Source organism: Micrococcus sp. GPGPB33 (genome assembly GCF_037853785.1).
In the GTDB taxonomy this organism is placed as follows: Bacteria; Actinomycetota; Actinomycetes; order Actinomycetales; family Micrococcaceae; genus Micrococcus; species Micrococcus luteus.
In genome coordinates, this window is record NZ_JAQMWO010000002.1 from 512,856 (window position 1) to 739,572 (window position 226,717).

Annotated in this window: 197 protein-coding genes, 8 tRNA genes, 18 pseudogenes and 2 other annotated features (1 of these 225 running past the window's edge); of the genes and pseudogenes, 93 read left to right on the top strand and 130 right to left on the bottom strand. The window is 72.4% G+C overall.

Annotated elements, in window-relative coordinates; translation table 11 throughout:
• Positions 1-2: 2 nt before the first annotated feature.
• From POD19_RS02425 to POD19_RS02435, 3 genes are all read left to right on the top strand, one after another.
• A complete protein-coding gene (locus POD19_RS02425) occupies positions 3-905 on the top strand; it encodes a hypothetical protein (RefSeq protein WP_144818616.1) in 903 nt (300 codons plus the stop codon).
• A 112-nt stretch (positions 906-1,017) separates the two neighbouring features.
• Positions 1,018-2,841, top strand: a complete 1,824-nt coding sequence (locus tag POD19_RS02430) for a glycoside hydrolase family 13 protein (protein WP_144818617.1) — start codon at positions 1,018-1,020, stop codon at positions 2,839-2,841.
• Between the two features lie 209 nt (positions 2,842-3,050).
• Positions 3,051-4,517: an amino acid permease gene (locus tag POD19_RS02435; protein ID WP_144818619.1), complete on the top strand. Its 1,467-nt coding sequence runs from the start codon at positions 3,051-3,053 to the stop codon at positions 4,515-4,517.
• Between the two features lie 82 nt (positions 4,518-4,599).
• Here the strand turns inward: POD19_RS02435 and POD19_RS02440 are convergent, their stop codons facing one another.
• Positions 4,600-6,459, bottom strand: coding sequence for a BCCT family transporter (locus tag POD19_RS02440; protein WP_144818621.1), 1,860 nt, complete (start codon positions 6,457-6,459; stop codon positions 4,600-4,602).
• A gap of 201 nt (positions 6,460-6,660) precedes the next feature.
• Between POD19_RS02440 and POD19_RS02445 the strand changes: the two genes are divergently transcribed.
• Positions 6,661-6,927 (top strand): hypothetical protein, encoded by a 267-nt coding sequence (locus POD19_RS02445; RefSeq protein WP_049147831.1) that lies wholly within the window; start codon positions 6,661-6,663, stop codon positions 6,925-6,927.
• A gap of 7 nt (positions 6,928-6,934) precedes the next feature.
• Here POD19_RS02445 and POD19_RS02450 read toward each other — a convergent pair whose 3' ends face one another.
• The 4 genes from POD19_RS02450 to POD19_RS02465 form a co-directional block, all read right to left on the bottom strand.
• Positions 6,935-7,549 (bottom strand): cysteine hydrolase family protein, encoded by a 615-nt coding sequence (locus tag POD19_RS02450; RefSeq protein ID WP_144818623.1) that lies wholly within the window; start codon positions 7,547-7,549, stop codon positions 6,935-6,937.
• A 91-nt stretch (positions 7,550-7,640) separates the two neighbouring features.
• Positions 7,641-7,716, bottom strand: a tRNA-Phe gene (locus POD19_RS02455).
• Between the two features lie 72 nt (positions 7,717-7,788).
• Positions 7,789-7,862, bottom strand: a tRNA-Asp gene (locus POD19_RS02460).
• Positions 7,863-7,978: 116 nt separating this feature from the next.
• Positions 7,979-8,051, bottom strand: a tRNA-Glu gene (locus POD19_RS02465).
• 125 nt (positions 8,052-8,176) lie between these two features.
• Between POD19_RS02465 and POD19_RS02470 the strand changes: the two genes are divergently transcribed.
• Positions 8,177-8,572, top strand: a complete 396-nt coding sequence (locus POD19_RS02470) for a metallopeptidase family protein (protein ID WP_144818626.1) — start codon at positions 8,177-8,179, stop codon at positions 8,570-8,572.
• Between the two features lie 7 nt (positions 8,573-8,579).
• Here the strand turns inward: POD19_RS02470 and POD19_RS02475 are convergent, their stop codons facing one another.
• The 5 genes from POD19_RS02475 to POD19_RS02495 all read right to left on the bottom strand — a co-directional run bounded on the left by POD19_RS02475 (position 8,580) and on the right by POD19_RS02495 (position 12,118).
• Positions 8,580-9,554 (bottom strand): universal stress protein, encoded by a 975-nt coding sequence (locus POD19_RS02475; RefSeq protein ID WP_144818628.1) that lies wholly within the window; start codon positions 9,552-9,554, stop codon positions 8,580-8,582.
• 60 nt (positions 9,555-9,614) lie between these two features.
• Positions 9,615-10,544, bottom strand: a complete 930-nt coding sequence (locus tag POD19_RS02480; RefSeq protein WP_044658645.1) for a spermidine synthase — start codon at positions 10,542-10,544, stop codon at positions 9,615-9,617.
• Positions 10,541-11,104, bottom strand: coding sequence for a GNAT family N-acetyltransferase (locus POD19_RS02485; protein WP_144818630.1), 564 nt, complete (start codon positions 11,102-11,104; stop codon positions 10,541-10,543). The genes POD19_RS02480 and POD19_RS02485 overlap by 4 nt, the downstream gene beginning before the upstream one ends.
• A gap of 92 nt (positions 11,105-11,196) precedes the next feature.
• A complete protein-coding gene (locus POD19_RS02490; RefSeq protein ID WP_144818632.1) occupies positions 11,197-11,574 on the bottom strand; it encodes a thiamine-binding protein in 378 nt (125 codons plus the stop codon).
• A gap of 31 nt (positions 11,575-11,605) precedes the next feature.
• Positions 11,606-12,118, bottom strand: coding sequence for an Nramp family divalent metal transporter (locus tag POD19_RS02495; protein ID WP_340309288.1), 513 nt, complete (start codon positions 12,116-12,118; stop codon positions 11,606-11,608).
• 186 nt (positions 12,119-12,304) lie between these two features.
• On the opposite strand from POD19_RS02495, the gene POD19_RS02500 reads away from it, so the two are divergent.
• Together POD19_RS02500 and istB are read left to right on the top strand one after the other, a co-directional pair.
• Entirely contained in the window at positions 12,305-13,828 is a 1,524-nt protein-coding gene (locus POD19_RS02500) for an IS21-like element ISMlu14 family transposase (protein WP_031943827.1), read from the top strand.
• Positions 13,825-14,610, top strand: coding sequence for an IS21-like element helper ATPase IstB (gene istB / locus POD19_RS02505; protein WP_010078636.1), 786 nt, complete (start codon positions 13,825-13,827; stop codon positions 14,608-14,610). Before POD19_RS02500 ends, istB begins: the two co-directional genes overlap by 4 nt.
• 127 nt (positions 14,611-14,737) lie before the next feature.
• Here istB and POD19_RS02510 read toward each other — a convergent pair.
• The 6 genes and pseudogenes from POD19_RS02510 to POD19_RS02535 all read right to left on the bottom strand — a co-directional run.
• Positions 14,738-15,598: pseudogene (locus tag POD19_RS02510) on the bottom strand (Nramp family divalent metal transporter); the annotation flags it as partial.
• A gap of 84 nt (positions 15,599-15,682) precedes the next feature.
• The gene (locus POD19_RS02515) at positions 15,683-17,437 is read right to left on the bottom strand and encodes a dipeptide ABC transporter ATP-binding protein (protein ID WP_144818636.1); all 1,755 of its coding nucleotides are present in this window, start codon (positions 17,435-17,437) and stop codon (positions 15,683-15,685) included.
• Between the two features lie 2 nt (positions 17,438-17,439).
• Positions 17,440-18,434 (bottom strand): annotated as a pseudogene (locus POD19_RS02520) (ABC transporter permease).
• Positions 18,431-19,435: an ABC transporter permease gene (locus POD19_RS02525; protein ID WP_002856116.1), complete on the bottom strand. Its 1,005-nt coding sequence runs from the start codon at positions 19,433-19,435 to the stop codon at positions 18,431-18,433. Before POD19_RS02525 ends, POD19_RS02520 begins: the two are co-directional and overlap by 4 nt.
• 136 nt (positions 19,436-19,571) lie before the next feature.
• Positions 19,572-21,254, bottom strand: a complete 1,683-nt coding sequence (locus POD19_RS02530; RefSeq protein WP_144818640.1) for an ABC transporter substrate-binding protein — start codon at positions 21,252-21,254, stop codon at positions 19,572-19,574.
• Positions 21,255-21,408: 154 nt separating this feature from the next.
• Positions 21,409-22,332: a glycerophosphodiester phosphodiesterase gene (locus POD19_RS02535; RefSeq protein ID WP_041103596.1), complete on the bottom strand. Its 924-nt coding sequence runs from the start codon at positions 22,330-22,332 to the stop codon at positions 21,409-21,411.
• Between the two features lie 100 nt (positions 22,333-22,432).
• Between POD19_RS02535 and POD19_RS02540 the strand changes: the two genes are divergently transcribed.
• Positions 22,433-23,710 (top strand): DUF445 domain-containing protein, encoded by a 1,278-nt coding sequence (locus POD19_RS02540; protein ID WP_041103595.1) that lies wholly within the window; start codon positions 22,433-22,435, stop codon positions 23,708-23,710.
• Positions 23,711-23,838: 128 nt separating this feature from the next.
• Here POD19_RS02540 and POD19_RS02545 read toward each other — a convergent pair whose 3' ends face one another.
• From POD19_RS02545 to POD19_RS02555, 3 genes are all read right to left on the bottom strand, one after another.
• Entirely contained in the window at positions 23,839-24,726 is an 888-nt protein-coding gene (locus POD19_RS02545; protein ID WP_041103594.1) for a hypothetical protein, read from the bottom strand.
• Positions 24,727-24,759: 33 nt separating this feature from the next.
• On the bottom strand, positions 24,760-25,485 hold the full coding sequence (locus POD19_RS02550; RefSeq protein ID WP_041103593.1) for an alpha/beta hydrolase: 726 nt from the start codon (positions 25,483-25,485) through the stop codon (positions 24,760-24,762).
• Between the two features lie 61 nt (positions 25,486-25,546).
• Positions 25,547-25,619: transfer RNA gene (locus POD19_RS02555), tRNA-Lys, on the bottom strand.
• A 158-nt stretch (positions 25,620-25,777) separates the two neighbouring features.
• On the opposite strand from POD19_RS02555, the gene POD19_RS02560 reads away from it, so the two are divergent.
• The 4 genes and pseudogenes from POD19_RS02560 (at position 25,778) to POD19_RS02575 (ending at position 28,260) form a co-directional block, all read left to right on the top strand.
• On the top strand, positions 25,778-26,452 hold the full coding sequence (locus tag POD19_RS02560) for a hypothetical protein (RefSeq protein ID WP_041103592.1): 675 nt from the start codon (positions 25,778-25,780) through the stop codon (positions 26,450-26,452).
• A 139-nt stretch (positions 26,453-26,591) separates the two neighbouring features.
• Entirely contained in the window at positions 26,592-27,218 is a 627-nt protein-coding gene (locus POD19_RS02565; protein WP_036314859.1) for a hypothetical protein, read from the top strand.
• 69 nt (positions 27,219-27,287) lie between these two features.
• A pseudogene (locus tag POD19_RS02570) lies at positions 27,288-27,893 on the top strand (inorganic phosphate transporter); the annotation flags it as partial.
• A 106-nt stretch (positions 27,894-27,999) separates the two neighbouring features.
• Complete coding sequence (locus POD19_RS02575) at positions 28,000-28,260, top strand: inorganic phosphate transporter (RefSeq protein WP_340309289.1); 261 nt, start codon at positions 28,000-28,002, stop codon at positions 28,258-28,260.
• 92 nt (positions 28,261-28,352) lie between these two features.
• Here the strand turns inward: POD19_RS02575 and pstB are convergent, their stop codons facing one another.
• The 6 genes from pstB to POD19_RS02605 all read right to left on the bottom strand — a co-directional run bounded on the left by pstB (position 28,353) and on the right by POD19_RS02605 (position 34,769).
• The gene (pstB, locus tag POD19_RS02580) at positions 28,353-29,132 is read right to left on the bottom strand and encodes a phosphate ABC transporter ATP-binding protein PstB (RefSeq protein ID WP_041103590.1); all 780 of its coding nucleotides are present in this window, start codon (positions 29,130-29,132) and stop codon (positions 28,353-28,355) included.
• An 88-nt stretch (positions 29,133-29,220) separates the two neighbouring features.
• Positions 29,221-30,402 (bottom strand): phosphate ABC transporter permease PstA, encoded by a 1,182-nt coding sequence (gene pstA, locus POD19_RS02585; RefSeq protein WP_036384203.1) that lies wholly within the window; start codon positions 30,400-30,402, stop codon positions 29,221-29,223.
• 1 nt (position 30,403) lies between these two features.
• Positions 30,404-31,360, bottom strand: a complete 957-nt coding sequence (gene pstC / locus POD19_RS02590) for a phosphate ABC transporter permease subunit PstC (RefSeq protein ID WP_049147798.1) — start codon at positions 31,358-31,360, stop codon at positions 30,404-30,406.
• 134 nt (positions 31,361-31,494) lie between these two features.
• The gene (pstS, locus tag POD19_RS02595) at positions 31,495-32,607 is read right to left on the bottom strand and encodes a phosphate ABC transporter substrate-binding protein PstS (RefSeq protein ID WP_060974250.1); all 1,113 of its coding nucleotides are present in this window, start codon (positions 32,605-32,607) and stop codon (positions 31,495-31,497) included.
• A 213-nt stretch (positions 32,608-32,820) separates the two neighbouring features.
• Positions 32,821-33,715, bottom strand: a protein-coding gene (locus POD19_RS02600; RefSeq protein ID WP_095695674.1) for an IS5 family transposase whose coding sequence is annotated in 2 segments (ribosomal slippage) — positions 32,821-33,357 and positions 33,359-33,715 — 894 coding nt in all. Because the reading frame shifts where the segments join, the coding sequence is not laid out codon by codon here.
• A 46-nt stretch (positions 33,716-33,761) separates the two neighbouring features.
• Complete coding sequence (locus POD19_RS02605; protein ID WP_182496722.1) at positions 33,762-34,769, bottom strand: IS481 family transposase; 1,008 nt, start codon at positions 34,767-34,769, stop codon at positions 33,762-33,764.
• A 107-nt stretch (positions 34,770-34,876) separates the two neighbouring features.
• On the opposite strand from POD19_RS02605, the gene POD19_RS02610 reads away from it, so the two are divergent.
• The 3 genes and pseudogenes from POD19_RS02610 to radA form a co-directional block, all read left to right on the top strand.
• Complete coding sequence (locus tag POD19_RS02610; RefSeq protein ID WP_095354206.1) at positions 34,877-36,220, top strand: IS256-like element ISMlu11 family transposase; 1,344 nt, start codon at positions 34,877-34,879, stop codon at positions 36,218-36,220.
• Positions 36,221-36,337: 117 nt separating this feature from the next.
• Positions 36,338-37,507 (top strand): FUSC family protein, encoded by a 1,170-nt coding sequence (locus POD19_RS02615; RefSeq protein WP_070709026.1) that lies wholly within the window; start codon positions 36,338-36,340, stop codon positions 37,505-37,507.
• Positions 37,508-37,666: 159 nt separating this feature from the next.
• Positions 37,667-39,031 (top strand): annotated as a pseudogene (gene radA / locus POD19_RS02620) (DNA repair protein RadA); the annotation flags it as partial.
• Between the two features lie 13 nt (positions 39,032-39,044).
• Here radA and POD19_RS02625 read toward each other — a convergent pair.
• Positions 39,045-39,908 carry a hypothetical protein gene (locus POD19_RS02625; protein WP_036339123.1) on the bottom strand — a complete coding sequence of 288 codons (864 nt, stop codon included), beginning with the start codon at positions 39,906-39,908 and terminating at the stop codon, positions 39,045-39,047.
• On the opposite strand from POD19_RS02625, the gene POD19_RS02630 reads away from it, so the two are divergent.
• Complete coding sequence (locus POD19_RS02630) at positions 39,907-40,881, top strand: A/G-specific adenine glycosylase (protein ID WP_340309290.1); 975 nt, start codon at positions 39,907-39,909, stop codon at positions 40,879-40,881. The genes POD19_RS02625 and POD19_RS02630 overlap by 2 nt on opposite strands.
• Positions 40,882-40,918: 37 nt before the next feature.
• Here POD19_RS02630 and POD19_RS02635 read toward each other — a convergent pair whose 3' ends face one another.
• The 7 genes from POD19_RS02635 to POD19_RS02665 all read right to left on the bottom strand — a co-directional run bounded on the left by POD19_RS02635 (position 40,919) and on the right by POD19_RS02665 (position 47,997).
• Positions 40,919-41,434 (bottom strand): amino-acid N-acetyltransferase, encoded by a 516-nt coding sequence (locus POD19_RS02635; RefSeq protein ID WP_070708829.1) that lies wholly within the window; start codon positions 41,432-41,434, stop codon positions 40,919-40,921.
• A gap of 96 nt (positions 41,435-41,530) precedes the next feature.
• Entirely contained in the window at positions 41,531-41,713 is a 183-nt protein-coding gene (locus POD19_RS02640) for an Rv0909 family putative TA system antitoxin (RefSeq protein ID WP_041104640.1), read from the bottom strand.
• A 327-nt stretch (positions 41,714-42,040) separates the two neighbouring features.
• Positions 42,041-44,596 (bottom strand): ATP-dependent Clp protease ATP-binding subunit, encoded by a 2,556-nt coding sequence (locus POD19_RS02645; protein ID WP_070708828.1) that lies wholly within the window; start codon positions 44,594-44,596, stop codon positions 42,041-42,043.
• 156 nt (positions 44,597-44,752) lie between these two features.
• Complete coding sequence (locus POD19_RS02650) at positions 44,753-45,055, bottom strand: histone-like nucleoid-structuring protein Lsr2 (protein WP_036314827.1); 303 nt, start codon at positions 45,053-45,055, stop codon at positions 44,753-44,755.
• Between the two features lie 164 nt (positions 45,056-45,219).
• Positions 45,220-45,459, bottom strand: a complete 240-nt coding sequence (locus tag POD19_RS02655; protein WP_144819155.1) for a hypothetical protein — start codon at positions 45,457-45,459, stop codon at positions 45,220-45,222.
• A gap of 1 nt (position 45,460) precedes the next feature.
• Positions 45,461-46,975, bottom strand: a complete 1,515-nt coding sequence (lysS, locus tag POD19_RS02660; RefSeq protein WP_136939888.1) for a lysine--tRNA ligase — start codon at positions 46,973-46,975, stop codon at positions 45,461-45,463.
• Between the two features lie 32 nt (positions 46,976-47,007).
• Complete coding sequence (locus POD19_RS02665; RefSeq protein ID WP_141843810.1) at positions 47,008-47,997, bottom strand: 2-hydroxyacid dehydrogenase; 990 nt, start codon at positions 47,995-47,997, stop codon at positions 47,008-47,010.
• A gap of 257 nt (positions 47,998-48,254) precedes the next feature.
• On the opposite strand from POD19_RS02665, the gene POD19_RS02670 reads away from it, so the two are divergent.
• Complete coding sequence (locus POD19_RS02670; RefSeq protein WP_240739717.1) at positions 48,255-50,036, top strand: MDR family MFS transporter; 1,782 nt, start codon at positions 48,255-48,257, stop codon at positions 50,034-50,036.
• Positions 50,029-50,538, top strand: coding sequence for a MarR family winged helix-turn-helix transcriptional regulator (locus tag POD19_RS02675; RefSeq protein ID WP_036314817.1), 510 nt, complete (start codon positions 50,029-50,031; stop codon positions 50,536-50,538). Before POD19_RS02670 ends, POD19_RS02675 begins: the two co-directional genes overlap by 8 nt.
• A gap of 39 nt (positions 50,539-50,577) precedes the next feature.
• Here the strand turns inward: POD19_RS02675 and POD19_RS02680 are convergent, their stop codons facing one another.
• The 10 genes from POD19_RS02680 to POD19_RS02725 all read right to left on the bottom strand — a co-directional run bounded on the left by POD19_RS02680 (position 50,578) and on the right by POD19_RS02725 (position 61,430).
• Complete coding sequence (locus tag POD19_RS02680; RefSeq protein ID WP_095347114.1) at positions 50,578-52,641, bottom strand: M13 family metallopeptidase; 2,064 nt, start codon at positions 52,639-52,641, stop codon at positions 50,578-50,580.
• Between the two features lie 149 nt (positions 52,642-52,790).
• The gene (locus POD19_RS02685; protein ID WP_049146638.1) at positions 52,791-53,273 is read right to left on the bottom strand and encodes an SRPBCC family protein; all 483 of its coding nucleotides are present in this window, start codon (positions 53,271-53,273) and stop codon (positions 52,791-52,793) included.
• A 47-nt stretch (positions 53,274-53,320) separates the two neighbouring features.
• Entirely contained in the window at positions 53,321-54,019 is a 699-nt protein-coding gene (locus tag POD19_RS02690) for a DNA-3-methyladenine glycosylase (RefSeq protein ID WP_049146636.1), read from the bottom strand.
• On the bottom strand, positions 54,016-55,047 hold the full coding sequence (gene panC, locus POD19_RS02695) for a pantoate--beta-alanine ligase (RefSeq protein WP_070708555.1): 1,032 nt from the start codon (positions 55,045-55,047) through the stop codon (positions 54,016-54,018). Before panC ends, POD19_RS02690 begins: the two co-directional genes overlap by 4 nt.
• Before the next feature lie 154 nt (positions 55,048-55,201).
• Entirely contained in the window at positions 55,202-55,900 is a 699-nt protein-coding gene (locus POD19_RS02700) for a DUF3618 domain-containing protein (RefSeq protein ID WP_070708920.1), read from the bottom strand.
• Complete coding sequence (locus tag POD19_RS02705) at positions 55,897-56,364, bottom strand: phage holin family protein (protein ID WP_036314802.1); 468 nt, start codon at positions 56,362-56,364, stop codon at positions 55,897-55,899. Before POD19_RS02705 ends, POD19_RS02700 begins: the two co-directional genes overlap by 4 nt.
• Positions 56,361-57,176 (bottom strand): hypothetical protein, encoded by an 816-nt coding sequence (locus POD19_RS02710; protein WP_036380841.1) that lies wholly within the window; start codon positions 57,174-57,176, stop codon positions 56,361-56,363. Before POD19_RS02710 ends, POD19_RS02705 begins: the two co-directional genes overlap by 4 nt.
• 158 nt (positions 57,177-57,334) lie before the next feature.
• Complete coding sequence (locus POD19_RS02715) at positions 57,335-58,561, bottom strand: glycerophosphodiester phosphodiesterase (RefSeq protein WP_070708921.1); 1,227 nt, start codon at positions 58,559-58,561, stop codon at positions 57,335-57,337.
• Positions 58,562-58,731: 170 nt separating this feature from the next.
• Positions 58,732-60,885, bottom strand: coding sequence for a S9 family peptidase (locus POD19_RS02720; RefSeq protein WP_144819153.1), 2,154 nt, complete (start codon positions 60,883-60,885; stop codon positions 58,732-58,734).
• 95 nt (positions 60,886-60,980) lie between these two features.
• Positions 60,981-61,430: a DUF3806 domain-containing protein gene (locus POD19_RS02725; protein WP_041104651.1), complete on the bottom strand. Its 450-nt coding sequence runs from the start codon at positions 61,428-61,430 to the stop codon at positions 60,981-60,983.
• 262 nt (positions 61,431-61,692) lie between these two features.
• Here POD19_RS02725 and POD19_RS02730 point away from each other — a divergent pair, with 262 nt between their 5' ends.
• Positions 61,693-62,169, top strand: coding sequence for a low molecular weight protein-tyrosine-phosphatase (locus tag POD19_RS02730; RefSeq protein WP_041104652.1), 477 nt, complete (start codon positions 61,693-61,695; stop codon positions 62,167-62,169).
• Positions 62,170-62,327: 158 nt separating this feature from the next.
• Here POD19_RS02730 and POD19_RS02735 read toward each other — a convergent pair whose 3' ends face one another.
• Genes POD19_RS02735 through ftsH form a run of 9 tightly spaced genes read right to left on the bottom strand, consistent with a single transcriptional unit; the run spans position 62,328 to position 70,655 of the window.
• Positions 62,328-63,278 (bottom strand): Rossmann-like and DUF2520 domain-containing protein, encoded by a 951-nt coding sequence (locus POD19_RS02735; RefSeq protein WP_020625298.1) that lies wholly within the window; start codon positions 63,276-63,278, stop codon positions 62,328-62,330.
• Positions 63,275-64,954, bottom strand: a complete 1,680-nt coding sequence (locus POD19_RS02740) for a PH domain-containing protein (RefSeq protein WP_041104653.1) — start codon at positions 64,952-64,954, stop codon at positions 63,275-63,277. The genes POD19_RS02735 and POD19_RS02740 overlap by 4 nt, the downstream gene beginning before the upstream one ends.
• Entirely contained in the window at positions 64,951-65,463 is a 513-nt protein-coding gene (locus POD19_RS02745) for a PH domain-containing protein (RefSeq protein WP_020625296.1), read from the bottom strand. Before POD19_RS02745 ends, POD19_RS02740 begins: the two co-directional genes overlap by 4 nt.
• The gene (locus tag POD19_RS02750; RefSeq protein ID WP_020625295.1) at positions 65,444-65,971 is read right to left on the bottom strand and encodes a DUF3180 domain-containing protein; all 528 of its coding nucleotides are present in this window, start codon (positions 65,969-65,971) and stop codon (positions 65,444-65,446) included. Before POD19_RS02750 ends, POD19_RS02745 begins: the two co-directional genes overlap by 20 nt.
• Positions 65,968-66,612, bottom strand: a complete 645-nt coding sequence (folK, locus tag POD19_RS02755; RefSeq protein WP_020625294.1) for a 2-amino-4-hydroxy-6-hydroxymethyldihydropteridine diphosphokinase — start codon at positions 66,610-66,612, stop codon at positions 65,968-65,970. Before folK ends, POD19_RS02750 begins: the two co-directional genes overlap by 4 nt.
• Positions 66,609-66,989, bottom strand: coding sequence for a dihydroneopterin aldolase (folB, locus tag POD19_RS02760; protein WP_041104654.1), 381 nt, complete (start codon positions 66,987-66,989; stop codon positions 66,609-66,611). The genes folK and folB overlap by 4 nt, the downstream gene beginning before the upstream one ends.
• Positions 66,986-67,900 (bottom strand): dihydropteroate synthase, encoded by a 915-nt coding sequence (gene folP / locus POD19_RS02765; protein WP_041104655.1) that lies wholly within the window; start codon positions 67,898-67,900, stop codon positions 66,986-66,988. The genes folB and folP overlap by 4 nt, the downstream gene beginning before the upstream one ends.
• A gap of 26 nt (positions 67,901-67,926) precedes the next feature.
• Positions 67,927-68,547, bottom strand: coding sequence for a GTP cyclohydrolase I FolE (folE, locus tag POD19_RS02770; protein ID WP_010079671.1), 621 nt, complete (start codon positions 68,545-68,547; stop codon positions 67,927-67,929).
• A 17-nt stretch (positions 68,548-68,564) separates the two neighbouring features.
• Positions 68,565-70,655, bottom strand: coding sequence for an ATP-dependent zinc metalloprotease FtsH (ftsH, locus tag POD19_RS02775; RefSeq protein WP_041104656.1), 2,091 nt, complete (start codon positions 70,653-70,655; stop codon positions 68,565-68,567).
• Positions 70,656-71,050: 395 nt separating this feature from the next.
• On the opposite strand from ftsH, the gene POD19_RS02780 reads away from it, so the two are divergent.
• Complete coding sequence (locus tag POD19_RS02780; RefSeq protein WP_020625289.1) at positions 71,051-72,115, top strand: type IV toxin-antitoxin system AbiEi family antitoxin domain-containing protein; 1,065 nt, start codon at positions 71,051-71,053, stop codon at positions 72,113-72,115.
• A 45-nt stretch (positions 72,116-72,160) separates the two neighbouring features.
• Here POD19_RS02780 and hpt read toward each other — a convergent pair whose 3' ends face one another.
• The 4 genes from hpt to POD19_RS02800 are packed head-to-tail and all read right to left on the bottom strand — an operon-like array spanning position 72,161 to position 76,525.
• Positions 72,161-72,712: a hypoxanthine phosphoribosyltransferase gene (gene hpt, locus POD19_RS02785; RefSeq protein ID WP_020625288.1), complete on the bottom strand. Its 552-nt coding sequence runs from the start codon at positions 72,710-72,712 to the stop codon at positions 72,161-72,163.
• Positions 72,713-72,761: 49 nt separating this feature from the next.
• Complete coding sequence (tilS, locus tag POD19_RS02790) at positions 72,762-73,961, bottom strand: tRNA lysidine(34) synthetase TilS (RefSeq protein ID WP_041104657.1); 1,200 nt, start codon at positions 73,959-73,961, stop codon at positions 72,762-72,764.
• On the bottom strand, positions 73,948-75,180 hold the full coding sequence (locus tag POD19_RS02795) for a zinc-dependent metalloprotease (RefSeq protein ID WP_041104658.1): 1,233 nt from the start codon (positions 75,178-75,180) through the stop codon (positions 73,948-73,950). The genes tilS and POD19_RS02795 overlap by 14 nt, the downstream gene beginning before the upstream one ends.
• Positions 75,181-75,214: 34 nt before the next feature.
• Positions 75,215-76,525, bottom strand: a complete 1,311-nt coding sequence (locus POD19_RS02800) for a D-alanyl-D-alanine carboxypeptidase/D-alanyl-D-alanine-endopeptidase (protein ID WP_230297375.1) — start codon at positions 76,523-76,525, stop codon at positions 75,215-75,217.
• A 220-nt stretch (positions 76,526-76,745) separates the two neighbouring features.
• Here POD19_RS02800 and POD19_RS02805 point away from each other — a divergent pair, with 220 nt between their 5' ends.
• Together POD19_RS02805 and POD19_RS02810 are read left to right on the top strand one after the other, a co-directional pair.
• Entirely contained in the window at positions 76,746-77,333 is a 588-nt protein-coding gene (locus tag POD19_RS02805; RefSeq protein WP_144819151.1) for an inorganic diphosphatase, read from the top strand.
• An 87-nt stretch (positions 77,334-77,420) separates the two neighbouring features.
• Complete coding sequence (locus tag POD19_RS02810) at positions 77,421-78,050, top strand: hypothetical protein (protein ID WP_041104661.1); 630 nt, start codon at positions 77,421-77,423, stop codon at positions 78,048-78,050.
• Between the two features lie 27 nt (positions 78,051-78,077).
• Here POD19_RS02810 and POD19_RS02815 read toward each other — a convergent pair whose 3' ends face one another.
• The 3 genes from POD19_RS02815 to POD19_RS02825 form a co-directional block, all read right to left on the bottom strand.
• A complete protein-coding gene (locus POD19_RS02815; RefSeq protein WP_044659867.1) occupies positions 78,078-78,887 on the bottom strand; it encodes an HAD family hydrolase in 810 nt (269 codons plus the stop codon).
• 125 nt (positions 78,888-79,012) lie between these two features.
• On the bottom strand, positions 79,013-80,296 hold the full coding sequence (gene serS, locus POD19_RS02820) for a serine--tRNA ligase (protein WP_036380800.1): 1,284 nt from the start codon (positions 80,294-80,296) through the stop codon (positions 79,013-79,015).
• 10 nt (positions 80,297-80,306) lie between these two features.
• On the bottom strand, positions 80,307-81,314 hold the full coding sequence (locus POD19_RS02825) for an IS481 family transposase (RefSeq protein WP_101967671.1): 1,008 nt from the start codon (positions 81,312-81,314) through the stop codon (positions 80,307-80,309).
• Between the two features lie 146 nt (positions 81,315-81,460).
• On the opposite strand from POD19_RS02825, the gene POD19_RS02830 reads away from it, so the two are divergent.
• Positions 81,461-82,639: a diacylglycerol/lipid kinase family protein gene (locus tag POD19_RS02830; RefSeq protein ID WP_041103508.1), complete on the top strand. Its 1,179-nt coding sequence runs from the start codon at positions 81,461-81,463 to the stop codon at positions 82,637-82,639.
• A gap of 218 nt (positions 82,640-82,857) precedes the next feature.
• Here POD19_RS02830 and pheA read toward each other — a convergent pair.
• Positions 82,858-83,807: pseudogene (gene pheA, locus POD19_RS02835) on the bottom strand (prephenate dehydratase).
• Positions 83,804-84,130, bottom strand: coding sequence for a rhodanese-like domain-containing protein (locus tag POD19_RS02840; RefSeq protein WP_010079684.1), 327 nt, complete (start codon positions 84,128-84,130; stop codon positions 83,804-83,806). Before POD19_RS02840 ends, pheA begins: the two are co-directional and overlap by 4 nt.
• Before the next feature lie 169 nt (positions 84,131-84,299).
• On the opposite strand from POD19_RS02840, the pseudogene POD19_RS02845 reads away from it, so the two are divergent.
• Positions 84,300-85,720: pseudogene (locus POD19_RS02845) on the top strand (amidase).
• 9 nt (positions 85,721-85,729) lie between these two features.
• Here the strand turns inward: POD19_RS02845 and POD19_RS02850 are convergent.
• From POD19_RS02850 to POD19_RS02860, 3 genes are all read right to left on the bottom strand, one after another.
• Positions 85,730-86,299: a DUF4190 domain-containing protein gene (locus POD19_RS02850; protein WP_010079686.1), complete on the bottom strand. Its 570-nt coding sequence runs from the start codon at positions 86,297-86,299 to the stop codon at positions 85,730-85,732.
• Positions 86,300-86,395: 96 nt separating this feature from the next.
• On the bottom strand, positions 86,396-88,519 hold the full coding sequence (locus POD19_RS02855) for a PIG-L family deacetylase (RefSeq protein ID WP_144819027.1): 2,124 nt from the start codon (positions 88,517-88,519) through the stop codon (positions 86,396-86,398).
• Entirely contained in the window at positions 88,516-89,634 is a 1,119-nt protein-coding gene (locus tag POD19_RS02860) for an acyl-CoA hydrolase (RefSeq protein WP_144819029.1), read from the bottom strand. Before POD19_RS02860 ends, POD19_RS02855 begins: the two co-directional genes overlap by 4 nt.
• A 161-nt stretch (positions 89,635-89,795) precedes the next feature.
• Here POD19_RS02860 and POD19_RS02865 point away from each other — a divergent pair, with 161 nt between their 5' ends.
• From POD19_RS02865 to POD19_RS02875, 3 genes are all read left to right on the top strand, one after another.
• Positions 89,796-90,224 (top strand): Fur family transcriptional regulator, encoded by a 429-nt coding sequence (locus POD19_RS02865; RefSeq protein WP_119217636.1) that lies wholly within the window; start codon positions 89,796-89,798, stop codon positions 90,222-90,224.
• Between the two features lie 67 nt (positions 90,225-90,291).
• Complete coding sequence (pgm, locus tag POD19_RS02870; RefSeq protein WP_119217637.1) at positions 90,292-92,010, top strand: phosphoglucomutase (alpha-D-glucose-1,6-bisphosphate-dependent); 1,719 nt, start codon at positions 90,292-90,294, stop codon at positions 92,008-92,010.
• Positions 92,011-92,203: 193 nt separating this feature from the next.
• The gene (locus POD19_RS02875) at positions 92,204-93,709 is read left to right on the top strand and encodes an aldehyde dehydrogenase family protein (protein ID WP_061867219.1); all 1,506 of its coding nucleotides are present in this window, start codon (positions 92,204-92,206) and stop codon (positions 93,707-93,709) included.
• An 11-nt stretch (positions 93,710-93,720) separates the two neighbouring features.
• Here POD19_RS02875 and POD19_RS02880 read toward each other — a convergent pair whose 3' ends face one another.
• Entirely contained in the window at positions 93,721-94,560 is an 840-nt protein-coding gene (locus POD19_RS02880) for a glycerophosphodiester phosphodiesterase (RefSeq protein WP_100058411.1), read from the bottom strand.
• Between the two features lie 131 nt (positions 94,561-94,691).
• Positions 94,692-95,150, bottom strand: a complete 459-nt coding sequence (locus POD19_RS02885) for an Lrp/AsnC family transcriptional regulator (RefSeq protein ID WP_036316550.1) — start codon at positions 95,148-95,150, stop codon at positions 94,692-94,694.
• A 123-nt stretch (positions 95,151-95,273) separates the two neighbouring features.
• Between POD19_RS02885 and POD19_RS02890 the strand changes: the two genes are divergently transcribed.
• From POD19_RS02890 to POD19_RS02915, 6 genes are all read left to right on the top strand, one after another.
• Positions 95,274-96,704 (top strand): DUF6421 family protein, encoded by a 1,431-nt coding sequence (locus POD19_RS02890; RefSeq protein ID WP_041103501.1) that lies wholly within the window; start codon positions 95,274-95,276, stop codon positions 96,702-96,704.
• 3 nt (positions 96,705-96,707) lie between these two features.
• Positions 96,708-97,385 (top strand): SDR family NAD(P)-dependent oxidoreductase, encoded by a 678-nt coding sequence (locus POD19_RS02895; RefSeq protein ID WP_036316546.1) that lies wholly within the window; start codon positions 96,708-96,710, stop codon positions 97,383-97,385.
• Position 97,386: 1 nt separating this feature from the next.
• Positions 97,387-98,460: a threonine aldolase family protein gene (locus POD19_RS02900; protein ID WP_044659853.1), complete on the top strand. Its 1,074-nt coding sequence runs from the start codon at positions 97,387-97,389 to the stop codon at positions 98,458-98,460.
• A gap of 100 nt (positions 98,461-98,560) precedes the next feature.
• Positions 98,561-100,063, top strand: coding sequence for an amino acid permease (locus POD19_RS02905; RefSeq protein WP_036316542.1), 1,503 nt, complete (start codon positions 98,561-98,563; stop codon positions 100,061-100,063).
• A gap of 22 nt (positions 100,064-100,085) precedes the next feature.
• Positions 100,086-101,177 (top strand): hypothetical protein, encoded by a 1,092-nt coding sequence (locus POD19_RS02910; RefSeq protein WP_340309291.1) that lies wholly within the window; start codon positions 100,086-100,088, stop codon positions 101,175-101,177.
• A 33-nt stretch (positions 101,178-101,210) separates the two neighbouring features.
• Positions 101,211-101,759: an NYN domain-containing protein gene (locus POD19_RS02915; RefSeq protein WP_144819033.1), complete on the top strand. Its 549-nt coding sequence runs from the start codon at positions 101,211-101,213 to the stop codon at positions 101,757-101,759.
• 22 nt (positions 101,760-101,781) lie between these two features.
• On the opposite strand, the pseudogene POD19_RS02920 reads toward POD19_RS02915, so the two are convergent.
• Positions 101,782-102,629, bottom strand: a pseudogene (locus tag POD19_RS02920) (HAD-IIB family hydrolase).
• Between the two features lie 73 nt (positions 102,630-102,702).
• On the opposite strand from POD19_RS02920, the gene POD19_RS02925 reads away from it, so the two are divergent.
• Positions 102,703-103,779: a malate dehydrogenase gene (locus POD19_RS02925; protein ID WP_041103497.1), complete on the top strand. Its 1,077-nt coding sequence runs from the start codon at positions 102,703-102,705 to the stop codon at positions 103,777-103,779.
• Positions 103,780-103,882: 103 nt separating this feature from the next.
• Here POD19_RS02925 and POD19_RS02930 read toward each other — a convergent pair whose 3' ends face one another.
• Complete coding sequence (locus POD19_RS02930) at positions 103,883-104,803, bottom strand: carbohydrate kinase family protein (protein WP_010079702.1); 921 nt, start codon at positions 104,801-104,803, stop codon at positions 103,883-103,885.
• A 126-nt stretch (positions 104,804-104,929) separates the two neighbouring features.
• On the opposite strand from POD19_RS02930, the gene POD19_RS02935 reads away from it, so the two are divergent.
• The gene (locus tag POD19_RS02935) at positions 104,930-106,267 is read left to right on the top strand and encodes a uracil-xanthine permease family protein (protein WP_144819037.1); all 1,338 of its coding nucleotides are present in this window, start codon (positions 104,930-104,932) and stop codon (positions 106,265-106,267) included.
• A gap of 159 nt (positions 106,268-106,426) precedes the next feature.
• Here the strand turns inward: POD19_RS02935 and POD19_RS02940 are convergent, their stop codons facing one another.
• The 5 genes from POD19_RS02940 to POD19_RS02960 all read right to left on the bottom strand — a co-directional run bounded on the left by POD19_RS02940 (position 106,427) and on the right by POD19_RS02960 (position 111,783).
• Positions 106,427-107,818, bottom strand: a complete 1,392-nt coding sequence (locus POD19_RS02940; RefSeq protein ID WP_144819039.1) for an aspartate aminotransferase family protein — start codon at positions 107,816-107,818, stop codon at positions 106,427-106,429.
• A 52-nt stretch (positions 107,819-107,870) separates the two neighbouring features.
• Positions 107,871-108,761, bottom strand: coding sequence for a hypothetical protein (locus POD19_RS02945; RefSeq protein ID WP_340309292.1), 891 nt, complete (start codon positions 108,759-108,761; stop codon positions 107,871-107,873).
• A gap of 95 nt (positions 108,762-108,856) precedes the next feature.
• Positions 108,857-109,582 (bottom strand): dienelactone hydrolase family protein, encoded by a 726-nt coding sequence (locus POD19_RS02950; RefSeq protein WP_119217646.1) that lies wholly within the window; start codon positions 109,580-109,582, stop codon positions 108,857-108,859.
• Positions 109,583-109,654: 72 nt separating this feature from the next.
• Positions 109,655-110,206 carry a YceI family protein gene (locus POD19_RS02955; protein ID WP_144819043.1) on the bottom strand — a complete coding sequence of 184 codons (552 nt, stop codon included), beginning with the start codon at positions 110,204-110,206 and terminating at the stop codon, positions 109,655-109,657.
• Between the two features lie 296 nt (positions 110,207-110,502).
• Positions 110,503-111,783, bottom strand: a complete 1,281-nt coding sequence (locus POD19_RS02960; protein ID WP_144819045.1) for a Glu/Leu/Phe/Val family dehydrogenase — start codon at positions 111,781-111,783, stop codon at positions 110,503-110,505.
• Between the two features lie 344 nt (positions 111,784-112,127).
• Here POD19_RS02960 and POD19_RS02965 point away from each other — a divergent pair, with 344 nt between their 5' ends.
• Positions 112,128-113,093: an HpcH/HpaI aldolase/citrate lyase family protein gene (locus POD19_RS02965; protein ID WP_052520044.1), complete on the top strand. Its 966-nt coding sequence runs from the start codon at positions 112,128-112,130 to the stop codon at positions 113,091-113,093.
• 111 nt (positions 113,094-113,204) lie between these two features.
• Here the strand turns inward: POD19_RS02965 and tctA are convergent, their stop codons facing one another.
• From tctA to POD19_RS02980, 3 genes are read right to left on the bottom strand one after another with little or no spacing between them, the layout of a single operon-like run.
• Positions 113,205-114,710, bottom strand: a complete 1,506-nt coding sequence (gene tctA, locus POD19_RS02970; protein ID WP_002858211.1) for a tripartite tricarboxylate transporter permease TctA — start codon at positions 114,708-114,710, stop codon at positions 113,205-113,207.
• Position 114,711: 1 nt separating this feature from the next.
• Positions 114,712-115,272, bottom strand: a complete 561-nt coding sequence (locus POD19_RS02975) for a tripartite tricarboxylate transporter TctB family protein (RefSeq protein ID WP_144819047.1) — start codon at positions 115,270-115,272, stop codon at positions 114,712-114,714.
• Complete coding sequence (locus tag POD19_RS02980; RefSeq protein WP_144819049.1) at positions 115,269-116,276, bottom strand: tripartite tricarboxylate transporter substrate binding protein; 1,008 nt, start codon at positions 116,274-116,276, stop codon at positions 115,269-115,271. The genes POD19_RS02975 and POD19_RS02980 overlap by 4 nt, the downstream gene beginning before the upstream one ends.
• Positions 116,277-116,452: 176 nt before the next feature.
• Here POD19_RS02980 and POD19_RS02985 point away from each other — a divergent pair, with 176 nt between their 5' ends.
• The gene (locus POD19_RS02985) at positions 116,453-116,803 is read left to right on the top strand and encodes a universal stress protein (protein ID WP_098093919.1); all 351 of its coding nucleotides are present in this window, start codon (positions 116,453-116,455) and stop codon (positions 116,801-116,803) included.
• Positions 116,804-116,978: 175 nt separating this feature from the next.
• Here POD19_RS02985 and POD19_RS02990 read toward each other — a convergent pair.
• Positions 116,979-117,062: transfer RNA gene (locus POD19_RS02990), tRNA-Leu, on the bottom strand.
• A 250-nt stretch (positions 117,063-117,312) separates the two neighbouring features.
• On the opposite strand from POD19_RS02990, the gene POD19_RS02995 reads away from it, so the two are divergent.
• Genes POD19_RS02995 through POD19_RS03025 form a run of 7 tightly spaced genes read left to right on the top strand, consistent with a single transcriptional unit; the run spans position 117,313 to position 127,738 of the window.
• Entirely contained in the window at positions 117,313-118,230 is a 918-nt protein-coding gene (locus POD19_RS02995) for an FhaA domain-containing protein (protein WP_144819051.1), read from the top strand.
• Positions 118,227-118,787 (top strand): FHA domain-containing protein FhaB/FipA, encoded by a 561-nt coding sequence (locus tag POD19_RS03000; RefSeq protein WP_010079714.1) that lies wholly within the window; start codon positions 118,227-118,229, stop codon positions 118,785-118,787. The genes POD19_RS02995 and POD19_RS03000 overlap by 4 nt, the downstream gene beginning before the upstream one ends.
• Positions 118,788-118,790: 3 nt before the next feature.
• Positions 118,791-120,506, top strand: a complete 1,716-nt coding sequence (locus POD19_RS03005) for a PP2C family protein-serine/threonine phosphatase (protein WP_144819053.1) — start codon at positions 118,791-118,793, stop codon at positions 120,504-120,506.
• Positions 120,503-121,927 carry an FtsW/RodA/SpoVE family cell cycle protein gene (locus POD19_RS03010; protein WP_144819055.1) on the top strand — a complete coding sequence of 475 codons (1,425 nt, stop codon included), beginning with the start codon at positions 120,503-120,505 and terminating at the stop codon, positions 121,925-121,927. Before POD19_RS03005 ends, POD19_RS03010 begins: the two co-directional genes overlap by 4 nt.
• Positions 121,924-123,369 carry a peptidoglycan D,D-transpeptidase FtsI family protein gene (locus POD19_RS03015; RefSeq protein ID WP_144819057.1) on the top strand — a complete coding sequence of 482 codons (1,446 nt, stop codon included), beginning with the start codon at positions 121,924-121,926 and terminating at the stop codon, positions 123,367-123,369. Before POD19_RS03010 ends, POD19_RS03015 begins: the two co-directional genes overlap by 4 nt.
• Positions 123,366-125,420 (top strand): protein kinase domain-containing protein, encoded by a 2,055-nt coding sequence (locus tag POD19_RS03020; protein WP_144819059.1) that lies wholly within the window; start codon positions 123,366-123,368, stop codon positions 125,418-125,420. The genes POD19_RS03015 and POD19_RS03020 overlap by 4 nt, the downstream gene beginning before the upstream one ends.
• Positions 125,421-125,452: 32 nt before the next feature.
• A complete protein-coding gene (locus POD19_RS03025; protein ID WP_129867111.1) occupies positions 125,453-127,738 on the top strand; it encodes a protein kinase domain-containing protein in 2,286 nt (761 codons plus the stop codon).
• A gap of 45 nt (positions 127,739-127,783) precedes the next feature.
• Here POD19_RS03025 and POD19_RS03030 read toward each other — a convergent pair whose 3' ends face one another.
• Positions 127,784-128,437 (bottom strand): anthranilate synthase component II, encoded by a 654-nt coding sequence (locus POD19_RS03030; protein WP_002858195.1) that lies wholly within the window; start codon positions 128,435-128,437, stop codon positions 127,784-127,786.
• Positions 128,438-128,594: 157 nt separating this feature from the next.
• On the opposite strand from POD19_RS03030, the gene POD19_RS03035 reads away from it, so the two are divergent.
• Positions 128,595-128,900 (top strand): cell division protein CrgA, encoded by a 306-nt coding sequence (locus POD19_RS03035; RefSeq protein ID WP_060973757.1) that lies wholly within the window; start codon positions 128,595-128,597, stop codon positions 128,898-128,900.
• Between the two features lie 167 nt (positions 128,901-129,067).
• Here the strand turns inward: POD19_RS03035 and POD19_RS03040 are convergent, their stop codons facing one another.
• Together POD19_RS03040 and POD19_RS03045 are read right to left on the bottom strand one after the other, a co-directional pair.
• Positions 129,068-130,009 (bottom strand): rhomboid family intramembrane serine protease, encoded by a 942-nt coding sequence (locus POD19_RS03040; RefSeq protein WP_012750684.1) that lies wholly within the window; start codon positions 130,007-130,009, stop codon positions 129,068-129,070.
• A gap of 11 nt (positions 130,010-130,020) precedes the next feature.
• Positions 130,021-130,551: a peptidylprolyl isomerase gene (locus POD19_RS03045; RefSeq protein ID WP_010079725.1), complete on the bottom strand. Its 531-nt coding sequence runs from the start codon at positions 130,549-130,551 to the stop codon at positions 130,021-130,023.
• Positions 130,552-130,736: 185 nt separating this feature from the next.
• Here POD19_RS03045 and POD19_RS03050 point away from each other — a divergent pair, with 185 nt between their 5' ends.
• Both POD19_RS03050 and POD19_RS03055 read left to right on the top strand, forming a co-directional pair.
• Positions 130,737-131,939: a hypothetical protein gene (locus POD19_RS03050; protein WP_020624436.1), complete on the top strand. Its 1,203-nt coding sequence runs from the start codon at positions 130,737-130,739 to the stop codon at positions 131,937-131,939.
• Between the two features lie 152 nt (positions 131,940-132,091).
• Positions 132,092-132,739: an MBL fold metallo-hydrolase gene (locus POD19_RS03055; protein ID WP_144819061.1), complete on the top strand. Its 648-nt coding sequence runs from the start codon at positions 132,092-132,094 to the stop codon at positions 132,737-132,739.
• 36 nt (positions 132,740-132,775) lie between these two features.
• Here POD19_RS03055 and POD19_RS03060 read toward each other — a convergent pair whose 3' ends face one another.
• The 3 genes from POD19_RS03060 to POD19_RS03070 all read right to left on the bottom strand — a co-directional run bounded on the left by POD19_RS03060 (position 132,776) and on the right by POD19_RS03070 (position 134,053).
• Positions 132,776-133,003: an amphi-Trp domain-containing protein gene (locus POD19_RS03060; RefSeq protein ID WP_041103461.1), complete on the bottom strand. Its 228-nt coding sequence runs from the start codon at positions 133,001-133,003 to the stop codon at positions 132,776-132,778.
• A gap of 77 nt (positions 133,004-133,080) precedes the next feature.
• A complete protein-coding gene (locus POD19_RS03065) occupies positions 133,081-133,869 on the bottom strand; it encodes a queuosine precursor transporter (RefSeq protein ID WP_041103459.1) in 789 nt (262 codons plus the stop codon).
• 111 nt (positions 133,870-133,980) lie between these two features.
• A tRNA-Ala gene (locus tag POD19_RS03070) sits at positions 133,981-134,053 on the bottom strand.
• On the opposite strand from POD19_RS03070, the gene POD19_RS03075 reads away from it, so the two are divergent.
• The 5 genes and pseudogenes from POD19_RS03075 to POD19_RS03095 all read left to right on the top strand — a co-directional run.
• Complete coding sequence (locus POD19_RS03075) at positions 134,054-134,263, top strand: hypothetical protein (RefSeq protein ID WP_308219441.1); 210 nt, start codon at positions 134,054-134,056, stop codon at positions 134,261-134,263. It begins immediately after the preceding tRNA gene.
• A 3-nt stretch (positions 134,264-134,266) separates the two neighbouring features.
• A complete protein-coding gene (locus tag POD19_RS03080) occupies positions 134,267-134,848 on the top strand; it encodes an EamA family transporter (protein ID WP_308219442.1) in 582 nt (193 codons plus the stop codon).
• A 48-nt stretch (positions 134,849-134,896) separates the two neighbouring features.
• A pseudogene (locus POD19_RS03085) lies at positions 134,897-135,912 on the top strand (IS3 family transposase); the annotation flags it as partial.
• Positions 135,175-135,271, top strand: a sequence feature (AL1L pseudoknot). (Overlaps the previous pseudogene by 97 nt.)
• Positions 135,913-136,174: 262 nt before the next feature.
• The gene (locus tag POD19_RS03090) at positions 136,175-137,245 is read left to right on the top strand and encodes an IS110 family transposase (protein ID WP_041103455.1); all 1,071 of its coding nucleotides are present in this window, start codon (positions 136,175-136,177) and stop codon (positions 137,243-137,245) included.
• 16 nt (positions 137,246-137,261) lie between these two features.
• Positions 137,262-137,477, top strand: a pseudogene (locus POD19_RS03095) (integrase core domain-containing protein); the annotation flags it as partial.
• Positions 137,478-137,578: 101 nt separating this feature from the next.
• Here POD19_RS03095 and POD19_RS03100 read toward each other — a convergent pair.
• Positions 137,579-137,767 carry a hypothetical protein gene (locus POD19_RS03100; protein WP_340309518.1) on the bottom strand — a complete coding sequence of 63 codons (189 nt, stop codon included), beginning with the start codon at positions 137,765-137,767 and terminating at the stop codon, positions 137,579-137,581.
• Here POD19_RS03100 and POD19_RS03105 point away from each other — a divergent pair.
• The 4 genes and pseudogenes from POD19_RS03105 to POD19_RS03120 all read left to right on the top strand — a co-directional run bounded on the left by POD19_RS03105 (position 137,702) and on the right by POD19_RS03120 (position 140,272).
• Positions 137,702-137,986: an ArsR/SmtB family transcription factor gene (locus POD19_RS03105; RefSeq protein ID WP_230297576.1), complete on the top strand. Its 285-nt coding sequence runs from the start codon at positions 137,702-137,704 to the stop codon at positions 137,984-137,986. The two genes, POD19_RS03100 and POD19_RS03105, sit on opposite strands and share 66 nt — an antisense overlap.
• Positions 137,986-138,918, top strand: coding sequence for a cation diffusion facilitator family transporter (locus tag POD19_RS03110; protein ID WP_041103451.1), 933 nt, complete (start codon positions 137,986-137,988; stop codon positions 138,916-138,918). Before POD19_RS03105 ends, POD19_RS03110 begins: the two co-directional genes overlap by 1 nt.
• A 206-nt stretch (positions 138,919-139,124) precedes the next feature.
• A pseudogene (locus tag POD19_RS03115) lies at positions 139,125-139,373 on the top strand (integrase core domain-containing protein); the annotation flags it as partial.
• 218 nt (positions 139,374-139,591) lie between these two features.
• Entirely contained in the window at positions 139,592-140,272 is a 681-nt protein-coding gene (locus POD19_RS03120) for a metal-dependent transcriptional regulator (protein WP_041103449.1), read from the top strand.
• Between the two features lie 5 nt (positions 140,273-140,277).
• Here POD19_RS03120 and POD19_RS03125 read toward each other — a convergent pair whose 3' ends face one another.
• From POD19_RS03125 to POD19_RS03145, 5 genes and pseudogenes are all read right to left on the bottom strand, one after another.
• Entirely contained in the window at positions 140,278-140,970 is a 693-nt protein-coding gene (locus tag POD19_RS03125) for a metal-dependent transcriptional regulator (RefSeq protein ID WP_080772556.1), read from the bottom strand.
• An 11-nt stretch (positions 140,971-140,981) separates the two neighbouring features.
• A complete protein-coding gene (locus POD19_RS03130; protein WP_041103446.1) occupies positions 140,982-141,857 on the bottom strand; it encodes a metal ABC transporter permease in 876 nt (291 codons plus the stop codon).
• Positions 141,857-142,597, bottom strand: coding sequence for a metal ABC transporter ATP-binding protein (locus POD19_RS03135; RefSeq protein WP_228063070.1), 741 nt, complete (start codon positions 142,595-142,597; stop codon positions 141,857-141,859). The genes POD19_RS03130 and POD19_RS03135 overlap by 1 nt, the downstream gene beginning before the upstream one ends.
• A pseudogene (locus POD19_RS03140) lies at positions 142,594-143,534 on the bottom strand (metal ABC transporter substrate-binding protein). Before POD19_RS03140 ends, POD19_RS03135 begins: the two are co-directional and overlap by 4 nt.
• A 45-nt stretch (positions 143,535-143,579) precedes the next feature.
• Positions 143,580-143,843, bottom strand: a complete 264-nt coding sequence (locus tag POD19_RS03145; protein WP_041103440.1) for a hypothetical protein — start codon at positions 143,841-143,843, stop codon at positions 143,580-143,582.
• A gap of 191 nt (positions 143,844-144,034) precedes the next feature.
• On the opposite strand from POD19_RS03145, the gene POD19_RS03150 reads away from it, so the two are divergent.
• Together POD19_RS03150 and nrdI are read left to right on the top strand one after the other, a co-directional pair.
• A protein-coding gene (locus tag POD19_RS03150; protein ID WP_340309499.1) for an IS3 family transposase occupies positions 144,035-145,185 on the top strand; the annotation gives its coding sequence in 2 pieces (ribosomal slippage) (positions 144,035-144,305 and positions 144,305-145,185; 1,152 coding nt in all).
• 79 nt (positions 145,186-145,264) lie between these two features.
• Positions 145,265-145,597: pseudogene (gene nrdI / locus POD19_RS03155) on the top strand (class Ib ribonucleoside-diphosphate reductase assembly flavoprotein NrdI); the annotation flags it as partial.
• A 27-nt stretch (positions 145,598-145,624) separates the two neighbouring features.
• On the opposite strand, the gene POD19_RS03160 reads toward nrdI, so the two are convergent.
• From POD19_RS03160 to dnaA, 11 genes are all read right to left on the bottom strand, one after another.
• Positions 145,625-146,868 (bottom strand): IS3 family transposase gene (locus tag POD19_RS03160; protein ID WP_144819063.1). Its coding sequence is split into 2 segments (ribosomal slippage): positions 145,625-146,595 and positions 146,595-146,868, totalling 1,245 coding nucleotides; the frame shifts between segments, so codons are not numbered across the junction.
• Positions 146,465-146,599, bottom strand: a sequence feature (AL1L pseudoknot). Its footprint overlaps the gene before it by 135 nt.
• 350 nt (positions 146,869-147,218) lie before the next feature.
• A tRNA-Ala gene (locus tag POD19_RS03165) sits at positions 147,219-147,291 on the bottom strand.
• An 11-nt stretch (positions 147,292-147,302) separates the two neighbouring features.
• Complete coding sequence (locus POD19_RS03170) at positions 147,303-147,464, bottom strand: hypothetical protein (RefSeq protein ID WP_181161587.1); 162 nt, start codon at positions 147,462-147,464, stop codon at positions 147,303-147,305.
• Between the two features lie 58 nt (positions 147,465-147,522).
• A tRNA-Ile gene (locus POD19_RS03175) sits at positions 147,523-147,596 on the bottom strand.
• 101 nt (positions 147,597-147,697) lie between these two features.
• Positions 147,698-148,198 carry a DUF3566 domain-containing protein gene (locus POD19_RS03180; protein ID WP_010079768.1) on the bottom strand — a complete coding sequence of 167 codons (501 nt, stop codon included), beginning with the start codon at positions 148,196-148,198 and terminating at the stop codon, positions 147,698-147,700.
• Positions 148,195-150,735, bottom strand: coding sequence for a DNA gyrase subunit A (gene gyrA / locus POD19_RS03185; protein WP_445299763.1), 2,541 nt, complete (start codon positions 150,733-150,735; stop codon positions 148,195-148,197). The genes POD19_RS03180 and gyrA overlap by 4 nt, the downstream gene beginning before the upstream one ends.
• A 223-nt stretch (positions 150,736-150,958) precedes the next feature.
• Positions 150,959-153,109, bottom strand: a complete 2,151-nt coding sequence (gyrB, locus tag POD19_RS03190) for a DNA topoisomerase (ATP-hydrolyzing) subunit B (protein ID WP_178329116.1) — start codon at positions 153,107-153,109, stop codon at positions 150,959-150,961.
• 370 nt (positions 153,110-153,479) lie between these two features.
• On the bottom strand, positions 153,480-154,043 hold the full coding sequence (locus POD19_RS03195) for a DUF721 domain-containing protein (RefSeq protein WP_044659941.1): 564 nt from the start codon (positions 154,041-154,043) through the stop codon (positions 153,480-153,482).
• A complete protein-coding gene (gene recF, locus POD19_RS03200; protein WP_070708965.1) occupies positions 154,036-155,250 on the bottom strand; it encodes a DNA replication/repair protein RecF in 1,215 nt (404 codons plus the stop codon). Before recF ends, POD19_RS03195 begins: the two co-directional genes overlap by 8 nt.
• Before the next feature lie 21 nt (positions 155,251-155,271).
• Positions 155,272-156,387, bottom strand: coding sequence for a DNA polymerase III subunit beta (gene dnaN, locus POD19_RS03205; protein WP_002856446.1), 1,116 nt, complete (start codon positions 156,385-156,387; stop codon positions 155,272-155,274).
• Positions 156,388-157,137: 750 nt separating this feature from the next.
• Positions 157,138-158,685, bottom strand: coding sequence for a chromosomal replication initiator protein DnaA (dnaA, locus tag POD19_RS03210; protein ID WP_340309293.1), 1,548 nt, complete (start codon positions 158,683-158,685; stop codon positions 157,138-157,140).
• Positions 158,686-159,026: 341 nt separating this feature from the next.
• Here dnaA and rpmH point away from each other — a divergent pair, with 341 nt between their 5' ends.
• From rpmH to POD19_RS03250, 8 genes are all read left to right on the top strand, one after another.
• On the top strand, positions 159,027-159,164 hold the full coding sequence (rpmH, locus tag POD19_RS03215) for a 50S ribosomal protein L34 (RefSeq protein ID WP_002856443.1): 138 nt from the start codon (positions 159,027-159,029) through the stop codon (positions 159,162-159,164).
• Positions 159,165-159,192: 28 nt separating this feature from the next.
• A complete protein-coding gene (rnpA, locus tag POD19_RS03220) occupies positions 159,193-159,591 on the top strand; it encodes a ribonuclease P protein component (protein WP_340309294.1) in 399 nt (132 codons plus the stop codon).
• The gene (gene yidD, locus POD19_RS03225) at positions 159,592-159,960 is read left to right on the top strand and encodes a membrane protein insertion efficiency factor YidD (protein WP_340309295.1); all 369 of its coding nucleotides are present in this window, start codon (positions 159,592-159,594) and stop codon (positions 159,958-159,960) included.
• 5 nt (positions 159,961-159,965) lie between these two features.
• Entirely contained in the window at positions 159,966-160,964 is a 999-nt protein-coding gene (gene yidC, locus POD19_RS03230) for a membrane protein insertase YidC (RefSeq protein ID WP_340309296.1), read from the top strand.
• A 2-nt stretch (positions 160,965-160,966) separates the two neighbouring features.
• Positions 160,967-161,551 (top strand): Jag family protein, encoded by a 585-nt coding sequence (locus tag POD19_RS03235; RefSeq protein WP_340309297.1) that lies wholly within the window; start codon positions 160,967-160,969, stop codon positions 161,549-161,551.
• Positions 161,544-162,269 (top strand): 16S rRNA (guanine(527)-N(7))-methyltransferase RsmG, encoded by a 726-nt coding sequence (gene rsmG / locus POD19_RS03240; RefSeq protein WP_080556411.1) that lies wholly within the window; start codon positions 161,544-161,546, stop codon positions 162,267-162,269. The genes POD19_RS03235 and rsmG overlap by 8 nt, the downstream gene beginning before the upstream one ends.
• A gap of 74 nt (positions 162,270-162,343) precedes the next feature.
• Positions 162,344-163,291 carry a ParA family protein gene (locus POD19_RS03245; RefSeq protein WP_002856435.1) on the top strand — a complete coding sequence of 316 codons (948 nt, stop codon included), beginning with the start codon at positions 162,344-162,346 and terminating at the stop codon, positions 163,289-163,291.
• A gap of 2,508 nt (positions 163,292-165,799) precedes the next feature.
• Positions 165,800-167,173, top strand: coding sequence for a ParB/RepB/Spo0J family partition protein (locus tag POD19_RS03250; RefSeq protein ID WP_340309298.1), 1,374 nt, complete (start codon positions 165,800-165,802; stop codon positions 167,171-167,173).
• A gap of 117 nt (positions 167,174-167,290) precedes the next feature.
• On the opposite strand, the gene trxA is transcribed toward POD19_RS03250, so the two are convergent.
• The 5 genes from trxA to POD19_RS03275 form a co-directional block, all read right to left on the bottom strand.
• Entirely contained in the window at positions 167,291-167,680 is a 390-nt protein-coding gene (gene trxA, locus POD19_RS03255; RefSeq protein WP_327036762.1) for a thioredoxin, read from the bottom strand.
• A gap of 31 nt (positions 167,681-167,711) precedes the next feature.
• Complete coding sequence (gene trxB / locus POD19_RS03260; RefSeq protein WP_340309299.1) at positions 167,712-168,713, bottom strand: thioredoxin-disulfide reductase; 1,002 nt, start codon at positions 168,711-168,713, stop codon at positions 167,712-167,714.
• A 148-nt stretch (positions 168,714-168,861) separates the two neighbouring features.
• Positions 168,862-170,982, bottom strand: coding sequence for a hypothetical protein (locus POD19_RS03265; RefSeq protein WP_340309300.1), 2,121 nt, complete (start codon positions 170,980-170,982; stop codon positions 168,862-168,864).
• Positions 170,983-171,047: 65 nt separating this feature from the next.
• Positions 171,048-172,892 (bottom strand): murein biosynthesis integral membrane protein MurJ, encoded by a 1,845-nt coding sequence (murJ, locus tag POD19_RS03270; RefSeq protein WP_002857806.1) that lies wholly within the window; start codon positions 172,890-172,892, stop codon positions 171,048-171,050.
• A 3-nt stretch (positions 172,893-172,895) separates the two neighbouring features.
• Positions 172,896-173,510 (bottom strand): NUDIX hydrolase, encoded by a 615-nt coding sequence (locus tag POD19_RS03275; protein WP_445299764.1) that lies wholly within the window; start codon positions 173,508-173,510, stop codon positions 172,896-172,898.
• 104 nt (positions 173,511-173,614) lie between these two features.
• On the opposite strand from POD19_RS03275, the gene POD19_RS03280 reads away from it, so the two are divergent.
• From POD19_RS03280 to POD19_RS03290, 3 genes are all read left to right on the top strand, one after another.
• Positions 173,615-175,066, top strand: coding sequence for a CCA tRNA nucleotidyltransferase (locus POD19_RS03280; protein ID WP_255843680.1), 1,452 nt, complete (start codon positions 173,615-173,617; stop codon positions 175,064-175,066).
• Positions 175,067-175,118: 52 nt separating this feature from the next.
• Positions 175,119-175,418, top strand: a complete 300-nt coding sequence (locus POD19_RS03285) for a DUF7218 family protein (RefSeq protein ID WP_144819836.1) — start codon at positions 175,119-175,121, stop codon at positions 175,416-175,418.
• A gap of 143 nt (positions 175,419-175,561) precedes the next feature.
• Positions 175,562-177,700: an acyltransferase family protein gene (locus POD19_RS03290; RefSeq protein WP_340309302.1), complete on the top strand. Its 2,139-nt coding sequence runs from the start codon at positions 175,562-175,564 to the stop codon at positions 177,698-177,700.
• 106 nt (positions 177,701-177,806) lie between these two features.
• Here the strand turns inward: POD19_RS03290 and POD19_RS03295 are convergent.
• Positions 177,807-178,891: pseudogene (locus POD19_RS03295) on the bottom strand (inositol-3-phosphate synthase).
• A 169-nt stretch (positions 178,892-179,060) separates the two neighbouring features.
• Between POD19_RS03295 and POD19_RS03300 the strand changes: the two are divergent.
• Positions 179,061-180,593: a glycosyltransferase family 87 protein gene (locus tag POD19_RS03300; RefSeq protein ID WP_144819073.1), complete on the top strand. Its 1,533-nt coding sequence runs from the start codon at positions 179,061-179,063 to the stop codon at positions 180,591-180,593.
• Here the strand turns inward: POD19_RS03300 and POD19_RS03305 are convergent.
• Positions 180,584-180,913 (bottom strand): hypothetical protein, encoded by a 330-nt coding sequence (locus tag POD19_RS03305; RefSeq protein WP_260849734.1) that lies wholly within the window; start codon positions 180,911-180,913, stop codon positions 180,584-180,586. The two genes, POD19_RS03300 and POD19_RS03305, sit on opposite strands and share 10 nt — an antisense overlap.
• Before the next feature lie 107 nt (positions 180,914-181,020).
• Between POD19_RS03305 and POD19_RS03310 the strand changes: the two genes are divergently transcribed.
• From POD19_RS03310 to POD19_RS03335, 6 genes and pseudogenes are all read left to right on the top strand, one after another.
• On the top strand, positions 181,021-182,508 hold the full coding sequence (locus tag POD19_RS03310) for a M18 family aminopeptidase (RefSeq protein WP_340309303.1): 1,488 nt from the start codon (positions 181,021-181,023) through the stop codon (positions 182,506-182,508).
• Positions 182,509-182,813: 305 nt separating this feature from the next.
• A complete protein-coding gene (gene rpsF / locus POD19_RS03315) occupies positions 182,814-183,119 on the top strand; it encodes a 30S ribosomal protein S6 (RefSeq protein ID WP_002857790.1) in 306 nt (101 codons plus the stop codon).
• 132 nt (positions 183,120-183,251) lie between these two features.
• Positions 183,252-183,689: pseudogene (locus tag POD19_RS03320) on the top strand (single-stranded DNA-binding protein); the annotation flags it as partial.
• A gap of 392 nt (positions 183,690-184,081) precedes the next feature.
• Positions 184,082-184,321 carry a 30S ribosomal protein S18 gene (rpsR, locus tag POD19_RS03325; RefSeq protein ID WP_002857788.1) on the top strand — a complete coding sequence of 80 codons (240 nt, stop codon included), beginning with the start codon at positions 184,082-184,084 and terminating at the stop codon, positions 184,319-184,321.
• A gap of 28 nt (positions 184,322-184,349) precedes the next feature.
• Positions 184,350-184,811 (top strand): 50S ribosomal protein L9, encoded by a 462-nt coding sequence (gene rplI, locus POD19_RS03330; RefSeq protein WP_002857787.1) that lies wholly within the window; start codon positions 184,350-184,352, stop codon positions 184,809-184,811.
• A 103-nt stretch (positions 184,812-184,914) separates the two neighbouring features.
• Positions 184,915-186,138, top strand: a complete 1,224-nt coding sequence (locus tag POD19_RS03335; protein ID WP_260490918.1) for an MFS transporter — start codon at positions 184,915-184,917, stop codon at positions 186,136-186,138.
• A gap of 40 nt (positions 186,139-186,178) precedes the next feature.
• Here the strand turns inward: POD19_RS03335 and POD19_RS03340 are convergent, their stop codons facing one another.
• Both POD19_RS03340 and POD19_RS03345 read right to left on the bottom strand, forming a co-directional pair.
• A complete protein-coding gene (locus POD19_RS03340; RefSeq protein WP_144819081.1) occupies positions 186,179-187,294 on the bottom strand; it encodes a succinylglutamate desuccinylase/aspartoacylase family protein in 1,116 nt (371 codons plus the stop codon).
• Positions 187,291-187,821: an ATP-dependent zinc protease family protein gene (locus tag POD19_RS03345; RefSeq protein WP_144819083.1), complete on the bottom strand. Its 531-nt coding sequence runs from the start codon at positions 187,819-187,821 to the stop codon at positions 187,291-187,293. Before POD19_RS03345 ends, POD19_RS03340 begins: the two co-directional genes overlap by 4 nt.
• 27 nt (positions 187,822-187,848) lie before the next feature.
• On the opposite strand from POD19_RS03345, the gene rimK reads away from it, so the two are divergent.
• Positions 187,849-189,084, top strand: a complete 1,236-nt coding sequence (rimK, locus tag POD19_RS03350) for a 30S ribosomal protein S6--L-glutamate ligase (protein ID WP_144819085.1) — start codon at positions 187,849-187,851, stop codon at positions 189,082-189,084.
• A gap of 15 nt (positions 189,085-189,099) precedes the next feature.
• Here the strand turns inward: rimK and POD19_RS03355 are convergent.
• From POD19_RS03355 to POD19_RS03370, 4 genes and pseudogenes are all read right to left on the bottom strand, one after another.
• Positions 189,100-190,327: pseudogene (locus POD19_RS03355) on the bottom strand (acyl-CoA dehydrogenase family protein).
• A gap of 40 nt (positions 190,328-190,367) precedes the next feature.
• Positions 190,368-191,579, bottom strand: a complete 1,212-nt coding sequence (locus POD19_RS03360) for an acyl-CoA dehydrogenase family protein (RefSeq protein WP_144819087.1) — start codon at positions 191,577-191,579, stop codon at positions 190,368-190,370.
• Entirely contained in the window at positions 191,576-192,100 is a 525-nt protein-coding gene (locus tag POD19_RS03365; protein ID WP_186299593.1) for an acyl-CoA thioesterase, read from the bottom strand. The genes POD19_RS03360 and POD19_RS03365 overlap by 4 nt, the downstream gene beginning before the upstream one ends.
• Entirely contained in the window at positions 192,097-193,323 is a 1,227-nt protein-coding gene (locus POD19_RS03370; RefSeq protein WP_144819091.1) for a CaiB/BaiF CoA transferase family protein, read from the bottom strand. The genes POD19_RS03365 and POD19_RS03370 overlap by 4 nt, the downstream gene beginning before the upstream one ends.
• A 146-nt stretch (positions 193,324-193,469) precedes the next feature.
• Between POD19_RS03370 and POD19_RS03375 the strand changes: the two genes are divergently transcribed.
• Positions 193,470-194,375 carry a LysR family transcriptional regulator gene (locus POD19_RS03375; RefSeq protein ID WP_098471018.1) on the top strand — a complete coding sequence of 302 codons (906 nt, stop codon included), beginning with the start codon at positions 193,470-193,472 and terminating at the stop codon, positions 194,373-194,375.
• A 5-nt stretch (positions 194,376-194,380) separates the two neighbouring features.
• Here the strand turns inward: POD19_RS03375 and POD19_RS03380 are convergent, their stop codons facing one another.
• From POD19_RS03380 to POD19_RS03395, 4 genes are read right to left on the bottom strand one after another with little or no spacing between them, the layout of a single operon-like run.
• Positions 194,381-195,250 carry a 3-hydroxyacyl-CoA dehydrogenase family protein gene (locus POD19_RS03380; RefSeq protein WP_340309304.1) on the bottom strand — a complete coding sequence of 290 codons (870 nt, stop codon included), beginning with the start codon at positions 195,248-195,250 and terminating at the stop codon, positions 194,381-194,383.
• A 33-nt stretch (positions 195,251-195,283) separates the two neighbouring features.
• Positions 195,284-196,081 carry an enoyl-CoA hydratase/isomerase family protein gene (locus tag POD19_RS03385; RefSeq protein ID WP_020624928.1) on the bottom strand — a complete coding sequence of 266 codons (798 nt, stop codon included), beginning with the start codon at positions 196,079-196,081 and terminating at the stop codon, positions 195,284-195,286.
• Positions 196,082-196,110: 29 nt separating this feature from the next.
• Positions 196,111-198,240, bottom strand: a complete 2,130-nt coding sequence (locus POD19_RS03390) for a TRAP transporter permease (protein WP_340309305.1) — start codon at positions 198,238-198,240, stop codon at positions 196,111-196,113.
• Positions 198,237-199,316, bottom strand: coding sequence for a TAXI family TRAP transporter solute-binding subunit (locus tag POD19_RS03395; RefSeq protein WP_340309306.1), 1,080 nt, complete (start codon positions 199,314-199,316; stop codon positions 198,237-198,239). Before POD19_RS03395 ends, POD19_RS03390 begins: the two co-directional genes overlap by 4 nt.
• Before the next feature lie 853 nt (positions 199,317-200,169).
• Here POD19_RS03395 and dnaB point away from each other — a divergent pair.
• Both dnaB and POD19_RS03405 read left to right on the top strand, forming a co-directional pair.
• Positions 200,170-201,561: a replicative DNA helicase gene (dnaB, locus tag POD19_RS03400; protein ID WP_044659833.1), complete on the top strand. Its 1,392-nt coding sequence runs from the start codon at positions 200,170-200,172 to the stop codon at positions 201,559-201,561.
• A 41-nt stretch (positions 201,562-201,602) separates the two neighbouring features.
• Positions 201,603-203,144 carry an ATP-binding protein gene (locus tag POD19_RS03405; RefSeq protein ID WP_340309307.1) on the top strand — a complete coding sequence of 514 codons (1,542 nt, stop codon included), beginning with the start codon at positions 201,603-201,605 and terminating at the stop codon, positions 203,142-203,144.
• A gap of 109 nt (positions 203,145-203,253) precedes the next feature.
• On the opposite strand, the pseudogene POD19_RS03410 reads toward POD19_RS03405, so the two are convergent.
• The 4 genes and pseudogenes from POD19_RS03410 to POD19_RS03425 all read right to left on the bottom strand — a co-directional run bounded on the left by POD19_RS03410 (position 203,254) and on the right by POD19_RS03425 (position 208,667).
• Positions 203,254-204,431, bottom strand: a pseudogene (locus POD19_RS03410) (IS3 family transposase).
• Between the two features lie 160 nt (positions 204,432-204,591).
• The gene (gene glpK, locus POD19_RS03415) at positions 204,592-206,124 is read right to left on the bottom strand and encodes a glycerol kinase GlpK (RefSeq protein ID WP_340309308.1); all 1,533 of its coding nucleotides are present in this window, start codon (positions 206,122-206,124) and stop codon (positions 204,592-204,594) included.
• A gap of 67 nt (positions 206,125-206,191) precedes the next feature.
• A complete protein-coding gene (locus tag POD19_RS03420) occupies positions 206,192-206,914 on the bottom strand; it encodes an MIP/aquaporin family protein (RefSeq protein WP_340309309.1) in 723 nt (240 codons plus the stop codon).
• 13 nt (positions 206,915-206,927) lie between these two features.
• Positions 206,928-208,667, bottom strand: a complete 1,740-nt coding sequence (locus POD19_RS03425) for a glycerol-3-phosphate dehydrogenase/oxidase (RefSeq protein WP_340309310.1) — start codon at positions 208,665-208,667, stop codon at positions 206,928-206,930.
• Between the two features lie 291 nt (positions 208,668-208,958).
• Here POD19_RS03425 and POD19_RS03430 point away from each other — a divergent pair, with 291 nt between their 5' ends.
• Entirely contained in the window at positions 208,959-209,408 is a 450-nt protein-coding gene (locus tag POD19_RS03430; RefSeq protein WP_043275869.1) for a hypothetical protein, read from the top strand.
• Positions 209,409-209,628: 220 nt separating this feature from the next.
• Here the strand turns inward: POD19_RS03430 and POD19_RS03435 are convergent, their stop codons facing one another.
• Positions 209,629-210,771, bottom strand: coding sequence for a GNAT family N-acetyltransferase (locus POD19_RS03435; protein WP_340309311.1), 1,143 nt, complete (start codon positions 210,769-210,771; stop codon positions 209,629-209,631).
• 110 nt (positions 210,772-210,881) lie between these two features.
• Between POD19_RS03435 and POD19_RS03440 the strand changes: the two are divergent.
• The 7 genes and pseudogenes from POD19_RS03440 to POD19_RS03470 all read left to right on the top strand — a co-directional run.
• Positions 210,882-211,229 (top strand): annotated as a pseudogene (locus POD19_RS03440) (GNAT family N-acetyltransferase); the annotation flags it as partial.
• Entirely contained in the window at positions 211,226-212,446 is a 1,221-nt protein-coding gene (locus POD19_RS03445) for a Fic family protein (RefSeq protein WP_340309312.1), read from the top strand. The pseudogene POD19_RS03440 and the gene POD19_RS03445, both read left to right, overlap by 4 nt.
• Before the next feature lie 249 nt (positions 212,447-212,695).
• On the top strand, positions 212,696-213,037 hold the full coding sequence (locus POD19_RS03450; protein WP_340309313.1) for an alpha/beta fold hydrolase: 342 nt from the start codon (positions 212,696-212,698) through the stop codon (positions 213,035-213,037).
• A 23-nt stretch (positions 213,038-213,060) separates the two neighbouring features.
• Entirely contained in the window at positions 213,061-213,657 is a 597-nt protein-coding gene (locus POD19_RS03455) for a DinB family protein (RefSeq protein WP_340309314.1), read from the top strand.
• A 43-nt stretch (positions 213,658-213,700) separates the two neighbouring features.
• Positions 213,701-214,567: an 8-oxoguanine DNA glycosylase OGG fold protein gene (locus tag POD19_RS03460; RefSeq protein WP_340309315.1), complete on the top strand. Its 867-nt coding sequence runs from the start codon at positions 213,701-213,703 to the stop codon at positions 214,565-214,567.
• 33 nt (positions 214,568-214,600) lie between these two features.
• Entirely contained in the window at positions 214,601-214,756 is a 156-nt protein-coding gene (locus POD19_RS03465) for a hypothetical protein (protein ID WP_336639643.1), read from the top strand.
• A 102-nt stretch (positions 214,757-214,858) separates the two neighbouring features.
• Positions 214,859-215,866, top strand: a complete 1,008-nt coding sequence (locus POD19_RS03470; protein WP_340309316.1) for a GIY-YIG nuclease family protein — start codon at positions 214,859-214,861, stop codon at positions 215,864-215,866.
• On the opposite strand, the gene POD19_RS03475 is transcribed toward POD19_RS03470, so the two are convergent.
• The gene (locus POD19_RS03475; RefSeq protein ID WP_020625930.1) at positions 215,848-216,030 is read right to left on the bottom strand and encodes a hypothetical protein; all 183 of its coding nucleotides are present in this window, start codon (positions 216,028-216,030) and stop codon (positions 215,848-215,850) included. The two genes, POD19_RS03470 and POD19_RS03475, sit on opposite strands and share 19 nt — an antisense overlap.
• A 105-nt stretch (positions 216,031-216,135) precedes the next feature.
• On the opposite strand from POD19_RS03475, the gene POD19_RS03480 reads away from it, so the two are divergent.
• From POD19_RS03480 to POD19_RS13010, 4 genes and pseudogenes are all read left to right on the top strand, one after another.
• Complete coding sequence (locus POD19_RS03480) at positions 216,136-216,858, top strand: GntR family transcriptional regulator (RefSeq protein ID WP_340309317.1); 723 nt, start codon at positions 216,136-216,138, stop codon at positions 216,856-216,858.
• Positions 216,840-217,202: a CidA/LrgA family protein gene (locus POD19_RS03485; protein ID WP_340309318.1), complete on the top strand. Its 363-nt coding sequence runs from the start codon at positions 216,840-216,842 to the stop codon at positions 217,200-217,202. The genes POD19_RS03480 and POD19_RS03485 overlap by 19 nt, the downstream gene beginning before the upstream one ends.
• Positions 217,199-217,933, top strand: coding sequence for an LrgB family protein (locus tag POD19_RS03490; RefSeq protein WP_020625927.1), 735 nt, complete (start codon positions 217,199-217,201; stop codon positions 217,931-217,933). Before POD19_RS03485 ends, POD19_RS03490 begins: the two co-directional genes overlap by 4 nt.
• Before the next feature lie 181 nt (positions 217,934-218,114).
• A pseudogene (locus tag POD19_RS13010) lies at positions 218,115-218,630 on the top strand (metal-dependent hydrolase); the annotation flags it as partial.
• A 261-nt stretch (positions 218,631-218,891) separates the two neighbouring features.
• On the opposite strand, the gene POD19_RS13015 reads toward POD19_RS13010, so the two are convergent.
• Together POD19_RS13015 and POD19_RS03500 are read right to left on the bottom strand one after the other, a co-directional pair.
• Positions 218,892-219,395 carry a DUF6226 family protein gene (locus tag POD19_RS13015; RefSeq protein WP_445299765.1) on the bottom strand — a complete coding sequence of 168 codons (504 nt, stop codon included), beginning with the start codon at positions 219,393-219,395 and terminating at the stop codon, positions 218,892-218,894.
• A 7-nt stretch (positions 219,396-219,402) separates the two neighbouring features.
• On the bottom strand, positions 219,403-220,905 hold the full coding sequence (locus POD19_RS03500; RefSeq protein ID WP_340309320.1) for a long-chain-fatty-acid--CoA ligase: 1,503 nt from the start codon (positions 220,903-220,905) through the stop codon (positions 219,403-219,405).
• A gap of 262 nt (positions 220,906-221,167) precedes the next feature.
• Here POD19_RS03500 and POD19_RS03505 point away from each other — a divergent pair, with 262 nt between their 5' ends.
• Positions 221,168-222,229, top strand: a complete 1,062-nt coding sequence (locus POD19_RS03505; protein ID WP_010079838.1) for a zinc-binding dehydrogenase — start codon at positions 221,168-221,170, stop codon at positions 222,227-222,229.
• A gap of 90 nt (positions 222,230-222,319) precedes the next feature.
• Here POD19_RS03505 and POD19_RS03510 read toward each other — a convergent pair whose 3' ends face one another.
• The 5 genes in view from POD19_RS03510 to otnI are tightly spaced (at most 42 nt apart) and all read right to left on the bottom strand, a layout consistent with a single transcriptional unit that may run on beyond the window.
• The gene (locus tag POD19_RS03510) at positions 222,320-222,943 is read right to left on the bottom strand and encodes a class II aldolase/adducin family protein (protein ID WP_002855533.1); all 624 of its coding nucleotides are present in this window, start codon (positions 222,941-222,943) and stop codon (positions 222,320-222,322) included.
• A gap of 10 nt (positions 222,944-222,953) precedes the next feature.
• Positions 222,954-224,351, bottom strand: coding sequence for a GntP family permease (locus tag POD19_RS03515; protein WP_102708727.1), 1,398 nt, complete (start codon positions 224,349-224,351; stop codon positions 222,954-222,956).
• A 42-nt stretch (positions 224,352-224,393) separates the two neighbouring features.
• Positions 224,394-225,353 (bottom strand): D-erythronate dehydrogenase, encoded by a 960-nt coding sequence (gene denD / locus POD19_RS03520; protein WP_020625806.1) that lies wholly within the window; start codon positions 225,351-225,353, stop codon positions 224,394-224,396.
• Positions 225,354-225,363: 10 nt separating this feature from the next.
• Complete coding sequence (locus POD19_RS03525; protein WP_002855529.1) at positions 225,364-226,152, bottom strand: DeoR/GlpR family DNA-binding transcription regulator; 789 nt, start codon at positions 226,150-226,152, stop codon at positions 225,364-225,366.
• On the bottom strand, positions 226,149-226,717 hold the 3' portion of the coding sequence (otnI, locus tag POD19_RS03530; RefSeq protein ID WP_002855527.1) for a 2-oxo-tetronate isomerase. It continues 229 nt past the right edge of the window; only the last 569 of its 798 coding nucleotides appear in the window; the start codon falls outside the window, past its right edge; its stop codon occupies positions 226,149-226,151. Before otnI ends, POD19_RS03525 begins: the two co-directional genes overlap by 4 nt.

The following is a 226,717-nucleotide window of genomic DNA, read 5'->3' on the forward strand; positions in this document are numbered from 1 at the left end:
CGATGACCCACGACGACGGCGGCCCGCCCCCGGGTGTCGCGCGCGGCACCGCGCACCTGCGCGTCTTCCAGCCGCTGGCCGCGTTCCCGGACGCGGTCCAGGCGCGGCTGATCGCCGGCGGCCACCGCACCCGTGCCGAGGTCGAGGCCGAGGCGGCCGAACGGGCCCGGCGTCGCCTGGCCCGGCCGGTGGCCGACCCGTTCCCGGAGCCCGGCGAGGACGACCTGGTGCGGGTCCTCCAGGACGAGCACCGCTCCGCGTTCTACTGCCCGGACGAGCGGGGCCTGCGCGCCGAGATGGCCGCGGCCATGCTCGAGGAGACGATGCTGCCGCGGCTGCACGAGGCCGCCATCCCGCCGGCGGCGCGCGCCATGAACCGCGGCCGCGCGCTCGTGGCGCTCGAGGACGAGTGGGGCCTCTCCCCCGACCCGGACGCGGCGGGCGAGGACCCGCAGGACGAGGACGGTGCGCCGGAGCACCACCGCGTGCAGACGCGCACGGCCACGTGGGGTGTGCCGCACGGCTGGCTCACGGTGTTCGACCCCGAGGAGCCCGTGCAGCGCCTCGTGGACGGCGAGCGCACGGCGTACCGGCGCGCCCCGATCGTGGCCGCCCGGGAGCGGGCCGGGCACGCGGCGGCGGTGCTCGCGCGGCACGCCCCGGATGCGGAGCTGATCGGCGAGCTCACGGTGATGGTGGAGTGGCTCGGCGCATTCCACCCCGACTCGTGGGTCGAGCTGGACTACGGCGGCCTCACGCGGCACGTGTGGCCGGACGACTCCGTCTTCGACCTGTGGACGCTCATCGACGCGCTCGAGGAGGGCGACGAGGCGACCGCCGGCGTCGCGCAGGAACGGCTGAACCGTCGCTGGGCCACCGTCGGGATGCTGGCCCGGCTGACCTGAGCCGGCCCGGCGCACCGGGGTGGGGCTGCCCCGGGCGTCCGAGACGCACACCACGCCGCCGACGCCGCCCACGCGGGGCGCGCGCTCCCGCGTCGGGCCTAGGGTGGATCCCATGACCACGCAGCGCCTGAGCACCCCGCCCTCGGAAGCCCGGAACCGGCCCGTCACCCCGTGGTGGGTGGACGCCGTGATCTACCAGGTGTACCCGCGCTCCTTCGCGGACGCGGACGGGGACGGCATGGGCGACCTGCGCGGCGTCACCTCGCGCCTCGACTACCTGGCCCAGCTCGGCGTGGACGCGATCTGGCTCTCGCCTTTCTACCTCTCCCCGCAGCACGACGCCGGCTACGACGTCGCGGACTACCGCGCCGTGGACCCGCGGTTCGGCACGCTCGCGGACGCGGACGAGATGATCGCCGCCGCGCACGAGGCCGGCATCCGCGTGGTCGTGGACCTCGTGCCGAACCACACCTCGTCCGAGCACGCGTGGTTCCAGGCCGCCCTGGCCGCCGGCCCCGGCTCCCCCGAGCGCGCCCGCTACCACTTCGCCGAGGGCCGCGGCGAGCACGGCGAGCTGCCCCCCAACAACTGGGAGTCCACGTTCGGCGGCGGGGCCTGGACCCGTGTGACCGAGGCGGACGGCACCCCGGGCCAGTGGTACCTGCACCTGTTCGACACCACGCAGCCGGACCTGAACTGGGAGAACGAGGAGGTGCGCGAGGAGTTCCGCTCCATCCTGCGGTTCTGGCTGGACCGCGGCGTGGACGGCTTCCGGGTGGACGTGGCCCACGGGCTCATCAAGCAGCCCGGCTACCCGGACGCCGAGCACTCCCGCATGGGCATGGTCACGGACGCGGGCGAGGACGCCGACCCCACGTTCGACCCGGACACCTTCGAGCCGCTCACCCCGTTCATGGACCAGGACCGCGTCCACGAGGTCTACCGGGACTGGCGGCGGGTCCTGGACTCCTACGACCACGAGCCGATGATGGTGGCCGAGGCGTGGGTGGCCCCGCTCTCGCGGATGTTCCGGTACGTCCGCCCCGGCGAGATGCACCAGACCTTCAACTTCACCTACCTCATGGCCGGCTGGGACGCCGCCTCGCTGACCCACGCGATCGACCGGTCCTTCGAGCAGGCCGGCCGGGTCGGCGCCCCGAACACCTGGGTGCTCTCGAACCACGACACGGTGCGCCACGCCTCCCGCTACGGCCTCGCCGACCCGAGCTCCTACCCCGCCGGCATCACGGCCGAGGACGAGCAGCCAGACGAGGCGGTCGGTCGCCGTCGGGCCCGCGCCGCCGCGATGGTGGAGCTGGGCCTGCCCGGCTCCGCGTACATCTACCAGGGCGACGAGCTGGGCCTGCCCGAGCACACCACCCTCGCCGCCGAGCACCGCCAGGACCCGTACTTCTTCCGCACGGACGGCAAGGAGCCCGGCCGCGACGGCTGCCGCATCCCTCTGCCGTGGGCCGCCGACGAGCCGTCCTACGGCTTCTCGACCCCCGCGGACGACGACGGCCCCGCGTCCGCCGCCGAGGGCGTCGCCGCGCCGTGGCTGCCCCAGCCCGCGTCCTTCCGAGCGCTGGCGGCGGACCGGCAGGTCGGCGTCGAGGGCTCCGTGTTCGAGCTGTACCGGCGTCTGCTGCAGATCCGCGGCGAGCTCGACCTGGGCACGGGCACGTTCGCGTGGTCCGAGCACCACGACCCCGCACGCGGCGTGCTGGCGTTCACGGTCACCTCGGGCGGTGGCCGGCACCTGGGCTCGGGCGAGCCGATCCCGGCGCGCACCGTGCTCGTGATGGCGAACCTGTCGACCGAGCCCGTCGACCTGCCCGCGAACCATTCCCGGGCCCTGTTCTCCCTCGAGGAGGCGGAGGCCGTGCAGGACGGGCGGCTCGCGCACGACGCCGCCGCGTGGCTGCTCATGGACTGAGCCCGGCGCGCCCCGGGACCCGCCGGGGCGCCACGGACCTTCCGCGGGGAATCCGCGGTGGGCGAGGTCACATCATCCGGCCTGGCCGGACGAACGCGACGTAACGTCCACGATGACTTGCATCACACCGGACAAAGTGGCATGAACGCTGTATCACGAGTCACCATGGCGTGTCCTGATCCACCCCCCCCTTCGAGCGGAGACTTCACGTGAGCACCTCCCCCTCCGGCTCCCGCGTCGCCGAGACCGGCGCGGCCACCGCGGACCGCGGGCAGCTGCACCGCGGCCTGAGCCAGCGGCACATCATGTTCATCGCCCTGGGCACGGCGGTGGGCACCGGCCTCTTCTACGGCTCGGCCGGCGGCATCCAGGCCGCCGGGCCGGGCGTGATCCTGTCCTTCCTCGTCGCGGGCGCCGCCGTGTTCCTCGTGATGCGCGCCCTCGGCGAGATGACGCTCCGGGAGCCCGTCTCCGGGTCCTTCGCCGCCTACGCCTCCCGTTATCTCGGCCCCTTCGCCGGCTACGTGACCGGCTGGACCTTCGTCTTCGAGCTGGCCGTCGTGATCGTCGCGGACACCGCCGCCATCACCACGTACATGGCGTTCTGGTTCCCGGGGGTCCCGGCCTGGGCCTGGGTCGCGGCCACGATCCTCGTGGTCGGCCTGATCAACTTCACGCACGTCGGCAACTTCGGTGAGGCCGAGTTCTGGCTGACGCTCGTGAAGGTCGGGGCCATCGTGGCGATGATCTTCGGCGGTGTGATCCTGCTCTTCACCGGAGCCTCCACCGCGGACGGCACCCAGGCCAGCCTGGCGAACCTCGTGGACCACGGCGGGTTCCTGCCGCACGGCATCCTGGGCGTGCTGACCGCACTCACCATCGTGACGTTCTCCTTCGGCGGCATCGAGACCCTCGGCGTGGCCGCGGGCGAGGCCAAGAACCCGGAGGAGGTGCTGCCCAAGGCCATCAACACGGTGCCGATCCGCATCCTGTTGTTCTACGTGCTGACGATGACGGTCATCATGGCCCTCGTCCCCTGGAACCAGGTGGACGGCAAGGCCAGCCCGTTCGTGCAGATCTTCGAGGGCCTCGGCGTCCCCTTCGCCCCGCACCTGCTGAACTTCGTGGTGCTCACCGCCGCCGTCTCCGCGATCAACGCCTGCATCTACGCGTCCGGTCGCCTGCTCTACGCGATGGCCCACGACGGCCAGGCGCCCCGGGCCTTCACCCACACCAACCGCGGCGGCGTGCCGTGGCTGTCCGTGGCCGTGATGCTGGGCGTGATGGTGCTCGGCGCGGTGCTGATCACCGTGGACCCGAACGCCTTCAGCCTGGTGGCCGGCGTCGCCTCGTTCGCCGTGGTGCTGACCTGGGCCATGATCTTCCTGTCCCACCGCACCATGCGCCGGCGCGTCGCGGAGCAGGGCGCCGAGCCGTCCCCCTTCCCCATGCCGCTGGGCGACGTCGGCACCTACCTGGGCCTGGCGTTCGTGGCCACCGTGGTGATCACCATGGCCACCATCCCGGATTCGCGCCAGGCGCTCATCATCGGTCTCGTGTGGGTCGCGGTCCTGACCCTCGCCTGGTTCGTCACGGGCACCCGTACGTCGGCCGCGGCCCACGACCGCACCGGCACCCTGCCGGTGGTCCGCACCCGCCAGTCCCACGAGGACTGACCCCCGGACGACGACGGCCCCTGTCCCGCGCGGGACAGGGGCCGTTCTCGTCGGGGCCGGGAGGGTGCCCGGGGGCCGGATGTCAGTGCTCGTGGCGGCGCAGCCGGGTGCGGCGAGGCCCCTCCGGGGCCGGGACGCCGGCGGCCGCATCGGCGATCCGCTGCTGGTGGTCCCGGCTCAGCGAGGCCCACCACTGCGTGGCCGCCACGGGGCCGGCGTCGACCACCTCGTCGTCGTCGGACTCGAGGCCCAGGCGGTCCTTGATGGAGGCCAGCATGGCCTTGCGGCGCACCGCCTCCACCCGCGCCACGGAGTAGCCGAGCGAGCGGAACGTGGCCAGGCAGATCAACAGCATCAGCACGGAGAACGGCAGGCCGATCGTGATGGCCAGGACCTGGATCGCGGACAGGCCGCCGGCGGCCAGCAGGGCCGCGGCCATGAGCGAGGTGGCGATGGCGAAGAAGATCTTCACCGTGGCCTTCGGGTTCACGTCGCCGCCCGTGGCGAGCATGCCCATCACGAGCGAGCCCGAGTCGGCGGAGGTGATGAAGAAGATGCCCGAGAGGATGATGGCGCCGACCACGAGCAGCATGCCCGCGGGCAGCTGCTCGAGCACCTGGAACAGTGCGGTGTTCGAGTCGATGGCGCCGTCCGCGCCCACCACGGAGGTGTACCCGGCCGGGCGGGTGGTCTCGAGGAAGATCGCGGTGCCGCCCAGGATGCCGAACCAGACCACGCCCACCATGGTGGGCACCAGCAGCACGCCGGCGATGAACTCGCGCACGGTGCGGCCGCGCGAGATGCGGGCGATGAAGATGCCGACGAACGGCGTCCAGGACATCCACCAGCCCCAGTAGTACGCGCTCCAGCCGGCCTGCCACGCGTCGCCCTCGGCGCCGTAGAACGCGGAGACGTTGAGCGAGTTCGCGAAGAAGTACTGCATGTAGGAGCCGAGGGACTGCACCATCTCCTTGAACAGGAACGCGGTGGGCCCCACGATCGCGATGAACAGCAGCAGGCCGGCGGCCAGGATCAGGTTGGTGTTGGACAGCCACTTCATGCCGCGCTCCACGCCGGAGACCACGGTGTAGAGCACCACGCAGGTGACCGCGCCGATCATGGCGTACTCGAGCCAGGGGCTGTCCTCGGGCACGATGCCCAGCGCGCGCAGGCCCGCGGACATCTGGGTGACCCCGAGGCCCAGCGAGGTGGCCACGCCGAAGACGGTGCCGATGAGGGCGATGTTGTCGATCAGGTGCCCCCAGCCGCCGCGCACGCGGCGCTCGCCGATCAGCGGCTCGAAGGCCCAGCGCAGCGCGAGGGGACGGCCACGCCGGTGGATGGCCAGCGCGACCGCCACGCCCACCACCGCGTAGATCGCCCAGGGCTGCAGGCCCCAGTGCAGGAACGTGGTGGCCAGCGCCGACTGGGCGGCCTCCGCCTGGGTGGGGTTGGCGGCCGCCACGTCGGGCCGCGGATCGGTGAAGTGCATGAGCGGCTCGGTCATGCCGAAGAACACGAGGCCGATGCCCATGCCCGCCGCGAAGAGCAGGGAGAACCAGGACAGCGTGGAGAACTCGGGCTTCTCATCGGGCTTGCCGAGCGTGATCTGCCCCTTCCGGGAGAACGCGAGGTAGCCGCAGAACAGCACGAAGAACAGGGCGACGAGGGCGTACCACCACGAGAAGTTCGTGATGATGGCCTGCTGGACCAGGCCGATGCCCACGGTCATCTGCTCGGGGGCGAGCAGCGCGGCCACCACGAAGGAGAGGACGATGACCGCGGAGGGCCAGAACACCCACGGCAGCAGGACGCGGTCGCGGGCGGCCGCGGCGGAGGTGGCAGGGGCGACGCCGGCGTCGGGGGCGGTCGCCGAGGACGGATGGTTCCCGGGTTGCTCGGGGATCATGGGCTCGGTCGAGGGCGGTGTCGGATCGCTCATCCTCCCGACCTTACGTGGTCCCGCGCGCAGGCCCCCCGCCTGAGACGCGGCCGAGTGGACGGTCTCACCCGGCCGGGTGACCGCGCCCACGGCCCCGGCGCGGGCGCCCCCTGGTGACGCGTGGGCGGCCTCACTAGGGTGTGGGGCACCACGACGACGGCGGGGCCGGACGGGCCCGCCCGCGAGAGGAAGGACCGCACCATGACCGACGTCCCCTTCGAGGACCGCGAGGACGAACGAGAGCTCGAGACGGACCTGCTCGCCGATCCCAACGCCGCCGGCGACCCCGCGCCGCAGGACGGCCGCGACGGCCAGCCCGTGCGCGGCGGCTCGGACGACCCGCAGCACTGGGCCGGGGAGGGACGCGCCCCGGACTCCCTGCGCAATGCGGAGTCCGCCGCCATGCACATCGAGGAGGACGCCCAGGACCGCACGCGTGCGGACGAGGGCGACGTCGAAATCCTGTGACCGCCCCTCAGCCCCGGTCGGGGACGAGGCCGGTGCGCAGGAGGGTGAGTGCCTCGTCCTGCCCGAGGAGCGGCTGACGCATCTCGGCGCGGAGGAAGTCGAGCATCGCGGCGGCCAGCGCCGGCTCTTCGGAGGCGATCGCGTCCGTCGCGATCGCGGCGTGGAAGTCGAGGGCGAACGCGGCCGTGGCGGTCTCGGCGATGCAGCTGTGGGTGGAGACGCCGCACAGCAGGAGCCGATCCACCCCGCGGCCCCGCAGCTCGGCCGCCAGTCCGGTGCCGTGGAAGGCGGAGTCCCGGGTCTTCACGAGCTCGACGGCGTCCGGGGCGGCCGCCGCGACCCCGTCGAGCAGAGCGGCCTGCCGGGTGCCCGGGAAGGCGAAGCCCTCGCCGTCGGCCAGCATGTTCAACGTCCACGTGGAGCGGTCCCGCGCGTGCTCGGTCCGCACCAGGAAGACGGGACGGCCGGCCTCGTGCGCGGTCCGGAGCAGTTCCACGACCGCCGCCGTCAGCTCGGGCTGATGGGCGGCCAGCGAGGGATGCTCGAAGTAGCTGTGCTGGACGTCGATCACCACGAGCGCGGTCTCGCCGCCGGTCGCGCGGGCGGAGGGGGAATCGGGCATCGACCCAGTGTGCCCACCGCGTCGCCGCCTGTCAGCGGCCCGTCGCCCCGGACGACGAAGGCCCCCGCGTCTGCGGGGGGCCTTCTCGAAGTGGTGGCTCCGACCGGCGTCGATCCGGTGACCTTACGATTTTCAGTCGTACGCTCTACCAACTGAGCTACAGAGCCCGGCGACCTTCGTCACCAGGACCATGCGTCACCGGACTCCGTTTCCGAATGCCGGTGATCGGACGATCCGAGCGACCCTGACGGGACTTGAACCCGCGACCTCCGCCGTGACAGGGCGGCGCGCTAACCAACTGCGCTACAGGGCCATGTTCTGTTGTTCTCGCCGCTTTCGCAACGAGTGGAAACTCTAGCAGAGCCTCCGAGCGCCGTGCAAATCCACGCTCCACGTGCCGTTTCGGCCGCCGAGGGCGGCCGTTCTGCGTACCCCCAACGGGATTCGAACCCGTGTCGCCGCCGTGAAAGGGCGGTGTCCTAGGCCTCTAGACGATAGGGGCAGGTCCGGTGTCGAGATTCCCGAGGTGGACCCTGGGAGTCTATGGTGGCCGCACACCCTCCGGCAAGTCCGGCCGCCGGCCGGCCGCCCTCCGCACCGCGGAGTCCCGCACCCCCAGGAGCCACCGTGGACCACCGCCCGTCGCCCGAGCAGCCCGCCGCCACGTGGATGAGCGAGCAGGAGTTCGACGACGCCGTCTCCGCGGCCCTCACCCGCATCCCGGACGAGCTGGCACGGCTGCTGACGAACGTCGTCGTGGTGGTGGAGGACGAGTACGAGCCGCAGCGCTGGGAGGACCCGACCACCGAGCTCTTCGGCCTCTACGAGGGCGTGCCGCTGACCGAGCGCGCCGAGTTCGCGTGGCAGATGCCGGACCGGATCGTGGTGTTCCGCGGCCCGCTCACCCGCCACTGCACCTCCCGCGCCGAGCTCGAGGACGAGATCACCGTCACCGTCATGCACGAGGTGGGGCATTTCTTCGGCATCTCCGAAGAGCGCCTCCACGAGCTCGGCTGGGGCTGAGCGCCGATCAGGACTCCGGCTGGTCCTGGACCGGGCCGAACGAGGCGCGGCGGCCGAGGCGGACGTCCTCGCGGAACGGGACGACGAGCACCGGGCCCTTCGCGTGGTCCGCGACGCCGCGGCTCGTGGAGCCGACGATCGCACCGGCGAAGCCGCCCAGGCCGCGCGTGCCCACCACGGTGAGGCGGGCGGTGGCGGTCTGGTCCACCATCACGTCCACGGGGGTGCCGTCCACGAGCTCGGTGAGGACCTCGAGGCCGGGGAACTCGGAGCTGATCCACGCGGCGCCGGCGTCGAGACGCTCGCGCAGCTCCCGCTCGCGGGCCTCCTCGTCCAGGCTGACGGCCAGCCACGCGGCGTTCGCGCCCAGGGGCGGGACGGCGCACACGAGCTTCAGCGGCGCCTGGCGGAGGCGGGCCTCCTCGGCGGCCTCGAGAGCGGCGGCACGACCCTGCTCGGAACCGTCGACGCCCACCACGACGGCGGTCCTGTCCCCCGCGCGGCTGGCCTCGACCCCGGCGGGGATGATGGCGACCGGGCAGTGCGCGTGGCCGGGCAGCGCGGCGGCCACCGAGCCGAGCAGGCGGCCCATGAAGCCGCCGCGGCCGCGCGCGCCCGAGACGAGCAGGGAGGCCTCGGCGGAGAGCTCCACGAGGACGCCGGCCGCGTCCCCGATCTCCACACGCAGCTCCGGACGCACCCCGTCGGCGTCGAGCTTGCCGGCGACCTCCTCCAGGAGGGCCTGCACGCCCTCGCGGAGACGGGAGTCGTCCAGGACGGCGCCGCCGGCGTCCGCGCCGTAACCCCAGTACGCGGGGATCGAGTAGGCGGTGACGAGGGTCAGCGGCTCGCCGCGCAGGCCGGCCTCGCGCTGGGCCCAGCGGGCGGCGGAGACGGACTGGTCGGAGCCGTCCACACCCACCAGGACGCCGAGCGGTGCGTCCTCACGGCGGGTGGCGGCGGGCTGGGTCTGGGCGGACATGGCGACCTCCTCGAGTCAGGCTCGACGGGCCCCGGGCGGACCCGGCCGAGTGCCTCCAGTCTACGCCTCGGGGCCCGGGACGAGTCCCGTGATCCCGGGCGCGACGCCCGCGGGGAAGCCGCGTGGATCCTCCGCGAGCCGGGCTGGGAAGGCGTCCATGCGCAGGGCACGGGCCAGGCGGTCGCGGGGGTCGGAGCCGGGCGGGGCGTCCGCGGCGGGGCGGGCCACGGGGGCGTCCGAGGCCGCCACGATGACGTTGCCGCGGCGCCGCCCCTTGAGCATGGGCGGATCCGCGATCACCTCAACGTGCTCGAACGCGGCGACGACGGCAGCCACGTCCGCCCGCACCGACGTCAGGTCCGGCCCGCCGCCCACGTTGAGCACGTACAGCCCGCCCGGGGCGAGGACCCGCGCGGCGGCGCGGGCCGCGTCCAGGCCGGTGAGGCCCGGCGGGGTGATGTGGCGGGCACCGGTCAGGTCCGTGGGGTCCGGGGCGAAGACGTCGCGGATGATCAGGTCGCGGCTGGCCGGGTGGGCCGTGGCCAGGACCTCGGCGGCGTCTGCCACGCGGATGCGCAGGGCCGGGGCGCGGGGCAGGCCGAAGCGCTCGCGGGCGAGGGCGGCCAGGCCGGCGTCGATCTCCACCGCGGTCTGGTGGGAGCCCGGGTACGCGTGGTCCACCCAGCGGGCGAGCGCGCAGCCCGCGCCGCCCAGGTGCAGGGCCCGCAGCGGCGTGGGCTCCGGCCAGTGCGCCCGGACGGCCGCGGCGGCCCAGCGCATGTACTCGAAGGCCATGCGTTCGGGGCGCTCGGGGTCCAGCGGCGAGGACTCGACGCCGTTGACGTAGAGGATGAACGCGTCCGGCTCGAAGGCGTCCTCGCGGATCTCGGCGGTGCCGTGGGTGATCGCGTGGACGCCCGGCTCGATCCCGGCGGGGCCGGCGGATCCGCCCGCGGCCCGGCCCCGGCGCGCCGATGACCGGCGACTCACGCCGCATTCCCGTCGCGCGGGAGACGGCGCACCATCAGCTGCTCGTGCAGGCCGGCCCACGGGCCGGTCATCGGCTCCGGCGCCCCCACGGCCGCGAACCCGTGCTTGGCGTAGAACGCCACGGCCCGCGGATTCTCGGCGAGGACGCGCAGCATCGCGGGGCGATCCCCGACGACGGCGTCCAGCAGGCGCGCTCCCAGGCCGGTGCCATACGCCTCGGCCAGGACGTAGAGCACCATGAGCTCCACATCGGGCAGGCCGGCGGGCGACGCGGCCGCGTCGTCCGCACCCGTCCGGCCCGTCTCCGCCGCCGAGCGACGCGGGCCCGCGAGCGCCACGCCGAGCAGCCGGCCGCCGTCGTCGGCGACCCAGAGGTCACGGTCCGATCCGATCAGCGCGGTCCACGCGGGCACGTCCTCCGGGATCCGGGCCTCGATCGCGTCCAGGTACGCGGACGGCAGGAGCGCGCCGTAGGCCTCCCGCCACGACCGCGCCTTGACGCGCAGCAGCGCCTCGACGTCCCCGGGTGCGGCAGGGCGCACGGTCACGGACTCAGCCACGGGCTGCTCCTCCGGGCCGCCGGCGCGGCGGCCATTTCTCGAACGAAAGCGCCTCGACACGCCGCCGTTTCCCGAACGAAAGCGTCCGGGGGTCACCCGGCGTCGCCGTCGCGCGGGGCCGGGGCGGCGCGCCGCTCCTCGCCCTCGGCGAGGGCCGACTCGAGGCGCTCGAGCTTGCCGTCCAGCTCGCCGGTGTGGCCGGGGCGGATGTCCGCCTTCAGCACGAGCGAGACGCGCGAGCCGTACGGGGACACGGCGTCCACGGCGGCGCGCACCACCTCCATCACCTCGTCCCACTCCCCCTCGATCTCGGTGAACATCGAGGAGGTGCGGTGCGGCAGGCCGGAGGCGCGCACCACGGCGACGGCGGCCGCCACCGCGCGGTGCACGGACGCGGTGTCCTCGTCTCCGGGCAGGTGGTGGGCGTCGGCGGGCTGGCCGGAGGGGGCGACGGAGAAGGCGACGATCATGACACCAGTGTGCCCCTCCCCCGCCGTGGACTCACCCTCCGAGCACTGGCTGCAGGGCCTTGAGCAGCTCGTTCCCGCCGATCGCCACGAACACGGCCGCGGTCAGGCCCAGCAGGGTGTTGCGGACCCAGCCGTTGCGGAAGCGGGCCGGCACGTCCCTGCGGTTGTTCAGGAACAGCAGGGTCACGGCCAGGAACGGCATGAACAGGGCGCCGAGCGTGCCGTAGAGCAGGATCAGGAAGATCGGCCGGTCCAGGAACAGCAGCGCCATGGGCGGCAGGGTCAGCCACAGCAGGAAGAAGCGGCCGGGCTTCGAGGACAGCGACGGCGCGTCGTCCTGGTCCAGCTCCTCGGCGGGCCGGCGGAAGTTCGTCCAGAAGTCCGCGAACATCAGCGAGACGCCGTGCCACACGCCCAGCAGGGAGGAGAAGGACGCGGCGAAGAATCCGATGAGGAACACCGTGGACCACACCGAGCCGTAGCGCTCGGCCAGCACGTCGCCGACGTCGAGCAGGCCTGTAAGCGGCCATGAAAAGCTGCCCATAGGTGGCCAGGGAATGACCCGCTGACGGCCATGAGGACTGCCCAGTGATGGCCACGGGAACTGCCCGGTGCTGGCCATCTGGTTTGCCCGCGTTGCTCGTTGCCCGCCGCGTCGTGAGCCGGCGGGGGCCTCCTCCCCGGGTTGGATATCGGTGTCGAATCGAATCCAGCGAGGAAGAGGCCCTGAATGAAGGATGCCGCAGAAACCATGAAAATACTCAGTGCCTATGACCTGACCAAGTCATTGCGGGGCGCCGCCGAGCTGGCCGGTTGCTCCCATCACACCGTGGCCCGGCTGGTGCGGGCCCGCGACGCCGGCCAGACCCCTGGATCCGGAGCCAGCCGCCCGAAGGTCACCGATGTCTGGCTGCCCAAGATCGAGGAATGGGTCGAGGCCTCCACGGGCAGGATCCGCGCCGATGTCGTGCACGCCAAGCTCACCGCAATGGGCTACACCGGCTCTGAGCGCTCCACCCGGCGGGCGGTGGCCGAGGTGAAGGCCGCCTGGCGGGCCGGGAAGCGCCGGGTGCACCGGCCCTGGATCACCGAGCCGGGCGCATGGCTGCAGTACGACTTCGGCGATGGGCCGGCGATCGACGGGGCCAAGACGGTGCTGTTCGTGGCCTGGCTGGCCTGGTCCCGCTACCGGATCGTCATCGCCCTGCGTGATAGGACGGCTCCGAGTGTGTTCGCCGCCCTGGACCGGTGCTTCCGGCTGATCGGGGGCGCGCCGACCTATGTGCTGACGGATAACGAGAAGACAGTGACGGTCTCTCATGTGGCCGGGGTGCCGGTGCGTAACCAGGCCACCGTGGCGTTCGCTCGGCATTACGGCGTGGAGGTGCTGACCTGCCAGCCAGCGGATCCGGCCGCCAAGGGCGGGGTGGAGAACGCGGTGAAGCTGGCCAAGGCCGACCTGGTCCCGAAGGACACCAACCTGCGGGACCAGTACGCCTCGTTCGCTGAGCTCGAGGCCGCCTGCGCGGGGTTCATGGCCATGGTGAACTCCCGGGAGCACCGGGTGACCCGGCGCCGCCCGGACCACATGCTCGCCGAGGAGACCAGCGCGTTGCATCGGATCCCCGCCACGGCGCACACCGTGGCCTACGGGGTGGGACGGAAGGTGCCGGAGAACACGCCGATGGTCTCCTTCGAAAACGCCCAGTACTCGGTGCCCGCGCACCTGCTCGGGGCCGAGGTGTTCGTGCGCCATCACGGCACCGGACCGGACTCGATGGTGGTGATCATGCACGCCGGTGCGCAGGGGCCGGTGGAGGTCGCCCGGCACCGGGTGGCCCGGCCCGGGTCCCCGGCCATCGACGACGCGCACTTCCCCGGCCACGAGACGGACAAGGTGCCCGGGGACTACACCCCGGTGCCCCGTTCGGCGGCGGAGGCCGAGTTCCTGGCCATCGGGGCCGGAGCGAGGACCTGGCTGGTGGAGGCCGCCGCGGCCGGCACCAGCCGGATCGGTCAGAAGATGGCCGAGGCCGTCACCCTGGCCAAGCTCGCCGGCACCGACCAGGTCGACCGCGCCCTCGGGGTGGCCGCGGTGCACCAGCGCTTCGCCCACGGCGACCTGGCCTCCCTGCTCACCGCCGCCGGCCACCGCACCGGGATGCACACCGCCACCGAGGAACGGTCCCTGACCCAGGGCACCGCCGGCTGGGCCGGCCTCGGTACCTCCAACACCGAGGGGGCAGCCCGGTGAGCATCCACACCCCGAACACCGCCGCACCGGCGCTGCCGGCCGATTTGGAGGCGCTGTTGCGGCAGCTGAAGATGCCCCACGCCCGCGGTATCGCCGCCGAGGTACTGGCCACCGCCCGGGCCCAACGCTGGGAGCCGGCCGAGGTCCTCAAGGCCCTGCTGGTCGAGGAGACCACCGGTCGGGCCCGATCCATGCTCGCCGCCCGGCGCAAGGCCGCCGGGTTCCCCACCGGCAAGACCTTCACGACCTGGGATCCGGGCGCCTCCTCGATCCCGGCCCCGACCCAGCAGTCCCTGCGCACCCTGGAATGGCTCTCGCGCAGAGAGAACCTCGTGGTCTGCGGGCCCTCCGGCACCGGCAAGACCTTCTTCCTCGAGGCCCTGGGCCAGCAGGCCGTGGAGGAGGGCAAGCGGGTGGCCTGGTTCACCCTGGAGGACCTCGGGGCGATGATCCGGGCCCACCGGCCCGATGACACCATCACCAAAGCCGTCGCCCGAATCCTGCGCGCCGACCTGATCGTCATCGACGACATCGGCCTGCTGCCGGTCGCCGACGATGCCGCCGAGGGCCTCTACCGCATCGTGGACGCCGCCTACGAGAAACGCTCCGTAGCGATCAGCTCGAACCTGCACCCGGCCGGCTTCGACGAGCTGATGCCCAAGACCCTGGCCACCGCCACCGTGGACCGGCTCCTGCACCACGCCCACGTGTGCCAGACCACCGGAGACTCCGTACGGATGACCCAGGCAATGGCCGGGAAGGGAGTCATGCCACTGAACTGATCCCATCACGGTGGCCAGCACCACCACCCAAACGGGCAAACCAGCTGGCCACCAGTGGGCAGTTCTGATGGCCACCAGCGGGAAGAAACACTGGCCGCCTATGGGCAGAACTCAATGGCCCTTGACACAGGCCCTTGTCGCCCGAGGAGATCGCCAGCCCCGCCGAGTGCAGCAGCTCCACGCCCATGACCATGGTGGCGATCACGAAGATGCCCGTGAGGATGTACGAGGTCGCGTTGTCGAACCGCATGACCTTCAGGTACTTCGGGACGTTCCAGCCCTTCTCGCGCAGCCAGTAGCCGTAGGCCGCGAGCGTGATGGTGCCGCCGACGCCGCCGGCCAGGCCGAGCACGTAGAACATGGCCTGGGGATCGCCGGAGGGCAGGCGCGGCACGAGACCGGCGAGGATCTCGCCCAGGTTCGGGGCCGTCAGCGCCGCGGAGAGCAGCACCGTCACGAACATGACGCCGATCAGCACCGTCATGAGCCACTCGATGAGCCGGTACCTGTCCAGCCAGACCAGCCCCAGGCCGATCAGGCCCGAGGCGATCGCGAACACCTTGCTGTCCACCCCTGGGAACAGCGCCGCGAGCGGCAGGGCGGTGGAGGACATCGCCGTCGCCCCGTACACGATGCCCCAGATGAGGATGTACGGGCCGAAGTACCAGGACGTCCAGGCCCCGAGGTTGCGCCAACCCTGGAAGATCGTCTTGCCGGTGGAGAGGTAGTAGCGGCCCACGCCCTCCACGAGCACGATCTTGAAGATCACGCCCAGCACCACGGCCCACAGCAGCATGTAGCCGTAGCGGGAGCCGGCGGTCAGGGTGGCCACCAGATCGGCCGCGCCCACGCCCGTGGCCGCGGCGACGATGCCCGGGCCGAGGGAGTTCCAGCGCGGGCGGATCGGCGTCTCGTTCAGTTCGGCGTCGGTGAACCCGACGATGTCCGGGTTGTGCACGGGGCGCCCGGGGTCGACGGCGTGGGCCATGGGATGCTCCTGCGATCGGGGATGCGAGTGATGCAGCAAGTATCACGCACGAGGGCGACGCCGCTCACATCACTCCGCGGTGCTTCACACGTGCGTCCCGTCCGCGTCCACCGCGATGCCCAGCTCGTTGCCCGGGATCGAGGCGAGCAGCCGCCGCGTGTACGGGTGCCGCGGGTTGGTGAAGACCTCCTCGGAGCTGGCCGCCTCCACCACCCGGCCGTCCTTCATGACGCACACGTAGTCGGAGATGAGCCGCACCACCGCCAGGTCGTGCGAGATGAACAGGTAGCTCAGCCCCAGCTCGTCCTGCAGGCGGCGCAGCAGCGTGAGGATCTGGTCCTGCACGAGCACGTCCAGCGCGGAGACCGGCTCGTCGCACACGATCAGCTCGGGGTTCAGCGCGAGCGCGCGGGCGATCGCCACGCGCTGGCGCTGTCCGCCCGAGAGCTCGGCCGGGTACCGGCGGTGGAAGTGGGAGGGCAGGGCCACCTGGTCCATGAGCTCGAGCACGCGCGCCCGCCGCTGCGTGGCGTTGCCCCGCCGGTACGTCTGCAGCGGCTCCTCGATGATCCGGCCCACCGTGAACGAGGGGTTGAGCGAGGAGAAGGGGTCCTGGAACACGGCCTGCACGCGCTGCCGGAAGTCCTTGAGCCCCTCCCCCTTCAGCGCCAGCACGTCCCTGCCCTCGAAGCTGATCTCGCCCGAGGTCGGCTCGATCAGCTTGAGCAGCATGCGCGCCGTCGTCGTCTTGCCGGAGCCGGACTCGCCGACGATCGAGACGGTCTTGCCGCGCGGGATCTTCAGGGAGACGTCCTTCGCGGCGGTGAAGTCCTCGTGCCCGCGCACGGGGTAGACCTTCGTGAGGTCGCGGATCTCCACCAGCGGGGTGAGGTCCTGCTTCGCCAGGGCCACCGTGGTGAGGGCCGCGGTGTCGTCCTCGGCCAGGGCGGCGGGCACGGGATCGAAGGCCTCGGGCAGCAGGCGGGCCGCCGCCACCGACGGCGCGGCCGCCACGAGCGAGCGGGTGTAGGCGTGCTGCGGGTCCTCGAGGATGGCCCGTGCGTCGCCGGACTCCACCACGCGGCCGCGGTGCATCACCACGAGCTGCTGCGCCCGCTCGGCCGCGAGGCCGAGGTCATGGGTGATCAGCAGCACGGAACTGCCGAGCTCGCGGGTCATCTCGCCGATCTGGTCCAGGATCACCTGCTGCACCGTCACGTCCAGGGCGGAGGTCGGCTCGTCCGCGATCAGCAGCTGCGGCCGGCACGCCAGGCCGATGGCGATCAGCACGCGCTGGCGCAGACCGCCCGAGAGCTCGTGCGGATACTGCTTGGCCCGTCGCGCGGGCTCGGGGATACCGGCGCGCTCCATCACCTCGACGACGGCGGCCCCCACGTCCTTCTTCGTCGCCATGCCGTGGGTCAGCAGGGTCTCCCCGATCTGCTGACCCACCCGGGTCACGGGGTTGAGGTTGGACATCGGGTCCTGCGGCACCAGCCCGATCCGGCGGCCACGGATGCCGCGCATCCGCGACTCGGGCAGGCCCACGAGCTCCTCGCCCGCGAAGCGGACGGAGCCTGCCGTGACCCGGCCGTTGCCGGGCAGCAGGCCGATCGCGGCCATCGCGGTGGTGGACTTGCCCGAGCCGGACTCGCCCACGATCGCCAGCGTGCCTCCGGCCGGGAGCGTGAGGGACGCGCCCTCCACGGCCTGCACGGTGCCCTGCTGGGTGGTGAACTCCACGTCCAGGTCGCGGATCTCCAGCAGCGGGGCGCCGGCCGCGGGGACCGCGGGGGTCGCGCCGGGGCCGGGCGCGCCGTCGTCGTGCTTGGGGTCCATGGTCAGCGCCTCCGGGAGGTCGGGTCGAGGGCCTCGCGCAGGGACTCGCCCAGCAGGGTGAAGCCGAGCGCGGTGATGGCGATGCACAGGCCGGGCAGGAACGCGAGCCACGGGTTGATGCCCAGCTCGGCCTGCGCGTAGGTGAGCATGCGGCCCCACTCGGCGGTCTCGGGGCGGCCGCCGCCGAGGCCGAGGAAGGACAGGGCGGCCGCGTCGATCACGGCCGTGGCCAGGGTGAGCGTGGCCTGCACGATCACGGGGCCCAGCGAGTTCGGCAGCACGTGGGACATCGTGATCCGCCCGCGCGAGAGGCCGAGGGTCTGCGCCGCGAGCACGTAGTCCGACCCCTTCTGGGTGAGCATCGAGGACCGCAGCAGCCGCGCGAACACGGGCACCTGCGCCACCCCGATCGCGATCATCACCGCGAACGGGGTCTGTCCGAGGATCGCCGCGATGGACACCGCCAGCAGCAGGTTCGGCACCGAGAGAGCAGGATGTCCACGACGCGCATCACCACGGAGTCCACCCAGCCGCCGAATGTGCCGGCCACCAGGCCGAGCAGCATGCCGCCGGCCAGGCCGAACGCCGTCGAGACGACGCCGATGAGCAGCGAGGCCTGCGCGCCCCAGATCAGCTTGGAGAGCACGTCCCCGCCGAAGCGGTCCAGGCCCAGCGGGTAGCCGGCCACCTCGCCGGGGCCGGGCACGTGGGTGGGGCGGATCTCGCGCATGCCGGGTGTGGCCGTGCCCGCGTACGGGGCCAGCACCGGGGCGAGGACGGCCACGAGCACGAAGAGCAGCACGATCACGGCGCCGGCGATCGCCGCCGGGTTGCGGCGCAGCCGCTGGAACGCGGCGCCCCACACGGAGGTGCCGCGGGCGTCCGCGGCGGCCTCGGTGGACGCCTGGGTGGCCCCGGCCTCGACGGGCGCCAGCGCGTGGTCGACGGCGTGCTCGGTGGGTCCGCCGCCGGGGCTGGGGGGCAGGTTCACGCTCATGAGACACGCACCCTCGGGTCGATGAGGCCGTAGGAGACGTCCACGACCAGGTTGATCAGCGAGTAGAGCAGGGCGATGAAGATGATGAAGCCCTGCAGCACCGGGAAGTCGAGCTGGAAGATCGCCTGGGCGAGGAACCGGCCGATCCCGTTGAACGCGAACACCGTCTCGGTGAGCACCGCCCCGGAGATCAGCAGGCCCAGCTGCAGGCCGAGCGTGGTGCTCACCGGCAGCAGGGCGTTGCGCATGATGAACCGGTCCCGGATCAGGCGCGGGGCCAGGCCCTTGGCGCGGGCCGTGCGCACGAAGTCCGCGTCCTGCACGTCCAGCACGGAGGCGCGGGTGATGCGCGCGATGATCGCCAGCGGGATGGTGCCCAGCGCGATGCCGGGCAGCACCAGGTGGGTCAGCGCGTTCAGGGCCGCGTCCCACTCGGCGGTGATGATGCCGTCCCACACGTAGAAGTTCGTGTAGTGGGTGGCGTCGATCCGCGGGTCCTGTCGGCCGTCCGTCGGCAGCCAGCCCAGCTTCACCGCGAACACCCACTTGAGGATGAACGCCAGGAAGAACACGGGCACCACCACGCCGATCAGGGACAGCACGACGGCGACGTCGTCCTGCCACCGGCCCACATGGCGGGCGGCCCAGTAGCCGAGCGGGATGCCGATGACCACCGCGAACACGATCGCGAAGATCGAGAGCTCCAGCGTGGCCGGGAAGCGGTCCGCGAACTCCTCGACCACAGACCGATTCGTCATGATCGAGGTGCCGAAGTCGCCGCGCAGCAGCCGCCCCATGTAGGTGACGTACTGCTCGAGCAGGGGCTTGTCGAAGCCGTACGCCGCGTTCACCCGGGCCACGGCCTCGGGGGTGGCGCGATCGCCGAGCAGGGCGGTGGCGGGGCCGCCGGGCAGGCTGCGGACCCACACGAACAGCAGGACGGACAGTCCGAACAGGGTGGGGATCAGCAGCAGCAGGCGCTTGCCGATGAGTCTGAGCACGAGGGGCCTCCATGCCGGCGCGGGGGCCGGGCCGGTCGGTGCGAGGGACGGGCGGTGGCGGGCGGGCCCGCGACGACGGCGCCGGGGCGCGGCGCCGTCGTCGCCGGCGGGGCGGGTCGTCCCCGGCCCGCCGGGCTCACTCGGTCAGGTCGATCTCGTTGAAGACCTCGTCGTTGACCGGGCTCGCCGGGTAGGAGGCCACGCGCTTGTCGAAGGCCAGCGACGGGGCCGGGTGGGCGAGCGGGACCGCCGGGACGATCTCGGAGATCTGCTCGTTGATCTCCTGGTACTTCGGCGTCTGCTCCTCGAGCGTCGGGATCTGGCGGGCCTCCTCGAGGGCGGAGAACAGCTCCTCGTCGGTGAAGCCGAACTCGGGCTTCTCCTGGCCGAAGAACACGCCCACGAAGTTGTCCGTGTCGTTGTAGTCGCCGGTCCAGCCGAGCAGGTGGATGCCGTGGTCCGCGGAGCCCTGCACCTGGTCGAGGTAGTCCGGGCTCCACTTGGCCGGCTTCGCGTTCACCGTGATGCCCACCTCGGCCAGCTGGCTCGAGAGGTTGGAGAACGCCTGCTCGGGGGTCGGCATGTACGGGCGCGAGACGCCCGTGGGGTAGTTGAAGTCGATCGTGAAGCCGTCCGGGTAGCCGGCCTCGGCGAGCAGCGCCTTGGCCTTGGCGGGGTCGTGCTCGTACGTGGTGACGTCCTCGCTGTACCCGTTCACGGACTTCGGGATGAACTGGGTCGCGGGCTCCGTGCCCTCGGGAAGGGTCTGCGCGATCAGGGCGTCCTTGTCGATCGCGTAGGCGATCGCCTGGCGCACCCGGACGTCCTGGAGCTCCTCCTTCTCCTGGTTCAGGCCCAGGTAGAGGATGGTGAACGGGTCGCGGGCCACCACGTTGAAGCCGGCCTCGGACAGCGCCGCGGTGTCCGCGGGGGCCACGAGGTCGTAGCCGTCGATGTCCCCGGCCTCGAGCGCCTGACGGCGGGCCACCGGGTCGTCGATCACGCGGAAGGTGATGTCCGTGACCTCGCCGCCCTCGCCCCAGTAGTCCTCGTTGGCGGTGAGCTTGACGTCCTCGCCCACGCTCCAGGACTCGAACTTGTAGGGGCCGGTGCCGGTGGGGTGTGCCCGGGCGTACTCGGACATCTGGGGCGACTCGGCGGTGCCGCCGACCTCGTCCGCCTTGTACTCCTCGAGCGCCTTCGGCGACTGCATGGCGAAGGCCGGCAGGGACAGGGAGGAGATGAAGCCCGCGAACGGCTGCGCCAGCGTGATCTTCACCTCGTGCTCGCCGGTGGCCTCGCACTCCTTGTAGACGGCGTCCTCGGGCTTGTCCGCGAAGCCGCGGAACAGCTTGCCGTAGTAGTACGAGAGGGTCTCCGACTGCTGGATGCCCGTGAAGTTGTACCAGCGGTCGAAGTTGGCGCACACGGCCTCCCCGTTGAACGGCTCGCCGTCGTGGAAGGTCACGCCCTCCTTCAGCTGGAACGTGTGGGTCAGGCCGTCCTCCGAGGACTCCCAGGACTCGGCCAGCAGCGGCGCGGGGTCCGCGGTGCCCGGCTTCGTGCCCACGAGGCCCTCGAAGATCTGACGGGAGACCCGGAACGTCTCGCCATCGCTCGCGAACGCCGGATCGAGGCTCTTGGGGTCGGAGGAGGCGGCGAAGATGAACGAGCCGTCCACTTGGGCGGCGTCGCCCCCGCCCGAGCCGCCGGAGCCGCCGCCGTCGCGCTGGCTCTGGGCGCAGCCGGTGACGAGCAGGGCGCCGGCCGCGGTGAGCGCGGCGGCGGACAGGAGTCGGTGACGCAGACGGGTGGCCATGGGGGCTCCTCCGGGAGAGGTCTCAGCCGAGACGCGGGTGCGAGGGGACCGCGCCGTCGGGTGTGACCTCGGGCACGCTCCTGGACGTGACTATAGCCACAAGCGCGGGCAGGAACGCAACGCAGGCCGCGTCTGCGCGTGCGGCACGGCGCCCTCAGGCCCCGGTGGGCACCCGCTCCCGACGCGCGGCGGCCCGCTCGCGGACCCAGCGCAGCACGTCCTCCGGACGGTTGGTGGTGAGCTCCTGCACTCCCTGGGCGAGGAGGAACTCGGCGTCCTCGCGCTCGTCGACGGTCCACACCCGCAGGCGTCGCCCCGCCGCCAGCCACGCCTTCACGTCCGCCAGGTGCTCCCGCACGTAGGCCACGGAGGGCCCCGCCAGCCCGGCTCGGCCGCGCCAGACGAGCGCCTCGGACCCCGCCAGCGACTGACGCGCCGCCGCACGCACCGCCGCCCGGCTCAGCGGCCCCCGCGCGAGCCGGGTCGGCAGCTCCGTCGGCATGAGGTCCATCAGGGGGCAGAGGGGGTCCGTGCCGGCCAGCGGAGCCACGTGGCGCAGCGCGTCCGGATGGAAGCTCATGAGGGACACCTGCACCTGACCCACCCGGCCGGTCTCCGGGTCCCAGCCGGCCCGCAGCAGCTCCCGCAGCACCCGCTCCTCGAGCTCATGCCCGAACGGGGAGGGATGCTTGAGCTCCACGGCCAGACGCAGCGGCCGGTCCGCGGCCGTCGCGATCGCCAGGAGGTCGGCCAGGGTGAGCACCTGCTCCCCCGCGCCGCCGTACGCGGCGGGCGGCGCCGTCGTCGTGGCGGGCTCGGCCCCCGGACGCCGGGCGTGCCACGAGACGACGTCGAGACCGCGCAGACGATCCAGCGTGTGGTCCGCGACGGCGCCGCGCCCGTCCGAGGTGCGGTCCACGGTGGGGTCGTGCCAGCAGACGACCTCGCGGTCCCGCGTGAGCTGGACATCGCATTCGAGACCGTCCGCGCCCACGGCGAGGGCGTGGAGCATGGCGGCGCGGGTGTGCTCGGGGAAGGCGGCGGAGGCGCCGCGGTGGGCGATCACGAGGGCGGGCACGCCGCCAGGCTAGGGAGCGCGTGTGCCGGCCACGTCACCGCAGGGTGCCCGGCTGGTTAACTGGTGGGGACCATTCGGTGCGCGCGATCAGGAGCCTTCCGTGTCCCTCTCCCCCGACCCCGCCCAGCAGCTGCTCAGCGCCGGCGCCCTCGAACGCGCGGCGGGCCTGCGGCGCATGAAGGCCGTCGCCCTGGGGCTGCTCATCCTGCTGGCCGTGGTGTTCGTGGTCGCGTTCCCGTTGCAGGACACCCACCCGGTGTGGGGCTACGTGCGCGCCGCCGCGGAGGGCGGCATGGTCGGCGCGCTGGCGGACTGGTTCGCGGTCACGGCGCTGTTCCGCCACCCGATGGGGGTGCCCGTGCCGCATACCGCCCTGATCCCGCGGAAGAAGGACCAGCTCGGCGCCGCGCTGACCGAGTTCGTGCAGGAGAACTTCCTGGACTCGGAGGTCGCCCACGAGAAGGTCGACGGATTGAAGGTGGCCGAGGCCGCCGGCGGCTGGCTGCGCCGTGAGGAGAACGCGGCCCGCACCGCCCGGGAGATCGCGACGGCGGCCCGGGGCGCCATGGCCGCGGCTGACGACGACGCCGTCCAGGAGCTGCTGCGCCAGCTGATGGAACGCCACATGGTGGCCCCGGACTGGTCCCCCACGCTCGCGGGCGTGCTGGAGGACGTGGTGGCCGGCCGGCACCACGAGCGCGTGGTGGACCTCGTGGTCGCCCACACCGGGGACTGGGTGGCCGCCCACCCCGAGCTGTTCGTCGAGACGGTGCGCCGCCGCTCCCCCGAGTGGAGCCCGGACCTCGTGGACCGCCTCCTCGCCGAGCGACTGCACGCCGAGACCCTCAAATACCTCGCCGGCATCCGCCGCGACCGGCAGCACGAGGCCCGCCGCGCCGTCGACGACTGGCTCGACCGCCTCGCCGACGAGATGCGGAACGAGCCGGCCACCCGCGCCTCGGTGGAACGGTTCAAGCGGAACCTGTTCGCGGACGAACGGCTGCGCGCGTGGGCCGGGCGGGCCTGGGTCTCCCTGCGGGACTCGCTCCTGGATGCGCTCGAGGACCCGTCCTCCGACCTGCATCGCGCGCTCGTGGCCGCCCTGCGCGACCTCGGCGCCCGCCTGCAGGAGGACCCCGAGCTGCGCGACCGCGTGGACGGCCACGCCCGCCGCGCCGCGGCGTATGCGCTGAGCTCCTACGGCCCGGCGCTCACCGGGGTGATCGAGGAGACGGTCGCCCGCTGGGACGGCGAGCAGACCGCGCGCACCCTCGAGCTGTTCGTGGGCAAGGACCTGCAGTTCATCCGCATCAACGGCTCGATCGTCGGCGCGCTCGCGGGCCTGGCGATCCACGGGGTGGCCACGCTGTTCCTCTGAGCCGCCGCCCCTACCCCGCACTTTCGAACGTGAAATGGGGCGAATGGGCGCTTTCGAGCGTGAGATAGGCCCTCTCTCACGTTCGAAAGCGCGGGGGCGGGGGCGACGGACGCGCGGGGGCGGGGCCGTCAGGCGGCGGGCTTGCCCTTCTTCTGCCTGTCGTCCTTCTCGTCCTTGCCGCCGGGCAGGGCGCGACGGATCGCACCGAAGACGCCGCCGTCGTCCTTGGTGCCATCGGCGCGCCCCTGTGCGGCGCCCTCGCGGATCTCGCCGGGGATCACCATCGGCAGGGGGCCGAAGAGCTCCGCGGCGTTCTCCATCACGGCCTTGCCCATGGCGCGGTTGCCCACGCCGCCGATCACGGCGCCCACGCCGAACGGCACGGCGCGGCCCACGAAGCCGGCACCCTGCCGCAGGCGCATCTTGCGCATGAACGTCCTCTTGAGGCGATCCACCACGAACGCGCTGATGCCGGTGCCCGATGCGGTGCCCGCGAGCGCGTTGAGGCTGGACTGCGGGTCGTAGGGACGGCCGGCCTTGGCGGCGGCCTCGCGGAGCAGCTCCTTGGCGTCGTCGCCGAGCATGAGGCCCATGACGAGGGCCTGGGCGCGCTGCGGGTCCTGCGTGGTGATGCCGTGCAGCTCGGCGAGGGACTGCGCGTAGAGGGCGGTGGCCTCCATGAAGCCGGCGACCGCGGCACCGGACAGGCCGAGCGCGGCCACGGTGCCGATGCCCGGGACGATCGCGGTGCCGCCCACGGCGGCACCGGCCCCCGTGACGGTGGTCAGGTACTGCTGCCCGAGCCGCTCGGCGAGACGCTCCGGGCTCTCCCCCGGGTGCTTCGCCGCCATGCGCTGGATGTTCTTCAGGACCAGGGGGCGCTGGACCGCCAACACCGTGGAGAGGGCCTTCTCGAAGCCCTCCGTGGGCTCGCCGTTCTCATCGAGTGCCGACTTCAGCCCGAAGTCCTTCACCTTCCCGGACGCGTACCGGCCGATCGTCGAGTTCTTTGCCATGCGCGCCACAGTATCGGCGCGCGACCCCCGCGGTCAGGACCCGGGCGTCGCCGCGCGCAGGGAGTGCTCGAGGAAGATGCGCACGTCACGGACCTCGTCGGGGCCGGTCCCGTGCAGGATCCCGGGGTAGGTGCGCACGGTCAGGCGGGTGTGCTCCTCGGCCCACGCGCGGGTGTGGGCGACGGCGTCCGGATGGATCACGGGATCCTCGGCGTCCCGGCCCCAGAAGAACGGGCGCGGGCCCGGTCCCTCGGCCGGGGAGTCGAGCATGGCCAGCAGCTCGTTGTCGACGGCGAAGCCGCTCAGGCCCACACCGCAGGTGAACGCCTCGGGGCGCAGACGCAGGACCGTCGTCGCCATGGCCATGCCCTGGGAGAAGCCGAGCACCGAGACCGTGCGGAAGCCGGCCGCCACGACCTCCTCGGCGGAGAGCACGTCGAACACGCGGTGGGCGGCGGCGAGCACCTGGGCGAAGTCGGACTGCAGCAGCAGGTCGAGCAGGAACCAGCCGTGCGCGCCGGGGTCGCCCGGGCCTTCGGACGCCGTCTCGTCGATCTCGAAGCCGCCGCGCACCGCCAGGCCGGTGCACCGCTCCGGGAGCATCGGGAAGTGGCGGCGCGCCGCGCGGACCTCGTTGGAGCCGTAGCCGTGGAACACGAGCACCAGGTCCGTGCCCGCGCGCTCCGCCGGCGGGCGCGACCACACCACGCTGTGGCCGGAACTGATCGTCTCGGTGACTGGTGGGGGCGTGGGGCTCATGGCTCCATCCTAGGGAGGACCCCCGACCGGGCGTCATGCCTGGTCAGGGGCCGTTTTCGCGTGGGCCCTGCGGGGATCGAACCCGCGACCGGCGGATTAAAAGTCCGATGCTCTGCCAGCTGAGCTAAAGGCCCTCACCCGCGGCCGACGACGACGGCGTGCGGCCGACGACGGCGACCCTCGCGGGTGCCCTCCGATGGTAGCCCAGGCGCCCGGGGCACTACCGTGGACGGGGCCGCCGCCTCCGGCGACCACATCCCCACCCCGATGCGCCCTCGAAGGGAGCCCGCCCATGGCACGTCACCGCCTGCCCGCCGGCCGCGGCGCCAGCTCGAGCGCCTCGGGCGTGCTGCGCCCCCACCGGCCCCGCCTCTCGGAACCGCAGGAGCTCACGCACTTCGCCGGCGGCGAAGACCCGCAGGAAGTGGCCGCGGCGGCCTCGCGCCTGGCCCACGCCCTCGTGGCCGGCGGCCGCGCGGAGGAGGACCCGGCCATCGTCGAGCGGCTGGTCGGGCTGGTCCGCGAGCTGGGCGTCGAGACGCTCGCCGAGCTGTGGGCGGACGCCCCGCCCGTCTCGCTCGCCGGCGCCCTGTGGCGCCTGTACGCGCTCCAGGAGGCGACGACCCGCGACGGCGAGCGCTGGGCCGCCTGGTACCGCGCCGGGCATGCCGCCTACGCCTCGCGCGTCGTGGCGGGCGCCGTCGAGCCGCCGGGGCCGGCCGAGCTGCGCCGCCTCACGGACACGATCCTCACGGGCGCCTACCGCTCCGAGATCGACGTCGCGTTCGAGCGCGCCGCGGCCTACGCCCGCGTCGTGGCTCTGGGCCAGGTCGAGCACGCCGAGGGCTCCGAGGCCGCCGCCCCGGACCGCGCCGCCGCCCTCACCCGCCGGGCCGCGCGCCTGGTCAGCACCGCCGACGCCCTGGAGGCGGCGGGTCGAGCGTTTCGGGACGGATCGCTAGACTGATGGGGACGGCGCCGGGCCGCTGGTAACCCCGGGCTCCAACACATAGCCGCTGCGAGCGGCCTTCCGCCGAGAGGCGTTCCCGGTCCGGCGTCGTCGTCGACCCCTTCGCCACCCGTCGACGAGAGAGCGACCGCTGCCCATGTCCCCCCGCATGCCCTGGCTCGTCACGCGCGACACCCCGGCGCTGCGCCACATGGCGGACCTCGCCGAGGCCCTGCACCGGTCCGTGCATCTGGTGGCCCAGGTCGCGGGGACCCGCGGACCCGAGGCGGACCGTGCCGCCCGTGAGCTCGAGGAGCTCGACTCGTCCTCGAGCGCCACCCTCATGGCCTTCCTCACCGCGCTGCGCAGCGCCTACGTGACTCCGCTGCCCCGTCAGGACCTCTACCGGCTGGCCAGCGGCGTGCACGCGACCACCCGGCGCGTCGTGTCGGCGGGCGTGCTGATCCAGCGGGCCGACCTCGAGGAGCTGCCGACGCACGCCCTCGACGTCCTGGAGACCGTGGGGCGGCAGGCCGAGCTGCTCGCCCGCGGCGCCGCCGAGATGCGCGACCTCGACGCCCTGGAGGCCACGTGGATGCAGCTGCTGCGCGCCTCCCGCCGCACGGAGCGGATCATGGTCGAGTGGCTCGCCGACCTCGGCATGGACCTGCTGCAGCGCGACTACAACCGCCAGCGCGAGGTCGCCTGGGCGCTGCACGCGGCGCTCGAGGCCCTCTCCCGCGTGAACATGGACCTGGGCATGGTGCTCGTCCGTGAGTCCTGAGCCGGTGGAGGCGCCGTGACCGCGGGGCTCGCCGTCGTCCTCGTGCTGCTGTGCGCCGTCGGCGCGCTGATGGGGTTCCGCGACGCCCCCAACGCCGCGGCGCTGCCTGTCCGGTACCGGGCGCTGACACCGCGCGGGGCCCTCCTCCTGACCGGAGCGGTCAACACCGTGGGCGCGCTGCTGGGCATCGGGCTCATCACGCTGAGCGTGCACTACTTCACCTCGCCCGCGGTGCGCAGCGAGATCGGCCCCCTGGCCGTGGGCGTGTCCTGCGCGGTGACCCTCGTGTGGGGTCTGCTGCTGTGGTGGCGGCGCCTGCCCGGCTCCAGCACGCACGCGCTGATCTCCGCGCTGGCGGGCAGCCACCTCGCCGTGCGCCTGAGCCTGCACATCGACGTCGCCCACACCATCTTCGACCTCGTCCGCGCCGAGGTGCTGCTCAGCCTGCTGCTCTCGCCCCTGATCGCGTGGGCGCTCGCCCGCCTGCTCACCGCGCCCGCCACGCGGCTCGCCACCCGCGGCACCACGGTCAACGTCCAGCACCGGGCCCGCGTCGCGTTGGGCATCTCCGCCAGCGCCATGGCCATGGGCCACGGCCTGCAGGCCGGTCAGCGCATGGGGGTGCTGTGGGCCGCCGTGCTGGTGGGGTCCGGGTCCGTCCTGGCGCCGGACGCCCTGACGGCCGAGTTCGTGGGGGGCGCGTTCCTGTTCGCCCTCGCGGTCGGGCTCGGCACGCTAGGGCGGCGCCTGGCGGATCGCCTGGACCCTCACCGAGCGTCTCGTGCGCCTCGACCCCCTGCGGGCGTCCGTGGCCGCCGTCATCCCCGCGGGCCTGCTGTTCGTCGGATCCCTGGTGTTCCACCTGCCCCTGTCCTCCACCCACACGGCGACGGCGGCCATCGTGGGCGCCGGCCAGACGCAGACCTACGCGTCCGTGCGCTGGCCCACCGTGCTGCGCGTGGTCGGCTGGTGGCTGCTCACGCCGGTGGCCTGCGCCCTCCTCGGCCTCCTCGGCACGCTGGCCCTCCTCCCGCTGGCCTGAGGCCGCGCCCGACGACGACGCCCGGCCCCGCAGACGCCGCGACCCCGCCCGGCGTGCGGCCGGACGGGGTCGGGGACGGAGCGCGGGGCGGCTCAGCCGAAACGGCCGGAGACGTAGTCCTCGGTCTGCTGGCTCGAGGGGTTGTTGAAGATGACGTTGGTGTCGTCGTACTCGATCAGCTTGCCGGGCTTGCCGACGCCCTGGATGTTGAAGAACGCGGTCTTGTCCGCCACGCGCGCGGCCTGCTGCATGTTGTGCGTGACGATGATGACCGTGTACTCCTCCTTGAGCTCGTTGATCAGGTCCTCGACGGCGAGGGTGGAGATCGGGTCGAGCGCGGAGCAGGGCTCGTCCATGAGGATCACGTCGGGCTGCACCGCGATGGAGCGGGCGATGCACAGACGCTGCTGCTGACCGCCGGAGAGGCCGGAGCCGGGCTTGTCGAGGCGGTCCTTGACCTCGTTCCACAGGTTGGCGCCGCGCAGGGACTTCTCCACGAGCTCGTCCGCACGGGACTTGTTCAGGCGGGTGCCGTTGAGCTTGTAGCCGGCCAGCACGTTGTCGCGGATGGACATCGTGGGGAACGGGTTCGGGCGCTGGAAGACCATGCCGATCTGGGAACGGACGCGGACCGGGTCCACACCGGGCCCGTAGATGTCCTCGCCGTCGAGCAGGAGCTGGCCGTCCACGGTGGCGCCGGGGAGCACCTCGTGCATGCGGTTGATGCTGCGCAGGAAGGTGGTCTTGCCGCAGCCGGAAGGGCCGATGAAGGCAGTGACGGAGCGGGGGGCGATGTCGATGTTGACGCCCTCGACGGCCTTGAACTTGCCGTAGAAGACATCGACGTCGACGGCCTGGATGCGCTTGGACATGAGTGGTTCTGTTCCTTCGTGGAAGTCTCTGGGGGGGGGTGCGACGGGGTCGGGGCCGGCCGCCCGGGGGATTCCGGGCGGCCGGGCCTCACCGGCCCTTCTTGGGGGCGAACGCCTTGGCGATGAACCGTGCCGCCAGGTTGAGCAGCATGACGATGGTGACGAGCAGCAGGGCGGCTGCCCAGGCGCGGGCGGTCGAGGGGTCCGCCGCCGTAGGCGAGGTCGGGGCGACCAGCTGGCGGTAGATGTACACCGGCAGCGCGGTCATCCAGTTGTCGAACGGGTTCCAGTTGATGCTGGTGGCGAAGCCGGCCGTCACGAGGATCGGCGCGGTCTCGCCCGCCACGCGGGCGATGGCCAGGGTGACGCCGGAGGCGATGCCGGAGATCGCGGTGGGCAGGACCACCTTGGCGATGGTCTGCCACTTGCGCACGCCGAGGGCGTAGGCGCCCTCGCGCAGCTCGTTGGGCACCACACGGAGCATCTCCTCCGTGGATCGCACGACCACGGGGATCATGAGCACCGAGAGCGCGATCGCGGCCGTGAGACCCATCTGCACGGACTGCAGTGCGGTGGACTTGCTGCCGGTGACCAGGGTCAGGACCCACGTGATCGCGGCGTAGGCGAAGAGGCCGGCCACGATCGAGGGGATGCCGGTCATGACGTCCACGAAGAACACGATGGCGCGGGAGAACCAGCCGCCGCGGCTGTACTCCACCAGGTAGATGGAGGTGAGCATGCCGATCGGCACGGAGATCAGGGTCGCGATGATCGTGATCACGACGGTGCCGATCAGGGCGTGGCCGAAACCGCCCGCGAGCCCGCCGGCGGGCTTGCCGTCCTCCACCCACGCCGAGTCGTCGATGCCGGTGATGCCCTTCATGTCGTACGCCATGATCTGCGGGTTGGCGATCAGGGTCGGCAGACCGGCGGAGAGGACCGACCACAGCACGGAGACCAGCGGCACCAGGGCCACGAGGAACGCCAGCCACACGAGGTTGCGGCACAGGCCGTCTGCGGCGCGGCGCCGGTTCTCCATCACGCGGGTGGCCACGTAGAGCCCCGCGATGTAGAGGATGGCGGCGATGATCACGAAACCGACGACGTTGAAGGCGCCGCTGAGCAGCACGGTCAGGCCGGCGGCGACGACGGCCGCGGCAGCTGCGACGGCCATCCAGGTCCAGCCGGGCTTCTGACCCTCGGTCAGGGAGTGACGCCGCGGCGTCACGCTGTCCTCGGTGGCCCGGGGAGAAGTCGAGACAGTGCTCATGTCAGTTGGCTCCCGAGAATTCCTTGTGCTTGTTCACGATCGCGCGGGCGATCATGTTCACCGCCAGGGTGATGATGAAGAGCATGAGACCGGCAGCGATCAGCTCGTGCAGGCGCATGTTGAACGCCTCGGGGAAGTTGAGCGCGATCTCCGACGGGATCGTCTGGTTCCTGCCGGACTCCACGAGCGACCAGGAGAAGACGCCGCCGGAGAGCACCATGGTGACCGCCATGGTCTCGCCGAGCGCGCGGCCGAGGCCGAGCATGATCGAGGAGATGATGCCGGCCCGGGCGAACGGGAACACGGTCATCTTGATCATCTCCCAGCGCGTGGCGCCGAGGCCGAGCGCGGCCTCCTCGTGGAGCTTCGGGGTCTGGGTGAAGATCTCACGGCAGAGCGCGGTGATGATCGGCAGGACCATCACGGCCAGCACGACGCCCGAGGTCAGCAGGGTGCGGCCCGTGGTGGTGGCCGAGCCGCCGAAGAACGGGATGAAGCCCAGGTTCTCGTTGAGCCAGCCGTAGATCGGCACCATCAGCGGAGCGAGCGTCAGCCAGCCCCACACGCCGTAGACCACGGAGGGGATCGCGGCCAGCAGATCGATCACGAAGCCCACCGACTGCGCGATGCGCGGGGGCGCATAGTGCGAGATGAACAGGGCGACGCCGATCGCGACCGGGGTGGCGATGAGCAGAGCGATGATCGACACCATCACGGTGCCGGCCATGAGCGGCCACACGTACTGGAAGAAGGAGTCCGCAGACACGAGCTCCGCACCCGGCTGCAGGGCAGGCCATGCCTCCGTCAGGAGGAAGACCGCCACGAAGGCGAGCACGAGCAGGATCAGGACGGCGGCCGCCAGGGCCCCGCCGGAGAGGAGCTTGTCTCCGGCGGCTCCGCGGCGGGGGCCGCGCAGGCTGGACGGCTTCGGTGCCGCCTCGTTGGTGGTTGAGGACACAGTGCCTTCCCTCAGATCGACGTGCGTGGTGATGGACGGGCCGCGACGAACGAGCGCCCTGACGCGGCTTCAGCCGCCGGGCCCGTGGGGCCCGGCGGCCGAAGCGGCGGCGGGTCAGCCGACAAGAAGCGACATCAGCCCTTGACCGAGATGGCCTCGATGCGCTCCATGGCCTTCTTGCGGGTGTCCTCGGAGATCGGGGCGTTGCCCGCGGACTCCTCGGCGGTCTTCTGACCGTCCTCGGACACGACGTACTCGGCGAAGGCCTTGACCTGGTCCACGGTCTCCTGCGACTCGTACTGGTTGCAGTAGATGTGGTAGGAGACCAGCACGACGGGGTACACGCCGGACTCGTCGGTGGCGCGGTCGAGCTCGATCGAGCCGTCCTCCTTGGCCTCGGACTTCTCGACGGTCGCGGCCGCGGCCTCGGCGGAGTACTTCACGTACTCCTCGCCGACCTTCACGGACACGGTGCCCAGCTCGCCCACGGCGGAGGCGTCGGCGTAGGTGATGGCGCCCTCGGTCTGGGAGGCCAGGCCCACGACACCCTTGGTGCCCTGGGCGGACTCGGCGGTGATGTCGGACGGCCAGGTCTCGACCTCGTCGTAGGACCAGGCATCGCCGGCGGCCTCGGTGAGGTAGGCGGTGAAGTTCTCGGTGGTGCCCGAGTCGTCGGAACGGTGCACGACGGTGATCGGGGTGTCGGGCAGCTCGACGCCCTCGTTCTGCGCGGCGATGGCCTCGTCGTTCCAGTTCTTGATCTCGCCGGAGAACACCTTGGCGATGGTCTCGGCGTCCATCTTGACGTCATCGACGCCCGGCAGGTTGTAGGCCACGGCGATCGGGGAGATGTAGGCCGGCACGTGGAACGCGCCCTCGTCGCCGCAGTTCTTCTTGGCGGACTCAGCCTCCTCCTCCTTGAGGGCGGCGTCGGAGCCGGCGAAGGAGGTGGCACCGGCGAGGAACTTCTCACGACCGGCACCGGAGCCGTCCGGGGAGTACTGCACGGTCAGGTTCGGAGCGGTCTCGGTGACGCCCTGGGTCCAGGCGGTCATGGCCGCCTCCTGCGAGGAGGCGCCGGCGCCGACCAGGTTGCCCTGGACCTCGGAGGTGGTGCCCTGCTCGCCGCCGGCGGAGCCGGAGGCATCGGAGCCGCCGTTGCCGCTGTCCGCGGAGGAGCAGGCGGTCAGGGCGATGGCGGCCACGGACAGGAGGGCGGCGGAGCGGCCGAAGCGGAGAGCCTTCACGAAGAGCCTCTTTCAATCGGATGACGACGGTGAGGGCAGAGCGTCCGGCTGGCCCGGTTCTGCACCGCACTCGACCGTACGGTCCCGAGGTGAATCGAGTGCTCGGCCGGGGTGAACAGATGGTGAACTGGGGCGGCATTCGTAGGATCTGGCTGTGCAGTGGGTCACAATGCCTGGTTGAGCCTCGCACGGCGGGGGTTCCGCGGCGTCGGACTAGGGCATGTCTGACAATCGTTTGGACCATGCGATCACAGCATTCAGGACCACAGCGGCCCTGTAGATGATCGCGTACTTGTCATACCGGGTCGCCAGGCCCCGCCACTGCTTCAGGTGCGCGTACTGGCGCTCGATGACGTTGCGGCCCTTGTAGGCGGCCGCGTCGAGGCCAATGGGGCGCCCGCCGCGGGCACCGCGCCGTCTGCGGTGGCCCTGCTGGTCGGCCGGTTCGGGGATGACCGCTTTGATCCCACGGGCGCGTAGGTGGGTGCGGATCGCCCGGGAGGAGTACGCCTTATCGCCCAGCACGGCCTCGGGGCGGGTCCGGGGCCGCCCTACTGGCCGGGTCACGCGCAGCTGCTCCAGAAGAGGAAGCAGCATCGGGGAGTCCCCTGCCTGGCCGGGGGTGATCAGGCTGACCAGCGGCAGCCCGGTCCCATCGACGAGCTGATGGATCTTCGTGCTCAGCCCGCCACGGGAGCGCCCGATGCCGTGATCGGCCGGCTCCTCACGCGGATTCTTGTAGTTCGATCCATCCCCCTGTGTGGCGGGTGATGTTCGTCGCGTGCTGGTGGGCGCGGGCGATCGTGGAGTCCACCGAGACCGACCAATCGATCAGGCCTTCGGCGTCAGCGGCGGCGGTCAGCGTGGCCAGCACCGTGTCCCATGTGCCTTTTTCGGCCAAGCGCCGATGCCAGGTCCACACGGTCTGCCAGGGCCCGTAGACCTCGGGCAGATCCCTCCAAGCGATTCCGCACCGGTACCGGTAGATGATCGCCTCCACCATGGTGCGGGCGTCGGCGAACGGCCTGCCGGCGCGGCCGGTCCGGGTCGGGAGCATCGGGGCGATCAACTCCCATTGGGCGTCGGAGAGCATCTGGAACCGGGACATGTCCCCAGGGTCTCAGCTGACTCGTGCATCTATTCTCAGACACGCCCTAGGTGTAGGAGGGCATGACGTTGTTGACTCGGGTCGGTGCCAGTGAGGCCGGAGGAGCGTCTCCGCAGGAGGTATGAGGCCGATGGTAGTTGTAGTGGTTCACCCACACCTGCAGGGCCTCACGCCGAGCTTGCTCTGAGGTGTAGGGGCGGGCGTAGAGGACCTCATCGACCATCAGCCGGTTGTACCTCTCCACCTTCCCGTTATGGCGCGGGGTGTAGGGGCGGATCCGGTGGTGCCGGCCCCCGAGCGAGACCACCTTCGCGGTGAAGTCCGCAGCCCGATAGTTGTTCCCGTTGTCCGTGATCACCCGGTCCACGGTGATGCCGTGGGCGGCGAAGAACGCCCGCGCCCGGCAGTAGAAGCTCACGGTCGTGGCCGCCCGCTCGTCCTCCAACGCCTCGGTGTAGGCCAGGCGGGTGTACCCGTCGATCGCCGAGTGCAGGTAGGTGTAGCCGACCCGCCGGCCAGGCCCGCGCTTGGAAGCACGGCCTGCTTCACTTTCACGTCCGTGGGTGCGCCAGCCGCCCCCGTCTGGGATCTTCCCGATCTTCTTCACATCCAGGTGCACCATGTGCCCCGGCCCTCTCGCGGTGATCTTCTGGGGTCGTTGGCGCAGGTCTTCTCCGGCCGGGGTCAGGTCCCGTAGGCGGGAGATCCCGAGTCGGTGCAGCCACCGTCCCACGGTACGAAGACACACCCGGTGGCCCTCGGAGACGAGGTAGTGATGGATGCGCCGTGCGGACCACTTGCGCTCCCGCCGCAGGGCGTGGATCTGGGCGACCAAGACCGGATCGAGCTGGGCAGGTGAACGGTGCGGCCGGCTGGGCAGGTCCTGAAGGCCGGCTTCTCCCTGGGCGCGGTAGCGGGCGACCCAAGTGGCCACCGTGGGCCGGCTCACCCGGAACTCGGCGGCCACGTGCGCCTGCGGGATCCCGTCGTGCAGGTGGCGGTGGACCATCCTGAGACGGCCGGTGGGAGTCAGGGGTGCGTTAGCGTGAGTCATGAGTGGGTCTTCTCGGGCAGGTCGGTGGTGTAGGAACTTCCATCCTGCGGGGGCGTGTCAGATGGTCTGTGTAAGCCGTACCGAGAGGAACGGTAAGAATCATGACCATGATCGACGAGAAGAACCCAGGCGAGCCCTCGGGCCAGGACCTGGTCGAGCAGCTGAAAGCCTCAGGGCAGCTTGATTCCCTGTTCGCGCAGATCGACGCGGGCGGCGTCGAGCTCACCGGTGACGGCGGGTTCGTGCCCGCGCTGGTCAAGGCCGCGCTCGAGCGGGGCCTGCAGGCCGAGCTGACCAGCCATCTGGGCTACGAGAAGGGCTCGAGCGAGGCGCTGAAGCACGCCAACTCCCGCAACGGGACCACCCCGAAGACCGTGGAGTCCGAGGTCGGGCCGATCGAGCTGGACGTCCCGCGAGACCGGGGCGGGTCGTTCACCCCGCGCCTGGTGCCCAAGGGCCAGCGGCGCCTCGGGGGCCTGGATGACATGATCATCAGCCTCTATGCCGGCGGAATGACGATCCGGGACATCCAGCACCACCTGGCCTCCACGATCGGCACGGACCTGTCGCACGAGACGATCTCCAACATCACCGACGCCGTGAGCGAAGAGGTCCTGGCGTGGCAGTCGCGGCCGCTGGAGGAGTTCTATCCGGTGATCTATCTCGACGCAATCCGGATCAAGATCCGAGAGAACAGCCAGGTCCTCAACCGTGCCGCCTACATCGCCGTCGGCGTGGACCTCGAGGGCATCAAGCACGTGCTGGGGATCTGGGTCCAGGACACCGAGGGCTCGGCGTTCTGGGCCCACGTCTGCGCCGATCTCGCCAACCGGGGCGTGCAGGACGTGCTGATCGTGTGCTGCGACGGGCTCAAGGGCCTGCCGGAGGCGGTCGAGGCGACGTGGCCGGACTCGATGGTCCAGACCTGCGTGGTTCACCTGATCCGGGCCGCGATGCGGTTCGTGGCCTACCAGGACCGCAAGAAGGTCGCCGCCGCGCTGAAGCCGATCTACACCGCCCCCAACGAAGAGACCGCGAGGAAGGCGCTGGCCGAGTTCGAGGCCTCCGAGCTCGGCACGAAGTACCCGTCTGCAGCCGCGACCTGGGCGAACTCCTGGGAGCGGTTCATCCCGTTCCTGCAGTTCCCACCCATGCTCCGCAAGGTCATCTACACGACCAACAGCATCGAGTCGCTGAACTTCCAGCTACGGAAGGTGACCAAGAACCGCGGCCACTTCCCCTCGACCGAGGCGGCGGTGAAGCTGCTCTGGCTGGCGATCTGCAACATCGAAGACAAACGCGCCGCCGAACGCGCTCGGGACCGGGGCAAACCCGCCGGCCAGCGCAAAGCCCAGGGCCGGCTCGTCGAAGGTCAGGCCGTCACGAACTGGAAGCAGGCCCTCGCCCAGCTCGCCGCGGCCTACCCCGACCGGATCAACCCCTACCTGTGACCACCCCGCTTACACAGACAAGTTGACACGCCCTCCTGCGGGAGAGGCCCACTCGTCTCATCTCAGCCCGGTACCCATGTCAAGAACCTCATGACCCACAACAACTAGGCTGGCCGCATGACGGACCGCTTCGCCACCGCCACGGGCACGGTGCCGATGGTCGACCCCCAGACCCGCGGGGAGCGCCTCGGCCGCTTCCTGCGTCGGCGCGCCCGTGCGGGTTGGTCCCGCGTCCGCTCCTCCGTGGGCCAGGCCGCCCTCGTCGCGGTCTGCGCGGTGGGCGCCTATTGGTTCGCGGAGACCGTCCTGGGCCACCAGCAGCCCCTGTTCGCCTCCACCGCCCTGCTGATCGCCCTCGGCTTCCAACGGGAGCCGAAGCTGCGCAAGGTGGCCGAGGTCGCCGTCGGCTGCACCGTCGGCATCCTGATCGGGGACCTGCTCATGGTCGGGCTCGGCCGCGGCCTGTGGCAGGCCTCGGTGGTCCTGTTCGTGTCCGTGATGGTGGCCCGGTTCCTGGACTCCGGCGCCACGTTCACGATGCAGATGTCCCTGCAGTCCGTCCTCGTGGTCCTCCTGCCCATCGGCACGGGAGGGCCGTTCGTCCGCAGCCAGGACGCGATCGTGGGCGGCGTCCTGGCCCTGCTCGTCACGTTCCTCTCGCCCCAGGACGTGCGCCGTCCCGCGGTGCGTCAGCTGGGTGGGCTCTACGACTCGATCGCCACGGTGCTGCGCGACCTCTCCCGGGCCCTGCGGGAGGACGACTCCCGCACCGCCTGGATGGCGCTCGTGGCCAGCCGCGGCACGCACACCACGCTGGAGGCGCTGCGCAAGGAGCTGCGCGTCACACATGAGCAGACCGTGTTCAACCCGCTGCACCGCTCCTCGCGCTCCTTCGTGGAGGACGCGGTGAACGCGGCGGACCGCTCGGATCTGGCGGTGCGCTCCCTGCGGATCGTGGCCCGGCGGGTGGTCTCGGCCCTGGACGAGGGCGTGCTCGACGACGACGTCCGCGAGCGCCTGGCCGCCTGGTTCGACGACGCCGCGGACGCCGTCGAGATCCTGCACCGGTCCCTCGTGGAACCCCAGGCCGAGGGCCGCCATCGCTCGCTGTCCGTGGCGCGGGACGCCCTGGGGGCGTCCGCCTCCGCGTTGGACCCGCACCAGCTGGGCGGCGGATCCGTGCACGGCGAGGCGCTCGTGATGCTGCTGCGGCCCATGATGGTGGACCTCATCGAGGCCACGGGCGCCGAGCACGACGAGGCGCGGGCCTACCTGCCCCGCGTCTGAGCCCGACGGCGGCGCGCGGCCCCGGCGGTCGACGTCGGGCCGTGCGCGGGCCGGTTAACGCGTCCGCCCCGGCTCCTAGAGTGGGCGCATGGCCACCAAGACCGCCCCGAAGCGCGCCCCCGGATACCGCTGCACCGAGTGCGGCTGGACCACCGTGAAGTGGGTCGGCCGCTGCGGGGAGTGCCAGTCGTGGGGCACGGTCGAGGAGATCGGCCTGACGTCCACCACCGGTCGCACGCGCGCGGCCACCGTCGCGGAGGTCGCGCCGCGCATCGCGGACGTGGACGCCACGCTGGCCTCGTTCCGCTCCACGGGGGTGCGCGAGCTGGACCGCGTGCTCGGCGGCGGCCTCGTGCCGGGTGCGGTGATCCTGCTGGCCGGAGAGCCGGGCATCGGCAAGTCCACGCTGCTGCTGGACGTGGCCGCCCAGACGGCCCGCGGCGCGGAGGCGGCGGGCCGCGCTCGGTGCTGTACCTGACGGGTGAGGAGTCGGCGGCGCAGGTGCGCTCCCGCGCAGACCGGATCGGGGCGATCGCGGACACCCTGCGTCTGACGGCGGAGACGGACCTGGGCCGGGCACTGGGGCAGATCGAGCGGACGGACCCGGAGCTGGTGATCGTGGACTCCGTGCAGACCCTGCAGTCCACCGAGGTGGACGGGATCGCCGGGGGCGTCAGCCAGGTGCGCGAGGTGGCGGCCAGCCTCATCCGCACGGCCAAGGAGAAGGGGATCACCACGGTCCTGGTGGGCCACGTGACGAAGGACGGGACCATCGCCGGCCCGCGGCTGCTCGAGCACCTCGTGGACGTGGTCTGCCAGTTCGAGGGGGACCGCCACTCACGGCTGCGCCTGGTGCGTGCGGTGAAGAACCGCTTCGGGCCCACGGACGAGGTCGGCTGCTTCGACCTGCGGGAGGACGGCATCGAGTCCCTGGACGACCCCTCCGGCCTGTTCCTCTCGGGCGTCTCGGAGCCGGTCGAGGGCACATGCGTGACGGTGACGCTCGAGGGCCGGCGCCCGCTCGTGGCCGAGGTGCAGTCCCTGCTCACCCCGTCCGCCGGCGGCAGCCCGCGCCGCACCGTCTCCGGCGTGGACGCGGCGCGCGTGAACATGCTCCTGGCCGTGCTCCAGCGCCGGGCCCGTTTCGCCCTCGCCCAGGACGACTGCTACGTGGCCACCGTGGGCGGCGTGCGACTCTCGGAGCCCGCCTCGGACCTGGCCGTGGCCGTCGCCGTGGCCTCGGCGAAGCTCTCGGCCCCCGTCCCGCAGGGGATGATCGCGGTCGGTGAGCTCGGGCTGGCCGGGGAGGTGCGCCCCGTGCCCGGCATCGGGCGACGGGTGCGTGAGGCCGCCCGCCTGGGCTTCACCCGCGCCCTGGTCCCCCGCTCCCCCGAGCCGCTCGGGGACGTCCCGGCGGGCTTCACGGTGGCGGAGGTCGGCTCAATCGGCGAGGCCCTCGCCACGATCCCCACGTGGACCGGCGGCGGCCCGGCCGCGCGTCCGGAGGTCGGCCCCGGCCGCTGACGACGCGCCCGGCTCAGCGGGACGGCGACGGCGACGGGTCGGTGGTCGTGGCCGGTGCCGCGGACGGCGAAGCCGACGCCGATGCTGAGGCGGACGCCGAGGCTGAGGCCGACGCCGGAGCTGAGGCGGACGCCGACGGGGAGGCGCTGCCGCTCGAGGAGGGGGTGGCCGAGGAGGGGGTGGCCGAGGAGCCGCCGTCCTGGGCCCCCGGGGCGAGCTCCTCGAGGATCTTCAGCGCGACGGGGCGGGAGGTGACGTCGCCGAGGCTGACCGTCAGCAGATGGGGTCCGGGCTCCGCGAGAGCGCCGAGTCGGCCGCAGTCCTGGCTCGAGGCACGGCCGGACCAGCGGTACACGGCGGTGAGCTCCTCGTGCGGGTACAGCACCCGCTGGGCCTCCGCGGGGTCCGCCTGGCAGATGCGGGTGGAGAAGACGTCGTCGCCCTCGGCCGTGCGGATCCTGAACTCCTGTCGGGCCGTGCCCACATCCGTGCGGCACGGGGTCGAGGAGAGGTTCGTGATGCCCAGGCGCAGCTCGGCCTCCTCGCCCCGCTGGTACTCGGACCGGTCCGCGGAGGCGGTGATCCGCAGGTCCGAGGGCTGGCACTCGGCCGCGTCCTCGAGGGCCACGGTGGGCGAGGCGGAGCCGGACTCGGCGTCCGTCGCCGGGGCGGGCGACGGGGAGTGCACCGGCGTCGGGGCGGCGGAGGGGTCGGCGTCCTCGGAGGAGAAGGCGCCGATCCCGGCGCGGACGAGCGCCACGACGGCCCACCCCACCAGGAGCAGGAGCACGAGGGCGAGCAGGGCGGCCACGAGCCGCCGGCGGCGGTAGACGGCGGGGGACGGCTTCGACCCGGGGGAAGTCGGACGAGACGGCATGCGATCCAGGGTAGGCGGCGGCGCACCCTACAGTGGACGCCATGCCCGCGCCCGCCCCCTCGTCCCGCCCACGGTGGACGTGCCGCGCCTGCACGACGCGGTGCTGGGCTGGTTCGCCGTCCACGCCCGGGACCTTCCCTGGCGCAGCCCGGACTGCTCCCCGTGGGGCGTGCTCGTCTCGGAGATCATGCTCCAGCAGACACCGGTCGTGAGGGTGCTGCCCCGCTGGCGGGAGTGGCTGGAGCGCTGGCCCACCCCCGCGGACCTGGCCGTCGCCCCCACCGCAGACGTGCTCACGGCCTGGGACCGGCTCGGCTACCCGCGCCGGGCCCTGCGCCTCCAGGAGGCCGCCCGGGCCGTCGTCGAGCGCCACGACGGCCGGGTGCCGGCCGACCCCGCCGCCCTGCGCGCCCTGCCCGGCATCGGCGAGTACACGGCCGCGGCGGTCGCGAGCTTCGCGTTCGGCATCCCCGAGACCGTCGTGGACACCAACGTGCGCCGGGTGATCGCGCGCGCGGTCGCGGGTGAGGCCCTGCCCGGCAGGTCGCTGACCCGCGCCGAGATGCGCCGCGCCCAGGACCTGATGCCCGAGGACCCTGCCCGCGCCAACGCGTGGAACGCGGCCGTCATGGAGCTCGGGGCCCTCGTCTGCACGGCCCGCTCCCCCGCCTGCGACCGCTGCCCCCTGGCGGAGACGTGCGCGTGGGTCGCGGCGGGCTCCCCGCCGCCGGCGGAGGTGTCGCGCGGCCAGGCCTGGGCCGGCACGGACCGTCAGGTGCGCGGGGCCGTGATGGCCGCCGTCCGCGAGCACGGGCGCGTGGCCGAGGCGGAGGTGCCCGCCGTCGTCGTGGCCGGGGGCCGGCTCGGGTCGCACCGCCCCTACGACGCGCAGTGGGCGCGGTGCGTGGCCGGACTCGTGTCGGACGGGCTGCTGGCCCGGGACGCCGACGGCGGCCTCACCTTCCCGGCCTGACCTCGCCGGGGCACGGGGCGGCCCGCGGTGCGGCGGCTCAGAGGCGGCGGATCATCCGCGTGTTGCCGAGCGTGTTCGGCTTGACCCGGGCGAGGTCCAGGAACTCGGCGACGCCCTCGTCCGTGGAGCGCAGCAGTTCCGCATAGACCTCCGGGTCCACGGCGGACTGGTCCGCCATCACCTCGAAACCGTGCCGGCGGAAGAACTCGACCTCGAAGGTCAGGCAGAAGACCCGCTCGACGCCCACGGACCGCGCACGGTCCAGCAGCTCCTCGAGGACCAGGTGCCCGACGCCGGCCCCCCGGTGGGCCTCCGAGACGGCGAGGGTGCGGACCTCGGCGATGTCCTGCCACATCACGTGGAGGGCGCCGAAGCCGGCCAGGGTCCCATCCGGCTCCTCGGCGACCACGAACTCCTGGATGGCCTCGTAGTAGGCCACAGCCTCCTTCTGGAGCAGCACGCGCTCCCGCGCCAGCGGCTCCACGAGCGCCTGGATGACCGGGACGTCCTGGGTCCGCGCCGAGCGGAGGGTGAGGGGGCGGTCGGCAGGCATGGGGTCCAGTCTAGGCACGGACATCCCGACCCCGGACAGACGGGAGCCCCCATCCCGGCGGACCGGGCGGGGGCTCCCGCGGCGTCGACGGCAGGCTCAGGCCTGCTGCTCGCCCTCGTCCCCGGACAGGAACTTCTCCTGCGCGCCGTCGACACCCTTGTTCACGGTGTCGCCGTGCTCGCCGAGCTTGTCGCCGTGCTGCTCCTGAGCGTTGTCCACGGCCTCGTCGATCTTGTCCGAGTGCTGGTTTGCGAGGTTGTTCAGGTCACCGATACCCATGGGCGGCCTCCTTCTTCTCGGGGCTGCTCCGCGGCCGTCCCGGCGAGTGCCGGGCCGAAGCGGAGACAGGACCACCGTCGAGCGGTCGCAGACCACAGTGGCACCGATCCCGCCGCGAGGGAACCCCTCTCGCGCCTGCGGGGAGGCGGGCCGGTTCAGCGGTCCTTCGCGAGGCCGTCCTTGATGCCGGCGGCGGTGTCGCGGACCTCGGCCCCGGCGTCCCCGCGGGGGCACGACGACGGCCCGCCGCCTCCTCCCCGAGGGGGAGGGGCGACGGGCCGTGGCCACCGGACGCGCGGTCCGGCGTCGTGGGTCAGACCCCGCAGGTCACACGGAGCGGTCGGCGTCCACCGGATCGCCGGCACCGGACTCGAGCTCGGCCAGGTCCGCACCCTCCAGGGCCTCCCGGCCGCCGGAGAACGCGAACGTCAGCTCGGCGCCCTCCCCCTCGCCCGTGGCGTCCACGGTGATGAGGGAGCCGGCCGGGATCTCGCCGAAGAGGATCTTCTCCGAGAGCTGGTCCTCCACCATCTGCTGGATGGTGCGGCGCAGCGGGCGGGCGCCCATGGCCGGATCGTAGCCGCGGTCCGCGAGCAGATCCTTGGCGGACTGGGTGAGCTCGATGGACAGGTCCTGCTCCGCCAGTCGCTTGCCGAGGCGGGAGACGAACAGGTCCACGATCTCCACGATCTCGTGCTTCTGCAGCTGCGGGAACACGATCACGTCGTCCACACGGTTGAGGAACTCGGGGCGGAAGTGCTGGCGCAGCTCCTCCTTGACCTTGCCCTTCATCCGCTCGTACCCGGTGGTGGTGTCCGTGGACGACTGGAAGCCGGTCATGACGCCCTTGGAGATGTCCCGGGTGCCGAGGTTCGTGGTCATGATGATCACGGTGTTCTTGAAGTCCACCACACGGCCCTGCGAGTCGGTCAGGCGACCGTCCTCGAGGATCTGCAGCAGGGAGTTGAAGAGGTCCTGATGGGCCTTCTCCACCTCGTCGAACAGCACCACGGAGAACGGACGGCGGCGGACCTTCTCGGTGAGCTGGCCGCCCTCCTCGTAGCCCACGTAGCCGGGAGGGGCGCCGAACAGACGCGAGACGGTGTGCTTCTCCTGGAACTCGGACATGTCCAGCGTGATGAGCGCGTCCTCGTCCCCGAAGAGGAACTCCGCGAGGGACTTGGCCAGCTCCGTCTTGCCGACGCCGGTGGGGCCGGCGAAGATGAACGACCCCGAGGGGCGGTTCGGGTCCTTCAGGCCCGCGCGGGTGCGGCGGATGGCGCGGGACAGGGACTTGATGGCCTCGTCCTGGCCGATCACGCGGCGGTGGAGCTCGTCCTCCATGTTGCGCAGGCGGTCCGTCTCCTCCTCGGTGAGCTTGAACACCGGGATGCCGGTGGACTTGGAGAGCACCTCGGCGATGAGGTCCTCGTCCACCGTGGCGACGTCGGCGTCCGCGCCGGTGCGCCACGCCTGCTCCTTCTCGCGACGCTCGTCCTCAAGCTGCTGCTCCTGGTCCCGCAGGCGGGCGGCGCCCTCGAAGTCCTGGCCGTCGATGGCGGCCTCCTTCTGGGTGCGCACCTCCGCGATCCGGGACTCGTAGGCCTTGATCTCCGGCGGGACGGTCATGCGACGGATGCGCAGACGCGCTCCGGCCTCGTCGATCAGGTCGATGGCCTTGTCCGGCAGGTGCCGGTCGGAGACGTAGCGGTCCGCCAGGCCGGCGGCGGCCTTGAGCGCGCCGTCCGTGATGGAGACCTTGTGGTGCGCCTCGTAGCGGTCCCGCAGGCCGCGCAGGATCTCCGTGGCGTCCTCGACGGACGGCTCGGCGACCTGGATCGGCTGGAAGCGGCGCTCGAGCGCGGCGTCCTTCTCGATGTGCTTGCGGTACTCGTCCAGCGTGGTGGCGCCGATGGTCTGCAGCTCACCGCGGGCCAGCATCGGCTTGAGGATGCTGGCGGCGTCGATCGCGCCCTCGGCCGCACCCGCCCCGACGAGGGTGTGGATCTCGTCGATGAACAGGATGATGTCCCCGCGCGTGCGGATCTCCTTGAGCACCTTCTTCAGGCGCTCCTCGAAGTCGCCGCGGTAGCGGGAGCCGGCCACGAGCGAGCCGAGGTCCAGCGAGTAGAGCTGCTTGTCCCTGAGCGTCTCCGGGACGTCGCCGCGGTCGATCGCCTGGGCCAGGCCCTCGACGACGGCGGTCTTGCCGACGCCGGGCTCGCCGATGAGCACGGGGTTGTTCTTGGTGCGGCGGGAGAGCACCTGCATGACGCGCTCCATCTCGCCCGCACGCCCGATGACGGGATCCAGCTTGCCGTCGTGCGCGGCCGCGGTGAGGTTGCGTCCGAACTGGTCCAGCACCACGGAGCCGGCGTTCTGGCCGGCCTCGCCACCCTGGCCCACCCCGGCGCCGGCGGTCTCCTTGCCGCCCTGGGCACCGCCCTGGTAGCCGGAGAGCAGCTGGATGACCGTCTGACGGACGCGGTTCAGGTCCGCGCCGAGCTGCACGAGGACCTGGGCGGCCACGCCCTCACCCTCGCGGATCAGGCCGAGCAGGATGTGCTCGGTGCCGATGTAGTTGTGGCCGAGCTGCAGCGCCTCGCGCAGGGACAGCTCGAGCACCTTCTTGGCGCGCGGCGTGAAGGGGATGTGGCCGGGCGGGTTCTGCTGACCCTGGCCGATGTCCTCCTGCACCTTCTCTCGCACGGCGCCCAGGGAGATGTCCATGGACTCCAGTGCCTTGGCTGCGACGCCCTCACCCTCGTGGATCAGACCGAGCAGGATGTGCTCGGTACCGATGTAGCTGTGGTTGAGCATGCGCGCCTCTTCCTGGGCGAGCACGACCACCCGCCGGGCGCGGTCGGTGAATCTCTCGAACATGGGCACACTCCTTGCGTACGGTCGTGGTCGAGACTACGCACCCGGGCCGCGTGCCGCGCGACTGTTCGCCAGCGGGAGAAGCGGCCCGGCCGTCGTCGGGAGGGGCCGGAACGAGGCCCGGGGACGCCGATTCCTCGACGCACCCGGGCGGGGCGCTCACTTGCGCTTCGCGTTGCGGTAGGCCTCCACCACGTCGCGGTGCAGACGGCCCCGGCTCGAGACCTCGTAGCCGTTCTCGGCCGCCCACTTGCGGATCTGGGCGGCCTCGACCTTGGGCGACGGCGGCGCCACGGCGCGGCCCTTCTTCATGTAGGGCTTCAGGAACTCACGGAGTTCCGCAGCGTGCTCCTTCGACAGGTCGATCTCGTAATTGCGACCGTCCAATGCGAAGTTCACGGTCTCATCTGCAGGCGAACCGTCAAGATCATCCACGAGGACCACTTCTACCTTCTGTGCCAACGGTGATTCCCACTTTCTTCTCTCGTGCGCGTGTCCCTGGGTTCCGGTCTTCGCTCTCGGGGTTCTTTCCCGCGTGCTCACGATTCCGGCCGTGCACTTGTGGTGATTCAAGAATACCGCAACAAAGCCGGTCAGAAGGATTCTTCAACGCCGGGGAAGGAATCTCAGCGGGCGCGGTCCTCCGGATCGGCCTCCGGCCGGCCCTCGGCTCGGCGTCGGGCCGCCCACTCACGGGCCTCGGCCTCCTCGCGGGCCGCCCGCGCGTCCGCGCCCGAGAGCCGGCGGGCCTGACTCTCGCGCTCGCCCGTGTCCGAACGCAGCAGGGAGCGCATCACCAGCCAGAAGATGAGCCCGAGGCCGATCGAGGGGGCGAGGACGGAGAAGTAGTCCCAGAAGGCGGCCATGTCAGGCCTCCGGCTTGAGCAGCGGGAAGAGGATGGTCTCGCGGATGCCGGCGTCCGTGAACAGCATCACCAGGCGGTCGATGCCCAGGCCGATGCCGCCCATGGGCGGGGCGCCGTACTCGAGGGCGCGCAGGAAGTCCTCGTCCAGCTGCATCGCCTCGTCGTCGCCGGCGGCCGCCATCGCCGACTGGGCGGTCAGGCGCTCGCGCTGGATGACGGGGTCGATCAGCTCGGAGAACGCGGTGCCGCGCTCCATGCCGCCGATGATCAGGTCCCACGCCTCGATGACCCGGTCCTCCGAGCGGTGCGGGCGCGCGAGCGGCTGGGCGGCCGGCGGGTAGTCGTACACGAACGTGGGGTTCATCAGGGTGGGCTCCACGATCTCACCGAACAGCTCGATCACGAGCTTCTCCGCGTCCCACGCGGGGTCCACCTTGACCTCGTGCTCCGCGGCGATCGCCCGCAGCGTCTCGGCGTCCGTCTCCGGGGTGATCTCGCGGCCCACGGCCTCGGACAGCCCCGGGTACACGGCGACCCAGGCCCACTCGCCGTCGAGGTCGATGACGCCCTTCGCGGTCTCGAGCCGACGCCCGGCGCCCACCGCGTCCGCGGCGTTGAGGATGATCTCCTGCATGCGCTCGGCCATGACGTGCATGTCCGCCCACGCCTCATAGGACTCGAGGGTGGTGAACTCGGGCGAGTGGGTCGAGTCCACGCCCTCGTTGCGGAACACGCGGCCGATCTCGAACACGCGGTCGATGCCGCCGACGACGGCGCGCTTGAGGTACAGCTCGGTGGCGATGCGCAGGGTCATCGGCTGGTCGAACGCGTTGAGGTGCGTCTCGAAGGGACGCGCGAGGGCGCCGCCGTGGACCAGCTGGAGCATCGGGGTCTCCACCTCCACGTAGCCGTGGCCCTCGAGGGTGCGCCGCACCGCCGAGGTGACCTTGGCCCGGGTGTAGACCATGCGGCGGGCCTCCTCGCGCACGATCAGGTCCGCGTAGCGCTGGCGGACGCGGGTCTCCTCGTTCAGGTCCGCGTGCAGCACGGGCAGGGGGCGCAGCGCCTTGGAGGCCATCTCCCACGCCGAGGCCATGATGGACAGCTCGCCGCGGCGCGAGACGATCACCTCGCCGGTGACGGAGAGGAAGTCGCCCAGGTCCACGACCTTCTTCCACTCGGCCAGGGACTCCTCACCGACGGCGGCCAGGGACACCATGACCTGGAGGCGGACGGCCTCCCCGTCCGCACCGGACTCCTGCAGGGTGGCGAAGCAGAGCTTGCCGGTGTTGCGGAGGAAGACGACGCGCCCGGTCACCGACACGGTCTCGCCCGAGGTCCAGTCGGGCTCGTGGCCGTCGAACCGCTCACGCACCTCGGCCAGCGCGTGGGTGCGCGGCACCTGCACGGGGTAGGCCTCGCGGCCCGAGGCGAGCAGCTGCTCACGCTTAGCGGCGCGGACGGCCTGCTGATCGTGGTGGTCGACGGCGGCGGAGGCGGAGTTCTCGGTGGTCACGGTTCCCGAGTCTACCGACGGCGCCCCGCCGGTCAGCCGCGCACCTCGGGGTTGACGAGGGCCGGGACCTCCGCGCCCGTGGCCATGGCGATCGCGTTGCGCGCGGCCAGCTCGGCCATCGCGGCGCGGGTGTCCCGGGTGGCGGAGCCCAGATGCGGCAGGAGCATCACGTTCTCCAGCTCGGCCAGGCCCGGGGCGAGGGCGGGCTCGTCCTCGTAGACGTCCAGACCGGCGCCGAAGAGCCGCCCCTCGCGCAGGGCGGTGACGAGGGCCGCCTCGTCCACCACGGGGCCGCGGGCCGTGTTGACGAGGACGGCGTCGTCCTTCATCTTCGCGATCACCTCCGCATCCACGAGGTGGTGGGTGTCGTCCGTCAGGGGCACGTGGAGGGAGAGGACGTCCGCGACCTCGACGAGCTCCTCCCAGCGGACCTGACGGACGCGGCCGGCGAGGTCGCCGAGCTCCTCGGCCGCCACCTCCCGGTGCGCGGGAGGCCGCGGCGCGAACACGACGTCCATGCCGAAGGCGAGCGCGCGCTCGGCCACCGCCTTGCCGATCCGCCCGAAACCGGCCAGGCCCAGGGTCGCGCCGCGCACGTCCCGGCCCACGAGCAGGTCCGGCGCCCAGCCGTGGAAGCGCCCCTCGCGCACCATCCGCTCGCCCTCGGGGGCACGGCGGGTCACCCCGAGGATCAGGAGCATCGCGATGTCCGCGGTGGCGTCCGTGAGCACGTCCGGGGTGTTGCCGACGGCGATCCCCCGCCGCGTCGCGGCGGCCACGTCCACGTTGTTGTAGCCGACCGCGTAGTTGGCGATGCCCCTGATCCGCGCGTCGGCGAGCACGTCGGCGGTGAACTTCTGGTCCAGGGCCGCGACGACGACGTCGTAGTCCCCCGAGGCCACCAGCCGCGCGAGCGCGGCGTCCCCTCCGACGTCGGCGCCGTCCACCACCTCTCCGGCCTCGCGCAGCATCCCGAGCCCGGGCTCAGGGAGGCGGGTCATGAGCAGGAAACGGGGGGTCACGGCGGGGCCTCACTCTCGGATCGGGGGGAGGACGCGGCGTCGTCCGGCGTGACCAGGCTAACCGCGGACGGCGGGTGCGGCCCGGTCCGACGCCCCTTATGATTGACTCTCGTCAATCATTGACTCATGTCAATCACCGCGCCGCCCCTCCCGCCGAAGGACCCCATGACCCCAACCTCCCCCGCCCCCGAGGCCGTCGCGCCGGCCGGCGCCCCTCGCTCGAGCGCGCCGCCGCCGACGCCGCGCGCCACCGCTCCGTGCTCCAGGCCCTGACCGGCCTCCTGCTGGGCATGTTCGTCTCGATGATCGCCAACACGGTGGTCTCGACCTCGATGCCGGTGATCATCCACGACATCGGCGGCGACCAGACCGCCTACACCTGGGTCATCACCTCGGCCCTGCTCGCCACGGCCATCGCCACCCCGATCTGGGGCAAGCTGGCCGACCTCGTCAACCGCAAGGTCCTCTTCCAGGTCGCCCTGGCGATCTTCGTCGCCGCCTCCGCGGCGGCCGGGTTCACCCACGATCCGACCTTCCTGATCGTCTGCCGCACCGTGCAGGGCCTGGGCGGCGGCGGCCTCGTCGCGCTCAGCCAGGTGATCATGGCGGACATCATCAGCCCGCGTGAGCGCGGCCGCTACATGGGCCTGTTCGGCGCCGTGATGGCCGTGGCCACGGTGGGCGGCCCGCTCGCCGGCGGCGTGATCACCGACCTGTGGGGCTGGCGCTGGAACTTCTTCGTGGCGGTGCCCTTCGCCGTCGTCGCCCTGGTGATGGTGCAGCGCACCCTCCACCTCCCGCACCGCGAGCGCCAGAAGGTGTCCATCGACTACCTCGGCATCGTGTTCCTGACCGCGGCCACCGCGCTGCTGCTGATCTGGGTCACCAGCGCCGGCCGCGACTTCGACTGGGCCAGCACCACCACCGCGTGGATGCTCGGCGGCGCCGCCGTCGCCACCGTCCTGTTCGTCGTGACCGAGCTGCGCGTCGCCGAGCCGCTCATCCCGCTCACCCTCTTCCGCGACCGCACCTTCACCCTCGCGACGATCGCCTCGATCGCCACGGGCCTGGCCATGTTCGGCTCCTCCGTCTACCTGGCCCAGTACATGCAGCTGGCCCGCGGCGCGACGCCGACCCAGGCCGGCCTCATGACCATCCCGATGATCCTCGGCCTGCTCGTGTCCTCCACGGTGATCGGCGGCCTCATCACCCGCACCGGCGTGTGGAAGCGCTGGCTCGTGATCGGCGCCGTCCTGCTGATCGCCGGCACCGCCCTGCTCGGCACCCTGCACTACGACACCTCCTTCTGGCTGGTGTCCCTCTACATGTTCCTGCTCGGCGCCGGCGTCGGCATGACCATGCAGAACCTCGTGCTCGTGGTGCAGAACACCACCGACCCGCGGCAGATGGGCGTCGCCAGCTCCGGCGTCACCTTCTTCCGCACCCTGGGCGGCAGCATCGGTGTCGCCGTGATGGGCGCCGTGGTCTCCAACGTGGTCCCGGACCGCATCGAGGAGCGCCGCGCGGACCTCGCCGCGGCCCTGCGCAGCCTGGGCCCGGACGCCGCCGAGTGGTCCGAGAGCCTGCAGTCCAGCACCCTGCCACGCGTGGCGGAGATGCCCGACGGCCTGCGCTCGATCTTCGAGGACGTCTACGCCACCGGCATCTCCCACGCGTTCCTCGTGGGCGTGCCCCTCGCAATCGTCGCGCTGATCGCGATCCTGTTCCTGCCGAACATCCCGCTGGGTCGCATGACCACCTCCGAGCGCCTCCACGCCACCCGCGCCGACCTGGCCACCCACGCCACGGCCGAGGCCATGCAGACGCTGCCCGCGACCGGTCCGATCCCCGTGGTGACCGCGGCGCAGGGGCAGCATCCCGCCGAGGACCCGGAGGAGTCCCGGGCGGTGGCGGCCGAGCGCCCGGCGACGGCGTCGCCGGTGGCCGGCCGGCCCGTCGCCCCCGCGGCGCTGGCCGTGGCGGGGACGGCCCTGCTGGCGGCCGTCGTCACCGCGCTGGTCCGGGCCCGCCGTGGCTGACGGCGCCCCGGACCCGGGCAGAGGCGGCGACGACGCGGGCTTCGAGGCCGCCGTCCAGGGGCTCGAGCAGGCGTTCTCGCGTCTGGTCCTGCAGCACCGCCAGGTGATGGTCCGCTACGCGGCGGCCCTCAGCCCGGCCCTGTCCGTCGGGGCGATGAAGGCGTTCATGATGCTGGCCAACGAGGGGACCATGACGCCCTCGGCCGTGGCCGAGGGCCTGCTGGTGGACCGCGCCCAGGTCTCCCGCATGGTCCGCGACCTCGAGGCCGCCGGGCTGATCACCCGAGAGCCGGACCCGCGGGACCGCCGCTCCGCCCTCCTGAGCGCCAGCCCCGAGGGGCTCGCCCGCCTCGACGCGGTGCGCGGCGGCCCGGCGGGTCGCGGGCTGCGCGACGACCTGGCGCGCTGGGACCGCGAGGACATCCGGACGCTGACGCGCCTGCTGGACCGGCTGGCCGCCGAGCGTCAGACCCGGATGCAGGACCCCGCCGAGTCCGAGTGAGCCGCCGGCCGGACCCGCGGGCCCGGCCGGCGGGCGGGATCACCAGATGGTGACGCGCTCCTCCGGGGCCAGCCACATGGGATCCCCCTCGCGCGTGCCGAACGCCTCGTGGAAGGCGTCGATGTTCTTGACCACCTGGTTGCAGCGGAACTCGTTGGGCGAGTGCGGGTCCGAGGCGATGCGGGTGACCATGGCCTCCGGTCGCGTGAGCTGACGCCACACGGTGGCCCAGGCGGTGAAGAACTCGCGGTCCCCCGCCGCGGCGTCGAGGGAGGCGCCGTCGCCCTCGTCCCGCCAGATCTCCAAGGCGCGGTGGGCGATGCCCAGGCCGCCGAGGTCGCCGATGTTCTCCCCCAGGGTGAACTCGCCGTTGACGCGGTGGTCCGGGGCCTCGGCCGGGGAGAGCGCGTTGTACTGGGCCACCAGCCGGGAGGTGCGCTCGGTGAACGCCGCGCGGTCCTCCTCGGTCCACCAGTCCTCGAGCCGACCGGCGCCGTCGTACCGCGAGCCCTGGTCGTCGAAGCCGTGGCCGATCTCGTGGCCGATCACGGCGCCGATCGCCCCCAGGTTCGCGGCCATCGAGGCCTCGGGGTCGAAGAACGGGGGCTGCAGGATGGCGGCCGGGAAGACGATCGCGTTCTCGAGCGGGGAGTAGTACGCGTTCACCGTCTGCGGCGTGATGTGCCACTCCTCCGGGTCCGGCCCGTCCGCGATCTTGCGCAGGTCCCGCTCCCACTCGAGCTCCGAGGAGGAGCGGGCGTTGCCCAGCAGGTCGCCGGCGTGGACCTCGAGGGCGGAGTAGTCCAGCCACTTCGAGGGGTAGCCCACCATGGGGCGGAACATCGCCAGCTTCTCGAGCGCCCGCTGACGGGTCTCCTCGCCCATCCACTCGAGCTCCTCGATGGACCGGCGATAGGCCTCCTGGAGCAGGCCCACGAGCTCGTCCATCGCGGCCACGTGGCCCTGCGGGAAATGGCGGGCCACGTAGAGCTGCGCCACGTCCTCGCCGGCCGCCCCGTTGACGAACGCGACCGCGCGCTTCCAGCGGGGGCGGACCTCCTCGGTGCCGGCCAGGCGGCGGCCGTAGAAGGAGAAGTTCTCCTGCACGAACGCGTCCGGCAGGAAGCCGGCGAAGGAGCGCAGCACCTGCAGGATCAGCCAGTGACGCCAGTCCTCGAGGTCGGCGGCCTCGGGTCCCTCGAGCAGCCCCTGCACACCGGAGAGGAAGTCCGGCTGCCACACCACGACCTCCGCGGCGCGCTCGCCGGCGGCGTCCACGCCCTCGAGCCACGCGTCGGCCAGGGGGAAGAGCTCCGTCAGCCGGTCGTGGGTCATGGGGTTGTAGCGGGCCACGGCGTCCCGGCTGCGGACCAGGTCCCAGTGCAGGGCGGCGATGCGCTTCTCCAGCTCCACCACCCGGACGCCCAGCGCGGCGGCCTCGTCCCGGTCCGCGCCGATCCCGGCCAGCGCCAGCAGACGGCCGGTGTGCTCGGTGTACTGCTCGAGGATCTCGGCGTAGGCCTCGTCCCGGTAGTAGGACTCGTCCGGCAGGCCCAGGCCGCCCTGGAGCAGGTGCAGGAGCATGCGGTCCGGGTTCCCGGCGTCGTTGAGGGCGCCGGTGTTGATGAGGCCGGAGACGCCCTGGCGCTGCAGTCGCCCGGACAGGGCGAGCAGCTCCGCGGGGGTGGACACGGTGGCCACCGCCGCCAGGTCCGAGGCGATCGGCTCGAGGCCGCGGGCCTCCACGGTCTCGTCGTCCATGAACGAGGCGTACAGCGCGGCGATCCGGCGCTTGAGCTCCGGATGCTCCGTGCCCTCCGCGTCCTCCTCGTCCAGCGGGGCGAGCGGGACGTCCCGGTGCGCGCCGGCCGCGGCCGTGGCCTGCACGCGCGCCTGGGCGGGATCGAAGCCCGTGCCGACCTCGCGCACGGCGTCCTCGCACAGGTGCCGGACGGCGAGCTCGGCCGCGTCCCGCAGCTCGAGGAACGCGCCGTAGGCGCCCTGGTCCGCGGGGATCTCGTGGGTGTCCAGCCACCCGGCGTTGACGTGGCGGTACAGGTCCTCGCGCGGCGACGGGACTTCGGGCTCGGCGGTGGCGGTCACGGCGGATCCTCCTGGACGTGGGGGTGGACGGTCTCGCACGGCACTCTAGCCGTGACACCGGACACGACGACGGGCACCGCACCCTGGCCGGGTGCGTGCCCGTCGTCGAGGGGACGGCCGGCCCGGAGGCCGCCGTCGGGAGGCGGGGGTCAGCCGACCTCGGCGGCCAGCTTCGCGAGCGACTCCTCCATCTGCTCCTCGGAGACCATCGGGAAGAGGTTCTTCTCCAGCAGCTCCGGGTCGGTCACGGCGGTCCAGTCGTAGGTGAGGGACACGTCCGTGCTGCCGGAGCCGTTGTCCTCGAGCCGGTAGACCCACTGCCAGCCCTTGGGCTCGGTGCCGGCGGGGGCGGTCTTCCAGCCGACCAGCTTGTTCGGGTCGTAGGCGACCACGTGGTTGTCGGTCTGGTAGTCGCCACCCATGTGCTCCGCGTGCATGTTCATGGTGAACACGTCGCCGACCTTCTGGATGCGCTGGGTCTTGTCGTCCGACTGCACCATGCCCGAGCCGTCGAACTTCGCGTGGTTCGCGGGCAGGGTCAGGAAGTCGAACACGTCCTTGGCGGACGCGTCGATGGTCCGGGTGACGGTCTGCTGGGTCTCGCCGTGGGCGGTCTTGTTCATCTCGGTCATGAGATCAACCTAGGCACGGGGCCGGGGCGGGCGACAAGGTCTGAGGCTCAGTCCGGCACGTTGCGGCCACGCCGGAACGCGGACACGCTGCGGTGGCCGGCCACGCTGAACCGCCACGGGAAGCGCACGGAGCCACCCTCCCCCGAGACGCCGACGCGCGGGCCCGTCACGACCTCGATCGGCGGCTCGGCCGGATCGCGGGGCGCGGGCGGGGCCAGGAGGAAGCGGGCGGGCGCGGCCGGCGCGGCGAGGCGGGCCGGGGTGCCGCCGTCGTCGGCCACTTCCGGCGGCGCGGCGACGATCTCCACGGGCGCGTGGCCCATCTCCAGGGTGATGCCGAGGCCCTGGCCGAGGTTGCCCGGGCCGGAGAGCAGCTTGGGGCCGGTGTCCCGGCCACGGCGGGCCACCGCGAGGTCCCCTCCTGCGAGCACCTCGGCCGCACGCAGCAGCACACCGCCGGCCTCCCCCTCGGGGTGGCCCACCAGGTTCAGGCAGCGGTGGATGCCGTAGTTCAGGTACACGTACGTGCGCCGCGGCGGCCCGAACAGCGCGGCATTGCGCTCGGTGCGGCCGCGGAACGAGTGGGCGCCGGGGTCCGCTCCCGCGTTCCCGTACGCCTCGGTCTCGGTCAGCCGCACGGTGACGGCGCCGTCCGGGGCGACGACGGTCAGCCGGCACCCCAGCAGCGTCGCGGCGAGCGCGGGCGAGGGGCCGTCGAAGGCGGCGGCGAGACGCTCCGGGGTCACGGCAGCGGCCCCGCGACGGGCAGCACCATGGTGTCGATCAGCCGGACGGGCGGCACGTGCGCGGCCACGAGGGCGAGGGCCTCGCGGCGCAGCGGCTGGCACAGCAGCTCCGGACCGAGCTCGGCGAAGGTGTCCCGGTCCACCACCACGAGGTGGTCCAGCTCGACGCCCGGCTCGTCCTCGACCATCCGGCGCGCGGCCTGGACGTCGACGGGCTCACCGGCCGCCGCGGCGTCGGCCAGGGAGCGCAGCGCGCGGCTGAGGACGAGCGCGTGCTCCAGGCCCGCGGCGTCCAGGCGGGTGTTGCGGCTGGAGAGCGCGAGGCCCTCGGGCGAGCGGACGATGGGCACGGTGCGGACGTCGACGTCGATGTCCAGGTCCGTGGCCAGGCGGCGCAGGACGGTGAGCTGCTGCGCGTCCTTCTGGCCGAAGTAGCTGCGCAGGGCCGGCACGGCCGGGCGCACGATGTTCCACAGCTTCGCCACGACGGTGGCCACGCCGTCGAAGTGGCCCGGGCGGGAGGCGCCCTCGAGGACCTCCCCCATGCGGCCGGCGGAGACGGTGACGATCGGCGCGTCCGGGTAGCCCGGGTACATCTCCTGCACGTCCGGGGCGAACACGACGTCGGCGCCCGCCGCCGCCAGCAGGTCCAGGTCCGCGTCCAGGGTGCGCGGGTAGTGCTCCAGGTCGGCCGGATCGCCGAACTGGAGCGGGTTCACGAAGATGCTGACCGCGACGACGTCGTTCTCGGCGCGGGCCCGCCGCACCAGGGCCGCGTGGCCGCCGTGGAGGGCGCCCATCGTGGGGACCAGGCCGACGGTGACGGGCTCGGCGTCGCCGTCGTCCGTGGCGTGGGCGACGAGCTCACGGAGAGCGGAGCGCATCTCGGCGACGGTCCGGGCCAGACGCGGGCGCGCGGGGACGCCGTCGGCCTCGGACTCCACGGGAGCGGGGAGAGTGTCCTCGAGGGTGAGGCCGGTGCCGGCGGGGACGGGGCGCTGGTCGGGGACGCGGTCGAGAGGGGTCACCCTCCGAGTCTAGGCACGGGGCCTCGGGGAGGACTTCCGCCTCACCACGCGCATCTGGTCCAGGGCCTGAGCCGCGGGCCGGATTCGGCCCCACCATGCGCGACGCCGGCCGGTCCCGTCAACGGGACCGGCCGGCGTCGTGCTCGGGTCGGGCTCAGGCGTCCTTCGCGGTGTCCTTCACCTGGCGGGCGGCGTCCTGGGACTCCGCCTTGAGGTCCTGCGCCGTGTCCGTGCCCTGCTCCTTGAGGTGGGAAGCGGCCTCGGCGGCCGACTCCTTCACGCTCCCGGCGGCCTCGCGGGCGGCGGGCTCGAGGTCCTCGCGCAGCTGCTGGGCGGCCTGCTTGGCCTCGTCCACCAGCGGGGCGGCCTGCTCCTTGAGGCCCTCCGCGGCGCGCTGCTCCACGCGTGAGGCGGGGATCAGCGAGCTGAGCAGCAGGCCGGCGCCGAAGGCGATCAGCCCGGCGGCCAGCGGGTTGCCCGCGGTGCGGCCGCGCAGCTGAGCCGGGGCCTGCTGCAGGGCGAGCTGGGCGTCGTCGGCCCACTCGGACACGCGGTCGCCGGCATCGCCCAGGCGGTCCTGGGCCTGGCCGGCAGCGTCGTACGCGGAGGCCCGGGCGTCGTCGATCACCCCGTGGGCGCGATCGCCCAGCGAGGACTCGTGGCGGTGCTGCTCCGGGGAGCCCATGATGTTCTCCTTCGCGTGGATGAAGCCGTCCTTGATGCGGTTGGTCTGCCGGGACACGGCCTTCGTGGGGCTCACCTTCTCGGCGAGGGCGTCCACGTCCTGGCCGAGCTCGCGGCGCGTACGCTCGATGTCGGCGCGGATCTCATCGGGGTTGTTGCTCGTGGTCATCGCGTCTCCTTCGCGGGGTTCAGGGTCTCGGGGATCTCCTGAAGCGTCTCCTGGGTCTGCGGCAGACCCTTGATCTTCTCGATGTCCTTCTTGCCCTGCACGGCCAGCACGGCCGCCACGACGCCCCACAGCACGGCCACGATCAGCGCGGCCCAGCCGATCGGCAGGAACACGTCGAGCAGGTGCATCAGGGCGAGGGACAGGAACATCAGCAGGAAGAAGCCGCCGACGGCGGCGCCGGCCAGCAGCCCCGCCCCCTTGCCGGCCTTCTTCGCGGACTCGGTGGCCTCGGCCTTGGCCAGGGCGATCTCCTGGCTGACCAGCGTCGACAGCTTGGCCGACAGGCTCTGGAACATCTCGCCGAGGCTCTCGTGCTCGGCGCGGAACTCCGCCTGCGTGGGCGGCGGGGTGTGCGCGCCGGAGTGCGGCGTCGCGTCGCGGAACGGTTCGTGGGCGGTGCTCATGCGTCACCCCCGGGCCGGGTCTGGTCGAACGGCCGCTCGGCGGTCAGGCCCTGCTGGACCGGCGCCTGCGTGCCATACGGGGTGTCCCCGACGCCGGCCGCGCGGCGGGGCCCGGCGCCGTCCGCGACGCGGCCGTCGGCCTGGGAGAGCGAATCGCTCGAGTAGGCCGGGGCCTGCGAGTCCAGGTGGTGCGGGGTCACGTCCGCGTGCACCGCGTCCGGACGGGTCGTGTGACGGCGCGGCGAGGTGGAGGCGGCGGAGTCGGGCTGGGCGGCGTCGCGGATGCCGCGCGTCAGTCGACCGGCCACCAGCCCGGCGCCCAGGGCGAGGGCCAGGAACGTGCCCGGACGGCGAGCGGCGAAGCCGCGCACGTCCTGCAGCAGGTCCTGCGGGGAAGCGGTCTCCAGGCGCTGCGTCAGGGCCTCGGCACGGTCCGCCACCGAGGCGACGCCCTGGCGCACCAGGTCGGTCTGCGGCTGCTCACCGGAGACCACGCGGTGCAGGTCGTCGGTGTAGCTGCGCACCTGGCCCGCGAACCGCTCCTGCTGGGTCTGCACCTGCGCGCCGACCTGCTCCTGGGCGGAGCCGACCAGCGACTGCACCTGGTCAGCGGCCTCGTCCTTCACCTGGCCGGCCTCGTGCTTGGCGGTGGCCGCGAGGTCCTGGGCCTTGTCCTTGGCGTCCTGGGCCACGGCCTTCGCCTGGCCCTGGGCCTCGCCCGCGGCCTGCTGGGCCTTGTCCTTCGCCTGGTCCTTGGCGTCACGGCCCTCGGCTGAGGAGCCGTGGGCGTTCTTCGGCGTGTTCGTCGTCATGCTGTGCCTTCCTTCGTCCGGGTCGGCGGCCCCTCATGGCCAGCCCTTCTGGCCGTCCACGTCACCGGGTCCACCGGTCCTGAGGGCCAAGGTAAGCACCGCGACGGACGTGCCGGAAGACCTCGGGTCCGCCGGGATCGTCTCCGGTCGGGACGGGGTCAGCGCACCTTCAGGCCCCGCTGGGCGGTCTTGCCGACGCCCCGGCCCGGGTGCTCCTTCTTGCCCTGCATCCAGGTGTCCACGGCCTGCACGCCGAGGTCGGGGTGGTCGGTGAAGAAGCCGTCGATGCCGGCGTCGAGGAACGGCTGGATCATGCCGACCATGTCGCCCCGCGCGTTCGGGTCCGTGGAGGAGCGGAACTCCGTGTAGAGGAACTGGTTCTCGGCGCGGAAGGTGTACGGCACCACCTCAAGGCCCGCGCGGTGGGCGAGGGAGACGAACGCGGTCTCCTCGCCCATCGAGCCGTCCTTCTCCTTGGTGATGATCTGCGCGAAGGCCGGGCCGAGCGTGTCGACGCCGGCCGCGCGGACCTCGCGCATGCCCGCGGCGGTCTCGTAGAAGTCGTAGTCGCGGAGCCCGTCGCCGGCGGCCACGGAGTCATAGGGCGCGCCGGTGACGCTGGAGAGGAACACCGTCTCGGCCTTGAGGCCGAGGTTCTCGTTGAGATCGCGCAGGTTGGCGAGCTCGAAGGACTGCACGGTGGCGGGGGCGTTGCGCTTGTTCAGGCCGTACTCGTCGAGCAGCTCGACGACGCGCTCCTCCATGGACAGGCCGATGGAGTCGAAGTAGGTGGGGTGCTTGATCTCGGGGATGACGCCGATCTCGCGGCCGTACCGGGCAGAGAGGCGCTCCCGCAGCTCGAGCACCTCCTCGAAGGTGGGCACCTGGTACCGGCCGTCGTAGGACGCGGACTCGGGGCGGACCTGCGGCAGGCGCTCCTTGGCGCGCAGGGTCTTGAGCTCGGCGAGGGTGAAGTCCTCGGTGAACCAGCCGGTGAGGGCCACGCCGTCGACGACCTTGGTGGTCCTGCGGTCCGCGAACTCGGGTCGCTGGGCGACGTCCGTGGTGCCGTCGATCAGGTTCTCGTGGCGGACCACGAGCACGCCGTCCTTGGTGGAGACCAGGTCCGGCTCGATCACATCCGCGCCCTGGGCGGCGGCCAGCTCGTAGGCGGCCAGGGTGTGCTCGGGGCGGTAGCCGGAGGCACCACGATGACCCACGACGTCGGGGCGCACTACGGGCTTGCCCGTGACGGACTGCGCGGCGGCCGGGGTCTCCGTTGCGGCGGGGGCGGCGGCGGCCGGGGCGGCCAGCGGGGCGCTGACGGCGACGGCGGCGGCGAGGGCCACGAGGCCGCGGGCGGCGTGACGACGGACGGAGGTCATGGAACGGTCCTTTCCGGGAGGGGGATGACCGCTCCAGTGGGCCAGATCCGGGTGTCGACCGGGTGGCCCCCCACCGGCCACAGCCGGCCCGCCCGGTGAACAGCCGGTGACGGGGGCTGATCCGAGAGGTTCAGCCGCCCGTCACGATGCGCGGCGCCGGGCCCGGCGGCTCAGCCCGCCGTCGGCGACGGCCGCGTCAGTCCCAGCGTCGCCGGGGCCGTCGGGGCGCCGTCGTCGCGGACGTGCTCGCCCAGGAAGCCGAGGACGACCTCGTACCAGACCTTCGCGTGCTGCGGGGCGAGGATCCAGTGGTTCTCGTGCGGGAAGTAGAGGAACCGGTGGTCGGTGGTGCCGTCCGCGGCGGCCGGCCGCCCGGACTTCGCCAGCAGGTCCGACCACAGGCGCAGCCCCTCGCCGATCGGCACGCGGTAGTCCTTGTCGCCGTGGATGACGAGCATCGGGGAGACGATCTCGCCCACGAACCGGTGCGGCGAGTTCTCCTGCTGCATCTGCTCGTCCATCTCGCGGGCCCAGTAGAACGCGGCGTCCGTCGTCGGGCCGAAGCCGTCCAGCGCCCACAGCGAGGCGTGCGTGACCACGCACCGGAACCGGTCGGTGTGCCCGGCCACCCAGTTCGCCATGTAGCCGCCGAACGAGCCGCCCATGGCGGCGGTGCGGTCGCCGTCGACGTCCTCACGCGCCACGACGGCGTCCGTGAGCGCCATCAGGTCCGTGTAGGGCGCCTGACCCCAGCGGCCCCAGCCGCGTTCGATGAAGTCCTGGCCGTAGCCCGTGGACAGCGCCGGATCCGGCAGCAGCACCGCGTAGCCGCGCGCCGCCATGATCCACGGCGTCCAGCGCCAGCTCCACGCGTTCCACGAGCCCAGCGGCCCGCCGTGGATCCACAGCAGCAGCGGGTGGCCGCCGGCCGGCGCCGCCCCCTCGGGGAGCACGAGCCAGCCGCGCACGCGCGTGCCGTCCTCGGCGACGGTCTCCACGTCCTCGAGGGTGCCCGGGATCGCGGGGCGCTCCACGGGGTTCGGCAGGCGCGTGGTCTCACCCGTGGCCAGGTCGATCCGTGCCACCTCCGGCGGGAACAGGTAGGAGGAGCGCACGCCGTACGCGGTGGCCCCGTCCGGGGAGAGCACGACGTCGGTCCACGCCTCGTCCTCCCGGGTCACCTGCGCGACGGCGCCGGTGGCCACCTCGATGCGGAACACCGGGCGGCGGCCCTCCGAGTCCGCGAGCGCGATCACCGCGGAGTCGTCCGGCAGCCACGCGACGACGTCGGCCCACCGGTCCCAGCCGTGGGCCAGGGGCGTGGTCTGGCCCGTGGCCGTGTCCATCACGTACAGGCGCGGGTGCACGGCGGAGTGCGGGGTGGAGTCGGGGGTGCGGACGACGACGGCGCGCGTGCCGTCATGGCTCACGGGGCCGACGGCCACATCCTCACCGGGGACGTCGTGCAGGACACGGTGCTCGCCCGTGGCCAGGTCCACGCGCACCACCGTGCCCTCGCGCACGTTGCCGCGGGCCTCGGCGGTGGCGGCCGTGGTGAGCAGGAACGAGCCGTCCGGGGCCACCTGCGCGCCGATCCCGAATGCGTGGGAGCGCGGGAATCCGGAGACATGGCGCAGGTGGTGCGCCACGTCGTCGGCCTCGGGAGCCAGGCCGGAGGCGGCGGGGCCGGGCTCGGCGGCGTCGGCGTCCGTGGCGGGCTCGCCCTGCGGGTCCGGGCCGGGCTCGAGGACGAAGAGCTCGGGGCGGGCGGGGCCGAGGTCGTGGTCCCAGAAGCGGATGGGGTAGCCGGTGTGCAGGATGGCGTCCACGCCGGCGTCCTTGCGGGTCTGCGCGAGGGCCGCGTGCTCGGCCTCGGTGGTCGCGCCGAGCAGCCGGTCCGCCGTGACGACCACGCGGTCCGCCGCGGAGGCGCACGTGACCGCGGCGACGCCGCCCGGGCGGGAGAGCACCACGCGCGCCTCGCCGCCCCGGGGCGGCAGGGCCCACAGGGCACTGCGCTTCTCGGCCTCGGCGTCGGCGGGGTCGGGACGGGCGGAGGTGAAGAAGAGGGTGCCGTCCGCGGCGAACTGTGCGCCGGCCTCGCCCTCGCGGGAGCGGGTCAGGCGGTGGGCGGGGCGCTCGCCCGCGGGGTCGACCTCCCAGAGGGCGGTGGCGTAGCCGGTGCCCTTCGCGTCCCGGGTGGCGACGGTGGTCACCAGGCGGGCGCCGTCCGGGCTGAGGGTGAGACCGGCGACGCGCGGCAGGGCGGTGAAGGCGTCGAGGTCGTCGAAGGGGGTGGCGGGGGCGTCCGGGGTGGAGGTCATGCGTTCGTTTCTATCGGCCCGCACGTGATCCGGGCAACACGGAGGACGGCGGGGTGGTGGCCTCGACGGCGGGCCGCCCCGGTGCCCGCCGCGCCTCAGGCGCCGGGCAAGGTGCCGGCGTCGGCCCGGATCCGCTGGAGCTGCTCGCCGAGCCAGTCGACGTACCCGCCCATCCACTCCCCCGTGGCCTGGTCGTTCCAGCTCTGGCCGACCACTGGCTGCGGGAAGACGACGGCGTCCGAGAGGGTGTCCCGCAGCGCGAGGGCGGGCCCCTCCTCGTCCGCGACCGTCACCCACTGCATGCCGTGGCGCGCGCCCAGGTGCTCGCCGAGCAGCACCGCGACGACGTCCAGCAGCACCGCCAGCTCCTCGGGGTCCAGCTCCTCGGCCTCCGCCTGCGAGCGGGCCAGCACGGCGTCGTAGTAGGCGGCGACCGCGTCCAGGTCCAGGTGGTCCACGCCCTCCTGCGCGGCGAAGTCGCGACGGACGCGCACCCACTCCCGCTCGGGCTCGGTCAGGGGGCTCATCTCGGGCTGGTCGGTCATGGCCTCCATCCTGCCAGGCGCGTCGGGCGCCGCCGTCGCCGGAACCGACGGTGCCAGCCGCGCTTTCGTTCGAGAAACGGCGGCGTGTCGCAGCGCTTTCGTTCGGGAAACGGCGAGGAACCGGGGGGACACACCGCCGGAGGCCTCCGACCCTCCAGCGGGACCACTCGTGGACGCACCCGATGCCGCCCCGCCGGCGACGAGCCGAGCGTGCGGGCCGTCGTCGTCCGCCGCCCCCGCCCGGACTTGAGACACTGGCCCCATGCGCATCATGACCGTCTGCCTGGGGAACATCTGCCGCTCGCCCGCCGCCGAGGCCGTGCTGAACCGCAAGCTCGCGGAGGCCGGTCTCCACGACGTCGAGGTCACCTCCGCCGGCACGTCCGACGAGCACGTGGGCGCCCGGCCGCATCACCTCACCCGCGAGGTCGGCGGGGAACTGGGCTACGAGTTCCCGACGGTGGGGGTGCAGCTGTCCGCCGACCTCGTGGACGACGCCGACCTGATCCTGGTGATGGACGAGGCCAACCTCGCCGACGCGCGGCGGCTCGCGACCACGGACGAGCAGCGGGACCGGATCCACCTGATGGGCGAGTTCGCGTCGGATGCGGACCGCGCCGGGGTGCGCGAGGTCCCCGATCCGTACGGGTATCCGCGGCCGCAGTTCGAGGAGATGTACCGGCAGATCGAGGACGCGGCAGACGGCGTCGTCGCCGCGATCCGCGACGGGCGCCTCTGACGGACGGGGCGCGGTCCCGGGGTCCCGTCCCAGCGACGCGAACGCCGTCGGAGGCGGCCGTTTCACGAACGAAAACGGCCTGAGACCCGCCGTTTCCCGAACGAAAGCGGCCTGGGACCCGCCGTTTCCCGAACGAAAGCGGGGGCGGCGGGGGTCGGTCAGTCGTCGTGGGGGTCGTCGGAGTCGTCGAGGACCTCTCGCAGCCGCGCCGCCGTGTCCGCGCGCAGGGCGCCGCGGGTCTCGGCGCGGTCGGTCGTCGCGCGGGCGAGGGTCTCCCACACGGCCCGCACGTCCGCCGACAGTCCCCCGGCCTCGAGCTCGCCGAGGGTCTCACGGTGGGTCCGCAGCGTGTCGACGTCGCCGCGGGCCACGGGGCCGGTGAGGGCGCCGTCGCCGTCGGTGAGCGCGTTCTCCAGCGCGGCGGTCATGAGCGAGCGCAGCACCCGCTCCGGGTCGGCCACCCCGATCGTCTCGAGGATCTGACGGGCCTGCGCCGTCAGCGTCACCAGGTGGTTCGACCCGTGGGACAGCGCCAGGTGGTAGGCCGCCCGGTCGGCCTCCTTCACGACCACGGGCTCGCCGCCCATCTCCACCACGAGCGCCTGGGCCACGGGCAGCACCACGGGGTCCGCGGTCACGCCGAACACGCAGTCCTGCAGCCGGGCGACGTCGAGGCTCAGCCCCGTGAACGTCATGGCCGGGTGGATCGCCAGGGGGATCGCCCCGTGCGCGCGCACCGGCTCCATCACCCCCACCCCGTAGCGGCCGGAGGTGTGCACGAGCAGGTGGCCGGTCTGCACGTGGCCCGCGGCGGCCAGGCCGGCCACGAGCTCGCCCAGCGCGTCGTCCGGGACGGCGAAGACGACCATCTCGGAGCGGCGCAGGATCTCGGGGATCTCCAGGACGGGCACGCCCGGCAGGAGCATCTCCGCGCGGTCCCGCGAGGCCTCGGAGACGGCGTGCACGCCCGTGATCGTGTGGCCCGCAGCCCGCAGCGCCGAGCCCAGCACGGCCCCCACTCGACCCGCGCTCACCACGCCGACGCCCAGCCGCCCGGGCCGCTGCGCCGGGTCATGCGGGTCCAGGCTCAGGTCGAGTCCGCCGGTCATCGCTCCTCCTCGCCGCGCACGGCGGGGACGTGCGCCCCGCTCTCCTCCCCGACGACGGCGCCGCCGACGACGCCGGCCCGGGCCAGTTCGCGGCGGCCCACCTCGGTGGCCGCGACCTCGCGCGTGCGCTGCTCGAAGCGGGCCAGCTCCTCGGGGCGCATCCACTGGTCGCGGTCGGCGAGGCGACGCGAGACGGCCGCGTGCCGGGCCTCCCGGGCGTACAGGTCCACGGCCACGTCCTCGTCGAGGTCGCGGACCACGGCGTTCGCCCCCGCGACCCACACGCGCACCGTGGCCAGGCCCAGGCGTCGCTGCACCGGGCCCTGCGCCAGCTCGGCCGCCTGCATGCGCTCGTGCTGGAGGGTCTGCAGCCGGCGGTTCAACCAGCCGCTGCGCACCACCAGCAGGGACCGCGTCGTCGTGAAGCCGGTCCGCCGCCAGGCGAACCAGTTGAACCACCACCTGCCGCGCCGCGGCACGTGCTGGAAGCCGCCCTCCGTGCCGGTGCCGTGCACGCCGAGGTGCATGAGCCCGGCGGGGGTCAGCCCCTGCGCGGCGCGCGGATCGCCGTCCAGGCCCGGGTCCGGGGCCACGACCGTGAGGACGCGGAGCACGTCCTCCCACGGGCCGACGGGCAGCGCGACGTCCCGGGCGCCGTCGGACTCCTGCAGGTACCCGGCCACCGCCATGTTCACCCGATACCAGCCGAAGGGCCGCCAGAACAGGGGCTGGGAGACGGTCACCCCCTGCACCCGCCCCGGCGGGACGGTCTGGTGGGTGGTCTCGGTGAGCCCGTGCCGCAGTCGCAGCCCGTCGGTGGAGCGGCGCACCTGGAAACCCCAGCCGGCGTTCAGCCGGGACCACGCGACGCCGGCCACGGAGAACAGGGCGGGCAGGGCCGCGGCCGCGCCGATCCCGGTCAGGGTCTCCCCCTCGTCCAGCACCGCCTCGGGCAGCAGCGCGACCACGAGGGCGAGGCCGCCCAGCCAGATCAGGGACCCGGCCAGCACCCCCAGCACGCCTCCGGAGAGCAGGACGGAGCCGAGGAGCCGCCCCGCGGGCACCTGCAGCATGAGTTCGCCGGCGTCCGCGGCGTCGGCGTCGGGGAGGCCGGGCTCGGCCGCCCGCTCCGGCGCGGACGCGTCCGCCCCGGCTCCCCCGAGCATCCCCGACGCGCGGTCCAGGATCTCCCGGCGCACCGCTTCGGCCTCGGCGCGGCGCAGGAAGGACAGCTCGAGCGCGGACTCGCCGCCGTCGGCCGCCTCGACCTTCACCGTGGCCAGCCCGAGCAGCCGAGCCACGAGGGGGTGCTGCAGGTCCACCGCCTGGATGCGGTCGTAGCGCATCTGCCGGCGGCTGCGGAAGAGCCAGCCCTGGCGCAGCTCGATCCGGTCCTCCCCGCAGCGGAACCGGGTGAACCACCAGGAGAAGAAGAACACGAGGCTGATCAGCAGGGTGACCCCCAGCAGGATGCCGCCGGCCACGAGCAGGCTGCCGTCGCCGCCGCCCGGGGCGTCCTCCCCGCTGAGCCGGCCCGCCGCGAAGTCCTCCACCGCGTTGCGGCCCGCGAAGAACAGGATCAGCAGCAGGAAGGTCCAGCCCCGCACCCAGGGCGAGGCGGGGTGGACGCGGACCCAGCCGGCGTCGTCGGCGGGGGGCGGGGCGGCCGCGCTCACAGGCCCGCCAGCCGCGCCTGGCCGCGCGCCATGAGGACCTCGCGCAGCTCCTCGGCCCTCTCGCGGGGCACGCCCTCCAGGGTGACGTCCCCGCCCGCGGCGGCGGTCTTCAGGGTGAGGGTCTGCAGCCCGACCCGGCGCAGCAGCGGACCGTCCGACACGTCCACGTACTGCAGGCGGCCGTACGGCACCGCGTGCACGCTGCGGAACAGGATGCCCTCGCGCCACAGGACGTCGTCCTCGCGCTCGGCCCAGCCCATCGCGCGCACGCGCCGCGGGATCAGGATCAGGTCCACGATCCAGGACACGACGACGACGGCCGGCAGCCCCCACGCGACCCACGCGGCCATCCCCGCCCACGGGCCGGTGAGCTTGAGGATCAGCGGCACGGAGAACGCGGCGAGCCAGATCAGGTGGCCGATGGTCGTGGCGATGAGCTTCACCGTCGCCAGCCGCGGCGAGGCCGGCGTGAAGGCCACGCCGCTCAGGTCAATGCCGGGCACGGGCATACCCTCCTTCCGTCTCGGGACGGGCCGGTCGGCCCGGGGACCCATCCTGCCCACGGCCGCCCTCGGGCGCATCCTCCTCAGGCGGGATCCGGCACCACCGTTCGACGATCAGCCCCACCACCAGCAGGACGAGACCGCCGACGGCCTGCAGGGCGGCCTCCCGCACGGTCGGTGCCTCCACGCCGGCCCGCAGCAGCACCTGCACCGCCACCCCGGCGTGCCACCCGCCGAGGGCCGCTCCCGCGAAGCCGGAGGCCTGGCCGAGCACGAGGGTGCGGGCCGCGGCGAGCGGGTCCATCCGCGCGGCGGCGGGCTTCTCCCGGTCGCGGCGCACCCGCCAGCCCAGCGCGAGGCACAGCACGGAGACCGCGGCCACGGTGATCAGGCCGCCGCGGCCCACCACGGGCGCCGGCCAGCCCAGGGACGGCGCGGCGAGCCCGGCCAGCCAGCCGAGCACGGCGGCCACCAGCACCACGAGCAGGGTCCACCCGGAGCGCAGCGCGATCACGTGGCCTCCCTCCCGAGGGCGTCCGGGCGTGCCGGGCGGAGCGGGGCGACGTCGTCGGTGCCGGCCAGCAGCCGGTGCCGCTCGGGCTCCTGACGGCGCACCCCGGGGGCGTCCGCGGCGACGGCGGCGAGGTCGGCGACGGGCGTGCCGGCGAGCGTGGCGTCCGCGTCGAGCCACAGCCACGGCAGCAGCACGAAGGCCCGCTCGGCCGCGCGGGGGTGCGGCAGGGTGAGGTCCGGGTGGTCGCTGCGCACGTCTCCGTAGGCGATCACGTCCACGTCCAGGGTGCGCGCGCCCCAGCGGACCTCACGCCGCCGATGGTGGTCCTGCTCGAGCCGGTGCGCCACCGCGAGCAGCTCCCACGGCGCGAGGTCCGTGCGCAGCGTGACCACCTGGTTGAGGTAGTCGGGCTGGCCCGGCGGCCCGCCCACGGGTGTGGTGACGGCCCGGGGCGAGGCCCGGACGTCCGTGATGTGCGGCAGCGCGGACAGGGCGGCGACGGCGGCGTCGAGCGTCTGCGCGGGCTCGCGCAGGTTGGCGCCGAGGGCCAGCACGGCCGCGACGGGCGCGTCCGGGCGGGCGCCCAGCTCGGGGATGGGCGCGGGGCCCTCGGCCGGGTGCGACCAGTCGACGGTGCTCACGCGAGGTCCTCCCGGGTGCGGTGCACGGTGACGGCGGCGTCCGCGAAGTCGTGCGGGATGGGCGCCTGCGGCTTGTGCACGGTGACCTCGACGGCGGCCACCACGGGCTGCTCGGCGAGGACGGTGCGGGCGATCCGGTCGGCGAGGGTCTCGATCAGGTCCACCGGCTCCCCGGTGACCAGGCGGACCACCGTGTCCGCGACCTCGGCGTAGTTGGCGGTGCGGGCGAGGTCGTCGCCGGCCGCGGCGGGGCCGGCGTCGAGGTGGAGGACGACGTCCGTGACGAACGGCTGCCCGTCCCGGCGCTCGTGGTCGAAGACCCCGTGGTGCCCGACGGCGGACAGTCCGGCCAGGCGGATGCGGTCCCGGGCGCTCACGGCAGCACGTCCTCGGAGACGGGCTCACCCGGGGCGTGGGCCCCGGCCCAGGCCGCGGCGGTGCGGACGGCGTCGGCGCTGGCGCGCACGTCGTGCACGCGCACGCCCCACGCGCCCTGGGCGGCGGCGAGGGCGGAGATGGCCGCGGTGGCGGCGTCGCGCGCGGCGGGCGGGGCCGGGGTGCCGTCGTCGTCCGCCAGCAGCGTGCCCAGGAACCGCTTGCGCGAGGCGGCGACGAGCACCGGGTGGCCCATGGCGCGGAGCCACTCGAGGCCGCGCAGCAGCTCCCAGTTCTGCTCGCCGGCCTTCGCGAAGCCCAGGCCCGGGTCGACGATCAGCTGCGCGGGCTCGACGCCCGCGGCGAGGAAGCGGCCGGCCACGTCCCGCAGCTCGCACACGACGTCCGGGACGGTGTCCTCGTAGACGGCCAGCCCGTCCATGGTCTGCGGGTTCCCGCGGTTGTGCATGAGGATGTACGGCGCGCCCGACGCGGCGATCAGCGCCGGCATATCCGGCTCGTGGGCGAGGCCGGAGACGTCGTTGACGATCACCGGCCCCAGCGCCAGGGCAGCCCGGGCGGTGGCGGTGTGGCGCGTGTCCACGGAGAGGACGACGTCCTCGGCCAGCAGCGCCTCGATCACGGGCAGGATGCGCTCCTGCTCCTCGGCCGGCGGCACGGCGCGGGCCCCGGGGCGGGTGGACTCCCCGCCCACGTCCACGATGTCCGCGCCGTCCGCGACCATGCGCCGGGCGTGCTCGACGGCCGCGCGGACGGTGGCGTGCTCCCCGCCGTCCGAGAAGGAGTCAGGGGTGACGTTGAGGATGCCCATGACCAGGGTCCGGTCCGCGGGCAGCCGCCCCAGCAGGGCGCGGTTCGCCTCCCGCGCCGCCGCGTCGATGCTCTCGTCCACGTGTCCTCCTCCGCCGTCGGTGGTCCTCAGCCGTGCATGATGAGGCTCATCGCCTCCGAGCGCGTGGACGGATCCCGCAGCTGGCCGCGCACCGCCGAGGTGACGGTCTTCGCGCCCGGCTTGCGCACGCCGCGCATGGACATGCACATGTGCTCGGCCTCCACCACCACGATCGCCCCGCGCGGGGCCAGGTGCTCCATGAGCGCCTCCACCACCTGCGTGGTCAGCCGCTCCTGCACCTGCGGACGCCGCGCGTACAGCTCCACGAGACGGGCCAGCTTGGACAGCCCCGTCACGCGGCCCTCGGCGGAGGGGATGTAGCCGATGTGCGCGGCGCCGTGGAACGGCACCAGGTGGTGCTCGCACGTCGAGTAGAACGGGATGTCCTTCACGAGCACGAGCTCCTCGTGCGCGATGTCGAACGTGGTGCCGAGCACCTGGTCCGGGCTCTGGTGCAGGCCCGCGAAGAACTCCGCGTACGCCTTGGCCACCCGCGCCGGGGTGTCCGCCAGGCCCTCGCGGTCCGGGTCCTCGCCGATCGCCAGCAGGATCTCCCGCACCGCCGCCTCGATGCGGGGCCGGTCGACCGCGGTCGAGTCCGGGTCGAACGTGCCGGGGACGGCGTCGTCGGGGGTGTGGGCTGTCATGCGGGCCTCCTGCGCGGTCAAAAGGTCGGTCCCTCGCCGGGGCCCGGCGTGTTGCTCGGACCGCCGTGCGGCGGCAGGCCGGGGCCGGCCGCGTCCCCGCCCAGCGACGACGGCGGCGCACCCTCCGGACGCACCGGCACCGTGGTGCCCTCGACGCCGACGGGGGTCTGCTCCCCGCCGTCGTGGCGCGAGCGGCGCTCGGAGGGGGAGAGGACGGGCGGGATGTCCTGCGGGAGCCGGTCGTCCGAGGCCAGCCACACGCCGCGCTCGGGCCGCTTGCGGACGTCCGCGAAGATGGCGGCGATGGCCTCCTGGGTGAGCGTCTCCTTCTCGAGCAGCTCGTAGGCCAGCCGGTCCAGGACGTCCCGGTTCTCCGTGAGCACCCAGTGGGCCTCGGCGTGGGCCTGGTCCAGCAGGGTGCGGACCTCGGCGTCCACCAGGTACGCGAGCTCCTCGGAGTACTCGCGGGAGGAGCCGCCGGGGGCACCGCCCACGAAGGGCTCGGAGCTGCCGCCGCCGAGCTTGACGGCGCCCACCTTGGCGGACATGCCGTACTCGGTGACCATCTTGCGGGCCGTGTCCGTGGCCTTCTGGATGTCGTTCGCGGCGCCCGTGGACGGGTCCTTGAACACGATCTCCTCCGCCACGCGCCCGCCCATCGCGTACGCGAGCTGGTCCAGGAGCTCGTTGCGGGTGACGGAGTACTTGTCGTCCTCCGGGACCACCATCGTGTAGCCCAGGGCGCGGCCGCGGGGCAGGATCGTGATCTTGGTGACCGGGGCGGAGTTGCGCAGCCCGGCCGCGACGAGCGCGTGGCCGCCCTCGTGGTAGGCGGTGACCTTGCGCTCGTGCTCGTTCATCAGGCGGGTGCGCTTCTGCGGGCCGGCCATCACGCGGTCCACGGCCTCGTCCAGGGCGTGGTTGTCGATCACGTTGTTGTTCGAGCGCGCCGTGAGCAGCGCGGCCTCGTTGATCACGTTGGCCAGGTCCGCGCCCGTGTAGCCGGGGGTGCGCTTGGCCAGGGAGCGCAGGTCCACGTCCAGGGCGATCGGCTTGCCCTGCGCGTGCACCTCGAGGATCCTGGCGCGGCCCTCGAGGTCCGGGGCGTCCACGGGGATCTGGCGGTCGAAGCGGCCCGGGCGCAGCAGCGCCGGGTCCAGGACGTCCGGGCGGTTGGTCGCGGCGATCATGATGACGTTCGTGGAGGCGTCGAAGCCGTCCATCTCCACGAGCATCTGGTTCAGGGTCTGCTCGCGCTCGTCGTTGCCGCCGCCGATGCCTGCGCCGCGGTGCCGGCCGACGGCGTCGATCTCGTCCACGAAGATGATGGCGGGGGCGTTGGACTTGGCCTGCTCGAAGAGGTCGCGCACGCGCGAGGCGCCGACACCCACGAACATCTCCACGAAGTCCGAGCCGGAGATCGAGTAGAACGGCACGCCGGCCTCACCGGCCACGGCCTTGGCCAGGAGGGTCTTGCCCGTGCCGGGCGGGCCGTAGAGCAGCACGCCCTTGGGGATCTTGGCGCCCACCGCGCGGAAGCGGTCCGGCACGGTGAGGAACTCCTTGATCTCCTGGAGCTCCTCCACCGCCTCGTCCGCGCCCGCGACGTCCTTGAACAGCACGTCCGGGTTGTCCTTGTTGATCAGCTTGGCGCGGGACTTGCCGAACTGCATGACCTTGCCGCCGCCGCCCTGCATGCGGGACATCAGGAACCAGAACAGCAGTGCGATGAGCAGGAACGGGACCATGAAGCCGAGCAGCGAGAGGAACCAGTTGCTCCGCACCGGCTCGTCCGTGTAGCCGTCCAGGGCCGAGTCGTCCACCGCGGTGACCACGTCCGTGGCGCGCGCGCTGGCGAAGTAGAAGTAGACCTCCTTGCCGAGGTCCCGGTCGTCCTGCTTGTAGGGCTCACGCAGGGTGAGGTCCACGCGCTGGTCCCCGTCCACCACGCGGGCCTGCGCGGCCTTGTCGTCCTTCAGCAGGGCCATGCCCACGTTGGTGTCCACCATGGTGCGGCCGCTCTGTGACGTGGTCAGCGGGATCGCGACGGCGAGGACCAGCAGGCCCAGCAGGATCCAGACGTAGGGCTTGTTGAACAGCTTCTTCACGGTCCGAGTGTCTCCTGGTCTGCCGCGGGGGCCGGGCTGCCCGGGGCGGCCGCCGTGCGGCCGGGGCCGGCGAAGGGCCGACGTCGCGCCCGGGTCAAGCCCCCACGGTACCGGCCCGGCCCGGGTGGCCGCTGACTGTTCGCGTCAGGTGGACAGGGCGCGGGCGGTCGGCCGGGGTCGGCGTCGGCCAGCGCCGTCCTGACGCCCACCGGGAATGCGGGGGGTCGGAATGGCGCGTGGATCGCACCTCAGAGCGACCGCTCGCGTGACAGGAACGCTGGCGCTGCGACCGCGCCCCTGCGTCCCCGCCTGCACAGACCCCCGTGCACCCGCATCCCTCCCCAGGCCGGCGGCGGCTCAGGACGCCGCCCGCTTTACCGCGCCAGGCTGGCACCATGCGTCACCCCGCCCCGCTTCCCGCGGCCTTGCTTCACGGCCCCTTCACCGCCGCGCAGGCGAGGGCCGCCGGCATCGACCTCAACCGGCTGCGTCGCTCCGACGTCGAACGCCTCGCCCGGGGCCTCTACCGCCGGCGTGAGGTCACCCCGGCCGCCGTCGAGCGCCCCGCGGCCGGCTCCTCCCCCTACCGGTGGAGCACCCCGCTCTCGGCCACCCAACACGAGCTCCTGCTGCGACTCGCCCGGCACCGCGCCACCACGGTGGTGTCGCACCAGACCGCGGCCCGCGCCCGGGAGATCTGGCTGCCGGAGCGACTGGACGCGGGGGACGACGTCCACGTGAGCCGCCCGCGAGACCGTGGCCAGCTCTCCCTCCCCGGCGTCACCTCCCACCGAACAGCGCTCCCGCCCGCGGACGTGGAGCGCGTGCGGATCGGCGGCCTGGCCTGGTACGTCACCGCCCCGCCCCGTCTCTGGGTCGACCTCTCGGCCCTGCTCGACGACGACGAGCTCGTCATCCTCGGCGACCATCTCGTCCGCCGGGCGCAGCTGTCCGGCGGCCCGGACGCCGCCGAGCGGACCCGGGCGGCCCTGGCCCAGGCGGCCGAAGCGAGCCCGTCCGCGCACAACCGACGACGACGGCTCCGCACCGCCGCCACACTGGTCCGGGTGGGGGCGCACTCGCCGAAGGAGACGCGGCTGCGGCTCGCGCTGAGGGCCGCCGGGCTCCCCGAGCCCGCACTGCAGCTCGAGGTCTGGGACCCGGAGTTCTCCCTGCACCACCCCGCGACGGCGGACCTGGGCTATCGGCAGGCGAGAGTGGCCCTGCACTACGACGGCGGCCACCACGGCGCGGATCGCCAGATCGACCGTGACGTGCAGCGCAACGCGGCCTTCGAGCGACGGGGCTGCCGGAACATCACCGTGTCCTCCTCCGACGCTCGCCGCGGATTCACGCGCGTGATCGTGGAGGTGCGCCGTCACCTCGGGGACGCCGGCGACCTGTCACGCAAGGAGTCGGAATGGGGCGTGAATGGCACCTCAGAGCGACCGCTCACGTGACAGGTCGGTCACACCTGGCCTGGCCACTCCGGGCCGGGCCCCCGGTCAGCTGTAGACGTGCGGGGCGAGCGTGCCCACGAAGTCCAGGTTGCGGTACTTCTCCGCGTAGTCCAGGCCGTAGCCCACCACGAACTCGTTGGGGATGTCCCGCCCGACGTACTTCACGTCGATGTCCACCTTCATGGCCTCCGGCTTGCGCAGCAGGGTGCAGATCTCGACCGAGGCCGGGCCGCGGGACTCCAGGTTGGCCTTGAGCCAGGACAGCGTCAGGCCGGAGTCGATGATGTCCTCGACGATCAGGACGTGCCGGCCCGTGAGGTCCGCGTCGAGGTCCTTGAGGATGCGCACCACGCCGGAGGACTTGGTGCCGGAGCCGTAGGAGGAGACCGCCATGAAGTCCAGCTCCACGTGGGAGTGCAGGGCGCGGGTGAGGTCGGCGACCACCATCACGGCGCCCTTGAGCACGGCGACGATGAGCAGGTCCTTGTCCGCGTAGTCGCGGTCGATCTGGCGGGCCAGGTCCGTGATCGTGTCCTGCACGTCCTCGCGGGACATGAGGACGTGGCTGAGGTCGTTCTGGACATCCTGTGCGTCCATGCGCCGCTCCTGGTGAGTGCTCGTGCGGGAATGCCGGGCCGGGCCGCAGTCAGGGACCGGGCAGGCAGGGGATGAGGTCCAGTCTGGCACACGCCCGATGCGCGGCCACCCCGCCGGGCAGCTCCACCGGACCGGCCGACGTGCCCCCCGCGCGGGCGCCCGTCACGAGGGCGTCCGCCGCGAGGATCCGTTCGCGGGGCGGGGCCTGCCCTCCCGCGGCGCGGGCGGCGCGCGCGATCACGCGGTGGCGCACGGCGGCGGGCAGCGCGGCCAGGGCGTCCAGGTCCAGGGAGACGACGCGCGGGTCCCGGGCGGGCGGGTCGACACGCAGCCGGGCGACCTCGTCGCCGGCCCAGGCGTCGAGGGCCGCGGCGTCCTCGGCCGCGATGGCCGCGGTGCGCACCAGCCCGGCCCGCACACCGGGGCCGAGGCCGACGTCGGGGTCCTCGAGCGCGGGCAGCACGCGGGTGCGCACCCGCGAGCGCAGCAGCGCGGGATCGCGGTTGTGCGGGTCCTCGAACCAGGTCAGCCCGGCCCAGCGGCAGATCGTCTCGGTGTCCGCGCGGGTCAGGCCCAGCAGCGGGCGGACGACGGCGGCCCCGCCCGGCAGCGTCCCGCGCGCCGGGATCCCCGCGAGGGACCGCGTGCCGGACCCGCGTGCGAGCCCGAGGAGGACCTGCTCCGCCTGGTCGTCGGCGGTGTGGGCGGTGAGGACGACGGCGGCGCCCGCCCCCGGGACGGCGTCCCCCTGCCCCGCCTCCCGGGCGGCGGCGGCGAGGGCCTTCCGGCGGGCACGCCGGGCGTCGGCCTCGGGGCCGTCGCCGGTGCGGGCCACCTCGACCCGCGTGACGGTGACCGGGGCCAGACCGAGGATGCGGGCGACGTCGGCGGCGGCCGCCGCCACCGCGTCGCTGCCCGACTGCAGCCCGTGGTCCACCACGGCCGCGCCGATCGGGCCGAACCGCCGGCCCTCCCGGGTGCCCACGAGGACGGCGCAGGCCACGGCGAGCGCGAGGGAGTCGGCGCCGCCGGAGAGGGCGACGAGGCCGCGGGGACGACTCCCCGCCCGGCCCGGCACGACATCCGCGCGACGGGGCCCGTCGCCCGCCAGGGCCTCCCGCACCGCCGCGACGGCCCGGTGCAGGGGCTCGGGCCAGCGGGTGCGCGGCGGCCATGCGCCGACCGCGGGCAGGCCGCCGACCCCGCCCGCCGGCGTCGGCCCCGGGTCCCGCGCCTCAGGCCTGGGCACGGATGCGCGCCCCCCACGTCTCGGGGGCGTGGAGCTCGGCCTCGCTCGGCAGCAGCTCGGGGGCGTCCCAGACCACGTTGAACCCGGCCATGCCGAGCTCGGCCACGGCGGCGGCCACGAACCTCTGGCCGTCGCGGTACTGGGCCATCTTGGCGTCCATGCCCAGCAGACGGCGGAGCATGCGGTCCAGGGGCGAGCGGCGGTCGCCGCGCTCGTCGAAGCGGCGGCGGATGGTCTTGACGGAGGACACGACGGAGGAGTCGACACCGTCCATCACCACGTTCGCGTGCCCCTCGAGCAGGGACATCACGGCCGTCAGCCGGGACAGGCGTTCCCGGTCCTCCTCGTCCTGGATCGCCCCGAGCAGGCCCGGCGCGGGGCGGGCCGCGGCCGCGTCCTGCGCGTCGTGTCCGTCCCGCGTCCCGATCCGGCCGGCGTCGGCCTCCCGACCCAGCGGGTTCGCCGCCGCGAGCGCGGTGCGCAGGCGCTCGGGCAGGGACTCGGCCTTGTCGAACAGGCCGACGGTGAGCGCCGTGATCTCGGCCCGCAGGTGCTCGCGCAGCCAGGGCGCGGCCGCGAACTGCACGCGGTGGGTCTGCTCGTGCAGGCACACCCAGAGGCGGAAGTCCGCCGGTTCCACGTTGATCTCCGCGCGCACCTGCGCGACGTTCGGGGCCACGAGCAGCAGGCGTCCGCCGGCGGGGCCGGCCGCCGTCCCCCCGGGGCCGGGCAGCGCGATGAACGGGTCGTACTGGCCGAGGATCCTCCCGGACATCCAGGCGAGGATCCCGCCCATCTCCAGGGCGGTGGCGTGCCGGGTGACGCGGGTGGTGGCGGCGGCGTGCTCGCGGGGCCGGGTGTCCCGCAGGTGCGCGAACGTGGGGTCCAGCAGCGTGGCGAAGGACTGGGTGGCGGCGCGCGACCAGGTGGGGCGGTCCACCACGAGCACCTGCGAGTCGCGCAGGTCCCGTGCCGCCTCGAGCCCGGTCAGGCGGTGGACGTGCGGCACGGCGGCCTCCGCGGCGGCGCGCAGGCCCTCCGCCTCGCGCGTCGCCTCCCGCGGCGTGAACCGGGGGCCGGCGGCGGCGAGGGACCGTGCGGTCCGTGCTGCGAAGGCCCAGTCCACCGGGTGGGCGACGGCGGGGCCCGGCTCGGCGGGGGCGCCCGGCTCGGCGTCCGCGGCGGTGCGGGGGCGGTCGGTCGCGTGGTCGTCGCTCATGGGCTCCATCAGACCACAGGGCCCGGGCCTCGGATCAGAGCCCGGCGACGGCGCTGACGGCCTCGTCGACCGCCGCGCGCGCGGGCTCCAGCTTCCACTGCAGATCCGAGCAGATGATGCTGAACGCGAGGACCCGCCCGGACGTCGCGGTGACGGTGCCGGTGAGGGAGACCGTCTGGTCGAGCGTGCCGGTCTTCGCGGCCACGGCCTGCCGCGCGGGGGCATCCGGGAACCGGTCGCCCAGGGTGGAGTCTTCGCCGGGCCGCGGCAGGCCCTCCAGCACGGTGGCCAGGGCGGGCGTGCGGGCCACCCCGGCCACGACGCCGGCCAGCTGGCCCGCACTGACGCGGTTGTCCGGGGACAGGCCCGAGGAGTCCACGAGCGCCATCCCGGCGGTGTCCACGCCGAGGTCCTCGGCGGTGGCCGTCAGCAGCCGCGTGGCGCCCTCGTGGGTGGCCGGCAGGTCCGTGGCGGGCGCGGCCGTGTGGGCCAGGGCCTCGACCACCTGGTTCTCCGAGTGGGCCAGCAGGTACGCGACCTGCTCCCCCACGGACGCGGACTCCACCGCCGCGACGGGGGCGGCGGCGAGGACCGTGGCGCGCGGCACCTCGGTGGCCGGGAGCGTGTCCCGCAGGCCCACCTCGAGGTCGGCGCCGGAGGCGGCCACCGCGTCGTCGAGCGCGGCCTGGAAGGTGAGCGCGGCGAACTGCGCCGGGGCCTCGATGCGGTCCTCCCCGGTGCCGGGGGCCTCACGGCCGCCGTAGGTGGCCAACGGCTGCACCGGCGCGATGTTGCCGCTCTCCGGGATGTCCGACGTCCAGCGCGGGTTCAGGGCCGTCCGGTCCGTGAAGAGCCGCAGGTCCGTGCTGACCACCACCTGCCCGGTGACGCCGTCCTCGACCAGCCCGGCCACGGTCCGCTCCGCGAGGGTGCGCAGGCCCGCGCGGCCGGAGACGTGCGTCGAGTCCGAGGCGCCCGTGCCCAGCAGCACGTCGCCGCCGCCCACGAGCACCAGCTCGGTGGCCGCGCCGTCCGCGGTGGGCTGGGCCACCACGGTGGTCTGCAGGGTCGTCTCAGGACCCAGGGCGGAGACGATGGCCGCGGCGGCGAGCACCTTGAGCGAGGACGCGGGGGCCACGGGCTCGTCCGCGTCCCGCGCGTAGAGCACCTCGCCGGTGGCGAGGTCGCGGAACTCGGCGGAGACCGTGCCCGGGGACGTCGCCAGCCCCGGCTCGACGGCGGCCGCCACCTCGGCCGCGGTGGGGCCGGCGGACGGGGACGTCGACGTCGGCGCGGCGGTCGTCGACGCGGCGGGCGCGCTCGACGGGGCCGGCGGTGCGGTCACGGGCCCGCAGGCGACCAGGACGGCCGCGAGCGCGGCCAGGAGGACGGCGGGGAGCGAGCGGCTCCGGCGGTGTTCCGTGCGTCGATCCCGACGCCCAGCGCGCCCCGTGTCCACCTGTCCCATGCGTCCATCATGACGGACGCCCCCGGTAGGCTGACGGCAGCACCGCCGGGCGGCGCCGCGCCGCCCGGACACCCCACCCTCTGTGCGAAGGAGAGTCATGGCGCACGACGTCACCATCGAGATCCCCGCGGGCTCCCGCGTGAAGTACGAGTTCGACCACGAGACCGGCCGCCTGCGCCTGGACCGCGTGCTCTTCACCTCCATGCAGTACCCCACGCACTACGGCTACTTCGAGAACACCCTCGGCGAGGACGGCGACCCGCTGGACGCCCTCGTGTACCTGCCGGGCTTCGACCTGGTGCCGGGCTGCGTCGTCGAGGCCCGCCCGATCGGCGTGTTCAGCATGACCGACGACGGCGGCGGCGACGCCAAGCTGCTGTGCGTCCCGGCGGACAAGCGCTACGACCACATCACCGAGCTCGAGCACGTGGAGGAGTCCCTCAAGCAGGAGATCGAGCACTTCTTCACCCGCTACAAGGACCTGGAGCCGGGCAAGTGGGTCAAGGCCGAGGGCTGGGAGGGCCGCGCGGCGGCCGAGGCCGAGCTCGAGGCCTCCATCCAGCGCTTCAACGCCGAGGGCGAGGAGTCCCCGACCGACGAGCCCCAGGGCCGCGAGGTGGACACCGAGGAGGCGCAGCCGGCCACCGAGGAGGGCGAGGAGACCGACGAGCCCCAGGGCCGCTGACCCCCGCACCGCCCACGCGCGACGCCGGCCGCTCACCCCTCGGGGTGGGCGGCCGGCGTCGTCTGCGGGCTGGCAGAATCGACGACCATGTTCGTGCTCACCATCAACCAGCGGGACACCCTCGACGCCGGCGACCGCGTGGACACGTTCCTGCGCGCCCTCCAGGACGTGCCGGGGCTCGGCGACGCCGTCGTGCTCCCGTTCCAGCGCGCCGTGGGCGACGAGCTGATCGGCGCCGTCGAGGACCCGCGCGTCGCCGTGGACGTGGCGCTGCGCGCCCTGCGGCAGCGCCGCTGGAACGTGGGGGTCGGCGTCGGGACGGTGACGCACGCGGACGGTGCGGCGGGCGCGCCCGCCTCCGGGGACCTGCACGACGCCGGCGGGCCCGGTCTCGCGGCGGCGCGGCGGGCCGTGGAGGCGGCGGCCGTGTCCACCGCGCGGATCCCGTTGGCCGTGCGCGGCCGCGACGAGGAGGCGGCCGCCGAGGCCGAGGCCGTGCTGCGACTCGTCGGGCAGCTCGTGTGGTCCCGGACCGACGCCGAGTGGGCGGTGCTGGACCTGCTGGTGCCCGGCGTGCGCGGCCAGCAGAAGCCGGCGGCCGCCGCGCTCGGGATCACGGCGCAGGCCGTCTCGCAGGCGGTGCAGCGCTCCTACTGGAACGAGGAGCACGCCTGCCGCCCCGCCGCCGCGCGGCTGCTCACGCTGGCGGGGGGCTGACCCGGCGGCCCGGGCCGGTCGCGCCGCTCAGGCCGCGGCCGGCTCCTCGAGGAGCGAGCGCAGCACCGTGGCGAGCCCGTGCTCGTCCACGTGCCCGGTGACCTCGTCCGCGGCGGCCACGACCTCCTCCACGGCCTGGCCCATGGCCACGCCGCGGCCGGCCCAGCGCAGCATCTCGATGTCGTTGCGGCCGTCGCCCACGGCCACGGTGTCCTCGGGGGCCACCTTCAGCACGGTGCGCAGCGCCTCGAGCCCGGAGGCCTTGGTCACGCCCGCCGCGGCGACGTCGAGCCACGCCGTCCAGCCCACGGAGTAGGTCACGCCGGACAGGCCGATGCCCTCCACCGCGCGACCGAACTCCTCGGCGGAGGAGTCCGTGGAGAACACCACGAGGCGCACGGCCGTGGTGTCCATGAGCTCCTCGAACGTGACGCCCTCCGCGGCCACGCCGAAGGACATGTCCTGGAACCGCTCGGTGGAGCGGAAGGTGCCGTCCGGCAGCTCGAGCGCGTACTTGGCGCTGGGCAGGCGGTGGCGCAGCTGGGTCAGGACCGAGCGCGGGTCGAAGGTGCGCAGGTCCGTGACCTCGTAGCCCTCCTCCAGCTCGGGGTCCAGGCGCAGCGTGACGCCGCCGTTGGAGCACACCATGAAGCCGGCGCCGATCCCCAGGGAGCGGGCCACGGGCAGGGTGGCCGCGCGGGAGCGGCCCGTCGCGATGACCACGTGGTGCCCGGCGTCCAGCACGGCCCGCACGGCCGCGCGCACGGGCTCATGCAGATGGCCGTCATGGTCCACGATCGTTCCGTCCACGTCCAGGCACACGAGCTTCTTCGTCATGACCTCCACCCAACCACACGGCCCGGACACGACGGCGACGCGCGGGTGAACCGCAGGGGCGCCGCAGGGGCGCCGCGGGGCGGGCGGGCGAGGCGACCGGCGCCGCGGGGGACGACGTCGTCCGTTCAGACCAGCTCGAAGCGCTCCATCCCGCCGAGGTAGGGACGCAGCGCGGCGGGCACGGTGACCGAGCCGTCCGCGTTCTGGTGGTTCTCCAGGATCGCCACGATCCAGCGGGTGGTGGCCAGGGTGCCGTTGAGCGTGGCCACCATGCGGGTGCCGCCCTTGGAACCGTCCTCCGTGCGGACCCGCTCGCGGATGTTGAGACGGCGGGCCTGGAACGTGGTGCAGTTCGAGGTGGACGTCAGCTCGCGATAGGTGCCCTGCGTGGGGACCCAGGCCTCGCAGTCGAACTTGCGGGCGGCGGAGAGGCCGAGGTCGCCGGCGGCGATGTCGATCACGCGGTACGGCACCTCGATGGCGCCCAGCATCCGCTCCTCCCACGCCAGCAGGCGCTCGTGCTCCGCCTCCGCGTCCTCCTGTGCGGCGTAGATGAACATCTCCAGCTTGTTGAACTGGTGCACGCGGATGATGCCGCGGGTGTCCTTGCCCGCCGAGCCCGCCTCACGCCGGTAGCACGTGGACCAGCCCGCGTACCGGACGGGGGCGCTCACGTCCATGATCTCGTCCGCGTGGTAGCCGGCCAGGGCCACCTCGGAGGTGCCCACGAGATACAGGTCGTCGCGCTCCAGACGGTAGATCTCGTCGTCGTGCTCGACGTCGAAGCCGGTGCCCTGCATGGTCTCCGGGCGCACCAGGGTGGGCGGGATGACCGGCACGAAGCCGTTCTCCAGGGCCAGGTCCAGGCCCAGCTGCATCAGGGCGAGCTCGAGACGCGCGCCCACGCCCTTGAGGAAGCTGAACCGGGCGCCGGACACCTTCGCGCCGCGCTCCATGTCGATCGCCCCGAGCAGCTCGCCGAGCTCGAGGTGGTCGCGCGGCTCGAAGCCCTCGGCGGCGAAGTCGCGCGGGGTGCCGACCTCCTTGAGGACCACGAAGTCGTCCTCGCCGCCGGCCGGGACGCCGTCGACGATCAGGTTCGGGAAGGCGCGCTGCAGCTCCGCGAGGCGGGCCTCGGCCGCGCCGGCGGCCGACTCGGCCTCCTTCACGCGCGCGGCCAGGTCCTTCACCTCGGCCAGCAGGGCCTGCTTCTCCTCGCCCTTCGCCTGGGCGACGCGCTTGCCGAAGGCCTTCTGCTCCGCGCGCAGCTGCTCGAAGCCCGCGATGGACGAGCGGCGGGCCGCGTCCGCCTCGACCACGCGGTCCACGAGGGACGCGTCCTCCCCGCGCGCCTCCTGGGAGACGCGGTACTTCTCGGGCTGCTCGATGAGGTCCTTGACGTCGATCACGTGCGCCAGCCTAGCTGTAAGAGGTCATGACGTTGTTGACTCGGGCCGGGGCCAACGAGGCCGGAGGAGCGTCTCCGCAGGAGGTATGAGACCGATGGTAGTTGTAGTGGTTCACCCACACCGCCAGGGCCTCACGCCGAGCTTGCTCTGAGGTGTAGGGGCGGGCGTAGAGGACCTCATCGACCATCAGCCGGTTGTACCGCTCGACCTTCCCGTTATGGCGCGGGGTGTAGGGTCGGATCCGGTGATGCCGGCCCCCGAGCGAGACCACCTTCGCGGTGAAGTCCGCAGCCCGATAGTTGTTCCCGTTGTCCGTGATCACCCGGTCCACGGTGATGCCGTGGGCGGCGAAGAACGCCCGCGCCCGGCAGTAGAAGCTCACGGTCGTGGCCGCCCGCTCGTCCTCCAACGCCTCGGTGTAGGCCAGGCGGGTGTACCCGTCGATCGCCGAGTGCAGGTAGGTGTAGCCGACCCGCCGGCCAGGCCCGCGCTTGGAAGCACGGCCTGCTTCACTTTCACGTCCGTGGGTGCGCCAGCCGCCCCCGTCTGGGATCTTCCCGATCTTCTTCACATCCAGGTGCACCATGTGCCCCGGCCCTCTCGCGGTGATCTTCTGGGGTCGTTGGCGCAGGTCCTCACCTGTGGGCGCGAGGTCTGGCAACCGGGAGATGCCCAGCCGGTGCAGCCACCTGCCCACCGTTCGGAGGCACACCCGGTGGCCCTCGGAGACGAGGTGGTGATGGATCCGGCGGGCCGACCACTTGCACTCCCGGCGCAGGGTGAGGATCTGGGTGACCAGGGCCGGGTCGAGCTGGGCAGGTGAACGGCGCGGACGGCTGGGCCGGTCGAGCAGCCCGGCCTCGCCCTCGGCGCGGTAGCGGGCCACCCAGGTGGCCACCGTGGGCCGGCTCACCCGGAACTCGGCGGCCACGTGCGCCTGTGGGATCCCGTCGTGCAGGTGGCGGTGGACCATCCTGAGACGGCCGGTGGGGGTCAGGGGTGCGTTAGCGTGAGTCATGAGTGGGTCTTTTCGGGCAGGTGGGTTGTTGAGGAACTTCCATCCTGCGGGAGAGGCCCACTCGTCTCATCTCAGCCGGCGCCTCGTGGCAAGAACCTCATGACCCACAACACCTAGCGGGCGGGGCCGACGCCTAGACTCAGGGCATGACTCCCGAGTGGTGGATGGCGCTGGCCGCCCTGGTGCTCCTGGCCGTGCTGGCCGTCGTCGTGGTGGTGCTGGCGGTGCGCCAGGTCCGCCTCGGCGTGCAGCACCAACGGACGCGTCTCCTGGTGGACGCCCTCGACGCGCGGGTGGGCGGCGTGCAGCGCCGGCTGGAGGAGGTGCCCGGCATCGGCACGGGCCGCCACGAGGTCGCGCTGGTGCTGAACCCCATCAAGACGCACGCGGACCGGGTGCGGCGCGAGCTCGAGCGGCTCGCGGCGGCGGAGGGCCTCGGCGAGGTGCTCGTGCTCGAGACGCAGGAGGACGACCCCGGCACCGCCATGGCGCGGCAGGCCCTCGACGCCGGTGCCCGGCTCGTGATCGCCGCGGGCGGCGACGGCACGGTCCGCACCGTGGCCGAGCAGCTGGCCGGCACCGACGTCGCCCTCGGCGTGGTGCCGCTGGGCACCGGGAACCTGCTGGCCCGCAACCTGGACCTGCCGATCAACGACGTCGAGCAATGCCTGCGGATCGCCGTGGGGGGCCGGCAGCGACGCATCGACACCGTGGACGTCCGCTTCACGCACGAGGACGGGCGCGTCACCCGGCAGACCTTCACCGTGATCGGTGGCGCCGGCTACGACGCGGACATCATGGGCGACACCAAGGATGAGCTGAAGGATCTGGCCGGCTGGCTGGCCTACAGCGAGGCCGGCATACGGCACCTGCGCGGCAAGCGGCACGAGGTGACCGTGGCCCTCGACGGCGGTCAGCCCCGCCGGTTCAAGGTGCGCACCGTGATGGTGGCCAACTGCGGGATGCTCACGGGCGGCGTCGAGCTGCTGCCCCAGGCCAAGCTCGACGACGGCCTCCTCGACGTCATGGTCCTCTCGCCCCGGCACGCGCTCGACTGGGCGCGGATCGCCGTGAAGACCGTGACCCGGTCTCGCAGCTCCATCCCCGTGATGCACACGGAGCAGGCGCAGCGCGTGAAGGTGGAGTTCGCCGAGCCGATGCCCTCCCAGCTCGACGGCGACGCCACCGGGGTCATCACCGCCCTCGACGCCCGCGTGCAGCCGGACTCGCTCGTCGTGATGCTCGTGGCCGAGGACGACGCCTCCGTCCGCGACGACGGCGTCTCCGCCGCCGCCCCCGTCCCGGAACCGGCCCCGCACATCTGACCCCCCCGTCCCCGCTTTCGTTCGGGAAACGGCGGCTTCCCCAGCGCTTTCGTTCGGGAAACGGGCGCCGGGGCGACGCGCGGACGGGAAGCACGACGACGGCCCGTCGTCGTGGTGATCGTCCCGTTTCGGCCACGAAAGGGGCCTAGGAACCTCCCGTTTCGTCAACGAAAGTCCCTCGGGGGCCGCCGTTTCCCGAACGAAAGTGCTGCACCGCCTCAGCGGGAGCGGAGGGACTCCACCCAGGCGCGGCCGGAGCGATACGCGGCGTCGGTGAACTCGGCCGGCACCCTCGTGGGCACGGGCTCGGCCTGGGCGTAGGAGCCCAGGAACCGCAGGTCGGGGTACTCCCGGTACAGGGCCGCGAGCGCATCACCCACGCGGGCCTCCGCCAGGTGCCCCTCGAGGTCGAGGGAGAAGAAGTACCGCCCGATGCCCTCGCCGGTCGGCCGGGACTCGATGCGGGAGAGGTTCACCCCGCGCGTGGTGAACTCGGCCAGGATCTGCCCGAGGGCGCCGGGCCGGTCCTCCGGCAGCGGCACCACGAGCGTGGTCTTGTCCGCCCCCGTGGGCGCGGGCAGGGCCGTCGGCCGGGAGAGCAGCACGAAGCGCGTCACGGCGCCCGGCACGTCCTCGATCCGCTCGGCGAGCACCGGCAGCCCGGTCTGCTCGGCCACGAGCGGGGCGCACACGGCGGCGTCGAAGTCGCCCTGGGCCACGAGGCCGGCCCCGGCCGCCGTCGACGGGGCGGGCGTGAACTCCACGCCCGGCAGCGCCGTCTCGGCCCAGCCGCGCACCTGCGCCCAGGCGTGGGGGTGCGTGGTCACGCGCCGCACGTCCTCGATCGCGACGCCGGGCCGGCCCACGAGCACGAAGCTGATGGGCACGTGCACCTCCGCGAGGATCTGCAGCGTCTCCCCGAGGGCGATCTCGTCCACGGTGGCGGAGACGCCGCCCTCCACCGAGTTCTCGATGGGCACGACGGCGCGGTCCACCTCCCCCTGCGCAGCGCCGCCACGGCGCTCAGCACGGAGCCCGCAGACACGAACTCGGCCTCGGCCGGGTCCGCCACCTTGCGCAGGGCGGCCTCGGTGAAGGTGCCGGCCGGGCCGAGGAAGGCGTAGCGCAGGCGCGACGGCGTCGCGTCAGCGGAGTCCGTCCCCGTCACTTGACGGTGGGCTCGGCGTCGCCGTCGGCCTCCATCGGCTTGCCGGCCTCGAGCCACGCGCCGGAGCCGCCGGCCACGTTGATGGCCGAGTAGCCGCGGCCGGTCATGAACTCGGCGGCGCGGGCGGAGCGGCCGCCGGTGCGGCAGATCAGGTAGTAGTCCGTGTCCGGGTCCAGCTCCTCGAGCCGGTCCGGCAGCTGGCCCAGCGGGATGTGCTGGGCGCCGGCGGCGCGGCCCAGGGCCCACTCGTCGTCCTCGCGGACGTCCAGGATGGCCGCATCGGCGGGGATCTCGTTCACATCGACGGTCTCGAAGGCGCTCATGGCTTCAGCGTAGCCACCCGCCCGGACGTCCCAGGAAGGCCCCGCCGTCCATGACCCGGCCCACGCCCGTTAGGCTCGGCCGCATGCAGACCTCCGACGCCGCACCCGCCGCCGACGACGACCGCACCCCTCCGCCCCCGGCCCGGCCCGGCTCCTGGACCGCTCGGCCGTGCGCCTGCGGGAGGACCTCGCCGCCGGGGCGCTGAGCGCCCGGGAGGTCACGGAGGCGGCCCTCGCCGCGGCCCAGGCCCACGCGGACCTCGGCGCGTTCGCCCTCCTCGACGCCGAGGGCGCCCGGACCCGTGCGGCCGAGCTGGACGCGGCCCACCCGCGCGTCGCACCCCGGGCCGTGCCCGGTCCGCGCACCTCCCCCGCCCCGGACGACGACGGCGCCCCCGCCTCCCTGCACGGCCTTCCGCTGGCGTACAAGGACCTGATCGACGTGCGCGGGATGCCCACGCGGTTCGGCTCCGCCCTGCTGGCCGACGCGCCGCCGGCCGCGCAGGACGACCCGCTCGCGCTCCGCCTGCGCGGGGCCGGCACCGTCACCCTCGGCAAGACGACCGTGCCCGAGTTCGGCCTGGACTCCTACTCGGAGAACCTCGTCACGGCGCCGGCCCGCAACCCCTGGACCCCACCCGCACCGCGGGTGGCTCCTCGGGTGGGGCCGCGGCCGCCGTCGCCGCGGGGATCCTGCCGTTCGCCCCGGGCTCGGACGGGGGCGGGTCCATCCGCATCCCCGCCGCGGCGTGCGGGCTCGTGGGCCTCAAGCCCGGTCGCGGGGAGCTGCCGATGGACGAGCACGCGGACACGGTCCGCAACCTCACGGTGTCGGGCCCGCTGGCCCACACGGTCGAGGACGCCGCCCTGCTCTACGACGTGATGCTCACCCCCGAGGGCCTGCCCGGCCGGGTGCTGTCGGACCTGCGCCGCACCGTGGAGACCGCCCGGGCCGGGGACGCCGTCGACGTCCGCCGGATCGGCGTCACCACGGCCTCGCCGTTCGCCCCCGACCTGGAGATCTCCCTGGCCCGGCCCGCCGTCACCGCCCTGACGAAGGCCGCCGCCGCCCTGGACGCGGGCGGTCACGCGGTCGAGGACCTCTCCCCCTACTACGGCGAGGACTACCACCGGGACTTCCGCACGGTGTGGACCGCAGGACTGCTCCGGGCGCCGCTGCCGGAGGACGCCGAGGCCCACGTGGGCGCGGTGGCCGCGCACTTCCTGCGCACGGCCCGGGCCGCAGGGCGCGCCGAGCTCGACGACGCCGCCCACCGGCTCGAGGAGTGGGCGCGCGGGGTGCGGGCGCAGTTCGCCGCCGTCGACGTGGTGATGACCCCGGTGCTGGCCACCGCGCCCCCGCCGGTCGGCCACTTCCTGGCGATGGAGCCCGAGGCCAACTACGAGGCGCAGTGCGCGTTCACGCCCTACACCTCGATGGTCAACGTGCTCGGCCTGCCCGCGGTCGCGGTGCCCGTGCTCCGGGACGAGCGGGGCCTGAACTGGTCCGTCCAGCTCATCGGTCGGCCCGGCACGTCCGCGCCCCTGCTCGCCCTGGCCGCACATCTCGAGCTGCTGCTGGCCGGCTGAGCCGGCCGGTCAGGTCGAGGTGTAGTCGCCCAGGGAGATCCCGGCGATCACCAGGATCACGAGGAACACGACGGCGAGCAGCAGCAGGGCGAGGGACACGTAGTTCATCACGAGGCCGGCGATCGCCATGCCGCGGCCGTGGGGCTCGCGCTTGAGGCCGATGTGGCCGAGGACCACGCCCACGATCGGCGGGAGGAGGAACGTGAACCCGCCCACCACGGAGATGATGCCGAGGATCATGGACGCCACCGAGCGGCCGACGCCGTCGGTCTGGCCGGGCTGCAGCGGGGCTCCGAAGCCGTGGCCGGGCGTGCCCTGCCCGTAGCCGTAGGCGGGGACGGTGTTCGCGTCCTGGCCGTAGCCGTACGGCTGCCCGTAGGCGGGGCGGGTCTGCCCCTCCTGCTCGGCGTACGAGGGGGCCCGGTCCCAGGCGGCGCGGTCGGCGTCGCCGGCCGGGGCGTCGGGCCAGCCGGCGGCGGAGGAGCCGGTGCCGGAGGAGCCCGCACCGGCCTCGGACCCGTACCAGCTCGGCCGGGCGGCCTCACGGCGCGGGTCGTGGGAGGCGTGGGGGTCGGTCATGACGGTCCTTCCGGTTCGGGGCGTCGCGGTCCGGTGCCGAGTCTAGGCGGTGCCCCCGGACCCGGCCCGGCCCCGCACCCTGCTCCACGGCCGGCCTCACCCGGGCCGGCCCACCGCCTTGAGGTACCCGGAGAACCCGCCGGGGGTCCGCCCCTCCAGGCGGGACGAGGTGAGCACGCGGGTGGTGTCGGTGGCGATCACGCGCACCCGGCGGCCCTCACCACCGTCGCGCTCCCCCGCCAGGGCCCGCACGGCCTCGGCCAGGCCGACGTCCTCGTGCTCGGCCACCGGCGGGAATCCGCCCACGGCCTCGTAGAGCGACCACGGCAGCCCCAAGTTCGCCCCGTGCACGTGCGCGTGCCCCTCCTCGTGCCGGTAGCCGCGGAGCCAGGCCTGCCGCAGCGGTCCCTGGCGCACGTCCACCGTGCCCAGCACGAGCGCCTCGTCGCGGCCGGCGGCCACGGTCTGCGCCAGCAGCCAGTCGGCGGGGACGCGGCTGTCCGCGTCGGTGGAGGCGAGCCAGAGGCGCTCGGCGGGCACGTCGGGGAACAGCGCGCGGGCCCGGCGGGCGCCCTCGAGGCGGGCCCGCCCGACGCCGGCCTGCCCGGCGGTCGGCTCCCCCAGTTCGAGGACGTGGATGCGCGGGTCGGCGGCGCGGGCCTCGAGGGCGGCGGCCACCGTGGCGTCGTCGCAGCGGTCCGCGGCGACCACGACCGCGGCCGTGCCCTGCGCGTGGTGCTCCTCCCAGCGGTCCAGGGCGGCGGCGAGGGCCGCGAGCGCGGCCGGCAGCCGCTCCTGTTCGTCCTTGGCGGGCACCACGACGACGGCGTGGGTCGCGGCGGCGGCCCGCACGTGGAGGCTGAGCCGGAAGTCGTCCTCCACGAGCTCGGTGCGCAGCCGCCAGCGCGGGTCGGCGGCGACGCGCGCGTGCACGGCGTCCCCGTCCAGCGGCCAGCCCTCGATGGGGTGGCGCCAGTGGCACAGCAGCAGCTCGCCGCCGGGGGCGAGCGCGGCGTCGGCATCGTCGATCAGCGCGTCGAGCTCCTCGGGCTGCAGGAAGTAGCCGATCTCAGAGGCGATCACGAGGTCCGCGCCGGCGACGTCGGCCGGCCAGTCCGCGGGCAGCACGGCGCGGCGCACCTCGGCGTGCGGCGCGCCGGACAGCCGGGCGGCGGCGCGCTCGACGGCGGTGGGGGACGCCTCGAGGCCGACCACGCGGTCCGCGCGCGCGGCCACGTCCGCGGTGAGCACGCCGATGGACGCGCCCGCCTCCACCACGGTCCCGTAGCGGGGCCGGGGCAGGGCGGCGAGGGTGAGCGCCCGCTTGCGGGCCTCGTACGACGAGCTGAGGTAGCGCCACGGGTCCTCCTGGGCCCGGTAGAGCCGGTCGAAGACGGCGGCGGCCCGGTGGGCGTCGGCGTCGTCGGGGCCGGAGACGCGGTGGGCCTCGAACGGGCGCTCGTGGTGGGCGAGCACGGCGGGGCCGAGGATCGCCTCGTCACCGGGCGCGTCGGAGAGGGGCCGGACCTGGGAGGCGTGCGCGTCGAGGGCGGCACGGCGGGCGGCACGGTCGTCGTCGGTGAGCGGCAGCCGCCGGTAGCGGCGGGCGGGCAGGTCGGCCGGGTCGGCCCAGTGCCAGAACCAGATGGGGAAGGCGTAGAGCGGCAGGTCGCACTCGCCCGCGACCGCGCCGACGGCCCGGCCCACGGCCTCGTGGTCCGCGTGGCCGTCGCCCGGGTCGTGGGAGGCGAGCACGGCGGGGCCGGGGTGGGCGTCGAGGGCCGCGGCGACGGCGTCGCGCACGGCGTCCTCGTGCTCGGCCACGCCGGAGTCGGGCAGGGCCAGGGACGCCCAGGTCAGCCGGTCCCGCGCCGGGGCGCCGGGGCCCGCGGAGGCGGGCAGGCCGGCGGCGAGGGCGTCGAGGGCGTGCTCCATCTCGTCCCGGCGCAGCCGGACCAGGTCCGCGGGCGTGTGCGTGGGCGACTGCGGGTGGGATGCTTCGCCGGCGGTGGCGACCAGCACGTGCACGCGTGCCCCGCCACGCAGGGCGGAGCGGATCAGGCCGGTGGCGGCGAGGGTCTCGTCATCCGGGTGGGCCACGGTCACGAGCAGCAGCGTCTGCGCGTCCCAGACGGGCAGGCGCAGCTCCGGCAGCTCGCCGACGCCGCCCTCGGCCCAGGCCGCCTCGGACGTGCCGTCGTCGGTGTGGGAGAAGCTCACCACGTCCAGCCGCCGTCGGTCTCGCCGGCCAGGAGCGCGGCGCCCAGCCGGGCGTCGTCGCGGTGTCCGTGGTGCTGGCGCAGGTAGACCTGCAGGTCGGCCACGGCGCGGGCGTGCGCGGCGCTGCCGGTGAGCGGGCCGGGGCCGGTGGCCTGCCCGACGACGTCCATCACCTCGGTGCACAGCTGCGCCACGGTGCCGCGGATCCGGTCGGCCTCGACCATGCCGCGGCCGTGGTCCAGGCGGCCGGCGTCCACGTCGTCGGCGGCACGGGCGAGCAGGGCGGCCATCGCGTGGAGCAGCCGGTCGACGCGGCCGAGCGCGGCCTGGCCGATCTGGTCCGGGCCCGGTCCGCGGCCCTCGGCCTCGGCGGCCGCGCGGGCGGCGGTGGCGTTCCGCAGGGTGCGGGCGATGCCGACGGCGCCGCCGAACCACACGGCCGCCACGCCGATGCCGCCCCACGCGAAACCGGGCCGGCGCAGGTACCACTCGGCGCCGCCGACGGCGATGCCGGGGACGGCGTCGAAGGCCAGGCCCACCGTGCGGATCGGGGCGAGGCCGAGCGCGGGCCAGGCCGAGTCGGTCTCGGCGACGCCGGGGTGGGACAGGTCCACGAGCACGGCACGGCGGGTGCCGTCCGCCTCCCGGCCGGTCACGACGGCGGCCGCGCACCGGCCCGCGAGCGAGCACCACGGCTTCTCGCCGTCGAGCAGCCAGGCGGTGTCGGGGCCGTCCGGGGCGGGGCGCAGGGCCGGGGTGCGGCCGCCGGACTCGGAGGCGTAGACGCCGAGCAGCCCGGCCGGGGCGGGGACGCCGGCCTGGGACAGGATCGAGAGCGCGTCCAGATGGGGCTCGAGCACGCGGGCGGCCGAGAGGTCCTGCGCGGCGACGGAGGCGAGCAGCTCCCACTGCTCGCGGGTGCGCCCCGCGCCGGTCAGCGGCAGGTCGAGCGGGGCGGCGTCCTCGCCGGACGCGGCGCCGGACGCCGCACGGAGCAGCTCGACCATCGCGTCGACGTCCCCGTCGCAGGCCGCGGCGGCCGCGAGGAGGGCCTGCTCGGCCGGGCGGTCCACGGCTCCACCCGGGACGAGACGGACGGGCTCGGGCTGGGCCATGGGTGGGGACCTCCTCGTCGACGGCGCCCGGGCCGGTGCGCCCCGGGGTCGAGGATTCACCGTAGTCAGCACGGGCACGGCGGGGAATGGCCGATGCGCCGGGGGCGAAGCGGCCCGCTCTTTCTTGACATGTTCCAGAGAACCGGATGGGATCGACTGGCATGGAGACCACGACGCGGGATGAGGACGAGCGCACGCTGCTGCGCGGCGTCGGCCTGCGCGTGACCCGGCCCCGCCTGGCGGTGCTGACCGCCCTCGCCGACCACCCCCACGCGGACGCGTCCACCGTGCTGACCGCCGTGCGTCGGGCCCTGCCCGGCACCTCGCACCAGGCCGTCTACGACTGCCTCCACGCGCTCACCGAGGCCGGGCTCGTGCGCTCCCTGCAGCCCGCCGGCTCCCCGGCCCGCTACGAGATCTGCACGGGCGACAACCACCACCACCTCGTGTGCCGCGGCTGCGGCACGGTCGTCGACGTGCCGTGCCGCACCGGCTCCGCCCCGTGCCTCGACGCCCCCGAGGGCCACGGCTTCGCGGTCGACGAGGCCGAGGTCTACTACTGGGGGCTGTGCGCCGGCTGCCGGGAGTGACCGCCGGCGTCGTCCCGCTGGGCCGCGCGTCTTCCCCCGTCCGCCCGCCCGTGCCAAGGTGAGGCACATGACCGAGAACACCGCCGCCCTGCCCGCCGCCGAGCGTCCCGGCACCCCCGCCCTGCCGCAGGACCTCATCGACGTCGACGCCCTCCTGGAGGCGTACCGCACCGGTCACCCGGACGTGACGGATCCGGCGCAGAAGGTCGTGTTCGGCACCTCCGGCCACCGCGGCTCCGCGTTCACGACCTCGTTCAACGACGACCACATCGCCGCCATCACGCAGGCCGTGGTCGAGTACCGCGCGCACCACGGGATCACGGGGCCGGTCCTCGTCGGCAAGGACACGCACGCCCTGTCCGGGCCCGCGCAGGACACCGCCGTCGAGGTGCTGCTCGGCAACGACGTCGAGGTGCTCGTCGACTCCCGCGGCGGCTACACGCCCACCCCCGCCGTCTCCCACGCGATCCTGCACCTGAACGCCGGGCGCGAGCTGTCGCCGTCGGGCTTTGCGGTGGACGGGGACAACGCCGGCCTCGTGGACGGCCTCGTGATCACCCCCTCGCACAACCCGCCCGCGGACGGCGGCTTCAAGTACAACCCGCCCCACGGCGGCCCCGCGGACACCGAGGCGACCACGTGGATCGCCGACCGCGCCAACGAGCTGCTCGCCGCCGGGCTGGCGGGCGTGCACCGGGTGGCGAGCGCCGACGTCGCCGGCCACGCGAAGCTGGGCGGCTTCGACTTCCTGGACCGGTACGTGTCCGATCTGCCGCAGGTGATCGACGTGGAGGCGATCCGCGAGGCGGGCGTGCGCATCGGTGCCGACCCCATGGGCGGGGCGTCCGTGGCGTACTGGGGCGAGATCGCCGACCGCCACGGGCTGGATCTGACCGTGGTGAACCCGGAGGTGGACCCGCGATTCGGGTTCATGACCCTGGACTGGGACGGCAAGATCCGCATGGACTGCTCGTCGCCGAACGCAATGGCCTCGCTGATCGAGCGGATGACCCCGGACGCGGACGGGCAGGTGCCCTTCGACGTCGCCACCGGCAACGACGCCGACGCGGACCGGCACGGGATCGTCACCCCGGACGGCGAGCTGATGAACCCGAACCACTACCTCGCCGTGGCCATCGACTACCTGTACCGCCACCGCGAGCAGTGGCCCCAGAGCGCGGGCGTGGGCAAGACCCTGGTGAGCTCCTCGATGATCGACCGCGTGGCCGGGGACCTGGGCCGCGAGCTCGTGGAGGTGCCGGTGGGCTTCAAGTGGTTCGTGCCGGGACTGCTGACGGGCACCGGCGTGTTCGGCGGCGAGGAGTCCGCGGGCGCGTCCTTCGTGCAGTTCGACGGCAGCCCATGGTCCACGGACAAGGACGGGCTGCTGCTGTGCCTGCTGGCCGCGGAGATCATCGCCGTGACGGGCCAGTCCCCGTCCGAGCGGTACCGCGACCTCGTGGCCCTGCACGGCGACCCGGCGTACGCGCGCATCGACGCCCCCGCGACCGCCGAGCAGAAGGCGAAGCTGAAGACCCTCTCCCCCGACGACGTCCCCGTGACCGAGCTGGCCGGCGAGACCATCCTCGCGACGCTGACCAACGCCCCGGGCAACGGCGCCCCGATCGGCGGGCTCAAGGTGGTCACGCAGCACGCGTGGTTCGCGGCGCGGCCCTCCGGCACCGAGGACGTCTACAAGATCTACGCGGAGTCCTTCCGCGGCCCCGAGCACCTGACGCAGGTGCAGGCGGAGGCGCAGCGGCTGGTGGACGCGGTCATCGGCTGACCCCCACCCCCGCCCGCTTTCGTTCGGGAAACGGCGGCGTGTCGCACCGCTTTCGTTCGGGAAACGGCCGGGCGCGCGCGCCGTTTCCCGAACGAAAACGCCGTGGCGCCCGTCGGGGCGGCACCAGCGGCCGGAGGACGACGACGGCGCCCCGCCCTGCCGCCGCACAGGGCCGCTCGGTAGCGTGGCCGGCATGAGCACGCAGCCCCCCGGTCTGACCACCGACTCCCCCGACTCCCCCGCCGACGATCCGGTCCGCGAGCCGTTGCCCACCGAGGCCCTGCCGATCGCGCCGGCCGGGCCCCGACCCGAGGAGCCGCGGGCCGCCGTCGAGCGGCTGCGCGCCGCCGCCCGCTCCCGCGCCGCCCACCCGCGCGCGGTGCGGGTGCGCCAGCTCAAGGGCCTGAAGCGGATGCTGACCGAGCACGCGGACCGGTTCGTCGCGGCGCTCGGCACGGACCTGGGCAAGCCGGCCACCGAGGCGCTGATCACGGAGATCGTCTCGGTGCGCTCCGAGGTGGACCACGCGCTGCTGCACCTGACCGACTGGATGGAGCCGCGGCCCGTGAAGCTGCCGCTGGCCCTGCGGCCCGCGAGCGCGGAGGTCAGGCCGCGGCCCAAGGGTCTCGTGCTGGTCATCGGCGCGTGGAACTACCCGGTGCAGCTCGCGCTCGCCCCGGTCGTGGGTGCGCTGGCGGCCGGCAACACGGTGGTGCTCAGCCCGTCGGAGAAGGCCCCGGCCACGGCGGCGGCGCTGCGGGAGCTGGTGCCGCAGTACCTGGACTCCGCGCTGGTCTCCGTGGTGGCGGGCGGCAAGGAGTGCAACACCGCGCTGCTGGCGGAGCCGTGGGACCACATCCTCTACACCGGCGGGGAGCGCGTGGGCCGGATCGTCTACGAGGCGGCGGCGAAGACCCTCTCCCCCGTGACGCTCGAGCTGGGCGGCAAGTCGCCGGCGGTGGTGACGCCGTCGCGGAACACGGGAGCGATGGCCCGCCGCATCGCGTGGGCGAAGTTCACCAACGCGGGCCAGACGTGCGTGGCCCCGGACTACGTGCTGGCCGTCGGCGAGGCCGCGCTGCGCCAGGTGACCGCCGAGCTCCCCGCAACCCTGCGCGAGTTCTACGGCGACGACCCCCGCGCGTCGAAGGACTACGGCCGGCTCATCTCCGCCGAGCACGCGGAGCGGCTGCGGGAGATGCTCCAGACGGACCTCGACGCCGGCGCCGAGCTGCTCGTCGGCGGCGACGTGGATGTGGCAGGACGGTACATGGCGCCGACCGTGGTGACGGGCGTGCGGCCCGACGGCGCGCTCATGCAGGAGGAGCTGTTCGGCCCGATCCTGCCCGTGCTGACCGTGGACACCTTCCAGGACGCCCTGGACTTCATCGCGGAGCGCCCGCACCCGCTGGCCGCCTACCTCTTCACGGACCGGCCGAGCTACCACCGCGCGTTCGACGACCAGGTACAGGCCGGCGGCCTCGGCTACGACGTCGGCCTGCTGCACGCCGGCATCGCGACGCTGCCGTTCGGCGGGATCGGCGCGTCCGGGATGGGCGCGTACCACGGCATCCACGGGTTCGAGACGTTCTCCCACCTGCGCCCGTCCATCACGAAGTCGGACCAGGTGGACACGCTCAAGACCGCGTACCCGCCGTACGGGCGGATGAAGCGGGCGCTGCTGCCGAAGATGCTCTGAGGGGGCGGGGATCAGCGCTGCGGCCAGAAGCCGCGTCGGGCGTAGACCTCAGCGAGGACGTCGACGCGGTCGGTCATGACGCCGTCGACGCCGAGGTCGAGCAGGCGCTCGATCTCCGCGGGCTCGTCCACGACCCACACGTGCACCGGCAGGCCCGCCGCGTGGCACCGCCGCACGAAGTCGGCGGTGGCCACGGGCACGCGGCCGTGCCGGACGGGCACCTGCACGCAGTCGACGTCGAGGGCGTACCGGCGCAGCCAGCGGGTCAGTCCCAGCGGGCCCAGCGTCACGAGCGCCGCGATGGCGGCCGCCCCGCCCGACGTCGCCACCCGCTCCGGCCCGTACGCCCGCTCGGGGTGGCCGAGGCGGGCGAGGGCGCGCCGGAAGAGGCGGCGCCGCGAGTCGTGGAACGAGGCGACGAGCACGCGGTCCCACGCGCCGTGCTCGGCGAGGATGCGGGCCAGGGCCGGGGCCGACGCGCGGTCCTTGAGGTCCACGTTGAGGCGCGCCTCGGGGAGCGCCGTGAGCAGTTCGGTGAAGCGCAGCAGCGGCTCCCCGCCGACCGTGACGTCCGCCAGCCGCTCCCACGTGTGGTCGTGCAGCCGGCCGCGGCCGGTGCTGACGCGGTCCAGGGTGTCGTCGTGGAAGACGACGAGCTCGCCGTCCGCCGTGGTGCGCACGTCCAGCTCGAGGTAGGTGAACCCGGCGGCGTGGGCGTCCACGAACGCGGCCAGGGAGTTCTCCCGGTCGACGGCGGCGCCCCGGTGCGCGAACCCCAGCGGGTGGCCGCGACGGGCGGGGACGGAGTCGGTGAGGTAGGCGGGGGCGGGACGGGGCGAGGTCGGACGCACGGGATCACCGTAGCGGGGACGGACGGCCGAGTGCCCGCTGCCGCAGCCGGGAACGCGAGAGGTCGGAATGAGCGTCAGACCCGCCCTCATTCCGACCACTCACGTGACAGGTGGGGCCGACGCGCCCGCCCTCAGTCCTCCGCCGGCAACTCCAGCATGGGGCGGTGCTCGTAGAAGGTCTGCAGCACCACGGTGGTCCGGGTGGACACCGACGCCGTCTGGCGGATCTCCGTCACGAGGGCCTCGAGCTCGCGTGGCGAGCCCACGCGCACGAAGAGCATGTACGCGGCGTCGCCGGCCACGGAGTGGCACGCCTCGATCGCCGCGATGGACTCGAGGAGCTCGGGGGCGTCGTCGGGCTGGCGCGGGTCCAGCGGGCTGATCTCGATGAACGCGGAGAGCGGCCTGCCCACGGCCTCGGGGTCGAGCAGCGCACGGTAGCCCGTGATGACGCCCGTGCTCTCGAGCCGGCGCAGGCGCGCCTGCACGGCGGAGGTCGAGAGGCCGACCCGCTCGGAGAGCTGGGCGAGCGTGGCGCGCGGGTCATGGGAGACGGCGGCCGCAAGCCGCGCGTCGACAGGGTCGTCCATGCGCCGCACGCTATCAGCCGGCCCCGGCCGCCGGGTTGACAGCCCCATGCCCTCATGGAAACCTTCCGGCAAGTGATCCGCATCACCGGATATTTTCCGGCGATTCGACCTCAGGAGGGTTCCATGTCCACCACTCTGCAGCCCGCCCGGACCGACGTCGTCGTTCCGGAGACCCCGGCCGACGCGCGCACCGTCGAGACCCACCCGGCCTGGCTCCGCCTCAAGGCCGCCGCCACCGCCCTGCAGCCCCTGCAGGTCAAGGACGGCTCCATCCCGGACCCCGCGGACCACGCCGCCGCGCGCGAGCACGTGGAGACCATCGTCGCCGCCGTCGAGGAGCTCGCCCCGCTCTTCCCACACGACGCCGCCTACCTCGCCGCCCTGCCCCGCGACTTCGCCCGCTGGGCCGACGGCGGCTTCGGCGTCCCGGACTTCCTGGACTCCCTCGTCGCCTTCCAGCCGCAGGAGCACCGCGTCGACGGCGTCCGGCACCTCGTGGTCTTCCCGATGTACACGCAGAACGGCTCCCCCGACCGGCACGTGGAGGCCCTCGTCGTCGAGACCATCTGGCCCGAGTTCATCGCCGAGCTCGAGGCCGGCGACTACGGCAACCGCCTCTTCGTCTCCCTGCGCCTGATCGACTTCACCCCCGGCTACGACACGAACTCGGCCGTCCTCTTCCCCGAGACCGTGGCCATGCGCGAGATCCCCACCTTCACGTGGGGCGCCATCTTCCAGGACCGCGAGGCCGCCCGCTTCCGCCGGGTCGTCACCGCCGCCGCCGAGATCACCCAGCTCGAGCTCCCGGCCGAGCTCGCCGAACTGCTCTCCTGCCAGGAGCTCGCCGAGGGCACCTTCGTGATGTGGGACCTCATCCACGACCGCACGCACATGCGCGGCGATCTGCCCTTCGACCCGTTCATGATCAAGCAGCGCATGCCCTTCTTCCTCTACACGCTCGAGGAGATGCGCTGCGACATGACCGCCTTCCGCGAGTGCGTGGCGATCGAGCGCCGCCTCACGGCGCGCGCCGCCGCCGGTGAGCAGCTCACCGCGCTCGAGGAGCAGACCCGCCGCCACGCCGGGCTCGTGCAGCACGCCGTCCTCTTCGACCGCGTCTTCCGCTTCGCCCTCACCGGCTCCCGCGTCCGCAACTACGACGGCCTCGGCGGCCAGCTGCTCTTCGCCTGGCTGCACCGCAAGGACGTGATCCAGTGGCGCGACGTCGAGCTCAGCGTGGACTGGGACCGGCTCGCCAACGCCGTCGTCGAGCTGGGCGACGCCATCGACACGCTCTACTGGGAGTCCATCGACCGCCCCAAGACCGTGCACTGGCTCCAGGCCTACGAGCTCGTCGCCTCCGTGGTCACCCCGCACCCGGCCTCCGTGTGGGCGCAGGGCCTGCCGCGCGAGGTGCTCGCCGGCCCGCCCAAGGGCTACACCGACCTCGTGCTCGACGACGAGTTCCCGCTGTCCATGTTCTTCGAGGCCCTCGAGAAGAAGATGTGCGGCGTCATCGAGTCCACCGCCGGGATCCGCGGCACGGACGCCTGACCCGTGGCCGCCCTGACCGACCGCGCCGTCCTGATCGCGGGCGCCACGAGCGCCTCGGGCCGGGCCGCCGCCCGCACCCTCCTCGACGCCGGCGCGCACGTCGTCGCGACCGGGCGCGACGCCGCGAAGCTCGCCCCCCTCGCCGAACTCGGCGCCGAGACCGCGGCCCTGGACCTCACGGACGAGACCGCCGTCCGCGGCCTCGTCGAGGACCTGCACGCCCGCGGCACCCGGATCGACGGCCTGCTCCACCTGGTGGGCGGCTGGCGCGGCGGCGGGGGCCTCGCCGGCCAGACCGAGGAGGACTACCGCGCCCTCGAGGCCTCGTTCACGGCGCTGCGGCACGTGAGCCGGGCCCTCGACGACGACCTGCGGGCCTCGTCCGCCGGTCGCCTCGCGATCGTCTCGTCCACGGCGGTGACCCGGCCGCTCGCCGGCGGCGCGAACTACGCCGCGGTGAAGGCGGCGAGCGAGGCATGGACCCGCGCGGTCGCGCAGGGCTGGGCCAAGGCCGCCCGGGACGCGGAGGCGCCGCTGCGCTCGGCGGCCGTCGTGTTCCGCGTGAAGTCCCTCGCCGGGCTCGAGGAACGGCTGGCCGAGGAGTACGCGCGACTGTGGAAGGCTGAGGCGGGCGCGCTGAACGACGCCGTCCTCACGCTCCAGGAGAAGGGAACGGACTGACATGCAGAGGATCCACGATCCGCAGGAGCGGGGCTTCGCCTCGGACAACTACTCCGGCGTCCACCCGGAGGTGCTCGCGGCGATCGCCGAGGCCAACGGGGGCCACCAGGTCGCCTACGGCGAGGACGTGTACACGGCGCGTCTTCAGGAGGTCGTGGCCCAGCACTTCGGCAAGGACGCCACCGCGTGGCCGATGTTCAACGGGACCGGGGCGAACGTCGTCGGGCTCCAGGCCATGCTGCCCCGCTGGGGCGCGGTGATCTGCGCGGACACCGCGCACATCCACGTGGACGAGGGCGGCGCGCCCGAGAAGTCCGCCGGCATCAAGCTGCTGCCCGTGGCCACCGACGACGGCAAGCTCACCCCCGAGCTGATCGCCGCCGAGGCCTGGGGCTGGGGTGACGAGCACCGCGCCCAGCCCCTGGTCGTCTACCTCACCCAGTCCACCGAGCTCGGCACGGTCTACACCCCGGACGAGGTCAAGGCCATCACGGACTACGCCCACGAGCACGGGATGCGCGTCTACATGGACGGCGCCCGCATCGCCAATGCCGCGGCCTCCCTGGGCCTGCCGCTGCGCGCCTTCACCACCGACGTCGGCGTGGACGTGCTCTCCCTCGGCGGCACCAAGAACGGGGCGCTGCTGGCCGAGGCCGTCGTCGTGCTCGACCCGGACGCCGCGGACGGCCTCGTGTACCTGCGCAAGAACCAGATGCAGCTGGCCTCGAAGATGCGCTTCATCTCGGCGCAGCTGCTCGCCCTGTTCGACGGCGACCTGTACCTGCGCTCCGCCCGCCACGCCAACGCCATGGCCGCCCGGCTGCGCGCCGGCATCGAGGCGGGGGTCGCCGACGGCTCGCTGGCCGGCGTCGAGTTCACGCAGGCCACGGACGCCAACGCCGTGTTCGCCGTCCTGCCCGAGGGCGTGGCCGACCGGCTGCGCGCCCGCTTCCGGTTCTACGACTGGGACGCGGCGCGCCGCGAGGTGCGCTGGGTGTGCGGCTTCGACACGACCGAGGAGGACGTGGACGCGTTCACGGCGGCGCTGCGCGCCGAACTCGTCCCCGCCGTCTGACGGACGCGCCCGGCCGGGATACCCTTCTACCACCGTGCAGCAGGGTGGGACGCCGCGGTCTTCGACGCGCGTCCGACCGCTCCTCCACCGAAAGGCCACCGTGGACACCAGCGCACCCCGGACGTCCCCGTCGACGCCGGCCGCCTCCGCCGCCCACGCCACCCATGAGGGCGGCTCCCTGCAACGCACCCTCAAGTCCCGGCACCTGACGATGATCGCGATGGGCGGCGCCATCGGCACGGGCCTGTTCGTGGCCTCGGGCAACACCATCGCGACCGCCGGCCCCGGTGGCGCCCTCGTGGCCTATGTGGCCATCGGCTTCATGGTGTTCCTGCTGATGCAGTCGCTCGGCGAGATGTCCACGTACCTGCCGGTCTCCGGCGCGTTCGAGGAGTACTCGACCCGCTTCGTGAGCCCCTCGTTCGGCTTCGCCATCGGCTGGAACTACTGGTACAACTGGGCGATCACGGTGGCCGCCGAGCTCGTCGCGGCGGCCCTGATCATGCGGTACTGGCTCCCGGACGTGCCCTCGTGGATCTGGTCCGCGATCTTCCTCGCGCTGCTCTTTGGCCTCAACGCCCTCTCCACGCGCGCCTACGGCGAGAGCGAGTTCTGGTTCTCGCTCATCAAGGTCGCCACGGTGGTGATCTTCCTGGTGCTCGGCGTCCTGATGATCGTCGGCATCCTCGGCGGCTCCTCCCCCGGCTTCCACAACTGGACGGACGGCGAGGCCCCCTTCGTGGGCGGCGGCGCCGGCATCCTGGCGATCTTCATGGTGGCCGGCTTCTCCTTCCAGGGCACCGAGCTGGTCGGCGTGGCCGCGGGCGAGGCCGAGGACCCGGAGAAGAACGTGCCCAAGGCGATCCGCACCGTGTTCGTGCGCATCCTGCTCTTCTACGTCGGCGCAATCACCGTCGTCGGCTTCCTCATCCCCTACACCAGCCCCCACCTGCTGGGCAGCGACGTCGAGGACATCTCGATCTCCCCGTTCACGCTCGTCTTCGAGAACGCGGGCGTGCTCGCCGCCGCCTCCGTGATGAACGCCGTGATCCTCACGGCCATCCTCTCCGCGGGCAACTCGGGCCTGTACGCCTCCACCCGCATGCTCTGGGCCCTGGCCGACTCCGGCAAGGCCCCGCGCTTCCTGGCGAAGGTGAACCGGCGCGGCGTGCCCATGAACGCCCTCTACGCCACCACCGCGGTGGGCGCGGCGTGCTTCCTGACCACGTTCATCGGGGACGGCGCCGCCTACGTGTGGCTCGTCTCCGCCTCGGGCCTGGCCGGGTTCATCGTGTGGATGGGCATCGCCTGGAGCCACTACCGGTTCCGGCGGGCCTACGTCGCGCAGGGCCACGACCCGAAGGACCTGCCCTACCGCGCCTTCCTGTTCCCCCTGGGCCCGATCGTCGCGCTGGTCATGTGCGCCGTCGTGATCCTCGGCCAGAACTACCAGGCGTTCATGGGCGACGTGGACCTCGTGGCCGTGGCCAGCGCGTACATCGGCCTGCCCCTGTTCCTCGCGCTGTGGCTCGGCCACAAGCTCGTCACCGGCTCGAAGCCGGTCCGCTACGAGGACGCCGACCTCACCCGCGTCCTGGACTGAGTCCCCCACCTCGGAGGTCGCCGTGCCCGCCCCCTCCTCCCACGCTCCCGCCGCCACCCACACCGCCCGGGGCCGCCTGGTCTGGGTGGACGTCGCGCGCGGCCTGGCCCTGGTCGCGATGATGGTCGCCCACACGGCGCCCGCCGGCGGCCCGGGTGGGGTGCTCCACCTCTCCGAGCACCTCACCGCGCCCCTGTTCGCGGCGCTCGTGGGCGTGGGCGCGCGCCTCGAGGCGGAGTGGCTGGGCCGTGGCCGGGCCGTGCCCCGCGCGCTTGTGCGGGCGGCCGCCCTGTGCGGGGCGGCGTGGCTGACCGGGCTCTTCGGGGCGGCCGTCGTGAACGTGCTGGCGCACCTGGCTGTGCTCACGGTGCTCATGGCACTGCTGGCCGCCCTCCCCCTCGCCGCGCACCTCGTGCTCGCCGTCCTGGCCGGCGGAGGCGGCCTCCTGCTCGCCGCCACACCGACGGCCGACGTCGTCGACCGGCTCCTCCCCGCCGCGCAGGCGCTCGGGCTGAGCCGCGCGACGCTGACCCCGTGGGTCTCCGCGTTCCTCACGGACGGCCCGTTCCGCCTCCCCCTGTTCCTCGCGTGGGCGCTGCTGGGGGCGGTGCTGGTCGCCACCGTCCACGGCATGACGACGGCGGCCCCGGCCCGGCGCGCACGGCTCACGGGGCTCGCCTGGGCGGCCGGGGGGATCGCGCTGGCCGGCGTCGTGCTCGCCCTGTCCCGGACGCAGACCGGCGCCGCCCCGGCGCCCTCCGCCGCGACCCCCGCGGAGGCCCTGCTGGTCACGGGCCTGGTGCTCACCGTCCTCGGCGGGTGCGCGGCCCTCGCGCCGCCGCGGGCCGGGCTGCTGGCCGTGCCCGGCGCGATGACGCTGTCCGTGTACGTGGCGCACCTGTGGTACCTCGGCTGGGTGCGGCGGCTCGGACCCGGGCCGTGGCGCAGCGACACCGGCGCGGTCGACACGTGGTTCAACCTGGCCGTGCTGGTCGCCGGCGCGCTGCTGCTGCCGCCGCTGTGGCAGGCCGTCGTGCGCGTCGGCCCGTTCCGCGCGGGGCCGCTGGAGGGCGTCGTCCGCCTGCTGACGGCCCCGTTCGACCGCGCGCGCTGACCGACGTCCACCCCAGCGGGTAGCCTCGAGAGCGTGAGCGAGCGAACCACCTACCTGCTGATCGACGGCGAGAACATCGACGCCACCCTCGGCACGTCCATCCTGCAGCGGCGCCCCCAGCCCGACGAGCGGCCACGCTGGAAGCGCCTGCTCGGCTACCTCGAGGACCACTGGGACCAGCCGGTCAAGGGCCTGTTCTTCCTCGCCATCGACGGTGAGATCCCCATCCCGTTCGTCCAGGCGCTCACCGCCCTCGGCTTCCAGCCGATCATGCTGCGGGGCGAGGGCAAGGTCGTGGACATCGGCATCCAGCGCACCGCGGAGGCGCTGCTGGGCCGGGAGGACGACGTCGTCCTCGTCAGCCACGACGCCGACTTCGCCCCCCAGCTCACCGACCTCGCGGCCACGCCGGGCCGACGCACCGGGATCATGGGCTTCGAGGAGTTCCTCTCCCACGAGCTGCGCCGCATCCCCGGGGTCGAGTTCTTCGACCTGGAGCACGCGGTGGGCGCGTTCGACTCGTCCCTGCCGCGCCTGCGCGTGATCGACGTCGAGGCGTTCGACCCGTACGAGTTCCTCTGACCCGCCGGGGGTGGCCCGCGGCTCAGTCCGTGGGCAGCTCCAGCAGGCGTTCGACGGTGGCGGCCACCCCGTCGTCGTCGCACGCCCCGACCACGCCGTCCGCCGCGGCCAGCAGCGACGGGTGGCCCGAGGCCACGGCCAGGCCGAGACCGGCCCACTGGAGCATCTCCAGGTCGTTGGGCATGTCCCCGAACGCGACGACGTCGGCCGGCGCGACCCCCGGCTCGCGGCGAACTCCGCGAGGGTCGCCGCCTTGTGCACGCCCGGCGCGGACATCTCCACGAGCGCGATGCCGGGCGCGGAGTGCGTGGCGCTCACGAGCTCGTCCAGCTCGGCGCGGGCCGCGGCGAGGAAGGCGTCCGGGGCCAGGGTGTCCGAGCGGGCCAGCAGCTTCACGACGCCCAGCCGACCCGGCAGCGCGGCCTCGAGCGTGGCCGCCGCGTGGACCTCGGCCCGGAACTCGGCGCGCTCGGAGAACGCGTGCTCCCAGAAGAAGCCCTCGAGGGTCTCGGCGCCGAAGGACACGGTGCGGTCCAGGGCGCGCAGCCGGTCCGTGGCGGTCCACACGGCCTCGACGGGCATGGGGTGGTCGATCAGGACGTCGTCCGTGGCGGTGTCCACGACGACGGCGCCGTTGGAGCAGATCACCGGGCCGACGGGACCCAGCTGCGCGCTCAGCGGGCCGAGCCAGCGGAGGGGACGGCCGGTCACGAACACCACCTCGACGCCGGCGTCGTGGGCGTCCCGCAGCGCTGTGATGGTGCGCGGGCTCAGGCGTCCCGACCGCGTGTGCCGGTACCCGATGATGGTGCCGTCCAGGTCCGTCGCGATCATCCGCGGACGGCGCGAGGGCAGGGGCAGGGCGGGCATGCGCCCAGTCTAGGCCGGGGCCGTGCGGCGGGCCGGGGTGTCCTCCGCGGGCGAGCGGGGGCACGATGGGGGCGTGGACACCGCACAGCAGACCACCGCGCAGGACACCGCCCCGGACCCCGCGTCGACGACGCCCCGCACGGTCACCGTCACCGGCGCCGCCGGCAACATCGGCTACGCGCTGCTCTTCCGCATCGCCGCCGGCGGGATGCTCGGCCCGGACACCCCGGTCCGGCTGCGCCTGCTCGAGATCCCGGCCGCCCTGGGCGCCGCGGAGGGCACCGCCATGGAGCTCGCCGACGCGGCCTTCCCGCTGCTGGCCGACGTGGAGGTCACGGAGGACCCGGCCCGCGCCTTCGACGGGGTGCAGCACGCGCTGCTCGTCGGCGCACGGCCGCGCACGAAGGGCATGGAGCGCGGCGACCTGCTCGAGGCGAACGGCGGGATCTTCGGGCCGCAGGGCCGGGCGATCAACGACCACGCGGCGCAGGACGTGCGGGTCGTCGTCGTCGGGAACCCGGCCAACACCAACGCGCTGATCGCCGCCGCGCACGCCCCGGACGTGCCGGCCGAGCGCTTCACGGCGCTGACCCGGCTGGACCACAACCGGGCCGTGGCGCAGCTGGCGGCGCGGGCCGGCGTCGCGGTGACGGACGTGTCCGGCGTGACGATCTGGGGCAACCACTCCGCCACCCAGTTCCCGGACCTCACCCACGCCCGCGTGCGGGTGGACGGGACGTGGCGGCCGGCGCTCGAGGTGGTGGACCCGGTGTGGGCGAGCGAGGAGTTCGTGCCGCGCGTGGCGAGGCGGGGCGCGGAGATCATCGAGGTGCGCGGGGCGAGCTCGGCGGCGTCGGCGGCGTCCGCGGCGATCGATCACATGCGCGACTGGACCCTCGGCACCGGTGTGGACGCGGACGGTGCGCCGCGCCGGACGTCGGCCGCGGTGGTCTCGGACGGCTCCTACGGGGTGCCGGAGGGGCTGATCAGCTCGTTCCCCGTGACCTCCGACGGCGGCACCGCGTGGCGGATCGTGCCGGGGCTGGAGCCGGACGAGTCCGTGCTGCCGGGTGAGGGCGGGCGGCTGGCCGCGACCGTCGCCGAGCTGGAGGCCGAGCGCGACGCCGTGCGAGGGCTGGGCCTGCTCTGAGGCGGCCGGGATCGTCTGCGTCTCTGACCCTTCTGGGGGCGTCCCCGCCCGCCGGAAGGGTCGGATGCGCAACAGATTCGTGCGGGGACGGGCGGGCGTGGGGTCAGTCCGCCAGCTCGGCCCGCGTGGGCGGGTCCGCCCCCGGGCGGGAGGCCGTGATCGCCGACGCGCGGGAGGCGTAGATCAGCACCGACTCGACGTCGGCCGGGTCCATCGCGTGCAGGCGGCCGCGGTTCGCGGCGCCGAGCAGGGAGCGGTCGTCGAGGGCGGCGAGCAGGGCGGCGGTGAACGAGTCGCCGGCGCCCACGGTGTCCGCGACGTCCACGGGCACGATCGGGCGCTCCACCACGCCGTGCGCGGTGACGGCCACGATGTCCTCGGCGCCGCGGGTCATCACCACGAACGCCGGGCCCATCTGCTGCCACGCCTGCAGCGACTCGCGCAGCGGGCGGTCCGGGTACAGCCACGCGATGTCCTCGTCCGAGGCGTGCACCACGTCCGCCAGCCGCACGGACTCCTCCGCGCGGGCGCGCGCGAACGCCCGGTCCGGCACGATCGTGGGCCGCACGTTGGGGTCGTAGCTGATGGTCGTGACCGCGGAGATCCGCTCGAGCAGGGCCATCACCTCGGCGTCGCCGGGGGCGAGCATGGTGGCGATGGAGCCGGCATGCATGTGGTGCAGCGGGCCGCCGGCGGCGTCGTCGAAGTCCCGGGCGAGCGCGGCGGCGGGCGGCAGCGTCCAGTCCAGCTCGAACTCATAGCTGGCGGCGCCCGTGGGGTCCAGGCGGGCGGTGGCCACGGAGGTGGCGGCGGCATCCGGCTCGAGCAGGCAGCGCACGCCGTTCTCCCGCAGGTGCGAGGCGATCATGTCCCCGTGCGCATCGCGGCCGAGGCGGCCGGCGAACAGGACGGGCCGCTCCAGCCGGCTCAGGCCCACGGCCACGTTCAGGGGGCTGCCCCCGACGTGCACGCGGGGGGTCGCGGTGTCCGAGACCACGACGTCGACGAGCGCCTCTCCGATCACACCACAGTACTGAGCCACGCGCCCCACGGTACCCTAATCACCGGCGCGGAACCGGGGCTGTGCGCAGGCTTCCAGGCCCCCGAGAAACGCCCGACACCCCCATCCCCGACCCCTCGGCAGGCGGCCATGTCCCCCACCCCCACCCGGCCCTCGCGCGGCCCCGGCTGGCGCCTCCACGGCGACGGCCGCACCATCACCCCGGGCACCGTCGTCGCCCCGGACGAGCGGCTGAGCTGGCCCCGGACCGTGGGCATCGGCGTGCAGCACGTGATGGCCATGTTCGGCGCCACCGTGCTCGTGCCCGCCCTGACCGGCATGCCCGCGACGACGGCGCTGCTCTTCTCCGGCCTCGGCACCCTGCTCTTCCTGGTCATCACGGGCAACCGCCTGCCCTCGTACCTGGGCAGCTCGTTCGCGTTCATCGCGCCGCTGACGGCCGCCGCCACGATCGGCGGCACGGGGGCCGCGCTCGGCGGCATCCTCGTGACGGGCCTGCTGCTCACGGTGATCGGCGTGATCGTGCACCGCGCCGGCACCGGCTGGATCCACGCGCTCATGCCGCCGGCGGTGATGGGCACGATCGTGGCCCTGATCGGCCTGAACCTCGCCGGCGCCACGACGACGGCCATGCAGGAGGTGCCGGTCACCACGTTCGGCACGGCCCTGGCGGTGGTGCTCACGGCCGTGACGTTCCGGGGGCTCCTGGGCCGCCTGTCCATCCTCGTGGGCATCGTGGTGGGCTACGTGCTGGCCCTCGCGCAGGGCCAGGTGGACTTCGCCGCCGTCGGGGAGGCCGCCTGGATCGGGCTGCCGCCCTTCCACGGCCCGGAGCTGCGCTGGGACCTGCTGCCCCTGTTCCTGCCCGTCGTGCTCGTGCTGGTCGCGGAGAACATCGGCCATGTCAGGACCGTCGGGCTGATGACCAAGCGCGACCTGGACCCGCTCACCGGCCGTGCCCTGATCGCGGACGGCCTGTCCACCATGCTCTCCGGCGCGGGCGGCGGCGTCGGCACCACCACGTATGCGGAGAACATCGGCGTGATGGCCAGCTCGCGCGTCTACTCGACGGCGGCGTACTGGGTGGCCGGCCTCACCGCGATCGCCCTCGCGTTCCTGCCGAAGTTCGGGGCCGCCGTCGCCACCATCCCGGCCGGGGTGGCCGGCGGCGCGGGCATCATCCTCTACGGGATGATCGGCATGATGGGCGTGCGCATCTGGGTGCAGAACCGCGTGGACTTCTCCAACACCGTGAACCTCATGACGGCGGGTGCGGGCCTGATCATCGCGATCGCCGACCCCCAGCTCGTGGTCAGCGGGCTCGTGTTCGGCGGCATCACGCTCGGCACGGTCGCCGCCCTGGTGGTGTACCACCTCATGACGGCGATCGCCCGCGCCCGCGGCACCGAGCCGGTGCCCGAGGACGAGGAGCAGTTCGAGGCCTCGGAGGCCGGCCGGCTCGGCTGACCCCGATCCCGCGCCGCCCCGCCCCGCGCATCCCCCCGCCACGCGCGCTTTCGGTCGTGAGATGGGGCAAATCCCACGACCGAAAGCGCTGAGAACCCCCATTTCACGTTCGAAAACGGTGGGCCGGGCCGGGCCGGGCGGGGCTGGGGGCGGGGCCCGTCAGCCGCCTGCGACCTCCTCGTCGGCGAGGGTGAGGACCTGGTCGAGCACGTCGAGGCCGAAGTGCAGGTCCTCGTCCGAGATGTTCAGCGGCGGGCACAGGTGGAACCGGTTCTCGGCCATGAACAGCAGCAGCCCGCGGTCCTTGGCCTCGGCCATCATCCGCCCCATCACGGGCGCGACCTGACCGAGCGGGGCCAGCCGCTCCCGGGTCTGCCGGTCCTTCACCAGCTCGACGGCCCAGAACGCGCCGGCGCCGCGCACGTCGCCCACGCTCGGGTGGGCCGCGGCGATCTCGGCCAGGCGCGGCTCGATGATCTGATCGCCGATGCGCTTCGCATGGGCGACCATGCCCTCCTCCTCCATTGCGGTGATCGCGGCGACGGCGGCCGCGCAGGCGAGGGGATGGCCGGAGTAGGTCAGGCCGCCGGGGTAGGGCGTGGTCGCGAAGCTCTCGTAGACGTCGTCGCTCATGGCGACGCCGCCCAACGGCACGTACCCGGAGTTGACCCCCTTGGCGAACGTGACGATGTCCGGGGTGACGCCCGTGAGCTGGTGGCCGAACCACTCGCCCACGCGGCCGAAGCCGACCATGACCTCGTCGATGATCAGCAGGATCCCGTGCTCGCGGCACAGCTCCCCGACGCCGGCCATGTAGCCGGGCGGCGGCAGGAAGATGCCCGCGGTGCCGGGGACGGCCTCGAGGATCACGGCGGCCACGGTGGAGGGGCCCTCGAGCTCGATCACGTCGCGCAGGTGGGCCAGCGCGCGCTCGGCCTCCTGCTCGTCGCTCTCCGAGCCGAACGCGGAGCGGTACGTGTACGCGGGCTGGAAGTGCACGACGCCGTCCGACGCCGAGTCCGAGCCCACGCGCCGCAGGGAGCCGGTCAGGTTCGCCGTCAGGCGCGTGGCGCCGTGGTACGAGAGGTACGCGGAGAGCACCTTGTGCCGGCCCGTGTGCAGGCGCGCCATCCGCACCGCGTGCTCGTTGGCCTCCGCGCCCGCGTTCGTGAAGAACACGTGGTTGATGGACTCCGGCAGCCGCTCCGTGATCAGCCGGGCCGCCTCGGACCGGGCATCGTTGACGTGCTGCGGGGCCACGGTGGCGAGCGTCTCGGCCTGCTCGCGGATCGCGGCCACGATCTTCGGGTGGCGGTGGCCGACGTTCGTGAAGACGAGCTGCCCGCTGAAGTCGACCATGGGCCGACCCTCGCCGTCCCACACCCACGACCCCTCGGCGTCGAGGATGGTCATGGGCGTGAGGTCGCGCTGGGCGCTCCACGAGTGGAACACGTGCGCACGGTCGAGCTCGTGGGCGCGGCGGCCCCGCTCGATGGCCTCGTCGCTGATCCGGGGGTCCCGGCGGCCGACGTGCTGCTGATGCTCGGACATGCGCCCTCCTTGAGTGTGATGCGGCTCATTCCGAGCATAGGCGCGCCCGCCCTCAGCGCGAGCTGGCGCCCCGCCGCCCGCGCGCCACCCCCACGAACGCCTGCACGAGCTCCGAGTCGGCCGCCTTGAGCCAGGCCAGGGCGACGTCCCAGCCGGGGTGGCGGGCGTCGTCGTCGCCCTGGCCCGCGGGATCCGCCCCGTCGACGGCGGCGCCCGCCTCCGCCTCGGCCCGCGCCTGCTCGTCCGCGAGCGCGGCCCGCGTGGCGGCGGCCTCGCGGTCGGCGCGGGACAGGCCCACGGTGTCGTCGAGGGTGGAGGCCAGCGGCAGCACGATCACGTCCTTGCGGCCGAACATGCGGGCCACGGACATCGGCAGCACGACGTGGCCGGCGCCGGACGCGGCGATCTCCAGGGCCATCCGCTCGCCCGCCCCGGGCAGCTCGGCGGCGTCCATCGGCTCCGCGCTGGGGGCCGGGGCGAAGCGGGCGGGATCCAGCTCCTCGTCCGGGTCGAGCTCGGCGGGCGGCACCGGGCCGTCCGCGTCCACGTCCCACGCGGCGAGCAGGTGATCCCTGCCCACGCACACCACCGGCAGCTCGGAGTACACGCCCACGAGGTGCACGTGCCGCGGGTCGACGCCGCCGGCGCGCAGGAACTCCTCGACGGACACGTCGCGTCGGCGCCGCACGTAGCCCAGCTGCGGCAGGAAGTGGCGGGGCTGACCGGCGTCGTCGTGGGCGAGGTGGGCCAGCTGGGCCGCGTCGTCGTGGTTGACGAGCTGCACCGTGCGCTGGCGCGTGGTGAACCGCTCCACCCAGGTGGACGGCGTGGCCCCGGGGATGGTGGCCAGGAAGAGGGTCTCGGGCGGGACGGGCAGGTCGGCCGGCGGCGCGGGCGCGGGACGACGCCGGCCCTCGCCCCCGGCACGGCCCGCGGGCTTCACGCCCTTGGCCACGCCACGCCCGCCGGAGCGGGTGGACCGGGCGGGGCCGCCCCTGCTCGCGCGGGACTTCCCGCCCCGGCCGCCACGGGAGCCGCTCAGCGGACCTTCTCCTTCAGGAAGGAGACGGCGCGATCCCAGGCGAGGGCCGCGGCCTCGGGCCGGTGGTTGCCCTGGGGGTTCTCGTCGTTGTGGAAGGCGTGCGGGGCGTCGTAGTAGAAGTACTCGACGTCGGCCCCGGACTCCTCACGGATCTGCTGCTCCTGCTTCCGCGCGTCCTCGACGGGGAAGGAGTCGTCCTGCTCGGCGTAGTGGCCCTGGACGGCGGCGGTGACGCCGGAGAAGTCGCCGGGCACGCCCTGGCCCACGCCGTAGAACGGCACGGCGGCGGAGACCTTGTCCCCCTGCTGGGCCGCGAGGGCGAGCACGAAGCCGCCGCCCATGCAGAAGCCGATCGCCCCCACGGTCTGCGAGGTCACCTCGTCCCGGGCGAGCAGCCAGTCGACGGCGCCGGCCAGCTGGCGGGCGCCCTCCTCGGCGGGCAGGTTCTGCATCATCTCGCCGGCCTCGTCGCCGTCGTGGGCGATCCAGCCGCCGTAGAGGTCCGGGGCGAGCGCGACGAAGCCGAGGTCGGCGAGGCGGTCGCACACGTCCTTGATGTGATCCACCAGGCCCCACCACTCCTGGATCACGATCACGCCGGGGCCCTTCCCGGAGGCGGGCAGCGCGAGGTAGCCGTGGCCCGTCCGGTCGCCGTCCTGGCCGGCGTCCTTGGTGGGCAGGTCGAACGTGACGTTCTGGTGCGGGGTCTTCGAAGCCATCATGGGCCCCACCCTACGAGCAGACCGGGCCCCTCATCGAGGGACCCGGTCTCGCCGCGCGAGGTCGGCTCAGGCTCAGGCCTGGGCGTCGGCCTCGGGCAGCACGAAGGCGGCGCCGATCTCGAGCTTCACCTTGTCCGAGACCAGGAGGCCGCCGGCCTCGGTGGCCGCGTTCCAGGTCAGGCCGAAGTCCTTGCGGGAGATCTCGCCCGTGGCCTCGAAGCCCACGCGGGTCGCGCCGAAGGGGTCCTTGTCCTGGCCGCCGAACTCGGCCTCGAGCTCCACGGTCTGGGTGACGCCGTGCAGCGTCAGCTCGCCGACCAGGGTGAACTCCTCGGGCTCGCCGCGGACCTCGGTGGAGCGGAAGGTCATGGTGGGGAACTGCTCCACGTCGAAGAAATCGGCGGAGCGCAGGTGGGCGTCGCGGCCCTCGTTCTTGGTGCTGATGGAGGCGACGTCGACGGTCACGTCGACGGAGGACTGGGCGAACTGCTCGGCGATGGTGAGCTGGCCCTCCACGGCGTGGAAGGTGCCGCGGGCCTTGGAGATGCCCGCGTGGCGGACGACGAAGTCGACGTCCGAGTGCGCGGCGTCGAGGTTCCAGGTTCCGGTGGTGATGGCGTGCATGGGGTGCTCCTTCTCAGCGGGTCTGTCTGGTGTGTCCGGGGTGGGCCGCGGCGGCGGCGATGGCTCCTCGGCCTCCGAACTTGTTTCAAATTCAAACATCATCCGGGTGGGTCGTCCACGCTCGATCGTCAAAATTCGAAATAGAGACGGACGTCACGGGCCGTGGGGCACATCAGGCCGCGTCCGCCCACGACGACGGCCCGGAACCTCCGGGGGTTCCGGGCCGTCGGCCCGCGGGCGGGCAGCGGGGCCGCGCTCGGGCGGCCGGACGGGGTCAGGCGGCGGGGCCGCCCCCGTCACGGGTAGAGGCCGCGGGTGCGGTGGGCCTCGGCCACGCGCTGCACGGCGGTCAGGGTGGCGGCCTCGCGCAGGCTCACGCGGCGGCTCTCGGAGGTGGCCAGTACCGCCTGCCACGCGGCGACCATGCGCCGCTTCAGGCGCTCGTCCACCTCCTCGCGGCTCCACCAGTAGGCCTGGTTCGCCTGGACCCACTCGAAGTAGGAGACGATCACGCCGCCGGCATTGGCCAGGATGTCCGGGACGACCAGGACGCCCTTCTCCGCGAGGATGCGGTCGGCCTCGCCCGTGGTGGGGCCGTTGGCGCCCTCCACGACCAGCCGGGCGCGCACGCGCGGGGCGTTCTCCTCGGTCAGCACGGACTGCACGGCGGCCGGGACCACGAGGTCCACGTCCATCTCGAGCAGCTCGTCCGCGTCCATGGGCTCGGTGCCGGGGGTGTCCTTCACGGAGCCGGTGTCCCAGAGCTGCCTCTGCAGGGCGTCGTAGTGCAGGCCCTCGTCGTCGCGCACGGCGCCGTACTGGTCGGACACGGCCACGACCTTCACGCCGGCCGCCTCGAGCAGCTCGACCGTGCCGGCGCCGACCTTGCCGAAGCCCTGGACCGCCGCCGTCGCCCGCGACGGCTCGATGCCGAGGTGCTCGAGCGCGGCGAGCGCCACGTGGACCACGCCCGCCGAGGTGGCGGAGGCGCGGCCCAGCGAGCCGCCGAGCGAGACGGGCTTGCCGGTGACCACGCCGAGCGTGGTGTGGCCGACGTTCACCGAGTAGGTGTCCATCATCCAGGCCATGGTCTGCTCGTCCGTGCCCACGTCCGGGGCGGGGATGTCCACCTCGGGGCCGATGATCGGCTGGATCTCGGAGGTGTAGCGCCGGGTGACGCGCTCGAGCTCGGCCTTCGAGTACTGGCGGGGGTCGATGGTCACCCCGCCCTTGGCGCCGCCGTAGGGCACGTCCAGCAGGGCGCACTTCCAGGTCATCCACATGGCCAGCGCGCGGACCTCGTCCAGGTCCACGTCCTGACTGAAGCGCACGCCACCCTTGGCCGGGCCGCGGGAGAAGTTGTGCTGCACGCGGTAGCCGCGGAGCACCTCGGTGGAGCCGTCGTCGCGGCGCAGGGGGATGGAGACGGCCATCTCGCGGCGGGGGGCGGCGAGCATCTGGTGCAGGCCCTCGTCGTAGCCGAGCGTCTTCACGGCGGCGGAGAGCTGGGCCAGGGCGTTGTCGAGCGGGGAGGACGGCGCCGTCACGGCCTCGTCCTCGGCGGGGATCCTCGTCATTGAGCGTCCTCGTGGTCCGGTGGGCAGGGATGTGTCGCGGCCCGACCGACGCGCGGAGGGCCGCGCCCCATTGCGCGGCCGACGTCGTCCGGACCCCGATGAACGCTACGCGCTCCCCCCGCACCCGTCACCCCTTCTGAGCCGAGATCCACGCCCACCCGGGTGACGTCGGACACGGTGGCGTGTACTGTGCTGTGGACGCGCCGCACACCCGCGGCGCCCTTCGGCGTCGAACCGACGCCGCTCGCTCAGGGCCCACCTGGTCCGGCCCCCGGCCGTCCGCCGCGCGAGGCACCCCGCCCGCGACGTCGGCCCGACGCCCCAGCCCCGTGAAGGAGCCCCTCATGACCGTGACCCTGCCCGCCGCGATCACCCCCTCCCCCGCGTTCCAGCCCGTGCCCGGCCAGCGCATCGACCCGGAGCTCGCCCGCTCCTGGCTGCTGGTCAACGCCGCCCAGCCCGAACGGTTCCAGCCCGCCGAGGACTCGGCCGCGGACATCGTCATCCTCGACATCGAGGACGCCGTGGCCCCCAAGGACAAGGACCAGGCCCGCGGGGACGCCGTCGCCTGGCTGACCTCCGGGCACACCGGCTGGGTGCGGCTCAACGGCTACGGCTCGCGGTGGTGGGAGCAGGACGTCGAGGCGCTCGCCGCGGCCCTGCCCGCGCACCTGGGCGGGCCGGTCGCCGAGGGCGGCCTGGCCGGCGTCGTGCTGGCGATGGTGGAGTCCACGGACCACGTGAACGAGACCGCCCGGCGGCTGCCCGGGGTGCCCGTCGTGGCGCTCGTGGAGACGGCGCGCGGGCTGCAGCGGATCGACTCGATCGCCGCCGCGAAGGGCACGTTCCGGCTGGCCTTCGGGATCGGCGACTTCCGCCGTGACACCGGCCTGGGCGAGTCGCCGATGGCGCTGGCGTACACGCGGTCCCAGTTCACGATCGCGGCGAAGGCCACGGGGCTGCCGGGCGCGATCGACGGGCCCACCGTGGGCTCCACCGGCGTGAAGCTCGCCGAGGCGACGGCGGTGACCGCGGAGTTCGGCATGACCGGCAAGCTGTGCCTCGCGCCGGAGCAGTGCGCGGCCGTGAACGAGGGGCTCAGCCCGTCCCAGGAGGAGCTGGCGTGGGCCCACGAGTTCCTCGCGGACTTCGAGGCCGACGGCGGCGAGATCCGCAACGGCTCCGACCTGCCCCGCAAGGCGCGCGCGGAGAAGATCCTCGGGCTGGCCACCGCGTTCGGGGTGCGCTCCACGCGGTACCCGGACCAGGACAACGCGATCACGGCGCCGTCGGACACGTACCACTACTGAGCGGGGCCGCCGCCCACCAGAAACGCGGGTTGAGTTGTCACGGGTGCGGAGGCCGCACACCGGTGACAACTCAACCCGCGTTGCCTCGGGGGGTGCGGATCCCGCCTCCGCTCACACGTCCTGGCGCGTCCGGCGCACGACGGCGGCCCGCACGGAGAACGCCAGCACGATCGCCAGGATCCCGTAGATCACCCACGTGATGGGGGTGGAGACGAGCACGGCCGGGTCGCCCACCGAGCTGAGCAGGGCGTCGCGCAGGCTGGTCTCCGCGAGCGGGCCGAGCACCATGCCGATCATCAGCGGCGCCAGCGGGTAGCCGTACCGCCGCATCAGGAAGCCCAGCACGCCGATCCCCAGGAGCATCAGCAGGTCGAACACCGCGCCCGTGGTGGCGTAGATGCCCAGCCCGCAGAACAGCGTGATCCCCGCGTAGAGGTAGTGCTTCGGGATCAGCAGGAGCTTGGCCCACAGCTGCGCGAACGGCAGGTTGATCGCCAGCAGCACGATCATCGCGATGAAGAAGCTCGCCAGCAGCGCCCACACGAGGTCCGGGCTGCGGTCGAACAGCAGGGGGCCGGGCTGCAGCCCGTACTGGCGGAACGCCGCCAGCATGATGGCCGCCGTCGCGGAGACGGGCAGGCCGAGCGTGAGCAGGGCGCCCATCGCCATGCCGGTGGTCGAGTTGCCCGCGGCCTCGGGGGCCGCCAGCCCGCGGATCGCGCCGCGGCCGAACTGCGGATGCGCCCGGCGCCGGTCCAGGCGCCGCTCGGCCGAGTACGCCAAGAACGTCGGCACCTCGGAGCCGCCCACCGGCACGATGCCGAACGGCAGGCCGATCGCCGTGCCGCGCAGCCACGCCGGGGCGGCCTCACGGAACTCGGCGCCCGACAGCCACGGCCGGCCGGTGCGACGGATGCGCAGGTCCTCGTGCTCGCGGCGCACCCGGGAGGCTACGTGGAACACCTCGCCGAGCGCGAGGATCGCCACCGTGACGGTCACGAGCGGAATGCCGTCGAACAGCTGCGGGGAGCCCATCGTGAAGCGCTCGGTGCCGGTCACCGCATCGATCCCAACGACGGCGATGCCCAGTCCCAGCACCAGGGAGGCCAGGCCGCGCAGCACCGAGTCGGCGACCACCGAGGAGGTGGCCACGAACGCGAAGAGCGCGAGCGCGAAGTACTCCGCGGGCCCGAAGCTCGTGGAGAACTCCGCCAGGACGGGGGCGAGGAACACGACGCACACCGAGGCCACCATGCCGCCGATGAAGGCGCCGAGCGCCGCCGTCGCCAGGGCCTGGGCCGCCCGGCCGTCCTGGGCCATGCGGTGCCCCTCGAACGTGGAGGCGATGGCCGAGGCCTGGCCGGGGGTGTTCATGAGGATGGCCATCGTGGAGTCGCCGAAGAGGCCGCCGAAGTACACGCCGGAGAACATGATGAACGCGGCGGTGGGCTCGAGGGCGAAGGTCATGGGCAGCAGCAGGGCCACGGCCATCGAGGAGCCGAGTCCGGGCATCACGCCGACCGCGGTGCCGAGCAGGCAGCCCAGCACCACCCAGAGCAGGTTCATGGGGGTGAGGGCTCCGGCGAAGCCCTCCATGAGGAGTCCGAGGGTCTCCATGTCAGAAGCCACCTCCCAGGATGCCCGAGGGCAGGGTCAGGCCCAGGGCCACCGCGAAGCCGAGGTAGGCCAGCGAGGAGACGAACAGGGCGACGAGGATGTCGAACACGGGGTGCGGGGCGCCGAACGCCCGCGTGATGCACCAGAACAGCAGCGCCCCGGCGAGGATCCACCCCAGCCAGGGCAGCAGGACGGCGAACGCGAGGAAGCCGAGGAAGCACCAGGCCAGCGCGCCGAAGTCCGAGTGGAACAGGGTCAGCGGACCGGCCGCCTGGCCGACCTCGCCGTCCGCGTCGGCCTGACCCTCGGGGGACTGACGCACGCGCACGACCTCCACCGCGAGCGCGGCGGCGATCACGAGGCCCGCGACCGCGAGGATCAGCGGAAAGAAGTCCGGGCCGGGGAAGTCGGCGCCCTCGGTGTCCATGGCCAGGGATCCCAGCAGCAGGTAGAGGCTGAACGCGGCCAGCACGGCCGGCATGACGAGCGCAGAGAGCCCGGCGGCGCGCCCCCAGCGGGAGGGGGCGTCGGCGGCGGGGGGGACGGTGGATGCGTGGCTCACTTGATCTCCTCCGTCAGCGTGCCGATGCGCTCCTTCTCGGCGGCGATGAACTCCTCGAGTTCGGTGCCGGAGAGGGGCACGGGATTCCAGTAGTTGCGCTGCACCGCCTCCTTCCACTCGGGGGTGTCGACCGCCTCGGCGATGAGGGCCTCGAGCTCGGTGCGCTCCTCCGCGGAGACGCCCGGGGGCACGAACAGGGCGCGCCAGTTGGTGAGCGTGACGTCGTAGCCCTGGGAGCGCAGGGTCGGGATCTCCTCGACGCCGGCCAGCGGCTCGGCCGCCACCACGCCGAGGGCGCGCAGACGGCCGGCCTCGACCTGCGGGTAGATGTCGGCGAAGCCGCCGGCGGAGGCCTGGGCGGTGCCGTTGAGCAGGGCCTGGATGGCCTCGCCGCCGCCGTCGGACGGGATGTAGGTGGTGTCCGCGACCGGCACGTCGGCCGTTCGGGCGATGTCCGCCATGACGAGCTGGTCGAAGGAGCCGCCGCCGGTCCACGCCACGTGGGCGGGATCGGCGCGCCAGGCGGTCACCAGGTCGTCCATGCTCTGGTACGGCGAGTCCGCCGGGACCACCACGAGGCTGTACTCCTCGACGACGCGGCTGACCGCGGTGACCTGGGAGAGCTCGGGGCCGGTGCCACGGGCCGCGTGGGCGGCGATCTGGCCGGTGCCGCCCACCATGAGGTTGTTCGCGTCCTCGAGCGTGGTCAGCTGACCGAGGGCGATGTTGCCGCCGGCGCCGGGGATGTTGACCACCTGGACGTTGTTCACGAGCCCGTTGACGCGCATGGTCTGCTGCAGCTCGCGCTGGAACGAGTCCCAGCCGCCGCCGGCGGCCGCGGGGGCGATGAGGGTCAGGTTGGTGCGGATGTCGTTGCCTCCCGAAGCCGAGCGGATGGAGAAGGCGGAGGCCGCGAGCACGGTGAGCACCGCGATCACGCTGAAGACGATCCGGCCGACCCCCGTGCGTCGGCGCGGGGGGCCGTCGGGGGAGGTGGAGGGCATGGCGGTTCCTAACAGAGACACCCCGCCGCCAGGGAGTGGCGCCGGGGACAGGTGCGAGTGGTGGAGGTCACGGTAACAGCGCGGCGGGGCGGCGTGCACTCTGCGTCCGCAGAGTGACCGACGACAACCGGTCCGGGTGGTGACGGGGGCCGCGTCCATGACGCACAGTGGTCCCCATGACGATCATCAGCACCGGAACCAGCACCCCCGAGAGCGCCGCGGCCTGGCGGGCCGCCCTGGCCGAGGCGGCCCTGCGCGGGGAGGACGTGGTCTGGTTCTCCCTCGACGGGACCGAGCCGGACGAGGCGGAGGCACGCGAAGCCGGCGTCGACGTGTCCGTGGCACACGCCCAGGAGCGCGGCCGGGACGCCGTCGGCGACCTGCTCGAGCACGCCGAGCGTGTGGGCGCGAGCCGGATCGTGGTGGGCGTGAAGCACCGCTCCCCCGTGGGCAAGCTGCTGCTGGGATCGGCCGCGCAGCAGATCATCCTCGAGGCGCGCGTCCCGGTGGTGTGCGTCAAGCCGTGAGGGCCGGCGTCGGGCGGGCGGCCCCGCGCCCGGACCACCCTGCGGCGTTTGGGGGCGGTTTCGGGCGGTATTCGGCGTGGATACCGCCTGAAACCGCCCCCAACCGGTGAGTGGGGACCAGCCCGGGAACGCCGAAGGCCCCGGAACCACACGGTTCCGGGGCCTTCGTCCTCGGTGCGCGAGGGGGGACTTGAACCCCCACGTCCTTGCGAACACTGGCACCTGAAGCCAGCGCGTCTACCAATTCCGCCACTCGCGCGAGCGGCTTCCTGATCTCGGCTCCGGACATCCGGCGACCGTCACAGGCAGCGAGGAATACTCTAACCCCCGCCCGCCCGGGCGTGCAAATCGGCCCCGACGCCCACCCCCGCGTCCCCGCCACGCCCGTGGCTCACCCCCTCCGGCACCTCTCCCACCCGCGCTCCACCCCGCAGAATCCCGCTGTTCTCGGCGGTCTCCCAGCCCGGCCCGTAGTATCGGGACGGACAACTGTGGAAAGGGGCCCCGTCGTGGGACTTCTGGACAACCTCGAACGCGGCCTCGAGCGGGTCGTGCGCTCGGCCTTCTCGGCCGGCGGTCCGCGGGCGGTCAAGCCGGTGGAGATCGCCTCGGCCCTGCGGCAGGCGATGGACGACGAGTCGTTCGCGCTGTCCGAGGGCCACACGGTCGCGCCCAACAGCTACGTGGTCCACTTCTCCCCCGCCGACTTCGAGCGCGCCCGCTCGTGGGGGTCCACCCTCGCCAGCGAGCTGTGCGACGAGGTCATCCGCCACGCCGACTCCCAGGGCTATGCGCTGCCCGGCACGGTCCGGGTCGCCTTCCACCCGGACGCGGACGTGCGCGCCGGGGACCTGCGCGTCGTCACCCGCCTGGACGACGGCTCGCTCACCGCCCCGGCCCCCCACGACGACGGCGCCTCGCCCGCCACCGCCCACGGCCCGGGAGCCTCGGCCGCGGCGCCGGACCGACTGGTCGAGGACCTGCCGGCGGCCGCGCCCCGCAAGCCCTCCCCCGCCCCGCGCGTCGGGCCCCGTCCGGCGCCCCGCCGGGCCGCCGCCTCGACCGCGCCCGCCGCCCCCGCCCACGCCGACCAGCCGACCGTCGTGATGGGCCGCCCCGTGACCGGGCCCGCCGGCCCGGCCCTCGAGCTGGACGGCCGCATGCTCCCCCTGGACGGGGACGACCTCATCCTCGGCCGCTCGGCCGAGCGTGCCGACCTCGTGATCCCGGACTCCTCGGTGTCCCGCGAACACCTGCGCCTGCTCACCGTCGGCTCCACGGTCACGCTCCTGGACCTGGGCAGTCGCAACGGCGTGCTCGTCAACGGCCGCCGCGTGGACGGCTCCGTCACCCTGCGCGACGGGGACGTGGTGACCGTCGGCCAGACCGAGCTGCTGTTCTTCGGCGGGACGGGGGGCCGCGCATGAGCGAGCTCGCCGTCGCCGTGCTCCGCATGGGCCTGCTGCTGGCCCTGTGGGTGCTGATCATCTCCATCGTCATGGCGCAGGGCCGCGACCTCGTGGTCGGCCGACGCAACAAGACACGCCTCCAGCAGGCCCAGCGCGACGCCGGCCTGGTCACCGCGGTGCCCGCGGCCGGGGCCGCCGGGGCGGGCTCGTCCGCGGTCGACCGCCCCGCGCCCGCGTCGACGCCGTCCCCCGCCGCGTCCGCGCCGACGACGCCGGCCCCGCGGCTGTCCCGGACTCTGCGGGTGGTCGAGGGCCCGAAGGCCGGGCAGACCATCGCCCTGGAGGGCCGTCCCCTGCTGATGGGCCGCGCCCAGGACGCCGACCTGGTGCTCGTGGACGACTACGCCTCCGGCCGCCACGCCCGGCTGTTCCCCCAGGGCACCCGCTGGTTCCTCGAGGACCTCGGCTCCACGAACGGCACCTACGTCAACGGCGCCCCCGTGACCCGCGCGGTGCCCGTGGGCCCCGGCACGGCCATCCGCATCGGCAAGACCGTCATGGAGCTCGAGGCCTGACCCATGACCCTCGTCCTCCGCTACGCCGCCCGCTCCGACGTCGGCCGCGTCCGTGCCAAGAACGACGACTCCGCCTACGTGGGCCGTCATCTGGTCGTGCTCGCGGACGGCATGGGCGGGCACGTGGGCGGCGACGTGGCAAGCGCGTCCACGGTGCTGGACCTGGCCCCGCTGGATGCGGTGGGCTACGAGGACCCGGCCACGGTGCTACCGGACGAGATCCAGAACGCCAACCTGATCCTCAACGAGCTGGTGCACGCCAACCCCAAGCTCGCCGGCATGGGCACCACGTGCACCGCCGCCCTGCTCGCGGGGACCACGCTGCACATGGCGCACATCGGCGACTCCCGTGCCTACCGGCTCGCGAACGGCGAGTTCTCCCAGGTCACCACGGACCACACGTTCGTGCAGAAGCTCGTGGACGAGGGGCGTCTCGAGGCCGGGGAGGCCCCGTTCCATCCGAACAAGAACGTGCTCATGCGCGTGCTCGGCGACGTGGACGCCTCCCCCGAGCTGGACGTGTTCGAGGTGCCCGTCGCCCCCGGAGAGCGCTGGCTGTTCTGCTCGGACGGCCTCACGGACGTGGTCTCCCCCGAGAAGATCCACGAGGTGCTGCGGGACTCGGAGGCTCTCAACCAGGCCGTCGACACCCTCGTGGACCTGACCCTCAAGGGCGGCGCCCCGGACAACGTGACCGTGGTGGCGTTCGAGATCGCGGAGGGCACGGCGGAGGAGCTGGCCCCCGTCCCGGACGTCCACCTGTCCGAGCAGGCCCTCGCCGCGGCCCACCCGCCCGAGGTCGGCCCGGTCTCCGGCCTGCTGCTGCGCGAGGACCTGGACGCACGACCCCACCTGCTCGTCGGCGCGGCCTCCAACGCTGTGAGGACCGATCGCATCCCCGTGGTCACCCGCAGCTCCACGCGCCGCCGCGCCGCTGCCCTGCTCGGCGAGACGCCCGTGCCGGAGAACCGTCCCCGGCGCACCGCGGCCGTCCTCACGGACGGGCCGGATCCCGACGTCGCCGCGCGCCCGGACCCGTCCGCCCCGCCCGCCGCGCCGCGCGGCACCGCGGCCGCCGTCGGCTCCTCCTCCGCCGCCACACCGGCCGCCACCGCTGCCGACCAGCCGTCCGACGAGGCCGCCGAGGCGTCGGCCACGGCCCCCACCCCGGCCCCGGCGACCTCCGGGCCCGCCGGCGGCTCCGAGGCCAGGGCCGCGCGTCGGCGGCGTGGGAAGGACGACCGCCCGGTGCAGTACCGTCGCGGCTGGTTCATCCCCGTATTCACCACGCTGCTCGCCCTCACCCTCGCGGCCGTGGCCGTGTGGGGCTACCTGTGGACCCAGACGCAGTACTACGTGGGGGCCAACGACGGCCGGATCGCCGTGTTCAAGGGCGTCTCCCAGCGGCTGGGCCCGCTCGAGCTGTCCCACGTGGACCGCCAGACCGACCTCCCGGTGGACGCGCTGCCCGCGTACGCACGCGACCGCGTGAACGCCGGCATGGCCGCCCGGGACGTGGACCACGCGGAGCAGATCGTCGCCGAGCTGCGCGACTCGCTGCACCCGAACGCCCCCGCCCCCGCCGGTGAGCCCTCCGAGCGGGCCCGGCCGAGCGCGACGCCGTCGTCGTCCTCCGCCCGCCCCTCGGACGCGTCCGGCTCCGCCGCGCCGACGAGCCCGGCATCGTCCCCGAGCGCGACGGGAGGTGAGGCCCCGTGACCGAGGTGATCTCCCCCGCACGCCCGCGCCGGAACATCGAACTGGTCCTGCTGCTGGCCGCCCTGGCCATCGCCCTGGGGGCGGACCTGCTGGGCATGATCGGCACGGACGCCCCGCTGGACTCCACCGCCTGGGTGCCGCTGGGCATCTTCGGGGCCGCCACCCTGGTGCTGCACGTGGTCCTGCGGCTGCGCGCCCCCTACGCGGACCCGTTCATGCTGCCGATCACCGCCTTGCTCAACGGGCTGGGCCTGGCCATGATCCACCGGCTGAGCCAGGACGCCGCGATGGCCAACCCCACCTCGCAGCTCGTGTGGTCCGTCCTGGCCGTCCTGGTGGCCTCCGCCCTGGTGTTCCTGGTGCGCGACCATCGGGTGCTGCGGCGCTGGCCCTACCTGTTCCTCGTCGCGTCCGGCGTGCTGCTGCTCCTGCCGCTCGTGCCCGGGCTGGGCCTGAGCATGTACGGGGCGCGGATCTGGATCGACGTCGGATTCGGCACCTTCCAGCCCGGTGAGATCGCCAAGATCACGCTGGCCGTCTTCTTCGCCGGCTACCTCTCCGCGAACCGCGACCTGATCCTGCTGGCCGGCCGCCGCGTGGGCCCGGTGACCTTCCCCCGCGCCCGGGACCTCGGCCCGTTGCTGGCCGGCTGGCTCCTGGCGCTCGGCGTGCTCGTGTTCCAGCGCGACCTGGGCTCGGCCCTGCTGTTCTTCGGCATGTTCATGGCGATGCTCTACATCGCCACGTCCCGCGCCTCCTGGATCCTCCTCGGCCTGGGCCTCATCGCCTTCGGCGCGGCGCTGGCGTTCCTGTTCATGCCGCACGTGACCGCCCGGTTCGAGATCTGGCTGAAGGCCTTCGACCCCGAGATCTACCATCGCGACTTCGGCGGCTCCTACCAGGTGGTCCAGGGCCTGTTCGCGATGGCCTCGGGCGGGCTGATGGGCACCGGCCTGGGTGCGGGCAACCCCACCCAGGTGCCGCTGTCCTTCTCGGACATGATCCTCACGGCCATCGGCGAGGAGCTCGGCTTCGTGGGCCTGGCCGCCGTGCTCGTCCTGTACCTCCTGCTCGTCACCCGCATGATGCGCGCCGCCCTCGGCGTGCGCGACGCGTTCGGCAAGGTGCTCGCCTCCGGCCTGGCCTTCACCATGGCGTGGCAGGTGTTCGTGGTGATGGGCGGCGTGACCCTCGTGCTGCCGCTCACCGGCCTCACGACGCCGTTCCTCGCCGCCGGCGGCTCCTCGCTGCTGGCCAACTGGATCATCGTGGGGCTCGTGCTGCGCATCTCGAACGCCGCCCGCCGTCCCGTGGTCGTGGACGGGATGGTCAACGCGTCCGGGCCCGGCGCCGGCCACCTCGACCCCGGCACGGCGCTCCCGGCGGCCGCCGTGCCCACGGGAGGAGGTGAGGAGCGGTGAACGAGGCGATCCGACGCACGTGGACCGTCATGGCGGCCATGATCCTGGTGCTCGCGCTGGCCGCGTCCGTCATCCAGGTGCTGGCCGCGGACCAGCTCAAGACGCACGCCCTGAACTCGCGGCAGATGTTCCTGGAGTTCGGCGCCCCGCGCGGGCCGATCCTCGTGGACGGCGAGCCGATCGCCGAGTCCGTCCCCTCCGGCGACGCGTACCACTACCAGCGCGTCTACCACGAGACCGAGCTGTACGCCCCGCTCACGGGCTTCTATTCGCTCACCTACGGCACCGACGGGCTGGAGGCGGCCATGAACGAGCAGCTCTCCGGCACCCCCACGTCCCAGTTCGTGGACCGCGCCATGGAGATCATCACGGGTGCCACGCCTGAGGGCGACCAGGTGGAGCTGACGATCGACCCCGAGCTGCAGCGCCTGGCGTACGACGCGCTCCCGGACGGCGTGCGCGCCTCCGCCGTGGTCACGGACCCGACGACAGGCGAGATCCTGGCCATGGTGTCGAAGCCGAGCTTCGACTCCAACGCGCTCTCCTCGCACAACCCGGCCGAGGCGCAGGCGGCCATGGCCGCGATCGACCAGATCCCCGGTGCCAGCGCGTACCGCAACCGCGCCGCGGAGCAGCTCGTGTCCCCCGGCTCCACGTTCAAGCTGATCGACGCGGTGGCCATGCTCGAGTCCGGTGACTACACCCCGGACGGGACGGTGGACATCCCCGCCGCGTGGACGCTGCCCGGCACGACCACGGAGCTGCCCAATTACGACGGCTCACCGTGCAACACCGTGGGGCGTCAGACCCTCACGTGGGCGCTGGCGCAGTCCTGCAACACGCCGTTCGCCATGGCCGCCGTCGAGCTGGGCCAGGACCGGATCCGGGAGGTCGCCGAGCGGTTCGGCTTCAACGACTCCTTCGACTACCCGCTGCCCGTGACCGGCTCCGTGTTCCCCTCCGACCTGGACGACGCCGCGCTGGCGCAGTCCTCGATCGGCCAGCGGGACGTGCAGGCCACCGCGCTGCAGATGGCTATGGTGGCCGCCGGCATCGCGAACGACGGCGTGGTCATGGAGCCGCAGCTGATCAAGGCGGTCCGCCGTTCGGACCTCACCACGGTGCAGGAGTTCAGCCCCCGTGAGCGCGGCCGGGCCACGACCCCCGAGGTGGCCGGGCAGGTCTCGGACATGATGGTCTCGGCGGTGGAGGACGGCATCCTGGGATCCGTGCAGTCGGACACGGTGCGGATCGCGGCGAAGTCGGGCACGGCCGAGGTCGGGGACACGGGCAACGTGCACTCCTGGATCACCGGCTTCGACGCGAGCGAGAACCCCCGGGCGGCCGTGACGATCGTGGTGGAGGACGAGCCGCCGGGGGTTGGACATCAGACAGTCGTCAGTGGCATGAAGGCAATCATGGAAGCGGTGGTCACGGAATGAGGCCGACATCGGGCATCACCCTCGGCGGCAGGTACCAGTTGACCGATCGCATCGCGATCGGCGGCATGGGCGAGGTGTGGAAGGCGCGGGACAAGGTCCTGGGCCGGATCACCGCCGTGAAGATCCTCAAGGAGGAGTACACAGGTGACCCCAACTTCCTGCGCCGCTTCCGGGCGGAGGCCCAGCACACGGCGCTGCTGAACCACCCCGGCGTCGCCAACGTCTACGACTACGGCGAGGAGAAGGGCTCCGCCTACCTCGTCATGGAGCTCGTGCCGGGCCAGCCGCTGTCCTCCATCCTCGAGAAGGAGAAGGTGCTCTCCCCCGAGCGGACCCTGCGGATCATCGCGCAGACGGCGGCCGCGCTCTCGGCGGCCCACGCCCAGGGGCTCGTGCACCGCGACGTCAAGCCCGGCAACCTCATGATCACGCCCACCGGCCGGGTGAAGGTGACGGACTTCGGCATCGCGCGCCTGGCGGACCAGGTCCCGCTCACGGCCACCGGCCAGGTGATGGGCACCGCCCAGTACCTCGCGCCCGAGCAGGCCACGGGGCAGCAAGCCACCGGCTCCTCCGACCTCTACTCGCTGGGCATCATCGGCTACGAGGCCCTCGCCGGGCATCGCCCGTTCACGGGCGAGTCCCAGATCGCGATCGCCCTCGCCCAGGTCAACGACACCCCGCCGCCCCTGCCGGACACCGTCCCGGCCCCGGTGCGCGCCCTGATCATGTGCATGCTCTCGAAGGACCCCCGGGAGCGGCCCTCGGACGCGACCGCGCTCTCGGAGGCCGCCGACGCGCTGCGTCGCAAGGACACCCGCGGCGCCGTGGAGGCCGTGCCCGGCCTGGCCGTCTTCCTCGAGGAGCAGGGCGTGGCCGACCCCTCGGGCGCCGAGACCGCTCCCCTGGACTACGACGGCATGCGCACCACCCATCCCCGCGCCGAGGGCACCCGGACGGACGGCTTCCCCGCCACCGCGGCGCTGCCGGTGACCGCGGCCCAGCCCCGCACCGACGACGACGCCCGCGGCCCCGGCGCCGCCGGTGCGGCGGCCGTGGGCGCGGCCGGTGTGGCCGGCGCCGCCGCGAGCGCGAGCACGCGCGACCACGAGATCGCCGCCGTGCGTGATCAGCAGACCCGCCCGGGCGACGTCGTGGACTCGGGCCCGCCCGCCGGGGGCGGCTCCGCGCCCGCCCGCCGGCGACGCGCCAACCGCTGGCCGCTGTGGGCACTGCTCGGGCTCGTGGTGTTCGCCCTGCTGGGGGCGCTGCTGTGGCCGCTGCTCACGGGTGGCCGCGGCGTCGGAGGCTCGGCGCCGGCGACCTCGCAGGAGGAGTCGTCCGTGCGCGTGGACCCGGAGGCGTACAGGGGTCGCCCCGTGAGCGAGGTGCGCACCGAGCTCGAGGGCCTCGGCCTGGCGGTGCGCGAGGAGGACCGCGACGCGCAGAGCCCGCAGGGCACCGTTGAGGAGATCAACCCCGTGGGGGCGTTGCGGCGCGGTGAGACCGTCACGCTGGCCGTCTCCACCGGTGAGGGCGTCATCCCGGAGGGCCTCGTGGGCCAGCCCGTGGAGAGCGCTATCCAGACGCTGCGCGACCGCGGCTTCACCGTGGACCGGGTGGACGACCCGTCCGCCGACGGCGCCGACGGCGAGGTGGTGCGCGTGGTGCCCGGCGAGGGTGAGCGTCACCGCTACGACACGCACGTGCAGCTGATCGTGGCCACCGGCGGGTCCGACGCCGCGCCGACCCGCGAGGCGTCCCAGCCCGCCTCGGAGCCGGAGCCCAGCGCGTCGGAGGAGCCGAGCGCCGAGCCGAGCCCGTCGGCCTCGGACGAGCCCAGCCCGTCCCCCACCGCCGAATCCCCGACGGCCACCGCCGACCCGGAGCCCACGCCGGAGCCGTCCGAGGAGCCGACGACGCCCACGGGGGATCCGACGACGGAGTCCTCCGGGGAGTCCACGGCACCGACGGGCGAGCCCACCACCGACCCGTCCGCTGACGCGCGTGGTGCGGAGGCCTCGTCCGCCGACGCCACGCCCTCCGCTTGAGCGGCGGGCGGGACGGGCACGCGGACGTGTCTGTGGATGAGCAGAGGACCCTGAACGGGCGGTACCGGATCGGTGAGCTGATCGGGCGCGGCGGCATGGCGGACGTCTTCCGCGGCGAGGACCTGCGGCTGCACCGCCCGGTGGCGGTGAAGCTGATGCGCCGGGATCTGGCGCGCGACCCGCACTTCCAGGCGCGCTTCCGCAAGGAGGCGCGCTCGGCGGCCTCCCTGAACCACCCCTCAATCGTCTCCGTGTACGACACGGGCGAGGTCTCCCTCGAGGACGGCCTCCATCCGGTGGACTGCCCGTTCCTGGTGATGGAGCTCGTCTCCGGCCGGACGCTGCGGGAGATCCTGCACGCCGAGGGCGCCGTGGGCCCGGACCGCGCCGTGGCCTGGACCCGGGGCGTGCTGGAAGCGCTCGAGCACGCGCACGAGGAGGACATCGTCCACCGCGACGTGAAGCCCGCGAACGTCATGGTCACGGACACGGGCGCCGTGAAGGTGATGGACTTCGGGATCGCCCACGCGCTGGCAGACACCTCCGCCACCACGTCGCAGACCCAGGCCGTGGTGGGCACCGCCCTCTATCTGGCCCCGGAGCAGGCGACGGGCCGCACCGTGGACGGCCGCGCCGACCTCTACGCGGCCGGCTGCCTGCTGTTCGAGCTGCTCACGGGCCGGCCCCCCTTCACGGGCGACACGCCGCTGGCCGTGGCCTACCAGCACGTGCGCGAGGAGCCGCCGGCGCCCTCCGACGTCGACCCCGACCTGCCGCCCGCGTTCGACCCCGTGGTGCTGCGCGCCCTGCGCAAGGATCCACAGGACCGGTTCCCCACCGGCGCCGCGTTCCTCGCGGCCCTCGAGGAGGCCGCCGCGGATCCGCACGCCGGCCCCGGCCGTCACACCCCGCCGCTCGATGCCGTCCATCCCGCCCTCGTCGGCGCGGGCGGCGCGGTGCTGGGCGCCGCGGCCGCGGAGCACGGGGCCGACGTGCCGATGGCCGCGGTCCCGCTGACCCGGCCGACGCCCTCCGTCCCGGCCGAGCCGGACGCCGCACACCCCCAGGCGGCGAACCATGCCGTCGCGGGTGCGGGACTGCCCGGCGCCGCCTCGGCCGCGCAGCTGGCCGCCGCCGCCGCCATGGACGGCCCCCGACCGGTGACCGGCGGCCAGCCGGTGACGCCCGGTGCAGCCGCGACGCCCCGGCCCGAACCGCAAGGGGACACGCCGGCGCCAGCGACGGCCACGCACCGTCGCGTCCGCCGGCGCCTCCGCCGGCGCACGCTCCTGGCGGCCGGCGCGGTCCTGATCGCGCTGGCCCTGGTCCTGGCGCCGTGGCTCGCGGCGGCTCTGCCCACCACCGCGGAGGTGCCCGCGGTGGTGGGGCTGCAGCAGGACGAGGCGGTCGCGGCGCTCGAGGACGCAGGCCTGGTGGCCGTCGTCTCGTCCGCGTACATGGCCGACGCCCCGGACGGGACCGTCACCCAGAGCGACCCGCCGACGGGCACGGAGGTGCCCCGCGGGGCCGAGGTGCGGATCCGGGTGTCCCGCGGCGAGGAGGGCATCGCGCTGTCCGACTCCCTGCACGGGCTGTCCGAGGACGCGGCCCGCCGCGAGCTGGAACGGCTGGGCCTGCGTGTCTCCTCCGTGCAGTACCAGGACGACCGCCGACTCGAACGCGGGCTGCTCGCCCGCACCGACCCCGCGATGGGCACGCACGTGCCGCCCGGCTCCTCCGTGGTGCTGCACCTGTCCAGCGGCATGGTCGCCGTGCCGGACGTGGTGGGGATGAGCGCTCCGGACGCGCGGCGTCAGCTGGCGCTGAGCGCCCCCGAGCTGCGCGTGCGGATCCAGGACGAGGACGGCGCGACCACCGACACCGGCACGGTCGTGGCCCAGGATCCGCCCGCCGGCGTCCGCGTGGACAACCGCTCCTCTCTGACCCTGACGGCGTCCTCGTGGATCGCGCCCACGGCCGAGCCCTCCGAGCCGGCGCCGCCGTCCAGCGAGGCGCCCGAGCCCACGCCGTCGGCGTCCGCGTCACCGAGCCCCCCGCCGTCGGAGAGCCCCGAGCCCTCCGAGAGCGCGGAGCCGTCGCCCTCGCCGTCCGCCTCGGCCACGCCCACCCCCGAGCCGACGGCGACCGCGACGCCGTCGCCGACGCAGAGCCCGTCGTCGACGTCGGCGGCCCCGTCGACCTCGCCGGAGCCGGCCGAGCAGTCGCCGAGCACCTCGCCCACCGGGACGCCGGTGGACCCGCTGCCGACGCTGACGCCGGACCCCGAGCCCTCGATCGATCCGCCGCCGTCCACCTGAGCGGACGGGGCGCCGTCGGACCCGCGAACCGGGCCCCGGGACCGGTCAGTCCTGGCGGACGAGGGGCGAGAGCCGGCCGCCGCGCTCGGCGGCCCCGGAGAGCCCCACGGACTCGAGCCAGTTGCCGAGCATCCGGTAGCCGCCCTCGGTGAGGACGGACTCGGGGTGGAACTGCACGCCCCACAGGGGCGCGGTGCGGTGGGCCAGACCCATCACGACGCCGTCCTCGGTCTCTGCGGTGATCTCCAGGACCGCCTCGTCCACGGTGGGCCGCACGGCGGCCAGCGAGTGGTAGCGGGTGGCGGTGAACGGCGAGGGGACGCCCTCGAACATGGGGTGCTCGCCGTGGCGGACCAGGGACGTCTTGCCGTGCATGAGGGACTCCGCGTGCGTCACGGTCGCGCCGAACGCCTCCGCGATGGCCTGGTGCCCCAGGCACACCCCGAAGAGCGGGCGGCCGCCGTCGGCGGCGGAGCGGATGAGGTCGAGGGAGACACCGGCGTCGGCGGGTGCGCCCGGCCCGGGCGAGATGAGCACGGCCGTGTGCTCGGCCGCGAGCTCGAGGGCGCGGGCGGGGGTGACCTCGTCGTTGCGGATCACGGTGGTGCGGGCCCCGAGCTGCTCGAGGTAGCCCACCAGGGTGTAGACGAAGCTGTCGTAGTTGTCGACGACGAGGACGGAGACCTCGGGGCTCTGCACGGGGGCGCTCTTTCCTCCCCGCCGCGTGGGAGCGGGGTGCATAGACTGGCCGGGCACGTCGCTGACCCCGGTCCTGGGCAGGTCAGCAGGATACCGTCCCCGCCCCGGTCTCCGCCGGTGGGGGCGCCCATCACCCCCCCACCCGAGGAGAAGACCCGTGGCAGCACCCGCCGGCAAGCGCAAGGACTCGGCCCGTCGGAAGCGCGAGGAGCTCGAGGCCGCGCGCCGCAGCCGCTCCGCCGTGCGGACGGACCTCGGGGACGTGGACCCGGGTCCGAAGCCCCTCTCCCCCGGGTACAAGGTCGTGATGTTCGGCCTGCTGATCCTCGGCCTGCTCTGGATCATCGTCTACTACCTGACCCAGGGCCTCTTCCCGATCGTGCAGATCGGCGGCTGGAACATCCTCGTGGGCTTCGGCATCGCGCTCGTCGGGTTCCTGATGATGTCCCGCTGGAGCGAATGACACGCGTGTAGTTCTCCACAGCGGTGGACAACCCTGTGGATGGCCGATCCGCACGATCCCGCCCGGAGACGAGTTGTCCCCGGAGTTGTCCACAGGTGTGGACACCCCTGTGGGAAGAAGTGCACACCCGGCTGTGGAGAACTCCGGGGACGGTCGGGGACGACGGTCTAGCCGAGCAGGCCGGCCACCGTGACCCGTGCGGCGCCGAGCACCGTGAGCGCCGCCAGCGCCGCCGCCACGACCACGAGGCCGGCTGCCTGGGCGCCCACGGACGGCACGCGCGCGCGGCCGGGCCGCAGCCCGCCGGCCAGGGAGAACACGACGGCGACGACGGCGCCCGTCAGCAGCCCGCCCACGTGCACCTGCCAGGCCACCCCGGGCAACAGGAACGAGAACACGAGGTTCAGGCCGATCAGCACGGCGATCGAGCGCACCTGGCCGCCCCGCACCCGGGTGAGCAGGAACAGGGCCGCGAACATGCCGTACACGGCGCCGGACGCCCCGACGACGGGCTGCAGCGGGTCCGAGACCCACAGCGCGAACACCGCGCCGCCCACGGCGGAGAGCACGTAGAGAGCGAGGAACCGCCACCAGCCCAGCGCGGGCTCGAGCACGCGCCCGATCACCCACAGCGCGAGCATGTTCAGCAGCAGGTGCGTGGGACCGGAGACGTCGTGCACGAGCGCGTAGGAGGCCATCCGCCACGGCTCCATGCCGTACGGGGACGTGTAGAGCCCGGCGTACCAGAGCGCCTCGGTCACGCCGGACGCCTGGTCCCGCGTCATCCACTGCGCCGCGTAGACCACCGCCGTGACCGCCAGCAGGATCCAGGTGACGGGCGAGGCGGCGAAGCCCGTCCGCCGTCGGACCGGGACCGACGCGGCGGCGCCGGCGGGAGCCACCGTCGGAGCAGGGCCGGCCACGACGCCGGACGCACAGTCCACGCAGACCGGTCCGGCCGCGGAGCCGGGACGCTGGCAGTCGAGGCACGCGGGGCGCCGGCAGACGGCGCAGCGCACATACGCGGCACGGCCCGGATGCCGCGGGCACACCGGGGGTGTGCCGTCCGCGGAGTCCGGGCCGTGCGGGTCAGAGGGGGTGGTGCTCACCGAGGGGCTGCTCAGGCCTCGTCGATGTCGATGGACTCGATGACGACGTCCTCGAGCGGGCGGTCACGGGGATCGGTGGCGACGGCGTTGAGCTCGTCCACGACCTTCTGGGAGGCCTCGTCCTTCACCTCGCCGAAGATGGTGTGCTTGCCGTTGAGCCAGCCGGTGGGCACGGAGGTGATGAAGAACTGCGAGCCGTTGGTGCCGGGGCCGGCGTTGGCCATGGCCAGCAGGTAGGGACGGTCGAACTGCAGCTCGGGGTGGATCTCGTCGCCGAACTGGTAGCCGGGGCCGCCGATGCCCATGCCGAGCGGGTCGCCGCCCTGGATCATGAAGTCCTTGATGATGCGGTGGAACACGGTGCCGGAGTACAGCGGGGCGCCGTTGTTCTTCTCACCGGTCTGCGGGTGGGTCCACTCCTGCTCGCCGGTGGCGAGACCCACGAAGTTCTTCACGGTCTTCGGGGCGTGGTTGCCGAACAGCTCGACGACGATGTCGCCGTGGTTCGTGTGGATGGTCGCGGTGTGCGTCTTGTTCGCCATGCGCCCCATTGTTCCATCCGCGGCGGCGGGCCGTCCGGATCCCGCCGTCCGGGGGCGGGTCTTCCGCGATCGGCGTACGCACTCCCGGCGTGCCGGGACCCGTGCCACGGCGGGGGTCGGCCACTAGGCTGGGCCTCGAGGACCACCGCGTTCAACGACCATCCAGAACCCACGGGAGGCATCACATGGCTCGCACGACCCTGCACGACGAGATCCAGCACGACGGCGGCGCGAACGCGTTCGTCGCACGCCAGGCGGAGAACCTGCGCCACTGGGCCGCCCCGAAGGTGGAGTCCACCCGCGCCTGGAGCGAGGTGGCCGCGGCCTACGGGCTGATCGGCGGCTCCGCCGCGGCCGAGGAGGGCCGCCGCAAGGCCCAGGACGCCAAGCAGGAGTACGGCCCCGTGGTCGAGCGTGGGGCGCGCAAGGCCGGCGAGGCCGTCGCGCACCAGTACGGGCTGCTGGCCCCCGCCGTCGCCAAGGGCGTGGACACCGTCCAGGACTTCCTCGAGCACCTGCAGGCCCAGGCGCAGGACGCCGGCCACGAGGTGCAGCAGCAGTTCGCCGCGGCGCGCAAGGACGCTGAGAAGGCCGCGAAGAAGGGCCGCCATCGTGGGGGCCGCAAGGCCAAGCAGCTGCGCCGGGACGGCCGCCAGGCCGCCAAGGGCGCCCGTAAGGACGCGCAGCGGTCCGCCGCCCTGTTCAGCGACCGCGCTGGCCAGGCCAAGGACGCCGCCGCCGCGGGCGGCCTGACCCTCGCCGGCCTCCTCGCCACGGGTCTGTCCGCGCTGCAGGAGCAGGGCGGGAAGGTGGGCCCGCAGGTGCAGGCCCGCCTGGCCGACGCCGGCGACTACGCCCAGCGCCGCAAGGAGGAGGTCCTCCCCGTGGCCGCCGCCCGCCTGGCCGACGGTGCCGCGCACGCCCGCAAGACCGCCCACGACGTCGAGGTCCCGGACGCCCTGGAGCAGGCCCTGATCAGGCTCACCGGGGACAAGGCGATCGTGCAGCGCCTGCGCAAGGGTGCCGAGCAGTACGCCGGCGCGGCCGAGAAGGACCTGAACCGTGCCGCCGGTCGCCGGACCTCCCGCTCGGGTGGCCGCGCCTGGATCGTCGCGGGCATGGCGGCCGCCGCCGCCGGCGCCGGCTACGCCCTGTGGCGCCTGACCAAGCCGGTGCAGGATCCGTGGACCGCCCCGGTCCCGGGCCCGATCACCGCGAACATCCCGGTGGTGGAGGCGAACAACCCCTACGCCCAGCAGCAGAAGGTCGTGGCCGAGGCCGGCTCGGCCGCGGCGGGCGAGGGCGTGCGCGTGGACACCGCCGCCCCGGACCCGGTGGCCGCCGCCAACGCCAAGGTGCTGGGCGTCCAGCCCGGGCAGCAGCGCTGACCCGCTCCCCCGCGCCCTGAGCGCGCAGCGGACGGCACCCGGCCCGCGCATCCTCGGCAGGACCGAGGGGGCGCGGGCCTTGTCCACCGCCGGGAGCACGCGGGAGGCTGGGAGCGCCCGGGATCCCGACGCCGGGCGGAGGAGTGATCTGCATGAGCACGACCCTGACCCTCTTCGGCCACTCGGCCGTCCGCCTCGAGAAGGCCGGCCGGCGCCTCGCGTTCGACCCCGGCGCGTTCAGCGACGCGGCGGTCCTGGACGGCGCGGACGCCGTCCTCGTGACGCACGGCCACCCGGACCACGTGGTCCCCGAGCAGCTGGCCCGGGCGCTGGCCGGCACGGAGGCGCACGTCTGGGCGCCACGGGACCTCACGGGGCCGCTGGCGGAGGCGGGGCTCGCCGCCGGGCGCGTGCACACGGCCGTCCCCGGAGAGACGTTCGAGGCCGCCGGCTTCCGGGTGGAGGTGCTCGGCGGGGAGCACGCGGTGATCCACGCCGAGGTGCCGCGCCCGGTCAACGTGTCCTACCTCGTGGACGGGGCCGTGCTGCACCCCGGCGACTCGTTCACGGTGCCGGACGCCGACGTCGAGGTGCTCCTGCTGCCCGCCGCCGCGCCGTGGCTGCGCATCGCGGACGTGGTGGACCAGATGCGGGCCATCGCGGCGACGCACACCCGCCCCATCCACGACGGCATCCTCAGCGAGGACGGCAAGGGCGTGGTGGATCGGGTGCTCTCGGGCCTCGCCGAGGGCGTGACCGACTACCGGCGCCTGGCCCCCGGGGAGCCCTGGACGTTCTGAGGCACGGGAAGGCGACGGCGGCCGGCCCGGGGCCGGTCACCAGCTGAGGGTGATCTCCAGCTCGGCGTCGCCGCCGTCCTCGACCTCGAGCTCCACCTCGAGGCCCACGCGGTCCGGGACGGTGACGACGACGTCGCGGCCGCCGTGCTCGATCCGCACGTCGTTCTGCCGGGAGAGCTGGTCGGCGAGGTCGCGCAGGCGTGCGGCGGCCTGCTCGCGGCTGAGGGTCTGCTGCTGCTCGTGCTCGAAGAGGTCCTTGCCCATGGCACCGACGGTAGTCGCTGGGCGGGGCGTGCGCGACGGACGGGCCCCGGCGCGGCCGACGCCGGGGCCCGTGCGGGTCAGCGGGACGCGGCCGGGGTGAGGGCGGGATCGTCGTCGCGGTGGATCTCGAAGCCGGGCGCCCGGTAGGTGGGCTCCCGGCGCTTGAGAGCGCGGATGACGAGCAGGGTCACCGGCACGATGAGGATCTCCACGAACGTCTTGTAGACGAAGCCGGTCACCGTGTAGTTCGCCAGTTCCAGCAGCGAGATGGTGCCGGCGAAGGCGATGGTGCAGAAGATCAAGGTGTCGAAGAACTGGCCGACCACGGTGGAGAGGATGAGCCGGAAGGCCACGTGCCGTTCCTTCATGCGCTCCTTGAGGCGGACCACGATGGACGCGTTGAGCAGGGAGCCCACGAGGAACGCGACGAAGCCGGCCACGGTGATCCTCAGCATCGGCGCGAGGGCCTGGTCCCACACCTCGAAGCCCTCGACGGGCGTGGTCCAGGAGACCACCGTGTAGGTGAGGGCGGCGAGCACGAGCATGGCGAAGCCGAGGACGATGGCGCGGCGGGCCCGGCGCCAGCCGTACACCTCGGCGAGGATGTCGCCGACGATGTACGCGAACGGGAACAGGAAGGCGCCGCCGTCGAAGATGAGGGGGCCGCCGTCGTAGAAGAGGTCCGAGATGACCGGGACGGTGGGGCCGTAGAAGAGCTTGGCCGCGGTGACGCCGGAGAGGATGAGGAGGGCGATGAAGACGCCCACGAAGATGTCGTAGTAGCTCGCGGGCACCCGGGCGTAGGCCGGAGTGCCCTGCCCAGAGGCGGGTCGGTCGGGGGACGGGGTGTCGATGGTGGTGTTCACCGGACCATCCAACACCACACACGACGACGGCGGGCACGGTGGGCGGGTCCGTCCCCGCCCTGGGCAGACGAAAGGGCCCGGGAATCTCACGACTCCCGGGCCCTTCTTCGGTGGAGGCAAGAGGACTCGAACCCCTAACCCCCTGCTTGCAAAGCAGGTGCGCTACCAATTGCGCCATGCCCCCGTGAGGACCGGTCAGTCCTCCGGAGCCGGCTCGACGCCGTCGGCGTCCTCCGGCAGGTCGTCCGTGGCCGTGGCCGTCTACCCGCTGGCGTTCTACAGCTCGATGCACTGGGCCGGCGTCGCCATCGGCTCCGTCGTCTCCCTCGCCTCGGCTCCCCTGGCCTCCGGGCTGCTGGAACGGATCGTGGAACACCGACGCCTCAGCCGGTGATGGATGCTCGCCGCCGCCCTGGGCGTCACCGGCGCCGCTCTGCTGTGCCTGTCCCAACTCGACCAGGAGGCCGCATCGTCGACCGCGACCCTCGCCGGCGTCCTGCTCGGGCTGGTCGCCGGCGCCACCTACGCGACGTACTCCTGGGCGGCGCACCGCCTCATCCACGACGGCATCAGCCGGGCGGCCTCGATGGGCGCCGTGTTCGGTGCGGGCGGGGCGCTGCTGCTGCCCGTCCTCGTCATCACCGGAGCGCCCCTGATCGCCACCCCGCAGGCCTTCGCGGTGGCCGCCTACATTGCCCTGGTCCCGATGTTCCTCGGCTATGTGCTCTTCGGCTACGGCCTCACCCGTGTGCCCGCCAGCACCGCGACCACGATCACCCTCACCGAGCCGGCCGTCGCCGCGATCCTCGCCGTCGCCGTCGTCGGCGAACGCCTCACCCCCGTGGGCTGGACCGGCCTCGGCATCATAGCCGCCGTCCTCTTCATTCTCGCCCTCACACCTACCAACACGACCGCAGACCGGCACGGCCGCACGCCGACGACCGAAGCGATCCAGCCCTCGGCCGCACAACGAAAGTGAAGCGCCCTGGGTTTCGTTCCGACCTACTTCCTCAAGGAGGATCGGATCATGCCCCAGAAGTACACCCCCGAGTTCAAGGCAAGAGCCCTGAAGCTCATCGAAGAACGCGTCCGCGCCGAGCAGTGCTCCGCCTGGGTCGCCTGCACCGCCGTTGGCGAAGCCCTCGGCGGGATCTCCCCACACACCCTGCGGAACTGGTGGAAGCAAGATCGCGTCGATCAGGGCGAGGCTCCAGGGCTGAGCACCGCTGAAGCCGAGGAGATCACCAAGCTGCGCAGAGAGAACCTCGAGCTGCGCCGCGCGAACGAGATCCTGCGCAAAGCCTCAGCTTTTTTCGCAGCGGAACTCGACCGCCCCACGACGAGATGATCCGGTTCATCGACGAACACCGCGATCAATTCGGGGTCGAGGCCATCTGCCGCGTGCTCAGCGCGACGGAGTGTGGGTTCATCACCTCTCGCGGCTACCGGGCCGCGAAGAGACGGCCTGCCTCCGAGAGGGCTCTACGAGACGAGCTCCTCATCGAGGAGCTCGAGCGGATCCACGCGGAGAACTACAGCGTCTACGGGGTCCGGAAGATGCACCACGCGATGCGCCGCGCCGGGTGGGAGATCGGCCGGGACCAGGTCGCCCGACTGATGAAGCTCGCCGGCGTGGAAGGGGTGCGGCGCGGACGTACGCCGGTCACCACGAGGCCGACTGGTGAGCCGGATACCCGCCCTGACTTGGTGGAGCGGCAGTTCACCGCGGATGGCCCGCATCAGCTCTGGGTCGCTGACATCACCTACGTCAGGATCCTGGCCGGGTTCTGCTATGTCGCGTTCATCACCGACGTGTACTCCCGGCGCGTCGTGGGATGGGCGGTCTCGGGCAGCCTGCACACCGCAGGCCTGCCCCTGCTGGCCCTGGAGCACGCGCTGGTCTCCACCGGCGCTACCCGCGGGCGGCAGGGCCTGATCCACCACTCGGATCGGGGAAGCCAGTACGTCAGCTTGGCATATTCAGACGCGCTCATCACCGCCGGGGTGAGCGCTTCGGTGGGCACCGTGGGCGACTCCTACGACTGTCAGTCTCTGAGGGCCGGATTCCGCGAGGATGAGGAAGTCCTGGCCGTGGTGCTCTGACCCATCTCTACGATTGACCCACATGGTGTCTTGGCGTTGATCTGTCGGGCCCGCGGCCGGGCACGTACGACCACTGCCGCCGGTCCGGGCGTGACCTGATAGGAGCCTGGAGCATTTTCGTGACCGTGTCCCCGTGACAGTCCTGTCCGCCCACCGGCGTCGGTGCCGCCCCCGCACCCGTAGCCGAAGGACAGCCTCGTACATGAGCCAGATCGCCCCCACCCGTTCCGGTCACGTCGTGATCGGCGTGGACACCCACAAGCACATCCACGTGGCCGCCGTCATGGACTCGATCGGTGGGATTCTCGCGACCGGCACGATCGCCACCGACCGTGCCGGTTACCAGCAGCTACTGGAATGGGCCGCGGACTACGGCACCATCATCGCGTTCGGCATCGAGGGCACAGGCTCCTACGGGGCTGGTCTGGCCTCGTACATCCGTCGCCAGGGGCACAAGGTCGTGGAAGTCTCGCGCCCAGACCGACGCCTGCGTCGGTTGAACGGGAAGTCCGACACCTTGGACGCTGAGAACGCGGCCCGCGCAGTCCTCGCGGGTTTCGCTACCGCCACGCCCAAGAGCGCCGACGGGAGCGTGGAAATGATCCGTCAGCTCAAAGTCGCTCACGACACTGCGGTCAAAGACCGCTCTGCAGCGATGATCACGTTGAAGGCGATGCTCGTGCACGCCGAAGAGAATCTACGCAAGGTACTGCAGGGGAAGACGCAGAAGATGATCGCCCGCCGCTGCGCTTCCCTGCGCCCCCGCGCGCTGAGCACGCCGGAGGAGGCCAATCGTCATGTGCTCCGGTCGCTGGCCAGGCGGTGGCTGTCGTTAAACGAGGAGATCCTCGAGCTCGAGGCCATGATCAAGGGGCTCGTGATCGCGCGTGCGCCGCACCTGCTCGACCAGTTCGGGATCGGCGTGGACACGGCAGCGGAGATCCTCATCGTGGCCGGGGACAATCCCGAACGGATCAAGAGCGAGGCAGCATTCGCCAAGCTCGCCGGCATCAGCCCCGTGCCTACAGGCTCAGGGATGAGCAGCGGAAAACATCGGATCAATCATGGCGGTCACCGTCAGCTGAACGCAGCCATCTACAGGACAGTCATCGTGCGGATGCGCTTCCATGAGCCCACGATCGCCTACGTGGCACGACGCACCGCGGAGGGCAAGTCCAAGCGAGACATCATTCGCTGCCTCAAGAGGTACGTGATCCGCGAGGTATACCACCTCGTGAAGACCAACCCTCGCACCGGTCAGATCGCGAGTTGACAACTATAGGAGCATCAACGCCCTGGCCGAGAGCGTGAACGGGCTCTACAAGGCCGAACTCATCCACTCCAAGCGGATCTGGGAGTCCGTGTAGGCGGTGGAGCTGGCCACCATGGGGTGGGTGCACTGGTGGAACACCACCCGCCTCCACGAGACCCTCGGCTACCGCACTCCCGCAGAAGTTGAGACGGCCTACACTCACGACCAGGATTCAGCGCCCGTTGCGTCCTGACCTCGGAACGAAACCCAGGGCGCTTCACATCGAGTGTATCGACGTGCCACGAGCGACCCCTTCGCGCGTCTATCAGGATCGACTCGTCCCGTCCCACCCCTTTACGGAACCCCAAATGGCGATATCATCGCCATATGACGATTGATGCGATCCCGGCCGAGCCTCAGTTCGAGGTGGCAGACAGTCATGCCGCGCTCTTCCATGCCCTCGCCGAACCCACACGCTTGGCTCTCCTCCAGCACCTCTCGACCGGTGAGCACCGAGTTCGCGACCTTGTCGAACACATGCACCTTGCCCAGTCGACCGTCAGCAAGCATCTCTCGTGCCTGCGCGACTGCGGTCTGGTCACCGCGCGCACTGAAGGCCGCGCTTCCTGGTTCACCCTCGCCGATCTGCCCCGACTAAAGGGCCTGCTCGAGGTGGCGGACGACCTGCTCGACACCTCCGGGACCACCCTCTCCCTGAAGAACCACCGCGATCACGAGAACCTCGAGGACGGGGACCTCTGATGAGCTCAGGACACGACCATTCGCACGGCGGCAGCGGGTCGAGCACCGCCCGGACGCGACTCGCCATCGCCTTCGCCATCACCTCCGTCATCGTGCTCGCGCAAGCGATCGGGAGCGTCGTCACCGGAAGTCTTGCCCTGCTCACGGACACGGCGCACGCCCTCGTCGACGCCTCCGGACTGCTGGTCGCGCTGATCGCGGCGACCATGATGTTGCGCCCGGCCAGCAGCAGCCGAACCTGGGGATTCGCTCGCATCGAGGTACTGGCAGCCTTGGCCCAGGCCACGCTCCTGATCGTGGTCGGCACCTACACCGCCGTCGAGGGTATCTCGCGACTAACCGACCCCCCGGACGTCCCCTCAGGAGAGCTGCTCATCTTCGGTGTGATCGGCCTGGTCGCGAACATCGCCGCGATCCTCATCCTGGCCGGAGGCAAGGACTCGAGCCTCAACATGCGTGCCGCGTTCCTCGAGGTTCTCAATGACGCTCTCGGTTCGCTCGGCGTGATCACGGCCGCGATCGTGATCCAGCTGACCGGATTCCAACAGGCCGATGCACTGGCTGGTTTGTTCATCGCCGCGCTGATCGTGCCTCGGGCGTTCCGCATCATGGCCGAAACACTGCGGATCCTCATGGAGTACACCCCGAAGGGAGTGGATCTCGATCAGGTGCGCGAGCACATCCTCGCTCTCGACCACGTCCAGGACGTCCACGACCTGCACGCCTCAGCGATCGGGAGCAATCTGCCGATCTTCTCGGCTCACGTCGTCGTCGGGGAGGAGTGCTTCGAATCAGCCCACGCACTGCGGATCCTCGAAGAGGTCCATGTCTGCGTCAGGACGCACTTCCCGATCGCGTTCGAGCACGCCACGATCCAACTGGAGAGCCCGTCGGTGCATCGAGGTGAATCCGAACGTCCCTTGCACACTTAGCGCCCACGGATCCGCACTCCTCCTAACCGCAGGCGAGGGCGACAAAACGGCGCGCACCCCACTCGATGGTGGGGTGCGCGCCGCGGGTAGTCGCTGGGCTCAGCGGAAGGAGACGAAGGTGGGATTACCCCAGATGGTGCGCTCGGTGACAGCCCAGTACGTGATCCGCGAGGTATACCACCTCGTGAAGACCAACCCTCGCACCGGTCAGATCGCGAGTTGACAACTATAGGAGCATCAACGCCCTGGCCGAGACCGTGAACGGGCTCTACAAGGCCGAACTCATCCACTCCAAGCGCGTGTGGGAGTCCGTGCAGGCGGTCGAACTGGCCACCATGGGGTGGGTGCACTGGTGGAACACCACCCGCCTCCACGAGACCCTCGGCTACCGCACTCCCGCAGAGGTCGAGGCCGCCTACACTCACGACCAGGATTCAGCGCCCGTTGCGTCCTGACCTCGGAACGAAACCCAGGGCGCTTCAGTCAGCGATGGCTATCGCGTGCTGTGCTTCGAGAAGGATGCATCGTATGTTCCGCTGGTCCAGTCACGGCTGGACCGGTAGCCGAGCCGTGGTCGCGGAGCTTCTGGCGACGAACGACCTTGCGCCATCTCACCTCCGTGCTTTCAAACGGGGCCACGGCGTAGTTGCATGTTCGAGGATATTCTGAGGTCATGTCCGTCTCTGAGTTGTCCGCGAGCACCCAGAACTATTTGAAGGCTGTGTGGGGTCTGACGGAGTGGTCGTCGGTGCCGGTGACGCCGACGCTGATCGCGGAGCGGACGGGATTGAAGCTCTCGTCGGTCTCTGATGCTGTCCGTAAGCTCTCTACGCAGGGTCTTGTCGAGCATGCTCCTTACGGGTCGGTGGAGTTGACGGAGACGGGGCGCTCCTACGCGCTGGCGATGGTACGTCGGCATCGGTTGATCGAGTCGTTCCTCGTCAGTGTCTTGGGCTACTCGTGGGATCAGGTGCATGATGAGGCTGAGCACCTTGAGCATGCGGTGTCGGATTTCATGATCGACCGGATCGATGAGTTCTTGGAGTTCCCCACCCGCGATCCTCATGGTGACCCGATCCCGTCCGCTGACGGGACGGTGCAGATCCCGGATGCGACACAGTTGACCGGAGTCGGGGCGGGGCACCGGGTGGTGGTCGAGCGTATTTCGGACTCGGACCCGGCGCTGCTGCAGTTCTTCGAAGAGCATGGTTTCGTAATCGGATCAACGCTGGAGATCGGCGAAGGTGCCCCGTTCTCGGACGCGCTGGACGCGCGAGTTACGGGATCGGACACCTCGGTAGCACTGGGGCGTTCGGCGACAGATGCACTCTATGTGTCTGTCGTGGCCAGTTGATGCGGTCACCGCGCAGCTTCGTCGTGGAGTGATGCATGGAGCACGCCTGCTCCGGCAGGGAGCAACGTGCCATGCCATTCCGCCGAGCGGACCTTGATGATGTCGTTTTCCGCTGTGCAGGCCTGGATGCGTGACCGTGTGTCGGGGCGAGGGTGTCGCTCGTCGAGGAAGACCAGTGTTTCGAGTGGTGCGTCGGCGACGCGCGTGATCCTCACGGGAGCCCATCGCGGGCGTGCGAGTTCCCGCAGACGGGCATCTCGGCGGGATTCGATGTGACCGTCTGGGGTGGGGATGGGTTGCCCGTAGGGGTCGTGGGTGGGCTGGTCGAGGGAGGCTTCGATTCGCTGGAGGAAGCGGGGTGAGCTGCTGGCTTCCAATGCGTCGGCATTGGCGGCGAGTTCGCTCCAGGGCAGGTCGAGGGCGTCGTGGAGGAAGCACCGAAGTATCCGGTTCGTCCGCACTGCCCGCATCGCTTCGAGGTGTCCCGTAGGAGTGAGGGAAAGGCTTTTGTACCGTTCGTGGTCGACGAGACCGTCATCGACGAGTCGCTTCACCTGTTCGGACACGCTCCCCGGCACGAAACTCAGCGCACGGGCAATGCCCGTCACCGTAACCGGAGCGTCACTGTTCTCAGTCAGGGACCAGATGGCACGGAGATAGCGTGCTCTGGTCCCTGACCGGTCGCTCTTGCCGCGCATGCGGGATACCCCTACTGAGCGGAAACGAGTGCCCGTCTGCGGCGTGTGCTCATGATCCGGGTTCCGATGAGACCGTGCCGGGGGCTGAAAAAGTAGACGAGCGCGAACACGGCTCCCTGCGCGAGGACGACCATGCCACCGGAGGCGGTGTCGAGGTAGTAGCTCAAGTACAGGCCGACGACGGCGCAGGCTGCGGAGATCACGGGAGCGATAACGAGCATGCGCCCGAACCGGTCCGTGAGTAGGTATGCGGTAGCTCCCGGGATGATGAGCATCGCCACGACCAGGATGACGCCAACGGCCTGGAGGGCGACGACGGCGGTGAGCGCGAGGAGACCGAGGAGCGCCGCGCCGAGGATCTTCGGATTCAGTCCGATGGCGTGGGCGTGGGTGGGGTCGAAGGCGTAGAGGGTGAAGTCGCGGCGCTTGGTGACGAGGATCGTGAAGGTGATCGCGCCGAGGATGATGACCTGGATGAGGTCGGCCCAGGACACGCCGAGCAGGTTGCCGAAGATGATGTGGTTCAGGTCGGTCTGCGACGGGGTCACGGAGATCAGCACGAGCCCCAGAGCGAACAGTGTCGTGAACACGATCCCGATCGCAGCGTCCTCCTTGACCCGACTGGTGTCCCTCACCGCGCCAATGAGGGCGACCGCGAGGAACCCGAAGATCACCGCTCCGAGGGCGAAGGGTGCGCCGACGATGTAGGCGAGCACGACCCCAGGGAGGACGGCGTGGGAGACGGCGTCGCCCATGAGCGACCAGCCGATCAGGACGAGCCAGCAGGAGAGCACCGCGCACACGATCGAGGCGATCAGGGTGGTCGCGAGGGCGCGCACCATGAAGTCGTAGCTGAGCGGCTCGAGGAAGAAGTCGATCAGGTTCATCAGTTGTCGCCTCGGTTCAGGACGTCCAGCCCGAAGGCCAGAGCAAGGTTGTCGGGCCGGAGTACCTCATCAGGGTCGCCGTGCATGAGCACGCGGCGCATCAGGAGCACGGCTTCGTCAGCCAGGGCGGGCAGGGCGTGGAGATCGTGGGTGGAGACGAGGATCGTCGCCCCGTCGTCGGCGAGTTCGCGCAGCAGCCGGGTGATCGTGGCCTCGGAGCGTTTATCGACCCCGGCGAACGGCTCATCCAACAGCAGGATCGACGCGCCCTGGGCGATCCCCCTGGCCACGAACGCCCTCTTCTTCTGGCCACCGGAGAGCTGCCCAATCTGCCGGTCCGCGTACTCAGTGAGCTCCACCCGCTCCAAGGCGTGGTCGACGGCGTCGTGGTCGGCTTTCTTCGCGTGGCGGGTGAATCCCATGTGTCCGTAGCGGCCGGTCATGACGACATCGCGTACGGTCACTGGGAATGCCCAGTCGACGTCCTCGCTCTGCGGCACATAGCCGACGGCCCCCGACTTGCGTGCCTTCGTCGGGTTCTCACCGTTGACGCGGACCGTGCCGGAATCGGGACGCAGCAAACCCATGATCGTCTTGAACAGCGTCGACTTCCCCGATCCGTTCATGCCCACGAGTCCGCACACGCGTCCTGCCTGGATGTCGAGGGTGGCGTGGTCGAGGGCGAGGACCTCGCCGTAGTGGACCGTGACGTCATGTACCGAGATCGCGGTCGTCATCAGTTGCGTGCCGTCAGCGCGTCGATGATGGTGGTCGCATCGTGGCGGATCAGCTCCAGGTAGGTCGGGACCGGCCCGTCCGCTTCGGACAGGGAGTCGACGTACAGCACACCACCGAACTCGGCGTCGGTCGCTTCGACGACCTGCTGCATCGGGGCGTCGGACACGGTGGACTCGCAGAACACCGCGGGTACGTCGCCTGCGCGTACGAACTCGATCGCGGAGGTGATCTGCTGCGGGGTGGCCTGCTGCTCCGCGTTGACCGCCCAGATGTACTTCTCGGTCAGCCCGGCGTCCCGGGCGAGGTAGGAGAACGCACCTTCGCAGGTCACCAACGCCCGCTGGTTCTCGGGCAGGACCGACAGCTCGTCGACCAGCTCATCCTGCACCGTCTGCAACTCGGCCTTGTACGCCTCGCCGTTGGCCTCGTATTCGCTCGCGTTGTCGGGGTCGAGGTCGCTGAACGCCTCGACCATGTTGTCGACGTAGATCTGCACGTTCACCGGACTCATCCACGCGTGCGGGTTCGGCATCCCCGCGTAGGCATCCTCGCTGATGTCGATCGTCTCGACCCCCTCGCTGACCACGACGTGGGGCACATCCAACCCGTCGACGAACTGCGCGAACCACGCCTCCAGATTCATCCCGTTGTCGAGAATCAGATCCGCCTCCGACGCTCTGCGGATGTCTCCGGGGTGGGCTCGTAGCCGTGGATCTCCGCCCCTACCTTCGTGATCGACTCCACCCTCAGGTTGTCACCGGCGACGTTCTCGGCGATGTCCGCGAGAACGGTGAACGTCGTCAGCACCACGGGACGCTCATCGTCAGCTCCTGCATCGTTCTCGCCGGATGTTGCGCATCCGGCGAGAGAGAGCGCGAGCACGGACGCTGCCAGCAGCGGCAGGGAACGGCGGGAGAAGAAGCGGGAGTTTCGTGGCATGGATGGTTCCTTAGCTGAGCGGGTGACGAGGTGCGGGGTGGAAGTTCACGTGAGCGGTGGAAGCGGAGGGCTTGGGGGCGGGCCAGCGCGATGGGATGCGGCGATGAAGTGGTCGAGCTTGTCGGGTGCTTCTCCGCGCAGGTAGACGCCGAGCATGCGCAGGAGGTTCAGCATCACCGTTTCGGGGTCGGACGACGTTCGCAACAGGCGGGCCGCAGCGGCGTGGTCAGCGTCGCGCACGGACTGAAACAAGGTGATGGCCTCCAGCCACGCACCCTCACTGCGCTCGCCCACATACGTTCGTCCCATGCCACACATCCTAGTGTTCGGTGTGCCGTAGTTCCAAACATGGGCGTGGCATAGACAAATAAACTACATTGATGTTATTACTAGATACGCCACTCCGAACATCGGTGATGGGCTGACCCCGTTTCGTAGGTCCAGTCGTTATGAGAGTCGTCCTGTTGCCCGCGGTCGCGGGCAGGGAGACTGGTCAGATCATGACGAACAGCAGGAAGCGTCACACCCCCGAGCAGGTCGTCCGTAAGCTCGGGCAGGCCGACAGGATGCTCGCCGATGGTCAGGACGTCGCGGCGGTGTGCCGGGAGCTCGGGGTGTCCGAGCAGACGTACTACCGGTGGCGGAACCAGTACGGCGGCCTCAAGGCCGACGACGCAAAGCGCCTGAAGGAGCTGGAGAAGCAGAACGCGACCCTGAAGCGTCTGCTCGCGGAAGCGGAGCTGGAGAAGGCCGCGCTCAAGGAGCTGGCTGAGGGAAACTTCTAAGCCCGGACAGGCGCCGCGCCGCCGTCGATCACCTCAAGCGCAAGTTGCGGGTGAGCGAACGGATGGCGTGCCGTCTGGTCGGGCTGAGCCGCTCCGCGTACCGGCGACCGCTCAAGGGCGACACGGTCGCGGACCCGGATCGGGCGCTCAGGGAGTGGCTGCGCGCCTGGGCGAAGGGCCATCCCCGCTACGGGTATCGGCGGGCGTATCACGACGCCCGCGCCGAGGGGTGGGTGGTGAACCACAAGAAGATCCAACGCCTGTGGCGTGACGAAGGGCTCCGGGTCCCGCAGCGGCGTCGACGCAAGCGCGTCGGGTCCTCGACCGTCGACGCGCCGACGGCGGACGCGCCGAACGTGGTGTGGGCGGTGGACTTCCAGTTCGACGCCGACGAGCACGGACGACCGATCAAGATCTGCTCGATCGTCGACGAACACACCCGGGAGTGCATCGGCGGGCTCGTGGAGCGCTCGATTACCGCCGACCGACTCACCGCCCACCTCGAGGACCTCGTCGCCGCCCGGGGCGCCCCGGCGGTGCTCAGGTCGGACAACGGGCCGGAGTTCATCAGCGAGGCGATGGCCGACTGGGCCGGCACCCGCACCGGCCTGTCCTACATCCCTCCGGGCTCGCCGTGGCGCAACGGGTACGTCGAGTCGTTCAACAGCCGGATCCGCGACGAGTGCCTCAACATCAACAGCTTCTACTCGCTGCTGCACGCACAGGTCATCATCGGCGACTGGAAGGACGAGTACAACCACCACCGCCGGCACTCCTCGCTCGGCTACCTAACCCCAGCCGAGTACGCTCGGCAGTGCACCCATCAAATGGAAACCGACGACTCACAGAACGTCCGGACCGAATGAAGGGGGCGGCTCAGTGAGGCACAACATGTAGTGGTTGGTGGCGTGGTGCGTCACAGCCCTGGGAGCGAGGAGGACCGCCATGCCAGCCCCGTCAGCATCCGGGCGCGCAGCGCTCTCGGTGCGCGAGCTCGCCACCGCCCAGTCGCCTGATCTCGTGTTCTTCTCGAGCGTGTCGGAGAACACCCGCCGGTTCGTCGAACGGCTCGACCGGCCCGCCGTGCGCATCCCGCTACGCCTTCGTGCCGAAGGACTGATTCGAGTGGCACGGCCGTACGTGCTGGTCGTCCCCACGTACGGCGGCGGGGAACGAGCCGGGGCGGTTCCGAAACAGGTGATCTCGTTCCTGAACGACCCGGCGAACCGGGCCCTCATCCGGGGGATGATCACGGCGGGGAACACGAACTTCGGTGAGTGAAGCGTCCCGGGTTTCGTGCCGCTCCTATGTGGGTGCCAGCTCTCGGTTGAGGGCGGCGTAGTAGGCAGTCTCGTACTCGGCCGGGGTGGTCATAGCCAGGGACGAGTGGAGCCTTCGATTGTTGTACCACTCGACCCATCCGGCGGTGGCGTACTCGACGTCGGCGATGGTCTTGTACGGGCCGTTGTGGAAGATCGTGGTGGTGATGCACTCGGTCTTGTACAAGCCGATGACGCATTCCATGAGCGCGTTGTCATACGCATCGGCGACGGTCCCGATGGACGCGGCGATGCCCTCGGCGGCCAGGTGCTCGGCGAAGCGAAGGCTCGTGTACTGCGACCCGGCATCGCTGTGCGCGATCAGCTCGCCGGGCTGCACAGGGTGCCCGTGCCGGTCACGGTCCCACAACGCGATCCGCAGCGGGGTCAGGACCAGCGGGGTCGTCTTGGCCGTCGCGGCATGCCAGGCGAGGATTCTCTGCGAGTAGCAGTCCAGCACGAACGCGACGTATACGAAGCCCGCCCACGTGCGCACATAGGTGAAGTCCGCGACCCACTTCGTGTTCGGCGCGGCCGCGGTGAAGTCTCGATTGAGCAGGTCACCGGCACGGCAGCCGTCCTTGGCCGGGACGGTGGTGCGCACTGGCCTGCCTCGACGCACACCGTTCATCCCCGCAACCCGCATGAGCCGGTCCACACGAGCGGCGCCGACCTGGTGACCTTCTCGACGCAGCCACGCGGTCATCTTCCGACGCCCGTACAGCCCTTCCGGGGTGCCGACAAGGTCGTGCAGGACGTTGAGCAGGACCGCGTCGGACGTGTCACGAGCCGACGCGCTGCGGCGGCGCCACGCCCGGTAGGTGCGTGCGGCGATCTGACAGCCCTCCTGACGGAGCACCCTGCAGATCGACTCGACCGCATGCCCCTTGGCGCGCATCTGATCGATGAATCCCATGATCATCGGTTGCGGGGGTCGAGCTCCCCCGCGAAGAAAATCGAGGCCTTGCGCAGGATCTCGTTGTCCTCCCGCAATCGCTTGACCTCGCCGCGCAGGCGCTTGAGCTCGGCCAGGTCATCGCTGGTCGGCCCGTCCTTGAGGCCGGCGTCGACGCGGTGCTGACAGACCCAGCGGCGCAAGGTCTCGCGCCCCACGTCGACCTTCGGCGACACCAAAGCCACGGCCTTCGTGACTGACCCGGCTTCCTCGACACGGTCCAGGACCATCCGCACCGCGCGGTCCTTCACCTCGGGATCGAACTTCTTCGGCATGAACAACATCCTCTCGAACTCGAAAGGAAGCGGCATCACACCCGGGACGCTTCAGTACAACTCAAGCCGGTCTTCGTGCCGGTCCTCCGCGAGTCATCTGGTCCCGCCGCCTGAGCGACGAAGGGCCATTCGCCCCTGCCCGGATTCGTCCGGGTGGGGGCATTTTCATGCCCGCGGCCACTTCCGAAGGCGGGTCGGCCCCTTGTCCTGCGCCACAACTGCGGGAGAAGGCGGTTCTGGGGGCCGTTGGAGGGCATGAAAAAGGGGTCCGAGCCGCATCATCTGCGACTCGGGCCCCTCGGTGCTTCATTTCCTGGGTTCGTCGCTCCCATTCCCTGAAACACCCTCGGTGGAGGCAAGGGGACTCGAACCCCTAACCCCCTGCTTGCAAAGCAGGTGCGCTACCAATTGCGCCATGCCCCCGTGAGGACGGGTCAGTCCTCCGGTGCCGGCTCGACGCCGTCGGCGTCCTCCGGCAGGTCGTCCGTGGCCGTGGCCCAGACGTCCTTCCCCGCACTGTTCTCCCGCCAGAAACGCGCCCCATAGGCGGCTGCCGCGGCGCTGACCACGAGGGCCACGCGTGCCAGTCGACCCATGGGAAGACCTCCGGAGACGAACGGAGCCCCAGCGGACCGGGGCTCTGTGTGGTGGGAGTGGGCGTACCAAGACTTGAACTTGGGACCTCTTCGTTATCAGCGAAGCGCTCTAACCGCCTGAGCTATACGCCCTCACCGTCGCTCACGGCTGACGCCGTTCACAACAAGGAGATGACTGTACAGGAACGCCGACGCCCCGCGCAAATCCGCGCGGGGCGTCGTCGAGGGTCTGCTCAGTCGTCCGTCAGCGTGACGCCGAGGCCGCCCACGAGGCTCGCGCAGAGGTTGTAGAGCAGCGCGGCCACGGTGGCCAGGGCGGTCAGCAGGATGACGTTGACCACGGCCAGCACGGTGGCCAGCGAGGTCACGGTGCTCAGCGGGGCCAGGGACGCCACGGTGTAGCGCCCGGCCTCGGAGCCGAGCACGGTGCCGATCACGTCGTTGACCCTGTCGAAGATCCCGAGGACGTCGGACAGCGAGTACAGCGCCACCGCCGCCACCACCGTGAGGATGCCCAGCGCCACCGAGAGCAGGAACGCCAGCTTCAGCACGGACCACGGGTCCACCCGGGTCAGGACCAGGCGGGCGCGGCGCACCTTGGCCTTCGGGACGGCGCGGACCAGGTCCTCCTGCGAGGACCCGCTGGCCTTGCGCACCGGGCGGCCGGACCGCGGCTCGGCGGCCTTCCCGGTGCTCCGCCCCTGGCCGGGACGCGACGACGCGGACGTGCTCACTGCTCTCCTCCGTCTGCACCCTCACCGGCGTCCTGCGTCAGGGCGTCCTCCGGTGCGGCTACGGGGTCGGTCGGGTCGATGTCTGCGTCCAAGGGTACATCCGGCCCCGCCTCGGCCTCGGCGTCCGCCTTCGCCTCCATCTCCTGCTCATTGTTCAGGGTGACGGCGACGATCCGGTCCCGCTTGTCCGGCTTGGCGAAGATCACGCCCATCGTGTCGCGGCCCTTGGCCGGCACGCCGGCGACGGAGGAGCGCACCACCTTGCCCGAGGCCATCACCACGAGGACCTCCTGGTCCTCGCGCACCACGAGACCGCCGGCGAGCTCGCCGCGGTCGTCCACGAGCTTGGCGACCTTGATGCCGAGGCCGCCGCGGTTCTGCAGGCGGTACTCGTCCACGTGGGTGCGCTTGGCGAAGCCGCCGTCCGTGACGGTGAAGACGTAGCCGTCCTCCTCCACCACGTCCATGGTCAGCAGGGAGTCGTCGTCGCGGAACTTCATGCCCGTCACGCCCGAGGTCGCACGGCCCATGGGACGCAGCGCCTCGTCCGTGGCGGTGAACCGCAGGGACTGGCCCTTGTGCGAGATCAGGATGAGGTCGTCGTCGGGCGAGACCACGCGGGCCGAGACCAGCTCGTCCCCCTCACGCAGCTTGATGGCGATCAGGCCGGCGGTGCGGTTCGTGTCGTAGTCCAGCAGCGGCGTCTTCTTCACGAGGCCGCCGCGCGTGGCGAGCACGAGGTACGGGGCCCGGCCGTAGTCCACGAGCGGCTGGATCTGGGCGATCCGCTCGTCCGGCTGGAACGCGAGCAGGTTGGCCACGTGCTGGCCCTTCGCGTCGCGGCCGGCCTCGAGCAGCTCGTACGTCTTGATGCGGTACACGCGGCCGAAGTTCGTGAAGAACAGCAGCCAGTGGTGCGTGGACACGGTGAGGAAGTGCTCGACGACGTCGTCGCCGCGCAGCGTCGCCCCGCGCACGCCCTTGCCGCCGCGCGCCTGGGACCGGTACTGGTCGATCCGGGTGCGCTTGACGTAGCCGCCGCGGGTGATGGAGACGACCATCTCCTCCTCGGGGATCAGGTCCTCGATGGACATGTCCCCGTCGAAGCCGGCCATGATCTCGGTGCGGCGGTCATCGCCGTGCTTGGCCACGATCTCGGCGAGCTCCTCGGAGATGACCTCGCGCTGACGCTGCGGGGACTCCAGGATCCGGTTGTACTCGGCGATCTTCGCCATGAGGTCGTCGTACTCGTCCTGGATCTTCCGGGACTCCAGGGCGGCGAGCTGGCGCAGCTGCATCTGCAGGATGGCCTGGGCCTGGACGTCGTCGATGTCCAGGAGCTCCTTGAGGGCCTCGCGGGCCACGTCCGCCGAGGCCGAGCGGCGGATGGTCGCGATGACCTCGTCCAGCATGTCCAGGGCCTTGAGCAGGCCGCGCAGGATGTGCGCGCGCTCCTCGGCCTTGCGCTTGCGGAACGCGGTGCGGCGCACGATCACGTCGATCTGGTGCTTCACCCAGTGGTGCACGAAGCCGTCCAGGGACAGGGTGCGCGGCACGCCGTCCACGAGCGCGAGCATGTTGGCCGAGAAGTTCGACTGCAGCTCGGTGTGCTTGTAGAGGTTGTTCAGCACCACCTTGGCGACGGCGTCGCGCTTGAGCACGATCACCAGGCGCTGGCCGGTGCGGCCGGAGGTCTCGTCGCGCATGTCCGCGATGCCGTTGATCTTGCCGTCCCGCACCATCTCCGCGATCTTCGCGGCGAGGTTGTCCGGGTTGGTCATGTAGGGCAGCTCGGTGACCACGAGGCACGTGCGGCCCTGGATCTCCTCCACGTTGACCACAGCGCGCATGGTGATGGGGCCGCGGCCGGTCCGGTAGACCTCCTCGATGCCCTTGCGGCCCAGGATCTGCGCGCCCGTGGGGAAGTCGGGGCCGTGCACGCGGGCCAGGAGCGCCTCGAGCAGCTCCTCGCGGGTGGCCTCGGGGTGCTCGAGGTACCACTGCACACCCGCGGCCACCTCGCGCATGTTGTGCGGCGGGATGTTCGTGGCCATGCCGACGGCGATGCCCGAGGAGCCGTTGACCAGCAGGTTCGGGTACCGGGCGGGCAGGACGACGGGCTCCTGCTGCTTGCCGTCGTAGTTGTCCTGCATGTCGACGGTGTCCTCGTCGATGTCCCGGACCATCTCCATGGCCAGCGGGGCCATCTTGGTCTCGGTGTAGCGCTGGGCGGCCGCCCCATCGTTGCCCGGGGAGCCGAAGTTGCCCTGGCCGAGCGCCAGAGGGTAGCGCTGGACCCAGTCCTGGATGAGGCGCACGAGGGCGTCGTAGATCGCGGTGTCGCCGTGCGGGTGGTAGTTGCCCATCACGTCGCCCACCACGCGGGCGGACTTGTTGAACGCGCGGTCCGGGCGGTAGCCGCCGTCGTACATCGCGTAGAGCACGCGACGGTGCACGGGCTTGAGGCCGTCGCGCACGTCCGGCAGCGCGCGGCCGACGATCACGGCCATCGCGTAGTCCAGGTACGAGCGCTTCATCTCCGACTCGAGGTCGACGGGCTCGACCTTGTCGGCGGCGCCCTCGGGGAGCACGTAGTGCTCGACCTCGATGTCCAGGCCGGTCTGCGGGGGCTGCGGGGTCGGGGCGCCCTCGACGGGCTCGTCCGGGGTCTGGGGGTGGTCTCGTCGCTCACGCGGGTCCTCTCGTGCTCCCCGCGACGGCGGGGAGGGTGGTCGGCTCAGGCAGGTCTGCGGGTCCGGCTCAGACGTCCAGGAAGCGGATGTCCTTGGCGTTCTGCTGGATGAAGGTGCGGCGGGACTCCACGTCCTCGCCCATGAGCATGGAGAAGACGGCGTCCGCGGCGGCGGCGTCCTCCATGGTCACCTGCAGCAGGGTGCGGTGCTCCGGATCCATGGTGGTGTCCCAGAGCTCCTGGTAGTTCATCTCGCCCAGGCCCTTGTAGCGCTGCACGCCGTTGTCCTTGGGGTAGCGCCAGCCCTTGGCCAGGCCGGCCTCGACGGCGGCGTCGCGCTCCTCGTCGGAGAACACGTAGTCGTGCGGGGCGTTGGACCACTTGATGCGGTACAGCGGCGGCTGCGCGAGGAACACGTGGCCGGCCTCGATGAGCGGGCGCATGTACCGGAACAGCACGGTCAGCAGCAGCGTGGTGATGTGCTGGCCGTCCACGTCCGCATCCGCCATGAGCACGATCTTGTGGTACCGCAGCTTGGAGATGTCGAACTCCTCGCCGATGTTGGTGCCGAACGCCGTGATCATCGACTGGATCTCGGCGTTGCCGAGGGCCTTGTCCAGGCGGGCGCGCTCCACGTTCAGGATCTTGCCGCGCAGCGGCAGGATGGCCTGCGTCTCCGGGTTGCGGCCCTGCTTGGCCGAGCCGCCGGCGGAGTCGCCCTCCACGATGTACACCTCGCAGCGCTCGGGGTCCTTCGAGGAGCAGTCGGCCAGCTTGCCGGGCATGCCGAAGGACTCCAGCGGGGACTTGCGGCGCGCGTTGTCCCGGGCCTTGCGGGCGGCCAGGCGGGCGTGCGAGGCCATGATGGCCTTGCGGATGATCTCCTTGGCCGGGCCCGGATTGCGCTCGAACCAGTCGCCGAGGTGGTCCGTGACCGCCTTGGACACGAACCCGCGGGCCTCGGAGTTGCCGAGCTTGGTCTTGGTCTGGCCCTCGAACTGCGGCTCGGAGAGCTTCACGGAGATCACGGCGGTCAGGCCCTCGCGGATGTCCTCGCCCGTGAGGTTGTCCTCCTTGGGCTTGAGGATCTCCTTCTCCCGCGCGTAGCGGTTGACCAGGGAGGTCAGCGCGGCGCGGAAGCCCTCCTCGTGGGTGCCGCCCTCGTGGGTGTTGATCGTGTTCGCGTAGGTGTGCACGGACTCCGAGTAGGCGGAGGTCCACTGCATGGCCACCTCGACGGCCATGGAGCGGCCGTCCGAGACGTCCTCGGCCTCGAAGGCGATGACGTCGTCGTGGACGTACTCGACCTTCTTGGCGGAGTTGAGGTGCTGGACGTAGTCGAGCAGGCCGTTCTCGTACAGGTAGGTGACGGAGCGGCGCTGGGGCTCCTGCTCCGCGTCCTCCGCCAGGCCGTTCTCCGCGACGTCCTCACCGGCGGCGCCCTCGCCCGCGATCTCGTCGTCGACGACCTCGTTGGACTCCTGGACGCGCTCGTCCGTGAGGGTGATGCGCAGGCCCCTGTTGAGGAAGGCCATCTGCTGGAAGCGGGCACGCAGGGTCTCGTAGTCGAACTCGATCGAGTCGAAGATCTCCGGGTCCGGGTAGAACGTCTGCACGGTGCCCGTGGCGTCCGTGGCCTCCCCCTTCACCAGCTCGCCCTGGGGCACGCCGCCGTCCGCGAAGGACAGGTGCCACACGTGCCCCTGACGGCGGACCTCGGTGTCCACGCGGCGGGAGAGCGCGTTGACCACGGAGATGCCTACGCCGTGCAGGCCGCCCGAGACGGCGTAGCCGCCACCGCCGAACTTGCCGCCGGCGTGCAGGATCGTCATGACGACCTCGACGGTCGGCCTCCCCTCGGTGGGGTGCAGGTCCACGGGGATGCCGCGGCCGTCGTCCGCCACGCGCACGCCGCCGTCGGCCTGCAGTGTGACGTCGATGCCGGTGGCGTAGCCGGCCAGCGCCTCGTCCACGGAGTTGTCCACGACCTCGTACACGAGGTGATGCAGGCCCCGCGGCCCGGTGGAGCCGATGTACATGCCGGGGCGCTTGCGGACGGCCTCGAGGCCCTCGAGCACGGTGATGGCGCTGGCGCCGTACTCACCGGGCACCTTCCGGTCCTTCACCGGGGCCTCGGGCTGCCCGACGGCGTCCGGCACGGCCTCCGGGTTCGGCGCGGCCGACGCGGCGGTCGGCTCCTCCGCGGGGTTCTCGGGCATGGCGTCAACCACGGGTGGCTCACTTCCTCGGACGTCGGCGGCAGGGTCGACCCGCGCGCAGGCGCGCCCCGCCGCCCGGACATAACCGGCACGCGACACGCTCCCGCAGATCCACGGGGGCGGGGGACGGACGACGGCCGGCCCCCTTTCACTGGTCCCAGTGTACCGCCTGGCACCCCGAGGGCCCGCATCGACGGGGGTCCGCCGCGGGAGAACACCCGCTCAGCGGCCAGGGACACGGCTCAGGACGTGCGCAGGAGACCGCCCATGCCTCCCGGGCCGTCACCGACCCTGTGAGCGCGCCAGAGCGGCGCCCATGGCCTCGCCGCGTCCGGGACGCCGTCGTGCGCCGCGGGGGGCAGCCCGGGACTCAGCCGTAGGTGTCGCGCGGCCCGCGGCCGCCGCGCACGGTGCGCGGCCCCTTGCGCCAGCTCGGGGCCTGCGGCCCCGCCACCTCGATGCGGGTCACGACGCCGGGCCCGAGCGCCTCGTCGAAGCGCTGCAGGAGCACGGGGCTCATCAGGCGCAGCTGCGTGGCCCACGCGGTGGAGCTCGTCCGGACCCGCACCACGGAGTCCTCGAAGCTCTCCGGGCGGCAGTGCAGCGCGATCTCCGGCCCCACCAGCTCGGCCCAGCGGGTGAGCACGGAGCCGACCGCCACGGGGGTGGACCAGCCGCGGTCGCGGATGAGCCGGCCGAACACGGTGGACACCGTGGCCGGGTCCCGGTCCGCACCCCCGAACGGCCGCCGACGGTCCTGCCGCTCCCGGCCGGCCGACGGCGTGCCCGCCATGGCCCCGGCCAGGCCCGCGCCCGTCCCCCGCGCCCGCAGCGGCGCCTCGCCCCGCTCCCGGGCGGCCTCGCGGACCCGACGCAGTTGCACGAGCGCCAGGTCCGGCCGGTCCGGCTCGAACGGGGCGGGGGTCTCAGCCATCGGCGCCGCCCTCGCGCCGGGGCTCGCGGATGTCACCCTCCACGGGGGCCGCGGCGGCCACGGCCTCGGAGCCCTCCGCGTCCTGGCGGATGAGCACGCGGTGGGCCGTGAGCTCCTCGGGGACGTCCTCGAGCGCGGCGGCCGTGACGATCACCTGCTCGGCCCGGTGCACGAGCGCGGCGAGGCGGCGGCGACGGGCGGCGTCGAGCTCCGCGAACACGTCGTCCAGGATCAGGACGGGGCGGGCGTCGGGGTCCGGGTCGTCCGCCACGAGCACGTCGTAGGCCGCCATGCGCAGGGCGAGCGCCAGCGACCACGTCTCCCCGTGGGAGGCGTAGCCGCGCGCGGGCGCCGGGCCCAGGAAGAGGGCGAGCTCGTCCCGGTGCGGGCCCACCAGGGTGAGCGCCCGCGCCCGCTCCTCCTCCCGCTGGGCCTCGAGCGTCCGGCGCATGTCCGCGGCCAGGTCCGCCACGGCCGGGACCTCCGCGTGGGTGCCGCGGGCCAGCGGGACGGTGGACTCGTAGGCGTAGGCCGCCGCCTTGGAGCCGTTGGTCAACGCCGCATACATCTCCTGGAGGGGGCGGGCCAGCAGGCGCAGCACGTGCAGGCGGCCGTGGAGCAGGCGGGCGCCGGCGGCGCAGAGGTGCTCGTCCCAGACGGCGAGGGTCGCGTCCTCCTCGGGGCCCCAGCGGCGAGAGCCGCGGCTCGACTTGAGCAGGGCGTTGCGCTGGCGCAGCACGCGTTCGTAGTCGGCGGCGGCCTCGCCGAGGGCCGGACGCAGCTGCACCATGAGCTGGTCGAGGAGACGACGGCGGCCGCCCGGCTCCCCCGTCACGAGGCTCAGGTCCTCCGGAGCGAAGACCACGGTGCGCAGGATCCCGAGGCCCTCCTTCGCCCGCACGGGGGCGCCGCGGTTGATGGCCACCCGGTTGGACCGGCCCGGCAGGATCTCCAGCTCGAGGGCGACGGTGCGGGACCCGCGGTGCACGCGTCCGGCGATCCGGGCCCGGTCCCGGCCGAAGCGCACGAGCTGCGCGTCCGAGCTGACCCGGTGCGACTGCTGGGCGCCGAGGTAGCCGATCGCCTCCACGAGGTTGGTCTTGCCCACCCCGTTGGCCCCGAGCAGCACCGTGGACCCCGGCGTCAGCTCCAGATCGGCCCAGCGGTAGGACCGGAAGTTCGCGACGGTGAGGTGGGACAGGTACACGGGAGCGTCCAGCCCCCTGCGTCAGGCGATGCGCACCGGCATCACGAGGTAGCGGTAGTCGGAGACGACGCCGTCCTCCTGGTTCACGCCGGTGAGCAGGGCGGGCTTGGGCGCGGACGTGAACGCGAAGCGCACCTGCGGCTGGTCCACCACGGCCAGGCCCTCGGAGAGGTAGGACGGGTTGAACGCCACGGTGATGTCCTCGCCCTCGAGCGTGCACGGCACGGACTCGTTGGCGCTCGCGTCGTCGCCGGTGCCGGCGTCCAGGGTGACCTGGCCGTCCGTGAACACCATGCGCAGGGCGGTGTTGCGCTCGGCGACGAGGGCCACGCGGCGGGACGCCTCGACCAGGGCGGCGGTGTCCACCACGGCCTGGATGGGGCTGGACTCGGGGAAGAGCGAGCGGATCTTGGGGTACTCGCCGTCCACGAGCACGGAGGTGGTGCGACGGCCGCCGGAGGCGAAGCCCACGAGGTCGGCGGTCTGACCGAGCAGGATCTCCAGGTCGCCGCCGGAGCCGAGGGACTTGGCGACCTCGGTGAGCGTGCGCGCCTTGATGAGCAGCGACGTCGAGAGGGACGGGTCCGCCGGGGTCCAGCGGATCTCCTTCATGGCCAGCCGGTAGCGGTCCGTGGCCAGGAAGGTCATGGTGTCGCCCTCGATCTCCACCTTCACGGCGGTGAGGATCGGCAGGGTGTCGTCCTTGGAGGCGGCGACGGTGACCTGGGCGACGGCGTGGGCGAACGCGGCCCCGTCCACGGTGCCCGCGGGGGCCGGCAGCTCGGGCAGGGCCGGGTAGTCGCCCACGGGCATCGTGGCCAGGGCGAAGCGGGAGGAGCGGCAGGTGACGAGCACCTTGCCGCCGTCGAGCTCCACCGTGACCTGGGCCTGCGGCAGGGAGCGGACGATGTCGTTCAGCAGGCGGCCGGAGACGAGCACCTGGCCCGCGGTCTCGACGTCGGCCTCGATCTCCAGGCGCGCGGAGGTCTCGTAGTCGAAGCTCGCGATGGACACGACGCCGGCCTCGGCCGTGATCAGCAGGCCCGAGAGCACCGGCACCGGCGGGCGCGGGGACAGGGAGCGGGCAGCCCAGGAGACGGCGTCGGTGAGGATGTCGCGTTCGACGGTGAACTTCACGAGCTGCACTGCCTCTCTGGGGGTGATGACGGGGGTTGCGGGCCCGGGGGGAACGGCGACACGCGGGCCTCAGCATAGGCGGTCCGCGCGGCGGGTGTCAGGTCGCCGACGAATGACAGCGGTGTGATTCCACGGATCTCGGGCGCCCGGGCGCAGCCCGGGCCGTCGAGGCGCTCAGCTCGGTGCGGGACGGCGGAGTTGATGTTGCTTGGCGGGATCTCTCCAGAGGGATCAGAAGGAGTGATAGCGGGTGTGGATCCTGTGGAGAACGCCGTTCTGCCGCGGCACCATGCGGATCCGGTTGGGGGAACCGTGTGGACGCCCGCTCGTTCGGGGTGTGCATCCGGTGTGGACGAGCCCCGGAGGCCCTCCCCCCGCTCTGCACAGGCCCGACCGGAGTTGTCCAGACTCATCCCCGGATCCACCCCCCAGTTGTCCACATTACTGTCCACAGGGCACATCCACACCCGTCGAAACCCGCGAGATCATGCGGTTTTCGGCTGTGGAGACCTGTGGATACGTGTGGGCAAGCGAATGACATCCGTGTGATTCACCAGCCTGTGCACCGTCGTCGTCCCCAGGGGTGTGGACGCGGCGTGAGCGGCCTGATTCCGCCATCCACAGGGGCGGAGGTTGTCCACAGCGGCGGGGGTTCTCCACAGAGTTGTCCACACCGGTGGACAATGTGGAGGAAGACTCGAGTCCCGGTCGAAGGTTCGAACCGGGACTCGAGGGGGGGCAGTGGGTGGCTCAGGCGCCGCGCTGCTTCCGCTTGATCTCGTTGGTGAGCTCGGTGACCTGGTTGTAGATCGTCCGCCGCTCGGCCATCAGCTCGCGGATCTTGCGGTCCGCGTGGATGACGGTGGTGTGGTCGCGACCGCCCAGGACCTGGCCGATCTTGGGCAGAGACATCTCGGTCAGCTCGCGCAGCAGGTACATGGCGATCTGCCGCGCCGTCACCAGCGTGCGGGTGCGGGACTTGCTGGTCAGCTCCTCGAGGGTGAGATTGAAGTACTCCCCCGTGGCGTGCAGGATCAGCTCCGGCGTGATCTCGTGCGCCGTCTCGTCCGTGATCAGGTCCTTGAGCACATGCTCGGCCAGCTCGATGTCCACGGTCTGCCGGTTGAGCGAGGCGAACGCGGTCACGCGGATCAGCGCGCCCTCGAGCTCGCGGATGTTCGTGGAGATGCGCGAGGCGATGTACTCCAGCGCCTCCGGCGGGGCCACGAGCCCCTCGGCCTCCGCCTTCTTCCGGAGGATCGCGATGCGCGTCTCGAGGTCCGGCGGCTGGATGTCCGTGATCAGCCCCCACTCGAAGCGGGAGCGCAGCCGGTCCTCGAACCCGGAGAGCTGCTTGGGCGGCAGGTCCGAGGTGATGACCACCTGCTTGTTGTTGTTGTAGAGCGTGTTGAAGGTGTGGAAGAACTCCTCGACCGTCGCCTCCTTGTCCGCCAGGAACTGGATGTCGTCGATCAGCAGGATGTCCACGTTGCGGTAGACCTGCTTGAACGAGGCGCCCTCGTCGTGGCGGATGGAGTTGATGAAGTCGTTGGTGAACTCCTCCGAGTTCACGTACCGCACCCGCAGGCCCGGGTAGAGGCGACGGGCGTAGTGTCCGATCGCGTGCAGCAGGTGCGTCTTGCCCAGGCCGGACTCGCCGTAGATGAACAGCGGGTTGTACGCCTTCGCCGGCGCCTCGGCCACCGCGTTCGCGGCGGCGTGCGCGAACCGGTTGGACGAGCCGATCACGAACGTCTCGAAGTGGTAGCGGTCGTTGAGGCGGCTGGTCTCCGCGGACGTCGACGGCGGCGCGGGGGTCGGCTTGCCGTTCCCGTTCGGGGCCGCGGTCGCAGCGGGCGCGACGTCGGCCGGCGGCTCGATGCGGAAGCCCGGCAGCTCCTCGGCGACGGCGCGGCGGGAGGTGGCGGCGGTCGCGGCCGGGGGCAGCTCGACGTCCGGCGCCGCGGCGGCGGACGGCCCGCCGGCGAGGGAGGAGCGCCGGGCCTCCGAGGAGGGGGTCCGCGGCGGCTGCAGGTTCGCGTCGATCGAGATGGCCAGCAGGATCTCCTCGCGGAACTCCTTGGTGAGGGCGTCCGTGAGGGCGTCGGCCACCTGGGTGCCCTGGAGCGTCTCGCGGGTGGTCTCGTTCGGCACGGCCAGCAGGAGCGTGTTGCCGATGAGGCCCTGCGGCTGGGCCAGGTAGACGAAGCCCATGAGGCGGGCGCTGACCCGCGCGTCGTCCTCGAGGGAGCCCACGACGGAGCGCCACGAGCTGAGCACGGCCTGGTCTGCCACCACGGAGGCTTCCTTTCCTGGGACAGACGTCCCCGGGGAGGGGGCGGCTGCGCGAGACGGACGACGGTGCTCGGAGTCTAACGGTTGTCCACAGGGTTGTGCACAGACGGTGGACAACCCCTATCATCCTGTGGACGACCGTCCCGGGCGCCCGTGCGCGTCCGGGATCCGCGCGCACCCGTTTGACCCCCGCGCACCCCGGCCACTAGAGTTGTCTGGTCCCCCGGGTGTCGGTTGATCGTGCCCGCCGGGGATTTCATGTCAGAGCCTCACCGGTCCTTCCCCCTGGTCCACCTGCTCAGGTCGACGGTCGAAGGCACACAACACGTCGTGGAGAGATCACAGTGACCAAGCGCACGTTCCAGCCCAACAACCGCCGTCGTGCCCGCAAGCACGGCTTCCGTGCCCGCATGCGCACCCGCGCCGGCCGCGCCATCCTGTCCGCTCGCCGCGGCAAGAACCGCGCCGAGCTGTCCGCCTGAGGACGTCGGTCCAGGGACGGCGCGCCCCGTGCTGCCCCGTGACCGTCGCGTCCGCACGCCCGCGGAGTTCCGTCACCTCGGTCGCACCGGCACCCGCGCGGGTCGGCGCACCGTCGTGGTGAGCGTCGCCACGGACCCCGACCAGACCCGGTCCACGTCGCCGAGCGCCCCTCGGCCGCGGGCCGGGTTCGTCGTGTCCAAGGCCGTGGGGAACGCGGTGACCCGCAACCGGGTGAAGCGGCGGCTGCGCACCGTCGTCGCGGATCAGATGCGCCTGCCCCCGCTGCGCGACCTGCCGGTTCTGGTGCAGGTCCGCGCGCTGCCGGCCGCCGCCGAGGCGGACTACGCGCTGCTGCGCCGCGAGACCGTCGGCGCGCTCGGCAAGGCCCTGAAGCCGCACCTGCCCGCCGCCTCGGAGCACGCGTAGATGACCGTCATGCCCTCGCCCTTCGTCGTGCTCGAGCCCTCCCGTGAGTGGGGGCCGCTGCGCGCGCTGCCGTCCGCGCTGCTGGCCGGCCTGCTCACGGTCTATCGGGCCGTGGTCTCCCCGCTGTACGGACCCGTGTGCCGGTTCTTCCCCAGCTGCTCCGCCTACGGGCTGGAGGCCGTGCACGTGCACGGCGCGGTGAAGGGGTCGTGGCTCGCGGCGCGGCGCATCGGCCGGTGCCATCCCTGGAACGACGGGGGCGTGGACCCGGTCCCGCCCGGGCACCGGCGCTGGCCGCCGGGCCGGCAGCCGCGCATCCTCGCCCTGAACCACCCTCCCATCCCACCTGATCTCCCGCAGGAGGATTGACCCCCATGTTCGAAGCCATCCTCTCCCCGTTCCGCTGGCTGATGTCCTGGCTGCTCGGGGCGTTCCACAGCGTCCTGGAGTTCGCGGGCCTGTCCGCGGACTCCGGTTGGACGTGGGCCCTGTCCATCCTCCTGCTGGTGGTGCTCATCCGCACCCTGCTGATCCCGCTGTTCGTCAAGCAGATCAAGGCGCAGCGCGCCATGCAGGCCATCCAGCCGGAGCTGCAGAAGCTGCAGGCCAAGTACAAGGGCAAGAAGGACCAGCTCTCCCGCCAGGCCATGGCCATGGAGCAGCAGGCCCTCATGAAGGAGCACAAGGCGAACCCGTTCGCCGCCTGCCTGCCGCTGCTGATCCAGATGCCGTTCTTCTTCGCGCTCTACCAGGTGCTGATCGGCGCCCGCGGCGCGGCCGAGCGCGGCGAGGCCATGGACGCCCTGTCCGCGGACCAGATCCGCTCCTTCGAGGGCTCCACGATCTTCGGCGCCCGCATGTCGGACACCTTCATGAACTCGCTGGGCGCGCCGGGCAGCACGCCCGTGATCATCACGGCGATCGTGCTGATCCTGCTCATGTCGGGCTCGATGTTCTTCATGCAGAAGATGCTCATGACGAAGAACATGACGCAGCAGGCCCTCACCGGCCCGATGATGCAGACGCAGCAGGTCATGCTCTACGCCATGCCCCTGATCTTCGGCATCGGCGGCATCAACTTCCCGATCGGCGTGCTCCTGTACTGGACCTACTCCAACTTCTGGGCCGTCGGCCAGCAGTGGTGGATCATCCGCAACAACCCGACCCCGGGCTCCCTCGCCGAGAAGGAGCTCAACGAGCGCCGCGCCGCCAAGGGCCTGCCCCCCGTGGGCCAGAAGGTGTCGAACGCCGAGGCCACGCCCTCGTCCGCGCACACCCAGGCGGGCCGCGGCGGTGCCGTGCTGAACGGTGAGGTCGTCCGCCAGTCGGGTCAGCGCGTCCAGCCCCAGCGCAAGAACCGCAGGAGGAAGTGAGCATGTCCGCCGAGAACGTGACCCCGGCCCCCGAGGCCGAGGACGCCGTCGTCGAGACCCCCGTGGGTCAGGGCTCTCGCGTCGCGGAGCAGGACGGTGCCGCCGTCTCGGAGGCGGTGCGCCGCCTCGAGGAGGAGGGCGACGTCGCCGCGGACTACGTCGAGGAGCTGCTCGACATCGCGGACCTGGACGGGGACATCGACATCGAGGTCCGCGACGGGCGCACGTACGTGTCCGTCGTCTCCGAGGACCACGACGAGCGCCTGGACGGCCTCGTCGGCCCCGACGGCCGCACCCTGGAGGCCCTGCAGGAGCTCGTCCGGCTGGCCGTGCTCGCCGCCACGGGGCACCGCTCCCGGCTGATCCTGGACGTCTGCGGGCACCGGGAGCGCCGCAACGTCGCCCTGCGCACCGCCGCCCAGGCGGCCGTCGAGCGCGTCCGCGACGGCGAGGGTCCCGTGCACCTCGAGCCCATGGGCGCGTACGAGCGCAAGATCGTCCACGACGTCGTCGCGGACGCCGGCCTGACCTCCGAGTCGGAGGGCGAGGGCGCCCGCCGGCACGTGGTCATCTCCGCCGATGACTGAGCGGGGCTCGGCCTACGAGCGGCGCCCCGGGCTGGATCCGCAGGACCGGGGCGACCGCCCCGCGCCCGTGGGGCAGCCGGCGCCGCCGCTGACCGATGCGCTGCGGCCGGCCGCCGTCGAGCTGTTCGGCGAGGCCCTCCCCCGGGCCGAGGCATACGTGGCCCACCTGGCGGACACCGGCATCGAGTGGGGCCTGATCGGCCCGCGCGAGGCGCCCCGTCTCTGGGAGCGCCACGTCCTGAACTGCGCCGTGGTCGAGGAGCTCCTCCCGCAGGGCGCGCTCGTGGCCGACGTCGGCTCCGGCGCGGGCCTGCCCGGCCTGTGCCTCGCGCTCGCGCGCCCCGACTGCCAGTTCCTGCTCATCGAGCCGCTCGAGCGGCGCGTGGAGTGGCTGGACATGGTGGTCGCCGACCTCGGCCTGGAGAACGTGGACGTGATCCGCGGCCGCGCCGAGCAGGTCTCCGGAAACCTCGACGTCGACGTCGTGACCGCCCGCGCCGTGTCCGCGCTGAAGACCCTCGTGCCGCTGACCATGCCGATGCTGCAGGGCGCCGGGGAGCTGCTGGCCATCAAGGGCCGCTCCGCGGCCGACGAGATCGCCGCCGCCCGCAAGGTCCTGCGCAAGTATGGTGGTGCCGAGCCCGAGATCCTCACGGTGGGCGAGGGCCTGCTGCCCGAGACCACCACCGTCGTGCGCGTCAGCGCGCGTCCCCGCTGACCCCTCCCCCACCGGGACGGGACGGGCCGGGCGGCAGCAGATCCGCACACCCGCGACCCAGGAGGTAGAGCCGCATGGCGCAGGAGCAGGAGAGCCGGGGTGGGGCCTGGAGGGCCCTGCGCCAGAAGTGGACCGGCCGGACCGCCGAGAAGGGCGGCGCCGACGCCGAGGAGCCCGCGCGGCTCCAGCGTCGCCGTCTGACGCGCCCCGACCGCACCCGCGTGTTCACGACGTCCAACCAGAAGGGCGGCGTCGGCAAGACGACGACGACGGTCAACCTCGCCGCGGCCCTCGCCCGCGCGGGCATGCGGGTGATGGTGGTCGACATCGACCCGCAGGGCAATGCGTCCACCGCGCTGAACATCCCCCACACCGGAGACGTGGCCTCCGTGTACGACGTGCTCCTGGGCGAGATGGAGATCCAGGACGTCGTGCAGGACGCCCCGGATGTGGACGGCCTGCAGGTGGTGCCCGCGACGATCGACCTGGCCGGTGCCGAGATCGAGCTGGTCTCGCTGGTGGCCCGCGAACAGCGACTGTCGCGGGCGCTCGAGGCGTACACCGCCTGGCGCGAGGAGGACGGCCAGGAGCGGCTGGACTACGTGTTCATCGACTGCCCGCCGTCCCTGGGCCTGCTGACGGTCAACGCGTTCGTGGCGGCCGAGGAGGTGCTCATCCCGATCCAGGCCGAGTACTACGCCCTCGAGGGCCTCTCCCAGCTGCTCAAGAACGTGCAGATGATCCAGAAGCACCTGAACCCGCGGCTCCAGGTGAGCACCATCCTGCTGACGATGTTCGACGCGCGGACCAACCTCGCCGTGCAGGTGGCGGAGGAAGTCCGGACGCACTTCCCGGAGCAGCTGCTGAACACCGCGATCCCCCGCAACGTCCGCATCTCCGAGGCCCCCAGCTATCAGCAGACGGTGCTGACCTACGACCCGGCCTCGGCCGGCGCCGTGGCGTACCGGGAGGCGGCCGCGGAGATCGCCGGCCGCGGTGCGCCGACGGCCCTGAAGGGCTGACGCCCAGGCGGCCGCTGCTGCGGCCACCGGACGGCGCCGCTGACGACGCTGGGGCCCGCCGGAGGGATCGAACCCCCGGCGGGCTTCGTCGCGAGTAAGTGCGGCCCGGAAGGTGAGGGGTGAAAAGACAAGCGGAAACGCTGGGCATATCGGAAGTTCGTGTTTCACGTGAAACGACCTTCTCGGAGGGTGCGAGCGTGGTGCCGCCGCAGCGGGACGATGGGGAGGGGTGCCCATGGTAGACCGCTTCCGTCTGACGCGCTCCCCTCTCCTCCCCTGGCCCGGCCCCTCCGCCGCCGGCCAGGCGCACCTGTCGCGAGGCCTGGGTGCAGCTGCGGGCCGCGACGCACGAACTCACGGGGTGAACGGCATGGCGGCGGGGCGGAGACCGCGGCTGTGATGGCCGGCGGTGCACGCTGCGTTGAAGTGCTCCGCGAGGGCTGCGCGACGCGTGGGGAACGTCCTGGCCGCCGGGCGCGGCCGTGCAGGGCATGGTCCGTCCCTCCTCCTTCACCCGGGTGCGCTGCAGCCTCGAGGATGCAGCCAGCGAGCAGGCCGGGTGCTGTGACTGGGTGCCCCCTCTCCCCCACGGTCAGACCACCTCGCCGTCGGTGACGTGCAGGGAATCGGGGGACAGAGCAGAGCTCGAGCCGTGGTGTCGTCGCGAGGCGCGCGGCCGGTCTGTCGTCAGCGTGTGCGAGAGCAAGACGTCAGCGGCGTGGTGGACTGCTGCGATTCGACTGAATAGAAGGGGCCGATTGGCGGCGCCTGAAGGACAGTTCTGCTGTGCATTCCTGTGTGCGGAGAAAGAGAGCCTCCAGTGAGGAAGAGCGGTCGTGTGCCCCCAATGTATACAGAGACAAGTGGTTGAACTGGCCAACAGGCGTCTTGACGTGGTCACCAGCGGACGTCGATGTTGATATGTGGACAGTATCTGTGGACAAAGGACGTCTTAGGTGTGCGGCCGTAGATGCCTCTGCGGTGTTGATGAGCCCTGCTCAGTCTCCTGTGGCGTCTGACGGCTGGGCACGGGGACGGCGTGTGAATGGTGACTGCGGTGGAGGCCCCCGGGGAGCCCGCGGCGGCTCCGTGCGGGATGGGGCGGGCCGTGTGGTTCTGTCTTGCAGCGACGTGGGAACCAGGGCGTCGAGTAATCGGCCGGTCGCCGGGGGTTTCACGTGAAACACGATGCTCGCGCGTAGATCTAGCGTCGATCCCTGGAGGGAGCCGCGTGCGGACGGACGGGTGAAGACCCGGTTCCACACGAGTCGGACGTGAACCTTAATGGGCGGAATGGGCAGACGGGAGGAATGGGTCCGGTCTGTCGGGCGGAAGGGCCTGCCATATGACTGTACGGCCGCTGCTGACGGCAGCGACTACATCGAACAGTACGGTCAACGGCACAAGTCGGTGCAAGCTGCGCGACATGGGACCCGCGACCCGGCGTTCGTGCCCAGTACGCCGCCACGTTTCACGTGAAACCGAACGACCGACGTCCGACGCTCGACGCGCCCGGGTCACGACGTCAGCAGCGCGAGGAGTCTGAACCTCGAACGCATCTCACGTTTCCTATGGACGCCGGCGTCTGAATGCAACCCGCTCGTGGGCGGACTTCCGTGGCACGAGTGCATGGTCGAATCTTCGAACGATACGTTTCACGTGAAACGAGCTTCGGGTGAAAGCGCCGTGCCGCGAGGTCACAATCCCAGGCGATCCAGGGAGCACACGATCCGTGCCGGGAGCGAGCTGACCGAGAATGGCGCAGGAATGTGGCACTAACCCGCGGGTGAGCGAGCACGTGGCCCACCCGAACTCATGTCGTACTTGGATGACAGACTCGTCCGTGTTTCACGTGAAACGCGGATGGTGAAGCAGCGTTCAATTCGTGAGCTGCGCGGGTGTGAGGAAGCACTGACGGCGAAGCGACGAGTAGGCCGAGCTCATCCGTTCGGCGATTCGAGTGTTCACATCACACCGCGGGGAAGTGGGACGAGTGCTTCGCTGCTGGTCCGCCATTGCGCGTCCGATGAAGCACATCATCATGCGGGTAGCCAGCGATCTGAGTACCGTCCGCACGGAGGGCTGATCGGCCGGGGAGCACATGAAAAAAAACTGAACGACTGTGATTCTGATACCGTCCGCTCGTCGACGCGGGCTCGCGTTTCATGTGAAACGAGTGAACCTCGAGAGGGAACACGAGGAGGTCTTGAGGATTGCAGCGGCACCCTTTCGAAGCGCCCCCACTCGGAGTGTTCCACGTGAAACACTCACGCTCGCGGCAGGTGCTGTCCGCGCGCCCACATCCTGCCGTCCGGGCCCAATACGGACGTCTCACCCCAGAACCGAGGCCCGAACCTCGCCGCGCCCCTTGCACGTGTCAGGCCCTCGCGCGCCCCCCGGCGGTCAGGGCCAGAGCACCTCGAGGAGTGTCTTTCCGCCGCCCGGGACCAACGAGACCGAGCCGCTCACCTACACTGATCGCAGACCCACTCACTGCAGGAGGACCCGTTGAAGACGAGCCGTCGAGGAGGCCTGGGGCGAGGCCTCGGCGCCCTGATCCAGAGCACTGTAGAAGCCCCGGAAGAGAACGCCGAGGCACCCTCCCCGAAGGACTCTCCGACGCCGGCGAAGAGCGGCCCGAAGGCCGGCGCGGCAGAGGAGACCACCATGACATCGACGCGGAGCACCGCGACGACCGAGACGTCAGGGGAGCCCAGCGAGCCTGTCCCGTCGGCCTCCCAGAGAAAGACCACGGGCGGCGCCGCTCAGGTCTCGAAATCAACGTCCACGACTGGCCGGGGCACCGCGTCAGCCACGAAGGCAGGGACCACCCCGTCGAAGCGTGTCTCGCGACCCGCGCAGCGTCCCGTCGACGTGTTCTTCTCCGCAGACTCCGAGGATGCACCTGCGGCGCGGTCGACCAAGGGGCGTCCGGCCATGCCGACGGTGAAGGCGCCCAGCAAGCGTCCAACCTCCGCGACGTCGTCGAGGAAGGAACCGGCGGACTCGAGCGTTGAGTCCGCCGCGACCGAGGGGACCGTGTCCGCAGACATCGCGGTCCTGCGGGAGATCCCGGTGGGGGACATCCACCCCAACCCGCGGCAGCCGCGTGAGGTGTTCGACGAGGACCACATGGCGGAACTGGTCACCTCGATCCGCGAGGTCGGCATCCTGCAGCCGATCGTCGTGCGCGAGGTGGACGGCCCCACCCCCTATGAGCTGATCATGGGCGAGCGCCGGTGGCGCGCCACCCAGAAGGCCGGCCTGGACACCATCCCGGCGATCGTCCGCCAGACCCCGGACCAGGACCTCCTGCGGGATGCTCTGCTGGAGAACCTGCACCGCTCCCAGCTGAACCCGCTCGAAGAGGCCGCCGCCTACCAGCAGCTCATGGAGGACTTCGCCTGCACGCAGGAGGAGCTGTCCCAGCGCATCGGCCGCTCCCGTCCGCAGATCTCCAACACGCTGCGGCTGCTCAAGCTGCCGCCCCTCGTGCAGCGCCGCGTGGCCGCCGGCACGCTCTCGGCCGGCCATGCTCGTGCGCTGCTCGGACTCACGGACCCGTCGGACATGGAGCGTCTGGCGCAGCGGATCCAGTCGGAGGGCTTGTCCGTCCGGGCCACGGAGGAGGCGGTCGCGCAGCTGCAGGGCGGGCTCCGGCCGGGCCGCACGCCGCGGCGCAGCACGGACGACGCCCGCCACGAGCGCCTGGACCACTACGCCACCGCGCTCACCAGCCGCCTGGACACCGCCGTGAAGATCACCCTCGGCGCGCGCAAGGGTCGCATCGCCATCGACTTCACCACCGTGGAGGACCTGAACCGCATCATGGACCTCATCCAGGGCGGTCAGGACGGCAAGGGGAAGGGCAAGAAGTCCTGATCCGGACTTCCCGCGGACGGCGTCCACGGGCACCCGCCGCGGGTCCTGAAGATCGACGCACGACGGCCCCGCCACCCTTTCGGGTGACGGGGCCGTCGTGGTGAGTGGGGGAGGGGCTCAGCCGAGCAGGGCCGAGAACTCCTTCTCCAGCGCGGCCTTGGGCTTGGCGCCCACGGACTCGGCGACCTTCTCGCCGTTCTGGAAGCCCACGACGAGCGGGATGGAGGTGACGCCGTAGCGCGCGGCGATGGCCGGGTTCTCGTCCACGTTGAGCTTGGCGATCACGGCCTTGCCCTCGTGCTCCACGGCCATGTCCTCCAGGACGGGCCCGAGCATGCGGCACGGGCCGCACCACTCGGCCCAGAAGTCCACGAGGACGGGCAGCTCGGACTGGAGGACCTTCTGGTCGAAGTCGGCGTCGGTGACGGTGATGGTGCTCATGGCAGCCTCCTGGGGGTTGTTCTGTGTCTGACGAGGGTGGACAGGGGTGTTATCGACATGACTCATGACGCTCTGTCAGGGGTCATGAGTCAGTGGCTCATGCCGGGTTCGCGTCCGACTCCGGGCCGGCCGGCGCGGCCTCCTCCACATCGGCCACGGTCGCGAGGTAGTGCTCCACGTCCTGGGCGGCCACGCAGCCCGAGCCGGCGGCGGTGATGGCCTGGCGGTAGGTGTGGTCCGTGACGTCGCCGGCGGCGAAGACGCCCGGCTGGGAGGTCCGCGAGGACGGATGGTCGATGCGGATGGTGCCGTGCTGCGTGAGCTCCACCTGGCCCTGCACCAGGTCCGTGCGCGGGTCCTGGCCGATGGCGACGAACAGGCCGGTCACGTCCAGCGTGGACGCCTCGCCGGTGCGGGTGTCCCGCAGGCGGAGGGTGTTGACCTTGTCGTCACCCGTCACCTCCGTGACCTCGGTGTTCCAGCGGAACTCGATCTTCTCGTTCTCCATGGCACGGTGGGCCATCACCTTGGAGGCGCGCAGCTCGTCCTTGCGGACCAGCACGGTCACCTTGGACGCGAACTTCGTGAGGAACAGGGCCTCCTCCATGGCGGAGTCGCCGCCGCCCACGACCGCGATCTCCTGCTCGCGGAAGAAGAAGCCGTCGCACGTGGCGCACCAGCTGACGCCGTGGCCGGAGAGGCGCTCCTCGCCGGGAACGCCGAGCTTCCGGTAGGCGGAGCCGGTCGTGAGGATGACCGCGTGGGTGCGCAGCTGGGTGCCGTCGCCGAGCGTGAGCACCTTGGGGTTCGACGTCAGGTCGGCCTGCACGACGTCGTCGTAGACGACCTCCGTGTTGAACCGGCGGGCCTGGGCCTCGAGGTTCGCCATCAGCTCGGGCCCCTGCACACCCTCCGGGAAGCCCGGGAAGTTCTCCACCTCGGTGGTGTTCATCAGCTCGCCGCCCGCGGTCACCGCCCCGGCCACCAGGACCGGGGAGAGCTCGGCGCGGGCGGTGTAGATCGCCGCGGTGTATCCGGCGGGGCCGGATCCGACGATCACGACGTTGTGGACGCTCTGGTCCTGGGCGGTGGGGGCCACGGGTTCCTCCAGTGGATCGGGGTGGTGGACGCTCCTCCAGGACAACGGCGGAGCCACGGGCGGGTATTCCGCGGTGCCGGGGCCGCGGTGCAGCGACGTCCGGCGACGGCGGCCGGAAGGTCCGGCGCGCCGTCGCCCGGGCGCGGGGTCAGCGGACGGCGATCTCGCCGAGGCGCAGGCCGAACGGGAGGTCCGACGTCGAGCCCTCCAGCTGGGGCAGCGAGGTGAGGCTGACGATCACGTACTCGGCCTCGGCCTCGGCGCCCTCGAAGGGCACGGGGATGGAAACGGTGTTCTGGTCGAAGGTGCCGTTGCCGATCTCCTTGGCGTTCGCGCCCTCGGGGGAGTCGGCGATGTAGGCGAACCAGGCGCCGCCGGTGGCCCCCGTGCTCTGCAGGGTCACCTCGTTCACCTCGGTGCGGTCCTCGAGCTGGACCACGAGGTTCATGCTCTCCACATAGCCGCCGAAGTTCGGCCGCGTGTAGGCGAAGGTGCGCCACACGGTGGTGGGGTCGCCGTCGATGAGGTTGGGCAGGTCCGCGTCGTGCTCGGCCTCGTGCTCCGGCAGGTCCGGCACCGAGCGCAGGGCCTGGACGGGCTGCGGGGCGGCCGCGGCGCTCTCGCTGGTCGGGGTGGGGGAGGGGCTGGTGCTCTCCGACGGCGACGGGGTGTCCGATGCGGACTCGGACGACGCGGACTCGGACGACGCGGCCTGCGGGGCCGGCCCGCCGCGCAGGTTATGGGCCAGCAGCACCCCGCCCACGACGAGTGCCGCCAGCAGGCCGAGCACGAGGAGCAGGGCCAGCGGACCGCCGCCGCGCGTGCGGCCGTTGCCGTCGCCCGGGTCGGCCACCGTGGCGCCGTCGCCGCCCCCGGTGGTGGCCGGGGCGGCCAGGGCATCCGGAGCCGCGGCGGCGGACGTCGAACCGGCAGCCGCCGCGGTGGCCCCCGTTGCGGCCCCGGCAGCCACCGGCGCCGCCGTGCCGCGGGACTCCTCGTGGACGGGCGGCGCGGACTCGGCCGCGATCGCTCGGCGGGGGACGGGTCGCTGGCGCCGCACGGGGATCGCCTCGGTGTCCGGGGCGACCGGCTCCGGCGCGTCGGTCTTCTCGGCCGCCACGGGCTCGACGGGCTCGACGGGCTCGGTGGGCGGCGTGGCCCCGTCGGCATCGGCGTCGGTGGCCTGCGCGGCGGCGGCACCCGCCGCGACAGCCGGGAGTGCGGCGGTGCCCGCCTGGGCCTCGCGCTTCTCAGCCTCGCGCTCCGCGGCCTCGCGTTCCTGGGCCGCGCGCTTCTCAGCCTCGCGCCGCTCGGCCTCCCGGGCCCGCTCCTCCTCGGCACGACGGCGGGCCTCGGCCCGGCGCTCGAGCTCGCGGCGCTCGGCCTCCTCCCGCTCCGCGGCCAGCCGGGCCTGCTCGGCCTCCCGCTCGCGCGCGGCCCGCTCCTCAGCCTCCTGCTCCGCCTGGCGACGGGCGCGCTCGGCCTCGGCGCGGCGCTCCTCCTCGGCACGCTCCTCCGCCTCCCGACGCTCGCGTTCTGCGCGTTCGGCGGCTTCCTTGCGCTCCCGCTCGGCCCGCTCCGAGGCCTCCCGTTCGGCGCGTGCCTTCTCCTCGGCCTCCTTGCGCTCGCGTTCTGCACGCTCGGCGGCCTCCCGCTCCGCGCGCTCGCGCTCCTCCTGCTGCTTCCGGGTGGCGGCGTCCGCCGCGGCCAGGGCCGACGCCCCGGCGGCCGCCTTCGCCGCGGTGCCGTCGGAGGGACGGACCCGCTCGGCGAGGCGCTCGGAGAGGCGGTTCAGGAACCCGGGACGACGCTGGGCCTCGTCCTCGTCCGCGCGGAGCCGGCGGTCGAGGTCGGTGTAGTACGCCTCGTCGTCGTCGTAGGCGTGGGGGTCTCCGGTCCGCGACTCGCCGAACAGCTCGGAGCCGAGGCTGTCCGTCTGGAACGGCTCCACGTACAGCTCCTGCGGGTACGCCAGACCCAGCAGGACGTCCGGGTCGGGGTCCCCGCCGGCGATCAGGTACGTGCGGCCCTCGGACAGCCCCAGGTCGAGCACCTGCACGTCGTCGGTGCGCTCGCCCGTGGCCAGCTCCCGCGCGGACGAGGCCACCTGCGTGGCGTTCTCACGGGAGGCCACGAGCACGGTGACGTGGCGGTTGAGCACCTGGTCCGTGCCCAGGAACACCATGTCCTGGTCCGCGGACGTCACCACGTGCTGGGTGATGCGATAGCGGCCGCCCAGGACGGCGCCGACGGCGATGGGCTGGGGCACGAGCTCTTCTCCTGACGACGGGGTCGGAATCAGATGATACGTGGCGAGGCCGCTGCGGCCAGGGATCAGCCGACGCGCAGCAGACGACCCAGCGCCGGCACGCGGGCGACGAGCGGCCGGAGGGCGTCGTCCAGCTCGGGGAACCGCATGGCCCGCAGCACCATCAGGTACACCGGACCCATCGCCACGGCCGCCACCGCGCACGTGAGCAGCGCCGTCCCGATGGAGTTCCACGCGAACCCGCCGGTGTACCCGCCCAGCAGCCACACGACGACGACGCCCGCGGCCGCCGCGGCCAGCGCGGCCAGGCCGGTCTGGACGTGGGCGCGCAGCACGGATGCGAGGCCGTAGTCCCCGAACCGGCGCACGGTGAGCACATGGGTCAGGACGAACTGGTAGACGTACGAGACGGACGAGGCGACCGCGACCCACAGGGCCATGGACCACAGCGGCAGCAGCATCGCGCCCGCCCACGAGAGCAGCAGCATCAGGAGCGAGCCGCTGACCTGGACCACCATCGGCACCTTGGCGTCCTCGGCGGCGTAGAACACGCGCAGCAGGTAGAAGGAGCCCGAGCGGAACGGGATGGACAGCGCCAGCGCGAGCAGGACCGAGCCCACCGCGACGCCGGCCACCATCGCCGTCTCGGCCGTCGAGCCGAAGACGCGGCCCAGGGGGCCCGCCAGGACCACCACGCCGGCCAGGCAGAACATCAGCGGCACGGTGAACGCGCGCAGACCCTGCGCCGTCGTGCGCCGCACCGCGGACATGTCCTGGCGGCCCATGGCGCGGGCCAACCGGTTGAAGAGCACGGTGGCCAGGGAGAGCACGAACACCGAATGGGGCAGCACGGCCATCAGCATCGCCATGTTGTACGCGGCCACGCCGGGGATGGCCGCCTGCGCCATCTCGGCGCTCCAGGTCTCGGTGCCCGGGATGCGCAGCTCGCCGCGGTCGCGGGCCTCCGTGGCGGAGGTGACGTACCGCTGGCACAGCAGGAGCACCACGTTCGTGGCGACCATCGTGATCAGGGTGTACCCGGCGATCCGGCCGGTGTCCCGCAGGCCGATCCCCTTCCAGCCGAACCGCGGGCGCAGACCCAGGCCGAGCCCGCGCAGCGGCAGGAAGAGGATCACGGCCTGCAGCACGACGCCCAGGGTGTGGCCGCCGGCCAGCACGACCGTCTGTGCGCTCGTCCACCCGGCGAGGTCGTCCCCGGCCCGGTACGCCCCGAACATGCCCAGGTACAGCACGATCGCGCCGATCGCGACGACGTTGTTCAGCACCGGCGCCCACATGTAGGCGCCGAAGCGCCCGTTGGCGTTGAGCACCTGCCCCACCAGCGCGTACATGCCGTAGAAGAACACCTGGGGCAGACACCACAGGGCGAACACGGTGGCCATCTCGAGCTTCTCCGGCGACCAGCCGCGGGTCAGGGCCGTCATGAGCGGGGCCGCCGCCAGCATGACCACCACCGTGCCGGCAAGCATCACGAGCGTGCCGAGCGTCATCAGGCGGGAGGTGTAGTCCGCGCCCCGGTCGGCGTCGCGGGCGTGCTTGATCAGCTGCGGCACGAGCACGACGTTGAACACGCCGCCCACCAGGAGCAGGTAGATCACGTTCGGCAGGGAGTTGGCGATCTCGAAGATGTCGGCCATGTCCGCGGACAGGCCGATCGCCACCGTCACCAGCGTCGCACGGACGAGGCCCAGCACGCGGGAGAGGAGCGTGCCGGAGGCCATGATCGCGGTGGACCGGCCGGCGCGGCGCTCGCCCTCGGGGGTCTCGTCCGCGGGGTCCACGGCGGCCGGATCCGTGGCGGGGGCGGGGTCCGTCGTCGTCGGCTCCTCGTCGGCGACGCCGGCGTGGGCGGGGTCCTGCGCTCGGCGCGGGGCGGGTCTGCTGCTCAAGGGTCACCCAATCGTGGTCGGAAGGCCCCGTGCCGGGGGCGGCGGATCAGGGGCGGGGGCCCCGGGCACGGCCCGGGGGAAGTGCTGGTCGACCACCTGGCGGGCCAGGTCGACGATCCGGCGCTCGTTGGCGAAGGAGAGGCGGCGGGCGACGTCCTCGAGGCGCACCCATGCGACGTCCACGGCCTCGTGGTCCGGGTCGTTCTCCGTGGTCAGCTCGCCGCCCGTGGCGCGCAGCAGGAAGTGGTGCACGGTCTTGTGGACGCGGTGCTGGGCGACCGTGAACCAGTAGTCGATCGCGCCGAGCGGCTCGAGGATGTGGCCGGCGATCCCGGTCTCCTCCTCCACCTCGCGCACCGCCGCCTGCCGGTGGTCCTCCTCGCCCTCGGGATGGCCCTTGGGCAGGCACCACTCGAGCCGGCCACCGCGGTTGTAGCGGGCGATCACGGCCACCTCGAGGCCGCCGTCGTGCTCGCGGACGATGACGCCGCCGGCGGAGACCTCCTCCACCGTGGGCAGGGAGGCGGCAGCGGCGGAACGGGGTCCCGCGGGGGCCGGGGTGACGGGGCGCAGAGGCGGCTGCGGCCGGCGACGCCACGCCCCCAGCGCGGAGGGCAGGGGGGCGCCCCGGTGCGCGGAGGGATCGGGGCGGGTCATGCCGTCAACTCTAGCCCGGCCCGCGCGGGCCCGTGCCGGGACCGTCTGGCACCCTTGTAGGCATCATGGATCTGACCACCGCCACCCACGCGCTGCCCCCCGGCTTCCCCGCGGACGCCACCCTGCCCGCCGTCGTCGTGGAGCTGGGGCGGAGGTTCGAGGCCGCCGGCCATGAGCTCTCCCTGGTGGGCGGCCCGGTCCGCGACCTCTTCCTGGGACGGCCGTCGCCGGACCTGGACTTCACCACGGACGCCGACCCGGACGCGTCCGAGGCCGTCGGCGCCGGCTGGGCGGACGCCACGTGGGACGTGGGGCGGCGGTTCGGGACCATCGGCTTCCGCAAGGCCGGCTGGCAGCTCGAGGTCACCACCTACCGGGCCGAGCAGTACGACCCGGCCAGCCGCAAGCCGCAGGTGGCCTTCGGCGACAGCCTCGAGGACGACCTGCTGCGCCGCGACTTCACCGTCAACGCCATGGCCCTGCGCCTGCCCGCCCTCGAGCTCGTGGACCCCTTCGGCGGCATGCGGGACCTGCACGCCGGCGTGCTGCGCACCCCCGGCACCCCCGAGGACTCCTTCTCCGACGACCCGTTGCGCATGATGCGCGCCGCCCGCTTCGCCTCCCAGCTCGGCTTCGCCGTGGCCCCCGAGGTGGAGCAGGCCATGACCGCGATGGCCGAGCGGATCACGATCATCTCCGCCGAACGCGTCCGCGAGGAGCTCGTCAAGCTCGTGTGCGGGGCGCACCCGCGCGCGGGCCTCGACCTGCTCGTGCGCACCGGCCTGGCCGACCACGTCCTGCCCGAGCTGCCCGCCCTGCAGCTCGAGTCGGACGAGCACCACCGCCACAAGGACGTCTACGCCCACTCCCTGACCGTGCTGGAGCAGGCCATGGAGCTGGAGGGCGAGTACGCGCCGTCGACCCCCGACCCCGTGCTGCGCCTGGCGGCGCTGCTGCACGACGTCGGCAAGCCGGCCACGCGCCGCTTCGAGAAGGGCGGGGCCGTCACCTTCCGGCACCACGAGACCGTGGGGGCCAAGCTCGTCCGCAAGCGGCTGCGTGCCCTGAAGTTCGACAACGACACCATCAAGGCGGTGGCCCGTCTGGTGGAGCTGCACATGCGGTTCTACGGCTACGGCGACGCCGGCTGGACCGACTCCGCTGTCCGCCGGTACGCGCACGACGCCGGCGATCTGCTGCCCCGCCTGCACGCGCTGACCCGCTCGGACGTGACCACCCGCAACCGGCGCAAGGCCGAGCGGCTGGCCCACGCGTACGACGACCTCGAGCGGCGCATCGCCGAGATCGCCGAGGCCGAGGAGCTCGCCGCCGTGCGGCCGGATCTGGACGGGCAGCAGATCATGGCGCTGCTGGGGATCCGCCCGGGCCCGGTGGTGGGCCGGGCGTACACCCACCTGCTCGAGTGGCGCCTCGACGAGGGCCCGCACGAGCAGGCCGTGGCCGAGGCGGAGCTGCGGCGCTGGTGGGCCGAGCAGCCGGAGGCCCAGCAGGACTGAGGCGGCGCGGCGGACCTTCCACCCGTCGTCGGGCCGGGACCACACTGGCCGCATGGCTGAGAAGAAGACCGAGAAGAACGGCGCTCCCATGGGCCCCGGCACCTCCAGCATCAAGGACCCCGAGGTCTACGAGGCGCTGCGCCGCGAGGGCGCGAGCGAGGAGAAGGCCGCGCGGATCGCCAACGCGTCCGCCCGGGACGGCCGGGACGAGGTCGCCGAGCGCGGTGGCGAGGCCGGCTCCTACGAGGACTGGACCAAGGACGAGCTCGCGAAGCGGGCCCGCGAGCTCGACATCGAGGGCCGCTCCACCATGACCAAGGACGAGCTCATCGAGGCGCTGCGCAACCACTGACCGGCGCCCGCCCCCGCTTCCGGGGCGGAAACCGGTGCTTTGGGAGGGGAATACCGCCGGAAACCGCCCCCAACGCGGTGGGGGCGGGTGGGGATGGCCGGAGGCTTTGGCCCATCCAGGTTCGGATGGGATGATCGACCGCTGTGAGTTCCGACCAGCGCACCGCGTCCGCGCCCCGCCATGCCCTGCCGCCCCAGGACGGCGTGCCCGCCGTCAAGGTCGGCACGCGGGTCAGTCGCGGCCCCGGACGGGTCACCGCCCTCGACGGGCTGCGGGGGATCGCGGTGCTCGCCGTGCTCGTCTTCCACGCCTGGCCCACCTTCCTGCGCGGCGGGTTCGTGGGCGTGGACATGTTCTTCGTGCTCTCCGGCTTCCTCATCACCACCGGCCTGGTCCGTGGTGTGGACGCGGGCCGGGGCGTGGCGCTGGGCACCTTCTGGATGAAGCGCGTCCGGCGACTCATCCCGGCCATGCTGATGGCGCTCGTGGGCACCACCGCGCTCGCGTGGCTGGCGGTGGACGAGTTCCCCGCGGGCCTGGGCCGCCAATGGTTCGGCGCCCTGACCTACACCAGCAACTGGGTGATGATCCTGCAGGGCGGGGACTACTTCAACCGCGCTTCGCCGCCACTGTTCGAGCACCTGTGGTCCCTGGCGATCGAGGAGCAGTTCTACATCCTCTGGCCCCTGCTCCTCTGGGGGCTGCTCCTGCTCACCTGGCCGCCGCGCAGCACGGTGAACTCGGGGCGGGTGGCGGACCGACGTCGCATCCTGGTGGTCGCGGTCGTGGCCGTGGCCTCCGCGGCGTGGATGGCCTGGGGCTCGTGGCACGGGTTCGAGCAGGCCCGCCTCTACTTCGGCACGGACACCCACGCCTTCGGCCTGCTGTTCGGCGCGTGCGTGGCGATCGGCCTGGCCCACGTGCCCCGGCCCGAGCACGGCGGCCCCGAGCCGCGGACCTCGATCAGGCGGGTGGCCGTCGCGTGGGGCGCCGTGGCGGTGCTCGCGGCGGGTTTCGCCCTGGTCGACGGCGGCCACGCGAGCACGTACCGCGGGGTGCTGGCGGGCCTGTCCGCCGTCGTCGCGTTCATCGTCTGGCACGTCGTGCAGGGCGACCGGCGCGACTCGCTCTCGCGCGTGCTGGGCAACGGGTTCCTGCGCTGGTGGGGGCGCCGCTCCTACGCCGCGTACCTGTGGCACTGGCCGCTGCTCGTGATCATGCGCGTGATGGTGCCCGTGGACGCCCCCGGGTGGGTCGAGCCCGTGGCCGCCGGCGCGATCCTGCTGCTGACCGCCCTGATCGCCGACCTGAGCACCCGGCTGATCGAGGAGCCCATCCTCCACGAGGGGTTCAGGGGCGCCTTCGGCCGCTGGGGCGCGGCCGCGCGGCGGGCGTTCACGGGCGGGGCCGGGCCGATCGGCCGGCTCGCGGCCGCCGCCACGGCGCTGGGGCTCGTGGCCGTGCCCGCGGCGGCCGTGGCCGCCGTGGTGCACTCGCCCGCGCAGACGCAGCTGGAGCAGGACATCGCCCAGGCGGAGGAGTCCCTCAAGGCCGCCGAGGCGGCGCAGCAGGCGGCCCGCGAGTCCCGGGCGGCGGAGCAGTCGAAGCGGGCCGAGGCGTCGGCCTCGGGGGCACCCGGCTCGGCCGCCCCCGGGGACGCGGAGGACTCGGCCGGCGCGACGTCCTCGCCCGGATCGTCCGCCGAGCCGTCCGGGCTCGGGCTCGGCGACCCGGCCGTCGCGCGCCCCACGTACTCCAAGGAGCAGCTCACCGCGGCCCTGCCGCCGTCCGAGCTCGGCCCGGACGTCACCCTGATCGGCGACTCCGTCTCGCTCTCGGCCGCGCCAAAGCTCATGGACCAGCTGCCGGGGATGCTGCTGGAGGCGGAGGTGGGCTACCAGATCTGGGACGCCGCGGACGAGCTCGAGAAGCTCAAGGCGGACGGCCAGCTGAGCGACGTCGTCGTGGTGGCCCTGGGCGCCAATGGCACCACCCACCGGGGCGACTGGGAGAAGATCCTGGCGGCCGTCGGCGAGGACCGGCTGCTCGTGCTCGTGGTGCCGCACGGCCCGATGGACTGGATCGCGGACGTGCAGGTGCAGATGGAGGCGCAGGCCAAGGCCCACCCGGACCGGATCGTCCTGGCGGACTGGGACGCCGCGGCGAAGCAGCACGTCACGGACTTCTCCGCCGACGGCGTGCACCCCCGCGCCGACGGCCAGGCCATATACGCCCAGCTCGTCCGGCTCACCATCGAGGACCGGCTCGGCGCGCGGCGCTGAGCGCGGTGGCCGGGGCGCCGCGCGCCCCACGACGACGCCGGCCCGTCACCTCCACGGGGAAGGTGACGGGCCGACGTCGTGCGCGGTCCGCGGGGGACCGGGCGGGTCAGCGCTCGATGTCGCCGCGGATGAAGGCCTCCACGAGCTCGTGCGCCGCGTCGTCGTTGTGCTGCACGGGCGGGGACTTCATGAAGTAGGACGAGGCCGAGAGGATCGGGCCGCCGATGCCGCGGTCCAGGGCGATCTTCGCGGCGCGCACGGCGTCGATGATCACGCCGGCCGAGTTGGGGAGTCCCACACCTCGAGCTTGTACTCGAGCGAGACCGGGGCGTCGCCGAAGTTGCGGCCCTCGAGGCGCACGAACGCCCACTTGCGGTCGTCGAGCCAGGCCACGTAGTCGGACGGGCCGATGTGCACGTCCTTCTCGCCCAGCTGTGCGGAGGTGTTGGAGGTGACGGCCTGCGTCTTGGAGATCTTCTTGGACTCCAGGCGCTCGCGCTCGAGCATGTTCTTGAAGTCCATGTTGCCGCCCACGTTGAGCTGGTAGGTGCGGTCCAGGGTGACGCCGCGGTCCTCGAACAGCTTGGCCATCACGCGGTGGGTGATGGTGGCGCCGATCTGGGACTTGATGTCGTCGCCCACGATCGGCACGCCCGCGGCGGTGAACTTCTCGGCCCACTCCGGAGTGCCGGCGATGAACACGGGCAGGGCGTTCACGAACGCGACGCCGGCGTCGATCGCGGCCTGGGCGTAGTGCTCGGTGGCCCGCTGCGAGCCGACGGGCAGGTAGCAGACCAGCACGTCCACCTCCGCGTCGCGGAGGGCCTGGGCCACGTCCACGGGCTCGACGTCCGACTCCTCGATGGTCTCGGCGTAGTACTTGCCGAGGCCGTCCAGGGTGGGGCCGCGCTGGACGGTGACGTCCGCGTGGGGCACGTCCGCGATCTTGATGGTGTTGTTCTCGGAGGCGGTGATGGCCTCGGACAGGTCCAGGCCGACCTTCTTCGCGTCCACGTCGAACGCGGCCACGAACTCGAGGTCCGACACGTGGTAGTCGCCGAACTGCACGTGCATCAGGCCCGGGACCGTGTCCGTGGCCTTCGCCTCGCGGTAGTACTCCACACCCTGGATGAGGGATGTTGCGCAGTTGCCCACGCCGGCGATGGCGACGCGGATGGGGTTGGTGGCCACGGTCTGGTTCTCTCCTCGACTGTCCGGAACGGGTGCGGGCACGCGGGGCGCGCGCAGGGGGCCCACGCCGTTCGGCGGGGCGCTCACCCGGGGATCAACCCCGCCAGTCTACGACCGACGACGGCGGCCCCGCCCGTCCGGTGTCCGGGCGGCTTCCTAGGATGGGGGCATGAGACCGGCCCCCGCGCATGCCGCGACCCCCAGCGAGCCGCCCACTCACGCCGCGGACGGCGCCCCGAGCGACGCCGTGACCGCCCCGGGTGCCCCCGCCGGGCGTTCCGCTGACAGCGCACCGTCCGGGGCCCTGCCCGCCCCCGGTGAGCGCGGCGGCCGCTTCCAGCTCGCCGGCGGCCTCGCGGCGAACGGCCCGGGGCGGGGGACCGGCTCCTGGGCCGGGCCCGTGGCGCTGACGGGGCTGCTGGTGGCTCTGGCCGCCGTCGTGACCGTGCTGCAGAAGTCGCCGTGCCTGCTGCACGGCTGGGGTGCCCCGGACGTGTACTACGCGGGCTGCTATTCGGACTGGGCCGCGCTCTACGGCGGGCGCGGGTTCGCGGCGGACCCGTGGGCGCCGTTCCGGGCGGGCTCCACGTTCGAGTACCCCGTGCTGATGTCCGTCGTGGGCTCGGTGGCGGCCTGGATCACGCAGGCGCTGCCGTTCTCACCGGAGCAGGGCACGGTGGTGTTCTGGCTCGTGAACCTCGGGTTCGTGGTGGTGCTGTGGGCCGTCGTCGCGGTGCTGACCGTCCGGATGGCGGGGCGTCGGTGGACGGACGGGCTCATGGTGGCCGTGGCCCCGGGGATCGTGCTGGCCGGCACCATCAACTGGGACCTGTGGGCCGTGGCCCTGCTGGCGTGCGGCATGTACGCGTGGTCGCGCGGCCGGTCCCTGACGGCGGGGGTGCTGTTCGGCCTCGGCGCGGCCATGAAGCTGTATCCGCTGCTGATCCTGGGGCCGCTGCTGATCCTGGCGGTGCGCTCGCGACGGTGGCGACCGTTCCTGCTCGCGGCCGGGGGCACGGCGGCGGCGTGGGCGGCGGTCAACGTGCCGCTCATGGTCGTGAACTTCCAGGCGTGGTCCGTGTTCTTCACCTTCTCCGGCGAGCGCGGGCCGGGCCTGTCCAGCGTGTGGCACGCGTGGGACGTGACCGCCGCGCAGGCCGGGTGGGCGTTCGTGCCGGAGGACTCCCTGACCCTGCTGGCCTACGGGACCTTCGCGGTGTGCTGCCTCGGGATCTTCGTGCTCGGCGTGCGGGTGCGGCACACCCCGCGGCTGGCCCAGCTGACGTTCCTGGTGGTGGCGGCGTTCGTGCTCACCAACAAGGTGTACTCACCGCAGTTCGTGGTCTGGCTGATCCCGCTCCTGGCGCTCGCCCTGCCGCGCTGGCGGGACTTCTGGGTGTGGCAGACGGTGGAGGCGCTGCACTTCTTCGCCGTGTGGATGTACTTGGCCAAGGGGGTGGCCGAGACCCCGCCGCAGCACTCCATGGACGACTCCGTCTACGTGGCCGCGATCCTCGCGCACATGCTCGCGGTGCTGTGGCTGTGCGGGCGCGTCGTGTGGGAGATGCTGCACCCGGCGGAGGACCTCGTGAAGCGCGACCACGGCGGCCACCCGGACACCGACCCGCTCGCCGGCGCATACGCCGCGGACGCCGGCCCGGCCCGGGGCCGCTCAGACCGGCCGGCCGCGGTTCAGGCGTAGTCCCAGCGGTGGATCGGGCAGTCCGGGGACGACGGCGGCGTGCTCGTCCCCGCCTCGGCGGCGCCGCCCTCGCGGGGTGGCGGGCAGACGCACTGCGCCCCGGAGGCGGCCGTGGCCGCCTTCATCTGTTCGCGCCAGATCACGTGGGGGTCGGTGGCCGGGTCCGCGGCCGCGCCGGGGTGCGCCGGACGCGCGGCGCCGTCGTCGTGGGCGGGGGTGCGGGCCGCGTCCCCGTCCCGAGCGAAGCCCATCCGCACGATGGCCCAGCCGCCCACGGTCCACGCCACCAGGAGGAAGACCCCCACGGCGACGGCGATCATGATGTCCACGGCGGGCTCCTCCTGCGCTGACGGGGCGGGCGATGCGGCGGGCCCGCTTTCGGGCCAGGGTAGCCGGACGGGGTGGTGGGGCGCGGTACGGTCGGGGCATGACCCCCGTGACCCATGACACCGCCGCCGCGATGCCCGCCCACCTGCGGGACCTGGCCGATTTCGTGACCGCCTCGCCCTCCAGCTACCACGCCGCGGAGGAGGTCGCACGCCGCCTGGAGGCCGTCGGCTTCACCCGTCTGGACGAGACGGCCGACTTCCCGTCGGCCCCGGGCGGCTACGTGGTGGTGCGCGACGGGGCGGCGGTGGCCTGGATCGTGCCGACGGGTGTGGACGCGCCGGGTCGCCACGCTGGCGCTGAGGCGCGCGCGGCCGGGCCGGACGAGGCGGGGCCGAGCGCCGGCGTCGTGCCGGTGTTCCGCGTGCTCGGCGCACACACGGACTCGCCGGGGTTCAAGCTCAAGCCGAACCCGGCCACCGTGACGGCCGACGGCTGGGTGCAGGCCGGCGTCGAGGTGTACGGCGGCCCGCTGCTGAACTCGTGGCTGGACCGTGAGCTGCGGTTCGCCGGGCGTCTCGCCCTCGACGACGGCACGCAGGTGCTCGCCGCGACCGGGCCCGTGGGGCGCATCCCGCAGCTGGCCATCCACCTGGACCGCGAGGTCAACGAGGGGCTGACGCTGAAGCGGCAGCGGCACACGAACCCCGTCGTGGGGGCGCTCGCCCCGCGCGGCGAGGACGCCGGCGAGGCGGAGGCCGACGGTCTGGCCGCCCGCGTGCCCGGTGACGTGCTGACCGCGCTCGCGGCCGCCGCCGGCGTGGACCCGGCCGCGGTGCGCGGGCACGACGTCGTGGTGGCCGACGCCCAGGCGCCCGGACTCTTCGGGCTGTCGGGCGAGTTCTTCGCGTCGGGTCGGCTGGACAACCTGAGCTCGGTGCACGCGGGTCTCGTGGCGCTCGAGGAGCTGGCGCGCGAGCACGGCGGCGCCGGGGGTGTGATCGCGTACGAGGGGACCGTCGCGGGCGGGGTGGCCGGTGAGGCGGCCGGCGCCCCGGTGATCCCGCTGCTCGCCGCGTTCGACCACGAGGAGCTGGGGTCGGCGTCGCGGTCCGGGGCGGCCGGCCCGCTGCTCGAGGAGGTCATGGGGCGCGTGCTCGAGGCGCTCGGCGTGGCCGGGCAGGGCCGGGCGCGGGCGATCGCGGGGTCCTGGCTGCTGTCCGCGGACGCCGGCCACCTGGTGCACCCGAACTACGCCGAGCGGCACGATCCCGTGAACCACCCGCGCGTGAACCACGGCCCGCTGTTGAAGATCAACGCCAACCAGCGCTACGCCACCGACGCGGGGGGAGAGGCCGCGTTCGCCCGCTGGTGCGGCGTGGCGGGGGTGCCGTTCCAGGAGTTCGTCTCCCACAACGACGTCCCCTGCGGCTCCACCATCGGCCCGATCTCGGCGACCCGCCTGGGCATCCGGACCGTGGACGTGGGCCTGGGCCTGCTGTCCATGCACTCGGCGCGCGAGATGTGCGGCGTGCGGGACGTGGAGCACCTGACGGCGGCCGTGCGGGAGTTCTTCCGCGGGGTGTGAGGCTGCGCGTGGGGGCGCGAGCCAGAGATTTCTGCTCCTGGATGGCCGCGAGCCAGAGATTTCGGTCGTAGAAGCGGCCGGAAAACGACTGAATCATCTGGCTCGCGGACTCGACGCGCGGGAGGCGTCGGCGCGGGAGGCGCCCGCGTGCGTGGGCGCCGCGCCAGTGCCCCTCCCTCGAACTGCTAGGATGGCTCAGGTTGTCTGTGTGCCGCCGAAGAGCGCGGAGCACCACACGGACGACGAGCACAGAACCTCCTGCCGCGGAGAGACCGCGGCCGCAAGCCCAGAGGAGGTGGGTTCGCATGCGTGCTTATGAGCTGATGGTGCTGATCGACCCTGAGGTCGACGAGCGCACCGTGGAGCCGACCCTGAAGAAGTACCTCGAGGTCGTCACGAACGCCGGCGGCACCGTCGACAACATCGACGTGTGGGGTCGCCGCAAGACCGCCTACGAGATCCAGAAGAAGTCCGAGGCCATCTACGTGGTCGTCAACTTCCAGTCGGAGCCGGCCGCCACCCAGGAGCTGGACCGTCTGCTGAACCTCAACGAGACGATCCTGCGCACCAAGATCATCCGTCCGGAGGAGCAGAAGATCACCGCTGAGTGATCCTCGTACCGTGTCCGGAGGGTCTGAGAGCATCGGATCAGTCCCCGACGCCCCCACCGGAACCCCGCTGAGCAGTCCCGGATCCCCGAATCCGGTCACTGACCGGCAGAACCCCCGAAGACAGGAGTGACCATGGCAGGCGAGACCGTCATCACCGTGGTCGGCAACCTCACCGCCGACCCGGAGCTGCGCTTCACCCCGAACGGCGCGGCCGTCGCGAACTTCACCGTCGCGTCCACGCCCCGCACGTTCGACCGCCAGACCAACGAGTGGAAGGACGGCGAAGCGCTGTTCCTGCGCTGCTCGGTCTGGCGCGAGGCCGCGGAGAACGTGGCGGAGTCGCTGACCAAGGGCATGCGCGTGATCGTGCAGGGCCGCCTCAGGGCGCGCTCCTACGACGACCGGGACGGCAACCGTCGCACCAGCTGGGAGCTGGACGTGGACGAGGTCGGCCCGGCGCTGCGGTTCGCCACGGCCAAGGTCACCCGCGCCCAGCGCGGCGGTGGCGGCGGCGGTGGCTTCGGCGGCGGCCAGCAGGGGGCGGCTTCGGCGGCGCCCCGGCCGGCGGCGGCTTCGGGGGGAACAACGACGGCGGCTTCGGCGGCGCCCAGCAGGGCGGCGGCTGGGGCGGCCAGCAGCAGGGCGGCGGCCAGGCCGCACCGCAGGACCCCTGGTCCGGCGGCGGTGGCGGCGGTTGGGACACCCCGTCCTCCAACGAGCCCCCGTTCTGATCCTGCACTGACCGGGTGCGGCCCCCACGGCCGCGACGGACACGGAACACCACGGACCTCTCCGTCCGGGCGCGCGTCGCCCGGAGGGCCGCCCCCGGTGGCCCATCCCACCCGCGACCCGGCACCGCCGGGCCGCACCGCACACGGCCCCGTGCCCGGCACGGGACGCCGCGTGATCCCATCCCGCAGAACCGTTCTGCGGGCTCCAGAGAACTCTGAAGGAGCACCACGATGGCGAAGGCTGAACTCCGCAAGCCCAAACCGAAGTCCAACCCGCTCAAGGCCGCCAAGATCACCGAGATCGACTACAAGGACGTGGCCCTGCTGCGCAAGTTCATCTCCGACCGCGGGAAGATCCGTGCCCGTCGCGTGACCGGCGTGACCGTCCAGGAGCAGCGCAAGATCGCCCAGGCCGTCAAGAACGCCCGCGAGGTGGCCCTGCTGCCCTACGCCGGCGCCGGCCGCGGCTGATCGAGCGAGCGAAGGAAGGAACACCCAGATGGCAAAGCTCATCCTGACCCAGGAAGTGGCCGGTCTCGGCACCTCCGGTGACGTGGTCGAGGTCAAGAACGGGTACGCCCGCAACTACCTGCTCCCGCGCGGTTTCGCCACCGTGTGGACCAAGGGCGGGGAGAAGCAGGTCGAGTCCCTGCAGAAGGCCCGTGCGGCCCGCGCCGTGGCGAACCTGGAGGACGCGCAGGCCCAGGCCGCGCAGCTCCAGTCCGCCACCGTGAAGCTCGAGCGCACCGCCGGTGCGGAGGGCCGCCTGTTCGGCGCCGTCCAGACCGCCGACGTCGCCGAGGCGATCGAGGCCGCCGGCCTCGGCTCCGTGGACAAGCGCTCGATCACCCTGCCGGCGCACATCAAGTCCGTGGGCAACCACGAGGCCCAGGTCCGCCTGCACGAGGACGTCATCGCGACCGTCCAGCTGCAGGTCGTGGCCGCCAAGGCCAAGAAGTGATCATCCGCTTCTGAGCCCGTCGCGCCTGCGGCGCGCACCCGAGGCCCCGGTCCGCTCTTCACGAGCGGGCCGGGGCCTCGTGCCGTGGGGGAACATGGAGGCCATGCCCTCCGCCCCACCGCCCTCCGACCCCGCCGGCTCGACGGCGGCCCCGCGCCCGCCGCTGTGGACGCGTCCGTTCATCCTCGTCAGCGCCACCTACCTGTTCGTGGCGATGATCTTCTACACGCTCATGACCGCGATGGCGCTCTACGCCGTCACGTCCTTCGGCGCGTCGGACGCGGAGGCCGGCGTCGTGGTGGGGGCGTTCGTGCTGGGCGCGGTCCTCACCCGCATGACGACGACGCCCGCCACCTTCGCGTGGGGGCGGCGGCGGGTCCTGCTCGTCGCCTTGGCCTGCTACGTCCTCACGACGGCGGCGTACCTCTGGGCGGACTCCCTGGCCACGCTGACCGCGGTGCGGCTGCTCAACGGCATGTGCTTCGGCGCGGCCGGCACCGTGCTGGCCACGGCCGTGCAGCGGATCGTCCCGCCGGTGCGCCGCTCCGAGGGCACCGGCTGGTTCTCCACGTCCATGACGCTCGCGGGCGCCGTCGGGCCGATGGTGGCCCTGCAGCTGAGCACCGCCCTCGGCTACGACGCCCTGTTCTGGGCGTGCATCGGCTTCACGGGCATGGCCCTGCTGATCGCCCTGTTCCTGCGCGTGCCCGAGCCGCCGCTGACGGGCCGGTTCCGGCTGCACCGGGCGGACGTGTTCTCCGCAGAGGTGGCGCCGGCGGCGGGCGTGGCCCTGGCCTCCGGGTTCATGTACGGCGGCATCCTCGCGTTCATGGCCACGTTCGCGCAGCAGCAGGGCTACCCGGCGATGGTGCCGAGCCTGTTCTTCCTGCTCTTCGCCGCGGGCACCATCGTGGGCCGTGCCGTCCTGGGCGTGCTGCACGACCGGCACGGGGACAACGCCGTCGTCTACCCGATCCTCGCGGGCATGGCCGTCTCCTACGCGGTGCTGGCGCTGTGGCGGGAGCCGGCGGGCATGCTCGTGGCCGGCGCCCTGCTGGGGCTGACCTACGGGCCCGTGGTGAGCGTGTTCCAGACCATCGCGATCAAGGTGGTCCGGCCCACCGAGATCGGCGTCGCCACGGGCACGTTCTTCCTGCTCCTGGACCTCGGCACCGGCCTCGGCCCCATGGTGCTCGGCGCGGTGGTGGCCGCCGTCGGGATCCCGGTGATGTACCTGCTCTCCGGCGGCGTCGGGGTGGCGCTGCTGCTCTACTACCGGCTCGTGCACGGCGGCCGGGCCATCGCCCGGCGCCCGTCCCCGGCCTGAGCGGGGCGGCTTCGACGCGCGGACGGCGCCCCGCGGCTGCTCATGCGTCCCATCCCCCGATGTGCACGAGGGCGTCGCCGCGGTGCACCAGGGGTGCCTCGGTGCGGCCGATGACCACGCCGGTCAGCTCGGCCTTCACGTGCGCGAGGCGGCGGCCGAACGAGTTGTAGAGCGCGCCGATGCGGTCCCCGGCGTTCACGCGTTCGCCGAGGGAGACGTCCAGGTGCACGAGGCCGTCCGCGCGGGCGCGCACCCAGGTGGACTGCCACACCAGGTAGGGGGCGTCCTGCTCGCCGTCGACGACGTCGGGGTGCACGGCCTCGGTGTCCTCGCCGGTGGCGTCGGTCGCCTCGGGCACGTCCGTGGTCCGCTCCTCGGGGACCTCGCCGGGCAGCGGACCGGGGGCGTCGACGACGGCGTCCGGCCCGGGCTCGGTGAGCCCGACGTCCGCGGGATCCACCATGTCCAGGGCCGCGAGCACGCGCAGGACCCCGTCCACGCCGGGGGCGATCGCGTACTCGTCGAACCTCCAGGCCTCACCGGCCTCGTAGAGCAGCACGCGCGCGCCGGTCTCGCGGGCCGCGGCGCGCAGGGAGCCGTCCCGCAGGCGGGCGTGGAAGAGCACGGGCGCGCCGAACGCCTCGGCGAGCGCGCGGGTCTGGGGGTCCTCCAGGTCGCAGCGGATCTGCGGCAGGTTGGAGCGGCGGTCCGCACCGGTGTGCAGGTCGATGCCCACGGTGCAGCGGCCGATCACCTCGGTCATCATCAGGTGCGCGATGCGCGAGGCCAGCGAGCCCCGGGCAGAGCCGGGGAAGGAGCGGTTCAGGTCGCGGCGGTCGGGCAGGTAGCGGTCCCCGGCCATGACGCCGAGCACGTTGACGATGGGCACGGCCAGCAGGGTGCCGCGCAGGTGCGTGGGCTGCAGGCGCTCCAGGACGCGGCGGACGATCTCGACGCCGGCCACCTCGTCCCCGTGGATCGCGGCGGAGACCCACACGGTGGGCCCGTCCTCGCGGCCGTGCAGCACGTGCACGGGCAGGGTGACGTCCGCGCCCGTGACGAGCTGGGAGATCGGCAGGGACAGCTCGCGGCGGCGGCCGGCCGGCACTTCGACCCCGCCGAACGCGAAGGGGGCGCGGGCAGGGCGAGGGCTCACGCGCGTCCCCGGTTCCGGCGGCGCACGCCGCGGGGCGGCTGCCCGCCCACGTACGAGGCGGCGGGGTCCACGAGGAGGCCGCCGGCGGCCAGCGCGGTGCGCCCCACCAGCATGCGGAAGCCCATCTCGTCCCGGTGGGTCAGGGTCACCTCCGCCTCGATCGTGCGGCCGGCCAGGGTCAGCGGCATCACGACGACGACGCGCTCCTGCGCCTTGCCGTTCGAGGAGCGGACCGTGCGCAGGTCGGCCACCGGCAGCTCGGCCGTCCGCGCGTCCGCGGCCGAGGTCTGCCACGGGTGCACCTCGAACCGGACCCACGCGGCGCCGTCGCGGGTGAACCGCTCGATGCCGAAGGCGTGGAGCGCCGAGGTGCGGGCACCGGTGTCGATCTTGGCCTTGATCCAGGGGGTGTGGGCGGCGGGCAGGCCGACCCATTCGCGCCAGCCCACCAGCCCCGGGCGAGCGGCGCCGTCGTCGGTGGAGGGCACGCCGTGGGGGGCCGGGGCCGTGTGCTTAGATTCAGACACGCCCCTCATCCTCCCAGGAAAGCGGTCATGAAGCTCGCCATCCTCTCCCGTTCCCTGCGCGCCTACTCGACGCAGCGCCTCAAGACCGCGGCGCTCGAGCGCGGCCACCAGGTGAAGGTCCTGGACACCCTGCGCTTCGGCATCGACCTCAGCTCGGACGAGCCCGATCTGATGTTCCGCGGCCGCCCCCTCTCCGGCTACGACGCCGTGCTGCCGCGCATCGGCAACTCGGTGACCTACTTCGGCACCGCCGTGGTGCGCCAGTTCGAGCAGATGGACGTCTACACGCCCAACACGGCCGCCGGGATCATGAACTCGCGGGACAAGCTGCGGGCCACCCAGATCCTCTCCCGCCACGAGATCGACATGCCCGCCACCGTGTTCGTGCGCAACCGCGGCGAGGTCTCCACGGCGATCGACATGGTGGGCGGGGCGCCCGTGGTGATCAAGCTGCTCGAGGGCACCCAGGGCATCGGCGTGATCCTGGCGCCGACCAAGAAGGTGGCCGAGGCGATCATCGAGACGCTGCACGGCACCAACCAGCAGGTGCTCATCCAGCGGTTCGTGGAGGAGTCCAAGGGCACGGACATCCGCGCGCTCGTGGTGGGGGACCGCGTGGTGGCCGCGATGCGCCGCCGGGCCCAGGGGGACGAGTTCCGCTCCAACGTGCACCGCGGCGGCACCGTGGAGCGCGTCGAGCTCTCGCCCGAGTACGCGGAGACCGCCGTGCGGGCGGCCCACATCATGGGCCTGCGCGTGGCGGGCGTGGACATGCTCGAGGGCGAGCACGGCCCGCTGGTCATGGAGGTGAACTCCTCGCCGGGTCTGCAGGGCATCGAGGCCGCCACGGACCTGGACGTGGCCGGCGCGATCATCGACTACGTGGCGGACCAGGCCGGCTTCCCGGACATCGACGTGCGCCAGCGCCTGGCCGTGTCCACCGGGTACGGGGTCGGTGAGATCACCGTGCACGCCGGCTCCGGCTGGGTGGGTCAGTCCATCGAGGACTCCGGGCTGCTCGCGAAGGACCTGCAGGTGCTCACCCTGCACCGCGGCACCTCCGTGTTCCCCAACCCCGCGGACACCAAGGTCCTCGAAGAGGGCGACCGGCTGCTCTGCTTCGGCAAGACCGAGAACATGCGCGCCCTCATCCCCGCCCGCGCCCGCCGCCCCAAGCGCGTGCGGAAGCTGCCGGCCACCCCGATCCTCGCGTCCGTCGCCGAGGAGGCCCCGGCGCCCGATGCGCCCGCCGACGACGCCTGAGCCCGGGCGCGGGGCTCAGCGAGCCGGGGCGAACGCGCCGATGCCCGTGAGGTGCCGGCCGAGCGTGAGCTGGTGGACCTCGTCCGTGCCCTCGTAGGTGCGCACTGACTCGAGGTTGTTCGCGTGCCGCAGCGGCGAGTGCTCCAGGGTGATGCCGTTGCCGCCGAGCATCTCGCGGGCCTCCCGCGCGATGCCGATGGCCACGCGGCAGTTGTCCAGCTTGCCGGCGGAGATCATGGCGGGGGTGAGCGGGCCGGCGTCCTTGGCGCGGCCGATCTGGTGCGCCAGCAGGTAGCCCTTGCCGATGGCCACGGCCATGTCCGCGAGCTTGGCCTGCGTCAGCTGGTGGGAGGCCAGCGGCACCCCGAACTGCTGCCGCTGCATCGCGTAGTCGAGGACGGCGTCGAAGGAGTCGCGGGCGGCGCCCATCGCGCCCCAGATGATCCCGTAGCGGGCCTCGTTGAGGCACTGGAAGGGGCCCTTGAGCCCGACGGCGGAGTCGGCCGGCAGCATCGCGGAGGCGGGCAGGCGCACGCCGTCGAGGTGGATCTCGCACTGCACCGAGGCCCGCATGGACAGCTTCTGGGTGATCGCCTCGGCGCGGAAGCCGGGGGTGTCCGTGGGGACCACGAAGCCGCGCACCCCGCGCCCGTCGCCGGGCTCGCCGGTCTGCGCCCAGATGATCGCGACGTCGGCCAGGGTGGCCAGCCCGATCCACCGCTTGACCCCGTCGAGCACCCAGTCGCCGCCGGGCTCCTGGCGGGCCGTCGTCGTCATGGAGGCCGGGTCCGAGCCGGCGCCCGGCTCGGTGAGGCCGAAGCAGCCGACCGCCTCGCCGGTGGTCATGCGCGGCAGCCACTGCGCCTTCTGCTCCTCGGAGCCGTGCTTGTGGATCGCGCCCATCGCGAGCGAGCCCTGCACGGAGACGAAGGTGCGCAGGCCGGAGTCGCCGGCCTCGAGCTCCTGGGCGGCGAGGCCGTACTCCACCGCCGAGCGGCCGGGCATGCCGTGGCCCTCGTAGGGCATCCCGAGCACGCCGAGGCGGCCCAGCTCGGGGACGATCTCGCGCGGGAACACCGCGTCGTCGTACCAGCGGGCGATGTGCGGGCGGATGTGCTCGTCCACGAAGCCGCGCACCTGCAGCGCGACGGCCTTCTCCTCGGCGGAGAACAAGGGAGTCCAGGCCGACGACGTCGGCGCGGCCGAGGAACGAGTCGGCCTCGGCGTGGAACGGGGTGGTCATGGTGGGGATCCTCTCTGCGGGGTGGTCAGCGGGCGTCGAGTCAGCGCCGCTTGCGGGTGAACGCGGAGATGCCGGTGATCTCGCGTCCCACGATGAGGGCCTGCATCGAGTCGGTGCCCTCGTAGGTGGAGACGACCTCCATGTCGGTCATGTGGCGGGCGATGTGCTTCTCCAGGAGCAGTCCCTGGCCGCCGAGCAGGTCACGGGCCTCGCGGCACATGGCCAGCGCCTTGCGCGAGGTGATCATCTTGACCAGGGAGGCCATCGGGTCGGTGAGTCGGTCGTCCTCGGCGAGCTCGGCCATGCGCCGGCACATCAGCTGCATCGAGACGAGGTCGGAGAGCATCGTGGCCAGCTTCTCCTGGACGAGCTGATAGGAGGCGAGGGGCGCGGAGAACTGCTCGCGCTCCAGGGCGTAGCCGGCGGCGATCTCGAAGGCGGCCATGCCGTGGCCCAGAGCCTCCCAGGACGCGCCGCCGCGGGTGGCCTTGAGGACGCGGTTGACCCCCGCGAAGGACTCGCAGCCCGCGAGGCGGTTCTCGTCTTTGACGCGCAGGCCCTCGATCCGGATGTCGGCCTGGTGGATGGCGCGTTTGGCGATCTTCCCCGTGATCACCTCGGGCGTGTACCCCTCGGGGTAGGTCCCGTCCTCTTGCTTCTCGACGACGAACGCCTTGACCTGACCGTCCGCCTCGTCGCGGGCGTAGAGCACGATCACGTCTCCGGCAGCTCCGTTGCCGATCCAGCGCTTGTGGCCGTCGATGATCCACGAGTCGCCGTCGCGGCGGGCGGAGGTCTCGAGGGAGACGGAGTCGGACCCGTGGGCGGGTTCGGTGAGGGCGAAGGCGCCCGTCTTCTCGAGGCGGGCCATGGCGGGGAGCCACCGCTGGCGCTGCTCCTCGTTGCCGAGGATGTAGATGGAGCCCATCCCGAGGTTCGCATGGACCCCCAGGAAGGTGTTCACCGAGCCGTCCACGCGGCCCATCTCCCGGGCCACCAGCCCGGCTTCGAGGCGGGACATGCCGGGGCAGCCGTAACCCTGGATGTAGGTCCCCACGACGCCGGTGTCCCGCAACGCGGGGAGGATCTCGTAGGGGAACTCGGCCCGCTCCCAGTGGTCGTTGATCACCGGCTCCACCGTCTCCAGGGCGAAGCGCCGGACCCGGTCTCGGATGCCGCGGGCGCGCTCGTCCAGGTCCTCGTCCAGGAGGAAGAAGTCGGGGTGGTCGATGAGGGCGGGATGGTCGGTCATGTCAGGGGACTCCTGTCGTGTCGGGAAGGGCGGGGCGGCACGCGTCCGGGCGGTGCCGGCGGTTGTGCCCCGGGGGCGGCCTCGCACTCGGAGGAGGCGGTCACATCCGGGCGTAGCACCCGTTCGAGGACGCCGCGGAGGGGGTCGGCGAGGGGCCGGGACCGGGAGTGGTCGGCCTCCAGCTGGACCACCACCGCCTCGGCTGTGACGACATGCCGGCCCCGCTGGAGCAGGGCGTGCTGCATCACGAAGGACGAGCGGCCGAGGCGGGATACCCACAGGCGGCCGGTGAGCGGGGTGCGGTGGTGGACGGGGTGCCGGTAGTCCACGCTCAGGGTGCGCACCACGCGGGGATGGCCGGCGTCAGGCGTCGAGTCCGTCCAGTCGAGGTAGGCGGCGATGCGCAGCTCCTCGAGCAGGGTCACGACGCGGGCGTTGTTCACGTGCCCGTTCACGTCCTGATCGGACCAGCGGACCGGGAGGTCGCATTCGTAGGGCTCGGGGCGGGCCGGGGCGTTCACTGTCCGTTCCCCCCGTCGTGCCCATCCGCCTCGGAACGGGGACCCCGAGCGGGGGTCGCGGCGAGCCACGAACGCACGGCCTCCCCGTCCTCGTCCAGATGGGGCGGGGCCTTGGGGTAGGCCACCGGGGTGCGGCTGAACGTCACGGGGTTGCGGATGAGGGGAACCTGCCGGGTCTCGGGGTCGCCCACCTGGACGATCGGCGCCAGGCCGAGGTCGGCCGCGCGCTGCACGCCCTGGGCGATGTCCAGGATGGGGGCGCACGGAACGCCGAGGGCCTGCAGGGACGCGGACCAGTGGTCCACGCCATGGGTGGCGAGGGCCTCGACCATGAGGAGGCGCAGCTCGTCCCGGTTGACGTTGCGCAGGCGCACGGAGCAGAAGCGGGGGTCCGTGGCGAGATCGGGGACGCCGAGGGCCTGGCACATGCGGGAGAACTGGCTCTCGTTGCCCACGCAGATGATGATGTCCCGGTCGCCCGTCGGGAAGGGCCCGTAGGGGTAGAGGCTCGGGTGGTCGTTGCCCAGGCGCTGGGGATTGTTGCCGGCGGCCGCGTAGCCCGTGGTCTGGTTGACCAGCCCCGAGAGGGCGGAGGAGAGCAGGTTGAGGGCGACGTGCTGGCCCTCGCCGCGCTCGCCCCGCTCCATGAGGGCCGCGAGGATGCCGATGGCCGCGTGGAGCCCCGTGACGACATCGAAGATCGCCACGCCGGCGCGCTGGGGGTCGCCGTCGGGGTGGCCGGTCACGTGCATGAACCCGGACATCCCCTGGACGAGGAGGTCGTAGCCGGGCAGGGAGGCGCCGCCCTCGGTGCCGAAACCGGTGATCGTCGCGTGGATGAGGCGGGGCCAGCGTTGGCTGACGGACTCCCGGTCCAGGCCGAACCGCTCGAGCCCGCCGGGCTTGAAGTTCTCCACGAACACGTCCGCCCGGTCCAGGATGGCGTACGCGGTCTTCCGGTCCTGGGGGTCGGCGAGGTCGAGGGCGATGGACTGCTTGTTGCGGTTCACCGAGAGGTAGTAGGTGCCGATGCCGTCCCGCTCGGGGGGCATCCAGAGCCGGGTGTCGTCGCCGTCAGGGGACTCCACCTTGATGACGGTGGCGCCCATGTCGGCCAGGAGCATGGTGGCGTAGGGGCCCGCGAGGACGCGGGAGAAGTCCGCGACGACGACGCCGTCCAGGGGACGCCGGCCGGGCTCGCGCTCAGGGACCTCGACGTTCATGCGGCCTGCTCCTCACTGTGATGTGCAACACGTTCTAGACACCACGAAATCAGGATGCTTTCATTCTGTCCAATACATATTGGGGCTCACACATATGCGCCGGATGCATTAGTGGGAGCCCTGCGCCCACGAGGAAAGGCCAGGCCATGGACGTCCACCACGCCGCAGCCTTCTTGGCCCTCGCCGAGGAACTCCACTTCGGGCGCGCGGCCCAGCGGTTGCGCATGGCCCAGCCTGCCCTCAGCCGGCTCATCAAGGGCCTGGAGAACGACCTTGGCGCTGCCCTGTTCGAACGGAGCACCCGTCACGTGGCCCTGACTCCGGCCGGGGAGGCGCTGGTGGATGTGGCGCGCGAACTGGTCGCCGTCTCCGCCCGCGCCCGGGAGGCCGTCCGCGGGGCGGTGACGGGAGAGACGGGGCTGGTGCGGCTCGGGTTCGCCGGGGCTTCCATCAACCGCAGCGTCGCCCGGCTGGCCCGGGAGGTGCGGGCCCGGTGCCCCGGCGTGCGCCTGGAGCTGCACAGCTCACAGTTCTCGCCGCAGGGCCTGGACCGAGTGGTCAACGGGGACCTCGACCTCTCCCTGGGCCGGTGGGACTTCCTTCCCGCCGAGGTGCGCTCCTACGTGGTGGGCCGGGAGGCCCTGCTCGTGGCGGTCCCGCGCGGACACCGCCTCTCGGGCGCGTCGTCGGTGGCCATGGCGGACCTGCGGGACGAGGACTGGATCATCTTGCCGGGCGGCCCGACGTCCGCGCTGAGCAACCGCCTCCAGAGCCTCGCCCGCGCGGCCGGGTTCGTGCCCCGCATCCGGGAGCACGCGCCGGACTCCTGGACGCAGATCCTGCTGGTGGACGCGGGGGTGGGCGTGGCGCTGACTCTGGACTCCGTGCGGGACAACATCGGCGCCGAGGGGGTCTCCTGGCTGACCCTGGAGCCGGGCGGCGCCCCGCTGGACGTCCGCCTCATCTGGCGGGAACACGACGACAACCAGGCGGTGCAGCGGGTGACCCGCATCGCCGCGTCGCTGTTCCCTCCGCGTGACCCACGGGCCTGAACCGCTCAGTCGTGCGGGTACTCGTACCAGCCCCGCCCCGTCTTGCGGCCGAAGTCCCCGGCTTCGTACTTCTCCTTGATGGATCGGGCCGGCAGCGCGGCGGGGTCGCCCGTCTGCTCGTACTCGGCCAGGCGGATCAGGTAGACGACGTCGATCCCCACCAGGTCCATCAGCTCGAAGGGGCCCATGGGGTGCCCCAGCGCCGTCTTCGCCGCGAGGTCGATGTCCTCGAAGTCGGCGACCCCGCCCTCGTAGAGGTCCAGCGCCTCGCGACGCAGCGCGTTCAGGAGGCGATTGGCCAGGAAGCCGGGGACCTCCCGCTTGAGCTTGACCGGCGTCTTGCCGAGCGACTCGACGAAGGCGCTGGCCGCCTCTACCGTCTCCGGGTCCGTGCCCTCGTGGGGGACGATCTCCACGCACGCCATCACCAGGGCTGGGTTGAAGAAGTGCAGGTTGCACACCTTCCCCGGCCGGCCCGTGGCGTCGGCGACGCGGGAGGAGACGATGTTGGAGGAATTAGTCACGAGCAGGGTGTGTGAAGGGCACACCCGGTCGAGGTCGGCGAAGATGGACCGCTTGACGGAGAGGTCCTCCACTGCGGCCTCGATCACGAGGTCCGCGCTCGCGGCCACTCTGTCGCGGTCCGTTGTGAGGGCGAGCCTGCCCCAGGCCTCGTCGACCGCGCCGCGGTCGCGCCGGCCCTTCTCGACATCCCGGTCCAGCCGCTGCCGGAGCTGCTCGCGCGCCCGGTCGAGCTGCTTCTGCTCGATGTCCACGAGGGACGTGGTGTAGCCGGCCAGGGCCGAGACGGCCGCGATCTGCGAGCCCATGGTGCCAGCTCCGAGGACGACGACGCTGCGGATCTCTTCGGTCATGGTGGTGCCTTCCGTCGATATCGTGCGGGGGTGTCAGCGGTAGTGCGGGGCCCGCTTCTCGAAGAACGCGGTGGTGCCCTCATCCCGCTCGGTGTATGCGTAGAGGATCCCGACTGCGAGCCGTTCGAGGAGGAGGCCGGTCTCCCGATCGGAGTCGAAGGCCCGTTCGAGGACCGTCTTGGCCAGGCGGTTGGCGAGGGGGCCCCGGGCCGCGATGGACCGTGCGGTCTCCTTGGCGCGGTCCATGAGCTCCTCCGGGGTCGTCACGGCCGTCACCAGCCCCATGCGCAGGGCGTCCTCGGCGGGCACCCGTCGGCCGGTCAGGATCATCTCCGTGGCGTTGCCGACCCCCACGAGGCGCGCGAGGCGCTGCGTGCCGCCGGCGGCAGGGAGGATGCCCAGCCCGGTCTCCGGCAGGGCGAACTGGGCGCGGTCGGAGGCGATGCGCACGTCGCAGGCCAGGGCGAGTTCGCAGCCCCCGCCGAAGGCGTAGCCGTTGACGGCGGCCACGGTGGGCGTCTCCATGGCGGAGAGCCGGGCGTAGAGCCCCTGCATCCTCCCCGCCAGGCCGTCGAGGGGCCCGCGCGCCGCGATCTCCCGGATGTCCGCGCCGGCGACGAAGGCCTTGTCCCCGGCTCCCGTGACCACCAGCACGTGGATGTCCTCGCGCCGCTCGACCTCGTCGAGCGCCTCTCGGACGGCCGCCTGGACGGCCTGGTTCATGGCATTGCGGGCGGCGGGGCGATTGATGGTGAGGACGCCGATGCCGTCTTCGGCGGTGAGTAGGACCAGGCGTTCCTTGCCGGCGGTGTCCTGGGTGGGTGTGATCATCGGGGTCCTCCTTGGGACGTGGGTGGGGGTCAGGATGCTGCGCGGGTGGGGAGGCGGGGGGCCTCTCCGGAGTCCTCCACGGGCTCGGGGGGCAGGTCCCCAGGCACCGCAAGCCGGACGACGGCGACGACGGCGGCGGTGAAGGCCAGGCCGAGGAGGGTGACCCAGAGCTGGGGGAGGAACATCATGAACCCGCTGACGGCCAGGGCGGCCCGGGCCCAGACGGGCAGGCGGCGCTCGACGAACGCAAGGTAGCCGCCGAGGGCGCCCGCCACGGCGTAGACGGCCACGACACTGAAGAGGATGGCCAAGAGGATCTCCCCGCCGCTCGCCTGGGCGACGAGGGCCGGGTTGAGGGCGAAGCCGAACGGGACGATGTACTTGACGGCCCCGAGGCGCATGGCCTCGACGCACGTGGCCATCGGGGACGCCTTGGAGATGCCTGCGGCGGCGAACGCCGCGAGGCCGACCGGCGGGGTGATGTAGGACACCGATGCCCAGTAGATGACGAAGAGGTGGGCGGCCAGCGGGTCGATGCCCACCGCGATGACGGCGGGGACCATGACGATGGCCAGGAAGACGTAGGCGGCAGAGATGGTCAGGCCCATGCCGAGGACGAAGCACACGGCCGCGCCGGTGAGGAGCAGGAGGATCGCGTTGTCCCCCACGAGCGCCACGAGGTCGCGGGAGAGGGACAGGGCCACACCCGTGGCGGTGAGGCCGCCGAGGATGAGCCCGACGCCGGCGATGATGCCGATGATCTGGGCGAGGGTACGCCCGCAGTCAACGGCCATGTCCAACCACTGGCGGCGGGACATCTGCACGCGGGGACTGACGGTGGCGATGAGGATGAGCAGCCCCACGACCCAGAACGGCACCTGGGCCTCGGAGTCGAGGACGAAGAGGAGGCCCGTGAGCACCGCGAGGGCGCCGAGGTAGGGCCAGCCCTCCTTGAGGGCGAGGCCAAGGCGCGGCAGGAGGTGGCGGGGCGTGCCCTTGAGGTCGTGGACCGCCGCGTAGGCGTCGATCTGGAGGAAGACGCCGAGGAAGTACAGGAAGGCTGGGATCGTGGCCGCCACGAGGATCGTGGTGTACGGGACACCGACGAACGAGACCATGAGAAAGGCGGCGGTGCCCATGATGGGCGGCGTGATGGAGCCGCCGGAGGAAGCCGTTGCCTCCACGGCGCCGGCGACGCGGGGGGTGAAGCCGGAGCGGATCATGGCGGGGATCGTCATCGGTCCCGTGGTGAGCACATTGGACACGGCGGAGCCGGACATCATGCCCATGGTGGCGGAGGACGCCACGGCCACCTTCGCCGAACCGCCGCGGTAGCGCCCGAAGACGGCCATCGACAGGTTGTGGAAGAAATCGGCTCCGCCGGTGTGCTGCAGCACGGTGCCGAAGAGGAGGAAGCCCACCAGGATGGCCCCCGCCGTCTGGAGGGGCATGCCCAGGATGGACTCGGTCCCCATTGAGTGGACCTGGCCGATGGTGAGGAGCTCGTAGTCGATGCCCTGGAGGATCCCGATGGGGATGCCGCCCGCGATGATCGGGTAGAGGGAGAAGGCGAGGGCCAGCACGGCGACGATCCACCCCGCGGCCCGTCGCAGGATCTCCACGACGAGGGCCCAGAAGACGAGGGAGAGGACGGTGGCCACGGCGGGGGCGTTCCACTCCCACCCATACTCCTGGATGTCCACGCCGTGGGAGGCGAAGTACAGGCAGGAGATGACCGTCAGGACCATGAGGAGCACGTCGTACAGGGGGACGCCCTGGCGAGCGGTCCGCATCCCCTCGGCCTCGATGATCTGGAGGGTGCTCGTGCCGGGCGGAGGCCCGCCGGCAGCGCCGGGAGACTTGCGGGCCCTGCGGCTGAGGGCTGGCGTGACGATAAAGACGATCGGGAGGAAGCACGCCAGGAGCAGGTAGAGGAAAGTGTTCTGGAGGAGCGTAATCCCGCCCAAACGCCAGAAGAAGACCTGGTTCATCGTCACCAGAACCCCCAGGACGGTGAGGACCACCGTGACCGTGGTCCAGAACGGGGTGAGGCGGGGATTGTGGGTTGTGACGGCGTTGATGTCCGCGGCGAGCGACGCGACCGGGGCGCCGTCTGAGGCCCCGGTTCGGGGGGCTGCGGTGGGGGCGAGGTGGCTCATGCGTCCGTCTCCTGGGTGTCGGTGGGGGCGGCGTCCGTCTCGGGGAGGTCGTTGATCGGGGGGAGCTCGGGGAGGTTCTCCTGCTTCCAGTCGAACCAGTGCTTCGGAGCACCGTCCTCCTTCCCATGGGCCTCCCGGAAGCCGGGCCAGGCCTCCTTGAGTCGACCCTCGCGGTCCAGGAGGGCCTCATGGCGGGCCTGGAGCCCGGGCGTCCACACCCCCTTCTCCTTGAAGAACGCGACCGCCCCGTCGTGAAAGGGGACGACCATCGGGGTGAGCATGATCTTGTCCAGGGCGAACATCTTGGTGTCGCGGGTGGCGGATTTGTAACGGTCGAAGTTGTCGTGGATCTGCGTCACCAACTCCTGCACTTCGTCGGAGGACCGGGAGGAGAGGGCCGTCAGGGGGATTGAGTACTGCATGTTCACGGCGGACTCGCCCTCGGCCATGCCGGCCCCACCGCTGAAGCGGCCCGGGCGGGCGATGGGGGCGAGCCGCTTCCAGGAGGCGAAGCGGGCCGGGTCGTCACTGCTGAGATCGAGCCAGCGGATGGGGTACTGGGAGGCGAGCTCCTCGACGTTCGAGCCGACCACGTTCTGGTAGAGCGCGTCCAGCTGGCCCGTCTTCATGGCCTCCACCTGGCCCGCGTAGCTCACGTTCACCAGGTTCGTGTCGCTGCGGGTGAGGCCGCCGTAGTTGAGGAAGGCCTCGAGCTTGCGGTTGATGGAGGTAGCACCCACCAGGTTTGGATAGTTGCGGCCCCGGAGGTCCTCGACGGTCTCGATCCCGCTGTCCTTGCGCACCAGCACCCCATAGTTGCCCTGCGGGCTCCACACCTGGCGCACCGACTGGGGTCCCCACTGCGGGGAGCAGAACTCGTCGTCCCCCTCGAACGCGTAGAAGTACTCGTCGCCGGAGCGGGCGAGGTCCGCGGTGCCGTTGATGAGGGGGCCATACGGCCCATGCCGGTGGACGAGGTCATAAGGCGGACCTGGCGGCGGTTGACCTGGGTGAGCGTGTTGGCCACGGCGGCGAGGTCGTTGTAGGTGCCGGTGCCGACGCCGTACGTCGACCATACGGACTGCTGGCTGCCGTCGGTCGGCGCGCAGCCGGTGAGGGCGCCCAGCGTCGCCGTGGCGCTGGTGCCGAGGAGGAAACCACGTCGAGACAGGGGCATGCGGGTGATCCGTTCACTGCGGGAGTTGGGGATGGGTGCCATTCATGCATACAAGACGTGAGGCGCGCCACATTCAACGGAGATTGATGTGAAATGAGAATGACTGCCGGGGTCTGGGCGCATCGCCCGCGGGGCGGGGGCGTTGTCCCGGGGGATAGGGCCATCACACTGACTCCCCCCGGGGCCGTGCGCAGACGCTGTCAACTTCGCCGTACCCAGATCCAGGCACCTTGTCCACAGGAGTTGTCCACAGATGTGGAGGGTGTGGACGACGGTGTGGATAGGCGTGTACCAGGCGGTGTGATGATGGTGCACACGAGGGTGCTGTCAAGTCCCGTGGCCGGGGCGAAAGGGGAGTGGAGAATCTTCCTCCACAGCGCTGGGGATCGCATCATCCCAGGTCAGAGGCGGATTCTAGGAGTGGCCGAGCGGTTGTCCCCAGCGTGGTCCCCAGGCGATCCACACGACACGCCGCCGAATCCACACGTTGTCCACAAGGCCTGTGGGAAACGCGGTTGCCCAGCCTCCACGGCGCGCGTAGTGTCGCGTGGTATCCCCAACGCGAGGGCGGGTATTGGCCGCAGGTGACCACTGACAGGCGCGCATCCGCTCAGACCGTCGCCCCGGGGACCGTCGCACCGTCCGCCTGCAGGAGGGCGCGGCGGCACGGGCGGTGACAACAGAGGAATCAGGGCCGGGAAGACCGGCGAGGGCCGCCGTCGTGCGGGCTGTGGGAAGGGAGTCTCCGGACGTTGACTGAGAACTACGGAGACTCGGGCTCCTACGACGGCGGCCGTTCCTCTGAACGCTTCCTGCCGCCCCAGGACCTGGAGGCGGAGCGCTCGGTGCTGGGCGGCATGATGCTCTCCAAGGACGCGATCGCGGACGTGGTGGAGCTGCTGCGCGGCCACGACTTCTACCGGCCGAGCCACGAGATGATCTACGAGGCGATCATCGACCTCTACGGCCGCGGTGAGCCCGCGGACGCCGTCACCGTGGCGGACCTGCTGAACAAGCGCCAGGAGCTCAGCCGCGTGGGCGGCCCCGCCGTGCTGCACGAGCTGATCCAGTCCGTGCCCACCGCCGCCAACGCGAGCTTCTACGCGGAGATCGTGGCGGAGAAGGCCGTCCTGCGGCGCCTCGTCACCGCCGGCACCAAGATCACCCAGCTGGGGTATCAGGGCGACGGCGAGGTCGAGGAGATCGTCAACGAGGCGCAGTCCGAGATCTACAAGGTGGCGGAGAACCGCCAGTCCGAGGACTACGTGCGCCTCGCAGAGATCATGGAGCACGCCGTCGACGAGATCGAGGCGGCCGGCAACCAGGGAGAGGGCCTGACGGGCGTCCCCACCGACTTCTACGACTTCGACGAGCTGACGCAGGGCCTGCACGGCGGGCAGATGATCGTGATCGCGGCGCGCCCCGCCGTCGGCAAGTCCACGCTCGCGCTCGACTTCGCGCGAGCCGCGGCCATCCACCACAACATGGCCACCGTGTTCTTCAGCCTCGAGATGGGCAAGAACGAGATCGCCATGAGGCTCTTGAGCGCCGAGGCGACGATCGCGCTGCAGGACCTGCGCAAGGGCACCATCCGGGACGACCAGTGGTCCAAGATCGCGGCGACCGTGGGGCGACTGAACGAGGCGCCGTTCTTCATCGACGACTCCCCGAACATGACCATGATGGAGATCCGCGCCAAGTGCCGGCGGCTCAAGCAGAAGAACAACCTCAAGATGGTGGTGCTCGACTACCTGCAGCTCATGAGCTCGGGCAAGAAGGTCGAGTCCCGTCAGCAGGAGGTCGCCGAGTTCTCCCGTGCCCTGAAGCTGCTGGCCAAGGAGCTCGACGTGCCGGTGATCGCGTTGAGCCAGTTGAACCGTGGGTCCGAGCAGCGCACGGACAAGCGCCCGCAGGTGTCCGACCTGCGCGAGTCCGGCTCGATCGAGCAGGACGCGGACATGGTGATCCTTCTCCACCGCGAGGACGTGTACGACAAGGAGTCCCCGCGCGCCGGCGAGGCGGACCTGATCGTGGCCAAGCACCGCAACGGGCCCACGAAGACCATTGTGGTGGGGTTCCAGGGGCACTACTCGCGGTTCTCGAACCTGGCGAGTGATGCGGGTGGTGGCCCGGGCGGGTTCTGAGAGAGGCCCCATACTGACACTCTCACTTACACTTTGTCACTATGAAATGGTCCTCTGACGATCTGCTTGCCACTCTGGAGGCTCTACGTGTGCGGCGCGGCGACACCACGAACGTGGAGGTCAAGCGCGCCGCCGGGGGAGTGCCCCAGCTCGCCGAGACCCTCTGCGCCTTCGCCAACATGCCAGAGGGCGGCACCATCATTCTTGGAGTCGATGAGGCGAGAGGCGCTTTTAACGTCACAGGGGTGGTTGACGTGGCCCTCCTGGAGGCCGGTGTCGCAGCCCAGGCACGTGAAGGAGTGACGCCGAGCCCTCAGATCATCCCGCAGACCTTGCAGTTGGACGAGCGACAGGTGTTGCTCATCCACGTCGTGCCGCTGAGGACGGCGGACAAGCCGGCAACGGTGCAGGGCGTCGCCTATCTGCGCCAGTCCGACGGCGACTACCGGATGCATGAGCACGAGCTGCGGATGTTGGAGGTCGCCAAGCTCCATGCGGACGAGCGGGTTGACTACGAGTTGAAGGTGGCCACCGGCCTCGGCGAGCAGGACCTCGTTTCCTCGCTGGTGGACGAGTATGTCGCGGCTGTCCGCCGGAAGAACCGGCGGCTCCGAGACCGTACCAGCGAGGAGATCCTGCGGCAGACGAGCGTCCTGACGAGTTCTGGTGAACCCACGCTCGCGGGTCTCTATGCTCTTGGAGACTTTCCACAGGGACGTTTCCCGGGCCTGACGGTCACGGCTGCCGTCCAGCTCCCCGGCGGTGAGTGGCAGCCGCGCAACCGGAACCTTGAGGACTTTGTGGGGCCACTGCCGGACCTGCTGAGCGACCTGATGGCCTGGGTCAGTGACAACATCGACACTGTGCGGCGGTATCGCCGGGACGGCCACATGGAAGAGGTGGCGGAGCTGCCGCTCACTGCCGTGCGTGAGCTGCTGGCCAACGCCCTCGTCCACCGCGATCTCGGGCCCAGCACTCTGGGGATGGGGAAGGGCGTCCAGGTCCGTCTCACGCCGAGGAACCTCTTCATCCAGAATCCCGGCGGTCTGCAGGGGCTGTCATTGACACAGCTTCAGAGTGACGACCATGCTCAGGCTGCTGTCAATCAGCGTCTCTATCAGATCGCCAAGAAACTCACGACGTCGGACGGGGCCTCGCTCATCGAAGGTGAAGGTGGAGGAATCCGAGAGGTGTTCCGTGCAGCAGAACGACAGGGCCTGCCACGGCCCCAGCTCATTGACACTGGAGTGCAGTTCAAGGCCATTCTGTGGCGTGCCGCGGACAGGAACGCTCGCGCCGGCGTCGAGGATGCGAAGGGTGCCTCCGCGGTGGAGACGGCAGTGCCGCGGGCCGTTCAAGCGAGCACCAGCCCCACCCGTCACGAGCATGCCGTGCTGGCTGCTCTGGTGAGGATGCCCGACGGAGCAACGTTGCGTGCCCTGACGAGCGTGACAGGTTTGACCGATCGCCAGGTGCGGTACGCGCTTCGGCTCCCCCTGGATGAAGGGATCGTGGTGATGGACGGGGGCCAGGGAAATCGCCAGACTGCCTACCGCCTCATGAGTGACAGTCGGCGGCCTTGACTCACATTTCAGGTCGCGGGCCCGGAAGCCAGCGCGTGTGTGGGTACTCCGTGAACTCTTCATGGACCATCGCAGGCGGGTCTGCCATGAGTTTGCTTGACACGAGTTATCAGGCGGCGGCAGCCGCCTGGACTGATTGAACCATCTCGAACTCGACAGGGGTGAGCTTCCCGAGACGGGCCTGCCTACGACGGCGGTGATAGGTCCGCTCGATCCAGCTCACGATCGCGAGCCGGAGCTGGTCGAAGGACTGCCAGCGACGCCGGTTCAGCACGTTCTTCTGCAACAGCGCGAAGAAGGATTCCATTGCCGCGTTGTCCCCAGCAGCACCGACCCTGCCCATCGACCCGACCAGGCCGTTGACCCGGAGCGTCTCCACGAACCGCCTGGCTCGAAATTGCGATCCTCGATCCGAATGCACCCGGCAACCCTGCACCTCGGCCTTGCCTCCACGCCGGGCCAGAGCCATCTGCAGGGCATCCACGGCCAGCTGCGAGCTCATCCGCCGATTGATCGAGTAGCCCACGATCCGGTTCGAGAACACGTCCTTGACCGCGCAGAGATAGAGCTTGGAATCCCCGGCCCAATGCTCTGAGATGTCCGTGAGCCACAGCTGGTTCGGCTTCTCAGCGCGGAACTCACGACGAACCAGATCATCATGAACGGCAGGGCCAGGACGCTTGCCCGAGCCGCGACGGATCGAGTGGCAGCAGCGGACCTTCACGAGCCGACAGGCCTTCAACACCTGATGGTCTGACACGGCCAGGCCACGGCCGCGGAGCTCATCAGCCAGGAACCGGTATCCGAACTCCGGGTCATCGGCATGGGCATCGAGGACGGCGTTGGCGGCATGCGCGTCGGACCATTCCCGCTCGCTGACAGGTTCGGCCAGCCACTGGTAGTAGGCCTGACGGGAGAACCCGAGGACCCGGCAGGAGAGTTTCACGGGAATCCCGTCGCGGGCCAGGTCCTTCACGACGGGATAGGTCATTTTGGGGACTGACCCAATTTCAGGTTCGCCTGGGACAGATACGCGGCCGCACGCCGTAGGACCTCGTTCTCCATCTCCAACCCGCGGTTGCGGCGCTTGAGAGCCTTCAGCTCCTCGTTCTCAGCCTTGGTGATGCCGGGCCGGATCCCGGCCTCGACATCATCCTGGGCCAGCCAGCGCCGTAGGCAGGACTCGGCGATGCCGAAGTCCTTAGCGACCTGCGCGATCGGCATCTGACCCTTACGGGCGATCGCGACCACGTCCTGGCGGAACTCTCGGGGGTATGCAGCGGGCATGGGGTCATCCTTCCAGCAGTCCCTCCCGGGACCACAGACCAGATGTCAACCAAACTCACGGCAGACCCGGGGTCCTTCTGGAGGGGCCGGGTCGGCCCGGACCGGCCCGGGGCGCACGGGGCGCACGGGGCCGGCCGGACCGGCCTACGGATCGGACGGCTCAGCTCTGGGCCGACTCGACGTCCTCGTCGACCCAGTCGCGGGAGCGTTCCACGGCCTTCTTCCACAGCCGCAGGGCGCGCTCAGCCTCCTCCTCGTCCATGGTGGGCTCCCAGCGCTTGTCCTCTTCCCAGTTGGCCACGAGCTCGTCCTGGGACGCCCAGAACCCCACCGCCAGGCCTGCGGCGTAGGCGGCGCCGAGAGCGGTGGTCTCGATGACCTTGGGGCGCACGACGGGCACGCGCAGCAGGTCCGCCTGGAACTGCATGAGCAGCTCGTTGGCGACCATGCCACCGTCGACCTTCAGTTCGGTGAGGTCCACGCCGGAGTCCGCGTTCATGGCGTCCAGGACCTCGCGGCTCTGGAAGGCGGTGGCCTCGAGCGCCGCGCGGGCGATGTGCCCCTTGTTGACGTAACGGGTCATGCCCACCATGGCGCCGCGGGCCGCGGCGTCCCAGTGCGGGGCGAAGAGGCCGGAGAACGCGGGGACGAAGTACACGCCGCCGTTGTCCTCCACGCCGGCGGCCAGGGTCTCGACCTCCGGGGCGCTGCCGATCATCCCGAGGTTGTCCCGCAGCCACTGGATCAGCGAGCCGGTGACGGCGATCGAGCCCTCCAGCGCGTACACCGGCTTCTGGTCGCCAATGCGGTACGCCACCGTGGTGAGCAGGCCGTTGTCCGAGTGCACCGGCTCCTCGCCGGTGTTGATCAGCATGAAGTTGCCGGTGCCGTACGTGTTCTTGGCCTGGCCGACCTCGAAGCACGCCTGGCCGAAGGTCGCCGCGTGCTGGTCGCCCAGGATGCCGGTGATCGGCGTCTCGCGCAGCAGCTGCTGGCCGGATACGGTGCCCACCTCGGCGGAGGAGCTGACGATCTCCGGAAGCATGGACATCGGGATGCCCATGTCCGCGCAGATCTCCTCGTTCCAGTCGAGGGTGTCCAGGTTCATCAGCATGGTGCGGGAGGCGTTGGTGACGTCGGTGACGTGCCGGCCGCCCTCGCCGCCGCCGGTGAGATTCCACACGAGCCACGAGTCCGTGGTGCCGAAGATGAGGTCGCCGTTCTCGGCGGCCTCCCGGGCACCGTCCACGTTCTCCAGAATCCAGGCCACCTTGGGGCCGGAGAAGTACGTGGCCAGGGGCAGCCCGACGCGCTCCTTGTAGCGGTCCGCGCCGACGTCGCCGGCGAGGCGCTCGCAGAGGCGGTCGGTGCGGGTGTCCTGCCACACGATGGCGTTGTACACCGGCCTGCCGGTCCTGCGGTCCCACACCACGGTGGTCTCACGCTGGTTGGTGATGCCCACGGCGGCGACGTCGTGCCGGGTCACCTCGGCGCGGGCCAGGGCCTCGCCGATGACCTCGCGGGTGTTCGTCCAGATCTCCACCGGGTCGTGCTCCACCCAGCCGGCGCGCGGGAAGATCTGCTCGTGCTCGCGCTGACCAGTGGACACGATGGCGCCACTGTGGTCGAAGAGGATCGCGCGCGTGGACGTGGTGCCCTGGTCGATGGCCATCACGTAGCGGGGGGTGGTCATGTCCTACTCCTTCGGAGGGGGTAACGGGGGGTGGCGGGCGGGTGGACTGCTCAGAGGGACGGGCTGCTCAGACGAACAGAGGCGCGGCGAGGCCCGCCAGGACGGCGCCGACGAGCGGGCCGACGATCGGCACCCAGGCGTAGCCCCAGTCCGAGCCGCCCTTGTGCCGGATCGGCGCGACGGCGTGGAACAGGCGGGGGCCCAGGTCGCGCGCCGGGTTGATGGCGTACCCCGTGGGGCCGCCCAGGCTCGCGCCGATCGCGACGACGAGCAGGGCCACCGCGAGCGGGCCGAGCCCGGAGGGGGTGGAGCCGAAGAGCAGGATCACGAACACCAGGACGAACGTGGCGATCAGCTCGGTGACCATGTTCCACAGCGGGTTGCGGATCTCGGGACCTGTGGCGAACGTGCCCAGGATCGCGCCCTGGTCCGTCTCCGCCTGGTAGTGGTCGCGGTAGGCCAGCCAGGCCAGGGCCGCGCCGAGGAAGGCGCCGATCAGCTGCGCCGCGAAGTACGCGAGCGTGGTGCCGAGGGTCACGGCGATGCCGGGGGCGTACTCCTCGGCGCCGCTGGCGAGCAGGCCGACGGTCACGGCGGGGTTCAGGTGCGCACCGGTCGCGGCAGCGACGTAGACGCCCGCGAAGACGCCCAGCCCCCAGCCGAAGCTGATGAGCAGCCAGCCTCCGCCGTTGCCCTTGGTCTTCGTCAGGACGACGTTGGCGACGACGCCGACGCCGAGCAGGAGGAGGATCGCCGTGCCGGCGATCTCATACAGGAAGATCGTGCCCATGGACGGGCTCCTTTCAGGGGGTGGGGGCGGCGTCGGCGGCCGCGAGCGCGGCGGCGGCGGTGACGTCGTCGTGGGCGGTCTCGCCGCGGAGGCGTGCGGCGACGAGGTTCTTGTACGCCCGGATCTCACCGGCGATGCGCTCTTCATCCCAGCCCAGCTCGGGGGCCACGAGGGACGCGATCTCCTCGGCCGCCGCGACGCCGCGGTCGCGGACCTCGGTGGACAGGCGCGTGCGGCGCTCGATGACGTCGTCTAGGTGGACGACGCCCTCGGCTCGGGCCGCGTAGACGATCTCGGCGCGCAGGTAGCGCGGCGCCTCGGCGAGAGGGACGCTCAGGGACGGGTCGGCGTCGATCAGGTCGAGCACGTGGCGCAGCACGGTGCCGTAGCGGAACAGGAGCCGGTCCACGCGGGCCTCGTCCAGGCCGTAGTCGGCGGCGATGCGGTCCGCCTCCGCCTCGATCTCCGAGTAGCCGAGGCCGCCGAGCACGGGGATGCGCTCGGTGAGGCTGGGACGGGTCGGGTGGGTCTCGCGCACCACGAAGTCCACGACGTCCTCGGCCATGGCCCGGTACGTGGTCCACTTGCCGCCGGCCACGGCGGTGAGGCCGGGGGCCACCTCGGTGACGGTGTGCTCACGGGAGATCTTGGTGGAGCCGCCGTCGGATCCGGTGACCGGCTGCAGGAGCGGGCGCAGGCCGGCGTACGTGGCGATCACGTCGTCGCGCGTGAGGTCCTCCTTCAGCACCGCGTTGGCGTGCTCGAGGATGTAGTCGATGTCGTCCGCGGTGGTGGCCGGATGGGCCACGTCCTCCGCCCACGGGGTGTCCGTGGTGCCGATCACCCAGTACTCGTCCCACGGGATGAGGAACAGCACGGACTTCTCCGTCTTGGTGATCACGCCGGTGGCGGCGTCGGCGCGGATGCGGTCGCGGGGCACGGTGATGTGGGCGCCCTTGGAGGCGAGCACCTCGAGGCCGCCGTCGGCCTCGGCCAGCTCCTGCTGCTCCTGGGTCCAGACGCCCCCGGCCAGGATGACGGCGCGCGCGTGCACGTCGAACTCCTCGCCGGAGGTCTCCTCGCGGACACGCACGCCCTGCACACGGCCGTCGTCGCCGCGCAGGTAGTCGGTGACGGCGGTGTAGTTGGCGGCCACGGCGCCGTGGTCCACGGCGGAGCGCACGAGCATCATGGCCAGGCGGGCGTCGTCGAACTGGGCGTCGGCGTACTCGACCGCGCCGACGATCTTCTCGTCGTCGAGGGAGGGGAAGGTCGCGGCCATGGAGCGGCGGCTGAGATGGCGGTGCGCGCCCATCGCGCGGCGGCGGCCGAGCGACTGCATGGCGTCGTACATGGTGACGCCGGCGCCGATGAAGCCGCGGTCGATCACCTTGTGGAAGAACGGGAAGACGAAGCGCAGGGGACGCACCAGGTGGGGCGCGGTCTGGGTGAGCAGCAGGTCGCGCTCCCGCAGCGCCTCGTACACCAGCTTGACGTCCAGCATCTCGAGGTAGCGCAGGCCACCGTGCATGAGGCGGGAGGAGCGGGACGAGGTCCCGGAGGCCCAGTCGCGGGCCTCGACGATGCCCACGTCGAGGCCGCGGGTGGCCGCGTCGAACGCGGCGCCCACGCCGGTGGAGCCGCCGCCCACGACCAGGATGTCGAGGGGGGCCTCCGGGCTGGTGGCCCGGAGGCGGGCGAGGTGGTCCTCCCGCGTGGCGGCGGAGAGGGGGACGGTTCGCAGGGTCGGCATGGGGGTTGCTCCTTTATCAGTGGAAGCACAGTGTAGTGGCGTGGCTCACGATACCCAGTATCAGCACGAGCCGAGGTCCATGATGTCACTCCCGGGCCGCGGGTATGCACGCGTCGGGTACGGTCTCGCGGAACCCGAGCCGCTCGAACAGCGGCACGTCGGCGCGCGTGGAGGTGGCCCGTCTCGCACGGTCCCCGGACTGTGGCACCTCACCCTGTTCCGCTGGAACGAGGGCGGAGCGCCTCGGGTGACGCGTGCCCTCGGGTGAGGCCCCGCCCCTACACTCCGACCATGGACATCACCGTCGGCGCCGTCGGCCGCGCCTCGCTCTCGGACTGGGAGCAGGAATGCTGCGGTGACTCGATCGCCGTGGGGGAAGTCCACGAGCTGATCCTGCTGCCCTCCCGGGGAGTGAGTCAGGCTGGGCCCCTGGCCTCTGCAGGCTGGGTCGTCACCCATCACGACGACGGCAGCCCCGCCGGGTCGATCCCGTTGCGTCGTGTGCGGGCCGTGGTGAGGGCGGCACACGAGGTGTGGCCCTCGGGGCGGCTCGCCGAGATCGACCGCGTCCCCGGCCACGCTGACCTGACGATCCTTGAGCCAGAGGAGGCCACCGGCCTCGGCTTGGGGGAGGTCGTCTACGTCGGCGCCTACGAGCCGGTGCTCCCCGAGACTCCCCGCCCTGACGAGTGGCTTCTCGACCTGGAGATCCTCGAGGACCTCGGTCCGCACACCTGGTGAGCCTCGCGAGTCCACCCCCTCACGGTCTCGAGCTGCATGGGGTGAGCGTAGAAGTCCGTTCGGCGGCACGGATTGCGCCCGACACGCCGACCTCGGTGCGCATGGATGCGAACGTTCACATCACCGCATCCCCACGCCTCTCCACGATGCGCACGTGGGGGATTTCTCTTTCGCCACGGGGTCCTAGGCGGTTCTTCCGGAGCTGACGTTGCCTTCGCCGTCATAGATGGCCCCTCACCCCCCGGTCGCTCGCGAGCATCGCGTAGACGAGGGTGTCCGTCCACTCGCCCTTGCTCCACAGGTCCTGCCGGTGGTGTGCCTCTCGACGCATCCCGAGCATCTCGGCCAGTCGGGCGGACGCCGTGTTGCGGGCATCCATCTGTGCCACTACCCGGTGCAGGCCAGACGTCTCGAACCCCAGGTCCAGCAGCGCAGCCGCGGCCTCCCGGGCGAAGCCTTGACCGGCATGTCGCGGATCCAGTGCCCAGCCGATCTCCGCGACACCGCGCTCGCGGTCCGTCAGCCACAGGATCACGTCACCCACGGGGACGCCCGCGTGCTCCACCACCAGGGACGCCGCCCCGGACGGGCCGCCGAGGTCGTCCCACGTGATCCGCTTGGCCAGCTTCGCCCGCGCGGTCGCCTCGTCCCAGGGCTCGTCCAGCAGGTGGCGCACCACCTCGGGCTGCGTGTACATCTCCTGCAACCAGCCGAAGTCGTCCTCCCGGTGCGGCCGCAGCGTCAGCCGCGCGGTGGGCAACGGCCAGTCAGGGGCGCGGCCGCCCGCAGCCGCGCCCTCCTTGCGCCCCGCCGGAGGCGGGGCGTCGACGTCGGCGGGGACCGGCGTCGTCGTGCCGGACGCCCAGTCCTGGCGCAACATTGCGTAGGCCACGGACGCGAGCGGCTCGCCGCCGTCCACGGGCCAGCCGCGCCGGTAGTGCGCCTCCTTGACCCAGCCGGCCCGGCGGAAGGTGCGCAGCATGGGGACGTTGTCCTCGCGGGTCTGGCCCTCGAAGCGGTCCACCGCGGGCATCGTCTCGAAGACGTGCCGGGTGAGCGCGGTGAGGATCTGCGCGCCGAGCCCGCGCCCGCGGAACCGCTCCGCCACGCGCAGGTCGAACAAGGGGGTGGGGTCCGTGAGGTCCTCCAGGCGCACCACGCCGACGCGGCCGTGCTCGGGATGCTCGATCCAGAAGGTGCGGTGGTCCTCATCCTCCCAGGCGCCGCCATCGACGGCCTTCTCCGCCTCCGGCCGGGTGACGCGCGGGCGCGTGTGGAACGGCCACGCGTTCTCGGTGAGCAGGGCGACGAGCGCGTCCCGGTCGGCGCCTGCCGGGTCGAGCGGAGTGAAGGTGACGTCCATGGGGCCGAGAGTAGGGGAGGGGGCGTCACCGCCGCCCGTTGTCGTGACCCCATGGCCACGCCCCTCCTCGACCTCGCGGCGCGCCGCGCGAGGAAGCCCGGGACGCGCAGGCCGAGATCGGCTGGACCATAGCCCCGGCCCACGCCGGCCGGGGCCACGCCACCGAGCTGGCCTGTGCCCTGCTGGACCTCGCCTTCGCGGGCCTCGGCGTCCGACCCGTGGAGGCTCACGCCTTCGCGGACAACGCGCCCATCCTGCGCGTGATGGAGAAGGTCGGCCTGCGCCACGAGGGCACCTTCAAGGAGGAGTCACTGCACCGCACCCGCGGCTGGGTGGACGGCGTCACTTACGCGATGCTCGCCTCGGAGCATCGGGCCCGGGGCAGACGGCTTTCCACCTCACGACGCCCAGAAGTACGCAACGCTCTAGACATAACGTTGCGTAAGGTTGTGGCATGAGCAACGATCCGCGCCCGACCCCGTGGGCCGTCGGCTGGGAACAGCGCCCCTGGGCCGCGGGCCCGGATGACGCCGGGCTGCGCTCCCGCCGCGCTCGCGTGCGTGCAGCAGGCCCATATCGAGCCGCGCTCCCCGCCCGTATCGCCCGACTCGGGTTCGACCTGCCCTCCGATCTGGCGACCGAGGTCGAGGAGGCGACGGCCGCCGTCGTGCGCTTCGACGCCGAGATCAGCCACGCCCTCCCGGGGCTCACTGGAGAGATCGCCCCGATCGACGCGGTGCTCCTGCGCACTGAGTCCGCGTCCTCCTCGCAGATCGAGCACATCACCGCGGGCGCGCGAGCCCTCGCCCTGGCGACTCTCGGCGAACGCACCCGCCCGAACGCAGCGCTCGTGGCGGCGAACGTGAGGGCCATGGGCGCTGCTTCCCGGCTGGCTGCCGACCTGGACGAGCCCGCCCTGCTGGCCGCCCATCGTGCCCTCATGGACGGTCAGGAGCATGCCCGGCCGGGCGCCTACCGCGATGCGCAGGGGTGGATCGGGGGCGGGACGCCCACGCCGCACACGGCGCAGTTCGTCCCGCCCCACCCGGAGCGCCTGCGTGCCGGGATGGACGATCTCTTCGCCTACCTGCGACGCGCGGACGTACCCGCCCTCGTGCAGGCCGCCATCGCGCACGCCCAGTTCGAGACCATCCACCCGTTCGCGGACGGCAACGGCCGCACCGGGCGCGTCCTCGTGCACGCCGTATTGCATCGGGCCGGCGCGACCACCCGTATGGGGGTGCCCCTCTCAGCGGGGCTCCTCACGGACACGGCCGGATACTTCGACGCCCTCACCGCCTACCGCGACGGCGACCCCGCGCCCATCGTGCGCCGCTTCGCGCAGGCCGCCCTGGCCGCCGTCGGCAACGGCCGAGAGCTCGTCGCGGACCTGGACGAGGCCCTGACCGGCTGGCGCGAGCGGCTCACCGCCCGGCGGGACGCGGCGGTCTGGCGGGCGCTCGCGGTGATCATCGCGCAACCCGCCGTGACCGTGGACCACCTGGCCCAGGCGCTGGGTGTCTCGCGCCCGGCCGCCCAGCGGGCCGTGGACCAGCTTGTCGAGGCCGGCGCTCTGCAGGCCGCGTCCGCTCAGCGTCGGAACCGGGTGTGGCTGGCCACCGAGGTGCTCACCTGTCTGGACGAGTTCGCCGCGCGTGCGGGCCGGCGGGGTTGACCGGGGGCGGTCTACAGGGTTGACCAGCCTCAGTGCCGTATGTAGTGCCCCGGCCATGGTCAGGCGAACACACGAGGTGAGGCCCGCGGGATGACTCGCGGTCCGTCAGCCACAGGATCACGTCCCCACGGGCATGCCCACGTTCCCCACCACCAGAGACACCGATCCGGCAGGGCCAGCCAAGGTCGTCCTCCCGGGGTGGACGCAGCGTCAGGCGCGCGGTGCGCAACGGCCAGTCACAGGCGCGCGGTGCGCAACGGCCAGTCAGGGGCGGGGCCGCCCGCAATCGCGCCCTCCCCGCGCTCCACCCGGGACGTCGACGCCGGCTGGGTGCCACGCTTCGACGTCGACGTGCTGGAGGCCGCCCTGCGGCCCGTCCACGAGCGGCCCCGGTGGGAGGAATGGGGGCAGATCGCCGCGCCAACCCTGCTGATCACCGGGGAGAACGGGTACGTGCCCGCCGGAGAGCTGGACGAGATGCGGCGGCGGCGCCCGGATGTGCGGCACGTGCAGGTGCCCGGCGCGGGGCACGACGTGCACCTGGACGCGCCGCAGCGGGTGGCTGAGCTCGTGCGGGGGTTCGCGGCCTGACTGATCTGGGGCAGGATCCCCCCATGGACCACAAGCAGATCCTCCACGACGGGCTGCGCCGCCAGCGTGCGGCCCTCCTCCAGAAGCTCGAGGGCCTCAGCGAGCGCGACGCCCGCCTGCCGCGCACTCCCACCGGCACCAACCTGCTGGGACTGGTCAAGCACGCCGCCGTCGTCGAGCTGGAGTACTTCGGCGAGACGTTCGGCCGCCCCGCGGAGGTGCAGCTGCCCTGGGCGGCGGCGGGGCGGCCGGAGGAGGACACCGTGGACATGTTCGCCGCCGAGGGTGAGTCCCTCGAGGACGTCCTCGAGTTCGCCCGCCGCTGCTTCGCCCACGCGGACGCGACCATCACGGCCCTCGGCGTCGACGCCCCAGGGCGGGTGGCGTGGTGGCCCGACGACAAGGCGGAGGTCACGCTCGCGCAGATCATCGCGCACGTCGCCCTGGACGAGGCCCGGCACGCCGGCCACGCGGACATCCTGCGGGAGCAGATCGACGGGCAGGCCGGCCTGCGCGCCCCAGGAAACAACCTGCCCCCGTGGGACGCCGACCGCTGGGCCGCCCACGTGGACCGTCTGACCGCCATCGCGGAGGGGAGCGGTGGGCCGGGCCTTAACTGAAGGCACATGCCTCCCGTGCCGGTCCTTGGCCTACGGTGTGGCCATGACGAGTACTCCCGCTGCCGCCGTACCCCCTGCCCTCCAGCGCTCATTCGATGCGTGGGCTGCCGCCGGCAGGCCCGCCGACGAGCCCACGCGCTGGTCCTTCGATCACTGGACGGCCCACGTGCCCGACCTGCCCGCCTGCCTCGAGTGCGAGCCGCTGACCCGCGCCGTCGTCACCGGCTACGCCGCGAAGGTGACCGCCGAGGACCGCGCCGTGCAGCGGGACGCCTTCATCGCCGCGATGGTGTGGGGGTACGGACGGGTCGGCTACGGCCCCTCCCGGGTGGAGCGCATCATGGCGCAGCCCGGGTTTGAGGAGCAGCTCGCCGACGTCACCCGCATCACCCTCGAGCAGGGCGGGCCCGCGGCCTTCGAGCACATCCGGCAGCAGCGCAAGAGCGGGGTTGGCTGCCTCAAGCACCTCGGCGCGGCCTTCGGCACCAAGTACCTCTATTTCCTTACCAAGGCCCACCGGGAGTCCGACATCGCCCCCGTCCTCGACTCCGTGGTGCGCGCCTGGTTCGCCGAGCATGTGAAGGACGTCGACGTCCGGATCGGCGGCGGTTGGACCTACCCCCGCAAGTACGCCACGTACGTGGAGACCATGCAGGCGTGGGGTGAGGAACTCGAGATCCCGGCCGACGACGTCGAGCGGCTCATCTTCCTCCAGCAGCAGGACTCCACCCAGGAGCCCTGGCGGGAGAGCTGGAGTTCCGCCGCCGCGGACCCGGAGGCCGGCGAGCTGCTCGAGGCCCTCCGCCTCGCGCTGGCCGACCTGGGCGCCGGGGACGACGCCGAACCCCACCTGCAGGCTCTGGAGGATGTCATCGCCGACGCGGAGGACCGGGCGCCCGACGAGGCGTGAAGCCCCGCCCGCCTGTGCGCGGTTGGCGTCGAGATGAACGTGTCCGCTGAGCAGCTGATCGGCGACGAGTCCGGCGTGCACCGCGGCCTGTACCTGCGCGTCGTGGACCACGTCCCGTGGCTGCGCGACTTCGCTTGCGACGACCTCCACGTCTTCGGCCCCGAGGACCGGTGGATCCTGGCGCGGTGAGGGGTCAGCGATCCATCGCAAGGGCGCCTACCGTGTCCAGGACCCTCCGTAGGCTCGAGGCGCAGCCGGGGTAGATGTCCCGGACGAAGAGAGGACATTGGCATGACCACCAAGGTGGGGTTCATCGCGGCCGCTTCCCATGCTCTGCAGAACGGTCCCCAGCTGTTCGCACGCGTCGAGGACGGCGGTGTGGTCATCGGTGGGCGTGGCGGCGAGGTCGTGCCGGATTCGACCGGGCTATACGCGGTTGTCGCGCAGGATCCTGACGCGGCGCGAGCCGAGCTGCGATTGGACACGTCTGTCAGTCGAAGCGATGTGCTTTACATCGGCAAGGCCGAGGGCAGCCTGCGGGCCCGCCTGGAACGCAAGCATTTCGCGGGCGGCGGCACCGCGCACTCCACTCTGCGCCGCACTCTGGCCGCACTCCTGGTGGATCGGCTGGACCTGGAGCCAGTCGCCGTCGCCTCCGCGGGTCGATTCTCCCTCACCCCGGAGAGCGGCGAGCAGCTGACCACCTGGATGCGCCGTCACCTCGCCGTCCGTGTGTGGCAGGCGCCCGCCGGGTTCGCGGAAGTGACACCGCTCGGGGGCATCGAGAAGCCTGTGATCGACACGCACACCCCGCCGTTGAACCTCATCTACGGCGGCACCAGCCCCGAAGCACAGCTGCTCCGCCAGCGCATCCGGAAAGCCCGCACGGCCATGGCGGAGCAGGCGAAGCGCGATGTGGACGTGGTGGAAGTCCATTCGTCGGCGCGCGCGACCGTCGGCGACTTGTTCCGCCGCCGCCCCCGCCAGTACGGGCTGCGGGGAAGCGTGGGTCTCTGGGAGGAGCTCGCTGAACGGCTCGACGACACCCCCATGCCCGCCAGTGAGTATGAACTCGGCCGGCTCCTGCGCGATGCGCTCAATCGCTCCCTTGAGGGGGCCGAGCCTTACGACGAGGACAAGGTCAACGTGGAGCGGTTCAACCGCGGAGGCATGAGTCAGGGCCTCGTCCACCTGCCCTGGTGGGAGGACCAGGCCATCCCCCTCCTCCTCGACCGCTGGGGAGCCTGGGCGGACACCCGGGGTCTCCTCGGCCCGGAGGACTACATCGGGAGCTGGTGACCCAGCATCGTGGGGTGCCCGCCGCCGTCCTCGACGGCCTCCTTCGCCACCGGCCGGGTGATGTGGGGGCGCACAGGGAAGGGCCACGCGCTGCCGGTGAGCAGCGCAATGAGCTCCGCGCGGTCCGCGCCGGCGGGGTCGAGACAGGTGATGGCGACGGTCATGGGGCGAGGGTGGGCGCCGGCACCTTGCGCCCCTCCCCACCCGGGCGCCTTCCGAGTCCGACACAATGCATACATCCATGCATGCATCCGATTATTCTGGCCCGCATGACTCCACTCTCCGACCCCTTATGGGGCAGTCGTGCCACGGCTGCCGGCCGCCTGGCCCACGACGTCGCCTGGCGCATCGTCCGCGGTGAGATCACCGCGGGGGAGATGCTCACCGAGGTCCAGCTCTCCACGGAGGCCGGCATCTCCCGGACGCCGGCCCGGGAGGCCCTCCTCCAGCTCGAGCGCTGGGGCCTGGTGCGGCTCCTCCCCAAGAAGGGCGCGGCCGTGCAGGCCCTCACGCCGCAGAGCGTGGCCGACCTCACGGCCCTGCGCGGCCTCCTCGAGTCCACCGCCCTCGCCACGGTCGCCGCGCGGCCCGACGCCGTCGGGCCCCTCGTCGCCACGCTCACCGCCAACCTGGAGCAGCAGCGCGCCGCCCTGGACGCCGGCGACCTCGCGGCGTTCTCCGCGCTGGACGTGCGCTTCCACCGCGACGTGATCGCCACGTGCGGCAACGCCGCCTTCGACGAGGTCGTGCGCACCTTCGCCCCCCGCCTGGCCCGCCTCATCCACGCCGCCACCGGCGGATCCGTCGACGCCGCCCGCCGCCTCCTCGATGGGCACGCCGAGATCTGCGCTCAGCTGGCCGCCGGGCGCGCCGCAGACGCCCAGCGCGCCCTGCAGGCGCACCTCGACGCCGCGGGGACCGGCGTCGTCCCCGGCCTGCCCCCCGTGGGTCCGTCCGAGGCAGGTGAACCCCGATGGTCGAGGGCCTGCTGATCCTGCTGCTCTGCCAGCTGGCGGGCACGCTCGTGGCCGACACGCTGCACCTGCCGATCCCCGGGGCCGTGCTGGGCATGCTCCTGCTGCTCGGCCTGCTTGCGTGGCGCCGGCCGGCCGAGGACGCGCCGGTGATGACGGCGAGCCATCACCTGCTCCAGCACCTGCCGCTGCTGTTCGTCCCGGCGGGCGTCGGCGTCGTCGCGGTGCTGGGCCTCATCGGGGAACACCGGGCGCTGATGCTGGTCGGCTTCGTGGTGCCCTGGCTGCTGGGGCTGGTGGTCACCGCCGGCGTCGCCGCCCCGCTCGCCCGCCGCCTCACGGACAAGGAGGACGCACAATGAACGCCGCCGAACTCACCGACTCCCTCGCCGAGGCCTGGGACGCGCTCCTGCACACACCGCTGTTCGGCATCGCGCTGACCCTCGCCGTCGCCGTGCTCTCCCGCCGCCTGTGGCTCGCCGCCCGGCAGACCGCCCTGCTCACGCCCGTGCTCGTGACGATCGTGCTGGTGGCCGCGTTCCTGGCCCTGACCGGCATCGACTACGAGACCTACATGATCGGCGGCAGCTACCTCACCTTCCTGCTGGGCCCCGCCACCGTGGCCCTCGCCGTCCCCCTGTACCGGGCCGGCCCTGACATCCGGAAGCTGCTGCTGCCGGTCGCCGTCGGGGTCACCGTCGGCTCGCTGACCGCCATGGTGAGCGCCGTGCTGATCGTGCGGCTGATGGGCGGGGACGCCGCGCTGGCCGCCACGTTCGCCCCCAAGTCCGCGACGACGCCGATCGCCATGGCGGTGGCCGACGCCGGCGGCGGGATCGTCTCCCTCGCCGCCGTGCTCCCCGTGCTCACCGGCGTGCTCGGCGCCGTGTTCGCCCCCTGGGTGCTCGACCGGCTGCGCGTGCGCGACCCCCGCGTGCGCGGCCTGGCCATCGGCGTGAGCTCCCACGGCATCGGCACCGCCCGCGCCCTCGCCGAGGGGCCGAAGACCGGTGCGTTCTCCGCCCTCGCCATGGCCTGCTCCGGCGTGCTCACCGCCCTGCTGGCCCCGCTCGTGCTGGCGATGACGGGGTGAGGGGCCGGGCGGCTGCCCACCGGCCGGGCGGCCGCCTCGACCCGATCCGGCCGCGGCGGCCTCCTTACCGTGTCCGCCCCGCCTGCCACCCTGGTCCTCTTCCTTCCCCGCGGGCCGCCCGCCGGCCCGCGCAGGCGCGGTGACGCGGCCCGGTCCTGCGAACGAGAGGACCCCACCCATGATGGGCCCGTCCCACGCGGCCACCGGCGCCGCGGCCTGGCTGGCGCTCACGCACTGGCAGTCGCCGATCGCCGTGCTGCACCTGCCCGCCGAGCTCCAGCTACTCGGCGCCGTGACCACCGCCGGCGCGGCCATGATCAGCGACTGGGACCACCCCCGGGCCACCGTCGTCCACGCCCTGCCGCCCCTGACCGAGTGGCTGAGCCGCGGCATCCGCCACGTGGCCGGCGGGCATCGGCGCGGCACACACTCGCTGGTGGGGATCGCAGCGTTCACCGCCATCGCGACGGCGGCCGCCTCCATCCAGGTGCCGATCGCGGGGCACGTCTACACGCCGGGGCAGGGGGTCATCGCCGCGTTCCTGGCGGCCGTGGCCGCCAAGGCCCTCCGACTGCTCCCGAACCGGGGATGGAGGGCCGCGTGGGCGCTCGGCATCCTGGTCGCGGTGTCGGCGACCGTCCTCAGCGACGGGCTGTGGTGGATCCCCGCCTCCGTGGCCGTCGGCGTGAGCGTGCACATCCTCGGCGACGCCCTCACCAACAACGGGGTGGCCCTGCTCTGGCCGCTCATCCCGGAGCCTCCCGCGCGCCTGTGGTGGTGGCAGTCCTCCGGACGGTTCCGGCTCCCCTGCTCGGCCGGACCGGGTCCTGGCGGGAGTGGGCGCTCGTCTCGGTGGTCACCGCGTTCACCGTGGTGCGGGCCGTGCGGCTCGTCCCGCTCGCCGCTCGGGGGGTGGCGGCACTGTTCTGAGCGGCGGCACCAGGCCACCACCGCCCCCTCATGTCTCCGGGAACCACCCCGCCCGCACGGTCGCCTCGGTCCCGCGCGGCAGCCTCGGACGGCCGCCGGCGGCCAGGTCCCGGCACGCGTCCGTGAGCGCCTCGAACGACCACCCCGGGACCCGGGCCTGCCCCTCGGCCGTGCCGTCTGCTCGCACGACCGCCTGGTCCACGGCCTCGAGCAGCTCGTCCGACCCGGGGTCGCATGCGTCGCATCCGCAGTCCGGGAGCAGCGCGTGCACCTGCCCCGGGGCGCCGACCGCCACTCGGAGCACCGGAAGGACACCGCCGTCGTCGTCCTGGGGCACGTCCGTCTCCAGCAGCCACCAGGGGGAGGCGCCGTCGACGTCGGCCGGCGGCGCCACCCGCAGCGCCCGGCCCACGGGGACCGCCAGGTCTGCGCGCCCGGCCTCGTCGAGTGGGATGCCACGCACCGGGTCCGGGGCGACCGCGGCGCCCGCCTCCGCGAGCGCCTCGGCCCACACGCGGGCCCGGGCGGTCATCCCGAGCTCACTCCGTCGGCGTCAGTTCCCGCTTGAGGATCTTGCCGGTGGCGGTCTTGGGCAGCCCGTCCCGCACGGTCACGGTGCGCGGGTACTTGTAGGGCGCCACCTGGGACTTCACGTGCTGGATCAGCTCCTCCTCCGTGGCGTGCGCACCGGGGGCGAGCACCACGTGCGCGGCGACCTCCTGGCCGAGCTCCGGGTGGGGCACCCCCACCACGGCGGCCTCCGCGACGGCCGGGTGCTCGTAGAGCACCTCCTCGATCTCGCGCGGGTACACGTTGAGCCCGCCGCGCAGGATCATGTCCTTCGTGCGGTCCACGATGTAGTAGTTGCCCGCGGCATCGCGCCGGGCGAGGTCGCCGGAGCGGAACCAGCCGTCCTCGGTGATGGCCTGGGCGGTGGCCTCCGGCTTGCCCCAGTAGCCCTTCATCACGTTCTCCCCGCGGATCCACACCTCGCCCAGGGTCTCCTCATCGCCCTCGGGCACGACGGCCCCGTCCGGCGTCACCAGCTGCATCTCGCACCCGCGGACGGCGCGTCCGATCGAGCCCGGATGGTGCTCCTCGCCCGGGTGGTTGAAGCACGCCACCGGGGAGGTCTCGGACAGGCCGTAGCCCTCCAGGATCTCGCAGTCGAAGGTGGCCTCGAAACGGCGCAGCAGCTCCACGGGCATGGCGGACCCGCCGGAGACGCCCAGGCGCAGGCTGGCCAGGTCCTCCGGATGGTCCTTGGCCGCGGCCAGCACGGCCCCGTACATGGTGGGCACGCCGATGAACACGTCCACCGCGTGCTCGCGGACGGTCTGCGCGGCCACGGCGGGATCGAAGCGGGGGATCAACGCCAGGCTGGCGCCCGTGGTGACGGGCGCCATGAGCGCGCACGTGAGGCCGAACACGTGGAACAGCGGCAGGCAGCCGAGCACGGTCTCCCCGTGCTGGAGCTGGATCAGCGTCTCCGCCGCGGTGTCCGCGTTGGTGCCCATGTTCCGGTGGGTCAGCTGGGCGCCCTTGGGGCGGCCGGTGGTGCCGGAGGTGTAGAGGATGACGGCGTCGTCCTCGAGGTCCCGCTCGACGGTCTCGGTCACCGGGCCGGGGCTCTCCGCGAGGTGCGGGGCGAGGCCGTCTTCGCCGAGGGTGCGCAGCGGCACACCGCGCTCGCGGGCGCCCTCCACGGCTTCCTCGGACGGCACGGACCACAGCATCGACGCACCCGAGTCTTCCAGGTAGTACTCGATCTCGCGGCGCTTGAACAGCGGGTTCATCGGGACGACGACGGCGCCCAGCTGCAGGGCCGCGAAGAACACCACCGGGAACGCGGGGATGTTCGGCACCATGAGCGCCACGCGGTCCCCGGGGCCGATGCCCTCCTGCCGCATGAGCCCGGCCAGGCGCTGGGACTGGTCCTGCAGCTCCGCGTACGTCATGCGGTTCTCGCCGAGGATCAGGGCGGTGGAGTGCGGATGCTCGGCGGCGGTGCGCTCGAGGCGGGCGGGCAGGGTGAGGGTCACGACGGGCCTCCGGGGGGAGTCGGATGTGATGGGAACCACAGCGTAACGCCCGGCGGTGCTCGTTCGCTGTGAGCCGAGTGGGGTGTGTCGGCCGACCTCACGCCAGCGACATCACCGCGGTTCTGCCCGGCGGTGATGTCGCTGGCGCGCGGTCATCCACCGGCCCCGCCCGCGTCGCCGATGTGTCGTCTCCACGGCTCAGGGGCGCAAGACTGGTCCCCGCACACCGCCCGGACCGCCGGGCCAGACCGGAGGACAGACCATGACCGCACAGACCCCCGCCACCCCTGCCATCCCCAAGACGATGAAGGCGGTCGTCATGCGCGCGCCGGGCGACGTCGTCGTGGAGGAGGTGGACACTCCGCGCGTCGCCCAGCCCACGGACGTGGTCCTGAAGCTGGCCGCCGCGTGCGTGTGCGGCTCGGACCTGTGGCCCTACCGCGGCCACAACGACGTCGACCACCGGCGCATGGGCCACGAGTACGTCGGCACGATCGTGGAGAAGGGCGAGGACGTCGCCACCCTCGAGGTCGGCGACTTCGTGATCGGCTCGTTCATGCTCTCGGACAACACGTGCGAGATCTGCCAGGCCGGCTACCAGTCCCGCTGCGTCAACGCCGGCGAGTACACGGGCAGCCAGGCGCAGTACATGCGTGTCGAGCTCGCGGACGGCTCCCTCGTGAAGGTGCCCGGGGGTGAGCCCTCGGACCCGGACCGCCTGGCCGACTACCTCGCCGCCTCGGATGTGCTCGGCACCGGCTGGTACGCCGCCGTCGCCGCGCAGGCCGGCCCCGGCAAGACCATCGCCGTGGTCGGCGACGGCGCCGTCGGCCTGTGCGCCGTCCTGGCCGCCAAGACCCTCGGCGCGGAGAAGGTCATCGTGTTCTCCCGCCATGAGGATCGGGCCGCGCTCGCCCGGGAGTTCGGCGCGGACGTCGTGATCGCCGAGCGTGGCGAGGAGGGTGCCGCCCAGGTGCGTGAGCTCACCGGCGGCTACGGAGCGCACGGGGTGTGCGAGGCCGTCGGCACGCAGGGCTCCATGGACCAGGCCCTGGCCTCGGTGCGCCCCGGCGGGTATGTCGGGTTCGTGGGCGTCTCCCACGACCAGACCCTCGACGGCTCCGATCTCTTCGGCCGTGAGATCCACCTCGAGGGCGGGCCCGCGCCCGTCCGCCGCTTCCTGCCCGAGCTGATCGAGCGCATCCAGTCCGGGGAGATCCAGCCCGGCCGCGTGTTCACCGCGCGCATGCCGCTCGACGACGCCGCCGAGGCGTACCGGGCCATGGACGAGCGCCGCGAGATCAAGGTGCTGCTGGAGGTCTGAGGCACCCGCGCGCTGAGCGTGCCCGCCTCTGCTAGGAAGGTGGGCGGCCACGTCCGCACCACGCCCCGCGCGCCAGCCATCGGCCTCGGGTCACTGCGGCCCGAGGAGCTCCTGGACCTGCGCCTCGGTCAGCGGGCGGGTGGGGCGCCCCTCCAGCAGGAAGGCGAGCTGCGCCGACACCTCCAGCTCCTCCGCGGCGTTGACCGCGCTCTCCAACGTGGTACCGGCGACGATCGAGCCGTGGTTGGCCAGCACCACGCCGGGGGACCGGCGCCCGGCCCCGAGGATGTCGTCCAGCATCTCCGCCGAACCGGGTCGGTGGTAGGGGACGGTCGGCACGTCCCGGCCCAGCCGCATCACGAAGTACGGGGTGAGGGGCGGGATGCCCCCGTCCTCGGCCAGGCAGCTGTACGCCGTCACGTAGGTGGAGTGCAGGTGCACGATCGCCTGTGCCTCCGGGCGGGCCTCGTACATGGCCCGATGCATCACCACCTCCTTGGACGGCCGAGGACCAGCCTGGTGCCTCCAGTGTTCATCCAGCACGGAGAGCGCCTCGGGGTCCAGCCGGCCGAGGGAGGAGTTGGTGGGCGTCATGAGATACCCGCCCTCGATCCGGACGCTGATGTTGCCGGCGCTGCCCACGGAGAATCCACGGGAGAACAGGCTTGCACCGAACTCGGCGATCTGACGGCGCAGCAAGGACTCGTCGGTCACGGGGCTCCTCTCAGACGAGTGCGTTGGCGATGAGCAGGGCGACCAGGGTGGTCGCCCAGGCGATCGTGGTGGGGATGGACCACGCGAGGATCTGATGCTTGGCGTTCTTGATGCCCAGCATCCGGTTCACCACCCAGAAGAAGCTGTCGTTGAAGTAACCGAAGAACAGCGAGCCGAGGGCGGCGGCCTGCGCGGCCAACACCATGTTCACATCCGGCATGGCCGCGAGGATGGGTGCGGAGATCGAGGCGGAGGTGATGATGGCCACCGTACCGGACCCCTGGATGAGGCGGACGATGGTCGCGATGACGAACGGGATCAGGATGGTCGGCAGGGGGAGGCCGGCCACCGCCTGGCCGATGGACTCCGCCGTCCCGGACTCGCGCAGAACGCCGCCGAGGGCTCCGCCGGCGCCGGTGACCAACAGGATGATGCCCGCCGACTGTACGCCGAACTCCATGTCGTCCAGAGTCTCCTGGCGCGACTGGTTGCGGGCGAGGCCGTAGATCGCCACGAGGACGCCGAGCAGCAGGGCGATGACGGGGTTGCCGATGAAGGCGAGCGTGGAGACCAGCCCGGCAGGCAGGGCACCTTCGTTGTTCTCCACCATGGTGGCGGAGAAGGTGTTCAGGAAGATCAGGACGATCGGCAGCAGGATCGGCAGGATCGAGATGAACAGCCCGGGCAGCTCGCGTTCCCGGACGGCGGCACGCTCCTGGAACTCCTCGAAGGCCTCCGCGGGGGAGAGGCGTTCGCCCGTGTCCCGTTCGATCATGGCCTCGATCTTCGGACCCATGACCTTCGCGTACAGGGTCACCGCGATCATGGCGGGGAAGCTGAGGATGAGGCCCCAGAGGATCATCTCGCCGACGTTCACGTCGAAGATGCCGGCGGCGCCGAGCGGGCCCGGCGTCGGGGGGACGGCGTGGTGGGTGACGACCAGGCCGCCGGCGAGGGCGATGCCCAGGGTGAGGATGGACCGCCCGGAGGTCCGGGCCAGCGACCGCACGAGCGGCTGCAGGATCACGAAGGCGGAGTCCACGAAGATCGGGATGGAGATGACGAAGCCCGCGCCGGCGAGCGCCCACTCCTCCTTCCCCTTACCCAGCACGCGGATGAGGGAGTAGGCCAGCTTTTCCGCGGCCCCCGAGACCTCGAGGATGCGCCCCATCATCACGCCCATGCCGATGACGAGGCCGATGGTCCCGAGGGTCGAGCCGAAGCTGGTGGTGATGGCCTGGATCACGGCGTCCGGGGCCATCCCGGCCGCCAGACCCGCGATGGAGGCGGCGATGACCAAGGCCAGGACGGCGTGGATCTTGGTCCGGATGACGAAGAAGATGAGCAGGGCGACGGCTGCCGTGAGGCCGACCAGCGCACCGATCTCGGAGGCTCCGAGCCCGTTCATGGTGGTTCTCCTAGTGGTGTGGATCCGAGGGGTGAGGCCGACTCAGGCGACGAACTCGCGGTGGAACTGACGGACGGCGGCCTCGAAGCTGCTGTCTGGGCGGAAGCCGAGGGACAGGGTTCGCTCGACGTCGAACTCGCCGGGCCACGAGCACACGATGTCCATGACCCGCTGATCCGGGCGTGGGACGACCCGTGCCCGTGCCTCGGGCCCCCCGACGGCCTCGAGGGCGTCGAGCATCTCCGCCACGGTCACGGAGACGCCCGGGATGTTCAGCACCCGCCAGCCCCCTAGCCGCTCGGACTCCACGATGAAGGCGTGCACGAGGTTCTGCACCGCCGTGTCGGGGGAGGACAGCCACATCCGGGTGTCCTCCGGCACCGGCAGCTCAGCCTGCAGACCCTGGAGGGGCTCGCGGATGATGCCGCTGGCGAACGAGGACGCGGCCGAGTTCGGCTTCCCGGGTCGCACCGAGATGGTGGGCAGCCGGCAGACTCGGCCGTCCACGTACCCCTTGCGCGAGTACTCGTTGACCAGCAGTTCGCCGATGGCCTTCGTCGCCCCGTAGGTGGACTCGGGCTGGGTGGCCAGGTCTTCGGGGACCACCGTCGGCACGGCGCTGCCGAACACGGCCAGGGAGCTGGTGAAGACGAACCGGGGCCGGGCCCCGGTGGCACGGGCGGCCTCCAGCAGCCGCTCCGTGGCGTCCACGTTCACGCGCAGCGCGAGGTTGAAGTCCTGCTCGGCGCCGCCGGAGAGCACGGCGGCGAGGTGGAAGATCCCTGCCGTGTCTGCGGTGATGGCCTCGGCCAGGACCGCGGGGTCGGCCATGTCGCCGACCCGGGAGCTCACCCGGGGGTCCTCCACAGGGCAGGGCGCCAGGTCGAGCGAGACGACGGAGTCCACCGGCACGGGCAGGCGGCCGGCGTCCTGGGCCTGGAGGAGGGAGCGGATCACGCGGCTGCCGAGGAAGCCGGCGCCGCCGGTGACGACGATGTTCATGGGTGTTCTCCTACGTGGGAAGGGTCGGGAGGGGGGTCAACAGGAGGTCCACACCGACCGCGGTCGCCCGATCGCGGACGGCGTCGGGCAACGCGGGGTCGGTGACGATCGCGTCGAAGGCCCGGAGGGGGAGGGCCTTGAAGGTGGACACGCGCCCGTACTTCGAGGAGTCCGCGACGAGCACGCAGCGGTCCGCGTGCTCGGCGATGCTTCGCTTCACGATCGCCTTGCCTTCGGTGGGCACCGAGAGTCCGCGGAGGTCGAACGAGGACGCCGAGATGAACGCCAGGTCGATGTTGAAACCCGCCAGCTCCGCGGCGGCAGTGGGCCCGTCCGTGGACAGGTTCCCGGCGTCCAGGCGGCCGCCGAGCACGTGGATCTGGGCTCCCGGGTGCTCGCCGACGGCCGCCGCCACGGCCAGGTCGTTGGTGACCACGTCGACCCGTTCCGCGGCGGGGCGGGCCGCAAGCAGTCGGGCCAGGGCGAGCATGGTGGTCCCGGCGTCCAGATAAAGGAGGTCCCCCGGGCGGATCAGCTCTGCGGCTCGGCGGGCGATGGCCGCCTTCTCCCGGGGCCGGATCCCAAGCTTCACCCGATGCGTCGCGTCCAGGGACAGGCGCGCCGGCTTGGCGACGCCGCCAGCCACGGAGACGAGGCGGCCCTCCTCCTCGAGCCGCTTCACATCCCGCCGCACGGTCATGGAGGACACGCCCAGCTCATCCGCCAGCGCGGTCACGGAGGCAGAGCCGCGCTCCACCACGAGGTTGACCAGACGCCGCCGCCGCTCGTCCGCGATCATGCCCGTTCTCCGGGGCGCTGGGACCCGCGGTGTGCCGCGAACCAGCCGAGGCCGTCCTCGGTGCGCCCGGCGGGGCGGTACTCGCAGCCCACCCAGCCCGTGTAGCCGGCCTTGTCCAGGTGCGCGAACAGGTGCTCGTAGGCGACCTCTCCGGTGTCCGGCTCATGACGGTCCGGGACGCCGGCGATCTGCACGTGGCGGGTGAGGTCCACAGACGCGTCCACCAGTCGGGTGAGGTCCCCCTCGGTGATCTGGGCATGGTAGAGGTCCAGCTGCAATCCGACGTTGGGGCGGTCAACCTCGGCCAGCAGCTCCCGGGCCTGCGGGACGCGGGACAGGAAGTACCCCGGCATGTCCACCGCATTGATGGGCTCCAGCAGGACCTCCACGCCGTGCTGCGCCGCGGCGTCGCAGGCGCGGCGGATCCGCTCCACGTAGCGGCGTCGGGCGTCGGCGTCGTCGGGATCCGCGATGCCGGCCATCACGTGCACCCGAGGGCACGCGAGGGCACGCGCGTACTCCAGGGCGGTGGCGATGCCGCGTTCGAACTCCGCGTCGCGGCCGG

Bases quoted from the DNA above. Each gene is read 5' to 3' on its own strand.
- POD19_RS03130 (WP_041103446.1), bottom strand. From the start codon at position 141,857: ATGAACCTGATCGACTTCTTCCTCGAGCCGCTCAGCTACGACTTCATG.
- POD19_RS02735 (WP_020625298.1), bottom strand. From the start codon at position 63,278: ATGACCGGCGGACTCGACCTGAGCCTGGACCCGCATGACCCGGCGCAG.
- POD19_RS02565 (WP_036314859.1), top strand. From the start codon at position 26,592: ATGTCCCCCCGCATGCCCTGGCTCGTCACGCGCGACACCCCGGCGCTG.
- POD19_RS02805 (WP_144819151.1), top strand. From the start codon at position 76,746: ATGGCGCACGACGTCACCATCGAGATCCCCGCGGGCTCCCGCGTGAAG.
- POD19_RS02900 (WP_044659853.1), top strand. From the start codon at position 97,387: ATGCAGAGGATCCACGATCCGCAGGAGCGGGGCTTCGCCTCGGACAAC.
- POD19_RS02545 (WP_041103594.1), bottom strand. From the start codon at position 24,726: ATGGCAAAGAACTCGACGATCGGCCGGTACGCGTCCGGGAAGGTGAAG.
- tctA (WP_002858211.1), bottom strand. From the start codon at position 114,710: ATGGAGACCCTCGGACTCCTCATGGAGGGCTTCGCCGGAGCCCTCACC.
- POD19_RS03380 (WP_340309304.1), bottom strand. From the start codon at position 195,250: ATGACCGAAGAGATCCGCAGCGTCGTCGTCCTCGGAGCTGGCACCATG.
- pgm (WP_119217637.1), top strand. From the start codon at position 90,292: ATGACCGAGAACACCGCCGCCCTGCCCGCCGCCGAGCGTCCCGGCACC.
- POD19_RS03385 (WP_020624928.1), bottom strand. From the start codon at position 196,081: ATGATCACACCCACCCAGGACACCGCCGGCAAGGAACGCCTGGTCCTA.
- POD19_RS02875 (WP_061867219.1), top strand. From the start codon at position 92,204: ATGAGCACGCAGCCCCCCGGTCTGACCACCGACTCCCCCGACTCCCCC.
- POD19_RS03005 (WP_144819053.1), top strand. From the start codon at position 118,791: ATGACCCTCGTCCTCCGCTACGCCGCCCGCTCCGACGTCGGCCGCGTC.
- POD19_RS03125 (WP_080772556.1), bottom strand. From the start codon at position 140,970: ATGCGCGGCAAGAGCGACCGGTCAGGGACCAGAGCACGCTATCTCCGT.
- POD19_RS03335 (WP_260490918.1), top strand. From the start codon at position 184,915: ATGCCCTCCGCCCCACCGCCCTCCGACCCCGCCGGCTCGACGGCGGCC.
- POD19_RS02645 (WP_070708828.1), bottom strand. From the start codon at position 44,596: ATGTTCGAGAGATTCACCGACCGCGCCCGGCGGGTGGTCGTGCTCGCC.
- rpsR (WP_002857788.1), top strand. From the start codon at position 184,082: ATGGCGAAGGCTGAACTCCGCAAGCCCAAACCGAAGTCCAACCCGCTC.
- POD19_RS03360 (WP_144819087.1), bottom strand. From the start codon at position 191,579: ATGACCGACCATCCCGCCCTCATCGACCACCCCGACTTCTTCCTCCTG.
- POD19_RS02730 (WP_041104652.1), top strand. From the start codon at position 61,693: ATGCGCATCATGACCGTCTGCCTGGGGAACATCTGCCGCTCGCCCGCC.
- POD19_RS02725 (WP_041104651.1), bottom strand. From the start codon at position 61,430: ATGACCGACCAGCCCGAGATGAGCCCCCTGACCGAGCCCGAGCGGGAG.
- POD19_RS02720 (WP_144819153.1), bottom strand. From the start codon at position 60,885: ATGACCTCCACCCCGGACGCCCCCGCCACCCCCTTCGACGACCTCGAC.
- POD19_RS02685 (WP_049146638.1), bottom strand. From the start codon at position 53,273: ATGACCGAGATGAACAAGACCGCCCACGGCGAGACCCAGCAGACCGTC.
- POD19_RS03460 (WP_340309315.1), top strand. From the start codon at position 213,701: ATGACGAGTACTCCCGCTGCCGCCGTACCCCCTGCCCTCCAGCGCTCA.
- POD19_RS03485 (WP_340309318.1), top strand. From the start codon at position 216,840: ATGGTCGAGGGCCTGCTGATCCTGCTGCTCTGCCAGCTGGCGGGCACG.
- rpsF (WP_002857790.1), top strand. From the start codon at position 182,814: ATGCGTGCTTATGAGCTGATGGTGCTGATCGACCCTGAGGTCGACGAG.
- POD19_RS02640 (WP_041104640.1), bottom strand. From the start codon at position 41,713: ATGGGTATCGGTGACCTGAACAACCTCGCAAACCAGCACTCGGACAAG.
- POD19_RS02610 (WP_095354206.1), top strand. From the start codon at position 34,877: ATGATCGACGAGAAGAACCCAGGCGAGCCCTCGGGCCAGGACCTGGTC.
- POD19_RS03280 (WP_255843680.1), top strand. From the start codon at position 173,615: ATGGATCTGACCACCGCCACCCACGCGCTGCCCCCCGGCTTCCCCGCG.
- POD19_RS03375 (WP_098471018.1), top strand. From the start codon at position 193,470: ATGGACGTCCACCACGCCGCAGCCTTCTTGGCCCTCGCCGAGGAACTC.
- POD19_RS03395 (WP_340309306.1), bottom strand. From the start codon at position 199,316: ATGGTCGACGTACGGCGTCGGCACCGGCACCTACAACGACCTCGCCGC.
- pstA (WP_036384203.1), bottom strand. From the start codon at position 30,402: ATGAGCACTGTCTCGACTTCTCCCCGGGCCACCGAGGACAGCGTGACG.
- POD19_RS02865 (WP_119217636.1), top strand. From the start codon at position 89,796: ATGGAGACCACGACGCGGGATGAGGACGAGCGCACGCTGCTGCGCGGC.
- POD19_RS02710 (WP_036380841.1), bottom strand. From the start codon at position 57,176: ATGACGACGAACACGCCGAAGAACGCCCACGGCTCCTCAGCCGAGGGC.
- POD19_RS03055 (WP_144819061.1), top strand. From the start codon at position 132,092: ATGAGCACGACCCTGACCCTCTTCGGCCACTCGGCCGTCCGCCTCGAG.
- POD19_RS03405 (WP_340309307.1), top strand. From the start codon at position 201,603: ATGAAATGGTCCTCTGACGATCTGCTTGCCACTCTGGAGGCTCTACGT.
- POD19_RS02950 (WP_119217646.1), bottom strand. From the start codon at position 109,582: ATGATGGCTTCGAAGACCCCGCACCAGAACGTCACGTTCGACCTGCCC.
- POD19_RS03195 (WP_044659941.1), bottom strand. From the start codon at position 154,043: ATGGCTGAGACCCCCGCCCCGTTCGAGCCGGACCGGCCGGACCTGGCG.
- POD19_RS02890 (WP_041103501.1), top strand. From the start codon at position 95,274: ATGTCCACCACTCTGCAGCCCGCCCGGACCGACGTCGTCGTTCCGGAG.
- POD19_RS03465 (WP_336639643.1), top strand. From the start codon at position 214,601: ATGAACGTGTCCGCTGAGCAGCTGATCGGCGACGAGTCCGGCGTGCAC.
- POD19_RS02985 (WP_098093919.1), top strand. From the start codon at position 116,453: ATGACGATCATCAGCACCGGAACCAGCACCCCCGAGAGCGCCGCGGCC.
- POD19_RS03000 (WP_010079714.1), top strand. From the start codon at position 118,227: ATGAGCGAGCTCGCCGTCGCCGTGCTCCGCATGGGCCTGCTGCTGGCC.
- POD19_RS03420 (WP_340309309.1), bottom strand. From the start codon at position 206,914: ATGGGCACGATCTTCCTGTATGAGATCGCCGGCACGGCGATCCTCCTC.
- POD19_RS03060 (WP_041103461.1), bottom strand. From the start codon at position 133,003: ATGGGCAAGGACCTCTTCGAGCACGAGCAGCAGCAGACCCTCAGCCGC.
- POD19_RS03300 (WP_144819073.1), top strand. From the start codon at position 179,061: ATGAGACCGGCCCCCGCGCATGCCGCGACCCCCAGCGAGCCGCCCACT.
- POD19_RS03445 (WP_340309312.1), top strand. From the start codon at position 211,226: ATGAGCAACGATCCGCGCCCGACCCCGTGGGCCGTCGGCTGGGAACAG.
- POD19_RS03505 (WP_010079838.1), top strand. From the start codon at position 221,168: ATGACCGCACAGACCCCCGCCACCCCTGCCATCCCCAAGACGATGAAG.
- POD19_RS02840 (WP_010079684.1), bottom strand. From the start codon at position 84,130: ATGAGCGCCTTCGAGACCGTCGATGTGAACGAGATCCCCGCCGATGCG.
- POD19_RS03305 (WP_260849734.1), bottom strand. From the start codon at position 180,913: ATGATCGCCGTCGCCGTGGGGGTCTTCCTCCTGGTGGCGTGGACCGTG.
- POD19_RS03020 (WP_144819059.1), top strand. From the start codon at position 123,366: ATGAGGCCGACATCGGGCATCACCCTCGGCGGCAGGTACCAGTTGACC.
- POD19_RS02500 (WP_031943827.1), top strand. From the start codon at position 12,305: ATGAAGGATGCCGCAGAAACCATGAAAATACTCAGTGCCTATGACCTG.
- POD19_RS02560 (WP_041103592.1), top strand. From the start codon at position 25,778: ATGGCACGTCACCGCCTGCCCGCCGGCCGCGGCGCCAGCTCGAGCGCC.
- POD19_RS03490 (WP_020625927.1), top strand. From the start codon at position 217,199: ATGAACGCCGCCGAACTCACCGACTCCCTCGCCGAGGCCTGGGACGCG.
- POD19_RS03455 (WP_340309314.1), top strand. From the start codon at position 213,061: ATGGACCACAAGCAGATCCTCCACGACGGGCTGCGCCGCCAGCGTGCG.
- POD19_RS03145 (WP_041103440.1), bottom strand. From the start codon at position 143,843: ATGGGACGAACGTATGTGGGCGAGCGCAGTGAGGGTGCGTGGCTGGAG.
- POD19_RS03045 (WP_010079725.1), bottom strand. From the start codon at position 130,551: ATGGCGAACAAGACGCACACCGCGACCATCCACACGAACCACGGCGAC.
- POD19_RS02605 (WP_182496722.1), bottom strand. From the start codon at position 34,769: ATGACTCACGCTAACGCACCCCTGACTCCCACCGGCCGTCTCAGGATG.
- denD (WP_020625806.1), bottom strand. From the start codon at position 225,353: ATGAACATCGTCGTCACCGGCGGCGCCGGCTTCCTCGGCAGCCGCGTG.
- POD19_RS02635 (WP_070708829.1), bottom strand. From the start codon at position 41,434: ATGCCTGCCGACCGCCCCCTCACCCTCCGCTCGGCGCGGACCCAGGAC.
- rplI (WP_002857787.1), top strand. From the start codon at position 184,350: ATGGCAAAGCTCATCCTGACCCAGGAAGTGGCCGGTCTCGGCACCTCC.
- POD19_RS03285 (WP_144819836.1), top strand. From the start codon at position 175,119: ATGGCTGAGAAGAAGACCGAGAAGAACGGCGCTCCCATGGGCCCCGGC.
- POD19_RS02550 (WP_041103593.1), bottom strand. From the start codon at position 25,485: ATGAGCCCCACGCCCCCACCAGTCACCGAGACGATCAGTTCCGGCCAC.
- yidC (WP_340309296.1), top strand. From the start codon at position 159,966: ATGTTCGAAGCCATCCTCTCCCCGTTCCGCTGGCTGATGTCCTGGCTG.
- POD19_RS02450 (WP_144818623.1), bottom strand. From the start codon at position 7,549: ATGCCCGATTCCCCCTCCGCCCGCGCGACCGGCGGCGAGACCGCGCTC.
- POD19_RS02965 (WP_052520044.1), top strand. From the start codon at position 112,128: ATGACCGTGACCCTGCCCGCCGCGATCACCCCCTCCCCCGCGTTCCAG.
- glpK (WP_340309308.1), bottom strand. From the start codon at position 206,124: ATGACCACCCCCCGCTACGTGATGGCCATCGACCAGGGCACCACGTCC.
- POD19_RS03390 (WP_340309305.1), bottom strand. From the start codon at position 198,240: ATGAGCCACCTCGCCCCCACCGCAGCCCCCCGAACCGGGGCCTCAGAC.
- POD19_RS03170 (WP_181161587.1), bottom strand. From the start codon at position 147,464: ATGGGTCGACTGGCACGCGTGGCCCTCGTGGTCAGCGCCGCGGCAGCC.
- gyrA (WP_445299763.1), bottom strand. From the start codon at position 150,735: ATGAAGCGCTCGTACCTGGACTACGCGATGGCCGTGATCGTCGGCCGC.
- POD19_RS02530 (WP_144818640.1), bottom strand. From the start codon at position 21,254: ATGGCCACCCGTCTGCGTCACCGACTCCTGTCCGCCGCCGCGCTCACC.
- POD19_RS02715 (WP_070708921.1), bottom strand. From the start codon at position 58,561: ATGACCTCCGTCCGTCGTCACGCCGCCCGCGGCCTCGTGGCCCTCGCC.
- POD19_RS02935 (WP_144819037.1), top strand. From the start codon at position 104,930: ATGTCCCCCACCCCCACCCGGCCCTCGCGCGGCCCCGGCTGGCGCCTC.
- POD19_RS02860 (WP_144819029.1), bottom strand. From the start codon at position 89,634: ATGGCCCAGCCCGAGCCCGTCCGTCTCGTCCCGGGTGGAGCCGTGGAC.
- POD19_RS02440 (WP_144818621.1), bottom strand. From the start codon at position 6,459: ATGAGCGATCCGACACCGCCCTCGACCGAGCCCATGATCCCCGAGCAA.
- POD19_RS02960 (WP_144819045.1), bottom strand. From the start codon at position 111,783: ATGACGAGGATCCCCGCCGAGGACGAGGCCGTGACGGCGCCGTCCTCC.
- POD19_RS02625 (WP_036339123.1), bottom strand. From the start codon at position 39,908: ATGCCGTCTCGTCCGACTTCCCCCGGGTCGAAGCCGTCCCCCGCCGTC.
- POD19_RS02795 (WP_041104658.1), bottom strand. From the start codon at position 75,180: ATGAGCGACGACCACGCGACCGACCGCCCCCGCACCGCCGCGGACGCC.
- POD19_RS03475 (WP_020625930.1), bottom strand. From the start codon at position 216,030: ATGACCGTCGCCATCACCTGTCTCGACCCCGCCGGCGCGGACCGCGCG.
- POD19_RS03235 (WP_340309297.1), top strand. From the start codon at position 160,967: ATGTCCGCCGAGAACGTGACCCCGGCCCCCGAGGCCGAGGACGCCGTC.
- POD19_RS02430 (WP_144818617.1), top strand. From the start codon at position 1,018: ATGACCACGCAGCGCCTGAGCACCCCGCCCTCGGAAGCCCGGAACCGG.
- rsmG (WP_080556411.1), top strand. From the start codon at position 161,544: ATGACTGAGCGGGGCTCGGCCTACGAGCGGCGCCCCGGGCTGGATCCG.
- POD19_RS03080 (WP_308219442.1), top strand. From the start codon at position 134,267: ATGCTCGCCGCCGCCCTGGGCGTCACCGGCGCCGCTCTGCTGTGCCTG.
- POD19_RS02885 (WP_036316550.1), bottom strand. From the start codon at position 95,150: ATGGACGACCCTGTCGACGCGCGGCTTGCGGCCGCCGTCTCCCATGAC.
- POD19_RS02705 (WP_036314802.1), bottom strand. From the start codon at position 56,364: ATGAGCACCGCCCACGAACCGTTCCGCGACGCGACGCCGCACTCCGGC.
- POD19_RS02825 (WP_101967671.1), bottom strand. From the start codon at position 81,314: ATGACTCACGCTAACGCACCCCTGACCCCCACCGGCCGTCTCAGGATG.
- POD19_RS03120 (WP_041103449.1), top strand. From the start codon at position 139,592: ATGTCCGTCTCTGAGTTGTCCGCGAGCACCCAGAACTATTTGAAGGCT.
- POD19_RS02490 (WP_144818632.1), bottom strand. From the start codon at position 11,574: ATGATCGTCGCCTTCTCCGTCGCCCCCTCCGGCCAGCCCGCCGACGCC.
- POD19_RS02630 (WP_340309290.1), top strand. From the start codon at position 39,907: ATGCGATCCAGGGTAGGCGGCGGCGCACCCTACAGTGGACGCCATGCC.
- POD19_RS02655 (WP_144819155.1), bottom strand. From the start codon at position 45,459: ATGGCCGCCTTCTGGGACTACTTCTCCGTCCTCGCCCCCTCGATCGGC.
- POD19_RS02495 (WP_340309288.1), bottom strand. From the start codon at position 12,118: ATGGGCAGCTTTTCATGGCCGCTTACAGGCCTGCTCGACGTCGGCGAC.
- yidD (WP_340309295.1), top strand. From the start codon at position 159,592: ATGACCGTCATGCCCTCGCCCTTCGTCGTGCTCGAGCCCTCCCGTGAG.
- POD19_RS02425 (WP_144818616.1), top strand. From the start codon at position 3: ATGACCCACGACGACGGCGGCCCGCCCCCGGGTGTCGCGCGCGGCACC.
- POD19_RS02445 (WP_049147831.1), top strand. From the start codon at position 6,661: ATGACCGACGTCCCCTTCGAGGACCGCGAGGACGAACGAGAGCTCGAG.
- POD19_RS02830 (WP_041103508.1), top strand. From the start codon at position 81,461: ATGACTCCCGAGTGGTGGATGGCGCTGGCCGCCCTGGTGCTCCTGGCC.
- POD19_RS02850 (WP_010079686.1), bottom strand. From the start codon at position 86,299: ATGACCGACCCCCACGCCTCCCACGACCCGCGCCGTGAGGCCGCCCGG.
- POD19_RS03470 (WP_340309316.1), top strand. From the start codon at position 214,859: ATGACCACCAAGGTGGGGTTCATCGCGGCCGCTTCCCATGCTCTGCAG.
- POD19_RS03050 (WP_020624436.1), top strand. From the start codon at position 130,737: ATGGCTCGCACGACCCTGCACGACGAGATCCAGCACGACGGCGGCGCG.
- POD19_RS02615 (WP_070709026.1), top strand. From the start codon at position 36,338: ATGACGGACCGCTTCGCCACCGCCACGGGCACGGTGCCGATGGTCGAC.
- trxA (WP_327036762.1), bottom strand. From the start codon at position 167,680: ATGAGTCATGTCGATAACACCCCTGTCCACCCTCGTCAGACACAGAAC.
- POD19_RS02745 (WP_020625296.1), bottom strand. From the start codon at position 65,463: ATGCCCGTGCCCGGCATTGACCTGAGCGGCGTGGCCTTCACGCCGGCC.
- POD19_RS03425 (WP_340309310.1), bottom strand. From the start codon at position 208,667: ATGCCGACCCTGCGAACCGTCCCCCTCTCCGCCGCCACGCGGGAGGAC.
- POD19_RS02515 (WP_144818636.1), bottom strand. From the start codon at position 17,437: ATGGACCCCAAGCACGACGACGGCGCGCCCGGCCCCGGCGCGACCCCC.
- POD19_RS02955 (WP_144819043.1), bottom strand. From the start codon at position 110,206: ATGCACGCCATCACCACCGGAACCTGGAACCTCGACGCCGCGCACTCG.
- POD19_RS03370 (WP_144819091.1), bottom strand. From the start codon at position 193,323: ATGAACGTCGAGGTCCCTGAGCGCGAGCCCGGCCGGCGTCCCCTGGAC.
- POD19_RS02940 (WP_144819039.1), bottom strand. From the start codon at position 107,818: ATGTCCGAGCATCAGCAGCACGTCGGCCGCCGGGACCCCCGGATCAGC.
- POD19_RS02475 (WP_144818628.1), bottom strand. From the start codon at position 9,554: ATGTCCGCCCAGACCCAGCCCGCCGCCACCCGCCGTGAGGACGCACCG.
- POD19_RS03110 (WP_041103451.1), top strand. From the start codon at position 137,986: ATGAGCTCAGGACACGACCATTCGCACGGCGGCAGCGGGTCGAGCACC.
- POD19_RS03515 (WP_102708727.1), bottom strand. From the start codon at position 224,351: ATGAACGGGCTCGGAGCCTCCGAGATCGGTGCGCTGGTCGGCCTCACG.
- pstB (WP_041103590.1), bottom strand. From the start codon at position 29,132: ATGTCCAAGCGCATCCAGGCCGTCGACGTCGATGTCTTCTACGGCAAG.
- POD19_RS03430 (WP_043275869.1), top strand. From the start codon at position 208,959: ATGGACATCACCGTCGGCGCCGTCGGCCGCGCCTCGCTCTCGGACTGG.
- POD19_RS03525 (WP_002855529.1), bottom strand. From the start codon at position 226,152: ATGATCGCGGACGAGCGGCGGCGGCGTCTGGTCAACCTCGTGGTGGAG.
- POD19_RS03480 (WP_340309317.1), top strand. From the start codon at position 216,136: ATGACTCCACTCTCCGACCCCTTATGGGGCAGTCGTGCCACGGCTGCC.
- POD19_RS13015 (WP_445299765.1), bottom strand. From the start codon at position 219,395: ATGACCGCCCGGGCCCGCGTGTGGGCCGAGGCGCTCGCGGAGGCGGGC.
- gyrB (WP_178329116.1), bottom strand. From the start codon at position 153,109: ATGCCCGAGAACCCCGCGGAGGAGCCGACCGCCGCGTCGGCCGCGCCG.
- POD19_RS02700 (WP_070708920.1), bottom strand. From the start codon at position 55,900: ATGACCACGAGCAACAACCCCGATGAGATCCGCGCCGACATCGAGCGT.
- hpt (WP_020625288.1), bottom strand. From the start codon at position 72,712: ATGGACGCACAGGATGTCCAGAACGACCTCAGCCACGTCCTCATGTCC.
- POD19_RS02980 (WP_144819049.1), bottom strand. From the start codon at position 116,276: ATGCCCTCCACCTCCCCCGACGGCCCCCCGCGCCGACGCACGGGGGTC.
- POD19_RS03090 (WP_041103455.1), top strand. From the start codon at position 136,175: ATGAGCCAGATCGCCCCCACCCGTTCCGGTCACGTCGTGATCGGCGTG.
- rimK (WP_144819085.1), top strand. From the start codon at position 187,849: ATGAAGCTCGCCATCCTCTCCCGTTCCCTGCGCGCCTACTCGACGCAG.
- POD19_RS02780 (WP_020625289.1), top strand. From the start codon at position 71,051: ATGCGTCACCCCGCCCCGCTTCCCGCGGCCTTGCTTCACGGCCCCTTC.
- POD19_RS03245 (WP_002856435.1), top strand. From the start codon at position 162,344: ATGGCGCAGGAGCAGGAGAGCCGGGGTGGGGCCTGGAGGGCCCTGCGC.
- POD19_RS02810 (WP_041104661.1), top strand. From the start codon at position 77,421: ATGTTCGTGCTCACCATCAACCAGCGGGACACCCTCGACGCCGGCGAC.
- POD19_RS02815 (WP_044659867.1), bottom strand. From the start codon at position 78,887: ATGACGAAGAAGCTCGTGTGCCTGGACGTGGACGGAACGATCGTGGAC.
- folE (WP_010079671.1), bottom strand. From the start codon at position 68,547: ATGACAGCCCACACCCCCGACGACGCCGTCCCCGGCACGTTCGACCCG.
- POD19_RS03310 (WP_340309303.1), top strand. From the start codon at position 181,021: ATGACCCCCGTGACCCATGACACCGCCGCCGCGATGCCCGCCCACCTG.
- POD19_RS03435 (WP_340309311.1), bottom strand. From the start codon at position 210,771: ATGGACGTCACCTTCACTCCGCTCGACCCGGCAGGCGCCGACCGGGAC.